Here is a 230686-nt window from a genome sequence, read left to right as displayed (position 1 = left end):
CCTTTTGAACCACAGACTTAAGGCTTCCATACAGCGTATTTAAATCATCTACGGAAAAGGGATACTTCTCCATAGCGGACTTTAATAATTCTTCTATCGGTTCTGTTTCAGCCGCCGCAGTCGCTGTCTCAGCCCCGGAAGGCACTGTCTCAGGCTCATCCTTTGGTATGGTCACCGGAGTGCTTTCCCTGGTGGACTCCTTTGCAAGAAATCTCTCAGCTACAGGTTTGGACACAACAAATGTAACCGCCGCAACAATTCCGAAAATAACCGCAGTCACCAAAAGGCCCAAAGCCCTTTTGAACATATCCCTTTTTGACATGGGCTGCCTCACTATCTTTTCATTGATAAACTGACGGGGTTCCGTCTTTCTATCATCTGGCCCGTTATTTTCCGGCATACTTACCCTCCTTTGCAGAAGACCTAAGTACTATTATAAGGTTCTTCTTTCCTTAATGCAAGAAAAACATACGAAACAGGCTTTTAAAAGGCCGGACAGGGAAATATTTGCTTTTTTCCGCATAATTTCCAGAATTCCAGAAACATTATAACTATCATTTCAAACCAAATCAAGGAGGAATTTTCAATGCCCAATTTAAAAGACAGTGAGACAGCCAAAAATCTTATGCGCGCCTTTGCCGGAGAAAGCCAGGCCAGAAACCGTTACACCTTTGCCGCAGGACAGGCCAGAAAGGAAAGCCTTGCGGTCATTCAGGCGGTTTTTACTTATACCGCCAGCCAGGAAAAAGAGCACGCGGAAATTTTCTACAATCATTTAAAGGAATTAAAGGGAGAAACCATTTTCATTGACGGCGGTTATCCGGTGGATCTATACGATAAGACCCAGGACCTTTTAAAAGCGGCCAGGCATAACGAATATGAGGAATATCAGGATGTCTACAGGCATTTCGCCCAGACCGCAAAGGAAGAGGGCTTTTCCCAGATTGCCGCCTCCTTTTCCATGATTGCTGAGATCGAAAAAGTCCACGGCGACCGGTTCCAGAAATTTGCCGATTTTATGGAAGAAAAAAAGCTTTTCGTATCCGATGTGGAAACCGGCTGGATCTGCTTAAACTGCGGCTTTGTGACACACAGCTTTGAAGCCCCGAAAAAATGCCCGGTCTGCCAGCATGACCAGGGATATTTCATCCGCCTGGAATTATCCCCCTATATGAACTGACAGGAAAAACAACGGAAGGATTGCAGTTTTTGTCCCACATATGCTATACTGTAACCGATACCACCATCACCGGACCATAAGGTTTCTTTCGGTCAAATATTGTAAGAAAGCAGAATTAACAAGGTATAACATATGAATCAGAAAGCACTGAAAACTTTAGAATATCATAAAATCACTGCACAGCTTGCGGAATACGCCTCCTGCGATTCCGGCAGGGAGCTGTGCCGGAATCTGGTTCCTTCCACGGACTACGGTGAGATCGTACAGTCCCAGAGGGAAACAACCGATGCCGCCACAAGGGTGCGTCAAAAGGGCAGCATCTCTTTCGGCGGCGTCAAGGATATCCGGCCTTCCCTAAAGCGCCTGGAAGTGGGAAGCTCCTTAGGGATCGCAGAGATTCTTTCCATCAGTTCCCTTCTTACTGCTTCGGCCCGCGTAAAGGCTTACGGACGCCACGAAGATTCGGAACTGCCGGATGACTCTCTGGAGGAATTCTTCCGGATGCTGGAGCCATTGACCCCGGTCAATACGGAAATCAAACGCTGCATCCTTTCCGAAGAGGAAGTAAGCGACGACGCCAGCCCGGGGCTTCATCATGTAAGGCGGTCCATGAGGGCGGTCAACGATAAAATCCACACCCAGTTAAATTCCATCCTGAATTCCAACCGGACCTATCTTCAGGATGCGGTTATTACGATGAGGGATGGACGTTACTGTCTCCCGGTGAAATCCGAGCATAAAGCCCAGGTTGCCGGCATGGTCCACGATCAGTCCTCTACCGGTTCCACCCTCTTTATCGAACCCATGGCTATCGTGAAGCTTAATAATGATCTTCGGGCTCTGGAAATCCAGGAACAGAAGGAAATCGAGATGATCCTCGCCGATTTGAGCAACCAGCTTGCCCCTTATCCGGATGAACTTATGACTGATTTTGAAACGCTCACCAGACTGGATTTCATATTTGCAAAAGCTGCTTTATCCAGACATTATAACGCCAGTGAGCCCGTATTTAATAAAAGGGGATTCATAAACATCAAGGATGGACGCCATCCTCTATTGGATCCTTCAAAGGTGGTCCCCATAAGCATCCATCTTGGCCGCGACTTTGATCTCCTGATCGTGACCGGTCCAAATACGGGCGGTAAGACGGTTTCCTTAAAGACGGTGGGCTTATTTACCCTGATGGGACAGTCCGGCCTTCATATCCCGGCATTTGACGGGTCTGAGCTGGCGGTGTTTGATGAAGTGTTCGCAGATATCGGGGATGAACAGAGCATTGAGCAAAGCTTAAGCACCTTTTCCGCTCACATGACCAATATCGTCCGGATTCTCGGTCAGGCAGACAGCAATTCCCTCTGTCTGTTCGATGAGCTCGGTGCCGGAACCGACCCTACGGAAGGCGCTGCTCTGGCTATCTCCATCCTGACATTTCTCCACAATATGAAATGCCGGACCATGGCTACCACCCATTACAGCGAGCTTAAGGTATTCGCACTGACAAGTCCGGGGGTGGAAAATGCCTGCTGCGAATTCAACGTGGAGACCCTGCAGCCGACCTACCGCCTTTTGATCGGTGTACCCGGCAAAAGCAACGCCTTTGCCATCTCGAAAAAGCTGGGCCTACCCGATTATATCATTGAAGATGCAAAGACCCATCTGGAAGCCAAGGATGAGACCTTTGAGGACCTGTTGACCCATTTGGAAGAAAACCGGGTCACCATTGAAAAGGAACGGATCCAGATCGAATCCTATAAACGGGAGGTGGAACAGCTAAAGACCAGACTGACCCAAAAGGAAGAACGGTTCGACGAGCGCCGGGATAAGATGATCCGGGTTGCAAAGGAAGAGGCCCAGAGAATTCTCCAGGATGCCAAGGATACGGCGGACCAGACCATCCGTCAGATCAACAGGCTGGCAGCAGATTCCGGCGTAAATAAGGAACTGGAAGCGGAGCGAAGCAGACTGAGAAGCAAGCTTCAGGATGTGGATTCCTCCCTCTCCTTAAAAAAGGACAAAAAACAGCCCGGGAAACGAATTGATCCAGGGAAATTAAAGCTGGGAGACGGTGTAAAGGTCTTAAGCATGAACTTAAACGGGACCGTCAGCTCCCTTCCCAATACCAAAGGCGATTTATACGTACAAATGGGAATCCTCCGTTCACTGGTCAACATTTCGGACTTAGAGCTGCTGCATGAAGAATCTGTCACCGGTCCTGCCGCTGGCAGCGGTTTTAAGAAGACAGGAAGCGGAAGCAGTTCCACCCGCATGTCCAAATCCTTCACCATATCGCCGGAGATCAACCTGATCGGAATGACCACGGATGAGGCCATTCCACAGCTGGACAAATACTTAGACGATGCCTATTTAGCCCATCTTCCACAGGTACGCGTCGTACATGGGCGCGGAACAGGAGCCTTAAAAAATGCGGTGCATAAACACTTAAAGAAACTGAAGTATGTAAAGGAATTCCGGCTTGGAGCTTTCGGCGAAGGGGATTCCGGCGTAACCATTGTTTCGTTTAAATAATTTAAAAATGGGGTCAGCCCCCTTAAGGAAAGGGCCGGACCCCATTTTTAAAAGGAGGATCGATTATGGCAGAAAAACAGCGGATATTGATTGTAGACGATGACAGTAACATCGCGGAATTAATTTCCCTATACTTATTAAAAGAATGCTATGAAACAGAAATCGTGGGAGACGGGGAAGAGGCGCTCCGGGTATTCCCGGATTTCCGGCCGAACCTGGTGCTCTTAGACTTAATGCTTCCGGGCATGGACGGTTACCAGGTCTGCAGGGAGATGCGGTCCCAGTCCCAGGTTCCCATCATCATGCTGTCCGCTAAGGGCGAGGTCTTTGATAAAGTCCTGGGCCTGGAGCTGGGAGCTGACGATTATATGATAAAGCCCTTTGACTCCAAGGAACTGGTAGCCCGGGTAAAGGCGGTTTTAAGGCGCTATCAGACCGCCCCGGCCCCAACAGCTGCCCATACGGACCAGCAGGGGGATTATGTGGAATATCCGGACCTCATCGTCAATCTGACCAACTATTCCGTTATCTATATGGGGCATTCCATTGAGATGCCGCCCAAGGAACTGGAGCTTTTGTATTTCCTGGCCTCTTCTCCAAACCAGGTCTTTACCAGGGAACAGCTTTTAGACCACATTTGGGGATATGAGTACATTGGAGACACCAGAACCGTGGATGTCCACATCAAAAGGCTCCGGGAAAAGATCAAGGATCACGCAGGCTGGGCCCTGACTACGGTCTGGGGTATTGGGTATAAATTCGAGGTGAAGCGTTAAATGACACATTCTCTCTATTACAAATTCATCCTGGGTTATCTGTTATTCGGCCTTCTTGGCTTTGTAACCATTGCTACCTTTTCTTCTGAAATTACAGACCAGTATCTGCTTCGAAAGCAATCGGAATGCCTTTACGACGAAGCCAATCAGATCGCTTCTTCCTACCGGGGCATGTATCAGGGTAAGGACATGAATCTGTCCTCTTCCTACCCTGAGCTGGTAAAGGAAGCCAGGTATCTGCACGCTCAGATATGGATTGTAGACCGGCAGGGAAAAGTGGTGGCAGACAGCGAACAGCCGGATAAAGAAGGGCAGATCATCGAAAACTTCGATCCTACCTTTATGGGCAACAAATCCTATACCATCGGCAATTACTACAACCAGTTTTCCTACGACGTTTTAAGCGTCCATGCGCCCATTACCGGTAATTATACCACCCATGGCTACATCGTGATCCACCTGCCGTTATCCTATTTAAAATCGGAGCGGGATGGGATTTTAAACATCGTATACCTTACATCGGCGGTGGTGTTCGGCCTTTCCTTAATCATTCTCCTTGTATTTACAAAGAATGTTTATTTCCCTCTTAAGAAGATCACAGCAGGAGCCAACGAATACGCCCAGGGGAATTTAACGCATCACATTGCGGTGAATACAAGAGATGAAATGGGTTATCTGGCAGCCACATTAAACTATATGTCCGACGAAATCAATAAAATGGAGGAATATCAAAAAACATTTATCGCCAACGTCTCTCATGACTTCCGCTCTCCCTTAACTTCCATCAAAGGCTATCTGGAAGCAATCCTTGACGGAACCATTCCGCCGGAAATGCATGAGAAATACTTAAACCGGGTCATTTCGGAGACAGAGCGGCTAAATAAGCTGACCCAGGGAATGCTGACTCTCAATTCCCTGGACTGCAAAGGATATTTAAAACGCACCAATTTTGACATTAACCGGGTCATCAAGGATACTGCAGCTTCCTTTGAAGGAACCTGCAGTGAAAAAAATATCTTCTTTGATCTGACTTTTTCCGACGGCATCCAGATGGTTTATGCGGACATTGGTAAGATCCAGCAGGTCCTCTACAATCTGATCGACAATGCCATCAAATTCAGCCATGCAGATTCCACCATCTACATACAGGCTTCGGGAAAGTATGAAAAGATATTTATTTCCATCAAGGATACGGGGATCGGCATCCCCAAGGACAGCTTGAAGAAGATCTGGGAGAGATTTTATAAGACGGATCTATCCAGGGGAAAGGATAAGAAGGGGACCGGGCTGGGCCTTGCCATTGTCAGGGAAATCATACAGTCCCACGGAGAAAATATTGATGTAGTGAGCACGGAAGGGGTAGGCTCGGAATTCATCTTCAGCCTGCCGAAATCCACGAATTTATAGCATTGCCCGGCAAATTCCGTAATCTATTTATTATAATTAAATTTATCTGAATCAATTTAAGCCATACAAAGGAGAAATTTACATGAAACCTGCTAACAGAAAAAAGTTATTTTTATGTCTGGGACTTCTATTTGCACTGATTTTTACTTTACTGTTTGTTGTCCTGAATGTTTTTGTATACCGTACCGCGAAACAGCTGTCAAAAGCAAACAAAGAACCGGCCCCCCTGTCCCAGAATGCTGCCGAGATTGAGGTATCTGAATCCCAGACGGAGGAGACGGAAAACGTGGAAATGCAGACGGTGGGCACCGGGGAATTCGGGTATGTCACAGTACCGGATACATGGATGAAGTTTACCGATTTAGACGGCGGAACCGATTTTCAATACTCCAACCCCCAGGGCACCTCTATCATCACTATGAACACCTTTTCCTTTGATGATCTGACAGAAGAACAAAAAAGCCAGGTCGATTTAGAGTCCGCCGCGCAAAGTGTGTGGTACAATCTGGAAAACAACCAGGTTTCCGGTATCGAAGGTGCGAGGGTCACATTGGGACCGTATGATGCCTTGCAGATTTACGGGTACTTTACCAGCGAAGACTATGGCCTGGAAAGCGGCATTGTATGCTGGGTATTCGAAAGCAGCGATGGGGTATTCCATTATGTTGCCGCTGAGGCGGCTTTGGACGATCTTATGGATGTTGTCTCTTATGTTGAGGACTCCTATACTCTGACTCCACCGGAAGCATAAAAAGCTTCCGGACATTATGGGCTGTTTACAGCCGTTTTACTGCATCCATGGCCAGCACAGACCGTTCGCATTCCTCTGCATCCAGGGTAATCTGCCAGCACAACGGACTTCCCTTCATATGCTCTGCCGCATAGCTGAGACCGTTGGTCCTCTCATCTAAAAACGGGCGGTCTATCTGGTTGGGATCTCCAAGAAGAATGATTTTCGTTCCCTTCCCGGCACGGGTGATGATTCCCTTGACCTGATTGGGAGTCATATTCTGCGCTTCGTCAATGATCAGATAGGTCTTAACAAACGAACGCCCCCGGATAAAATTAAGGGCTTCCGCCTTGATCAGTCCCCGTCCAAATATTTCCTCTATTTTCCCTTTAAGCTCTTCTTCATTCTCATAACGCTTTTCTTCATTGGAATCGATCAGCTGTTCCAGGTTGTCAATCACCGGCCGCATCAGGGGAGAAATCTTTTCCTGCTCATCCCCCGGAAGGAAACCGATGTCGGAATCAAACTGGGCATTGGGACGGCTTATCATAATCCGGCGGTACTCTCCTGAGGGGTTGTTCAGCAGCTTTTCCAATCCAACGGCAAGAGAGTAAAAGGTCTTTGCGGTTCCGGCCATACCTTTGATTATCACCAGAGGCGCCGTCTCCGATGGCTGCATTAAGGCTTCCTGAAGAAAATACTGGCCTGCATTTCTGGGAGCTACCCCGTAGGGTTTGCTTTTCCCGTAATCCAGCGGTACGATCCTGCTGCCATTTACACGGCCTAAAACCGTCTTTTTGGTAGATTGGTCTGCCTTTAGAATGACGAATTGGTTCTCACATAAAGCAGGCGTACTGCGTATCCCTGACTCGTTGGTTATATACACACTTTCTGTGGATATTCCCTTTTTCTTAAACTCTTTGAAGCTCTCCTCCGGAGCATAAGCTTCTATCCTGCCTGAATACTGCTCATCCCCCTCTGAAACCTGTTCCGTGGTAAAATCCTCTGCCCGGATGCCGATGATCTGAGCCTTGATGCGTAACAGAATGTCCTTGGTCACCAGAATCACTTCGCCTTCCAGGCCCTTGCAGACCTTGAGAATGCGGTTATCCATCTTTTCATCCGGCAGATCAGGCGGCAGCTTGACATCTACAAAGTTTTTCTCTACCCGAAGGATTCCCCCATTCTCCAACTCCACCCCGGTCAGCAGATCGCCCTTATGACGGAGCTGTTCCAAAAGCCGTATGGCCTTTCTGGCATTGGCCCCCTTTTCCCCTTCCGCCTTTTTTAAATGATCCAGCTCTTCTAAGACCACCACCGGAAGCACCACCCGGTTATCCTCAAAGCAAAGCAGGGCATAAGGGGCCTGAATCAGTACATTTGTATCTACCACATAGGTTTTTATCATTTACCGGACTCCTTTTCCATTTTCAGAAACTGTGTTTCTGTGAAATGATTATATCCCAGGATCCTGTCTTCTGTTACCACGTTTCGGTAAAGACGATGTAAAAAATGGGGTATATTTATGGAAATTTCAGGACTTCCTGGCTCCTTCTTCCTCATTCTCCCCCGGATGGATGAACTCCCCCTTCAGAAGCTTCTTTATGGACCAGCCTGCCAGCAATGTACCAACTGTAAAAAATATTGCCATGCACAGCAGCCGGATCAGATTCCTTCCTCCGGCTGACACCGTAATCTCCGGCATCAGCTGGTATGCCAGATAAACCAGATAAACACCTCCTGCCAGCCTCATCATCAATGTGATCTGGGCCGGGCAGGATGGTCCCCTCTCCTGATTCTTACTCATTTTTAACCTCCTCATTTCTCACCCCGACAAAAGTCCCTTTCCTCCGGTCATTTTTTCCTTTTTGACAGCAAGTCTACGGTAACCGCCCCTAACAGTACAGCACCTTTTACAATCTTCTGAATATCGGTAGACCAGCCATAAAGGGACATGCCGTTATTCAGGATCCCCATGATAAACGCACCCACTACGGCGCCGATGATGGTACCCACGCCGCCGGTCGTGGCCGCGCCGCCGATATAGCAGGATGCAATGGCATCCATTTCAAACTGATCGCCGGCCTTGGGGGTCGCGGAGGCATTCCGGGCTGACAAAACAATCCCGGCCACCGCACACAGGATCCCCATGTTGGTATATACCCAGAAAAACACCTTATCCGTGTTGATACCGGAAAGCTTCGCTGCCTTTGCGTTGCCTCCCAGCGCATAGATCTGGCGTCCTGCCACAGTCTTGCTTGTAATAAAATGATACAGGGCTACCAGAGAGCCCATGATTACCAGTACAAACGGAATGCCGTTATAGCGTGCCAGCTTATAGAAGAAAAACCAGACGATGAGCAGGATCACGCCTATTTTTAAAACAGTCTGCCACAGGGGATTGACCGGGAAATCATATTTCTTCTTTGTTTTAATGCTTTTTATTTCGGATAAGATAATGAGCGCAAAAGCAGCCAGTGCCGCTGCTATGGATACCAGGTCCAGGGTTCCTCCCCCAAAGGAAATCTTGGCGGTCGGAAGAAATCCGGCACCTATGTAGGTATAATTTGTCGGAAGGGGACCTTTTGTCTGAGCCTTTAACAGCGTGTATGTGAGTCCGCGTCCCATCAGCATGGTAGCCAGCGTCACGATAAACGGAGGAATGGAAAGCCTGGAAACAAAGACCCCGACAAACATGCCGGACAGCGTGCCGATGGCCAGCGCTGCCAGGATGGCCACCCACATGCTTGTTTTGTAATCCACGATCATGATACCCACTGCCGCTCCGCAGACCGCAACAATGGAGCCTACCCCCAGATCGATGTTGCCGGTCAGCACGCAAAGCAGCATGCCAACTGCCAGAATGACGATATAGCTGTTCTGCATGATTAAGTTGTTGACGTTTGCAGGGGACATATTCTTTCCGCCTGTCATGACCGCAAAAATAAGGAATACTGCAATAAGAGCCAGTACCATGCCGTACTGCTTCATGTTAATATTAACCGTTTTCTTCTTATCCATCTCTATTCTTCCTTTCCGTTATCTGCCATAATGCATTTCATAATCTTTTCCTGGGACACTTCTTCACGGGACAGCTCACCGGAAATGTGCCCTTCATTAATGACATAAATCCGGTCGCAGGTACCGATAATCTCCTGAAGTTCAGATGAAATCACAATAATCGCCTTACCGGCTTTCGCCAGGTCATTGATTACACAGTATATCTCGTATTTTGCTCCAATGTCGATCCCGCGCGTAGGCTCATCTAAGATCAGCACCTCCGGCTGGGTCAGCATCCATTTGGCAAGCACCACCTTCTGCTGGTTCCCGCCGGAAAGAGAGCTGACCGTCTGGTTAATGGAATTGGATTTTACATTGATTCTTTTTTTATATTCTTCCGCGGACAGATTTTCAGCGTTGCTGTTGACGATTCCTCTCCTGGAGAAGAAGTTGCGAAGGGCTGCCAGGGTCATATTCCCCCTGACGCTGTCGATCAGGATGAGACCGTAATTCTTTCGGTCTTCCGATACATAAGCCAGCTTATTATTAATGGCATCCTTTACATCCTTTATCAGGACCTGCTTTCCGTTTATTTTAATGGTTCCGCTTATTTTCTGTCCATAGGACCTTCCGAAAAGGCTCATGGCCAGTTCCGTTCTGCCGGCCCCCATCAGTCCGGCAAATCCCACCACTTCGCCGGCCCGCACATGAAAGGACACATCTTTGATCACCTGCCGCCCCGGATCATCGGGATGATATACGTTCCAGTTTTCTACTTCAAAAATGTTATCTCCAGGCTCACAATTCCGTTCCGGATAACGGTTCGTCAGTTCCCGGCCTACCATGCCTTTTATGATCCGGTCCTCACTGATATCGTCTTTTCCCTTTTCCAGTGTCTCAATGGTCCTTCCATCCCGGATCACGGTGATGGAATCCGCCACATAACTGATCTCATGGAGCTTATGGGAAATCATGATACAGGTGATCCCATGCTTCTTTAAATCCAGCATGATGTTTAAAAGGCGCTTGCTTTCCTCATCGTTAAGTGCTGCGGTAGGTTCATCTAAGATTAACAGCTCAACCTGCTTTGCCATGGCTCTCGCAATCTCTATGAGCTGCTGCTTTCCGACCCCAAGGCTGCTTACCTGGGCATTTAAGTTTTCATTCTCAAGCCCCACCTTTACAAGCATTTCCTGGGCGCGCTTATGGGTTTTGGTCCAGTCGACCACCCCTTTTGCCAGTGTCTGTTCATTTCCCAGGAACACATTTTCTGCCACGGACAGATAAGGGCTTAACGCCAGTTCCTGATGAATGATCACGATCCCTTTCGCCTCACTCTGTTTAATGCTGTGAAACTGGCATACATTCCCATTGTAAACGATATCGCCGCTGTAAGTCCCATAGGGATAGACCCCTGAAAGTACATTCATCAAAGTCGATTTCCCGGCTCCGTTTTCCCCGCAGAGCGCATGGATTTCGCCTCGCTTCACCTTGATATTCACATCGTCCAGAGCCTTTACCCCGTAGAACTCTTTGGTGATATGATTCATCTCCAAGATATAATCGGACATCTTTCCAACTCCTTTTCTTTTTCACGTTACACGGAAACAGGCGGCGGCTTTCACGCCGCCGCCTGTTTGCATGCTCCTGCTACTTTGACAGCTGTTCTTCCGTATAATAACCGCCGTCAATAATAATTTCCTTATAATTATCTTTATCGACCGCAACCGGAGTACACAGATAAGACGGAACCACGATTTTACCGTTGTTGTACTGTTCGGTATCGTTGATTTCCGGCTTTGCTCCTTCCAACACCGCCTGAACCATGGTCACACATTTCTCAGCCAGCAAACGGGTGTCTTTGTAAATGGACATGGTCTGAAATCCGGAAATAATGTTCTTGGTTGCCATCAGCTCTGCATCCTGACCGGTCACAAGCGGCCAGTCTACGCCCACTTTATAGCCTGCACCTTCAAGGGCTGCTTTACAGCCGTAAGCAAACCCATCAAATGCGGTCGCACAGATATCCAGTTTCTTGTCTGCATAGAAACCCGTCAGATAGTTCTCACAGTTCTGCTGTGCTGTTTCCTGAGACCATCTTAAAATACAGGTATCCTCAAAAGAGGTACGGCCGGATTCACATACCAGGGTTCCGTCATCCAGATACGGCTTGAGCACTTCCATCAAACCGTTGTATAAGAACAATGCGTTGTTATCATCCGGAGAGCCCATGAAAAACTCAATGGTATAGGATTTACCTTCCGCTTTGGCCTTGTCCAGTTCTTTCGTATCTTTTATGTACTCGCCGATCGCAGTGCCGACCCCTTTATTATCAAAAGTCGCATAATAGGAAACGGCATCCGTGTCCATCAGCAGACGGTCATATGCAATGATCGGAATGCCGGCGTTCTTTGCCTGTTCCTCTGCATTGACCAATGCCGAAGAATCGATGGAAGCTATGACCAGACATTTCACCCCGGAGGCAATCATGTTTTCAATCTGCGAAACCTGCATCTGTACATCATCCTCGGCGTACTGTAAGTCCACCTCGTAACCAAGCGCCTCCAATTGTTTCTTCATGTTGGCGCCGTCGTTGATCCAGCGCTCCGAGGACTGGGTGGGCATGGCTACACCGACCTTTTCTCCGCCTCCGGCCGCTTTCGCTGCTTTTGCAGCTGCAGTATCCGCTGCAGTTCCGTCTGCCGATTCTGTCGTTACACCTGACGCTTCTGTTGAAGATGCTGTGGTGGCTGCAGTCTGGGAGCCACTGCAGCCAGCCAGTGCAGACGCTGCAAGTACGGTTCCAAGGATGACACTAAGAATTCTCCGTTTCATATTTTTTTACCCTCCTATGGCAAATTTTTTGTATATACAATTTACGCTTTGCGTAAATATGCATTTTGTTTAATTTAACATATCTTGTCGATTTTAACACTTTTCATATGTAATAATGTCGAATTTTATACAGTTTTATTATATATTTTTTGTTTAATTTTACCAATATTTTATAAGGTCAACTATATATTTATACCACTATTTTGTCAACACATATTTCACATTTTTCCTTTTCCGTTAAGCTGTACATACAACCGGCAAGGAATTTCTCATATAAAAAGCTCTGACTTCATGGAAAATTCACTCCCCGCCAGAGCCTGTGATAAATTGAAAACACAAAAAATGAGGGACAGAATATCTAAAATATTCTATCCCTCATTTTTTATTCCTTCCAATGCAGATGATGCAGTTCGCCCTGCATGGTCATACGTTCAAACCCGTTCTGCCTCAAGGCCTCATAAAGTACAATGGAAACAGAGTTGGACAAGTTTAAGGATCTGATATCTCCCCACATGGGGATCCTGACACAACGTTCCTGGTTTTCCAGAAGGATCTCTTCCGGAATTCCCGCACTTTCCTTCCCGAACATCAGGAAACAGTCCGGCTCATACTTCACATCGGTATACACATGAAGCCCCTTTGTCGTAGCCATATAGATCCTGGCTCCGGGATTCCGGTCCAGAAAATCCTGATAATCGCTGTACACCGTCACATCAAGCTTATCCCAGTAATCAAGACCTGCCCTCTTGATCAGTTTATCATTCAGTTTAAATCCCAGAGGCTCGATCAAATGCAGCTTTGTATCCGTTGCCACACAGGTCCGGCCAATGTTTCCGGTATTGGCCGGCATCTCCGGTTCCAGTAATACGATATTCATATCCTTTACGCCTTTCCATCCAGTTTCTTAATAAAGCGGTCGATGCGGCCCAGGGCTTCTTTCAGATTTTTCAGGGAATAGGCATAGGATATACGCAGATAACCTTCTCCGCAGTTCCCAAATGCCGTCCCCGGAACAACTGCCACCTTTTCTTCCCGCAGCAATCTGGTAGCAAACTCATCGGAGGTCATGCCGAACCGCTTGATGCTGGGGAACGTATAAAACGCTCCATAGGGCTCAAAACACTCCAGGCCCATCTCTTTAAATGCATGCATCAGATAACGCCTTCTCTGGTCATAAGATTCCCTCATCACCTGGACATCCTTATCTCCGTCACGGAGAGCCGCTATTGCAGCATACTGGCTGGTAGTGGGCGCACACATGATGGCAAACTGATGGATCTTTAACATCTGCTCCAGAATGACCCGGGGGGCAGCCGCATAGCCAAGCCGCCAGCCGGTCATGGCATAGGATTTGGAAAAACCGTTAATCAGTACGGTACGGTCCTTCATGCCAGGAAACGATGCAATGGTAGTATGGTCACCTCCATAGGTAAGCTCCGCATAAATCTCATCGGAAATAACGAACAGATCCTTTTCCAAGACGATTTTAGCGATCTCTTCCAGCTCTTCCGCTCCCATGACCGCTCCGGTCGGGTTATTGGGAAAGGGAAGCACCAGAACCTTTGTCTTCGGCGTAATCTTCTCCAGCAGCTTTTCCGCGGTCAGGCGGAACTGGTCTTTTGCTTCTAAGTCAATGGTGACGGGGATGCCGTTTGCCAGAATGGTACAGGGAACATAGGAAACATAACTGGGCTGCGGAATCAGAACCTCGTCACCAGGGTCTAACATGGCCCGGAGAGCGATGTCGATCGCTTCACTGCCGCCCACAGTCACCATAACTTCATGGTCCGGATCATATGTAACTTCAAAGCGCCGGCTCAAATAGTTACATATTTCAACCTTTAATTCCCTTAAACCGGCATTGGAGGTATAAAAGGTCCGTCCCTTTTCCAGAGAATAAATACCTTCCTCCCGGATATGCCAGGGCGTATCAAAATCCGGCTCTCCTACGCCCAGGGAAATGGCATCCTTCATTTCACTGACTATGTCAAAAAATTTACGGATTCCGGATGGCGGAATCTCTACGATTCGATCTGATAACGGGTTTCTCACGGAGTAATCAACATCCTTTCATCCGGCGTCTCTTCAGCAAGAATGGTGCCATGGTCTTTGTATTTTTTAAGAACAAAATGGGTTGCCGTGCTTAATACCGATTCCATTGGGGACAACTTTTCCGAAACAAACTGGGCCACCTGTCTCATGGTCTTTCCCTCGATAAATACGGTAAAATCAAAAGCACCGGACATCAGATAGACCGCATTTACTTCGCTGTACTGATAAATACGCTCCGCAATCTTGTCAAACCCCATTCCTCTCTGCGGGGTTACCTTAACCTCAATGAGAGCCACAACCTTTTCATCGCTGGTGTTATCCCAGTTAATCAGGGTATGGTAACCGCATATGATGTGTTCCTTTTCCATTTCGGCAATTTCATTGGCAATGGCGGCCTCACTTTCCCCTAAAAGAACTGCCAGGTCCTTTAAATCGATTCTGCTGTTTTTCTCAATGATTGCCAATATCTTTTCTCTCATATCCTTACCTCCTGTTTCATTTTTAAGGAAGTCCGATTCGCCCTGCGGCTCATCGAACGGCTGATGATGCCAAAACCTTATGAAGCTCATCCCCGGCCGGCCGGTCCAGAAAGCCAATGCTTTCTCCATGGTCAATGATCCGCTTGATGCCGCCCGTTACTTTTCCGATTACAGTGGCATGAATTCCCTGCTCCTTTAAAGCACATACCAGGTCTCCTCCGTTATCCGCCGTCAGAAGCAGACAGCCGGCCGAGAAAAGGCGGTACGGATTCATGTCGTACCGCTCACAGATCTCTATGGTTTCCTGCTTAACCGGGATCTTTCGCAGGGAAAACCGGATTCCCATCATGTAAGCTCCGGACAGATCCCAGAGGGCTTTTAAAACCCCGCCCTCTCCTGCCGGTTCACATTCGGATGCACCAAATTCCTTCCACCGCTCTAAATTTCCTTCCAGGATGATGTCATCACTTTCTAAAATCCGGTCCACATAATCCCTGGAAAACCATTGATACAATTCTTCTTTTTTATTTTTTACGGTTTCTACCGTTCCGGAGAGCCCGGCATATCCTGCTACGACAAGATCCTGCCCCGGCCTTACGGTTCCGGTATTCTCCCTTTCGATCCGTCTCATGCTGTTTCCCGCCTACACTCCCGGTCCTGCCGGTGCTGTAACCTCTCCCGGTCCCTGGACCGTACCAGGATCAATGACCCCGCTTTCCACCGGTTCTGTTGCTGCCGGCGCTGTTGCTGCCGGTTGTGTTTCCACCGGCTGCACGGGAGTCTCGACCGGTTCGGCAACCGCAGGAGCCGCAGGGCCGACTTTAATGATGGCCTTGGATGGATTATAGGTATCGGTATGGAGAAGCTCCCGGCTCTGCTCCACACCATCGACATAAACAATCTTCCACAGCCTGGATTTCATTCCCTTGTGTGCGGATTGAACCTGCTTTCTGGCTCCCGGAGCCATGGCCGGATCCACAACTTCCTTCGGTGCACCCGGGTCCGTAACGCTCAGAGTCTCAGAAACGAACTCAAAGGTCCGGTTCGCCGGCCTTGTCTCCCTGCCATATATGGTAAAGGTAAGATTTTTACCTGAAGTATAGCCTTCCACATAAATAGGAGTGCTGTAATTGTTGGTAAACTTGATGTCCTTATACGTACCGGCAATGGCCGCATCTTCCGACGGCTTTACATATCCCACCACCATGGAATGGTTCTGTCTCTGGTCGACGGAAAGCTCTGCCCGGAGCACAGCATTATAAAGGGTCGTGGCAATCTGGCATACACCGCCTCCTACGCTGTCCACCACCTGGCCGTTTTCATAGGCCGCTGCAGTGGCATAACCATTGGCCACTGTAAACGGATGCATGCACTCGTAACCCGACAGTGTCTCTCCGGGCATCAGTACACGGCCATTGATCTTGCCGGAACCTACCTGCAGGTTCTTTGACCTGGATGCCCCGCTGGATGAAAAGCTGGTTGAAAAAGTTCCCAGAACATCCTGAATGGTAGCCAGATCCTCTGTGGTAATTCCGGGCTTTACCTCGGCCACGACCGCATTGGCAGTTACCGGCTCCTTTAAACCGTTTGCAAGGGCCGCGTCAAGAGCCTGCTTTGTAGCCGCAACATCCACAGTTTTACCAATGGCGGATGGAGTCACAACGAATGCGCCATTTTGTCTGGTAATGGAAGCATTCCTGGGTTCTGTCACCGCAGGAGCGCATTTTTCCGCAACAAAGGCTGCCACTCTTTCCTCATCAAGAGCTGTCTCCAGCGGAATGATGACATGATTCTGTTCGATGTCCTTTTTATTTAAGTAGCGCTTGATTAAGTTACCCCCCTGCCAGGCTGATGCGGCTTCAGACACAGCCTCCGGATTACTCCAGTGGAATCCCAGTTCTTTTGCCGTAGTCTCCACGGGCTGTCCGTCAACTACCAATGTTATCTTCTGGTTCTCCATTTCGTTTACCAGGCTCTGTATCTTCTGACTGGCCTCTTCTTCTGTCATACCTCCCAGATTATATTCCCCGACATAAATCCCATCCGGAAGCGTATCAGCCATAACATATGCCGGAGAGAGAAATCCAATTCCCGCCGCCAGCACCACTGCTGCCAGGCTCATGGACAATGTTTTCTTTTTCATATTCATTCCTCATGCTCTACTGTGTCTGTATGATGTCGATCCAATCCCCCCCTATGGCCTACATGAAACTCAGCATCATAGGAAGTACCATAGCAACGATCAGCAAAATTACAACAACGATCAAAACTGCCGATAAAAATTTTCTGTTGTTTTTATTGTTAAAGTTTATCATTTTGTATCACCTCTCTTATATTCTTCCATACTGTGCTATGATTTTATCCGTGATTCTTGATATTTCATTTTTGGATAAATGTTCCGTTTGCACAGATAAAACTATTTTATGATATTTTAATAAATCCTGCAAGTGTTCTTTTTGCCTTTTTGAGGCGGGCTGTTCCTTTTTCACCTTGTAAATCAGAGCCTGGGGAGCAAATGCATCCGGCGCTTCCTCACCATACCGTTCTGCCATTTTCCGGTAAAGCAGATGGGCAGCTTTTGAATCTGCAAGCGCCCGGTGGCTCAAGCCTTGTTCCACTCCGAAATACCCGCAGGCTGCCTTTAAATTTTTCCTTTCTTCCGGAGGCATAAATTTTCTGGCAAGCTTTAACGTATCAATCCCCTGCCGTTCAAAGCCGCGGCCATTGTTCACCGCAGCCCTCTTTAAAAAACTGTAATCGAAAATCACATGATGACCGAGAATGGGCAGTTTTCCTGCAAAATCCAAAAAGCCGCCGATCACCTCCCCGATCCCGGGCGCCGCCTCCACTTCTGAGTCCCCGATACCGGTAAGCATCACCACCCGTTCTTCCAGCTTCCGGTAAGGGTTTACAAAGGTCTCATAAATATCCGTCACCTGTCCGTCAATGACCCGCACTGCTCCGATTTCAATGATCTTATCCCGCTTTGGATCAAGACCGGTGGTTTCTAAATCCACCGCAACATAGGATGATACCACTTTAAGCTTTCCCTCCCTTAACCTGTAGCTCACAGGCGCTTGGGCATAATTCCCGTAAAAAGCACTCCCTGCACCTTGGATTTCTTGCAGCGCAGATGGACCTTCCAAGGGTAATGATCTGGATATTCCATAAGATCCAATGCTCTTTGGGAAGCACCTTCATCAGCTCATATTCAATTTTTTCCGGATCCTCTTCCTTTGCAAACCCCAGCTTTCCGGATATCCGTTTTACATGGGTATCCACCACGATGCTGGGTTTGTGATAGATGTTTCCCCGGATGACATTGGCGGTTTTACGCCCCACTCCTGCCAGGGAAGTCAGTTCTTCCATAGTCTCCGGCACTTCACCGTCAAATCTTTCCACCAGGTCCCTGCAGCAGGATATGATGTTTTTTGCCTTCATATGATAAAAGCCAAGGGAGTGGATATCCTGCTCCAATTCCTTTAAATCTGCTTCGGCAAGCTTCTGAGGAGAATCATATTTCTTAAATAAGTCGGCTGTCACCAGATTCACCCTGGCATCGGTACACTGGGCGCTTAAAATGACTGCCACCAAAAGCTGCCATGGGGTTTCATGGCTTAAATAACATACATATTCGGTTCCATATTCCCGGTCGAGAGCTTCAAGTACCTTTAATACCCGGGCTTCCCGCTCCGCTTTTGTTTCTTTCCCTGTCATTCATTCCTCCATATGCCAATCACATAATCCGCTGCATTATGGGATAAGGCATCCCGTTTTTTGTAATCGAAAAGTACCGCTCTTCCGTCCCGGAACACCTCAATGTGAGCCATCTTTATAAGCTGTCTGGCTTCATACCCGTCGTACCCTTCCTTCAGATACCGGAAGGAGGCCGCTTCCGACGCGAAAAAGGCTCTCACCTGGTCTTTAAAGGGCTCCTGATCTGCCGCAAAGGGCGGGCGGCTTTTTAAATTTTCTCTTAAATAGAGATCATATACAAGAAGGTCCCGGAACAGGGGAAGTTTTTCCGGTACCATAAGCCTTATGAACTGTTCCAGTATTTCGTACCGGGCCATCCGGCTGTGGCTGATGCCTATAAGTCCCTGTTTATCATAATATTCAGCCAGGGCCTCAAACATATCAAAAGGTGTTTCAAATTCCTTACAAAGTTCGTTCATGGTCATTCGGAACTGGCCGCTGTTTCCATAAACCTCCAGCATTTCTTCCAGGACCTTTAATTTAAGGATCTCGCCGTAGCTGAGCCATCTGGTGGACAGCACCTCGTAAGGCGGCTTTTGTTTGAACTTCACACCGTATTCCTCTGCCTTCTCCGCCATAAGAGAACCCTTAAGTACTTTTAAGAATCCCAGCTGAAGCTGCTCCGGTTTCATCTCATAGACCTCGTTAAAGGAATTTCGGAAGCTTTCGTAGTTTTCATAAGGGAGTCCTGCAATTAAATCAAGATGCTGATGGATGTTCCCGAAACGGTTGATCCGTGCCACAGTTTTTTTTAAAAGCTCTAAGTCCATGGTCCGCCGGATCTCCTTTATGGTTTCCGGATTGGTGCTCTGCACCCCGATTTCAAGCTGGATCAGCCCCGGCCTCATACGGGACATGAGCTCCAGTTCTTCTTCCTTTAGCAGATCCGCAGAAATCTCGAAGTGAAAATTGGTCACTCCGTTGTCATGTTCCATGATATGGCGCCAGATATCCATGGTGTGTTTCCTGCTGCAATTAAACGTCCGGTCCACAAACTTCACCTGAGGGACCCGGTTTTCAAGGAAAAAATCCAATTCCTTCAAAACCAGTTCCGTATCCCGGAAGCGTACCGACTTATCCAGTGAAGAAAGGCAATAGCTGCAGGAAAAAGGGCAGCCCCGGCTGCTTTCGTAGTAAACAATGCGGTTCTCAAAACCGGAAAGCTCTTTATATAAGAAGGGAATGGAGCTCATATCCACAACTGTCTTTAAAGGATTTGAGATTACAGCTCCTTCTTTATTCCTCACCGCCACTCCGTCTATGCGGTCAAAGGACGGCCTGTTCCGTTCCAGATAGCAGCGAACCACCTTTAAAAAGGTTTCCTCGCCTTCCCCCATCATGATCCCGTATACCTCCGGTTCCCGGCAGAGGATTTCGGCAGCGTCATAAGACACCTCAGGACCTCCCAGCCAGATCTCCGCATGAGGGAGAACCTTCGGAAGGTCCCGGACCAGTTCCAAAACGTAAGCAATGTTCCAGATATAGCACGAAAATCCCACTGCATCCGGTTTCCGGCTGTAAATATCCTTTAATATTTCATCCGGCTGATTGTTAATGGTATATTCCATGGTCTCAATCTGAAACCTTCCGTCTTCCAATTCCGGTTCCTTTCCATGGGTTTCCGCATAGGCTTTTAAGCTGTAAATGGCAGGATTGGAATGGATGTATTTGGCATTGAGAGCCGCCAGCAGAAATTTCATGTTAAACCTCGATTTCTATTTTTCTTCCGGAGGGCTGATACTGGTAATACCGGACCCCCGCCGCATTCAGCATCCGCTTGGAAGCATTGACAGACGGGGTCCCCTCGTATTTGTCCGAGCCGTATACAACGGTTTTGATCCCGGCCTGTATGATGGCCTTGGCACATTCATTGCAGGGGAACAGCGTTACATAAAGCTTGCTGCCTTCCAAGCTTCCTCCCCTGTAATTAAGGATAGCATTTAATTCACTGTGAGTGGAATAGAAATATTTGGCATTGTAAGGGTCATCCTGTTCATGCTCCCTGCCCCAGGGAAATTCATCATCCGAACAGCCCATAGGGAAACCATTATAGCCCATGGATAAGATCTTATTATCCTGGCTCACTATGCAGGCTCCCACCTGAGTGCTGGGATCCTTGGAACGCTTCCCGGAAAGAACCGCCACTCCCATAAAATATTCATCCCATGTAATATAATCTTCTCTTTTTCCCGTCATTTCCGCTCCTCCTTTTCAAACCTTTAGAATATGATAACCGGCCGCCTTGGTAAGCCGGTTCATGATGGCCTGTCCCAAATGATCCTTGGAAAAGCTTTCGGAAAAGATAAAATCCGCTTCCAGATCATCAAATTCCCTCAGTACAGAATAAAGGTTGTGGGCTATGGTCTCTTCCTTTGCCCGCACGCCCATGCTGCGCACCATTCCATCATGATATTGGTCCAGGGTCTCCTGGGTACAGATCACCCCTACCCGGAAGCCTCCGGAAAGCTTTTCCTTAACCAGCCGGTTAATGGTCTCTGCCACCGCCTGCATGTCCCCTTCCACCAGGGTTAAGTCTGCCTTGGGCGCATAGTGCTTATATTTCATGCCAGGCGCCTTAGGCCTTACATCCGCCTTCATCGGTCCGGCGGTAATGGCTGGATCAAGATGGATCTGCCTGCTGAGAACTTCGGAAGCCATCTCCTGTGTGACGGCACCCGGCCTTAAAATCACAGGCTCATCCCCTGATACATCAATGATGGTGGATTCGACGCCGATTCCTACGGCCCCCCCATCTACGATCATATCTATTTTTCCATTCATATCCTGCCATACATGACCTGCTGTGGTAGGGCTGGGACGCCCGGAGGTATTGGCGCTGGGCGCTGCAACCGGAACACCGGATAACCGGATGAGGGCGTTTGCCACCGGGTCAGCCGGCATGCGCACCGCCACCGTGTCAAGACCGCCTGTGGTTCCGTAAGGGACCAGCCCGCTTTTTGGAAAAATGAGGGTCAGAGGTCCCGGCCAGAAAGCTTTCATCAGCTTTTCCCCCGCCTCAGGTATTGCGGAAACCAAAGGAAGCAAATCATCAAAATCCGCAATATGGGCAATCAAAGGGTTATCCGACGGCCTCCCCTTTGCCTCATAGATTTTCTTTGCCGCCTCTTCGTTTAAGGCATTGGCTCCCAGGCCATACACGGTTTCCGTGGGAAATGCCACCAGACCGCCGTTTCTTAATATTTCCGCAGGTTTTTTTAACAGTTCTTCCTCCGGATGTTCCTTATCTTCTATTATAATTCGTTCTGTCATCATATCGCCCTGCTCTTTTCTTTTGACTTCCATTTATCATATCACAGGCCCAGTCACCATGCAACTTTTTTACTGATAACAGGAAGGTTTCCAAAAGCCTGACTGTCAAAACAATGGTTGCAGGATTTCAATAATAATGATACCATTAAAAAAACATTTTATTTGGGAGGAATACCACATGGAATTAATCATACCGGAAAATTACGACCCCAGGCTCTCCGTCCGTGAGACCCAGGAGGCCATTAAATACATAAGGGATACGTTTCAGAAGGAGCTCGGAAAAGAAATGAATCTGGAACGGATCTCAGCCCCCTTATTCGTGGAGCAAAGCAGCGGCTTAAATGACAACTTAAACGGTGTGGAACGCCCGGTGCAGTTTGATATTGCAGGCATTCCGGGAGAGACCATGGAAGTGGTCCACTCTCTTGCAAAATGGAAGCGCATGGCGCTTCATGAATACGGCTTTCAGCCGGGAGAAGGTCTTTATACTAATATGAATGCCATCCGGAGAGACGAAGATCTGGATAACCTCCACTCCTGCTATGTGGACCAGTGGGACTGGGAAAAGGTCATTACCAGAGAAGAACGGTGCGAAGAAACCTTAAAGGAAACCGTGCGCACCATTTTCAAGATCATCAAGCATATGCAGCATGAGGTATGGTACAAATATCCCCAGGCTGTGAAGCATCTTCCAAAGGATATCACCTTCATTACCTCTCAGGAGCTTGAGGACCGTTTTCCGGATCAGACACCAAAGGAACGGGAAAACCTGATCACCAAGGAACACGGCTGTGTCTTCCTTATGAAAATCGGTGACAAATTAGAAAACGGAAAACCTCATGACGGGAGAGCTCCGGACTACGATGACTGGCAGTTAAACGGAGACATCCTCTTCTGGTTTGAAAATTTAAACTGCGCCCTGGAAATCTCCAGTATGGGCATCCGCGTAGATGAAAAATCCCTGGCAGAGCAGTTGAAAAAAGCAGGGTGTGAGGACCGCAAGGACCTTCCATACCACAAAATGCTTCTTAACGGGGAACTGCCCTGCAGCATTGGAGGAGGCATCGGACAATCCCGTCTGTGCATGCTTCTGCTGGACCGGGCCCATGTGGGAGAAGTACAGGCCAGCATCTGGCCGGATGATATGCGGGAAGAATGCAGAAAGCATAAAATATTCCTGCTGTAATTTACATAGGAAGTGACCGACATGAACGTATTTCTTTGCGATGATCAGCCCATATTTATGGAAGAATTTGCAAAGCTGCTGGAAGGATATTTTAAAGCCCATGAAATATCCTTCGAGCTTTCTGCCTTTCCAAATGGGAAAGAACTCTTAAATGCTCCCATTACTCCGGACATCATTTTCCTGGATATCATAATGGAGGAATTGTCCGGTCTTGAAACAGCCCGTATGATCAGGAAGAACAACTCCCGCTCCAAAATCATTTTCCTGACCGCCTATAAACAATACGTATTTCACGCCTTTGACGTAGACGCCTCACATTACCTGTTGAAGCCCGTAAAAAAGGAAAAACTGGAGGCCGTATTAAATCATGTGATCGGACAGCTTACCCCTCCCGATAAGCAGTATCTCACGTTCCAGTCCGGTTCCTCCATCCTGCGGCTTCCTTATTCCGACATCCTGTATCTGGAGGTAAGGGACCGGAAGGTATCCGTCCATGGGCGGACCGGCACCGCAGATTTTTACGGAAAGCTGGAAGATCTGGAAAAAAGCCTGCCCCCGCAGTTTTTCCGCTGCCACCGAAGCTTCATCGTAAATATGGATTCTGTTATGCGTTTTAACAAAACGGATCTGTTTCTCAATAACGGGGAATTCATACCTGTCAGCAAACGGAAATATCCGAACTTTACCATGGCATTTATGAAACAGATGCAGAAGGAGGGGTTATCATAATCCTTCAATTATTTTCCTCATTCATTGATTATCACTTTCTTGGAAGAATGCTGAAACCCAGATTCCATCCCTTACTCACCCTTTTAAGCCTGACAGGGCTTCATGGTCTTGTTACCTTTATTAACATAAACTGCGGGCTGTACCGGGTTTTTCCACAACAGGTGTTCTTTCTCCTCACCTCTGCCGGAATGGTGTTCTTTTTATACCGGGGGAAAAGCGGCAAAAAAATCATGATCGTCATCCTTATGGATGGCCTGGGTTATACTTCCTGCTTCGTTTTCCTGCCTCTTGTCCATTATGCGGCTATAAGGGTAAGGGCCGACAGCCTTTTTTTATTTAACCGGATCTATGACCTGTGTGATGTCCTGACTACCGTGTTTTATGCTGTAGTCCTTGAATGGATCGTGAAAAAGTACCGCAATCTTCAAGGTGATACCACCATGGAAGGGAATCTGTATCTGCTGATTCTATCCTTCTTCATCAGGCAATCCGTTATTTATTATGGAACCACCCAGTTAGACTCAGGAAATGATTCCCTGGCGGCTGTATGCTTCATGACATTGACCGCTTTAGCCGGAGTGATTCTGCTCGTATTTTCTGTTTATTATGTTGACCGAAGGCTGGTTCTGGCGCTGGCAAAACAGCAGAATACGTTTTTGGGAAACCAGATAACAGCCTGGAAAGAAGAGGAAAAACAGCTGGCCGGATTCCGCCATGATTTCAAAAACCACATGCTGTGCCTTAAAAATCTTCTCCGTTCCGGGAATACAGGGGAGGCCGAAAAATATTTGAACTCCATTACCCGCACCGTCAATTCCTTATCTCCCGATATATCCACAGGCAATGTATATGCAGACGCCATCTTAAGGGAGAAGCTGGCCCTGGCCCAAGCCGGAGGAATCTGTCTGAAAACAGATTTGATCTTTCCTCCACCCGAAATGCTGTCCCCCACGGACTTGTGCATTATATTAAGCAATGCTCTGGACAACGCGCTGGAGGCCTGCCGGAAGATTCCGGCCGGAGGACCGGAAAGGAACATTCAGGCCATTTCCTATGTCCGCCATTCCTGCCTCCTGCTTGAGATCAAAAATCCCGTTCCGCCTTCCCTGAAACAGGAAACAAGGCTTTTTCAATCCACCAAGGAGGACCCCCGGTACCACGGAATCGGCCTTTCCAACATTCGGGAGGCTGTGGAACGCTGCCATGGAACCCTGGAGTTAAATGTCACAGAAGAAGTCTTTCACTTCTGTGCCATGTTCCCACTGGGATCCGAAGCCTAGATGCCGTTTACATCACTCAATTTACCGTTTGCTTCATTCCCCTTATCTGTATCTTCCATACGACGATATTCCAAATAGAAAATACAGATAGGAGGAATCATTATGTATATCGGAAAATTGGCCGGTCAGTCATCCGGCCTGGATGTCAATGCAATAAACCGCACTGCTGCAAATAAACATGAAGCGTTGTACGGCAAAAAGGATGAAAAAGAAAATAAGGATGTTGTGACCATTTCTCCCGCCGGAAAAAACCAGAGCCTCATCGAGCAGCTGATGAAGCAAAAGGATTTTTTACAGGAAAGAAAACAGTCCTTGCTGGATTCCGCTGCTGAAAACGGTTCCGGCGACTTTGATATGCAGCTGAAAGAATACGAAAAACAGTTAAAGGATCTTGACGAACAGATTACCCAACTTCAGACAGAGCAGGCGGAAGACACAGAACCCGAAGACAATACCGGCAAAATTTACGAAAAACCCAAAACCAAAGAAGAAGCCCAGATGGACCAGCTTAATGACATTGCAGCTGTGTCTTCCGGAAGCGACCAGGCAGAAGTAATTACCTCAGCCAAAAATCAGGTAGACGGCAGAATCCGCGTCCTGAGTGCGGAAATCAATTCCGGCCATGGGAATACGGAATCAAAAATAGAACAAGTAGCGGAATTAGAAAGCCGCTCCCAGAAGCTAAGTTCACAAATCGCGGAAAAACTTGGCGAAACCAACGATTCCATATCCGAGTCAAATGACAGCGTAGTTGAAAATGCTGCTGCATCAGACGAAGCTGCAAACAAAGCAACGATCCGCCTGGAGCCAGAGTCTGAGACTTTATCTGACGCTATTCCCGAAGATAAGGAGGAAGACACAGATACCATCTCCCAACAGGAAGAATAAAGAGGGAACGGCTGCCGTTTATAAAGCAACGGCTGCCGCCCCCTCTTTTTTCCGAAATTAATAAAAGCTTAAGCATTTCCCTATCTCCCATTCAAATACTCCATGATCCCCATATGGATCGTCCAGGCCAGCCGGTCCTGATAATCCTCAGAATTCAAAAGAGACGCTTCCTTCCAATTTGTTAAAAAACCACATTCCACAATCACGATCGGAGTCTTTACATGCAGCAGCAGGTAGTAGTTGTCATTGGGCTTTGCCAGTCTGGTATTTTTATCCCCCAGCACATAGTCAAACCGCCTTTGCAGGATCTCCGCCAGATTTTTACCTTTTTCTGATTTTTTATAATAAAATACCTGTCCTCCGTAAATCCCCTCCTGATGATAGCTGTTCTGATGGATGCTGACGGTAAGTGCGGGTTTAGCATCGTTGATGATCTTACACCGTTTGTTCATGTCCGCCGTCTTTTTTTTGCTGTCTTTTGGGGAATAAAGCCCGTTATCATTTTCTCTGGTTAAAACCACTTCCACGTCGGATGCTTCCAGGTATTTCTTCACCCGTTTGGCTATTTGCAGATTTATATCCTTTTCCAGGGTTCCATCAACGCCGATCTTACCCGGATCGTTTCCCCCGTGCCCCGCATCTATCACAACAACAGGCTTTCCTTTTCCTGCCTTTACGCTGACCCCTGCAGCCAATTTTCCAGCCTGGCTCGATATGATATACACCAATACCAGTAAAATCACCGCCATGAACGGTTCCCATTTTTTTAATTTCACATTTTCTACCTGATTCATTTTCTTAATGAATTATATCTTTCAGTGAAATAAAAAAGAACTGTTCTGAACGACTTTCCTGTCATTCCGCGTTCAATACATTGTAGTCCTTTGTCCCATCCGCAGCAATCCATTCCAGATATTGAGACAAGATACTGGGATATGCATCTTCCTCCCACATCTTGTAACCACTCTTTGCCATGGCCTTATCCCGGATTTCCACAACCTTTCCTGCATAACAGGCCACATTAAGCTCCGAATAGACTTTAGCCATCTGGTCCTTCTGGTTCCTGGTTAAACCGTCAAACGTATCCAGTCTTTCAAATTCATCCTGAGCCTGATTATAAAAAACTTTGCTTAAAAACTTTTTTCCAAACGCATCAAAATTCAAAAGATTCTTATCGGTACTCCCTGTTTTCCTGGCCCAGCCCTTCATATCCAGTGATTTTGTATGGTAACGGAAGCCGCCGTCATCTCCATAATTCAAAATCCCATACTGGCAGGGCGGCGTGGATAAGGAGCTGGTGACCACCTCATAAATTCCGGAATCGTTATTCGACCTCATATAATGCTGTACGTGAAGGTGGCCGCTTAAGAACAGGGGTACATCCCAGCTTTCCAGCTGGTCGATCAGCTGCTCACTGTGTTCAATGGTACAGTCCTGCAGATATACTTCGCTTTCATCAAGGAGATTATGATGGCCCACCGGAATCACATTCATTCCAAGATTCCGGGCCTCTTCCATCTGTTCCTCAATCCAGTCATATGTATCATCCCCTATCATGCCCCCTACCAGATTTTTGGGTTCATACTGGCATGTATCAAGCATCATGGCTCTGGTATAATCGTTGACCTGATAGACATAGCTCAAGGAAGCCGGATCACGGCTCACAGCTTCATTATATCCGAAATCCTGGTAAATCTCTTCAAATTCCTCCGGAGTTATATTTTCCGCTCCCAGCGACGTATTCCCTACGAACTGAACTGCATTGGAATTGTTGATATCATGATTTCCGGGAATTACGATCACGGGAATTCCGGCCTTCTCAATTTCTTTCAGCTTCCCTACAAATTCCACATGGCTTTCTTTTTCTCCTTCATAGGTTAAGTCCCCGCTTAAGACCACCAGGTCCGGACGTTCATTCTTCACTTCTTCCACAAAGGCATCCGTAATCTCCCAGATGTATTGCATGACCTTGCCATCCCCGTGGTCCGCGCTATACTGAAAGCCCTTCTGGAAATCCGTTAGGTCTCTGGCCAAATAATGAATATCGGAAGCAACAACAATCTTACAGCCGTTTCCGCTTGTCTCCTCCGAAGGCTCTGAAGCAGGAACTTCCGCTGTCTGCGGAAATTCCTCAACGGAAGGCGGCTCCGTCTTTATATCCTTTGTTTCCGTCTCCGGCCGGGCGGTACTCTCCGTATTCGTACTTTCCGGCACTTGTTTTTTTAAAGAACAGCCTGCCGAAATACACATCACGGCCAACAAAGCTGCCAATATCATCCTGTTTTTCATAACCTGACCTACCTGTCTCTTCCATGTCTTCTATCGAACTATTCTTTGTCAAGCCGTACTTCGTCCCACAGCTGCGCCGGCTCAAATCCCAGCTTCCAGCAGCCCACGCCTGCCAGGTCATACTTTTTGATCAGATCCATCTTAAGACCGATGGAGCGTTCCTCCTCCAGCCACACCTTCTTAAGCCCTTCCTCTGTCTGTAATTCTCCGTAATACTGGCCCATTTCCTCCTGCCAGGAGAGCTCTACGTTGTTTTCACTGACCCAATCCTTTGCCCGGGCAATTCCCATAGAGGAAGAAGTGGTTTTTCCATCAGTCCCTTCGGTCCATACTCTGGTATAGAACGGGATTGCATTAATCACCTTTTCTTTGGGCACCTGCGCCAGAGTGTCCTTTATTCCGTTTTCCACATAATCAATCGAAGCTACAGAACCGGCATCTCCGCCTGCATAGTGTTCATCATATCCCATAATGATCACATAATCAGCTACGCTCCCCTGTTCTTTCCTGTTATAAAACTGGTTTCCCGGAGCCGGGACGTAATTATCTACGGACAGAACGATCCCTTTTTCCCGGCATGGGATGGACAGTTCCCGTATGAACTGGGTATAATGTACCCCAGCCTCCGCCTTGATTCCCTCAAAGTCCAGGTTAATTCCATCAAGGCCGTACCGCTCTGCCTCCGCCATAAGGGCTTCGATCAGCTTTCGTCTGACAGAGGTCTTTGACATTAAAATTTCCGTGTTTACGTCCGTACTGAAATTATTGATGAGGGCCCATACTTTCAGTCCCTTGTCATGAGCCTTTTTCACATAATCCGCATCTGCCAGGGAACGGAAGTTTCCCTCATTATCGGTAAGCTCATACCAGGTAGGCGAAATTACATTGACCCCGCTGGTATTTGCGATCAGGCTGTCAAAAGAAGCGTTGCCCTCCGGGCTCGTCATCTGATGCCAGGCGAGGCAGACCGGTTCATCCATTGATATGCTTTTATAAACCGGCTTTTCAAAGGTACTTACCGGGACCTCGTTTGTAATGGCCCCAAGGCGCCTGCGCTCCACATAGCCGATGAAGCCATCCTCGGTCCGCACTCTGTCCCACTTGGACATGGATTCCAGGACCGTAACTTTAGAGCCCGGAGATATCCAGGTCACAATCGGGCTCTTCACTCCGCCTTTTACACGGACATTGCCTGTTTCCTCGGCCACAGCCTTATTCTGAGCCTCCCAGTTATTATTAATGAAAACCCGTTTATACTGGTCCCCATCATAGGCTGCCACGCGGATATCCGTATAATTAGCCACCAGACCGACGGATAAGTAAACACCATCCTCATTTACCCATATCAAAGGCTTTCCGGCGGCGCCCACGGTAGAATGATCCGCATAGACGATGGAATCCGGCAGCGCATAGACCAGAAGCTTTTCATTGTTATCCCAGTAAAAACGTTCATTCAGCGTTTCATTCACCCACTTAACCGGGAGGTAAGTCTGTCCCTGCACGTAAAGCCCCTTTGCTTCCTGGAGATCATCGTTCAGATACAGGGCCACTTCATCCCCTCTCACGCCCAGAAGATCGGCCAGATCTGCCTGTTCCTTTGTAGGGATATACCGTTCCAAAAACCGGATCCCGAAAAATCCGGCTGTTACTATCATAATCAATCCAAGCGCCACAAAAACCGGCACCGCTTTCCTCTTCATCTGCTTTCCTCCTGCTTATGGATCGTATCGTATCGGCTTGCGCCTGTATTTCCTTTAGATTATATCACACTTCTTTCTTTTTGGAATTTACATTTTCATTACGTTCCTGATCCCCTGATCCCGCCCTGACGCACCGAAGCGGCCAGCTTAAGGCTGAAGATGGCATCCCGCAGCGCGTCCCTTTTGGCACAGCCATAACGATTACTTATTATAAACCCGGTCAAATCTTATTTCCTGCAGCTTTCCGGTCTTTTCATCCGGAATGTAATCGGCCATATAAAAACTGCTGTCCTCCCTTACTTCGAATATTTTGTTCCAGTCTTCTTCCGGCAGCTCTTCCCCATCTATAAGAATGGCAATTCCATGATCCCGGTATTTTTTAAGCCCGGCCAGATACTGTTCTTCTTTGGTACGGCCTTTCTCCAAAGCCTCTGTCTGCTCTTTTCTTTTCCTGGCATCTTCTGTTCTCATCCGAATCTCCCCTGCACATTTTTCTTTTGAATTGCATTCGCCATACGCTTAGTAAGAGCGCAGGAAGAGGACCACAAGGGTTTTGCCGTGACACAATTCCTCTCCCTTTGCTTAAAAAAAATGCTGATAAAAGCCTATGGCTTCGCCGGTGACAACAAAAGCGTCTACTGAAACCGGAACTCGACCGACGGGAAATTTAAGCCTCTTTTCCATACTTTTCCTGGCCTCCTCGCTGCCAAATGCCACGAGGGTCTCCCAGCTTTTTTCCGCCTTATTCCCCTTATCTTCAAACTCCAGAAACGCTTCCATCTGCCACTCGCTTAAGCTCCCGAGAACAAATTGCCTGTCACACCTTAAAAATTCTTCCAGATTGCCTTCCTTTACGGTTCCATAATCCACAATCACAGCATGGTATCCGGATTTTTTGCACAATAAAAGCGTTTCAATCCCCGCTCCCTCATAATAATCCGTCTCCAGGATCCGGCAAAAACCATCCGGGCTCTTTTCTTTTTCACATGCCTTTCTCATGTTCCGAAAATCGCCGTGGCTGTTCCATTCCAAAACAGCGCACCTTTTTCGCAGAACCCCGCTTAAGTATCCCGCCGTCATAACTGCAAAATGGGTCACCCCCACACTCCTGCCTGTTCCAATGATTCCGATAACCTCCAGGCCGGCTGCTTTTCTAACGGGATTAAGAAACTTCCATACCGCTTTTGCCTTTCCATTCATGAAACTTTTCCCTTTCCGCATTACCGCACTTTTCTTTCCAGCATTCCGGTTATCCATTCCCTTACCCGTTTTAAAACCGCTTTTATTCTGCCTCTCCTCATGCTTTTGTCTTCCAATATTTCATCCAGAAGCACTTTATAAAACTCTGCGGAAGCAGCATTTGACGCAAAAGGGTCCGGATAACACGGAGCTTTTAAGCATCGGGAAGGGGCCGCCCCATCCGGCAGCCTGATCCTGGTTCCTCCCGCTATGTGATTGTATACGATCCCATAAGGCACATGGCTTTTCACCACCCGGCCCGCAGCCTCGTCAGCTTCCTTCCTGCTCCAACGGCTGCCGTCGCATACCAGGACTACAGCATCAGGTCTTTCCGTCAGAATCTGGCTCACATTCGTTCCATAATCCAGTATCCGGACTTTCACAGGCGGCTCCTTTAACTTAACTCCCGGTCCATAATAAGGTTTCCAAAGAAAACCACGGTACCGCATCAGGCCGTACCGGTCCCGTTTTGCACCGGCATAAGCACCAAGCCCGGTACCCATGCCGGAGTCATTCATTTCCACAAATATGTTGGGATATCCGTGATTTCTAAGATAGACAGACAGGCCGACGGCAATATGAGTCGTCCCGGCCCCTGATTTGCTCCCTGCAAGAGCAATGGTAAGAGATGATGATTGTAGACGGTCTTTTGCAGCCGTTCCCATGTTGTTAAGCTGTCTGAGCCGCTCCCCAAGCTCCTGTGCCGATGAAAACCGTTCTTCTTTTTCGGCCTTTATGCAGCCGTTTATGACAGCAGCCAGACTGGCATCCATAGATGAGGCCGGTTTGTAAGGCAGTTTGGGAAATCCACCCGAATAAAGATAATGAATGATAGCACCAATGGCATAGATGTCTGTTCTCTCATCCAGCACTCCATCCTTTAAATACTGCTCCGGCGCCGCACATCCAACGGTTCCATACCGCTCCCCGGGCATATTGGCATCTTCCGGGGATGCAGCTAGTCCAAAATCGATTAATTTTACGGTGTCATGACACAATAACAGGTTCTTCGGCTGTAAATCTAAATGTAAAATGGGGTTTGGTCCTGCGAGATGCAGGTAACTGATGATGCCGGATAACTGAATTCCATAAAAAATGGTCAGCTCCCGCGAAAGATGGCCCTGTTTTTTTACAAGGTCATATAAAGATTCTCCTTCCAGATACTCTTCGATCAAATAACTATAAAATTCGTCTTCTTCTACGTCATAAACAATGGGAATTCCAGGATGGCGCAACTCTTTAAGGACCAGTGCCTCGCGCCTGAAGTGTTCATAATTCAGAAAGCTTTTGGGTACCCGCTTGATCGCACGGTATTCCTCAAGCCCAAGATGAACCGCCAGGAAAACTGTTCCTGCCCGGCCGGTTCCCAGGATGCCGCATAGCTGATATTTGCCAAACAGAACGGTGCTTACTGCAGCCACCTCCTCTTGCCTGTCCAATATCATCTCTTAGAGCATATTCTAATACACTTTTTTCATTTTTTCAACTATTTTTCGTATAAATCTTTAATTTATAATTGGGGATTGTAAATATGAAAGCATTATATTTCCCTGGCAAGCATGAAAATTCATGTCTTATGTAGAAATATAATAAATAAAAGTTGAAAAATATTAAAATATAAAAATATTTGAATATTGAAATATTGATTCGAATGTATTATATTAAAATTGTAAAAGAGTAACCGACACACAAGGTGGAAGCTTCCAGAGAAAGTATAATATCCTAATGGACACCGTCTATAAGGAATATCAGCATCCTACTTTCTTTCGCTCCTCAAGGCCTACTCACTCGCTATTCATTTCCTTGATCAGCTTGTAGCCGTAACGTTCTGAACAGTCTATAATTTCCGCTACTTCGGCGGCATTAATCATTAATTTACTCAATGTGCTATCTCCTTTCTTCTGGTATGCTCCGTATCAATTACCTTCCGCAGTTTAGCTGGTTCCTGATCAATACTTTCCAACTCCGGCCCATACTCTGGCTGCCAACTCACACCTGTAGTTAACATTTTCAACTTATTTAAATTATGAAAATAATCATCGGGAGCCACCAGCGGATATAATAGAAAAGATTTGTAAAATTCTTAAAATTGGTTTTACCGATTTGGTTGGAGTTGGAGAACCAAAGCCTGTAATATCAGATTTAATTAATGTAGAAGAAAAATTATATCACGTGGGCTATACACTTGCGGATCAGTACCTTTATAATATATTTAACCGGGGAGCCGATGGGGCGACATGTCCAGCCACCTATTAACATTAGAAAGGGGCTGGGGCTTATGTATATAACGTTTAGTGATTTATTCACCTTCGTGATCATGCTTTGTGCTGTAATTACTCTTGTTGATATGCATAAAAAACAGCGCCCTCACCCTCACAAAGTGTAGCGCTATTTTTTAATATTACATAACCGGGGTGGCTGGGATGAATCTAGCTATCGGCTCTCTTGTTAAGTATATTATACGCCTTATAAGGCGTATTGTCAAATGTAAAAAACCGCCATATCGAAGTTACAGAGAAATTACAGGAAATAGTATCATATTAATATTATACGAAAAATAAATCCGGGAAATCCCAATAATTAAATAGGATACCCGGATTTTTGCATTCAAACCTTAAATTTATATAAATTTTTTCACATAGTAATTGCCTTTTTGCTATATTATATAGTATAGTTATGTTGAGGAAGTATGTAAATATTCATTCACCATTTTAAAAGAACAGGAAGTGATCCTATGAAGATAGAACGTATCAATGAAAATCAGATCCGCTGTACGCTTACCAGCTTTGATTTAAGCGTCCGGAATTTAAATTTAGGCGAACTTGCCTACGGCAGTGAAAAAGCCCGCAACCTGTTCCGCGAGATGATTCAAAAAGCCTCTAACGAAGTGGGATTCGAAGCTGAAGACATTCCTCTCATGGTAGAAGCAATTCCGTTATCCAACGAAAGCGTAATGTTAGTAATCACTAAAATCGAAGACCCGGAAGAATTAGATACCAGGTTTGCCAAATTTTCACCGGCAACCGAAGAAGACGTGGATTCCATGCCAGGCGATCTTGCCAGCGAACTTTTAGAAGGTGCTGACGGCCTGTTAAGTCTGTTAGGAATTGACAAGAAAGAAGAAACGGAAGCCGAACAGCCAAAAGAGCAATCGGGCGCTTCCTCTATACGAATCTACTGTTTTCAAAGCTTGGATCAGATCTCTGATGCCGCAAGGACCATCGGACAGGTTTACGACGGCGAGAATACATTATATAAAAAACCCGATACAAGACAATATTTTCTGGTAATCAGGAACACTCCTGACAAATCCCTGGATTTCAGCCGCGTCTGCAACCTGCTTGCGGAATACGGTTCCAAGATCCATCAGGATTATGCTTCGGAAGCGTACTACAAGGAACATTACGAGGTGCTGATTGAAGGCCACGCCCTTCAGTCTCTTGCAAAACTTTAATCCGTTTCTTTGTTCATAGTACTTCATCACAAGCCAAAATGAGGTTCGTCCCGCTTAAAGGGTCGAACCTCATTTTTAAAATTCCACGGTTTCCTCTAAAAAAAACGTGGAAATCATGTCCAGTGTGGCAGCGGTTTCCTTACATGGAACCATGATCCAGTCATGGATCATGTTGGCACCTTTTTTATAGATGATCCCGGTTTCCTTGAATTTTCCCGCCTTTTCCGCCAGAAGCTCACAGTCCGGTGTCAGAATCTCTTCGGTTCCGGAAAACACCAGAATCCGCCCCAGATGATCCCAGTCTCCATAAAGGGGAGAAACAAACGGATGATCCGGTTCCAGCGGGCCCCGGTAACGGGCACCTGCTTCCTTAAGCGCCTCGACCGGAAGAATGGGATCCGTCTTTTTTGCTATTTTAATTTTAGGGTTGTCAAGAGCAATATCAAGCCACGGTGAAATGACGGCAGTCCGTACCGGCATGGGCAGATTCCCCATATCCCGCAGCTCCTGTAAAAACGAAAGAGCCAGACCCCCTCCGGAGAAATCCCCAAACAGGAAGAATTCATCATCAGGATATTCAGCCGTCAGGCGGCTGTAAGCATGAACCAGATACTGATGGGCAGCCAGTGCCGTATACTCCGGTGCCAGTGGGCACTGGGGTATGGTTACCTTTACCTGTTCCTTTATGGCAAAATACTCTGCTATTTCCCGGCAGCGTTTTGAAGGCTCCAGAGTATAGGCGCCGCCCGGCAGCATCAGGATATGGGCATTTTTTGTATAACTTCCATTGATGGTAACTCCGCAGAAACCATCCACGTTCCAGGATTTAACGCGCACCTTTTTCGTAAAACGCTCCTGAGCTAATTCGCCGGTTCCCCTGGACGGCTGTTCCAGATCAAAAGCCATCTTCCTGTCCGCTTTTCCGATTCCTGCAAAGATCCTTGCCATCTCCGCTTTTAAACTCATGGATGTCATCTCTCCTTTCCCTGTAAGCCCGGAATTATGATTCTTTACAGACCTTGTTTAACTTCCGCATCTCATATACGACAAACTGGCTGACGATAATGGCCGATGTAATATCCGCCACTGGCCCTGCATACAGAATTCCTTCCAGCCCCAGACTTAACGGCAGAATTAAAATCAGCGGAATCAGCAGCAGCAGCTGGCGAAGCATGGATAAAACCGATGCCTTTAACGGCTGCCCGGTCGACTGGAAATAGCTGGTTACCACCACCTGAAATCCGGCTGTAAAGATTCCCAGCATGTACACTTTCAGGCAGCGGACCGCAAACTGGGTAAACTGAACATCCTGTGTTCCAAACAGGCTTAAAATCGGACCCGGGAACACCTGACAGGTGATCCAGCCGATAAACGAAACCGTGGTTGAGGCCGCAGCTGCCAGCAAAAAGGTCCTGCGCACGCGTTTTGGCCGGTCCGCTCCTTTGTTGAACCCAAGTATGGGCTGGGAGCCGATGCCGATCCCGATGCATATGGAAATCAGGATCATACTGATTTTATTCACAATTCCCATGGCGCTTAACGCCACATCTCCTCCTACATCCGTCTGGTTCCCATAATACACCAGAGAATTGTTCATGACAACCTGTAAAATGGTAGAAGCCACCTGGGTAATCCCGCTGGAAATGCCAAGAGGAAGGGCCAGCCGGCAAATATCCCCATTGATGCGCATGCTGTCTTTATGAAGGCGCATATTTTTTCCCCTTTTCATAAAATACAGCACCAGCACGACTGCGGAAATGATCTGAGACGTAATGGTGGCAATGGCCGCTCCCGTAACGCCCCAATGAAAAATAAAAATATAGATCGGGTCGAGAATCGTATTTAAAACGGCCCCGACCAGCATGGCGTACATGGATAAGGCCGGATTCCCATCGGTTCTTGCCATGTTGCTCAGTACGACAGAAAGCATGTTAAACGGAGTGCCAAGCAGTATGATGGAAGTATACTGCATTGCATACTCCATGGTGTTGGCCGTAGCTCCAAAAACCTTTAACATAGGCGTCATAAAGGCAAATCCCAGAACCATGACCACAACACTGGCTGCCAGGGTCAGCAGGAAGACAGTTCCAAGAGTCCTTTCTGCCTCTTCCTCTTTTTTCTCCCCCAGCTTAATTGCCGCATAGGCACTGCCGCCGGCTCCTAACAAAGTTGACATAGCCAGGATGATGGTTACGATCGGGAATGCAATGGTGGTTGCCGCATTTCCCAAATATCCGATTCCCTGACCAATAAAAATCTGGTCAACGATGTTGTAAATGGAATTTACCAGCATGGAAATAATAGCCGGAAGTGCAAACTGCATCAGCAAATGCCCGATTGGCTTATATCCCAGGGGATTTCCTCCCTGTTTTATCTTATTCTGTTCCATAGAATGTATCAATCCTTTCCTTTCTGTTCCACAATGTAATTGTGGGCATTGGAGGCCATGCGGATAAACATCTGCTCCGCCGCATCACGTTCCTCTTTTGTAAACCCTTCCAATATGATATCAGCCCAATCACCCATACACTCCCATGTCTTCTCCACGACTGCCGCAGCTTTCTCCGTGGTATATATCCTCCGGACGCGCTTATCCTCTCTGGCCATTTCCGTTTGAACGTACCCCTCTTCTTCCAGCTTCTTTACCGCCCGTGTGGATGTTGCCTTATCATAGTATCCAAAGGAAGCCAGCTCCTGTAAGTTCGTGCCTGGATTTCTAAAAATCTGCAATAAAAAAAACTGTTGTCCACAGCCTATCTGATAAGAAGATAATTGATTTGCATAGTATACGTTATTCAGTCTTTGGAGAATCGAGATGTACTTCCCGATTTCCCTGTGTTCATTCATGCGATCCACCTCCATGCCTAAGAATGGCATTTTCATTTTTCAGTGCTGGTAATCAGCATATCACATGTTAGTTGCATACGCAACTTTTTTTTGACTTTGAAACAAAAAAACGGTACCGGATCTGCAAAAAAACCGGTACCGCTTATCCTATCAAATTTTACTTTGATTTAAAAATTTCACAGGCCTTCGCACAGGCAGCCTCCGTGGCCGCACAGCCTCCAAGTGCAGTTTCCCTTAATTCAAATGGAATGGAACGCCCTACGACCATCATGGCCTCTACCATCTGGTCAAACGGTATGAGCTGTTCAATTCCGGATAATGCCATCTCCGCGCATACCAGAGCGTTGGAAGCTCCTATGACATTACGGCTCTGGCAAGGGCATTCCACCAGACCGGCTACGGGATCGCAGACCAGCCCTAAGAGGTTTACCAATGCAGCGGAAGCCGCATCCAGGCACTGTTTCGGAGTTCCGCCCATGATTTCCGCTGCCGCCGCCGCTGCCATTGCGGAAGCCGCACCGACTTCAGCCTGACAGCCGGCCTGTGCCCCGGCCACGGAAGCGTTCCTCATAATCAGATACCCAACCGCACTTGCCGTAAAAAGTCCGTCTATGATCTGAACATCGTCCAGGGAAAATTCCTCTTCCAGCGCAAGCAATAGTCCTGGAAGCACTCCGGAGCTGCCGGCCGTTGGCGCCGCAACAATAAGGCCCATGGAAGCATTCACCTCTAAAACAGCCAGAGAATAGGTAATCGCCTTTGACAGCATGCTTCCGCATATGGATTTTCCCAGTCTTCTTCTGTTCCGTACCTTTGCAGCCTCTCCCCCGATCAGTCCGCCGATGGAAGCTACAGGCTCATCTAACGGCTTGTGGCAGGCTTCTTTCATGATCCGGTAAGCTTCCTTTATCCGGTTTACGGTCTCTTCCGGAACGGCACCGAACTCACTGGCCTCCCGTTCCCGCATCACTTCTGAAATCCGGCAGTGGTTTTCCTCGCATAATTTAAGCAATTCAGTTCCTGATATAAAATCCATATAAGCCTCCTAAACCTGAATAAGCATGACATCCTCTACCTTGGGATGTTCCTGCAGCTTATCCAGCAGTTCCTGTGGGATCTCTTCATCCGATTCCACTACGGAGTAAGCAGTAGCCCCTTTCCGCTCCCGGAACAGACGCATGAATGCGATGTTTACATTGCGTTCACTTAAACTGGTAGCAATATATGCCACCATGCCGGGATAGTCGAGGTGCCGGATAACCAGTGTGGAATATTCACCGGTAAAGTCCACATCAATGCCGTTGATCTTGACAATTTTAACTTTACCGCCGCCTAACGAGACGCCGCGGACCGACATGGCCCCGGCCTTTTCCCCGGACACATGGATCTCCACTGTGTTTGGATGCACTTCTGTTTCTTTTTCGTCCACGCGGAAGGTATACTTGAGCCCGCATTCCTCCGCCAGCCGGAAGGAATCTTTAATTCTCAGATCATGGGTCTCAAAACCCAGTATGCCCCCAAGAAGCGCGCGGTCGGTTCCATGGCCTTTGTAGGTCTTTGCAAAGGAACCATACAAAATGAACTCCACTTTGCTGATCGGGCCGTTGAACATTTTTTTAACCAGAAGAGCAATCGCAACGGCACCTGCGGTATGGGAGCTGGATGGCCCTACCATATTGGGGCCGATTACATCAAAAATACTGATTGACGGCATAAACAGCCTTCTCCTTTCGAAGTCACCTTAACCTAAGTTGTCTTTTTTAATATATTTATGATAGTACATATCAACCAGCGCGCTGATCGCATTATCTCCGGATACGTTACATGCAGTTCCGAAGCTGTCCTGTGCAATATACATCGCCTGAAGAAGGCTGGCAATATCTCCGACTGCCGGAATTCCTACTATGGGGAAGAAGGGAGTCGCCGTAAAGATGGAGCCTCCCGGAGCTCCCGGAGATGCAACCAGGGCGATGCCCAGTACACAGATAAACGGGAACAGGATAAGGAAACTGTGAGGCATGCCGTAAATGAGCAGGGTCGCGGTCACACAGCAGGTAATGGTGATCATGGAACCTGCCATATGAATGTTGGCGCACAGCGGAATTACGAAATTACGGATTTCTTCTGAAATACCATTGCTTTCCGCACATTTGATATTTACCGGAATGGTGGCTGCAGAAGACTGGGTACCGATGGCGGTCAGATAGCCGGGCATCTGATTTTTAAGCATGGTGACCGGATTTCGTTTTGTCAATATGCCTGCAAAGGTAAAGGCCACAAGCAGATAAATCAAATGAAGGATGATAACGATCAGGAATACCTTCCATAGTACGGACATGATTGCAAAGGTGGTTCCCTGATAAGTCATTTTGGCAAAGGTACCGCAGATATATAAAGGAAGAAGCGGAATGATCACGCGGCCCAAAACCTTTGTAATGATCTCAGCAAACTCTTTGATCACATTGTACAGGGCGTCTCCGATCTCTTTGCCCCGCATGGTGCTGATGCATACTCCCAGTACAAAGGCCAGTACAACGGCAGCCGTTGTTTCAAGCAACGGCGTAATGGTCAGGGAGAAATACCCGTTGATGGCCCTGTCACTTGCAGAAGCGACTTTCTCAACCACCTCCTCATTTACAAAAGAGGGGAAAAACGTGCTGGCTACCGCATAAGCTGCGCTTCCTGCCAGCAATGTGGAAGCATAGGAAATCGCTGCGGTGAACGCCAGCAGCTTTCCGGCTCCCTGGGAAAGGTCCGCAATTCCCATGGTAACAAAAGCCACTACCATAAGCGGGATGATGAACATTAAAAACTGTTTAAACAGGTCCGATAATGTAATCAATATCGAAGTTACAAAGCTGGGACAGTACATCCCGATCAGAATGCCGATGATGATCGCAATAATAAGCCTGGGAACAAGCCCCAGCCCCTTCTTACTCTTTTTACTTTCCTCCATACCAATACCTTCCTTTCGTTTGTAGAAATAAAATAAATTTTATTATATCAGTTTCTTTGATGTAAATTATTTTATCACAAACGAATATGGATTGCAATATCATTATATTTTTCTAATAAACAGATAAAAACAGCCAGATATTTTCATGATATTGCACAAATGCTGCAGAGTTTTTTCATGAAAATAAAAACCACTGTATTAATGTTTATTCGCATTTCTTTTCAGAACCCGCACCGGCATTCCGGATGTGCATATATACGGTATTCTTGGAAATTCCCAGATAATCAGCCACCTTAACGACCGCATCTTTCAGGGTAAAAACACCCTGTTGGTACAGGGAGTTAATGATTTCCTTGTTTTTAAGAGACGGGAGAATCCCGTCATCCTCCATTACCGCTTTCCGTACCTCCTGGACCTTACTGAAAATCAGTTCATCCAGATTGTTTGCAAAGGTTTCGGTCTTAACCAGGGAATGAGCAGATATTTCAGGGATATAACTGGAAAGGACCTCGGAAAAACCGGTGTTTAAATAAAAATTAATGCATAAAAGTCCGATGATCCTTCCTTCCTCCCCGCGTACCACAACGGTAGAGGATTTTAACGGTTCTCCTTTTTTGTTCTTGGTAAAATAGGATATATAGCTTTTTTCACCGTCTTTTTCTATTTCTTCCAGCATCTGAAGAGCCAGGTCCGTAATCGGCATCCCTTCCGTACGTCCGGTATGGTGTCCATTGATGATTTTAATGACAGAATGCTCGGTATCCTCCAGGCTGTGAAGAACCATCTCATAGCCTCCCCCCAGATAATCTGCCAGCCCCTCCAGCATGGTCTTGTAGGAATCCAGTATGATCCGGTCGATCAGTGTCAGATGCACATTATAATCCTTCATTGTAATCTCCCCCATTTTCAATTTTTAGAAGAATCATGCAGTATATGGGTGAGATTATAACATGCTATAAAATATATTTCAATAAAAAAGAAAGGTTACGTAGATAATAATGTAATTTATTACATTAATTAAGTCCAGACAATACCTGCCTGGACTTTCTTCCTTTATTTCTCTTTCTTATTAATAAAAAGGAGGAATGAGGCAAAATCCCCTGTCTCCTTTAAGAAACGGCCTCTGTCAATGGGGAGCCCCGCATACATAAGTTCACTTCCATAGTATTCCCCTGTCTCGCCTGATAAGGAAACCTGATACAGCATATCCTCACAAAGCCCCTGAAGCTTAAGCCGGAGCCAGCCTGCATTGGCAGGATTTAAAATCTGATAATAGGCTGCGATCGCCCGGTCTTTCTTTTCTGACACCACCAGCCAGGCCGTGTCATTTCCTTCAAAAGGACTTTTCAGCCGGTAAAAAGTTCCCTGGTGCAGAAGCCTTCGGTTTTCCTTATAACATGCGATCTGCTGCTTTACAAGTCCTATCTCCTCTGTTCCCAGCTGATTTAAATCCAGTTCATACCCAAACGCACCGAAAATAGCCGCATTTCCACGAGATTCCAGAGGCGTAACCCTGTTAATCTGATGATTGGGGACCGCGGAGATATGGGCTCCAATGCTGGAAACCGGATAGACCATGCTGGTTCCATACTGGATTTTCAGCCGGTCTATGGCATCGGTATTGTCACTGCACCATGCCTGAGGGGCGAAGTAGAGCATACCCGGGTCAAATCTGGCCCCGCCGCTGGCACAGGATTCGAACAGGATTTCAGGGAAATCCTGAATCAGCCTGGCATAAAGGTCATATACTCCCATAATATATTTATGCATGACCATTCCCTGTCTGTCCGGAGAGGTTCCTCTGGAATAGCATTCCGTCAGATACCGGTTCATATCCCACTTGATATAAGATATCTTCGCATTGCCGATCACCTCTTTCAGCATTTCATAAACCGCATAAACCACCTCCTTCCGGGAAAAATCAAGGACATGCTGCTGCCTGCTGGGCGTCTCATAGCGGCCGGGAGCGGACAGGATCCAGTCCGGATGAGCCCTGTAAAAGCGGCTGTTTTTATTGACCATCTCAGGCTCGATCCATAAGCCGAATTTTAGGCCCAGAGCCTCTATTTTCTCTGACAGGCCGGAAATTCCTCCTGGAAGCTTTTCCTTATTGGCGTACCAGTCTCCCAGGCTCCTGTGATCGTCGCTGCGCTCGCCAAACCAGCCGTCATCCAGAACAAACAGCTCCACACCGGTTTCCTTTGCCTTTTTGGCAATGGCAAGAATCTTCTCTTCATTAAAATCCATATAGGTGGCTTCCCAATTATTTAAAAGCACCGGTCTTTCCCGGTCTCTCCAATAACCTCTGGCAAGACGGGAACGGTAAAGGCGATGGTAAACCTGGCTCATAAACGACAGGCCGTTTTCCGAATATACCATCACCAGCTCCGGAGTCTGAAAGGATTCCCCTGCTTTAAGAGGCCATTCAAAGGTATCCGGATGAATTCCCATGAGCACCCGGGTCATATCATGGGAACAGACCTCGGCCTGGCCTAAGAAGTTTCCGCTGTATACAAGGCTGAAGCCATAAACCTCCCCGCTGCTTTCCGTTGTCTCCTTCCTCGCCAGGGCCAGGAATGGATTATGCTCTGCGCTGCTGATTCCTCTCATGCTGTAGACCGACTGGATCCCCTGTTCCAGAGGGCCCCTCTTCAAATACCGTTCCCTGGACCATGCCCCGGATAACCGGATCATCTCATAGTCACAATCCGGCAGGTCAACGGCTCCGCTCATTGCGGCCATAAGAATGATTTTCTCTTTCCCATGGTGGTCAAAACGGGCATTTCTTGTGAGGGCCGGCATTTCTTCAAATATGGTATAGGTAAGAATCAGATCCGTATCCATCACTTCATCATGAAGCTTTATCTCCAGTGAATCGGCTTCCTTCTCATCCTCCACATAGGTGGCCGGAAGGGGTTCTATAGGTTGTTTTCCCCTATAAATGCTATGGGATTCATAGGTAAAATTTACGATCCTGCTGCCATTCTCCTGTTTGATCACGCAGGCGCCATACCGGTAATCCCCCGTTCCGTAGGCCGGATATTCCTGTTTTGTATACTGGAGACATAAACTGACCGGCTCCGTACAGCTGATTGCAGCATGAGGACGTTCCCCTGTTTCAAACAGATATGCAAAGGACTCTCTGTCCGTAATCCGTTTTCCATAGTACAGATTCCCCAGCTGGCCATTTCCCATGATCTGAATGATATAGCTCATGGACTGATTGTACAGGTGAAATTGTTTCGCCTGTTCATGATAAATGATCGGCATAATAAAAACTCCTTCTATAATTTTCCTCCGGATGTAGCAATTCCTTCCATAAATTGTTTTTGGAATATGAGATATATGATGATCATGGGGATACAGGCCAGCAAAGACGCTGCCATAAGCTCCGGATAGTTGGTCACAAACTGCCCCTGAAGCTTTGCAAGAGCGGCTGAAAGCGGCATCGTGTTCTGCTCCGTATTGACGACCAGAGGCCACATAAGCTCTTTAAAAGCAAACAAAGCTGTAAAGATACCCAGAGCAACCATGGAAGATTTCGTAAGGGGCGCCATCACGTACAGAAAGGTCTGGCCGATGCTGCAGCCATCCAGTCTGGCGGCTTCTTCCAGGGAATCCGGAAGCCCCATATAGGCCTGACGGAGCAAAAATGTTCCAAAGGCAGTTACAAGGCCCGGGAAGAGCAGGCCAAAGGCGGTATTGAGCATTCCCCGCCTGCTCACCATCAGATACTGGGGAATGATAAAAATCTGGGATGGCACCATCATCTGGAACAGGACCAGAGAAAAGGCCAGATTCTTTCCTTTAAAGTGAAGCCGTCCAAAGGCATATCCTGCCATGGTCGCCGTAAGCACCGCACACAGGACGCGCTCCGCGATAAGGACCAGGGTGTTCCAGTACAGCCTTAAAAAGTTCATCTTGCTCATGACAGAATGAAAGGCATCTTTCCTCCACACGGTCGGAAAGATGATAAACGGATTCATCTGGGTAGCCTCCGAGGTGCTTTTAAAGGCTGTCAGGATCATCCACACAAACGGCACCAGCATGATGACAGACCCGATCCCAAGAATCAGGTAAATAAGACCGGCTCTTATTTTTCTGCTCTTATCCATAATTCTCCTTTCCCTAACTATAATTCACCCATTTTTTCTGACAGACCATCTGAATCACCGTGATCAGAAGGATAACAGCAAGCAGCAGCATGACAATGGCTGAACCGTATCCTTTATTTCCTTCAATAAAGGAATATTTATAGAAAAGATATACAAGTGACTGAGTCTTTGTTAACGCCGGGTTGTTTCGGTCCATCATCATATAAATGCTGTCAAATACCTGCATCGCCCCTATGACTCTCGTAACGGCCACAAAAAACATGGTGGGAGAAATAAGAGGCAGAGTGATGTTAAAAAACTGCTTCACGCCGCCGGCCCCGTCAATCTGCGCTGCCTCATAGTAATCCCGGGGTATCTCCTGAAGTCCCGCAAAAAACAGTACCAGATTGTAGCCGATCACAGACCAGATTCCGACAACCGCCACGGAGATATAAGCAATACCCGGATCGGAGATCCAGTTTACTCCCGGAAGTCCGGCCGCCTGCAGCAAATGGTTGATCAGCCCGAACTCCGAATTATAAAGCCACCTCCAGACCATTGCCACTGCAGCGGGAGCCGCTACCATTGGCAGGAAATAAATGGTCCTCCATATGGACCGTCCCCGGATCCTTCCGTTTAAAAAAACGGCCAGCACAAGCGCAATGGCAATGGAGAACGGTACCTCTACCACTGCATATTTGCATGTATTCCACAGGGCCTGCCATACGAATCTGTCCTGGAACAGCTTCCGGTAATTGTCAAGGCCAATAAAGACATTACCTCTGCCAAAAGCCCCTGTTTTAAAAAAACTCTGATAAATGGTCTGGAAGATAGGGATAATGTTTAAAATGATGAGGCCCGTCATGGTGGGCAGCAAGAACATCCACCCCCATAAAAATTCACTTCTCTCCCGCCTTGACACCTTTGATTTTGTGTTCATGAAGCCCCACCCCATTCCTATTCCTGTGCCAGCATGGCATTCATATCCTGGTCGATGTCCTTACAGACCTCCTCCACGCTCCTGGCTCCGGTCCACGCATCGATCAGCTTTTCATTTGTCATATTGTTCCATGTGACTGTTGTCTTGGAATATGGCCGGATTACCAGGGTCTCCATCATATCCAGGTAGGCTTTAAGGTTGAAATCCGGATATGCTTTTACCCAGTTTTCCGTGGTCCCCTCATAAGCTGAAATAACGATTCCAAGGTCGGACTGCTTCTGCTGCGCCTCCTTTGACCCCATGTATTCAATGAGCTTCCACGCTTCCTCAGGCATGCCTGTATTGGCAGAGGCAGCCCAGCCAAGTCCGTTGTAAATGGAAACCCTTCTTCCGGTTTCGGCATCCTTTGGCAGCACGGCTATGTCGCAGTTCGCCTTAACATAATCATTGTTGCAAAGCTCCGGCAGCATCCAGGAACCCTGGGTGATCATTGCCACCTTACCGGCTTCAAATAAAGCCTCCTCCGTATTTTCCGCAATCACTTCATATGGCGGTGCATATCCCTCCTTCATCAGACCGGTCAGAAACGTTAAAGCCTTAACCGTACCCTCCTGGCTGAATCCGGAGGACTTTTTATCCTGGCTGATCACATAACCGCCCATATCATAAACGATATTATTCCAGCCCGCCTGGTCATTGGTAGGCCTTAAGGCGAATCCATACTGGCTTCCATCCGGTTTGGTCAGCTTTTTTGCCGCATTCGCGAAAGTCTCCCAGGTCCAGTCCTGATCCGGATAGGGGAGCCCCGCTTCATCAAACATGGTCTTGTTATACCAGAGAGCTATGGTATCAATGTCTTTTGGCACCGCATACTGCTTTGTACCTTCCCAGTTATAGATTTCCACAATGTCCTTTGGAAATTTATCCATATCCAGCTTATCGCTGGACTTGATCCTGTCCGTCAGGTCAAGAAGCATCCCGTATTCGGAGTATCTTGCGATTTCATTGGAATGCATCCAGAAGACATCCGGCAGGGAGCCGCCGGTGGCACCCGCCTCCAGCATGGTCCAATACTGCTCCCAGGGCGTCACCTGGATCTGTGTCTTGATTCCGGTTTCCTCCGTAAAATCCTTCATGATCTCCGTTAATCCCGGTTCCTGGTTCTTATCCCAGATTGCAACCGTCAGGGTTCCTGATGAGCCGGTATTTCCGGCCTCAACGGAGCTTTCCGAATTCTGTTTTGTTTCTTCAGAGCCTGCGGATGCAGATCCCTGACCGGACTGCCGGCTTCCGCAGCCTATCAGTACCGATGCCATAATTACCGCCATGACTGCCGTTAACCCCCATTTACGTTTCATTTTACTACCTCCCCTTCATTTGGCAGTTTATATAATACAAACCGCTTCTTTAAATAGTTTTTATCATTTTCGCTATATGTATTTTCGATTATAAACTGCTTTTCATGTATTTTACATGGGCTAATGTGATTATCACATGGTTTTTTGTTATTTTTGTTCATTTTCTTCCTGCACTCTTTTCCGATATTGAAGCGGAGATTCTCCTTCTGTCTGCAGGAAGCTTTTACAAAAAACCGAAGCATCGTGAAAGCCGCAGGATAAACCGGTTTCGGTTATGCTAAGTCCTGTATCCTCCAAAAGGCGCTTTGCCTCCATGATCCGGTAAGACGTTAAATAATGCTTCGGTGAAATCCCTTTATATTTCATAAACAGCTTATACAGATAAGTCCGGTCGATGCCCACATATCCGGCCACATCGCTGATTTGAATGGGGTAACTGTAATTATGGTGCATATATCCCTCTGCCCTGGACAGATAGCTCTGCTCATATTCTCCCGCCTCTCTTTGATTTTTCGGAAGCCGGGAAAACAAAAGATAAAGATAACCAACCATTTCATCCATATTGTGCGCCCCGCTTTGAAAGGCGGTCACCAGACGGATCAGAACGGTCTGCCAGCCGTCTTCCTTTCCAAAACGGTAAATATATCCCTTTTCATCCTGCCGGTATTCAAGAAGGAGCCGCTCCGCCTCATTGCCGGCAAATGCGGCCCATGCGTATTCCCAGGGATCCTCCTCATCTGCCTCATAATAGGTGACCTCCTGGGGCTTAATTAAAAATGCATCTCCTGCCTTCAGTACATACTCTTCTTCCCCTGCCCGATAGATTCCTTTTCCCTTTAACACCACATGCATCAGATAATGCTTCCGTATGGCCGGGCCAAAAAAGTGTCTGGCCGCACACTGCTCATGACCGCAGTAATAAATGGTCATCCCCCGTGCCGCTTGATTCATCTTAATCCCTCCATGCAACAAAATGACAATTTTATGAAACAAACTTCCTATCTTTTTTCCTATTGTGATTATACAATATCCTCATCAGCCAGACAATGAGAAGCGAGGAGGAAAGACCATGGTAAAAATAACTTTTATGGGGGCAGGAAGCACGATATTTGCAAGAAATGTCCTGGGTGACTGCATGTGCACCCCGGTTTTGCAGGACGCACAGATCGCCCTGTATGACATTGACCCGGTCCGTCTTGGTGATTCGGAGCTTATTCTTAATGCAATCAACAAAAATGTAAATAACGGGCGGTCTGAGATCAAAACTTATCTTGGGGAGGAAAACCGGAAAGAGGCACTGTCCGGCGCGTCCTTTGTGGTTAACGCCATTCAGGTCGGAGGATATGACCCCTGTACCATCACAGATTTTGAGATACCTAAAAAATACGGATTAAAACAGACCATTGCCGATACCCTTGGAATCGGAGGGATCATGCGGGGTCTTCGCACCATTCCTGTCCTGGAAGATTTTGCAAGAGATATGGAGGAAGTCTGCCCGGATGCCTATTTTCTGAATTACACCAATCCAATGGCCATATTGACCGGTTACATGCAGCGCTACACTGCCATCAAAACCATCGGATTATGCCACAGCGTTCAGGTATGTTCGGAAACCTTATTAAAGGAACTCGGCATGGAGGATAAGCTGGAAGGCAGAACCGAACTGATCGCGGGAATCAACCATATGGCATGGCTCTTAAAAATCCATGACAGGGATGGGCAAGACCTCTATCCTCTCATACGCCGGGAGGCGTCTGAAAAAAATCAGACGGAAAAACATAAGGATATGGTCCGTTTTGAATACATCAGCCACCTGGGCTACTATTGTACGGAATCCAGCGAACACAATGCGGAATACAATCCTCTGTTCATAAAATCCAAATATCCGGAAATGATCGAGGAATTTAAAATTCCCCTGGATGAATATCCGCGCCGGTGCGTAAAGCAGATAAGCGAATGGGAGGAAGAAAAGGCTTCCATTCTAAACAACGGAAAAATCACCCATACCCGTTCCTTAGAGTATGCTTCTTATATTATGGAAGCGATCCTGACCAACAAACCGTATAAAATCGGCGGAAGCGTGTTAAATCAGGGGCTGATTGACAATCTGCCCGCGGATTCCTGCGTGGAAGTTCCCTGCCTGGTGGACGGCAGCGGAATCACCCCCTGCCATGTAGGCCGCCTTCCCACTCAGCTGGCTGCCATGAATATGACCAATATAAATCCGCAGCTTCTCACAATGGAAGCTGCACGAAACAGGGATGTAAGCATGATCTATCAGGCGGCCATGCTGGATCCGCATACCTCTGCAGAACTCAATATACGGGATATCCGGTCCATGGTGGATGAATTGATCGCCGCCCATGGAAGCTATATGGAAATGTACCGTTAACCGGCTTCTTCCGGGAAATATCATTTGCAAGTTAAACCTGCGTCCTGTATAATAGACCCTATCAAGCTTCCAACGAAAACGGATTGTCTGACAGGGTCTTTCACCATATTGAGGGGGCATTTTTTTGAGCGAAAAGCAAACGACTTATAAAAATGTAGCAGGGTTTCGCTGCTTAAGAAATATCAAGCGGCAGACCAATGATCTGTATCTGGTTCACTGCGGAATCCAGCAGTGTCCTCCCGATTATACTTACAATCATAAGATTCCCAATGAGCATCACCTTCACTTTATACTGAGCGGAGCCGGAGTCCTTGAAATAGGCGGAAAACGGCATATTTTAAAAACCGATGACATTTTCCTGATCCCCAAGGGCCATCCCATCCTTTACCATGCAGATCACCAAAATCCATGGGAGTACATGTGGATTACCTTTGACGGCGAAATGGCAGAAGCCTATTTAAGCTATACCGGCCTGTCCGCGGAGACTCCTGCTATCCATTCTCAGATTCCGAATCAGCTCTATCTTCCCATGATACGGAAAATTCTGGACACCAATCAGCTGACCTTTGCCAACGAGATCAAGCGGGTGGGGTATTTATATGAGATCTTATCCACTTTAATTGAGATGCAGAACAGCTTAAGAACCAGCAGAAAGAACCAGTACGATTATTCCATTGACACCTATGTGGATTATGCACTGCAGTACATCAAGCTAAACTACGACCACATCAGGGTCCAGGACATCGCCGACTACATCGGTATTAACCGGTCCTATCTGACATCCATTTTTAAAAAGCAGCTTCACGTTTCTCCCCAGGAGTACTTAATGCGGTACCGGCTTAACATAGCCGTCCACCGGCTGACTGCTACATCCCAGTCAATTCAGGAAATTGCAACCAGCATCGGATATGATAACCCTTTGACCTTTTCTAAGATATTTAAGCAGGAATATGGAATGAGCCCAAGGCATTTCAGAGAAGAAAAGAAAAAAAATGAAAAAACGGAATCAATATAAAAACAGGAAGCCAGTCCCATAGGGTCTGCCTCCTGTAATATATTCTATCTGTCTGCCAACACTTCATTAATCTGGGAAACCAGAACATCACAGTCTATTCCATGAACCTGGCAGGCTTCCTCTAAAGACTCGCCCTGAGAGGCCGGACAGCCGAGGCAATGCATACCTGCGCGCATTAACATAGGAGCAATGGTCTCATCCATCTCAAGCAATGCGCCTATTAACATATCTTTATCAATCTGCATCTTGTATTCCTCCTTAAAAAATTGTACATACTGTCTTTATAATATAATACTTTTCCGCCTGTTTCGCAAGGACTAAATTTCATTTTTTGATTCATACTTTTTTATTTATTTTTCTCATTAAGAAGTATTGACATTGTATACAGTATTCATATATAATGTATTCATACAAAGATTGTAGGAATTATAATCTTTGCCGGTACTTATTCATTATTTCTACTTATATTAAAGAGATTCTACGGAGGTACAATACTATGAGACCAGAATGGAGAGATTTCACAGGCGGCGTTTGGGAGCGGGAAATCAATGTCAGAGACTTTATCCAAAAAAATTATACTCCTTACGACGGTGACGATTCCTTCCTTGCCGGACCTACCGCAGCAACAAAAGATCTTTGGGCACAGGTTATGGACTTATCCAGGCAGGAACGCGAAGCCGGCGGTGTGCTGGATATGGATACAAAAGTCATCTCCACCATCACTTCCCATGGACCCGGATATTTAAATAAAGACAAAGAAAAGATCGTGGGCTTCCAGACCGATAAGCCATTCAAACGTTCCTTACAGCCTTACGGCGGCATCCGTATGGCGGAAAAGGCCTGTGCGGACAATGGTTACACCGTTGATCCCGAAGTCAGGGAATTTTTTACGATTCACAGAAAGACACACAATGCCGGTGTATTTGATGCCTATACCCAGGAAATGCGTGACTGCCGTTCCAACCACATTATCACAGGCCTTCCGGATGCCTATGGCCGCGGACGTATCATCGGTGATTACCGCCGTGTAGCCCTTTACGGGATCGACCGTCTGATCGGGGATAAGGAAGAGCAGAAGGAAACGACCCGCACCATCATGTACTCTGATGTGATCCGGGAAAGAGAAGAACTGTCCGAACAGCTCCGCGCCCTTAAGGAGTTAAAGAAGCTGGGAAGCATTTATGGCTTTGATATTTCCAAGCCGGCCACCAATGTAAAGGAAGCAATCCAGTGGACTTACCTGGCCTACCTGGCTGCTGTTAAAGAACAGAACGGAGCCGCCATGTCCTTAGGCCGCACCTCCACCTTTATTGATATTTATGCACAGAGAGATTTAGAAGAAGGAACCTTTACGGAAGAAGAGATCCAGGAATTTGTGGATCACTTCATCATGAAGCTGCGTCTGGTTAAATTCGCCCGAACACCGGAATACAACGAACTGTTCTCCGGAGATCCTACCTGGGTGACAGAATCCATCGGCGGCGTAGGGATCGACGGACGCCACCTGGTAACCAGGATGTCCTTCCGCTATCTGCACACCCTTAAGAATCTGGGAACCGCCCCGGAACCGAACTTGACCGTACTCTGGTCCACAAGGCTTCCGGAAAGCTTCAAACGCTTCTGTGCCAAGACCTCCATTGAATCCTCTTCCATCCAGTATGAAAACGATGATTTAATGAGAGTGACCCACGGCGACGACTATGCCATTGCCTGCTGCGTATCTTCCATGCGGGTCGGCAAGGAAATGCAGTTCTTCGGTGCCCGTGCCAACCTGGCAAAGTGTCTGTTATACGCCATCAACGGCGGTGTAGATGAAGTTACAGGGAAGCAGGTCGGCCCCAAATACCGCCCCATCACCTCCGAGTACCTGGATTATGATGAGGTCATGAGCGCCTATAAGGATATGATGAAATGGCTTGCAACGGTTTACGTAAACACGCTTAATATCATCCATTATATGCATGACAAATACAGCTATGAGCGCATTCAAATGGCTCTACACGATAAAAAAGTAACCCGCTGGTTCGCAACCGGTATCGCCGGACTTTCCGTTGTGGCTGACTCTCTGTCCGCCATCAAATACGCCAAGGTAAAGACCGTGCGCGATGAAAACGGCATCGTCGTCGACTACGTCGTAGAAGGAGATTTCCCGAAATACGGCAATAACGATGACAAGGTCGACCAGATTGCAAATGACCTGGTCCACACCTTCATGAATTTTGTAAAAGCGAACCACACCTACCGGGGCGGAATTCCGACAACCTCTATCTTGACAATTACTTCCAATGTAGTATATGGTAAGAATACAGGAGCAACCCCGGATGGGCGTAAGAAGGGTGAATCATTTGCACCAGGCGCCAACCCGATGCACCGCAGGGATACCCACGGCGCTGTCGCTTCTCTTGCTTCTGTTGCAAAGCTTCCTTTTAAGGATGCACAGGATGGTATCTCCAATACCTTCTCCATTGTACCAGGTGCTCTTGGAAAGGAAGACCAGATCTTCTCCGGCGATCTGGAGGTGGATTTAGAGCTGGATCTTTTAGACAGCCAAAAATAAGGAGTGGTTTTTATGGCATATCCAAAGGAAAAACAGATTGATGACATTGTCTCCATGCTGGATCAGTTTATGGCCGGCAACGGCGGCCATATGAACATCAGCGTATCAGAAGACGGTACCGTAAATGCCGATAAAACAATGGCAAAATCAGTAACTACCATGAAGTCCATGGACTGCGCGGCCGGAGATCTGGCCTGCAGGATTCCGACCCTGTTTGAGGGTATGGATGCAGACGATGAGGATCCGGAAGGCAACCGGCTTTTCATGGAGGACACTTATTAAGTACAAAAGGAGGATTAAAAAATGGCAAATATCAGCGACTCCCAAATCGATAACCTTGTGAATTTATTAGATGGCTATGTAGAAGAAGGCGGGCATCACTTAAATGTCAATGTTTTCACCCGCGATACCCTTCTGGATGCCCAGAAGCATCCGGAAAATTATCCGCAGCTTACCGTACGAGTATCGGGCTATGCGGTGAATTTTATCAAACTGACAAAGGAACAGCAGGATGAGGTAATCTCCCGTACATTCCATAATAACATGTAGTGAAAAGTAAAGAAGGCGAATGATTCATGACAGGACGTATCCATTCCATTGAAAGCTTTGGCACCGTTGACGGTCCCGGCGTGCGCATGGTGGTTTTTTTGCAGGGCTGCCCCATGCGCTGCCAGTACTGCCACAACCCGGATACCTGGAAAATGGCAGGCGGTACCGATATGACGGCAGAAGAAATCTTAAAACAATATGAATCATCCCGGAATTTTTACCGGGGCGGCGGCATAACGGCAACCGGAGGGGAACCCCTCATGCAGCTGGATTTTGTGACAGAGCTTTTCGAAGCCGCAAGAAAAAAGGACATTCATACCTGTCTCGATACCTCAGGCGTCACTTTCCGGAGAGATGATCCGGAGCATTTGAAGAAAATGGACCGGCTGCTTGATTCCACCAGTCTTGTCATGCTGGACATCAAACACATTGATGCCGTAAAACATAAGCCTTTAACCGGTTATTCCAATGAAAACATCCTGGATTTTGCCAGGTACTTAAGCGAGCGTCAGATTCCCGTATGGATACGTCATGTTGTGGTGCCCCAGATCACAGACCAGACCCCTGACTTATACCGGCTCGGGCGCTTCATCGGCGAACTGAAGAACGTAAAAGCCCTTGATGTTCTGCCCTATCACGACATGGGAAAGGTGAAGTACGAAAGCCTTGGAATGGACTACCCCTTAAAGGATGTCCCCTCTATGTCCACAGAAGGCGCCATCTCTGCCAAGAAAGTGATCTTAAGCGGAATCCGGGATGCCAGAACGGGAGTACCAGACCGGTATTGCTCCTAAAATTAAACATTAATTGCAGGAAATTGTACTTGAATATTTTTAATTTATGGTATAAAATATAGAAAAATGTATAGAATTTAAGGAGGTTATTTATCATGGCACGTGTTATTAGTGATGCTTGTGTTAGTTGCGGAACCTGTGAAGGAGAATGCCCGGTAAGCGCTATCAGCCAGGGTGATTCTCAGTTTGTTATTGATGCTGATTCCTGTATCGATTGCGGCGCTTGTGAAGGTGTATGCCCAACAGGAGCTATTTCTGAAGCTTAATTATGAATACATAAATGCCTCTTCCGTAAGGAAGGGGCATTTTGTTATATCACCACTTTCTTAATCATTCAGGAAAGGATATTTCTAATATGAGAAAACCACTTATCGGCCTGACTCCCTCCCACGATACGGATAACGATGACATTAAGATGCGGCCTACCTATCTGCGGGCATTAAAAGCAGCAGGAGCAATTCCCGTGGTAATGCCCTTAGAAGCTTCGGAAGAGGATTTGAAACAGCTTGCGGAAGACTTGGACGGATTTCTGTTTACAGGCGGTCCCGACGTCCATCCCTTTCTCTTCGGGGAAGAAACACAGGCTCACTGCGGAAATGTATCTGCAGCCAGGGATCAGATGGAGCTGTCCCTGCTTCCGCTGGTTCTGGAGCTTAAAAAACCGGTTCTTGGAATCTGCCGGGGCATCCAGGTCTTAAATATCGCTTTGGGCGGAAATATCTGGCAGGATATTCCTTCCCAGACTAAACGGGATTTCCCCATCGCCCACGCCCAGCCCTTTTACTATAACATGCCCTGCCATACGGTATCCTTAGCCGAAGGCAGTCTCCTTGCCCGGATATCAGGATGTACCTCCTTAAAGGTCAACAGCATGCATCATCAGGCAGTTAAGGATATAGCCCCTGGCCTGGCTGCAGCGGCGTATTCTCCGGACCATTTGACCGAGGCTCTGGAAATGCCCGGCTATCCCTTCTTTGTCGCGGTTCAATGGCATCCGGAATATCTTTGGGAAAAAAATGAAGAAGCGCTTCGATTGTTTCAGACTTTTGTTAAGGCTTGCAAGAAATGACTTTCTATGTACAAAAAATCCGCAGTTTACACTTTCAGTGGCAGCTGCGGATTTCTTTTCCTGAGCCTGTCTGCTCCATTTATCTGAAAGTAGTATGAATCTATAACTTTTTTCCATTTCGCCCGAATTTTTTTTTGCGGTTAAAGAATGGGATCTTGGATGCAGCTGCTTCTGCACGGCCCTTGTTGTCTTTCTGATGGGTGCGTAAAAGCTCGTCCAATTGCTTGAACCGTTCTTCTTCCCTTTCTTCCTTCAAATTCATCAAGTATTCCAGTTCCTTAATGACTTTGTCGTTGACCAGGCAGCTGACATCCTGGCTTAACTGCTCATTATTCACTTCTAAAGCCCGCCCAATAATGTGGTTCATAATCTCCTGGAACTGCTCCATTTTTTCCTGAGCAATGGATACCTGCGCTGTATTATGTACCTCCAGGCCTGTCCCGTCTTCCGGGCCGGATACCGCACTCTCTTTTAATTCCTGCGTCATCTGCCCTTCTAATAATTCATCAGGTATGACAGGGTCTTTGCCATCCCCAATGACCTTATCCAGCGCTGTCTTAATGGCTTTTAACTGATATCCCTTTTCCTTTAAGTCCTTGATCTGCCTGAACAAACGGATGTGTGCTTCGGTGTAATACCGGTGTCCCATCTCATTTCTGGGAATCTTTAACTCCAGCTCGTCCTCCCAGTATCTAAGGACATGGGATTCTACATCGACTTTCTTCGATGCATCCGATATTAAGTAATGTATCTCAGCCATAGCTATATCCTCTCCTTTGGTTCGTTTAGTTTTCATAACCTTACTATTTATATCATATGCGGGATTAATACAGATTATGAATGAGAAATGGAAAATTTTTAAGGGATTTGAGAAAAAGATGGAGGAACCCTGTCCGCGGGAGCCATCTGAAAAAAGAGGTTCCCCCGGCACAGAAAAAGCAAATGAATTTGTTTTTTTATGCCGGGGAACCTCTTTTTCTATCCTGCTCATTGCCGGGCCATGTTTGCAAACTTCGTATACTCTGGTCTCCAGACCAGATTCACAGTTCCTATGGGACCGTTTCTCTGTTTTGCAATGATAACTTCTGCAATATTAGGCATATCCGTATCTTTATTATAGTAATCATCACGATATAAAAACATAACCACATCGGCATCCTGCTCGATGGCTCCGGATTCTCGAAGGTCGGAGAGCATGGGGCGGTGGTCTGGTCTGGTCTCACAGGCACGGCTTAGCTGGGATAAGGCGATTACAGGAGCATTCAGTTCTCTTGCCAGGGCTTTTAAGGACCTGGAGATTTCTGAGATCTCCTGCTGGCGGTTTTCGCCGCCTTTTCCGCTTCCACTCATCAGCTGCAAGTAATCGATAATGACTACATTAAGTCCGTATTCCAGCTTCATCTTACGGCATCTGGAGCGCAGCTCCATGATGGAGATTCCGGGGGTGTCGTCGATGATCAGCTTGGAATTGCCGATGACTCCGATCCCTTCGACAACGGCATCCCAGTCCGTGTCGGATAAGGTTCCGGTTCTGAGCTTCTGGGAATCCACGTTGGATTCCATGGCCAGCATACGGTTTACCAGCTGTTCCTTTGACATCTCCAGACTGAATACCATGCACGGCAGACCTTTTTTTACTGCTATATGGTCTACCAGATTCAGTACAAAGGCCGTCTTACCCATGGAAGGACGGGCGGCGATTAAAATGAAATCGGAAGGCTGCAGGCCGGAAGTCTTATAATCCAGATCAATAAAGCCTGTGGGGATCCCGGTCACGGTCCCCTGGTTTTTTGAGGCCTCTTCGATTTTTTCCAGAACGTTCATGGCAACCTGGCGGATGGGGACGAAATCTCCGGAGTTGCGGTTCTGAAGCAGATCAAATATGGTCTTTTCCGTGACAGCAAGGATGGCCTCCAATGGTTCCTTTCCGGCATAACAGGTGTTGGCAATATCTTCATTGACCTTGATAAGCCTCCTTAGAACCGCTTTATCCCGCACAATATTGGCATAGGACTTTACATTGGCGGAGGTGGGAACCGTGGTAATGATGTCCCGGACAAAGTCCAGACTCGAAACCTCCGGGGGCACATCCTTCTCCTTTAAACGGTTCTGAAGCGTTACCAAATCCACCGGCATATTTTCATTAAAAAGCTCCAGCATGGCCTCGAACATAACGCCGTACTGGTGCTGGTAAAAGTCTCCTGCTGTAACGATCTCGGAAGCCGCGATGATTGCATCCCGGTCCATCAGCATGGAACCGATGACGGATTGCTCTGCCTCTATGCTGTGAGGAAGTATCCGTTTGATCAGGGCATCATCCATGTTCATATCTCCTAGCTCTCCACTACCTTAACAATCAGCTTTGCAGTTACATCTTTATGAAGCTTAATCGGAACCTCATGGGAACCGAAGGTCTTAAGGGGCTCCGGAAGGATCAGTTTCTTTTTATCAATGTCATATCCCAGCTGACTTTGGATCGCAGAAGAAATCTCTTTTCCTGATACGGAACCAAAGGCCCTGCCGCCCTCTCCTGCCCGGATCGACAGCGTGACCCACGATTCTGCAAGCTTGTCCGCCAGTTCTTTGGCGGCTGCCAGCTGTTCTGCAGCCTGCCTGGCTTCATTGGCCTTCTGAAGCTTTAAGTCATTTAAATTCTTAGCCGTTGCCTCGATTCCCAGCTTTTTCGGGAGAATGTAATTCCTTGCATATCCATCGTTAACATTAACGATCTGTCCCTTCTTGCCCAATGCTTTTACGTCTTCTAATAATACAACTTCCATTATGATATGTCTCCCTTCTCTAACATCTCTTTGATAACCGCTTTTACGCGGGTTCTCGCTTCTTCAACTCCCACATCGGCAAGCTGTGCACCTGCAATGGTCCGGTGTCCTCCGCCTCCCAGCATTTCCATCATGACCTGTACATTGACTTCATCAATGGAACGGGCGCTTAAGTACACCGTATGATTGTAATCCGTCATGACCACAGATGCCTTGATCCCTGCGATATCAAGCAGCTCGTTGGCCGCCTGGGCTCCCACAACCGTAGGACTCCCGATCCCTTCCGACGGGCATACGCTGATGGCAAAGCAGCCTTCGTATATCTCCGCCTCCCGGACCGCTTCGGCTTTTGCCTTATAATCTTCCAGGTCATCGCGGAACAGCTTCCGCACACGGACCACATCCGCTCCGTTTCTTCTTAAAAATGCCGCTGCCTCAAAAGTTCTGACGCCGGTCTGGTTGGTAAAATTATTGGTATCAATGACGATTCCTGCATACAGGGCGTCTGCTTCTGCCGATTTGATCTTAATGCCGTCTGCAATGTACTGCAATACTTCAGCCACCATCTCACAGGCTGAGGAAGCATAAGGTTCCACATAGGAAAGAACCGCATTATCGATGATCTCGCTGCTCTGCCTGTGATGATCCAGCACCACAATGGTCTTTACCATGCGCAGCAGTTCCGGCGCGTCGGTAATGCTTGGACGGTTTACATCCACCACCACCAAAAGGGTGTTGGCATCCACTAACTCCGCAGCCTTCGCTCCGGTTAAAAATAAATCCTCGGGGTAATCGGAATTCCCTACAAAACGGTCCAGCATAGGGCGGACGGTTGTGGTCACTTCATTGATCACAATATTGGCCTTCTTGTCCATGGCCGTGGCAATGCGGTAAATTCCAACTGCCGCACCAAAGGAATCGATATCCGTCAGGCGGTGCCCCATGATCAGGAGCCGGTCCTTTGTCTCCATCAATTCCCTGAGAGCATGGGCTTTCACCCGGGCCTTTACGCGGGTGGTTTTCTCCACCTGCTGAGCCTTGCCCCCGAAATACTGGATCCGCTCGCCATCCTTAATCACTGCCTGGTCGCCTCCGCGTCCCAATGCCATGTCAATGGCAACTCTCGCAAAATCATAATTCCTGTAATAGCTGTCCCCGTTCATTCCAAGTCCAATGCTTAAGGTTACTGCCATCTCATTGCCGATGTTGACGGTTTTCACCTCTTCCAGAATGGAAAAACGGTTCTCCTTCAGCTCCGCGATACAGGACTGCTTGATGGCGATAAAATACTTGTCCTTTTCTAACTTCTTTACGATTCCATTCATGTTGGTAATATATTTGGTGATCTTCCGGTCAATGAGCGCGGTGAGAAGAGAACGGCGTACCTCTTCCACACTCTCCAGAGCCTCGTCATAGTTATCCAGATAAATAAGACCGGCCACCATCTTCTGGTCATCCACCATCTGCTTATAGGTCAGGATTTCCGTTTCATCAAAAAGATAGACTGCCACCAGCATCTGCGCCACAGCCTCCATGCCAATGGTCTCCGCTATGGCTTCCGGCGAATCTTTCATAGTAACAGCCTTCAGCCGGATCTGGTACTTCCGTTCATTGTGCGTCGTGTGCAGAACAGCCGTACCTTCCTTCAGCTTCAGCGCTTCTTTCGTTATCTCCGGAAAAATGGTCATGATGTTCTTTCGCGTGGCCTTTAACGGCTTTTCTTCCCCCAGCACCTCCGAAAACGCTGTATTCCCCCAGAGGATCCGTCCGCTTTCATCTGCCATTCCATACGGAAGTTCCAGATCCGTGAGGAGCTGCTTCTGCATCCAGGAATAATCCGCAGAAAATTCCACAAGGCCGCTTAACAGACGTTTCCTTCTGTAAGTATAGAGCCAGACTGCTATGCCGATATACAGAAGCGTAAAAACTGCCATGATGATACCCGCCTTCACACTGGCTGCGCCGATCACCGTATTGGCGGCAATCAGCAGCCCGCTTAAATAAAGCGGCCACTGCATATACGTCCTCAGCTGTCCCCTTATTTTAAACTTCTCTTTCATATCTTTCTCCTTATGGAAAAAAGGGTTCTTTTTTCACTATCTTAACATTATAACATAGTCATCTGGGTTCGTCCATTAAAATACAAAAAGTAAGGAAACACAAGGCTTTCAGGGGATTTTTTAAAATTTTAAAAGGGCTTTTGCGTTACAAAAAACGCAAAAGCCCTTATGGCAGTAAAACTGGTGTAATTATTATTATTTGATAAAGCTTACATGTCTGCAGATCTCCTCCACCGCCAGCTTTTGCCTGCTCTCTCAGTCTCTTTGGCCCTTTTCCTCTATATACCGGTCGATCATCTTCAGAATCTGCGCCTTTGTATAAGGCTTTATAATAAAACCATAAGCATGAATCTTCCAGGCCTCCAATGAAAAACCGGGAATACCGGACAACAATACCACTTCCGGCGGTTCCGGAAGCTCATACAGCTTCGATGTAAGAGTGATCCCGCTGATATCCGGCATGACCACATCCGAAAACACCAGATCCACCGGATTCTCCTTAACATACTGTATGGCCGCTATTGCCTCATGGAAGCTTCCGCACAGCTCGATTTTATCTGTTTCCCTTAATATACCTGTCAGTTTAACCAACAGCTCCTCTGAATTATCCACCGCTACCGCCCTGATCCTCATAATGCCTCCCTGGTTCCTATAAAACTTTTTTCATGAAATGTAATGTTTATTATATTATTATACTTAGAATTTGCGATTGTTTCAACGGGGGCAGTGAATGTTGATGTCAAGTTAGTCTTCTGCTTTATTACAGTCCGTCATGAGCTGCGCCATTCCATTTGCTCATTTCGGTTAATTGTTAACCATTATTGCATTTATAGTTGACATTCTTTCTTTTTTTCCTGTATAATTTTGTCATATAAAAAATTACACAGAAGGGAGTCATATGAAGAACATGAAAACTAAGAATCTTGTATTATGCGCATTATTTGCCTCGTTAAATGCATTATTATCTCAAATCTCCATTCCCATCGGCCCTGTCCCCATCAATCTGACCCATATTTCAACCTTTGCAGCTGCCGGATTGCTGGGAGCAAAATACGGTGCTTTGAGTCAGATTGTTTTTGTTCTGATGGGAGCCGTCGGTCTCCCGGTTTTTTCCGGCTTTATGGGAGGTATCGGCAGAATCCTGGGCCCAACAGGAGGATATATCATAGCTTACGCCGTATGTGCGTATACAGCCGGCTGGATTATGGAACGCTTTGGCAAATCCGTAAAAGTAATGATTGCCGCCATGTATACGGGCTGGATCCTCACCTATGCCATTGGAACTTTATGGTACGTTTACATAACACATACTAATTTTATCACAGCATTAACCCTCTGCGTCATTCCCTTTTTGTTAGGCGACGGGCTGAAAACAGTTCTAAGTATGGCACTGATAAAAAGATTAAACCCGGTCGTATCCTGCGGGAATATGAAAACAGAACAGGAAAAAATATCTGCTCAGAGAATCCATTTAAGAAAGGGTACAAAACATGAACTATAATTACGAAAACCTGTCCCGGGAAGAGGCTTTGTCCATTCTCAATTTACCTGATGAAAAACTTTATGAATTGCTTGATGTTGTGTACGCCATCCGGAAAAAATATAAGGGTAATATGGTGAGCGTACAGCTTCTTACAAATGCCCGCAGCGGTAATTGTACACAAAATTGTGCTTATTGCGCTCAATCCCACCGGTCCACGGCAAATATTGCCAAATACAACCTGATATCCTATGATAAATTGCTTCAGGATGGGTATATAGTCCAGGAAAAAAAGCTTTCCAGACACTGTATCGGGCTGAGCGGGATCCGTTTTCGTGATTCTGAAATAGATGCGTTTGCCGATGAGATAAAAAAGCTCAAAAAAGAAACACAGACTCCGGTCTGCTGCTCCATCGGGCTTTTGACGCCGGAACAGGCAAAAAAACTCAAAAAGGCGGGAGTGGACCGGATCAACCATAATCTTAATACAAGCAGGCGTTTTTATCCAAACATCTGTACCACTCACACCTATCAGGAAAGAATATCCAATATTAAAATGCTCAAAAGCATTGGTTTTGAAATTTGCAGCGGCGGAATTATCGGCCTTGGAGAAGAAAAGGCGGACGTTGTAGATATGCTCTTTGAAATACAGGCAATAAAACCTCAGGCCGTACCGGTTAATTTTTTGATACCGATTGAGGGTACTCCACTGGAAAATGCCGATACATCTCATTTATCTGCTGAATATTGTTTGAAGGTATTATGCCTTGCCCGCCTGCTGAATCCCCAATCAGATATACGGTGCGCCGCCGGAAGGGAAGTCTATTTGAAGGGGAAAGAAAAATGGATGTTTTATGCGGTCGATTCCATTTTTGCTTCCGGCTATTTGACAGCCGGCGGACAAAGCATTGAAGATACCATTAAGGTCATAACGGATGCAGGATTTGAATACTGCATAGAAACTGCCTGATAAGCTGTATAAAAGGCAGGTCCCGGATAATCCGCAAAAATGTATCCATATTGGGAGTATATGAAAATCAGCTTACTTTTCTATGTTTTATAGAGAAAAGTAAGCTGATTTCAACAGGCTATTTAATTGCATCGGTTCCACGTTCCCTGGTTCGGATTCTTATTGCATCCTGTATATCAGAGATAAAGACTTTTCCGTCACCGTACTCTCCGGTATATGCCGCTTCTGCGATACAGGAGATAATGGATTCGGCCTGATCATCCGGAACCACTGTTTCAATCTTGATTTTTGTAAGAAAATTATAATCCACTTCGGTACCGCGGACGAATTCCGTCCAGCCCTTCTGATTTCCGCAGCCCATGACCTGCATGATGCTTAAGCCGTTTAACTTCATCTTATCCATGATCTCCTTGATTTCTTCCAGCTTTTCCGGACGGATATATGCTTCGATTTTTTTCATGATATCATCCTCCTGTCTGTTAATCCATTCCGTTGAATGCGGGATAAGCGGTTTCACCATGCTCTGAGATGTCAAGACCAATCGCTTCGTCTTTCTTTGAAACCTTTATTCCCTTCGTTACGAAAGTGGTAATTCCGGCTGCAATCAGTGTCCCTGCAACGGTGATCACAATGGTAATCCCGACTGCTGCCAGCTGGCGGATGAACAGAGTAGTCCCGCCAAATATAAGGCCATCCCAGGCAGCTGCGGAATTAATGCTGGTTTTTGCAAATAAGCCGGTTGCGATACCTCCCCAGATCCCGCCGATGCCGTGACACCCAAATACATCGAGCGCATCATCATATCCAAATCTGGGCTTTATTACATTAATAAAGAAATAGCAAATGGGGCTGACAAGCGCGCCGATCACGATTGCCGCCCAGATAGGAACAAAACCGGCACCAGGCGTTATAGCAACCAGACCGATGACCATACCGGTGGAAGCTCCCACAAGCGTGGGTCTGCCGTTTTTTATAACCTCTATGAACAGCCAGGAAAGCAGAGCGGATGCTGCTGCGGTATTGGTAGTCATAAATGCATGAGCTGCCAGTTCATTTGCTGCCAGTGCGCTGCCGCCGTTAAAACCGAACCAGCCAAACCAAAGAAGGGCTGCACCAAGAAATACAAACGGAACATTGTGTGGGTGGTACGGCGCCTTTCCTAAGTTCCTGCGCTTTCCGAGCAGAATGGAAAGCACCAATGCACTGACACCGGAACTGATATGTACAACATTACCGCCGGCAAAGTCAATGGAACCGATCTGGAACAGATAGCCTCCGCCCCATACCATATGGGCCAGGGGATAATAAACGATGACAGACCAGAGTGTTATAAAAAGAACAAGGGAAGAGAACTTCATGCGCTCCGCTATTGCCCCGGTTATCAAAGCCGGTGCGATAATGGCAAACATCATCTGGAAAATCGCAAATGCCAGGGTATTCGGGTAAGGCAGGGTAATATCTGTAAAAGTATCAAAATTCATGCCAAACCACTTAAGATTACCGATGACACCCCCTATGTCGCCGCTGAAGGATAGGGAAAACCCTATCAAAACCCACAAAATTGATCCGATGCCCATCATGATAGCAGAAGACATCATGGTGTTGATAACACTTCTGCGTTTTACCAGGCCTCCGTAAAAAAATGCAAGCCCCGGGGTCATAACAAAAACCAGCGCCGAGCATGTTAAAAGCCATGCGAAATCTTCGTGATCCATAATTTCAACTCCTCCTTTATTTGCTTTGAGTAAAAAAATTAAGCCATAACCTTGTGCGACGCTGCACAGTGTTATGGCTTCTTTGCCGTATAATTTCCCAACCTTATTTTGGTCTACTGCTAGACTAAAGTATGAATGAATTTTTGTCAAGTATATTTTTGATTTAGCTAAAATTTCGCAATGCTGGAAATTCTTAGAAGGAGAAGACCGCAGGCGGCGGCTCTGCTTACAGCAGTATAATACCACCGTTTTTCTCAATCTCAACCACAGGATGCTTTCTTAAATAATCCAGGGCCATCTGAGGAACCTCTGTACTGATACGCTTTAGAATCCGGCATTCCCTGTATACCTCGTAGCCTCCCGTACCGCTGGCACGGTAATCGCTCATACACAGGCTGAAAGAACGGCCTGCCAGCGGCCTGCCTTTATACAGAATCTTTTTCACCCGGCTTCCCACAGGCATTTTTAAGTCCACCTCAAAAGTAATACCGGCAAAATAATCATAATTATAATGCTCCACTTTGGGTTTCAGGAACTCGTCAGAGATCTCAATGTTCCCATCCTTTATGGTAAAATACCGGGCACAGCGTTCCAGGGCTTTCCTGAGTGTTTCTTCCTTTACTTCAAGGACTGCCAGGGTGTTTGAAAACGGATATACTCTCACCAGATCCCGCATGGTAACATGGTCAGGAAGTCCAATGGATGAATTTCCCAGCCCGACACAGGAGATATCCGCCCCCGAATATTCCAGCTGCACCTGATTGAAAAAATCCGCGACAGCTGACCCATAAAGGGCCATATCAAGCTTTCCTTTTTCCGGAACCGGCTCCTTCAAACGACCAATGTCTGCATCCAGCCACTCCTGTACTGCCCCCTCTAAAGGAAGCAGAGACTCATAAGGTTCTTTCTCATGAAACGGCCCGGCCGGGCAGATGGAGGACTCCACTTTAAGCTTCCCGTCTTCAAACCTTAAATCCAGCCGGGCATACTGCACGGCATTGGCGGCCAGCTGCAGGGTATGGGTCCTGAATAACTCTCTTCCGGGAACGGACATGTGCTGGTGCGCGGTCAGCAGGATATCATAATCCAGCTCTTTTAAGATGCGGTATCCCACATTTTCTCCGGAAGTACTTAATACCTTTCCGGTATCAAGATCGCATTCATAACCGCCGTGATAGATGCAGATGGTGACATCTGACTGGAGCTTCAGCCTGAAAAGCTCCTCTGCAGCAGCCTGGAAAGCATCGGTAATCCGGATTTTTTCCAGATTCTCCGGCTGCTCCCACACGTTTACATGATCCGTCACAATGCCGGTTACCCCCAGCCGGAGCCCATTTTCCAGGGTAAAGATATGACTTGATGAGATCCTGCCCCTTCCTTCCAAGTCCCTTGCATTTGCGCAGAGGCAGACGCCGTGAAGCGCCCGGAAGTATTTTACAAGGCGGTCATAACCAAAATTAAAATCATGGTTTCCGGGGACCACAGCATCGTAGCCTGCCGCATTGTATACTCCGGCTATGGGATCCTTTTCCGGGAAATCCCCTCCATGGGAGGTGACATAGGCAGCCAGAGGAGCTCCCTGTAACGTATCCCCTCCGTCAAAAACCAGTGTATTTCCGTCTTTTTTAAAGTTGGAGATACAGTTAAAAAGCCCCATGGGCCGTTCTTCCTTATCTGCGTATGAGGTTGGAAACAGATATCCGTGAACATCTGAGGTATAATATATTTTTGCCTGTTTCTTCAATCTATCACCCCCTGGCCAGCTTTACCCGGATCCTGGTGGAAATATATTCCACGATCAGAACCAGAACCATAAGGCCCACTAAAATAGCCCCCGCCTCATTCCACCGGTAGGAATTCATGGCAAAGATCAGGGGCGCTCCAATGCCTCCGGCTCCTACCAGCCCCAGAACCGTGGCATCTCTTAAATTAATGTCAAACCGGTAGATTACCGTTGACGCGAAGTTGGGAATCAGCTGGGGCAGGATTCCATACCGGATCTTCTGAAACGTATTGCAGCCGCATGCATCTAAGGATTCCAGAATTCTGGTATCCAGATCTTCGATGGCTTCAATATACATTTTCGATACCATGCCAATGGAACACACGGACATGGTCAAAAGTCCGGTAAACGCTCCGGGCCCGCTGACCCGGATAAACATGAGGCCATAGACAAAGGCCGGAATGGTCCTGACCGCCATGATCACCAGACGGCTTAAATAAGCGACCGGAGCAGGCATTAAGTTGGAGGCCGATAGAAAGGAAAGAGGAATGGCAAGAAAGGCTCCCACCAGGGTTCCTAAAAATGCAATGCAGACCGTTTCCAGAAGAAGATACGGAACTCCCTGTACGGTCAGGTTAAACAACAGCTTTTTATCCGGATGAACGATTCCGTTTAAAATATTCCCGGCAATTTTAAGACCTCCAAGGCCTCCGCCGGAAACGTCCACGGCAGAGCCTGACCACAGCAGCAGCACCAGAACAATGGCAGTAACCGTTACCTGGTAAACAGTATTCTTAGGACGCCCGGCATATGCTTTTTCTATCTGATTCATCATCTGTCATTCCCCCTATACCAGTTTCCGGCGGCAGTAGCGGCTCACCGATTCAATCAGAAATACGGTTACAAACAGCATGATCAGGATCATGCCTACACTTGGATATTCTCTCCACCCCAGCTTTTCATTGAGGATCAGTCCCAGACCGCCTGCGCCCACATATCCCAGTATGGCTGCATAACGGACATTTCCTTCAAAGCAGAACAGCCCGTTTGAAATATAGGAAGGAAGCACCTGGGGGATGATGGCGCTCACAAAAGCCCGGACCTTGGTGGCCCCAATGGCTTCCATAGCCTCAAAGGCCCCCATATCAGCGGTTTCGATCTCTTCATATAATATTTTCCCCATATAGGCAAAGGTGAACACCGCAATAGCCGTGGTGCCGGCCAGGGTGCCCAGGCCGAATACATAAGTAGCGATCAGGGCGGTTACCAGGGTCGGAAGGGTCCTTACAATGCTTAAAAATAATCTCATGACGCTGACCGCCACCGGATTCCTTATGATGTTGGTGGAAGCAGCCATGGCAAAGGGAATGACTGTCACAGCTCCGATCACGGTCCCAAGAAGAGACATTTTTACGGTATCAAACAGGGGCTGCCACACCTGAGAGCTATAGGAAAATGCCGGCGGGACCATCATACCGAGGATGACAAAGAACTGGTCTCCCCTTTCCCGCAAAACTCCCATATCAAAGCCGGTGATCTTTACCGACAGCACGGTTAAGAACACCAGTATCAGGGCGATCAGGGGGAGATGGGAAGCCGGCTTTGAGACGGTCCTGCCATTTGACAATTCCATTTTCCGGGGCGGAATTATTTTGTCATAAATGCTCATCCTGCCGCCTCCTGTTCTTCTTTTCCTTCATAAATCTCATTTAAGATATCCTGGGTCACATCAGCGGCCGGACCATCGTAAACGATCCGGCCTGCTCTTATGCCAATGACACGGCTTGCGTACTGGAGCGCCAAGTCCACATGATGGATGTTTAACAGAATGGTAATGTTCATCTCTTTGTTGATCTTTAAGAAATCCCCCATGACCTGTTTTGCCGTAACCGGGTCTAAGGAAGCCACCGGCTCGTCTGCCAGGATGATCCGGGGATTCTGGGCCAGGGTCCTTGCCAGGGCAACTCTCTGCTGCTGCCCGCCGGACAACTGGTCCGCGCGGACAAAGGCTTTATCCAGGATACCCACCTTATCAAGCGCCTCCAGTGCCTCCAGCTTATCCTCCCTGGGGTAAATTCCGAACAAAGCGTTGAAAAACGGCAGTTCCGGTACCTTTGACATAAGAACGTTATTGATGACCCGGGTTCTGGTCACCAGGTTAAAGGACTGGAAAATCATGCCGATCTTACGGCGGAAACGCCGCAGTTCCCTTCCTTTCAGCTGCATCACATCGGTCCCATCCACGGTCAGGGTGCCTTCCGTAATATCATGCATGCGGTTAATCGTCCGAAGAAGGGTGGACTTGCCTGCGCCGGAAAGTCCGATAACAGCTACAAATTCTCCCTGCCCGATTTTTAAGTTGATTTCTTTCAAGGCTTCAAAGCCATTGGGATACTTTTTGCCCACCTGACTAAATTCAATCATACTTTCCCTCATTTCCCAGTATAAAGAGCGGAGGCGCCGCAAAATATTACCGTTACGACGCCTCTACAGCCTGTATGTATTCTTTATTTTGCATTTAATTCCTTAATCATCTTCTGTGCCGCACGTTCATTATCGTAATCGGAGCTCTGTGCCGGCTGATATCCCTTGTGGCTATAGATAGCGATAACCTGCTTTCCTTCTTCTGTGTTGCCGATGTTGATAAATGCATCCCGGACAGCCTTTTTGAAATTATCATCCATGATTTTGGAGGTCTTGCTCACGCTGACTGTATCATTAAAAATCGGAGGCGTTACACCGATCACATTTGTTTCTTCCCAGATGGATCCGGTCCTTCCGTATTCGGAATTCCATTTTTCCACGTAATCCCTGCGGGCATCCGCATAGGTGCAGAGAACATCTACCTGGCCGGAGGCGAGCCGTGCAAAAGCGCTTCCATAGGAATCAGACTGTACCGCATGGGAAAGATTTAACATGTTCTTCTGGAAATTATCCTGAAGCCATAAGGACGGGTAAATGTATCCTGCCGGTGAGGAGGATGACATAACGCTCCAGTTCGCTCCGTCTAAATCTTCAAAGGTAAGCTCTTCCCCATTGTTGACCTTGGCAGACAGTTCCTGTCCCTTTTCAGAAGGGCCTGCAATAATAAGTGCCCGGTAGGAGGTAGCCTGATCCGCAGTGGGATCGGTAGCCTTTCCGTCATTCCAGTCCTTTGCGGAATCGGAATTCTTGCTTAATCCGTCTCTGGTTGCGGTTAAGATCACTTCTGCGCCGTCATCATAGAGGACATAGGTTCCTCCCGGTATAAGACCGATATCCGCAGTGCCTGCAGATAGGGCTTCCCCAACTGCCTCATAGCTGGTTCCGACCGTAATCACCACCTCGCCGATATCATAGCCTTCTTTTCCCAACTCTGTCTTCAGCATGTCTTTTAAAGGCTCTGTAGCGGTTACGATCTCTTCCGGCTCTCTGGAAGGAACAAAGTAAACGTTCAGCTTGTCGATTTTCTTGTTCTCCGCCTTTGCCTCAGTCTGAGCGGTTGTTTCTCCTGCTGCAGACGATGCGCTTTCCGTCCCCGCAGCGGTTGCCGCTCCAGACTGGCTGCTGCCGGAACATCCGCCGATCATTGCTGCACAGAGTGCTGCTGCCATTAATACAGAAACTGTTTTTTTCATACTGCTCTCCTTTTCGTGTGATTCATCGGTTCTTGGGGTCATGGGTCATTACGCGCTGTCTCCGACTTCCAACTTTGTTGGGAGATAAATTGTCATATTGTCCTTGCGGCCTTCCTGGATCTGTTCCAGCAAAAGCTTGATTGCAGTCTGCCATACGATCTCCGGGAACATCCGGACCTTCGTATAGGATGGCCATTTGGATTCCAGCGTTTCAATATCCTTATAGATGACCACCGCAACGTCCTTTGGTACGCGGAGCCCCGCATCCTGGAAAGCTTCCAGAGCCCCTTCCGCAACCTCTTCGCTGCCTAACAGTACCGCTTCCGGCAGATGGCCCGATTCGACCGCCTGCTTTGCCAGCTCATAACCGCTTTCCCTGCTGATATCGCCTATAAAGAAATTTTCCTCCTCATAATAGCCTCTCTGCGTAAAAGTGGCCCGGATCCCTTCTAACCTCCGATAGCCGATCTTCACCTGGCCTTCTTCGTAAAGACCTCCGATGTAGCCGACGCTGCAATATTTTTTCCGCTCCATGAGATAATCGAGCATTTCCTGGATTCCCTTGTTAAAATCCATGACAATGCTGTCGTACTCATAATCCTTGGGATCCGAATTGATGAATACAATGGCATAGCTCTGCATCCGCAGATGCTCCATCTCTTCCCCGGAAAAAACGCCGAAGGCGATGATTCCATCATACTGCCCCGGACTGTTTTTATCCATCCGTTCAAACCGCACATCATTCTTCCCTGACATGGACTTTACGGTCAAATCCAGGGAAGAAAGCCTGATGTTGGTCCTGTCCTTCCGGATAATATGCCAGTCAGCCACTCCTATGACAATTCCTCTCTCTTTCTGCGTATGACGCATCCTGGGTGGGACATATTTTAACTCGTGGGCAATTTTGAATATCCTTTTTTTCACCTCCGGACTCACCACGATGGTATCATCCTGATTCAGCACCCGGGATACCGTCGCGATGGATACGTTCGCAAGCTGTGAAATTTCTTTAATCGTAGCCATAATCTATATCCTCACCTTTCAATTTTCATTATAATTGCAGTCTTTCCCACCGTCAATAAGCAAAGTAAAATTTTACTAAATTTTTACCAAAGTTTGCATTTTGGGCCAAAAAACCATAAATACCGGGAAGAAACCTTATCTTCTTTCCGGCATTTATGGTTTTCTGAATCTATGGTATTCAGTCCTTATCCCCGCTTAAATTCAGCTTTGCAAATGCATCCGCAAAAGCCGAATTGATCGGTTCTTCTACTTCCTTTTTCTGCTTGTTCAAATACCTGGCTACATCCTTTTTGGACACTCCGGCCCCTTCCTTTGCACGCCTTTCCTTAAAGGAAGAAAGCTTCTCCTTATAACCGCATTTGCAGACAAAAATCTGCCCTTCCCCCTTGCCTTTCAGCTCCAGCTTCTTATGGCATACCGGACATCTTGCATTACTGGTCCTGGAAACAACCTCCCTGTGCCCGCATTCCCGGTCCTGGCAGACCAGCATCTCGCTGTTCTTCCCTTTCACTGCCAGCATCCTCTTACCGCACACCGGGCATCTGGTATTGGTCAGATTATCGTGGGTAAATTTCCCTTCCCCAGACTTGATCTGACGGATCAAATCCCCGGAATACAGCCGGATATCCTTCATAAATGCCGCCCGCTTTAATTTCCCGTCAGCAATGGCAGACAGCCTCATCTCCCAGTCCGCCGTCAGCTCCGGTTTCTTCAAATCCTCCGGTACAAGAGTAAGAAGCTGTTTCGCCTTAGAGGTCAGATAAATATCCTTCCCCCGCTTTTCCAAAAGAAAGCCGGAAAACAACTTTTCAATAATATCCGCTCTGGTCGCCACGGTCCCAAGACCTCCGGTTTCCCCCAGAGTCTTCGCCATATCCCGGTCCTTTGTCTCCATATAGGAAACCGGGTTCTCCATAGCGGAAAGGAGAGTCGCCTCATTAAACGGAGCCGGAGGCTTTGTCTTTCCTTCCGTTAAAACGACCGTAAGATCTAAGATCCGGTCCCCTTTTTTCAGGATGGGCAGATTCTGTTCCTTTAATTCCTGCTCCTCGTCTTCCTCATCCTGATTATCATAAACTTCCTTCCAGCCCTGAACCTTTACCGCTTTTCCTCTGGCTATAAGAGACTCTCCCCCCACTTCCACCGTCAGTTCGGTCTGCTCGTACTCAAAAGGCGGATACAGCACCGCTAAGAATCTGCGGACCACCAGATCATAAATTTTCCGTTCATCTACAGTCATGTGGTCCAGCTGGACAAACTGTTCCGTAGGAATAATGGCGTGATGATCCGATACCTTCTTATCGTCCACAAAAGACGGTTTCCCCTCAATTTTCTGATTGGCAAGCCTTCCTGCCAGCTTCCGGTAGGGCCCCACTCCGCAGGCCTCCAGCCTTTCCTTGATGGAGGGAACAATATCCGAACTTAAATACCTGGAATCCGTTCTTGGATAAGTCAGGACCTTATGGTTTTCATATAGCCTCTGCATGATGTTTAACGTCTCTTTTGCGGAATAATTAAAGCGGCGGTTCGCTTCCCTCTGAAGCTCCGTTAAATCATAAAGCTGAGGGGAATAAGTTTTCTTCGGCACGCTTTTCACCTCTGTGACCAGTCCATCTCCCCCGGTCTTCATCTTTTCCAGAACAGCTTCCATACGTTCCCTGTCAAACGAACGGAAGCTCTTTGATTTTTCATCCCGCCAGGTTAAGGAAAGGGCCGGCTTTGCACATTTTGCCGTAATGCCATAATAGGGCCTGGGAACAAAATTTTTAATTTCATCCTCTCTCGCGGCAATGATGGCTAACGTAGGGGTCTGTACCCGCCCGCAGCTTAAGCTGGCGTTATATTTGCAGGTCAGCGCCCTGGTGGCATTGATCCCGACCAGCCAGTCCGCCTCGGCCCGGCACATGGCAGCATCGTATAAATTATCATATTCATGGCCGTTTTTTAATTTGGCAAAGCCTTCTTTAATGGCTTTATCCGTAACTGAGGAAATCCAGAGCCTTTTTATGGGTTTTTTATTCCCTGCTTTTTCCAGGATCAGCCTCGCCACCAGCTCCCCTTCCCGTCCGGCATCCGTGGCAATAATGATTTCGCCCACATCTCCCCGGTGAATCTGGGTTTTTACAACATGATACTGCTTTCCTGTCTGTTTGATCACCTCAAGCTTAAACCGGTCCGGCATCATTGGGAGGTCTTCCATCTTCCATTCTTTATATTTCGTGTCGTAATCTTCCGGGTCCGCTAATGTGACCAGATGGCCTAAGCCCCAGGTCACCACGTATTTCTCCCCTTCGATCGCCCCATTCTGGTTTTTTCCGCAGTGAAGCACACGGGCAATGTCCCTGGCCACCGACGGTTTTTCTGCTATGATTAAAGATTTCATGTAATTCCTCCAAGATTGCAATTCTCTCCCAATTATACCGTATTGACCGGGTTATTACAACTTATACATTTCCATAAGCAATCAGGGAGTCTCCCTGACGGACTCCCATTCCTGCCGTCTGATACAAAACGATCCCATCATATTCTGCATGGCAGGCCTGAAGCCGGTTACCCCATACGTCCTCCACAACTCCCAGAAGCTCCCCTTTCCGGAATAGATCCCCCACCTGCTTTTTCGGATACCAGAACCCTTCCGCAGCGGAATCAATATAGCTTGCCTTTTCCACTTCATGCTGGGACTTTTCCCTCTTTGATCCGGCAAAATCCCTGAGAACTCCTAAATGCCCCAATACGTTTTTCACTTCCTCCTTATATTGCAGAAGCTCCTCTTCCCCATAACAGCCGCCCCCTCCGCGCTCCATAAGAATCGAGGGGATCCCCTGTATCGCCGCATAATTATAGGAGCCCGTAGCCGCAGATGATTTCACGCGGACCGGCATGCCGGTTGCTTCGGCCATCATCCTGGCCGTTTCACAGACCTCTTCCCTTGCCACTCCCGGGAAATACACAAATGGCATTACCTTTTCATGAGTATCCCCTGCGTGAAGATCGATATAATAATCAGACTGATTCTGTAATTCATGCTCTATGGTATAAGCGATCCTCCCGGAAAGGCTTTCATCCTTCTTTCCCGGAAACATCCGGTTTAAATTTTTTCCATCCTCAGGTACGACCAGGCGTGTAAAGGAATAAGCTGCCTGAGGGTTTGCTACCAGCAGAAAAATAATGGTTCCATTCACTTCAGACGGCTGAAGCTCTCCGGACAACTCAATGGCAGTCCGGATCCCTATGTATTCAGAGCCGTGTATGCCTGCCGATATGAGGACTACAGGCCCCTCCCCCTCTCCGCTAACCGCGCAGAACGGAAGCTCCAGCGTATGGTTTACAACCGGCAGCATCCCCTTAAGCTGTTTTCCTTTCTCCAACCGGTACCTTCCAATCTGTAACATGGCATTTTCTCCTTTTATGTATGTTTTCGATCCTAAACCGCTTGTTCCCAGGAACCTCCCGCACCCATTTCCTGTACATCAAATATTGCGTTCAGCAATTTTTTCGCATAAGGGTGAGTTGCCTTTGAAATGGTTTCCACTTCTCTGATTTCCGCCACTTTTCCTTTATAAAGAAACAATACATGACTGCATAAATAGGTTACGGAAGTTAAATCATGAGTAATAAAAATATAGGTAAGGTCTTTCTCTTTTTGTATCTGTTTTAATAAGTCCATGATCTGTACCTGGGTATGGGCATCCAGCGAGCTGATGGCCTCATCAAATAAAATAACGGCCGGATCCACAGCCAGCGCCCGGGCAATGCATACGCGCTGCAGCTGCCCTCCGCTCAATTCATGAGGGAGCCTCTCCTTATAGCTTTCATCAAGCCCTACCAGACGCAGAAGATTGTCTGTTTCCTCATCCTTATTTATGCGGATGCGCTCCCGTCTTTCCTTTACGCGAAGCCCCTCTCCGATTAAGTTCCTGACCGTGAACCTGGGATTTGCCGATGTGGTATAATCCTGGAATACCACGCTCAGAACTGTCTGCCGGTCCTTTTTCCGTCCTTTGTACAGAGGCGTCCCCCCTAAGCAGACCACCCCCTCATCCGGCTTCAGGAGCCCGCACAGCACCCGTCCCAGAGTGCTTTTCCCGCTTCCGCTTTCCCCCAGGATCCCGAGGCAGTCCCCCTTTTTTACGTGAAATGACACATCAAACAGAACTTTCTGCCGTTCTCTGCCAAATAGCTTTTCCTGATTTTCCTTCTGAAAGCTTACATTGATATGTTCAGCCTTTATCATACGTTTATCATTCCTTTCTTTCCAATGGCCCTGTGGTACTGCTCCATGACCGCTTTTTTCTTTTCCACCAAAAGTCTGGTATACGGATCCTTCGGCTGCTCGTAAATCTGCCGGAAGGTCCCTGTATCGGCCGCATTTCCCTGATTCATCACCAGCACCTGGTCGGCAATGGCAGAAATCACTCCCAAATCATGGCTGATAAAAATCATGGCAGTCCCGGATTCTTTCTTGATCCTCATGAATTCTTTCATGATTTCGTACTGGGTAATGGCGTCAATGGCTGTGGTGGGCTCATCTGCAATCAGTAAATCCGGCTCCATGGACATGGCAAGTCCGATCATGATCCGCTGCAGCATGCCGCCGCTTAGCTGGTGGGGATATTTTTTCATCACCTCGGAAGGATTCTGGATCTGCATGGCTTTAAGGACCTCCATGGACTTGTCCCGGATCTGAATTTTATTCAGTCCCGTATGTTCCCGGTATGTCTCCGCCAACTGCTCATTAATCCGGTAAAGGGGATCAAAACAGGTCATGGGATTTTGCAGGATCATATTGATTTTCTTCCCCCGGATTTTACGAAGCTGTTCCCTGCTCTTTCCAATTAAGTTTTCCCCCTGATAAACGGCCTCTCCTTTTACCACAAAATCCGTTCCCAAAAGCCCCATAACCGCTTTCAGACTCATGCTTTTCCCACTGCCGCTTTCCCCCAGTATTCCAAGACATTGGCCCGGAAAAACCTCAAAATCTACGCCATTTATAATCCTGTGTACCTGTTTTTTACGGCAGTGTTCCACCGTTAAATTTCTTACTTTTAAAACCGCTTCCATTAAACCTGTACCTCCTTTGGATCAAGCGCATCCCTGAGGGCATCTCCCAGAAGATTAAAAGCCGCAACCACCACTACGATGGCCAGTCCTGGTGCGATCATCTGCACCGGATTTGTAGTCATCACATTTTTCGCCTCATTTAACATGGCCCCCCATTCCGGTGTAGGCGCCTGTACACCAAGGCCCAAAAAGGAAAGGGTTGAAATATTAAGGATCGCCCAGCCAATGTCCAGAGTTGCCAGAACCGCCATTTCTGCCGCAATGCTGGGCAGGAGATGGCGGAGCAGGATAAACGGCTCCCCGCTTCCCACACACCGGGAAAAGAGCACAAAATTCCGGTCTCTGTATTTCATGACATTGGTGCGGATCATGCGGGCATACCAGGCCCATTTGATCAGTACATTGGCCATGATCACATTTCTCACATCAATTCCAAGAAGAGCTACTACAGCAAACACCATGATCTGGCTGGGGAATGACATCATCACATCCACGGCTCTCATGATGATCTCCTCCACCGGTCCCCGGAAATAACCGGCCATAAGTCCCATGGCACAGCCCAGCCCAATGGTGCCGGTCATGGTGAGCAGGGAAAGAAACAGCGTAGGCCTGATCCCATATATCATTCTTGACAGGATGCAGCGTCCCAGCTGGTCGGTCCCCAGCGGATACCGGAGGCTAAAGCCGGCGAATTTGTTTAAAATGTCATTTTCATAGGGATCGTTGGGGGCAATGAAAGGCGCAAGGATCCCGGCAAGTGCCACAGCCCCTATGAGACTCATCGTGATCACTGCCATTTTATTTTTTATAAACCGTTTCCACATCTTAAGACACCTCCCTGCGAAGTCTTGGGTCTGCAATGCTCTGGATAATATCAAACAACAGGTTAAACACCACAAACAAGGTACCGATCAGAAGCACATAGGTCTGGATCACCGGGTAATCCCGGTTAAAAATGGAAGCAATGCAAAGCTTTCCAAGCCCGGGCCACGCAAATACATTTTCAACCACAATGGTCCCGGCCATCAGCTGGGGAACACTCATGCCGATGGCCACAATGCAGGTATGAAGGGAATTTTTTAAAATATGCTTTACCAGGATGGTCCTCTGTTTCAAGCCCCTGACATTGGCATATAAGACATAATCCTCTTTCATGTTTTCCAGCATGTTGTTCCGTATCAGACGGATATAGGTGGAAATATAAGTAAGAGACACGGTAAAAGAGGGAAGGATCAGATGCTTCCAGCTGCCGTTTCCGCTGGTGGGCAGCAAATCCCACTTAATACTGATCAGCCAGATGAGCAAAAGCCCGATCCAGTAAGCTGGCATGGCCGTAGTCATAAAGACGATCCCTCTTACCAGCCGGTCAAACCAGCTGTCTTTGTACACCGCACATAAAAATCCCACCGGCAGGCTGAGTAAAATCACGAACAACAGGGATGCCATGGCCAGGACAAAGGTTGCAGGCAGACAACGCGTGATCTCTCCCAGCACCGTCCTGGATGGATTGGTATAACTTACCCCAAAATCCAGCCTCATGCAATTGAATACCCATCGGAAATACCGGACCAAATATGGATCATTTAATCCCATCTCTTCCCGCACCTGACGGATGGCCTCTTCCGTTATGACAGGCGTCTGCCGGACGCGAAGCGCCACCTCTGCGGGATCCGATGGAATCAGGTTTATAAAAACAAAGCATAAAAAAGAAATAAGCAGCAACAACGGAACGGCAGACAGCGTGCGCTTTACAATATAAGATTTCATGACACTACCTCCTGAATAAGAGATTGCAAAAAACATGGGCCAAGTGTTTCCGACCCATGTTTTCTGTAACCGGTTTTTATTCGAAATACATCTGCGTAAACGGAACCTCATACTGGGTCTGCGTAAACCCAACCCCTTTTAAGTCCGATGTATAAATAGCTTTGTTGCATTCATAAGTCAAAGGTATGTAGACAGCATCTTCATGAAGCCTGGTCAAAACAAAGCTGTATAACTCCTGGCGCCTCTTCTCATCCGTGGACACCAAAATTTCCGTTATCGCTTCATCAATTTCCGCCTTGTCTTCCAGCCCCTGCTGTGCTGCGTAATCGCCGTATACCGGCTGTCTCATGGCTGCCAGGGAAGACTGTGGATCATAAGGAGTCCCCCAGCAGATGTTGAATACCATGTCAAAGTGTCCGGCTTTCATATTGTCACGGTAGGACTGTTCTTCTTCTCCCTTGATATCCAGCTTAATCCCAAGCTTTCCATATTCGGACTGAAGGTACTCTGCAATGGTCTTCTCTGTTACGCTGTCACTGTTATAGAGAAGGGATAACTCCATGGCTTTTCCGTCTTTTTCCCTCACATTGCCGCTTCCCAGGAACCATCCTGCCCCATCTAACATCTCTGCCGCCTGCTCTGTATTGTATTCATAGGCCCCAAGGCCGATGTTGCAGTAAGGGACCGATGTGGCAAACAGCGTGTCTGCCGGGGCTTCCAGACCGTAAAAGACTCCGTCTGAAATGGCCTGGCGGTTGGTGGCATGCTGCAACGCCTGCCGGACCGTCTTGTCACTCAGAATTTCATTGGAGGTATTCAATACGATCTGTCTTGTAGAAGTAGGATCGGATAAAGATACGCCAAATTTATCGCTGTCCTTATATTTATTTACTGCATCCGCATCGATCATATTTTTGCCGAATATCAGATCGATTTCTCCCTTTTCAAGGGCCAGGATCCTGGTCTGGTTGTCCGGGATCACCTTAACCGTGATCTTTTTAACCGGAGGCTTTTCTCCCCAGTAGGTCTCATTGGCTTCAAATACCGCGTATTCGTCGGTTACAAAGTCTGTCAGCACATAAGGGCCTGTTCCGATATAGGCATTCACACCATCCTTGGTGCTTCCATTCTTCATGGCTTTTGGGGAAATCATGGCAAATGGTCTGGTAACGCCCAATTCCGTCAGCATCGGATAATACGGTTCCGACAGTTCAATAACAAAGGTTTCATCATCCGGTGCGGAAACGCTGACCAGGAGGTTCATCATTTCCAGCCAGGTATGGCGGTCCTTATTTTCGATGATGGCATCAAAATTTGCCTTGATGGCATTGGCATCACACACCTCTCCGTCTGAAAATGTCACACCCTTACGTATTTGAAAGGTATAAATTTTTCCGTCTTCACTGACTGTCCAGCTTTCCGCCAGCCCCGGAGCATAACCGTCTTCCGTAATGTTTACGAGAGTATCATAAAGCATCTCCTGTGCATACATTTCTCCGGCATACAGATGTGGATTTAAATCCCGGATATCTCTATAATTCACGAATACCAGTTCTTCTCTGGCTTCCCCGCCAGAGCTGTCTGTCTGATCTGCGGACGCCTGCCCGGAACCTGTCACGGCGGCTTCCCCGGAATTACTTCCGGACTTTCCGCAGCCCGTTAAAACCGCTGCTGCCACAACACCTGCAATGCAGGCATAAAATATTTTTTTCTTCATATTAGTATCCTCCTGTTTTGCTACGCTCTCTACTATAGCATAGTTAGTCTGGACTTACTAATATCAAATCAGGCAGGCTCCGTTATAACAAATCGTTATAGGCAGCTAATCGTTTTTTCAGTTCCTTTATGTAAAGCCGGGCTTCTTCCGACAGTTCCTTTTTCTTCTGCTTCACATACCCCAGAGTTAAAAACTTCTCACAATCCTTTACTTTTAAAGCCTTGATCCCCTGGCTTTCATATTCACCGGAAACAAAATCAATTCCCATGCAGCAGACATCCGTATGCTTTAACATATTATTGATCAGATAGTCGCTGTTGGTGCAGACCGCATTATTTAAGTTCTCCATCTGCACCGCCCCTATGCTGATCCGTTCAATATGGTGTTCCATGGCAAAAAAGTCTTCGGTGCCTTCGATAAATTTCAATTCCTTCAATTCACAAAATTCTAAAAAATCACGGTCATACCACGGGTGTCTGCTTCCCATGTAAATACAGATTCCACAGTCCTCCAACGGGTGGAATTCCAGCTTTTTATGCCACATGATATGGCGAAAGCACTGTAGCTGGGACTGAGCCAGGTAAACAATGCCTATTTCAGATACATGCTCGGAAACGTCATCTGTAATCTCCTCTACGGTCCCTTCCCGGTATCCGAATTTTATCTCTTTTTCCTTATACGTTTCATACATGTCGGCCATCAGCCTGGTCAGAATGCTGCTCTGATACCCGGATACGGAAAAATAGCTTCCTGTCTTCTTCTGCATCAGTGAGCGGATCATATTGGAGTTCTTAAGAATGGAAAGGGCATAGCCATAAAGCATTTTCCCCTGTTCCGTCATCTTAATTCCCCGGCTGTTCCGTTCAAAGAGCATTACGCCCAATTCCTTTTCCAGATTTGCAATCACCTTACTGACATTGGGTTGGGACGTATACAGCTGTTCCGCCGCTTTATTAAGGCTTCCGTGATCTGCTGTTGCCACAAAGTATTCCAATTGTTTGATTTCCATTCTCATATGCCTCCTGGTATTCTTCACGTATCCGCCAATTTCTTTATCAAGGAAGCTCTGACAAAAAAGCCGTTCCTGTCATGCGGTAACAGGAGCGGCTTTTTCGTAGGAGTCATGATCCCTCACGGGTCAAATGAAGGATACGATCAGAGGGTTAGTCTGATGTTAGAATATTCACACGCAGTTAGTTTGAACTAACTGTATTTATATTAGCATACGCCGGGCAAAAATGCAAGCCGTCTTGCCGAAAAGATTTCTCATTTATAACGGAAACATCCATTTGTATCTTCCAGTCCTTTTGTTTCGATCACGATCTTCTCTCCTGTCCGGCTGTGGCACCGGAATTATTACATCATAAACGCTTTACTGCAGCTGACTGCCGGTAATATGATTTCCCTGTTTTGTAAAGCTGTATTCCATTGACGTTCCGTCATAAAACTCAATGGCTAATCTATATGTATCATCAGCGACCGCATCATTATACCAGTTCATTAATAACAATTCGTTATTGGCGTAATTCGCAATAAATTCTCCTCCTGCCTGCAGATAAATGCTCGCCCAGGAATTGGCATGTTCCACATTATTATTTGAGTCAAAAGAAGTAATTCTTCTTACCTTCTTCCCCTGATAATCGGCTGGAATAATCACTACCGGATAGGTTGCCGTGCCGTCGGTATCGTAATAGGACATATATCCATCGTCTGTACGGAGATTTCCTGCAACATTGCCTAAGCTGGGAGTATTTCCTACATAATGGATCGTTTCGTACCAGTCACAGCCGGCCGAAAATTCAAACCGTAATTTAGCAATTTCACCATATTTCCCGGATGATCCGGATAATCCGGATACATAAGTTCCATTCAGGGTCACAGTCCCATTTGCATAGGTATAATCTGCGCCTTCTGTTAATTTTTGTTCTCCATTGTATATGCCCCGCAGAGTATTTCCATTGAGTATAAGAGGTATTTCAATATTGTTATTTATATTTTCATCAGTAACAAATAATTCGTCTAAACCGGCTGCATAGGAACACCGTTCCGTCATTGCGGCCGTAAAAGCGGCTCCCCAGACCGGATTGGTATATTCATAGGTGTTCCTGTCAATGATATTGCCGCATTCCCATAACATCAGGCTGATTCCGTCCAGTTCTCTGGCTCTGTAATTCATATAATCAATAAATTTAACCACTTCGCCGTCTTCCAGCGCATTTTTATAGCCCATATTGAACAGCCCGTATTCACCTATGATCACTCCAATACCGTTGTCAACAAATGCTTTTTTCACACAGTTATAAAATACATCGACGGTTTGACGTGCTGTCGTTCCATTATAGGTTTCATCGAACATGGATACCCCGCTATTTATGGTGAAGGCATATAACTCAGTGGAATAATAATGTACGGTTGCAATTACATTTGGATCATTAAGCCCTTTTAAGTAATCAGCCAGGAAATTGCTGTATATGAAATTGTGATTCGTCGCAGTGGTCGGGAATACCAGCATTCTTTCAGCATTGCTGCCGCCGGAATTGCGAACGATGTCATAAAAAGCATCACCCAGCTTTCTCACCCTTTCGTTCATGGCGTTATCATCGCCTTCAAGGAAATATACTTCATTGATGGATTCAAACATGACTTTGTCATCATAATTTTTAAATCTGTCTGCCAGCTGCTTCCACAATGCACAGAAACGGCTGTACTCTGCTGAGCTTTCATTGCCATCCCATTTATTCAGCCATTCAGAGGAATCATGATGCAGATTGATCATGACATACAGCCCCGCATTCCGTGCGTAATTTACTGCTGTTTCATAACGGTCTAAATAGGCCTTCGTAATGTTATAATCCCCATCGGTCCGTGTGAATGCGGTAAATGGCATTCTGATGCTGTCATAACCTTTTGCTTTGATGTCATTCATATACTCCTGTGTGACAACCGGATTTCCCCAGGCAGTTTCATCGTCAATTTCCGAATTGTTTATACGGTCGAATGCATCAAAGGTATTGCCCAGGTTAATGCCGGTGCCCAGATTCTCAACATACTGTTGAGACTTTGTTTTTGTGTGTCCTTCTGCCTTAGCACTCATTGACGGCAATGCGGCTATTGCCATTGCGGTGCATAAAAGTACAGACAGGATTTTAGCAGTGATTTTTCTCATAGAATCTCTCCTTCCTATTTTTAAATATATGCTTAACCTTTCACACCAGCATGTGCGACACCGTCAATAATATATTTCTGTGCAAAAGCATAGACGGCTATTATTGGAATTACGGAGCATACGGTCCCAGCCATAATGGCTCCGTAATCGGCGCTGTATTGCTGTCTGAAAGCGGCTAACCCAAGCTGAATCGTCTTTCTGCTGTCGCTGTCCAGATAAATCATCGGTGCCATATAATCATTCCAGGTCTGATTAAATGCTAAAATGATGAGCGTTGCAATGGCTCCTTTTGACAACGGCATCATGATACTCAAGTAAGTTCTGAGTATTCCGCACCCGTCTATCTTCGCTGCCTCATTCATTTCCCCTGGAATCGTCAGCATATTCTGACGCATGAGAAATACCCCGAAAGCATTAAACGAGCCGATCAGAATCAGTGCGGCATGGGTATTGTATAATCCAAAGCTTTTAACAGTCAGAAACTGCGGAATCATGATCGCATGCCATGGTACCATCATCGTTGCTATGTATGCAAAAAATATTTTGTCTCTGCCCGGGAATCTCAATTTTGTAAAAGCAAACGCCGCCAGGGAACAGGTAATTACCTGTATCACTACGGAAATTACTGTAACTTTCATTGTATTTAAATAATATCTTAAAAAATCTACCTGTGTCCACACGCGTTTATAATTTTCAAAATGAAATACCTCCGGAATCCACTTAACGGGTTTTTTGAAAATTTCAGTATTTAATTTAAATGATGCACTGACCATCCATATAAATGGTATAAGCATGATGAGGGCAGCCAATACACATAAAATAAATAATATAACGTAAGAACACTTTATTTTTTTATGTTTCATAATAATTGTCCCCTAATCATTCACCCATTTTTTCTGTCCATGCCACTGGACCAGGGTTATTACAAATATTATCAGGAATAAGAAGTATGCAATTGCGGAAGCATATCCCATCTTCCAATTTTGAAAAGCCTCCTTATAAATGCGGTAAACCAATACCGTTGTTGCCCGTCCCGGTCCGCCATCCGTGGTGATCTGAATAATATCGAATACCTGGAACGAACTGATAAAGCAGAGTATGGTAACCATAAAGGTTGTCGGTGACAGCATCGGCCATGTCACGTTCCAAAAACACTGCCATGTGTCTGCGCCATCAATTTTTGCTGCTTCATATAAGTGCGCCGGTATATTTTTTAAACCGCCCATGAGGATGATCATGTAATAACCGGCCGATTTCCAGACAACTACAATGATTACGGTAAACAATGCAGTTGATGTAGCGTTAAACCACTGGGGCAGATGTTTTTCTGCAACACCGAAGAATTCCAGTAGCTGGTTTACGATGCCATCAGCCGGCTGAAAAATCATCATCGCCACACAGCTGACAGCGACCATGGATGTCAGATTGGGGAAAAAGTACACTGTTTTGAAAAAGCCGTTCATGGCAGCTCCCCTGTTGAGCGCAAGAGCAAGCAGCAATGCTGTCAACAAGGTCAGCGGTACAACAGAAAAACTGTAAATCAGGTTATTCTTAAGTGCTGTCGTAAACAATGTATCTTGAAACATTGCTGTATAATTCGAAAATCCGACAAACTTAAATCCCGGAAAACCGTTATAGTCTGTAAGACTGATCAGAAATCCCATGATTACCGGAATCACAGTAAAAATAGCAAAGCCAATAAAATTCGGCAAAAGACACAGATACCCGGTAGCCGCCTCTTTCCGTTGCATTTGATTCCTATGTGTTTGCGTTTTACTCATTTTCTCACCTTCTGACTTTTCTATTCCTTTTGGAGTTCATCCCTTAATTTATAGAAATTGTTCATGCAGTCATCAATGGATTCCTCTCCCAGCAGATAGAGCTGTGCTTCCTGCTTGAACGCTTCAAGTACAGCCGCATAATTCTTGTCACCTGCCTGTTCCCGCAGTACTTTCGCTGCAAAACGATTCTCAATTCCGTCAATTTTCACTGACTCCTCGTATACTTTCATCGCCGCATCTGTTGAATAGCAGGGTACATTACCGGTGCCGGCTGTCACGCTTGTTCCCTCATCAGAAGTTGTGTAAAATTCAATAAAATCGTATGCTGCCTGCTTGTTCTTCGCTGTTTTGGCTATGCATAAATAACATGCATTTCCAACACTGGTTCCCGGTTCTGTTCCATCCAAAACAGGAAGCGGTGCCGTACCATATTCGAAGTCACACTCCAAGTCACGATACCCCCAGTCACCAAGAATCATCATATATATATTTCCGCTTTCGAAGCTTGCATTGTTATCCCATGAACCATTTGACATCTCTTCAAGAGGTACATGGCTTTCCGAGTACATGCGTTTCGTAATTTCCAGATATTCTTTCGTCTTTTCAAGGGGCGCCGGATCCGTCAGATATTCTCCTGCAGCAATTGCGCCAAGATTCATGGTCCAGCCCGGACACTGGCCGCCCCAGTATTTTGTACCGCCGTCTTTCCCAGTAAGACTTTCTGCAAGAGAACAGTACTCATCCCATGTCATCTGTTCTGCCGGATAAGCAGCTCCTGCCCTGTCAAATAAGTCCTTATTATAGAACAGCATCCAGCAGCTGCTATAGATCGGCAATCCATAGAATCCTCCATCCTCATCACTGATTACGGACAATGAAGAATCAATACTGCTCAAATCGACGCCGCTTTTATTTGCATAGGGTGCCAGATTTTCCAATGCACCGGCAGACTGGTACTGATTCGTATAGGCCGGAGTTCTTGCCCAAAATACATCTACGTCTTTTGCCCCTCCGCTGAGCAGCACCTTGATCTTGTTGTCATAATCAGAATCCGGCACCACATGCTTTACGATAACAGCAGCCGGATTCACGTTCTTATACGCCTCAATTTCCGCATCGAGGGAACTTTCCAAATCGGAGGATACATAAACATTGACAGTATTGCCGTCCCCCTCTGCTCTGGAATTACTGGTTATTCCACAAGCAGTCAGACCACATGCCATCGTTGCTGCAAGCAGAACCGGTACAACTTTTTTCTTCATTTTGCTTCCTTTCCTTTCCCGGACAAAATCACGGCCGTCCATATGCCGTCTGATATCTAAAGCATAATGATCAACGGGCATTTTGAACAGTCGGATATTTTTTCATCCCTCATTCACTTGACTTTCTCATAAAGAAATGCCAAAATAAACAAAGGGTGATGCATGTGATTTACGTACTTGTGGTTGACGATTTGCAGCCGATCTGCAAAAGATATGAGAACTATATCAATAAAGATGCAGATATGAAGGTAATTGGAACCGCTTATTCCGGAGAGGAAGCGGTAGAAAAGACATGTGCCTTAAAACCGGACATTGTACTCATGGATATTGAAATGGAAACCCGCACAGCCGGGCTTGATGCTTCTGAGCAGATCCTGGCAATGCTTCCAAAGACTAAAATCATCATATTGACTGTATATGAGGAAGACGAATTTGTATTCAATGCATTTCAACTCGGGGTCTCTGACTACCTGCTGAAGAATGCCGCTGCCGGGGAAATCGTATCCTGTATCAGGGATGCATACAATAACTGCTCTCCGATCCGTCCTGTGATCGCACAAAAAATCCGGCGGGAATTTCAACGGGTAAAAAAGAGTGAGCAAAGCTTTTTATACTGCCTTCATATTATAACGGAAATGACACAGACAGAAATTGATATATTGGACTTATTGAGTCGGGGATATTCCAGATCACAGATTTGTAAAATCCGGTATGTGGAATTATCAACTGTCAAAACACACATAAAAAGTATTCTTAAGAAGTTCAATAAAAGTTCAACTGCTGAGGTCATTGAACTGATGAATGAATTGCAGATATTTGATTACATACGAAATATCAGTAAAAATATGCCTTTTAATCCAAAAAATAGCTGACTGTAATTACGAAGCAATTTGGAACTGATACAGGATATTTGATTAATGGAAATATAAATTATGAATATTAAGTGATTTTTCAAAAATTATATATCCACGCAACACTATAATCTGCACTGACTAACTTTACATTATATACCCTTAATATTTCTCTAGTATTGCAATCATACATAATAGTCCCCCCTACTTCCATTGTAAGGTAGCCTTTATGTCCATACTTATTCAATATAAAGAAATATCCGCTAATGTAAAGAATTGAATCTTGAGTTCCTCAGTCTCTGTAAGTAAAAGCTCGTCCTAATCATGATTTTTCTATAAATTAAAAAATCATGTCAGTTATTATTAAACCTTATCTCTCTATATATATTTGAAGAAATCTTAATATTTTTAAACTTATATTTCTAACTTAATTATAATGCATCTAAATCAATTATTCTATTACAAATATGAAGTATTTGTGGGCGATGAGTTATTATAATTGTCGTTTTATTATAAAGCAATTTCTTCATTTCATTACATATTTTCTTTTCACTTTCAGTATCCATAAATGAAGTCGGCTCATCAAGAATATACATATGTTTTGGGGAAGAGAACATTCTTATTAAAGATATTTTTTGCATCTCACCCCCTGAAATATTCATGCTTTTTTCATTAATATAGGTATCCCAACCACCACTAAATTTACTAATATCAAGTTCGAAAGATTGAATCAATTCGTTTTTTATATCAATATATACATTCTCCACACCAAATCTTAATATATCTATTAATTTTCCGCTGACTAGATAATTCCTTTGTAAGACATAGCCTATTTGGCTTCTTAAATATTCCAAATCATATTTCTTTAAATCTATTCCATCAATAGTAATATTACCGCATTCCGGAGTACATAGACCCGCTAACAACCTAATAATTGTTGATTTTCCGCTTCCATTTTTTCCAACTATACCAATAATTTCTCCTGGATTTATTTTTAAATTAAAATTCATAAAAACATAACCTGGATTTAATTCATACTTAAAAAATATTTCTTTAAATTCCAATTTTCCTTGAATATTTGTAGTTGGATAAAAGTCTCCACCTTGAATTTTATTTTCATTTTCCAATATATCCAATATTTTTGAAATACTGGGAGAAATATTTTTTATAGAAATAAATGTATTACATATACTGTTAATCGGTGAATATAATCTTTGTGCATATAATATTAATGTTAATATTGTACCTAATGTTAAACGTCCTCTAAAATGAGCTATTGAACCAAAAGAAAGTACAATAAGCATAGAAAATACCACATATAAATTTGAAACTCCCATTGATATTGAGACTATATTCATATTCTTGATATTATAATTCTTTACATTATCAATACTAACTTTAAACTTCTTTATAAATGGCTCTATAAACCCAATAATTTGAATATTTTGAATATTATTTAATATTTCATTAATAAGAGAGGAATTACTTCCTAATGACTCTCGTAAGACCTCCATATTAGTTTTTATTTTTCCACCTAATTTTCGTTGAAATGCTACAAAAAGAACCGCTACAGCAATAAGAAGTCCACCAATTTCAATATTAAGATAAACCAAGAAAGAGCTCATACCAAAAACCACAAATATATTCATTAAGGCATCACAAAATTTCGTAGTCAGCAAAGATTCTACTTTAGAAATATCACTCTCAATCACTGACATTACATCTCCGATTTTATGGTTATTCCAAAACACTAGATTTGTATCCATAATTTTACGAAATACTACAATTTTAATATAAAGTAATATATCTTGGGAGAGCTTAAAAAAACTCATTTTTTCTATATATTGAAAAAAAGTCATCATTATTCCAATCCCCAAAAACATACTGATATATTTAATCGTAGCATGGTAATCTCCTACCATAACTCCCTTGTCCATTACCAAACTAACTAGGCCAGGAAAAATAACCGACGTTATGGTATAACCAAACATAAATATAAAACATTTAATATAACGGAAAATATACTTTCTGAAGGAAAGGTTTAATACACTTTTTAAACGGATTAACTCTTTCATAATATCAACTCCAACCTTTGTTCTGCTAATACTGATTTTTTTAATTTAAATTCGAGCTAACATTACAAGCTACTTTATTTACCGATTTTTCTTTCTATAGTTTAATAATACAGTCTGAAATATTGGATCAGCTACAATAATCTAGACAGGAATTCTAAGGGTATATATGATAGTATTAATAAATAAAGGATGATGCCTATGTCTCAAAAAAACCCAAGGCCACGTCATATATTTACATCTGAATTAAAATAACAAATCTATCGAGGAGGCAAAAGAAAATGTGATATCATCAGAGAATATAATATTGCAAGTTACTCCTTGATTAATGGATTGCCCAGACAAATAATAGTGGTTTCTTTAAGGAAAAAGATAACCGTTCTGCCGAAGATGCCGAACTGAACAGGCTTCGCATGGAGAACCAGCAGCTTAAGCTGGAGAACGATATTTTAAACAAGCAACGCTGATCTTAGAACAAAAGTAAATGTGATCAATGAGAATGTCCACTAATACTCTGTGTCAGCAATGTGTAAAGTCCCACAACCCCAAAGAAGTACCTATTACTATGAAGCAAAAGCAAAACTAGATGAATCTGAACTAGCAACAAATATAGTCGATACTTTTAAAGAGAGCCGCAATATAACCATGTAGAAATGTTGTTGTAAGTGATTTAACATATGTCAGAGTCGGCATTAGCTTGAACTACATATGTGTTCTTGTTAAACAGGCATTTCAATCCGTAAAAGGAAATTTGAAAGATATCCAGATATTTCACGCGTATTGTAGTAACGATTTCAAGAATCAACTGAAACTCTGGAAGTATTTGAAATTCAGCGTTCCCTCAGTCATAAAGGATGCCAACAACCATAGAATTCATTCTTCACTGAACCTCTTATATTCCGGCCCCTTTAATATAGCCTATAAATATCATTTTCATCCACAGCCATCTTCTTTAATTCTTAATATTTTCATTAACTGCTTATACGCCTAACTTAAACTTGATTTTTTTATCTACCGCTTCTGCATACCATCTACACTCTTCTTTAATTTCTTTAGCACTTAACATCCCCCTTAAAAGACAACCATGACAAAAATATTTATTTTTACATTCTTTACATAATTCAGAATCATAACTAGGTGCTTTAATTTGACCAAAACCATGTACAAACTCTTTATTATCTCTGTATAATGTTTTAAGATTTGTTACTAGAGCATTTCCAATTCCGCTAGTAAAATAATTACCCGTGTCCATTGCGCATATTTTTGTTCTTCCATCACAGGATATTACAATGTGTGAACTTATGGCTCCGCAATTAGTTCTATTAGTCCGAGCATCATCTATGTATGAAATTAAACCCGGATACTTTTTATCAGTTTTATTTATAATATCGACAAACTTTGGATTTTCTTCGTCAGCGAATAATAAGTCTGAATCACGTTCCTTAGCACGCCCAAGAGCCATCACTAGTCCTAATCCCCATTTTTTAATGCCAAGTTCGTGAATCCAATCTGCTATCTTTTCCAATTCACTCAAATTTTTACGAGTCACCATAGTCGCAATTCGCATGGGAACCTCATTAGCAGCTAAAGTTTTTATATTATTTGTAATTTTCTCCAAAGTATTTTTTTTCTTTGTAAACCATTCTAGATATTTATCCTCAAAACTTTGAAAATCAATTTGTACATATATCCTATTTTTATTTTCTATAATCAAATCTAAGGTATCCGGTTGTAAAGAAACCCCATTTGTCAACATAGATATTCTGTTGAAATCCAATGATAAAGCATATTTAATAATTTTATTTAGATTTGGATGCATTGTGATTTCTCCTCCAGTCAATTCTATAACTACTACACCCATTTCGTTTAATTCACTCAATAGTTTATATACGCTATCAAGGGGCATAATTATATTTTCTTCACCAAAGGATCCATAACAATGTATGCATTTTAGATTACAGGCGTTAGTAAGTTCTATGGTAGCAACTCGTGGATAATTATTGATATTATGTTTAACCTCGATTATTCTGCTTGTTTTTTCACCTTCTAATATTTCTAATTTATACTTGTCTTTCATTCTCGAAAAAAAAGGATCTATCTTCTTCTCTATAGAGGAACTATCCTCACTATACTTTACTGAAAGATATTCAACAATTTCTCTATATGTTCTAGTACCGTCAATTAACTGTAAAATTTCAGCTCCGATTTGATTAATCATATACTTACCATTTCCAAATTTATTATCTACACCTTTAACTTTTAAAAGAATCATATGATCTGGCTGGTATTCTAATTCAACATTTTGGTTAATATATAAGTATTTATTTTCCATATTTTCCTTTACGACATATTCTAAAATTATATTTTGTCGTTTTCTCCTTTCTTTAAATACAACTGATTTAACTCAAAACGAAGGCTTACCTACTTAGGTTTTAAATAAATTTACTAAGTAGCCATTAATAAGTTACATACTAAATTAATTTTTGTAATTCTTTTAATCTGTTCCTGAAACTGCAAACGAGTGTTCAATTGCCTGTGGAGATAACATACACACGATACAAGCTGCACAAGCCAAACATTCCCAACCATTAACAATAATAGGTGTTTCCATATTACATCCTCCTTTTAAATGTATATAAAACCCTCATAGGTAAGCACACTTAAACTATCTTATTATCACTTAAGAATATTTTCACAGCCTCTTCTGTTATTTCTTTCGGAAATTCCATGTACTCTAATAATTTAATAGCATTTCGTGAAATAGCAGGTCCCTGATGAATCTTATATTCAAATAATATTTTTTTATCATTTATATGTTCCGTAAAATGAAAGTTCTCATAATATTTTTTCATCATTTCCGTTAATTCTATATCATGTGTAGCAACCACGGTAATACAATTTTTTCCATATAAATATTTCAAAATCGCAACTGATGCAGCAATTCGCTCTTCTGTATTTGTCCCTCGCAAAATTTCATCAATGATACAGAGAACTAATTTTTCTTCATTTAATGCATGAATAATTCTCTTTATATATTTAATCTCTTTAATATAGTAACTTTCTCCTGTTGTAACTTCATCACGAACAGCCATCGAAGTAATAATAGTAGAAAAAGGCATTACAAGCTTTTTGGCAAAACAGGTATGAATGCTTTGTGCTAACAATGCATTGATTGCCAAACCCTTTATAAATGTAGATTTCCCAGAAGCATTTGATCCTGTAATTATACAACCTTTTTTTATTACTATGGAATTATAAATTGGCTTTTCTACTAGCGGATGAAAAATATCTTCTGCTATAATCTCATTACATTTACTGAATATTGGAGTACAATAAAATGGAAGTGTATTTCTAAATGAAGCAACTGAAATTGCTGAATCTATCTCACCAATTACTGTATATAATGCCATTAACTCTTTCTGATATCCTATTAATTGGCATATCACTTTATCGTATTGAATCAAATCCCATAATGTAATACCAAAAGTCATAGATTCAAATAATGTCATTGCATCTCCAGACAAATTAGATGGAGAACGATGCTGCAACTTACTAATTTTGAAGAATAGCCGGCGGAATTTGGCTATTTTGTTACCTAAATCATCAAATTTTTTTTCATATTTTAAAGTTGGAGAATCCACAATTCGTTTAGCAGCAATCAAAATTTTTAGAACACTACTAAGCATATTCAAATATGATTCATATCTATTTTTTTGGAAAGCATAAATAACTATATTTGTTAAAGCCACAAAGAATGGGAATAAAAGAAATATATAATTCATGAATACTATGGCTGGTATAAAAGATAATAGTAAAAATATTCTCATAAAATGATAATATTCTATATGAGGTATCCTAAACGCTTCAAAATTTTTTATAAAAACAGAAAGATAATAACTGTCTCGATTCTTTCCCATCCCAGAAATTATATACCATATTTCATTCCTATCAATTACCTCCGATTCAAAATAATCAATTTTTCTTTGAAATGCCACATAATCATTCCCACTATTTTCAATCTTGTGTAAAACTGAATATAATATCTGGTCCCCTGCAAACGATTTGCAATTATTTATCATACAATAAACCTGGTCCATTTCTAGATCATACCAAGTAATATCATCAATCCGATCATTCTCAGATAACTTTGCTGATTCAACCTCCCAAAATCTCTCAATCAATTCTCTTTCAAAAGACTGATTTTCAGTTTTTTTACCAAACGACTTTGCTATCTCATCCTTATTGTTTTGTATTCTTTTTAATTTAAAATTTCTTTCAATGATCAAAAAAAGAATCATAAATGTAATCAAAAACAATATAATAATTATTTGCATATTTTCATCACCCCTTGATTTTAGCCTAATTATCCATAAAATAATTTTCAATTTGTATTACTAATACTAGCTTCATATTATCCAAAATGAATAATAGTACTTTCATCTTCTATGTATATAAACGTTTTAGACTTATAGTCAAATAATAGTATCAACATTGCAGACCTAAACGATTCCTTTCCCATAAGCCTGATTCAACTGAACATTTTTTCCAAACAGTCCATCACCTTAAAGCAGATTACTTCTTCCTTTTTGGTAAATCCTCAATGGGTATGTATATTTTCTAGCCTATTTCAACATATACCCAATATGGAGACTTTTCAACCCAAGTGCCAAAATTATACACGTTGAGTGCCAAAATTTGCATTTTACACCCTGGCAAAGGTAAAATCAGGCAGAAAAATACGTAACTGCTTCAAAAAAGGCGTCGTAAATCCCGAGCTTTATCTGCTATGATTATAGAAACCTATTTTTTGAAGCATTTTTTATGTTTCTGAACTAGACGACACTTCTGGAGCAGTTCCTTTGAATGTAAGTGCTTTGAAGCACTTACAATTCTGATTATGAATTTGAGGAAAATGTGAAAGAAATTAAAGTAGACGCTTATGCGAAAATGCAGACTTCGAGGCCTTAGAAGAATTAGAACCGGAAATACTGAAATATTATGCAGCGAGTCTTAAGTTTCTTTTTGGACTATCCCATGATCATGAACAGGAATTGAATTACTTTAAGGAACAACTTATGTTTTCTACCAAGGGATTCAGACATGTCAGGACATTATAATGGTAATGTAAGTTTACTGGATAGTGTTACTATGGATGATATAATTTATACCCTCTGTAAGCCAGCTATTTTTTCGCATAATATTCTTCTCTTGCTTTCTTAAAATTCTGCATGGTTATTTCAATGGACTGTTTCCCGTTCAAATAGAGGATCGCTTCTTTTTCCAGCATATCCTCTAAATCAGCATACCCCTCATAGGCAGGTTTTTCCTGAATCTGATAGGTATGAAAGAAAGCATCGGCATTATGGTTTCCAATGGCACTCCGATAGGTATTCTGTATCTCCGTATCGGTATAGGCCGGAATCATTCCGTTTGATGCATACAATTCTGCACCTTTTTCCCCGCATAGAAATTTCAGAAATTCAAAGGCGATATCCGTTCTGCCGCACTTTGCAGAAATAGAAGCCAGCTGATATAATCCCCAGGTAGTCCCGGTTTTCTGATTTTCTAAAACCGGCATAGGCGCAATATCCCAGTCTACATCTGTTTTACCATTTTTTTCGTCCTCAAGTATCATTCCCACGAACCATTCTCCCTGAGGCATCATTGCGATATTTCCACTCTCAAATGCTTCCAGCCACGATTCCTGTTCCATCTCTTTTGGAGCCATATGGGACTTATCTTCATTATAAATCCGGTTCATAAACTCCAGGGATTTTTGCACATAGGTGAGGTCATCGTCATAGAGATAATTTTTCTCCTGAATTCCCATGAAATCATAAAACCAGTTAACAAAATATCCGCCCCATTGTTTATCCTCTCCGCTGCCTTTTGTCAATTGTTTTGCCAGTGAAGCATATTCATCCCATGTCATCTGGCCCGGACCGTTGAGTCCCTCTTTTTTAAATATATCTTTATTATAGGCCAATACCCAGCTTGTTTTTCTTGTCGGCAGGCAATAGTATTCTCCGTCAATAGAAACATCATTGTACATATTACCATAATGGGAACCGTCAATTCCGCTGGATGCAATATGGCCGGTGATCTTTGTAATCTTATAGTTTTTTGCCAAATAAAGGACATCGTTGATATTTTTGAGCCCGATAATATCTATGTCTTCTTTATCCAGCAGACCGGATATTTCTTTCGCTGTAAGTGCAGCGGAAATGTATTTAATATTCACAGTAATGCCCGGATTCTCAGCTTCAAAGGCATCTGCCAGTTTTTCTGCATAGCCTTCTTCATCCTCCCATGTACAATAGGTCAGGGTCTGCGGCGTACTTGTATAAGCTGCACTTGTACCGATGTTTTCTGCAAATTTTGTACATCCTGAAACAGCAAGGATGGCGAATGCCAATATAAGTTTGAACCGCAGCATGCAGTTTATCTGTTTTTTCATCTTAAATCCTTCTGGCGGGGTGGAAAAAAAATCACACTTGCCACTTCTTTTTTATCATGCAATAATGAAACAAAAACCAATTACAATATAACGAGAAGGCCAAACTATGTTTTATTATATATTTATTTTTATCATTGTCTCATTTTTTTTATTATACAAGGAACGGAAAAATCACGCGATGCGTTACAGCATTCTGATAATGGCCTGTTACACAATGGCATTGATTGCTTTTACGCTCTATATCTCAAAAGATTCCTATTATTATAACACGATTGATGATTTGTTTTCAATCCCTCTGCCTATTTGGAACAAAATGATGTTTATTTCTGTTCCGCTGGACGTATTGATACGTTTGCTTAATTTTTTTACTCTCGCTGCTGTATTTTGCAGCATCCAGTTTGCATTTACATACACTCATTATAATCATACAAAAAGATACTCTCATATTATACTGGGTATTTTAACAGGGGAACTTATTTTATATGACCCAAAGATTTATGAAATTTTATATTTGCACACATATCCTTTCCTGTTGAATTACCGGCAATTTTCGTCTGTTCAGAAGATCCTGCACATTGCTACGGTGACAATCAACGGCGGGATCATATTAGCCGGCCTTTGGCTTTTCTGGGTGAATTACAAAAAAGCGTCTCCGATCCGCATATTTAAAATCTCTGCGGCAAGAACCGGATTGTGCCATGCGCTTATCATGATTTCATTTTTATTGATATTTGGCTATTATCCCGTCACTCTGGTAAAGGTATCCAAAATAGCAGGGCTTACCTCTTACATCACGGCACCTATGATAAGCGATAAACGGTTCACCATGTTATTTCCATATTATCTGCTGCTTTCTTTTATACTGATTTGCTTCTGCATCTACCGGACAAGCAAAATTACATCCCAATTAGAAGACGAAAGCTTTACAATATCAAAACAGATTTCTGCGGCAGATACTACATCAAAGGCATTCTGCCACTATGTAAAGAACGAAGTCCTGGCGATCCAGTCTGAAATAGAGATGATAGATGCCGCAGAGGAACAGAAAGAAGCTTTTCAAAATATAGAAAAACGCTGCAAATATCTGTATGAACGGTTGGATTTCCTGTACAGAAACAGCAAAGCATCTGCATTAACTTTAAAAGAAGTAAATATCGATGCGCTGCTGAAAAGGATGATAGATAATTTTTCATATGAACTCCATGGATATACTGTGTATTACAGCAGTTCAGAGGAAGGCATTCATGCACTTCTTGATGAAACCTATTTTTATCAGGCATTATATAATGTTGTGTCCAACGCATTGGAGGCAATGGACCCGCTGCCAGCCCCCCGCAAAACGCTTACTATATCTTTGTCCGTCATCAACAGCTGGATATGTATCCGGATAACTGATACGGGAAAAGGGATTGCCGGGGATGAACTTTCCAAAATATTTACTCCATTCTATTCCAGCTATCCGATTAAGACACATTGGGGGATCGGATTGTCACTGACCTACAAAATTATTGAAGCCCACGAAGGACATATTGATATCGAAAGCAAAAAGGATGCAGGAACAACCGTTAAGATATTACTGCCGCAAATTCATAAACAATAGCATTTATATGGAGGAGGTACCTTATGAGCAGCAAATTTGTCACCGTATCACAGACTCAATTCATTAAAAATGGGGAACCCATTCAATTTCGGGGAGTTGGAATCGGCAGCTGGCTGAATCTGGAACATTTCATGTTAGGCATTCCCACCCCGGATAACCAGATCAGAGCTGCCGTTATGAATCAGTTCGGAGAAGAAACATCCCACCAGTTTTTTGATACTTTTATCAAAAAATTTGTGACGGAAACGGATTTTGAATTTTTGAAAGAATGCGGCGTGAATGTGGTGAGAGTACCATTTAATTACCGCTTATTCATCAATGATGAAGATCCTTACGGCTACAAATCCGGCGGTATTGAATATTTTGATTATTTAATGGATCTTTGTGAAAAATACCAGATTTATTTATTGCCTGTTTTACATACCGTACCTGGGGGACAGAATCCGGACTGGCATTCAGATAACAATACCGGGATCCCTCAGTTTTGGCATTATAAGGTTTTCCGCGATCAGATCGCTTTTCTCTGGAACTATATTGCCAGACATTATGCTGACCGGGAATATCTGCTGGGTTATGATATTTTAAATGAGCCTTACCTTATAAATGCGCCGGATATACTGACGGAGTTTTACCGTGATGTGACAAAGGCAATCCGCTTAAAAGACCAGAATCATATCATATTTCTGGAAGGTGACCATTTTGCAATGCAATTTGACTGCATTCATGAAATATATGATGAGAATACCGCCCTGACCTTCCACTACTACCCTGCCGTATGGGAACCGGAATTATCCGGTACAGCATATGACAGGAATGTGCGGTACGCTAAATTGAAAGAGATACTTAATCATATTTCTTCGATTCGTGAGAAATTCGGACGCCCGGTTCTATGCGGTGAAGCAGGATATGATATTGATAAAAATAATATTGCCCATACAAAAGCTCTGCTGGAAGATACGCTGGAATTGTTTAATCAGGCAGACATATCATGGACCTTGTGGAGTTATAAAGATGCCCGGTTTATGGGAATGGTTTATCCGAAGTCCTCCTCTTCCTGGATGAAATTCGTCGAAAAAATTCATAAGAACTGGACCCACTATAAGGAGATGGAGCAGGCCGATGCGATCATGGAATATATCAGCGGATTTCCGGAATTTCAGAATGCATCAAAAGAGCTGCGTTACCATATGCAGTTCAGACAACGGGGAATTTTATACCGCTTTCAGTCAGAATGTATCCTGGAACCTCTTCTTAAGGAATATACTTCTGAAGAATTATTAAGGCTACCGGATTCCTTTTTGTTTGAAAACTGCGAGCATTATCCTGAATATGCCGATTTGCTGAAAAGGATGACCAGATTATAAAGGTCTTGATTTTTTAAATGCAAAGATATACCTGGCATCGTCCCATGGGATAATTATCCCATGTGGCACAAAAAAACAGAAACATGCATAGCGCACCACGAAAAAGGCTGTCCCTGTCATGCGGTAACAGGGACAGCCCTTTCATAGGAGTCATGATCCTTCATAGGTAATGAAGGAGTATTTCAGAGGGTTAGTCTGATGTATAGAATATTCACATGTAGTTAGTGTTGGCTAACTGCATATATATTAGCATAAATAAACTTAAAATGCAAGGTGTTTTACCGAAAGGATTTCTCATTAACTTCCTTGAGTTCTGTCAAACCGGGCCTTTATTTTCTAAGGCAGACTGGTGATTTTCCATTTAGATACCATCTTGTATATCGATTTTTTCCCTTTGCTTCAATAATTCCACTTTAGTTCCACGATGAAGTAATAAAACAGCATTAAAAACCGGAAAATGCACATGAAAGTATAACTTTCTGTTGACAGAAGAAAGTAGTAATGGTATTGTAGAATTATAAAAAGAGCAACCGCCACACAAGGTGGAAGCTTCCAAGATTGACCAAATGCTCATGTAGTCATGAGCACGCCTATCCTGTTGGCAGCAGGGTAGGCTATTTTTTTCCTATGTAAGTTAGCAATGCGATTAATTCCACAAGGAAAGGATATCTATTCCTGCCCCAATACAATATTCTGTATCCAGACTCCCTTTTTCACCAGCACAAAGCCGACGATGCATTTAATGATTTCTACCATCTGGCACAAAAAATATAATGGTACAATGGGAATCATTGTAAACCGGCTGAGAACAAAAGCGACCGGAATGCTGGCCACCCACATGAACACGCTGTCAAACAGAAAGGTGACGATGGTCTTTCCTCCGGAGCGTAATGTAAAATAAGATACGTGCATAAAAGCGTTCATTGGCATATATAAAGCCAGAATACGGATAAACCGTACCGCCAGGCCCTTGACCTCATCGGTGGTGTTGTAGATCATCGGGAAAAGCGGAGCCATAAGGGCCAAAAGCCCGCCGATCAGCACACAGGAGCCAACGGAAAACGCTATCAGCTTGTTATCCGTATCCCTGGCTTCCTCCATCTTCCCTGCTCCCAGAAGCTGACCCACGATAATGGAAACTGCGCTTCCAAGCGCCATATAAACCACATTAAACACATTTCCTATGGTTGAGGATATATTAAGCCCCGCAACCGCAGCCAGGCCTCTCACAGAATAACACTGCATCAGGGTAGCCATTCCGCCGGCCCACAGAGCCTCATTTATCATGAGAGGGGTTCCCTTAATGAATATCCGGCCCACAAGGCCGGCCGGTATGTGAAAACTCTTATAAGCGCCCACAATAAATGGATTCTTCCTTTTATTTCCATGGGTCCAGAATATTACAATGGCAGTCTCAATAAATCTGGCCGTCACGGTCGCAGCTCCGGCTCCCACCACGCCCAGAGCCGGAACACCAAATTTCCCGAATATCAGTATGTAATTGAGCACAAGGTTTACCAGTACCGCCGCAATTCCGGCCTTCATAGGGATCACGGTTTCTCCGCACTCCCTCAGCGTGCTGGTATAAGCCTGCTCCACTCCAAAGGGCAGCATTCCAAGAAGCATGACCAGCATGTACCGTCTTCCTTGTATCAGTGCTAAGGAAAGCTCTGCGTCATTTCCTTCCCCATGGAGATACATGGCGATCAGGCTTTCTCCGCAAAAGAAAAACACTGCCGCAGCTGCAGCAGTCAGAATCCCGCAGCAGATGATCTTAAACCGGAAGGTATGCCGGACCCCGTCATGCCTGCCGCATCCGAAGAACTGGGCGCCGAAAATACCTGCTCCGGATATGATTCCAAAAATGCTGATATTAAAGACAAACATCAGCTGGTTTACAATGGCTACGCCGGACATCTGCTCCGTTCCCACCATGCCCACCATAATATTATCCAGCAGGCTGACAAAATTGGTAATGCCGTTTTGAATCATAATGGGGATGGCGATTGTCAGTACCATCTTGTAAAATGCCTTGTTTCCAATAAACTTTTTCATAAACTCTTCCAGTAAAAGCGTACTTTTCTGTTATACCTCCGCAATATCCATTTGCTGCCTTATGCAGCCTTTTCTTTTTTCCGTATCATAACTTTATATGGAATGACGGTTTGTGTCAACAGAATCCGGCTATTTTACCTGTTTTTTTCATAAAAGAAAAGCCTATCCCTTTATTCTGCTGGTGGCAATGCCCAGGCAGCAGCCCCATACTACCCATGTTATTCTCAGCCGGATCTTACTTCTCCTTTGCCTTGGCAAACAGGCTCTGCAAAATGATAAAAAATGCCAGCAGCGCCGCAATGGTGATTTTCGTCCACCAGGAGGATAAGGTCCCCTGAAAGGTGATGAAGGTTTCTATGGTTCCTTTTATCAAAACTCCAAACAGGCTTCCGAATACATTTCCCACACCTCCGGTTAACAGCGTCCCTCCGATGACCGCAGATGCGATGGCCTCCATCTCAAAGCCCTTTGCCTGCTCCACAAAGCCCGCGCAGGTATTTAAGCAGAATAAAAACCCGCCCAGCGCACATAAAAAACCATTTATGATATACACCAGAAGCTTGGTGCGTTTTACATTCAGTCCCATCATCAGCGCGGACTGCTCATTTCCGCCTACTGCATAAATCGTCCGTCCGAATTTTGTATATTTCAATACTACAAATACCAGGATCAGCACTGCCAGTGCGATGATTACGCTGGGGTAGATAAACGGATAGTTCACCACTCCCTTTTTGTTTACAGTTCCGCCCAGAAAGGTTAAGTTGATTTTACTCTTTGCCCACTTTAGGAACAGTTCATTCTTTACGCTTATCATTTCCTGGCTGATGATGGCCGTCATGCCTCTGGCAAAAAACATGCCGGCCAGTGTCACGATAAAGGGCTGTATTTTTAAATAGGCAATTAAAAAACCCTGGGCCAGGCCAAAGACGAGGCCCATGACCAGAACGATCAAAAGGGCCGGAACCGCTCCGATTCCTTTTATTTCCATCATCCATGCCAGCATCATACAGGTAAGGGCCACCACAGAGCCCACTGAAATGTCAATGCCCCCTGTGATCATGACCATTGTCATGCCGGCGGCTATGACGATCAGGCCGGCATTGGAAATAAAGAGGTTTAAAAATACCTGGGGCTTGGCAAAGCCCTTGCTCTTGAAAATAATGATCCCGGCAATGTACATTGCCGCAAAGAGGGCGATGGTAATAATAAGCAGAAATATCTTTCCATCAATCTTTCTTTTATTTTTCATTTATGCCACCTTCTTTCCGGCTTTATGAGCCGCCTGGAACCTTTTTACCATCCGCTTTCCTTCCGCTGACTGCAAAGCTACGATAACGACCACGACCACTGCTTTATAAACCGGAATCTGGTCCGGAGAAACGCCCATGGCGTACAGGGTGGTGCTGAGGGCCTGTATGGTATAAGCACCGATGACGCTTCCTAACAGGGAAAATTTACCGCCTCCCAGACTGTTTCCTCCCAGAGCTACCGCAAGGATGGCATCCAGTTCCAGATTGAGCCCGATGTTATTGGCATCTGCCGAATAGATCCTTGAAGAAGCCACCAGGCCGGATACGCCGGCGCATAAGCCGCAGAATACATAGGAAAGAAATATGATCATGGATGACTTGATTCCCATGAGCCTGGAAGCCCTGGAGTTGATCCCCACTGTCTGGATATAAAGCCCTAAAGCGGTCTTTTTTAACAGCACATAGGTCAGAATCACCACGATCAATGCCACGAAAACAGGGGTCGGAACGGGAATTCCCGGAATGCTAGCTCCCAGCATTTTATAGGATTCCACACGGATGTAGGTGATCTGCCCCCTGGTGATCAGCTGTGCAATGCCACGCCCGGCCGTAAATAAGATCAGGGTGGCCACCATAGGCTGGATCTTCATTTTTGCCACCAGAAATCCATTAAATCCGCCGCATAAAATGCCGGCTGCAAGCGCAGCCATGACGCCCAGCAGGTAGGGATTCTGAAATTCATTGACCGTCTGCTGGCCGCCTGCCAGAATGTAGCAGCACACGGCTCCTGCTACGGACATGACCGCTCCCACGGAAATATCCGTACCTCCGGAAGCCGCCACCACCATGGTCATTCCCACGGCCAGGATCACCAGGTCACTGGCCCGGTTGATCACATCAATGATGTATCCGTACAGAACACCGTTTTTTATGGTCACTTCGAAAAAGGCAGGCGTTTTTATAAGGTTAGACAGAAGCACCAGGACCAGGCAGAACAGAGGCAGGAACAAACGGTATCCTGTCAGCTTTTTCACAAACACTGTCATCTTATTCATCTCCCGTACCTCCTGCGATTGCCTTCATGATATTGTTTTGGTCAAGTTCATCTTCTTCCAGCTCTCCCACCTTCTGCCCATCCCGGAGCACAGCCATACGGCTGCAGGTACGAAGCATTTCCTCCACTTCCGAAGAAATGAACATTACCGCCTTGCCATCCTCTGCCAGCTTTACCACCAGCTTTTGAATCTCTGTTTTGTTCCCGACATCGATCCCCCGGGTCGGCTCATCCAATATGAGAAAGTCCGGATCCGTGAGAAGCCATCTGCCTAAAATCACCTTCTGCTGGTTCCCTCCGCTTAAGCTTTTGACCGGGGTTTCCATTCCGGCAGTCTTTATCTGTAACAGCTTGATGTATTGATCCGCAAGCTCCTCCTGCTCTTTTCTCCTGATCAGATGAAACATTCCCCTTTTTGCCTGCAGGGCAAGGATCAGATTATCCCTCACGGAAAGATCGGAAACGATTCCCTCCTCCTTCCTGTTCTCAGGAAGATAAGCCATACCTGCCATCATGGCATCGAGGGGCGTGTTGACGGAGACCTCCCTGCCGTTTACTTTCAGTTTCCCGCTATCCGGCTTATCCGCACCGTACAGACTCCTGGCAAGCTCCGAACGGCCGGAGCCCAAAAGCCCCGTAAGGCCGATCACTTCCCCCTTATGGATCTTTAAATCATAGGGCTTTATGGTCCCCTGTTTTCCGATCCCCTGTGCATCGATCACCACTTCCCCTGCCTTTTCCTTCGACTCTCCGCTTTTCTTTATGGCCGCCAGATCATCAAAATCTTTCCCCATCATTTTGGCGACCAGCTGTACTCTGGGCAGTTTTTCGGTTTCATATTCCCCCACCAGGGCTCCGTTTCTAAGAACGGTAATCTTATCACAGACCTCATATACCTGTTCCAGGAAATGTGTGACAAAGATGATTCCCACGCCTTCCGATTTGAGGCGGTTCATCAGCTTAAACAGCTTCTCCGCCTCATTGTCATCCAGGGAAGAGGTAGGTTCGTCAAGAATCAGAACCCTTGCGGACATATCCACCGCTCTGGCGATGGCGAACATCTGCTGCAGGGCGATGGAATAATCCTCCAGAGCTCTGGTCACGTCTATGCGGATATCCAGGCTCTCCAGTAAGCCTTTCGCCTTTTTATTCATGGTTTTCCAGTCGATCATGCCGGCCCGCCTGGGCTCTCTGCCGATGAATAAGTTTTCCGCCACGGATAAGTTGGGACAGAGATTGACCTCCTGGTAGACGGTACTGATTCCATGGGCCTGGGCCTCCTGGGGAGAATGGTTGATGATGTTCCCCTTAAGCCCTGCAATGTTTATCTCCCCGGTTTCAAACTCCTCCACCCCGGTCAGAACCTTGATGAGCGTTGATTTTCCCGCTCCGTTTTCCCCCATCAGCGCATGGATCTCACCGCTTCTCAAAGTGAAATCCACATGATCAAGGGCCCGCACGCCGGGAAACGTTTTTGATATATTGCGCATGGTTAATACGATTTCATTGGGCATAAAAAATCCCTTCCTTTCCTCCCGTCCTCTGCCTTTACGGCATATTCAGGGATTAAAAAAGGTGTGGAGCGGAGGACTTAAAACTGCCGTCCTCCATGACCCTACACCTGTTTATCAAACTTCCATCCTTCTCCCGGCACCGCCTGCCCTTATGGATCAATACGCCCGCTTTGGCTTCTCTTCCGCTGCAGTATCAGCCGGATATACTCCCTCTTGTACATATGCGATCTTATCTACGCTTTCGCCTTTTTCCAGCTTCTGAATGATCTCAGCTACGCGTGGGCCATGAAGCGGATTGCATTCCACGGATACATTCATATCCCCGGCGATCATGGAATCAAATGCGGCTGCAACCGCATCAAAGGAAATGATGACGATATCACCATCTGGCCCGCAGGTCTTTCCTGCCGCCTTGATGGCATCAATGGCTCCGAAGGCCATGTTATCGTTCTCTGCAATTACGACATCAATATCATCATAGGTCTTTAAGAAGGACTCCATTACCTCCTGGCCCTTTGCCTGGGTGAACTCACCGGTCTGGCGCTCCAGCATCTTCCACTTCGGATGGTCTTTCATCTTTTCTTCTACGCCGTCTGTACGTCCGATCTGGGCAGAGGAACCGATGGTACCCTGCAGGGTCACGATGTTGATGTCTTCGTCCGCACGGTTATTTTTCTTTAAGTACTCATCAAGCCATGCCACTGCATCATAACCTTCCTGCAGGAAGTTGGAACCAACCCATGCAGTATATAAAGAGTCGTCAGAAACATTGATCATACGGTCAACGATGATGACCGGAATTTCGGCATCCTTTGCTTCCTGTAATACGGTATCCCAGCCGGTTTCCGTAACCGGTGCGATCACGATATAATCCACATCCTGCTGGATAAAATTACGGACTGCTTTTAACTGGTTTTCCTGTTTCTGCTGCGCATCATCGAATATCAGCTTATATCCGTTTTCTTCCGTGAACGTGGATTTCATGGATTCTGTATTGGCAGTTCTCCAGTCGGATTCCGCTCCAACCTGGGAAAAACCTACCACGATCTGATCTTTTTTCTCCTCTGCCTTGGCAGCGGCCGTTGTTTCCCCTGCTTTGGTTTCCGCAGCCGCCTCTGTCTTCGCCTCGGAACCGGCTAATGCTGCGGTCGTTGCCCCAGTCTGAGAACCGCTGCAGCCGGACAAGACCATGGCTGCGGTCATGGCTGCAGCCGTCATCATGCTAAATAATCTTTTCTTCATATCCGTTCCCTCCAAAATGATATATCGTGTTTCCTTCCCTTAGTAACTACCTGTATCATATCGGTTATCAACTCTTTTCTCAATGCAAAATCTTTTGTAAACGGTTGAGTTTCTTACGTCTTTGAAGGATATTCCGAAACAAAGTTGGATTTTTTTGGAAAAAGGTTGAGTTTTTTATTTATTTCCTTTTAAAACAGCCGGGATCCTTACGGTTACGGATGTCCCGACCCCATACTCACTTTCAATATGAAGCCCATAGGAATCGCCGAAATTAAGCCGGATCCGCTCCGCCACATTGGCAATCCCAAAGCCCTCCCGCAGATCCACGTCTTCTCCTCCCCTGCTTACCTGCTTCTGCATCTTTCCAAGCTCCTCCGGCTTCATACCGATCCCGTTGTCCTCCACCCTTAAAAAAATGTCCTCATTCTCCTGCCGGCCGGTGATCTTTAAGAAGCCCTTTTTCCTGCAATTCTTGATCCCATGGTAAAGAGCATTCTCCACGATCGGCTGCAGAGTCAGCTTCAAAATGGAATATTCCATGATCTGCTCTTCAAAATCGATCTCATAGTCCATAATATCCTCATAGCGGAAATGCTGGATCTGAAGATAACTGTTCACATGCTCCGCCTCTCCCCGGATGGTGATGAAATCCCGCCCATTGTTGAGCCCGATCCGCAGAAAGGATGAGAGGGCGGTGATCATATCCACCACATCCTGATGGCGTTTCCCCTCTGCCAGCCATACAATGGTATCCAGAGTGTTATAAAGGAAATGAGGGTTGATCTGAGCCTGAAGAAGCTTTAACTCGGTCTTCCTCTTTAATTCCTGTTCCTCCTTATTATGTTCGATCAGCTCTCCGATGCGGACCACCATCTGATCGTACTGATCGCTTAACATCCGGATTTCCCGGATGTTGCTTTTGGGGGCGTTGACCTTTAAGCTGCCGCCGGCAAGCTCCATGGTATATTCACACAATTCCTCAATGGGCTTTGTGATCTTCTTTCCAAAGGATGAGAAAGAGGCCATTAAAAATACGATGATATATGCAGAGACCACAATGCACAGGGCCATGACCTGCCTGATCTTGGCATCCAGCTTCTGCCGCATGGATTCCAGAGTCTTTGTTTCATTGTAAATATAATCCGACATGGATTCTTCAATAAGGTCTGTGATCACATAAATGTCTTTGTCCAGGCGCTCCATATTCCGGTCATAGTCACCGAAAATACTGCTGGTACGGATATCCTCGATCCGTTTTTCCAGAATGCCGATCAGGACCAGTATGCCATCTAAGCCCTTTTTGCTGGTTTCCTGAGGGGTGGAATCCTTCAGCTGTTCAAAAATCTTCCTGGAATTCTCCAGATCCTCATACGGATTTAAGGTGTCAAAGGTGTCCGCCCCGATTACAATGCGGTACATTTTATAATCAATGTTGGATTTAAAGTCAAAATTAAACTCCGTAGCCATAGTCAGATTCCGGATGCTCTGCCGGTACTGCTTGTTTTGCCAGGCCATCATATACAGCAATATCCCAATCATAATAATGACTGGGATAAACACAATTGCCTGCATGGACCGGATCTTTGCCTTGATCGAATCACGTTTGTATTTCATTTTCGCCTCCTGACCGGAATGCTTTCGGCGTAATTCCATGAGTCTTCTTAAATATGTAGCTGAAATAGTGAGGGTCCTTATATCCGACCTGATAACCGATTTCCGAGGTCCTAAGATCTGTTTTAAGAAGCAGCTCCTTTGCTGCCTCCATCCGCACCTTTGTTAAATATTCCACAAATGTGATCCCCATCTCCTGGCTGAATATGGTGCTGAAATGATTGGGGCTGATATTCACGCTGGACGCCACCACATTTAAGGAAATGTCCTCGTCTTTATAATGGCTCGCAATATAATCCCTGGCCTTTTCAAGGACCAGACGGTACTTTTTCTGGGAGCAGGTCGTGCGGAAAACGACGGCTTTTGTAAGAATATCCCGTGTATACTTAACCGCCGCTTCGCCGGAACCCACGCAGGGCTGCAGTGTTTTCACATCTCCAAACTCCTTTAAGACCTGCTCCGGCTCAAAACCGAGCTGGGTCACGAACCCAATGACCGCCAGATAAACATCCATCAATATGTACTGCCGGAAAATCAGGGATTTAAAATTATTCCCGCAGGCCTCCAGATATTCTTCCACAAAATACTTTACCTCCGGAACCGAACCGTTTTTGAGAAAATTGGGGACGATGTCCCGGCTCAGCTTTGTCATATCCATGCCTTCCAAACTGATGCTTCCGGAATCGTCGCGCAGCCGGACCGCCGCATCCGCCGTAAGCAGCTGGTTATATTCCAGCATATAACGGCTGGCATAGGCCCGGCTGGCCGCCTTAAAACAGGCCCTTAACTCACTGAGTCTGCGGACCGGAACGCCGATCCCCCCGAAATACTCCATTCCCGGGCAGGATTCCACAAGGCGGATCAAACGCTTCCCGTACGCGGCCACCTTACTTTCCAGGTCTTCTGCGTCATTTCCCATAATCAGAAAGGCATAGCCTTCTGTCAGCCGGTTAAATCCGATGATATCCATCCGGCCGTTCAGCTCATCCTTTAACCTTCTGTCAAAGATAACCCCTTCATCCGAATACTGTTCCTGGTTATCGGACACCCTCGCCTGGAACAGGATCAGGTTATACATGGGCGCACTAAGTGTCAGGTTATGCTCCCGCCCCTTAAGCAGTATCTCCTGGAGACTCAGCTTCCCTGATATAATGGTATCAAACAGCCTGTCCCGTTCGATCCGCTTCCGCTCTTCCTGCTGCTTTAAGAACTCCAGTTTGTAATTTTTCTCACTTTTCTCCTGCATAATGGTCTCGCTCATGCGTTCCAGAGCTTCTAACAGCTGGCTGCTGCTTACAGGCTTCAGAAGATAATCCGCCGCCCCGATTTTTATGGCACGCTTTGCATACTCAAAATCATCATACCCGCTGAAAAACATGATATGGAGGTCTGGAAGCTCCTTTTTTACCATCTCAGCCAGTTCAAGCCCATCCATAAAGGGCATGCGGATGTCTGTCAGCAGGATATCCGGCTTTGACTTGATAATCAGCGGATATGCCAGTTCCCCATCCGGTGCCTCCCCTGCAAACTCAAATCCATATTTTTCCCATGCGATACCGTTCTTAATTCCCTCACGGACGATTTTTTCATCCTCTGCAAGAAAAATTTTTACCATGCTTCATAACCCCCTGTCCGTCGCACCACTATGATAAGATTATATAAAATTCATTAGGGAAATATAAGAGAATAATTTCCGTCCCTGGTTTTTCATTCGTAAAAAAATATACCTATGAAAATAGCTTTATTATAAATAGTACTGATAACAAGCGTCAAGCCATTCCAATCTGGTACAGCAAAAAGGTCGCAGCAAGCCGCCACTGATTGACAGTCTTGAATTTTTACGCTATATTAAAAACAAGGAAACAAAGAAACAAAGAAATCTGAATAAAACAAATTTCCTTGCATATAATAGAAAGGAGAATCTTTCATGCAGACTGTAATCAGAGGTGAACATAAAATGGAACGCAAAATAATCAGTGTTTCTATCAAACGTCAGGTAACGATACCACAGAAATACTTTGATGCCCTTGGCTTTAACAACGAAGCCGAATGTATTTTGCAGGAAGGCGGAATTCTTATCCGGCCGGTGCGTGATACAGGCGGTAGTGAATTTTCCGAGCAGATACTTGCGGACCTGATTGCACAAGGCTTTGAAGGAGCTGAGCTTTTGGAGCGTTTTAAACAGCAGAGCAAAAAGGTACGCCCTGCCGTACAGAAAATGATTGAAGAAGCAGATGCTCTCGTACAAGGTACTGGGGGAAAGACTGACCTTGATAAACTGTTCGGAGCGGAGGAATAGTATATGTATGAACTACGCTTGATGAAAGCCGCAGAACGGTATTTCAAGAAATTAAAAGAAAAAGGGCTTAAAATGGCTTACCGCGAGGCACTGGATAAGATTGCCTACCGTATCTATGAAGAAGAAGGTCACATTGTCGTTGTCATTCTGGCAGGTACACGGGAGAATTTTTATAATGAACTGAAACGCTATATGAACCCGTAAAATTAAAACTGAATAAACTGTATATTAAAAAGACCCCTCTGCTCCGGCTCGTAATAACGAACCGTTACAGAGAAGTCTCTTACTATAGCTTACTCTACATCACTCCAAAGGCTTTCATTTCTAAAATATTTGTCCTGAACACTGCTGAACCAGCGTCCATTTAATACATGCTTCACCACTTTTTCCTTGATTTCCTTAGAAACGCCGGTGTCCGCTTCCATGGCTGCGATGATGTCATCGTATGTAGTGCTCACATCCTTTTCTTCCACAAGCGCGTCCTTTTCTGTTTCATCCAATATCATGGACACTTTATTTTCCGGCGTCCAATTGCTCCATGATGCCAGACCCTCTCCGTTTGGATTTCCGGAGGCAAGGAAATTGGCCAGATAGCTGTTATACTCTTTTGCCATTGCAGCATAGCCTGCCTTTTCAAACGCACCCGGGAAATAATCCAGATAGTTGTGCTTTGCGGAAAGCATGGGGACAAAAATTCCATGGAAAGCGCCATAGTCTCCTAAATCCCTTACCTGGGAATCCTTGCTGCCGTAATTGATCTGGCAGATATAGATAGCCGCATCATAATGACCGTACATCTTTTCCGCACTGCATTGAGCATTAAAAATACGGTACATATCGCTTCCGTATTTGCTTGCAAATGCTTTGGCGCTCTCTATCTCGTCTTCCGTGTAACCCGCCATGTCTTCGCTCTTAAAGTAAGCGTCACCCAGGCAGAACAGGGAAAACTCAGAGCTTCCCGTAAGCATCATCAAAGGTACGCTGTTGTATTCTTCCGTATCAAATCCATTTTCCGGTATCACCACGCCGTCCTCGTAGAGATGAGGGAACACGCTCATACGGATTGCCGCATTTCCCATCAGGGGCGCAAGACGCTCTGACGGAATGGAATAAAGGTACTCCTTTACATCCTCCCCGTCTGTCATCAGCCACTTTGCCGCCTCTGCCTCATTGGCTGCTTTTTTGTCCTCTGCTGCAAGGGGCGCAATGGCTGCCGCAATCTTCCTGGCACTTAAGTCCTCATCCGCCGTTGTCATTCCGCCGCTGAAGGCAATGGCCTTCTGAAATTTTCCCTTAAATACCGGGCTCACTAACATGGCCATCACATCACGTCCGCCTGCCGAAAAGCCGGATATGGTAACATTTTCCGGATCTCCGCCGAATTCCCCGATGTTATCCCTCACCCAGTCTAAAGCCGCCGCAATATCCAGCATGGCATAATTTCCGGTACTGTTCTCCCCTTTCTTAAGGGCTGGCAGGCAGTTAAAGCCCAAAAGGCCCAGCCGGTAATCCACGGAAACATACACACAGTTATCATTTTTCACCAGATCGGTACCGGGTATTTCCCCCGCGTTTCCTGTCTGGTTGTTGCCGCCATGAATAAATACCATAACAGGCAGATTTTCACTGCCCTCTTTGGCATAAACATTCAGTTTCAGGCAGTCCTCGCTTCCCGAAACCTCTGTCCCGGAAAGCTGGAGAGCCGGTTCGGAGGCTTTCACGCACGCTAAGGCCTCTGTCCAGCTGTCCGGTTCTTCCGGTGCCTGCCACCGGAGTTCTCCCACAGGTGCCTTTCCATATGGTATTCCGTACCAGGTTAAGATCCCCCCTTCTTTTACACCTTTTACCGGACCATACTTTGTGGCAACGACCGTCTCACCGGACTCTTTTTCATCCGTACTCTTTGTTTCCGCCGCCGGTTCTGCCGTGACAGATTCAACGGCTGCCATACCGGTAGCCGTGGTTTCCTTTTTCCCAGTACCGCCGCAGCCTGCCGCCATCACCGCAGCAAGTATCACAAGCCCGGCTATTACCCCTTGTTTTTTCATCTTATGTTAACTCCCCTTTTGTTTTTACCCAAGATCTTCTCCGTTGGTTTCAATCACTCTCTTATACCAGTCAAAGGATTTCTTTTTCTTTCTGGATAAATCCCCGGTTCCATCGTCGTACTTTTCTACATAGATGAACCCGTACCGCTTGGCCATTTCTCCGGTCGAGGCACTGACCAGATCGATACAGCCCCATGGGGTATACCCCATCAGATCCACACCATCCTTCACGGCTTCCCGCATCTGCTCAATATGCTTCTTCAGGTAATCGATCCGGTAATCGTCCTTTATGCTTCCATCTTCTTCCTTCTTATCATAAGCACCCAGACCGTTTTCTACCACCATCAGAGGGATGCGGTAACGTCCGTAAAGCTCATTTAACGTATAGCGGAGCCCCTTGGGATCGATCTGCCAGCCCCAGTCGCTGGATTCCAGGTAAGGATTTTTCGCCCCTCCCATTAAGTTGCCGGAGGATTTCGCCTGATCCGGTGAAGCGGTTGCGCAGTTGGACATATAATAGCTGAAGGTATAATAGTCCACACAGCCCTCTTTTATGATCTCTAAATCTCCCGGCTCAATCCGGACGGTGATTCCCTTCTCCCTGAAATAACGGTTCATAAAGCTGGGGTATTCTCCCCTTACCTGCACATCGCCGCAGAACTGGTTTAAAACCTGATTCTGTTTCTGAGCCTCTAAAATATCATCCGGATTGCAGGTCAATGGGTATGTGGTAATATGGCAGATCATACAGCCGATCTTGCAGTCCGGATCGATCTCATGACCGGCCTTTACCGCCAGAGCACTTGCCACGAACTGATGATGCAGCCCCTGAAAACGGAGTTCCGGAATATCCACCTGATTGGTAAAATCCGTTGTCCCCTCATTTAAAATACCCAAAGAGAGAAAACCGCCCATGGGCATGGTTCCTGCGTTGATTTCATTAAAGGTCAGCCAGTATTTCACCTTTCCTTTATACCGTTTAAACAGCACCGTGGCATACTTTACGAATAAATCAATGCACTCTCTGGAAGCCCAGCCGTTGTATTTTTCCGTAAGGGCAAAGGGCATTTCATAATGGGAAATGGTGATGAGGGGCTCGATGCCATGGCTCTTGCATTCTTCTATCACCCGGTCATAGAATTCCAGGCCGGCCTCATTGGGTTCCTCCTCCATGCCGGTTGGAAAAATCCTGGTCCATGCGATGGAAAACCGGAACACTTTAAAGCCCATTTCCGCAAACAGGGCAATGTCTTCCTTATAATGATGGTAAAAATCAATGGCTTCATGGCTTGGATAAAACGTGCCAGGCTCTATCGTTCTGGTAATCCTCTTGGATCTGGTATGGGAGCCTCCGGTGCATACATCGGAATCGGAAATCCCTTTTCCCGCCTCGTCCCAGGCACCTTCACACTGGTTCGCCGCTACTGCGCCGCCCCATAAAAAATTTTCCGTAAAAACAGACACTATACATACACCTCTTTCTTAAATTAAACAATAGTGAGCAGATTCTCTCCTGCTTTCACCTGTTTCTTATCACTGGCCTTTAAGCTTACAAAGTTCGTCATATTGGATACAACCACAGGGGTGGTTAACGAAAAGCCTGCCGCTTTTATTTTCTCCATATCAAATTCCAGTAAAAGATTTCCCTTCTTTACCTTATCTCCAGCCTTACAGTGAAGGGTAAAGCCTTCTCCGCCCAGCTGGACCGTATCAAGCCCTATATGGATCAGGACCTCTGCTCCGCTGTCAGTGGTAATGCCCACCGCATGTTTCGTTTCGGTTAAAGCGCTGACGGTTCCGTCCGCCGGAGCATATACCTTTCCTTCGGCCGGGATAATGGCTGCACCCTCTCCCAAAACTCCGCCTGCGAATACTGCATCTTCTACTTCTGTTAACGGAATTACGGTACCGGCAAGAGGACTTGCCAGTTCAATGGTTTCCACCAATGGCTTTTTCTCTTCGGCCTGTGTATTTGCAGAAGCTGCCGGATCCTCTGTCTTTGATTCCGGCTTATACAGAATGAGAGTCAGAATAAAGGATACCGCCAGGGTGATGGCAAGGGCAATCACGCCATTGATCAGGTTTCCAAAGCCTTTTCCGCCGATCATCTGGATCAAGGACAAACCAGAAGGAGAGCCTCCCATGGAGTAGGCAGCCAGATGGGTAATTCCGGCGTAAAAACCTGAGATCCCGGCACCGCAGACAGCAGCTATCATAGGGGTTTTATACTTTAATGTCACGCCATACATGGCAGGTTCTGTAACTCCTGCAACAATGGCGGAGATGCCGGCTGCAGAAGCTGTGGATTTCACATCCTTATCCTTTGATTTCACAGCAACAGCCAGAGACGCTCCGCCCTGAGCCAGATTGGAGCAGAACATGGTTATGATTAAGATTACGTCAAAGCCCAGGCTTGTCAAGCTGATGGTCGCAATGGGAACCAGAGCATAATGCATACCGGTCATAACGATGAACGGCATGGCAGCGGACAGCAGCATGATTGTAAGCCAGCCCACTTTATTATATAAGAAGTTAACACCATCTGCAAGATAATTTCCAAGGATGCTTCCGATCGGTCCTACGACTACCAGTGCAATCGGTATGCTAATGAAGATTACGATTAATGGTTTCAAAAATACCTTTACAACATTCGGGCAAATCTTATCCGCAAACCGCTCAATATACCCCATAAGCGGAACCATGAGCAATACAGGAAGCACAGAAGAGCTGTAAGCAGCAGCGGTTACCGGAAGCCCGAAATAGGTTGTGTTACCCTCCCCAAGCAGGGCTGTAATATTGGGATGAATCAGAAAAGCAGCCACTACCATGGCAAGGTAAATATTGGAGCCAAGGCGCTTTGCAGTGGTCATTGCAAGTAAGACCGGCATGAAATAGAAGAATGCGTCTCCTGCTGCATTTAAGATCACATAGGTGCTTCCAGCCGTATCAACCAGCCCAAAGGTCGTAAGAAGGGTCAGAACCACCTTAATCATACCACAGCCTAACATAGCAGGAAGCAAAGGCGTCATACAGCCTGCCACAAAACCGCACAGGCGTGAGAATAAGTTTTCCTTAGGGCCGTCATTCCTTCCTCCGGTGCTCTCCTCAAAGCTGCCGAGCTTTAGCAGCTCCTTATATACATTTCCCACCTCGTTGCCGATAACCATCTGATACTGTCCGCCCTGGCGGACTACCCGGATTACTCCCGGAATCTTTTCAATTTCAGAATCCTTTGGAATGCTGCTGTCTTTTAAAACAAACCGAAGACGAGTCATGCAATGAGTCAATCCTTCCACATTTTTTTCACCGCCAACCTTATCGAGCAAAGTTTCTGCGGTCTTCGCATAATCAAATGCCATAATTTTATCCCCCTTAATCTAAGGTTATTTACTGTTATCTATCTGAAAAGGTGTCTGCCGGCTTTCTAATAACACCTTATCATTCAAAATGAAAAAGACCCTGCATAAATCAGCCTGCAAACAAGATAAACATTGCAGCCTGATCTTTATGCAGGGTCCTGCCCGGACTGATTTTCCTGTCCGGTAACAATCCCATACCTCTGTTTTATACCAGTTCTCTGGTGACTTTCTCTATGTGAATCATGAGATACATCATTTCTTCCCGGTCCACTTCATAATAGTACCGGTCATGGATATAATTTGCTATTTTAACAATACAGTTATAGGACCTGCGGTACTTATCCTTTAACAGGTGATACCATTCCTCATCGGTTTCCTCGTATTGTTTGTTTTGCAGCATACGCTGTGCGAAAAACCTTATGTGAGTCACGAAACGCCTGTAATCCCAGGATTCCGTATTAAGCTTAACCTGGTAGGCAGCTTCCACAATATCCACGATATCTTTAATAATCCCTGTGATTGTCTCTAAATCATCTGTCTCCTGACGGTTTAACTGCCCGTAGACAAAATGAAATGCCAGAAACATGGCTTCATCCTCTTCCATAGAGATATGGAGCCGTCTGCGGATTAAATCTACCGCATACTGGCCCACTTTAAACTCATTGGGATAAAACCGTTTTCCTTCCCAAAGCATGGCATTGTGAAGAATCGTTCCATTCCGGTAACGGTCCACCGCGCCTGCAATATGATCACATATCAGAAGAATGGTTCGTGAATCCAGCTGCATCCCGTACTCGTTTTTTGCATAATCCACGGTCTGCTCGCTGATTTCCCAATATTCCTGGGGAAGCTTTGCAAAATACTCTTCAAAGTGACGGGCATCTTTTTTATCATTCTGTACGAATACCCGTTCCACCAGCTTCCGGTCCACCTCGTCGCCTTTTTTCTTCCCAAAGCCGATGGATTTGCCCTTCAGTATGATTTCTTTCCCCTCTGTATTATAAGCTAATACCATGTTATTATTCAGTACCTTTTCAATCTTCATATTCCCCTTCAAATATAATAAAAAAGACAAGCTACGAGGACCACCACATAATACCGATATGTGATAACAACCCTGTAGATCTTGCCTGCCTTACCAGTCACAAACTACAAATCTATTTTCTGAAAAGAGTATATCATGGATCATTGTAGATGTCCATTTGCAAACCTGTTAATATTACGCGTAATTTTTGTGCAAATTTAACAATTTTTAAAAGGATATCCCATATGGGAAGCCCGCGGAAAAACCCAGGATTTTATATGGAGACCCAATCAGGCTGTATTCCATTGATGAGCTTGAACATATTTTACAGGAACGGAATATGAAAATCATAAATACCTTTCCCACATTTTACGGAAAGGAAGCTACCCCAAAGGAAATGCAGCTGATCGTTTATTCAGTAAAAGCTTTCTTGACAAAACAAAATGAAAGAGCTATTCTGATTAAGTACAATCTTAATTAAGCTTATACTTAAATAAAAGGAGGGGATGAATCTTGGACTACATTCATGCTCTGCATATCATAACCGATCCGACCCGGTATCAGATCCTGAAGCTTTTGATGGATCGGCATTATTGCGTCCGGGCGATTTCAAAAAAGCTCGGGATCAGTGAACCGGCAGTATCACAGCAGATGAATGTCCTCAAGGGTATCGGTATCGTTACGGGTAAAAAAATGGGATATCACATGCATTATCTCGTGGATGTTGATCTCCTGAAACAGATTTCAGAACAATTTACTCATGAAGCAAATTCTGTTAAAAAGGCGGAAAGCCTGACAATGGAATGCATCTGCGATTATGAATGCGGCAGAAGACATTAAATACGATCGAGGTTAGGAATCTATTATGGACAAAGAATATCTTATCAATGAAAAGCCGGTGAAGGCACTGGCTGTCTTTACTTTACCGATGATTATCGGAAATTTATTTCAACAGTTCTATACAATGGTCGATTCCGTTGTTGTGGGACGTTTTGTAAGCGAGGAAGCCCTTGCAGCCGTAGGAGCCTCCTATTCGTTTACCAATGTATTTATTTGCATCGCAATTGGCGGCGGCGTGGGAGCCTCGGTAATAACCAGCCGGTATCTGGGGGCGAGAAATTATAAAAAGATGATGCAGTCCGCATACACTGCGCTGATATCATTTCTTATATTAAGCATTCTTTTAGCTGCTTTTGGACTTTTCTATGGCAGGACGTTTATGGTATATCTCAATACCCCCGATAACATTTTAGATATGGCATCCGAATATCTCAGGATCTATTTCTGGGGACTTCCGTTCTTATTCATGTACAATGTGCTTTCCGCCATATTCAATGCCATCGGGCGTTCCCGAATCCCGCTGTATCTTTTAATATTTTCGTCCCTGCTTAATGTCTTTTTGGATATTTATATGGTATGCTCGCTGGGCATGGGAGTAAGCGGAGTTGCCTGGGCGACCTTTCTCGCACAGGGAGTATCCGTCGTTCTTTCTTTCCTGCTGCTGATAAAAGAATTCAGGAAATACTCTTCTCATCTTGAAGCTGCTTTTGATACGGCCTCGTTTTTTGACATGTCAAAGGTCGCACTGCCCTCGATCCTGCAGCAGTCGACCGTATCCATTGGTATGCTTTTAGTCCAGTCGGTAGTCAACAGCTTTGGAACGGAAATGCTCGCAGGCTTCTCCGCAGCCATGCGGATAGAGAGTATCTGTATCGTGCCAATGGCGGCAATCGGAAATGCCATGTCATCGTATACCGCACAAAATCTGGGCGCTGCCAGACAGGAACGGGTGCGGAAGGGGTATCATACTGCAAATGGATTTGTCCTCTTTTTTGCCGTTGTTATCGCCATCGTACTGGAATGCTTCTATTCCCCTATCGTCCGTTTGTTCTTAGGGGAAAACGGTACGCAGCTTGCCCTGCAGACAGGTAATGGTTACTTAAAGTTTATGGGATTCTTTTTTATCCTGATCGGATTGAAAATGAACACAGACGGGTTATTGCGTGGGGCTGCCGATATGAAAATGTTTACCATTGCCAACCTGGCAAATCTCGCACTCCGGGTATTCATAGCCGTAACCATGGCGCCGCGTTTTGGCATTGCCATGGTATGGTATGCGGTTCCAATCGGCTGGCTGATAAACTTGCTGATATCGTTTATGGAATACCGGACCGGAAAGTGGAAATGCCGTTCAGCTACATAAAAACCAGAAGAAAAATGCTGTTTTCCGGCCGGTTACGGCTGAAAACAGCATTTCCTTTTATTTAACAACTTCTTTTATCATTTCATAAAGAGCCAGAACATCCGGTATCCTGGTCGCCCCGGTTTCCTTATCAATGATGGATGAATATACATGAGGAATGATGTGCTCCACTCCTGCATTCACGGCAATTTCCAGGATTTCCTTGAAATTATCAGGATCAATGCCGCCTGTGGGCTCCAGCCCGAAACCGGTTTCCGCGCAGGCTTTGGCCACAGCCTCTAATTCTTCCCGGACCTTTAGCCCTCCCATTGGGAAGTACTTTAAGGAATCGGCTCCCTGCTCTTTTGCCATGGCAATCGCTGTTTTAACAGGCACGATGGCCGGCTCCATATCCTTGCAAAGGGGGCCTGTGGAAACTTTTACATATCCCGGCTTGCCGCAGGGAGCAACCATGGAATTTAAAAACGGTCCCTCCCCGGTCTTTGCTCTGGTATAGCCGCCTGCCGTAAAGGTCTGGTTGATGTGCTTCGGCTTTATCTGTCCGGAGATTTCAGCCACAGCCTTCCACTGCCCGGGATTTCCTGCGCCCAGGCCTACGGAGATATTGTTATCCACCGCCTCCTGGTATTTTTTCATATCCTCCACAGCACTTTCCACATCCGGATAATTTGCCGAAAGGATACCGACTGCCACTTGGCCCTCTGCCGCCTCATAGATTGCCTTTGCATTTTCAATTGAATTGGTCAGGCAGTTCAAGCAAACCCTGCCTTTATAAAAATTTAGTCCTTCCATTTTTACTTCCCTCCATTTGCTGACTTCTGGATCTGTAAAAGCCTGCGGTAAATCATATCCAGTTCTTCCACGCTGTTTAATGGCCTGGGGTCAATTGCGATGGAACCAATATTCGCCTGATAGTCCCTGGTAAAGATTGCGACAGCTCCCTCCTGCAGCTTCTTTACCACCGCTTTCGCGTCCATGCCGTAAAGCTCCGGGATGAACTCAATCTTACAGCGGTATATTTCTCTTCCGGCCTCATCCCTGATCATTGATGTCTTACAGCCGCATATCTCCCCTACACGGGCTGCAAACCGTTCCAGCTCTTCTTTTGTTACAGGACTTGTCTTTCCACCGGCCAGATATTCCTCAATCGCTTTCACAAGCCCCATGGTGCACTCTTTTCCCACCTTCATGGTGCGGCCGATTCCCTTATACTGAAGCCTCATATGGTCTGCCAGTTCCCTGGTTTTACAGGCTACAAAGCCGCTGGTAGGCCCTTCGATCGCCTTAGCTCCGCTATAGCATACGAAATCCGCTCCCATGGCAGCGTAGATCTTCAAATCCTCTTCTGCCGCCGCATCTACGATGCAGGGAATTCCCAGACGGTTAGCCAGATGGATCACAGATTCTGCATCCACCATCTCCTTCTGGACGCAGTGATGGGATTTGACGAAAAAGATTGCCAGAGTATGTTCCGTCACTGCCTGTTCGATGTCATCAAGCGCAGAGCCATTGGCATAACCGGCTTCTACGATTTTTCCTCCGCCCACCTGGATCATCTCAGCAACCGGTGCACCGAAATCTACATTCTGCCCTTTTAACAGGATCACTTCTCTTTTTGGCGCAAAGGGAAGGAGATCGTACAGATGTTTTACTTTCTGGAGATTGCCCCCGCAGATCAGGGAGGCGACCGCCAGGGCAATACCTGCTGAGGCGCTGGACGTAACACAGGCATCCTCTGTTCCGATCATGCTGCCGATCTTCCTGCCGGCATAGGCATAGAGATCATCGATCACCACATAGTTGCCGGCCGCCTCTACCAGTGTTTCTCCCACACCCTTTGATATGGTAGAAACACCCAGCTTCGTCATTCTTCCGGAAGCATTGATTACGGCCTGTAAGCCGTTCTTACTATATATGTTTTCCATGATTATACTCCCAGGGACCTCTACAGAATTCCAAGCAGAGAAGTTATGACAGATACCGCTACTACGGTAAGCAGGATTCTGTTATAATAAGGTCCTTTCTTTCTAAGATAAAAATAGATGATAAATACGGCTGCAAGAGGAAGCAAGCCCGGTGCCACCGTATTCAATATATCCTGTACCACGATTTGCGTTCCGCTTGCAAATCCGAACTTTAACGGCGTTGATATGGTTACATAGCTTGCCGACAGAGCTCCCATCATGGTGAGACCGATGACATTGGCTGTAAAGATAATGGATTTCATCTTACCGCCGTGAAGCAGTGACACCACTGATTTTTTGCCTAAAGTATAACCGTTATGGATCAGCCCGTAAGCAATGGCAATGGTAATCGCCGGATACAGGATCAGCGGCATGATACCGCCGAGGGCGGAACCGTTGCTTGCAAAGGGAAGAAAGATGGAAATGATGATGGGCATGATGGCTGCCCATACAATGGCATCTCCCATTCCTGCTATGGGGCCCATGAGTCCGGTCTTGATGCCGGTAATGGCCTCATCGGTCACATTTTCCCCATTTGCCTTCTGCTCTTCCATGGAAATGGCGATCCCCTGAATGATGGCACCGAAGGTTCCTTCTGTATTAAAGAAGACCAGATGGCGTTTTAAGGCTGCGCTCAGTTCTTCATCCGTATCATAAAGCTTTTTCAAAACCGGCGTCATGGACGCACAGAATACCAGGCTCTGCAAGCGCTCATAGGAATTGGAAAGTTCTGCGCCGGCATAATATATCCACATGGATTTCGTAATATCATTTTTGGTAAGCTTCCTTACCTGTGTCTGCTCTCCCATCTTAAACTGCCTCCTCCTTTAACTGGAATAAACCTAAAAGCAATGCCATACAGGTTGCAAAAATAGCCACTGCCATGGTATCAAGCTGCAAATACATAACCGCAAAGAAGCCTATGATAAAGAACGGTACCAGGGTCTTCTTTCCAATGACTGACAGGGTAATGGCAAAACCAAGAGCCGGAAGGATCCCTCCCATGATCTCAAAGGAATGCATGAGCCACTGGGGAAGAACGGAAATCAGTTTTTCCACGGCTGTTACACCGAAAAAGTCAATGGCAAATACAATGGGGAAACGGATGATCAGGCCTGCGACCGCCGGATAAAGGAAAGCCGCCCGTAAAATTCCTCTTGTATCCGCTTTTTCCGCATACCGGTCTGCCATATGCACCCAGACCGCGTTGGTACTTCTTCTTAACTGATCCACAAATACTCCCAGAACACCGAAAGGAATTGCCAGGGCAATGGCGACCTCAGGGGTCATATTGGACATCACGCCCAAAGGAATGGCAATACAGCCCGCAAGCGCCGGATCACTTGGAACATTGCCGCCGGGAGTAGACGTAACTCCCAGATAAACCAGCTGAAGCCCTGCACCGATCTTCATGGCTAACGGCATATTTCCGGTCAGTAAACCTACAAAAACACCGATGACTACCGGTTGCAGCAGCATGGAAGAAAAGGTATACCCAAATCTCAAACGGCAGAACCAGTAATAAAACCCCATACATACAGCTAACATCAACACACTCATGTCATACCCTCCTTAATTATTATATTTTTTTAAAATTGCATCCAGATTCTGTGGAACATCCTCCGGAATGGTCTGGAAAATGATCTTTACACCTGCATTCTGCAGATAAACCAGCTTTTCCACATCCGCATCATCCAAAGTAATGTTCTGAAATACCACCTTGCGGTTTGGCGCTCCCCCCAGGCCCCCGACCTGGATATCGGTAACCTCAAGCCCTCCGCCGTACACCTCCTTCATGCTTTCCAAATCCGGGAGCAGTAAAAGCACCCGGCCGCTGCCAAACCGGTTTTCTTTCCAATTGCTTACAGCATCTGCTCTGCTGTAGCATTCTACCTTAACCCCTGCCGGAGCAGACATTAGGTAAATCTCCAGCATGAACTCATCGGCTGCCAGGCTGTCGCTTACTACAACGATCTTATTTGCCTGGGACTGGTTGACCCATTTGGTCATGACCTGTCCGTGGATCAGCCTGCTGTCAATCCTGCATAATACGATTTCTGCCATCTCTCTTAATTCTCCTTCTTTTCCATAGACTTCATGATTTCACTTACCACATCAATCACCGAAGCCTGTCCCTGCTGCAATACCACATCAAAGTTTAAATCCCCCGTATACTGGATCTGGGTACAGGCTTCAATCATCAGAGGTGCATTCAGACCTGAAATCACTTTTATATTGCGTTCTCTTCCAATCTTAGCGCCGGCATTGGTGGTGGTTCCCCCAAATACATCGGTTATGATTAAAGACTTCTCCGGCATCCCGGCTGCATATTCGTCCACAAGGGCGTAATACTCCGAAAATGTCAATTCCGGTGTCAGCGGAATCTCATGGACAAAATCAACACTCCCCATGATCATCTTAAGGCTTTCCGTCAGCGCCGCTCCCCAGCCTCCGTGAGTTAAAAGTAAAATCTGCGGTTTTTCCATATCGTACCTCCTGGTTTTATTATCCCTGTATTGTCTTTGATAATTCGAATTGTAGCATACTACATTTTTATTGTCAATATTGTATTTATATTATTTATACAAGTTTCAATATGTATTTTACTACTTTTTTGTAATTATAACTTTTTTAAATAAGGAATATTGAATTTCAAATCAAATATATGATATACTTAAATTGAAATTCACTACAGAAATGCTACAGAAATAACAACACGGCTTCCCTTTTCGGGAAGAATGAAAGGAAGGCTGTACTGCAAATGACGGAAAATTATGAACTTTTTACTTTAATGGCCCGTATTGACGGCATGTCTAACCAGTTTACCAAAACTGACTGGAAGATCGTTCAATATATCAAGAGATCCACGGCAGAATTCATTGAGCTCAGCGCCCAGGAACTGGCAAAGGAGATCGGAACATCGGACGCCAGCATTATCCGCTTTGCCCAGAAAGTGGGCTATTCCGGGCTTAATGAGTTAAAATATACCATGCAGAAGGAGATTGACAAAAGCTCGTCTTCCGTCAATCACTCCGACTACTCCACACTCCTTAATGACAACAAGATGCTCTTAGACAGCCTGTTTAACCTCACAAACCCCACAGACATCAATCATGCCCGGGAGCTCATGCTGAAATCCCAGCGCATTTTTATCGTAGGTTTAAATTTTAACCAGAATGTAGCGGAAATCATTGCTCACAAATTCATGACCATCGGCCTGACGGTACAGGCGCTCACCAATTACGATACCTTAAAATTATATCAGAGCCTGTCCCGGGAAAGCGATTTATTCGTCACCATATCCCTGTCCGGCAACCACAAGCAGCTTTCTTCCATATTGGCGGACTTTAAGAAAAACGGAAGCAGCGTGCTTCTGATTACCAATTACGAAAAATCCCTTTGCTCTCCCTACGCCAACATCACTCTGCTGGTTCCTAAGACAGACCTGCTGCACAGCAGCAATACCATATCCAGGGAGATCCTCATTCTGGTCCTGTTTGATATGCTGTTCCACAACTTCTTAACTGAGGATGTGAAATCATTCCAGACCTTCCAGAAGGCCGCCTCCTATTCAAAGCTGAGCAGCCAGGATGATACCAGAGACGGGCTCAGGCGTTTTATGGACTTACTGTAAATACGTCTCACTCCAATGCAGTCACGTATGTATCCCGGAATGGTTCGACGGAAACAACCGCATGGCAGGTACTCTCCGGCCCGGACCCGGATTCTCCGGCCATTGATATTTTCAGCACTCCCCGTACAGGGTTTGAGACAAAAATAACAGTACCGGCTTTGGGACCATATTTTCAGGTAAAGGCATTGGATGCCTGCGGTAATAAAATCGGAAAATCAAATATTGTCTGCATGGGGCATGAAACACAGGTTTATTACTATTAATATTTTAAACAAATCATTATAAACTTTATACGCAGAAGCAGGCTGCTGTAAAATTAACACACGGTTAATTGAACAACAGTCTTTTTCTTTTAACACAAAATTTCAAGGCTTTTTCTTTGATTATAAAGAGAATTTCCTAATACGTTATATTTATGAAACTCTTTGATTTTTAAGCTTATAGCAAACTTGTACTAATTTTCATATTATAAGTGTATAAAGGAACGAAATAATCCTTTATGTTACATTTAAAAAGTCATTTTACACCCTGATTGGAGGGAATTATAATGAGTCATTTTAGAGATTGTGATGACGATCATCATTTTAAATGCTGCTGTGGTCCGGCAGGACCACGAGGGCCCAGAGGCTGCCCAGGGCCTACCGGACCTACTGGGCCTACTGGACCTACTGGGCCTACCGGACTCACCGGGCCTACTGGATCTACTGGGCCTACCGGACCTACAGGGCCTACCGGACCTACTGGGCCTACCGGACCTACTGGGCCTACCGGACCTACTGGTGCTGCCGGACCTACCGGGCCTACTGGACCTACCGGGCCTACCGGGCCTACTGGACCTACCGGGCCTACTGGGCCTACCGGGCCTACCGGGCCTACTGGACTTACCGGACCTACCGGGCCTACCGGGCCTGCTGGCGAAACCGGACCTTTAGTAATTTATTTAGCGACAGATCAATCGGTTAGCAATGGAGGCTGGATTGGACTGGGAACTTCATCACCCATTACGTTATTTGCCACAAGCAATGTTACATTACCATTCAACGCTACTATTACAGGCTTGGTTTTAAACATCAGAGATAATATAATTACAGCCGGCGAAACGGTTACGGCTACCGTTTTTACAAGTACATGTGGATTTGGAACACCTGCAAGTACAGGTATATCCGCAACAGTTACCGGACCGAATACTGCAGAAACTCCTAACTGTATTGCAACTGGAACAGGTAGTGCTTCTGCGACACAAGGATCACTTTTATCTGTACAGATCACCACAAATGTTGGCGCATTAAGCCGGGGAATCGCTGTTACCGTTTTATTAACGACACCTTAAAATAATTTTTTATACCACCAGATACACTTACGGCCTAATTACACCACTTTAAAAAGCGGTAATTGATAAAAACCCGTTTAATATCAAAGGTACTTTTCTATAAAAATATGCGCCGGAGGAATTTTTCCCGGCGCATATCAAAGTACTACAATCTCTATTCTTCTATTTCTCGAACTATATTTTTATTATTCTCCACGCTTTGTCTTCTAAGTTAAATCTTCCAATACACTCCATCAGGCAATTTACATAAATAACCAGAATATTTTTCTTTTATCTTTCCAGTATTTAAATCTCTGATTATTACATTTTCATGATATTCCGGATTCTCATACCATTCGGAAAAATATAAATCTTCTCCCTCCCGGAATAGTAATCCCTCTGTTTGTCCTATCTCTATTTTTTTATTTTCTGGCCAAACAATCTCATAGATACCATTGTTTGCATCTCGGCAAAGCATGAGGGGCGAGACTTTTAACATAAGATTGTAACAATCTTCGACAATTCCCAATGGCAGTTCTTTCTTCATTTCAAGCCTTTGATTATCTGGAAAATAGCTATATATCTGTATTTTTTGTTTGGAAAAATCAACACCTAAAAAATACAACTTTCCCTTGTCCCAAATTGGCTGCTCAATATATACATTTTCTTTCAGTTCAAACGGACTGTAAACAGTTCCCTCTGGATAATGAATCAAATGACAGATCATACCAGAAAACATTTTTCCAGATTTAACTATTTCTTCGGCCTCATATAAATCACAAAAGCAATTTTTACTATCTTTGCAAAAATACCACTCTATTGTACCATCTACCCGTTCAGGATATGATTCTGATATACCCTCAATTTTTATTATATTCATTCAGTTTCCCCTTTTACAAATTCTTAATAATCGATGATGACGTATACGAAAAAGCAGCCTGGGCCTGCCGGTAACTGCCCTTTCGTATACATCATTTGCTATTTTACCTAAAGAATTTAATTAATTAGCCGGCCTTTTATAACTCTCGTTGCATAACTACAATTGTATAATCGTCTGTTTCAGATTCAATCCCATTAGGAATGAACTTATTTTTTATCCAAAAACTCTCACTTTCTTGATTTCCTTTTATGTACCCTAACCGCACATAACGAAAGTTCTCTTCTTTCAGGTAAAAAAGTATTTCCATTATTATTTCAGTACCAATTCCAATCCGTTGAAAATCCTGATCCATCATGAACCAACTAATAAATGCAGTATTTATATCAGGATATCCAGTGATTAAATCCAGAATTGCAACCAACTGATTGTCTTTATAAAAACCCACAAAAAATTTGTCATCCATAGTTTTATTTGGCGGTAGCTCAGTCAAAACTTCTTTGATATTTTCAAGGGTGGGTTCTATTTTTATATATTTATAATAAGTTGGGTTTCTTTTACAAAGTGCATATATGTTCGAAACATCTTCTTCTTTAAACTGTTTAACCATATAACGAGAAGACATAAAATCTAATTTTAATGGCATTATATTTATCCTCTTTCTCAGCAAATTTCAATTTCTCCATTTCATTGTTTTTAGTAGCCATCACTATAATCAAATAAACTTAATGGGAAGTTACATAACTTATCGGTAAACTAGAATCCATCTATTAGTATTCAATCAGAATTCTCTTTCATGCTGTTTGAAGAAATCATAATATGCACGGACATTGGAAAGCTGCGTCCACTTTTTCACATCTACCGGATCCTCATCCATGTCATAGATCTTAGCCCCTTTCATCGAGAGAAGAAACGGAGAATGAGTTGCTATAATAAATTGACAGCCAAAGAAACGTGCAGAATCTTCAAGAAATCTTATAAGCTCCTGCTGTCGTTCAGGAGACAGACTGTTTTCCGGTTCATCTAAAAGATACAGCCCATTTTCCTTAATTTTATCAGAAATGAGGGTTAAATTTGTGTCTTTAGTTTACCCTATGTTAGCCTAGAGTCAATTGCCAGTGCATTTAAATAATTTTAATAAATACTGACAACTATCTTGACCATCAATTTATATACCTATATCACTATTTTAATAACGGACTATTATGCTTTTAATAAAATTGAATATTTTTGCTCCAACTCTAATGCATAAATAGATGATTAAAAAATCCACGAGCAAGTATGATAAATCAATATTCATTGAACGAATCATTGATACTTTCATTTCTTTAAAATAAATATACCCATATGGAAAACCAAAAGCTTTTTCAAGCCTCCCATCATCAAAACCAAAATAGTATGGAAAAAATATTGTTGAAATTGTCAGAAATATAATAGAAATCTTTACATAGAATTTATTCATAATCTTTCTCCTTATATACAGATATACAAACTAAAGACTCTACTATATTATAGCAGAGTCTTTAAAATTTTTCTATTACATTTAAATTACATCTAAATTAACTTATTAAAATCGATTATAATCGCTAAAATCATACCATTTTTCATAGACAACACCTATACCATGATCAAGACCAACTGTCCATTTACCAGTTACTTGAAAAGCGATATATCTCCCATTATCAGTTTCTATTAAAGGGTATGTATAACCACTTTCATACTCCCACGATCCCAAACTAATCCTCTCCACAAGCTCACAATTATTTACATTTCCGTCTATAAATCGATAATTTTGACATGTTACATCATAATATACACATAATTTCGCATAGCCTAACGAATCAACATATGGTTTAATTATATGTGTACGGTTTTTAGTTACCGGGTCCGTGTCAATTATCTTAACTTTATTTATATCTACTAATTTCATTGTTTGTTTTTGTTGTTCAAGTTGATTCTTATACTCTTGGTTAGAATTATTGATATTCTGTACTGCTTTTTTATAAATTTTTAACAAATAATTATAAATCTCTTCATCCGACTTAGTTGCATAAAATTTCAAGTCACTTGCAGTAAGTTTATCTGCTTTAATTACAAGTTCAGGTTTTGTAATGCTTGGTTCTATTGTCATCAAGCTATTACCTGAAAACTTATAATCTGTAATATTTTCAGAAACAGTTGTATTGATTCTTTCAATCTGATTTTCAACTCTACGTTGTATGTTCTGCTGAGAAACAGAAGTATCCGCAGCAAAAGCAATTGTACCTGTGCTGAATACCAGTGATAAACACGTCATTGATGCTACTATTGATTTAACAAACTTTCTTTTTATACCTTTCTCCTTCTTAAAGTACATTTTTTTGATTAGCTAATCTAAATATATTATAATACTTCAAAGTAGATAATCAAACATCATGTAATAATTACGCATTTATATGTAATATTTTCTTTTCCTATTATAAAACTCGCCTATTCTTTTATCATTCTGAAGGGTTTGCTAACAGGCTATGTCAGCACCTCGAAGTCGGGGCGGAGAATAATCCTACCATAATCTACTACTTGACAAATCTGTTATATCTGAATATACTGTATATGTAATTAGCATTACAGTTAGGGGTGACAGGTTGAATATTATAATATCGAACAGTTCCAATTTACCGATTTACGAGCAAATAAAAGAGCAGGTAAAGGCTCAAATATTATCGGGAGAATTGGTAGAAGATGAAATGCTTCCCTCGTTGCGGCAGCTGGCAAAGGATTTGAAAATCAGTGTGCTGACTACTACGCGGGCATATAATGAGCTTGAGCAGGAAGGATTTATTACAAGCCGGCAAGGGAAAGGATTCTTTGTTATGTCAAGCAGTTCTAATCTTATTCATGAACAGCTTATCAGGGAAGTGGAAAATAACCTTAACAATGCAATACAGGCAGCACAGAGGGCTTCCATGTCTGATGATGAAGTTACCAACCTTTTACGGCTTTTATTGGAGGTAAAAAATGATTGATAACCATTTAGAATTAAAGGGAGTAAGCAAGAGCTTCCCTGGCTTCAAGCTGGATAACATCAGCATTTCCCTGCCCAAAGGGTATATTATGGGGCTTGTTGGCCCGAATGGAGCCGGCAAAACAACGACAATACAGCTCATTCTTAACATGCTGGAAAAGGACGAGGGAGAGATTTTAGTTTTTGGCAATGATAATGTAAAAAGTGAAAATGCCGTTAAGCAGGATATTGGCGTTGTTTTCGACAGCATATTTTATGTAGATAGCTGGACGGTCAAAGACACAGAAAAAGCAATATCGATTTTTTATAAAAATTGGAAGCATGATATCTTCAGCGAAATGGTAAGCCGCTTTGAATTGCCGCAAGGCAAAAAAGTAAGAGAGCTATCACGTGGTATGCAGATGAAGCTGATGCTTGCCTGTGCTTTTTCACATAATGCAAAACTGTTGATTCTTGATGAACCGACAAGCGGACTGGACCCTGTAACCCGTAACGAGTTTTTAGAAATTTTGCAAGATTATATAAAGGACGGTGAAAAAAGCGTTTTGTTCTCCACCCATATCACAACAGACTTGGAGCGGGTTGCCGATTATATCACGCTTATAAACAATGGGAAGCTGATTTTTACCGGCAACACGGAAGATCTATTAAACAGTTACCGGCTTATTAAGGGTAAGCCACGAGATTTAACGATAGAGCTTGAAAAGAGCATCATCGGTTTACGTAAAACTGATATGGGTTTTGAGGGGCTTATCGACGTGAAAAAAGCGGCGGAATATAAGGATTATGTCCTTGATGCTGTGTCAATTGACGATATTGTTATCAATATTGGGAAAGGGGGCGCAAAGAAATGACAGGTTTTTTAAGGATCACAAGGCTGGATCTGCTTACAATGAAATCACAGTTTGCCCTGTATTTGTCATTGGTACTGATTGTTTTGATGTTTGGGTTTATGGGTTCGTCCGTTATGTTGTTGGGGATTACCGGCGCATGGTTCGTGGCGCTTATGTCGTCCAATATTTTTGCTATACAAGAAAAAAACAATCTTGACCGCTTATACGGTTCGGTTTCCGTTAAACTGCAGGATATTGTACTTGGAAGATATGTTTTTGTATTTCTGAATTACTTCCTGTCATTCCTTGCAGTCATCATCTTACACTCTGGCTTTGTGTTGTTTCAAAATAAAGCATTGGAAACACCTGATGTTTTACTTGGATTCAGCCTGTCCTTTTTAGCATTTTCTACCATTACGGGAATACAAATGCCTATGTATTTCAAGATGGGCTACACAAAGGCAAAGGTATGGTCCATGGTTCCGTTTATTGCGGTAATGGCTTTCGTGGCAATCCCATCGTTTGTCCCCGCTCTATCCGGCATTATCGAGCTTATACAAATGAAAGGAGATGTTTTGATTGTGGGCGGCATATTGCTGGGCCTTGCTATTCAATTCTTATCCTATCAAATTTCAGTTGTGGTTTATCGCAAACGAAAAAGAGGGTAAATACATGAAATGTAAAATCTGCCAAAAACGCATGATAGATATTGATATAGAATTTGATTACGAATACAACGGTCTGATAAAAAAGGCTGTGAATGTTCCGGCTTTCCAATGCCTAAAATGCAATGATACGATCGTTGACGACTTAATATCAGCAAGATTAAAAGCGTATGCGATGCAGGAATGTAATAATGTTATTGACTTTGCAAAATACGAAAAACAGGAGGAAGAAAATTTTGTCACATTGCATATGCTTGGTCTTATGTAGATACTTCAATCGGCGGTTTTTGATCAAAGCCGCCGACTTTTGTTTTTACCATTCATCCGAAAGATAACAATTCTATTCAACTAACAGGGAACCATTCCGACTTGTCATACTTCAGTTTTTGTAATGTATAGGTTCAAATCTCTGATTATTACATTTTCATGATATTCCGGATTCTCGTACCATTCAGAAAAATATAAATCTTCTCCATCCCGGAATAGTAGTCCTTCAGTTTGTCCTATCTCTATTTTTTTATTTTCCGGCCAAACAATCTCACAGATACCATTCTCTTTATTTTTCTTAATCAACTAATCTTTTTTTACCATTTACATCTTGGTAATATACTTTTTTGTTCTTAATACATTTTCTTCTTGTTATAGAAACAAAATAATCTCTCTGCCCTGCTAGAACACTTATATGCATCATCATTAATAACGCCCACACTATAGCAAAATAATTAATTTTTATCCAAATAGAATATTTCACCGCCAAAAAAATGGAAATGAACATCATTAAAATTGATAGCAGCAAATTTGCCATACCATAAAAAGAATAGTAATAATTTTTTTCTTTCAAGTGACCGATGTACATTTCAGAGTCTATCAAAACTATATATCTTGATATTAATTTTGTAATAAAAAGATTATTTAACATTACAACTATTGAAAAAATGTACATCAACCGAAATGTTTCAATATTATTAATATGTAAAAATGTCATTATGGACTGCATCTCCTTCATACCAATTAAGACGTCCAATTTAGGTGCTCCAATCAATAAAATATATAAAAACACTATAGTACATAATGGTCGGTTATAGTAAATTCGATGTTTATACCTTTCAATATACTTTTCGTTTATTCCCCAAACTGCTTCTCCAATTAAAAATATTTCAAATAATAAAAGAAAGATAAAAATGCCTAATTGATACTCTGTTGGCAAAATATTCGGAAAATATTTTTTTATAAATTCAATAACAAGCGGAGATACGGAATAACTGAAAATTATAGAGACAAAATACGGAAATAGACATATCAGTTTTTTCAGAACATCAGTTTTAAAATCAAATAACTTATTTCTGGCATCTTTTATAAGTTTTTTCTTATCATCGAATTCCTCCAGAAACGCACTTGCATAAATTTGTGTCAGAACACCAATGTTGAAAAAAAAAGAAGCACTAAAAATAATAAATGCTATTAGTGAAATAACCGAAATGCTTGAATTCCATTCTATAGCCACGCATATACCCTTCTTTCAATAAATATTTTTATTAATTCTCCCATAAAATAGTAAGACAAATTTTGATTTGTCTGTTTTTTTGTATTTCATTTTGCTAAATAAATATAATAGGAAGTTCATGCTCCCTACAAATTGGAACTTGTATATCAATATCCCAATTCTTCATCAATTAGAATCACTTCAAATTCCCCTGTCATTGGCTTGTCCCACAAAACAGAAAGCCCTCTGCAAATTCTTTCCGGGCTTTTACAATCATAACATTTATCCCCTTTAACAGCACAAGGAGTTTTTACGCCTAATCGTTTTGCATTCAATGGTGCGGCTATATTTCTGGCACGGTACAAAGCACTGTCATAATCTTTTTCAAGTTTATTCTTCCCAACCACGAAATATATTTTTTCATGGCCATAGAAAATAGATGCAATTCGATTACAATTCCCATCAATATTGATAATCTCTCCCGTTTCGGCCAATCCATTTACAGAAGAAATATAGATGTTAGCTCCATTTGCCTGCAACCTTACTTCTTTACTTGTTCTTCCATCAGGTATACGATGATGCCAAAATACAGTATTATGCTTATTAAGCATTTCGTACAATCCCATTTGTTCAAGTGTCATAGAGCCGCCAAACCCAATCGTCTGACTGTCAACTTGTGCGTCTATATATGCTGAAGCCTGTCTGACAGTATCAAAAACATTTACTATATAACCTTTATCACGCAGCTTTTTTCCTACCAGCGCAAATTTCTCTTTTATCATCTCTGTTGCCCCTTTCTTATCAAAGCCATAAATTCAAATTTGTCTGTTACTCGCTTACTTTACCCCATAAATATAATGGTAAGTTACGTCTTCTATTTCATTTCAGTTATTTTATTTCCACTCCTTAATTACTTCAACTTTATTAAAATTGAGAACTTTTCCTCTATAAACGATTGCATTATCTCTTATAAAACCACGCCTTGTATATAATTTATTTAAATCACTTTCACAAAATCCTGTTATTCTAATACAAATTCCATATCTATCTGAATCTAATTTACCTCTTACTTTACTTATTACTATGTCATGTTTTGTCTCCATATCATCATTTGAAACATATTGATATGTCCATACCAACTCCCCTAGTAATGTTTCAGGGAATCCCATATCTGCCTTTTTACCAACTAGCCCATTTTCCTTTATTTTTATGTAATTGTCTTGACTAGTAAAATGGATCAATCCATTTTTCACTATTTTTTCTTTAATATTATTTCTAATTTTAAATAAAGGAGCATGGCTAACTATAGTTAGTATAAGAATTAGAATTGTTAGAAAACCAAAAAATATGTACATATTAATCTCCTGTTAAAATATTTGTTATGCTATATTTTATTGTTTGCCTTCATGTTTGTTAAATAATGTTTATTCCATTTTAAAAATCATTATACTAATCTTCTAATCTCAAAACTCTTCTGTGGTAGTGAATATCTTCCTCTTCAGCATCATATATAGTTTTTGCATCTATGTAATGTTCAAATTTAGAATAATTATCTGTATTATGATCAGTCCATGATACCAAAAATATCTTACTTATTTTTTTTTCATTAAATAAATTATAAATACAGTCTGGATTAACACTATCTCTTAATATTGAATCCAATGGATAAAAAATTGCATAATTAAAATCATCATCTGTCTTCCACCATGAACTTTTTTGAAATGTATCAGCACAATAATAATTATTTTCTATCTTAAAGAATTCTCCAATTTTAGGTTTCTTGTCAATAAATTTACCTAGATAGTTTGGGTTGTTTAAGTTATCCATTACATTAGTTCTGAATAGTATCTTTGCATTTTTATAATGCTGATTAATCACATACATTGCTAGTAAGTGCTTTTTAAATTGATGTGTACCTGTAATCAACATACATTTATTATCGGATTTTAAAAATTCCTCTACGCTTTTTATAGCATCTTTTTGACCATTCATTCATACTCCTCCAAGTAAGGTTCACATTTTATTAACTATATCTTATAAATTTAATTCTACCAAAAATGCTTTTCATCTTATTATTACTTCTTCCACTAATATTTAACTTCCCATTATTGCTATAATGTATAAAAATAAATAAAAATTTAAATGTTCTACTAATTAGTCATTATAAACTATATGGATAAGAATTACCAGAATATGGTACTACTTTTTCTAATTTATGCTGAATATTTAATTACCCCATCAAATAAACCTGATCATATCTTAATAATAACATCCATCGTAATTCATTTCTTTCAATCCACACTTACGCCCCCATATCTGGCAAAACAAACAGATAACCAAACAATCCACTAAATATGACAACAAAAAAGACCCCACACTCTCATGTGAAGTCCTCTTTATCACCGAACTCTCTTTCCCGCTGCCAATCCAACCGAAAAAACCGTCCGATTTATTTAAAATTTGTTTCAATCCTTTACCCTATCCGTAACCCCTTATAAACTAAGGATTTACTCCATAGTATAAGGCATCAGAGCGATATGTCTTGCTCTCTTGATTGCAACGGTAAGCGCTCTCTGGTGCTTTGCGCAGTTGCCTGTAATACGTCTGGGAAGGATTTTTCCTCTCTCAGACACATATCTTTTTAATTTATTTACATCCTTGTAATCGATAACGCCGTTCTTCTCTCCGCAGAATACACATACTTTTTTTCTTCTGCGCATGCCGCCTCTCCTGAACTTAGCGCCATCAGCTTTATCATTCTTGTTATATGCCATTGGTACTACCTCCTGTTAGATTTAGTTGAATGGAAGTCCTTCGTCTTCGACTCCATCCGGGATATTCATAAATCCATCGCCGATCGCGCTGGAAGGTGCCGGCCTGGAGGTCGGCTGATAACCGCCGCCTTCTCCGGAAGCTCCGCCCTTGCTGTCAGCGAATTCCTGATCATCTACAATGATATCTGTTGTATAGACCTTTACGCCGTCTTTATTCGTATAACTGCCAGTCTGGATCCTTCCGGAAATCAGTACTCTCATGCCCTGACGGAAATATTTCTCCGCAAACTCTCCTGCCCTGTCAAATGCAACGCAGTTGATGAAATCCGCAGTTTGTTCATTGCCGTCCTGATTTCTGCGGCCTCTGCGGTCAACGGCAAGGGTATACCTTGCGATTGCCATGGCACGCTCTCCCTGGGAATATCTTACTTCTGGATCACGGGTTAATCTGCCCATAAGGATTACTCTGTTCATACGATCACGCTTTCTTTATCTATTATGCCTCTTGTCTTACGCATAAGTATCTGATAACCGGTTCCATGATACGAACGTGTGCTTCTAACTCGTTCGGAGTTGTGGAATCGCCATCAAATTTGATGAAGTAGTAGAATCCTTCTTTCATTTTCTGAATCTCGTAAGCTAATCTCTTCTTACCCCATTCATCAATGTTAGTTACAGCGCCGCCGAAACGAGTGATATAACCCGTAACTTTTTCCATGGCTGCTGCTCTCTCTTCATCCTCGAGCTTTGCGTTAAGAACAACGGCTAACTCATATTTGTTCATGCTTCTTTACCTCCTTGTGGTCTCTGGCCCCTGCTTTCAGTTTCAGGAGCAAGGAATCTATTTGTGTCACGGTTTAGTATTATACCGGAAATTCTTCATAAAAGCAAGCTTTTTTCTCATTTTCCGGCACTTTTCCCTCAGGGTGGCGCCATTTTAAGCCTTTGGCGTCCCATCATGTCCTTTTAGTCCTCTGGTGTTCTTCTCCACCAGCTTTCTTGCTACCATGATCTGGTGGCCGCAGCCCATGCACTTTAAACGGAAATCCGCACCGACTCGCAGAATTTCCCATTCCTGGCTTCCGCATGGGTGCTTCTTTTTTAATTTTACAATATCTCCAACCTCATAAATCATTCCATACACCTGCCCATCCGTTCTCACGGACCGCCTTTAATAACGATTATTTTAAAATTTCGTCAATCTGCTCCAGCTCTCCCTGCGTAAATGCCGGATTTTTTAAACAATCCACATTGTCTTCCAGCTGCTTTATGCTGCTGGCTCCGACCAATACAGAAGTCACTGCCTCTTCCCGAAGCACCCAGGCCAGCGCCATCTGTGCCAGGGTCTGTCCCCTTTTTACTGCCAATCCATGAAGCGCTTTAATCTGCTCCAGCTTTTCCCCGGACAGATAGCGTCCTCCGATCGTTGTTCCCTTTTTTGCAGCCCTGGATCCTTCCGGTATGCCGTTTAGATAACGGTCTGTCAAAGCGCCCTGAGCCAGGGGGCTGTAACAGATACAGCCTGCGCCGTTTTCCAGAAGAGCCGAAAACAAGCCTTCCTCCGGTCCTCTTTCAAACATATTATATCTTGGCTGCCCGATCAGGCACGGTACGCCCATATTTTTTAACATTTGAACCGCTTCCTTTGCCTCGCGTTCTCCGTAATTGGAAATACCGACGTAAAGAGCCTTGCCCTGTCTCACGATATCAGCCAGTGCACCCATGGTTTCTTCTAACGGCGTCTCAGGATCCGGTCTGTGGTGATAGAAAATATCCACATACTCAAGCCCCATACGCTTCAGGCTCTGATTTAAGCTGGCCGTCAAATATTTTCTGGAGCCCCAGTTCCCATAAGGTCCGGGCCACATGTCAAAACCTGCCTTGGTAGAAATAATCAGCTCATCCCGGTATTTTCCCAGGTCACTCTTTAAGACCTCACCGAAATTCTCCTCCGCTTTCCCTGCTGCGGGAAAACCGTAATTGTTCGCAAGATCAAAATGTGTAATTCCCATATCAAAGGCTCTTAAAAGGATCTCCCTTTGCTCTGACAGCGGCTTTTCCAACCCAAAATTCTGCCATAGACCCAAGGATACTCTGGGAAGCAAAATTCCGCTCCTGCCGCAACGCTTATATTCCATCTTTTCATATCTGTCTTCTGCCGCCTGATACATGTCTCTTTTCTCCTTCTTCTCTTTTCTTAATCCGGTCAGTCAAAGCCCCCTATACCGCGTCATGGAGTACCTGGCCAATGCTTCCGCTAATAACCAGATCCGCCCGGCCATCCATGGGCGTGACCGTCTTATTGATCAGCACCATTTTTCTTCCCCTGTAATAATCAATGAGCCCGGCCGCGGGATATACGGTCAGGGATGTTCCTCCCACGATCAGTATATCCGCATTTGCAATATAGGAAACCGCACGGCTTAATACATTTTGGTCCAGGCTTTCCTCATACAGCACCACATCCGGCTTTATGGTCCCTCCGCAGCCGCATTTTGGAATCTCATCCGGTCCCATGCTTTCCATCATCTCATCAAGGCCATAGAATTTCCCGCATCTGGTGCAGTAATTCCTTTGGACGGAGCCATGAAGCTCCAGCACATTACAGCTTCCTGCCGCCTGATGAAGCCCATCGATATTCTGGGTGATAACTGCTTTTAATTTCCCCATTTCCTCCAGCTTTGCAAGGGCGAAGTGGGCTTTATTGGGTTTTGCATCGGGAAATAACATCTTATTCCGGTAAAAACGGAAAAACTCACCGGTGTTTTTCACATAGAAGCTGTGGCTGATGATCATTTCCGGGGGATATTGATATTGTTGATGGTACAGCCCATCCACTCCTCGAAAATCCGGAATATCACTTTCCGTAGAAACTCCCGCACCTCCGAAAAAAACAATATTTCCGCTTTCTGCGATCCACTCTCTTAACGTTTTAATCCCTTCCATATCCCCACCCTCTCTGATATTAAATGCTCCCCACGCCCGGTTTTACAAGCATGGACTTAAAAATACAGGGCGGATTCCACTGAACCCGCCCACAACCACCATGTCCTATTCCGCCGCCGGCGAAAGATACTTTTTCCATTATACTATAAACACAGGACGGAATACAAGAAGGATACCATAAACCTTTAAGTGATTTCATCAAAAAATACGCCTTTTAAAGGCCGGATCCGCTCTACCAGAGCTCTTCTGTCCTCAGGCACGGAAGGGACCGAATATCCAAACAGCCAGGAGGTTAATTCACCGATTCCCATGGATAAATGAGGCTTTATCTCATTTTCCTCATCCATGCGGATAAGAGTCGACCCGGCCCGATCCAGTCTCCAGCGGTATACTCCGGCATTCTGACGAATAAAATCATCCTTAACATCAATGAGCAGTTCCAGCTCACTGACCGGGCATTCTTCTTTTAAGCAGATCACCGGGATAAATTGTTCCAAATGAATGATCCGCCCCATGACAGCCGGCTTTGACGGCCCGGTTTCCTTTACATAATCGGGGAGACAGATCAGCTCTCTCTGATTTTCCGCCATCTCACCATAGTAGGCCCAGACACCGGCCAGACGTTCTCTCTCATCCCTTGTAAAGAGGAGAATGAGATCCCCCCTGTCACTTCTTACTTCCCTGCACAGATCCCGGTAATATCCTTCATCCCGCAGTGCATAGACCTCATACTTTTTCTCCAGCTGTCTGCCCACAAATTTTGCAGCTTCCCTGCATTCCGCCGACTGCTCTACGAGAGCGCGGCGGCTAAGCTGCAAGCGGCCCTTTTCGTTGAGTGCACGCGCAGGCAGATCGCAGATATAGGTGAAATCAAACGGGTGGTAAATAGCAGGATCGGCAGGAACCAGAAAAGAAAAACCCATCCGCTCCATATACATATCGGCAAAACAGCGGTTCAAAAGCCGGCTCATGTATCCCTGGTGGCGGCAGCCCGGGTCAGTCGCGACCCCGGCGATATAATCCACCTTCCATATGCGGCCCTTCACCGCCACCTCGTAAGGATTGCGGTGGAGCATGGCTGCCATCCGGCCCTCTTTCCAGGCAGTAAGGATCTTATTCTTCCGCACCCTGTCCGAATAATAGTAATCCAAAAAGCTCTGGGAATCTTCAGAAAATACCCGTTCCCACAGTGCCCGGCTTTCTATTTTCTCTTCCTGCTTCAAATACCGTATCATAATGAAAAGCCCTTCTGAATGACTCCGTATTTTCTTGCAAAGCCAATGGGATTGTAAGACATCTTCGCCTGCCTTAAGCCTTCCATTCCCACATCATCTTCCCGGTTGACAAGTACCAGTTCTTCCGGAAATGCATGGATCAAAAACTGCTGATTAATAAACTGGTACAGGCCCTTAACGTTTGGATCCGCCTTCTCGATATGGATGACCGCCATTTTTTCTAATGCGTTGTAAGTGCCTATGGTGAACGCCTTTAACCTTCCGTCGATAAAAACCCCTGCCATCCTGACGTCGATCACGGAGCAGTTCTTTAATATATCATGGATCCCCATTACCTCATAATCAAGCTGGCGCTCATATTCCGCGGCTTCCACCTTGTTTTCCCACCACTCGTCCAGGAATTCCAGCACATTATCCCGGTCTGAGCAGCAAAGTGTCCTGTATTCATACCGCCCCTCATACTCCCTTAAAAATGAGTTCAAATGATTCTTTTTCTTATGAAGCTTTTTCCCTGCCAAAGTCCTCATGGCTTCCGCATCATAGAGATAATCCTTTAAATCCTCTTCTTCCCTGATTTCAAACTTTTCCGGGTCCAGCTTCAGATAATTGACTGCCTCCTCGTCCGCAAGAAAAATGCGGAGAGGTTTTTTCAGAACCTGGTTAAAATACGCTGCCATCTCCTCAAAATAATGGGGAAGGTCCTCTTCCTTACACATTGGCATGGCTGAAAATGGCTCTCCATCCTTTTCCATCAAAAACTGCAGCGCTTTTTCATCACTGACGGCGTATTTTACATGATAATAATCTCTCCAGATATAACTGTCCAAATATACACTGTCACATGTCTTATTGGGCCGTAAGGCATAAAATGGGGTTATTTTTTCAATATCCTTTGCCTCGATCGGCTTAAACTGTAAATTCATAATCTTTCCCTTCTATGTTGTTGCTAACTTTTCTTTATAAAATCAGTATTGCATTTGGGACAATGAATGCTGATTCTTCCCTTCCCTCTCGGTATCCTGATCTTCTGCCCGCAGCCCGGGCATTTATAAATGTGGTATTCCCTGCACTGCCGGAACTTAAAACGCCATCTCCGGAACCGCTCGGAGATACGGAAACGGATCCGTTCAAATTTCTGATTTTCCCCGAACCGCTTTCCGATATTCTTTGAAAACATGCGGTAATAGCATAAGATCAGGCAGACGGAAGCTATGATATCCACCCAGAGACTCCGGGTAAGCAGTCCGGCCGCAATAAAAGCAAAGGCAGCCCCAATTAAATACTGTCCCAGTTTATCCGCACCGTATCTTCCGATCATAAAATGTGCAAAACGTTCCCTAAACCGATTCATCCTGTTTTACCGCCCCTTCTCATTTTGCCTTAACTATAATAACGGATTGGATGAAAGTCAATGTTCCCCGGGGATATTTCATAATCTTTTCAGAATTGGTCCTTAGACTTATCCCGGAACTGCTTTGGCGTCATCCCATACCGTTCCTTAAACAGCCGGTGAAAATAGCTGCTGTTCTCATAGCCGATTTCCGCAATGATCTCTTCCACCGGCTTTGTTGTGGATGCAAGAAAATTGGTAGCCCTGATGATCCGGATGAGCTGCAGGCACTCCGTAAATGTGATTTTAAAATACCGTTTAAATAAGCGGCTGATATAATAAGGCGGCTGCATAGCCAGAGCCGAAAACTCCTCCAGAGTTGCCGAAGGATAATTACTCTCCAGATATTGATATGCTGTCAGCACGATTTTCTCCTCATATTGAGCCATATCATGCTGTTCCACCTTATCTGCATCATGCAGCAGTTCCATGATCAGTATTCCCATGGTTGCCTGGTTAATTTCCTGCCTTCCCTTTCTTTCCCCGATAAGAGACCAGATCATGTTCTCCAGCAGATTCTGCGCCGGCAGAATGTCCTGTAAGTGAAAGTGAAGATAATCCGCCACGGAATGATTCCCCGATGCGGCCCCCGCCATAAAATGGCGCAGGGCAGTCCCATCCTCCACCATCAGGGCCGGATGGAAAAAAAATTCCGGCAGCAAAAAGAAATGCACTGCAATATCATTCTCACCTGCCGGTTCAATGGCATGGCTGGTCCCCTGCCTTAAAAGCAGTAAATCATTGGTTTCCAGCCGAAGGATCCTGGTCCCGTTAATCACCTGGACCGTGGATCCGCTGTACATATAAACCAATTCCACATAATTGTGGCTATGGTCCGGAATCGCCATGCAGCGGGGCTGGCAATACATATCCATCAGCTTTCCAGGACCGATCACCATATCCTTGTCAACCACATTGCTGCCCGGTTCCTTTACATAATGGGACAAAATTGAAGACGTCCCCATTAATATGTTCTTCGCTTCCGATGTATTCCTTAAATAATTCAGGAGCTCTTCTTTCATGTCACCCTCCAAATGGCAGATACCCATGCCCTTCCCTCATGCCATTATACCACCGTTTCCTAAATTTTTGCAAGAAAAGACGGTTTTTATACAAATTTAGACATATTTATCTGTTACCTTTTATCATATAATCTACAAATACGCTTGTTTTAATGTGACCAGTTTTATTTTTTTGAGGTGAGTAATATGAAAAAGTATCCAATCCGTTTCAGCAGCTTAGATGAAGTGACCGCGTTCGTCAAAACGGTCAACCAGTATGAGTGCGACATGGACTTGTGCAGAGGGAGCGTTGTCATTGACGCAAAGTCCATTCTCGGTATCATGACCATTTATTCGGATGCAGATCTGGAGCTGATTATCTATAAGAATGACCATGAAGACATTCTGGATTCTCTGTCTGATTTTCTGCTTAAGAATAAAACTGCATGACCCATACATAAGAAAAAGAAATGTCCGTTAAGCAACATGGCTTACCGGACACTTTTTTTTGCTCATTATGAAATTTAACTACATTTATCAGGTCTTCTAGCAATCCGGCCGGACCGGGTGATATGCAAACCAGTCAAAATCTGCGGAATTCCTGCTCTCGCTTCCATTGGATGAAGCGTATAATCCAAGAATCGTTCCGGTATATCCTCCCGCCACCTCCCGGCTGAGCAGCGTCCCATCCACCTGCCCGGCAAGCAGATCCCAGCTCTCATTGTCCCCGGAATAATAGAAATTAATATCCTGATAATGGACCAGGATCTTGAAATATATGGTTTTCTTCTCCCACAAAGCCCTGGAAATCAGCCGGTCCTGCCCATCAAAGCACCTAGTCAGGCGAATCTCCCTGCAGCCATCAAAAATCCCGTACTCCATGCGGATGTGGTATTTATGGTTCATCAGTAAAACCATTCCGCCTGTTTCCCCTTCTTTCACAGGATCAAACTCCATCACCGTACTTGCAAAGAAGCACATATGCTGCTGCCTCCGTCCCAGAAAAGAGCAGGAAACAGCCTCTTTTACCGTATTCGGTTGCAGAAACAGACGCAGGAACCCCGGCCGCTGTGTCAGGCTGTAAATCTCATGACGGGGCGTTCGGACCGTTATCCAGGCATAGGGCAGACGGGTGCTGTCAAATGGCTCACAGTCCGGCTCTTTCTGCCAGATCTGCTCCTTAAGCTTCGGTGCCGGATAAGAAAATTCCACATGTCCTGTCTCAGGGCTGAAGAGCGGCCATTCTTCCTCCCACTCTACCGGCACCGCAAATGTTTCTCTCCCCAGGTTCCTGTAATTTCCGCCATCCGGCCTGGTTGCCAGTAAGACCGCCCACCACTCCCCATTATGCAGCCTGATGAGATCTGCATGCCCCGGGTTGTTGATCGGATGACTGCTTCTTAAATTCCTGTGGGTCATCAAAGGATTTCCCGGATTTGCCTCATAGGGGCCGGTAACTGCCCTGCTCCGGAAAATGGTACTGGCATGATTGCGGAAAGTCCCCCCTTCCGCAATCAACAGATAATACCACTCACCAATGTGATAAATATGAGGACCTTCCGGCGCCGCCGCATTGATAAAAGCTCCGTGTTTTAACAGAACATGGCGTTCCCCATGAAGCTCTCCCGTATCCAGGTCCAGCTCCTGCATCCAGATGTGCCGGCCTTTCTCAGGCTGATCCGGAAACGGACGGCAATTTCCCAGGTAATATACTTTCCCGTCATCAAAAACCAGGGAAGGGTCAATTCCTTCCGCTCCCTTCACAAAAACCGGATCTGACCACGGTCCCTCCGGATCGTCCGCCCAGACATAAAAGTTCTGATTATCCCGGTAAGGCCCGTTTCCTACTAAAGTTGTTATGACATAAAACCGGTTTCTCTCTTCGTTATAAAATATGGAAGAAGCATAAATCCCTTTTGATGGCTGGATCCCATCAAGATCCAGCTGTTCCGGCCTGGATAACACATGGCCGGTCTGATGCCAGTGCACAAAATCCTTGGAATGGAAAACAGGGATTCCCGGAAAATATTCAAATGTGGATGTGACCAGATAATAGTCATCTCCTTTGCGGCAGACAGATGGATCCGGATAAAAGCCCGGCAGTATGGGATTTTCCAGAAGTATTGTCATAGAGCGTCACCTGTTTCCCTTTTCATACTGTTATTTAGCCATCTCCAACTGTTTATTAATGTCACTTACCAGATACTCTGCAACGCCTTTTGCGTCCTCCTGTCCATAGCTTAACATCTGCATAGCCATGTAGTAAGTCCCATCCGGATTTTTTAATGCAGAACGCTCAAACACAGGATCGAATTTAAACGTAGTCCATTCCATTACTTTTTTATTTGCGATTGCCGAAAGGCTGTCTGATAAGTCCAGTGCCGCAAGACCGTTTATGTTGGCCGGTACGCCCCGGGAATCGCCAAGAATTTTCGCACCTTCCGGATCACCGAACAGGAACTGGATGAGCGCCGCTGACTCTGCCGGATATTTTGAAGTTTTTGGAATAGCAAATACCATGGCTGCCTTGGTCATTCCGCCTTTATGATCCCCCATCTTAATATAATCACCGACTTCAAATTCAAAGCCCGGTGCTGCCTCTTTATATTTCTTTAAATTGCTGTCCCATATATACATGCCGGCATAATGGCCGTCGATCCATCTCTGGTTTGTATCAACCAGTTCAGAGCCGTCTCCTGCCAGGACCTCCAGCGTGGGAATTACATGCTTTTCCTCTAAGAGACTGATCCATTCCAGGCCTTCCTGGATTTGCTCTGCACTGTACTGAAGCTCATTATTTTCTACCCATGGCTTCCCGTATAAACACTGCAGATAGTATACCATCAGCGTCATCCGGTCCAGCTCATTTAAAATAAGCGGATAATAAGTTCCATCCTCATACGCTGCAAACGCCTCTCCGACCGCATAAAGCTCGTCAAGAGTAGTCGGGATTTCTACCCCAACATCTTTTAATCTTGTAGCATTCCAGAAAAATACGCGGCCAGTGTTGCTTGCCGGCAGTGCCTGGAGCACCCCATTGGTAGTATAGTAGTCCAGGTCAGACTGTTCGTATGCACTTAAATCAATGATATCCGACACCGTATTCAAGTCTAAGAACAGACTGCCATCCGGGGAATAGTTAAATACCCAGTCCATATTCAGCTGAATCACATCTGCGGCCGAACCGGATTTCAGTGCCAATGCAACCTTTTCCTCATGGCCGGTGAAGGACTCATATTCTGCCTCAACCTTGATGTTCGGATATTTTGCTTCAAATGCCTTAATGCCCTCCAGTGTTGCCTGATGTCTGCTGTCACCGCCCCACCAGTTCATGCGAAGGGTAATGGGATCCGTGGTATTCACTTTAAGCCCGGATGCCTGTGCCGGCTTTGCCGACGCGGAGCTCTCCGCCTTTTCCACGGCCGTCGTTGCTGCTGCTGTTGTCGTTTCGCTGTTCTCTGTTGGCATGCAGCCTGCCAGCGATGCGGTCATTGCTCCTGTTATGGCAAGCGCAGCCACCTGTTTCCATCTGTTTTTTTTCATTGTCTTCCTCCTCCTACAATTTTTCTATAGTTTTTAACCTTTTACCCCGCCGGCTGCAATTCCATCCACAAAGGAATTCTGCGCCAGAAAAAATACTACAAGCGACGGAATAATCGCTATCAGCGACATCGCCAGAACACGGTTCCATTCAAATCCCACATCCGCATCCATAGACATGCGGAGGAAGATGGAGACCGGATATTTTGCAACCGTGTTTACATAAATAAGCGGCCCCATAAAATCATTGGATGCCCACATAAACTGGAATAATGCACAGGATACAATGGACGGTTTCAGCATCGGTACAATGACATACCACAGCGTCTGCATCACGTTACAGCCGTCGATTTTTGCCGCTTCTTCCAGTTCTCTCGGAACTCCGCGCAGGAATTGGATCAGCATATACACAAAATAAGTGTCCCCTGCAAAAAGAGATGGAACGATCAGCGGAAGATAGGAATCCAGCCATCCGATCTGATTGAATAAAATATACTGCGGTACATTTAATACTACCTGCGGCAGAAATAATGTGGATAATAAAACCGCAAAGGAAAATTTCCTGCCCAGAAAGTTAAACCTGGCAAAACCGTAAGCAGTGATCACGGCTGACAGGACCGTTACGGTCACCTTGGGAATTACAAATTTATAGGTATTTCCCATAAAAAACAGCAGTGTCATTCCCTCATAGCCTTTAAATCCCCGGATATAGCCCTCTGCAGTCGGTGCTTTGGGAATAAATCCAATGCTTGAAAAGATTTCCGCATTTGTCTTAAAGGAAGCCCCCAGCATCCAGATCAGCGGATATACCATAACGGTTCCGACCGCAATCAGGATAAAGTATCGCAGGAATGTGTTGATTTTATTTTTTGTCTCTTTCGTCACTGCGCCTACCTCCCATCCTCGTCACTGTAATATACCCAGTACTTCTGGCTCACGAACGCTATGATCGTAAATGTTGTGATGATCAGGAACAGAAGCCAGGCAATCGCACTTGCCATACCCATTTCGTAGCTCTTAAACGCATTGTTATAAACCAGAAGCGATACCAGCGTGGTAGACCTTAAAGGGCCGCCCCTTGTAATGATGAACGGGCCGTTGAACTCCTGGAACTTATGGCATAGCTGGGTTACAAAGTTATAGAAGATGACCGGCGTGATGAGAGGCACCGTAATGTTTACAAACTGCCTCCATTTTCCCGCTCCGTCGATGGAAGCCGCTTCATATAAGTCAGCCGACACCCCTTTTAACGCTGCCAGGAAAATAACCATGGGCGAACCAAACTGCCAGATACGGAGAAGTACGATAACAAAAAATGCTCCTCCCGTATCCCCCAGCCAGTTAAACGGCTCCAGCCCGAACCTGGACGAAATCATGTTGATGAGACCTTCGGTCTTAAACAGGAATCTCCATAATACCGCAATGGATACGGAACCGCCAAGGATGGACGGAATGTAATATGCTGTACGGAAGAAATTCACACCTCTGATTTTAAAATTCAATATGTATGCGATAAATAAAGCAAAGGACAGTTCAAGAGGTACCGTAATAAATGCATATTTAAATGTCTGGCCGAACGCCGTCATGGTCAGCCTGTCACCCAGGATCTCCCGGTAATTCTGAAATCCCACAAATGTTGCCGCCCGAAACAGGTTGTATTCATGAAAGCTGTACATGAATGATGCCATAAACGGATAGAGCTTAAAAATGGCAAACCCGATCCACCAGGGCAGAATGAATAAAAAGCCGAAATTCTTTTTCACAAAATCCCGCGGATTTTTGTATCTGGGAATCCGGATCGCTTTTGTTTTTTTGTGATTTGTTCCCACAGTTGTTCCTCCCCCATCTTTGATTATTTCTCAGCATAAAATATCTTTTTGCTTTCCAAAAGGCCGTGTTTTTCCAGTTTCTCAATATCCATGCGCTGCGGATTGCCCGGCAGATCCGGCTGGCAGTAAAATCTGCCGTCCCGCTCCTCCGGCTGAAATAAGGTATACTCTCCTACCGGCCTGCTGATCGGCTCATGATATTCGATCTTTTCATCTTCCTGATAAAGGCACCCGAAGACCGCATTTAAATAGATCCTGCCGCCCGAAGAAAAGGTCACCCCTTTTTTTCTGGCCAGATCACGGATTTTCAAGATATCATCGATCCGGCTCATCCGGCCGATGGAAGGCTGCAAATGATCCACCCCTTTTTCCACATAGGTCTCATATGCGAAGTATGTTCTCATGGATTCACCAAATGCAATGGGCATGGACACTCCCATCTCTTTCAGCTGTCTGATCCCGTTCATATCATGGGAGTGGATAGGTTCCTCGAACCATGCCAGCTTATAAGGCTCAGCCAGCTTTGCAAACAGGTGGGCATCCTCCACTTCCCAGCGCTGGTTGGCATCCACCGCGATCCCGATTTCCGGCCCTACGGCGTTCCTCACCTTTTGAAGCCTCCGCAAGTCGCGCTCCATATTGGTTCCGTCATCGCTGCCGACTTTGAATTTAACAGTTTTGTAACCTTCCTCTACATAGCGGACCATGTCCTCTACCAGCTCTTCATCTTCCAGAAGAATAGAACCGCCGCCTTTATAAGCTGCTGCCCAGTCCTTTTCTGCTCCAAGGAACCGGTGAAGCGGCTTCCCTGCTCTCTGGGCCAGAATATCTAACATCATTAAATCCAGCTGGCCTACCTCAACGGCCTGGCCGCTCTGAAAACCGGAATTCCTGATTTTCCAGTACAGCGCATCCCTCCACTGGTTATAGGTTTTGGTCTCCCCATTTAAAATCATAGGGAGAATGTTCTTTACAAAGCTTCTTCCCACGGTCAGATGGGCACATGCACCTTCCGAGTCATACAGCTCAATGCATCCCTGCTCAGGCGCATTCTTACCCATACCGCCCGTTCCATCTTTAAATGGTCTTGGCAGTGGTATCGGATGGAAATTGTAATAAACTGCTTTTACAAATTTAATGTTATCCTGAAAATCAAATATATTTTTCATATGCTCCTCCGTTATGCCTTCCCTTGTCTTTCTTATGCAAAGCAAAGTATAACTGTATTTTCTTTCCCGGACAATTGACAGAATAACCTAGAAAATGCATGCACAGTTTACGTTTCGTGCATGCATTTCACTTTTTCCTGATATTCATTTCACATGCTGATTTTTCGTTGCAAAATCATTGCAGCATGCAATAAGGCTGCCTGTTATTTTTCATCAATTTCCAGTTTTTTCATCTTCCTCCACAAGGTGGTGGTGCTGATATTCAGCTCCCTGGCACTGAGGGTACGGTTTCCGTTATACTTTTTCAGCACCGCCTTTATAAGCACTCGTTCCGGATTTTCAGCCGCCTCATCCGAGCTCCATTCCGGCATCCGCTCCTCCTCTTCCAGAGTCACTGCATAGATGCTGGTATCCCGATGGTAAAGCTCGTCCAAAAGGTCTCTTACATACTCTTCCGTGATGGTCCTTTTCCCTACCGTCAATATCATACGCTCACAGAATGCCTCCAGCTGTATGCTGTTTCCTTCCCAGGGATATTCTAACAACGCCTTTTTCGCTCCTGCCGTCATCACATGATATCTGGAATACTGCTCCATGTATTTTCTGGTAAACAAATGAAGCAGATATTCCACATCTTCCCTTCTGTCTTTCAGATTGGGGATCTTTAAGCGCAGCGATTTTAACGTAAAATACAGATCCGAGCGGAACTGGAACCCCCGGCGGAGCTCTGTTAAGTTCTTGGCCGTACAGGCGATGATCCTCGTATCGATCATCTGGGTATCTTCGATGCGGCTGCCTCTCATCAGCCGTTTTGTCCGCATCACCCTGGCCAGGTTATACTGGGTCGGCAGCGTCAGCTTATCAATGCTCTGTATCACCAGGGTCCCGTGGCTGGCTTCTGCCAGCGCACCCGGTTCCGGCTCCCCATGTCCGTCACCCTGGCTGCCGAATAAAGTCCTCATCTGCTGGTCCTGTGACAGGCCTGCCATGTTGATCATGATGAAAGGCCCATTCTTTCTCATGCTGTAATTATGGATTCCCTGCGTGATGGCCTCCAGCTCCGGACCTGATATGGCTTCTATGAGCATGGGGCTTGAGGACTGGGCATACAGCTTGGCCAGCTCCACCACCCTGCGCATATCCTTTAAATTCTTGCTGATGTCTTCAAAGGTGCCATAAGCTACATACCCTCTTAAATACTGCTCCTTCATGACATCCTTATCATTCATATCAAGCCGTTTCAGCCGGTTGCAGGAGATGATGGCTCCGTCAATGCGGTTTCCCACCACGATAGGCTCTGCCGAAACAACCACTGACTGGTCCTGCAGAGTCAAAAACGTGGAATAGTTATCCGTCTTCCCTTCCAGGATCTGATTCAGTGCATTCCCATCCAGTCCGTTTAAAAACCGGATGACCGGCTTTCCTATGCACTCTTCTGAATTGCATCCGAGGATCTGCTCCATGGCACGGTTGATCACCAGGATCTTTCCCGCCACGCTGACTTTGATGATGCCATTGAAAGCGCTGTCTAAAATGGTGGAGAACTGTGCATAATTGTGCTGCTCGATCTCTGCCATATAGTAAAGGGACTCCGCATTTTTAAGGGCCACCCGTATGGCTTCCCCGGTAGAGGATATGTAAAGGCCCGGGATTCCCATCTGGTATGCCCCGTCAAGGGCTGCCTGGCCGCCGATGATGATGTCCAGTTCATCATTTCCGGCCCCCTCTATGGTATTTCTCCACTCATTCAAATCCTTTAAAATATAACGTTTTAAATCCACATGGTATAACTGATTAAAATACGTGGTGTCGCTAAGCATGTCCCCCCAGCCGAATATCCCGATCCTGGGGCACTCTTTTTCTACGATGCTTTTCGCCCGGGCCACCAACAGGCCAAGCTCCTGCGCTGTCATCACGATCTCTGCCACCGCCACATTGGTATGGCGTCTGATCTCCGCCGCCTGCCGGCCGCGGGCAATGATGATATTGACCCCCTCCGAAATGGCCCTCTGGGCTTCCGTTACTGCATCTTCGGTCCTGATTTTCTTCAGGATCGTCACATGATTATCCTTTTCTTTTAAGATTTCCCCTGCCTGCTCAAACATTTCATCGCTTGGCACGAACAATGCAATTCCTGACATCCTTCCCCTCCCGCTTTCCTTCTCTTTCAGCAGGTCTATTATCTTACAGCGGAGCTAAAATTGCAACTCTCATTTCCATCCATATTTTGAGAAATAATCCGTTTTAACGGGCCGGAAAGCCATTTGCTGTTTCCTGTATGGCTTTCCGGCCAGGTGCTGTCATATCTTATCCGAACCTACAGCTGGACAAAATAGGATTCCATGATCTGCTTTAACTTTTCTTTATCCTTATCCGGCATACGGGTCAGAGGCAGCCTGTAGTTTTCACCGCACAGCCCCAGAATAGACAGGGCCGCCTTGACCGGCACAGGATTTACATCCATAAACATGGCGTTCATGATATTAAGCAGCTCCAGCTGCATATTCCTGCTCTTTTCTATTTCACCATCAAAAAAGTACTGGCACATCATATGAGTCTCGAACGGCATGATATTGGCCAAAACAGAGATCACTCCCTTGCCTCCCAGGGAAAGGATGGGGACAGTCTGGTCATCATTTCCGGAGTAAAGATCAAGCCTGTCGCCGCAAAGGGCCGCGACTTTCGCGATGTGGGAAATATTCCCTCCTGCCTCCTTAATGGCTTTGATATTCGGATGTTCCGAAAGCTTTAAATACGTTTCCGGGTTAATGTTTACCCCGGTGCGGGTCGGAACATTGTAAAGGATGACCGGGATATCCACACTGTCCGCAACAGCCGTAAAATGCTCCACCAGCCCATGCTGAGATGTTTTGTTATAGTAAGGCGTTACCTGCAAAAGCGCAGACGCCCCCAATGCCTGGGCCTTGCGCGACATGCGTACGGCATGGGCCGTGCAGTTGCTTCCGGTACCCATGATCACCGGAACCCTGTGGTTGACATAATGTACCACAAATTCGATCAGTTCCAGTTCTTCCTTTTCCTCCAGCGTTGCGGATTCTCCTGTGGTCCCACTGACCACAATGGCGTCCGTGCCATTTTCCAGCTGAAATTTCAGCAACTTTTCCATAGCTGTAAAATCCAAGTTTCCATGCTCATCCATGGGTGTAACGATGGCTACCGCAGAGCCTTTAAAAATTGCATCTTTCATAGGCGTTCATTCCCAAAATAAGAGGTTCATACTAACAAAAGTATGACAAACATCCCCTGTTGGTACCATACACAAATCAAATTTTCCATCATATAAAGCCATTATAAGGAGTGATGACCTATGCATAGTTTTCTTCTTTTAGGCGGCGATACAAGGCAGCTTTATTTAAGCCGCATTTTAACCAAAAACGGCTTTCAAGCAACCATTCATTATGATACTACGGAGGATTCCTCATTTTCCATGGAGGAAGCCATAAAGAACAACAACATCATACTTTTTCCCATCCCATTTACCAGGGACAGAATCAATCTGTTTTCCATCCAGGAATTGAGTGACTTAGGGATCGGGAATATTCTGGGTCTTCTGACCTCCGGCCACACCATATTCGGCGGAAATATACCGGCTTATGCAAAGGATTATGCCAAAGAGCATGATATCCCATGCTTCGACTATATGGATATGGAGGAAATCACCATTAAAAATACAATCGCTACGGCAGAAGGCGCCATCGCCGAGGCGGTCCGGTTAAGCCCGGGCTGTCTTCATAAAAGCAACTGCCTGGTAACCGGCTTCGGCAGATGCGGAAAGACCCTGGCCCTGAAATTAAAGGGCCTGGATGCGGATGTAACCATTGCCGACCGAAAAGAAGCGAAGCTTACCCTGGCCGCCTCCATGGGATTTCATACGAGAGCGCTAAGTGAAATTTCTACGGACATAGAAACTTACAGGTTCATTTTTAATACCGTACCAGCCATCATATTGGGAAAAGACCTGATTCGTTCCCTGAATCCGGATGTAACCATCATTGATATCGCATCCGCCCCGGGCGGTGTTGATTTCGATTTCTGCAGGCAGCAGAACATCCGGGCCAAATTGTGCCCAGGGCTGCCCGGAATCTATGCTCCCGAAGCATCAGCAGAAATATTATTTGAAGCAATCGTTAAATGTTTATCGTAAAGGAGTCTTAAATGAAACTGGAAGGAAAGAAAATAGGCCTGGCATTCACCGGGTCCTTTTGCACGTTTGATAAGATAGAAAAGGAAGTAAAGACCCTGACAGATAAAGGCGGAGATATCTACCCCATCTTCTCAACAAATGTACAGACCACCAATTCGCGTTTCGGAGATACGGGCGAATACATGGAACGCATCACTGCCATGACAGGCAATCAGCCGGTCTTAAACCTGGAAGAAGCAGAGCCCATCGGTCCCAAAGGCTATCTGGATGTTCTCCTCATCGCCCCCTGCACCGGAAACACGCTTGCGAAATTGGCCAACGGGATCACCGACACCCCGGTACTCATGGCGGCCAAGGCCCACTTAAGAAATTCGAAGCCGCTTGTTATCTCCCTCTCCACCAACGACGCCATGGGAATTAATTTTAAGAATGTAGGGGAGTTATTTAATATGAAAAACATTTATTTTGTTCCCTTTGGTCAGGATGATCCTGCTAAAAAGCCCAATTCCATGATCGCCCATACCAACCTGATCGCGGATACCCTGGAACAGGCTCTGGAAGGAAAGCAGATCCAGCCGGTTATCTTTTAACTGAAGAAATGGGAAAGCCTCAGAAACCATTTCATCCGGTTTCTGAGGCTCGCCGCTATGGCTCTATGGTTACCAGCCTGTGATCATCATAGTCAAAATAAGTTCCATCCAGCATGTTTGCCAGCGTGTTCGTGACCGAGACCCGGATCCGGTTATCCTTTTCCCTTAAAAATTTTCTGTCACATAACCATATATAAGGCGTATAAGCCTTTATTCCAAGAGAATTACCGTTTACACTGACCTCGACACAATCATAAACCGGTCTGGTAAATCCAAGTCTGACGGACACAAGTCCCGTACCGCCGCAGATACCTTCATCCGCAAGCTCCGCCAGGCTGAAGGTCTTTTCATAGTGCATGGTTCCGCTGTAATAAGGAAATCCCTGGCACCATTGCCGGTCAGGCTCTGCAAGGCACGGCCTTGAACCCAGTACCGGTGCGGTTCTGCTTCCTTCCATGCCAAAATCTCCCCAAAGATAAAACGGGTCACGCAGCCCCTCTTCATCCTTCCTGATATGAATCCTGATCCCGATTTCATTCTTCCCCTTCTGTACCATGGAAAGAATATCCGCCGCCCGGTTATTCTGATCATTCACCCATACCGGATTCCACTTATGCTCTTCCAAAAGCTTTCCATTGATCCTGATTTCATGTTCTCCTGCTGCCGTCTCCCGGTCCATAAGGAGAAACAGCTCTTGCGGTACGGTTTCGATGGTAAATCCGGCCCTGTACCAGCAGGCAATGGGGTAATTCGGCCTGATTTTCTTAGGTGTCCCAAAGGTTCCCTCATAGGAAATCTCCTGATTTCCCAGAAGCGCTGTCCCGCTGCACTGTTCAATAAAGGTTTTCACCTCTGTCTCTTCCCAATGCTTCTGGTCCAGGGACATTTTCACGCTGGCAAAGCGGCACAGATTCTTACCTTCCGGTCTGATTTCCCATTTTCCTTCCATCGGTATGGTAAGAAAGGCCTGTTTTCTTTCCGCCGTTATTCTGTCCGAGGGTTTTCCCGGAGTTATTTTTATCCACCTGCTTTCAAAGCCTTCAAGGGAAACCGTAACCACTCCATCTGCCGCATGAACCGGTTCCGCAGTCCCCTGTTCCAAGTCAAAAACTTCCGCCGACGCTTCCCCGCCTGCCGCTTTCAGCCTGACCACCGCAGGATCTTTTCCCTGATTCCCGGTAAACACATAGGTGTTTCCTTCCCGGTCCAGGCGTGTACAGCCGATCAGGTCCTTACGGTTTCCGGAAACAGGTTCTATCTCCACGGATTCCTTCCTATGGCCGCGGCAGAGGTCTGCCAGTGCCTCCCCTGCCGCCTGTTCCGGCAGTACATAAGCATTCCCAGATTCAAAAAGACGCTTCCATTGTTTCTCCGTAAATGCATCATCCTCATCCTTATCAATCGAAATGGAAGGAAGCTGTCCCGCTGCAATCACACAGCCGCCCTGCCTAACAAACTCCTCCAGCTTATTTCTGGCCCCTTTCTCCATACAGTGGCATTCCGGAAGGATTACCACAGAATAAGAGGCCCGTCCCAGCTTTATTTTTCCTCCCTCCACGGCTGCATCCCGGAGTATTTCCGCATCCAGATGGTCATAGTCCAGCTGATGGAACAACAGTGTCTTGCATATTTTTACCCAGCCGTCTCTCAGCCGGCCGCATTCCTCTCCTTCCTCCTGTGACTCCCCCGCATACCCAAAGCTATGGAAGGGATTCCCCAGTCTGGTCCACAAAGCGGACACAGGGTCCAAAACCGCGATGTGGATATCCGCCTCCGTATTGCTTATGATCACTCCCATACGCCCGGTGTAATCGGCCAGGCTTCTGTAGTATTTCCAATAAGGATTCTGCAAAAACTGGGATGGGGGAGCATCATGCTTTGTAATGTCTTCTATGGTGTAATAAAATGCATGGAAATTATAAAAATTGATCCCGCTGCTTCCCAGGCGGTCGATCATCCATTTGGCATCCTGAAGGGTCATGGTCCAGCCAACACTGTGAAAGCTTTCGATCATGGCGTATTTTTTATCCAGCTGTCTGGCAAGGGAACTGACTGCCTTCGCATTGCTCCGGTAATTTCTGATGTATTCGTCATATATCCACTCCAACGATTTTCCCAGCTTCTCATGGGCTGTGTCTCCCCCTATGATATCGCTGTACCTCTGGGTCCCCAGCCGCATGGATGGCACTTCCGTGGCATAGGACAGCTTATGGTTCCTGCACCAGTCCGATACCTGTTTATGGTAGCTTTCCACAAACATGTCATGGATGGTACGGTACAGGTCATAACGGATGCGGAGTGCACCCGGGAACCGGCTGTCATGAAGGGCCGGAAGAACGGGAAGGATGGAATAATGGTTTCGCTTTTCAAATTGGGAGGGAAGCAGCCTGGACCAGGGGATAGGACTCAGCATGCCCACTTCATCCGAGAACATGCCATAAATCCCGGTCCCGAACCGGCTTCCTAATGCCTTTCGGTACCGTTCATGGGTGGTTTCAAGAAATGATTTCACCGCTTCCGGATTGCACGGGTCAAAGAAGCCGCCATAATATTTAAAATCCCCCATGGCTTCTTCCGTATAGAGCTCGATCTGCCAGTCCCCTGCCGGGAGAACCGCTTCCAGGATTTTTTTCGGTCCATAGGAAAAAAAACGCTTGTTATTATATTTGGTAAGACCGGTCTGCTGGTAAATTTTTTCCGTTTGCAGATTTCCCACGCAATCGGATAAATCAAGGCCCTGCTCCCAGTCCGCCTGTCCATTTTCCATAAGGGGATAGGCCTTTGCATGAAGAAGGCGGCTCCAGCCCAGCTCCTCCTTTACAGCCTCCTCCCCTTTTACCCGGAGCGACTTATGTTTTAACACCGTATGCTCTGCCTCCGGATGCTCTAAAAGCACCTCCCCGCCGCTCATGCCGCTGGGATATGGATATTCATCATAGAGCCAGGCTTCCAGGCCGAACCGTTTTGCCTCTTCACAGGCATAATCCACCATATCAAACCATTCCCTGGACAAATAGGGCAGTGTCATCCCCTGTCTGGCACAGATAAATACGCCTCCCAGCCCTTTCTCCGCCATTTCCTTTAACTGGCGGGTGACCTCCTCTTTTGTTATATCTCCATTCCAGAACCAGAATGGTTTGATCCGGTATTTTGCCGGCGGGTTTTGAAATTCTTCCAGAAATCCCATACTCTTTCTCCCTTCCGCACACCTCCAGCCCGTTTCCGCTTTGGGCTTATTGATTCAGCGCCTTATAGGATGCGTTTACTTCTTTCTCTTTATCATAACATAAAATCTGCAGAAAAAAGCGCAGGAGACAAATTTAATTTTACCCCGCAAAAAAGCACCCATAGACAAAGATAACTCTGTCTATGGGTGCCTGAATTGACCGCACGGTCCCACCGAATAATATCAATGGTAACCTGCCAATTGAGGTAAAAAGGTGGATATCCATGGTATATAGGTTACTAACAACAGGATTATAAATATTGCAACATAATACCGAAGCAATAAAGGCATTACATGTTCTAATTTTCGTCCTGCAACCTTTATTCCTACGAAAAGTATATTTCCGACCGGCGGTGTAATGCAGCCGATGCAGAGGTTGTATACGATCATGATACCAAAATGCAAAGCGCTCATTCCAAGCTTCTGGCATACCGGTAAAAGGATCGGAGTAAAGATAAGGATTGCCGGTGTCAGATCCATAAAGGTGCCCACAAATAATAACAAAAGGTTAATGGTAAGAAGCACAATAATTTTATTATCAGAAATGGAAAGGACACCGCCTGCTATGGCATCCGGAATTCCGGTAAAGGACATTACCCATGCCATAATATTGGACGCTCCTACCAGGAACATAATGATTCCGGACATTTTAGCGCTGCTTATCAGGATGGAATAAAGCTCTTTCATATTAAGCGTTCTGTATAAAAAGAATGATAACAGGAGGCTGTAAATAACCGCCACAGCTGAAGCTTCCGTTGCGGTGAAGATACCGCCGCAGATTCCTCCGATTACAATAATGATCAGCAGAAGACTGGGAACGGCCTCTAAAGTAACATGAGCGAATTCTTTCAGGGTTATTGACTTCTGTCTTACATAGTTTCTTTTTCTTGCGTAGAAAAAGGCGACGATCATGCAGCTGACTCCCCATAATATTCCGGGAATATAACCGCCTAAGAAAAGAGCCGCAACAGACGTGCCGCCGCTGGCAAGGGCATAAGTGATCAGGCCCGTGCTCGGAGGTATTAAAAGGCCCGTAGGCGCAGAGGCCACGTTCACCGCAGCGGCAAAATCCTCATCATAGCCTTCCCGGCTCTCAATCGGGCCTATAATGGAGCCCATTGCGGAAGCTGCTGCTGTTCCCGAACCGGATATGGCACCAAAAAGCATGTTTGCCACAATATTGGTGTGTGCCAGGGAACCGGGAATTTTCCCCGTTAATGCTGTGGCAAAGTTTATCAGCCGCATTGCAATTCCCCCTTTATTCATGATATTTCCTGCCAGGATAAAAAAGGGAATGGCTAATAAGGTGAATATATTGATCCCCTGAAACATTTTTAAAGCGGATGCCGGAGCTGCACCGGAAAATCCCAGCGATTGCGTGATGACAACCAGGGATGCAACGCACAGGGAAATTCCAATGGGAACCCCCATCAGAAGTAATGCTACCAGAATTGAAAAAATTAAAATACTTGCTGCTGCCGCCGTACCCATTCTAATTCCCTCCCTGATCTTTGATGTAATTTCCGATTAATTCCATGACATTAATCATATTATAAAGGGCGATCAAAATACCGCTGACCGGGAGTATAACATAGATCCAGTCCATGGAAATGCCCAATGTGGGAGACATCTGCATGCCGCCTACCGCCATAAATCCCTTACCTCCAAATATAAAGATGATGAAAGTAACAATAATAATTAAGGATTCGGAGAAAACGGAAAGAAGCAGCTGTACTTTTTTACTGGCTTTATCCGTAAAAAATGTCAGGTTCATATGATCCCGTTCGCCGAATACCAGGGCCGTTGCAAACAAAGATAACCATACAAAGGAGTAACTGAGGATATCTTCTGACATGGTACTTGGACTTTTTAAAACGTAACGCATAAATACCTGGTATGCGGTGAGCAATGTCATAAAGGCCAGCAGGACGGCACAGACCCCTTCCAGCATTCTGTTCAATAAGGTTTTAAATCTCTGTAACCGGCTCATCACGACTCTCCTTTCTGAATTTCCTGTACACGTTCATAGAGCGGCTGTAATATCGGACATGCTCTTAAAAGATCATCCCGCACGCCTTTTTGTATTTCTTCAAAAGGTTTTTTATCTACTTCAATAAATTGAACTCCCATTTTTTCGGCTTCCGTGATACAATCTTTGATCTGCTTGTCCCATTCCTCTGTTTCTACTTTCGTACAGATTTTGAAGCCTTCTTCAAATACCTCCCTTTCGCGGTCATCAAGGGAATTTAAAAAATCAGAATTTGCAACCAGCATATCTGTAAAAATCTGATGTTCCGTACGTGAATAATACTTGGCAACCTCTCCGTGCTTCATGCTTATCAAAGCCATTTCCGGATTCATGGCCGCATCAATGACATGATTCTGCATTGCCGTATAAACCTCGCCGTAAGCCATTACAACGGCTGCCGCACCAAAAGCCTGTGCCAGCTTAACATTGGCTTCACTGGATTGGATGCGCAGTTTTAAGCCCTTCATATCCTCAGGGGTATAAATAGGCCTGGAGGAATAAATGTTATTGACGCCGTTTGCGAACCAGGCCACTCCCTGTATGCCTTTATCAGCCGTACAGTTATATATGGTATTTATAAATTCCTCATCATTCATGCATTTCCGGAAACTTGCTTCATTATCAAAAAGATAAGGAAGACCGAAAATTTTATAGGTATCGTTAAATGATTCCAGATTACTGCCGCTTGTTGCGACCAGATCCAAAGTTCCCATCTGAAGGAGTTCAAGTGCCTGGCTGTTTCCTCCCATAATACCATTGAAATATATCTTAACCTCAACCTGGTCTCCGATTTGTTCATTAATATAATCGCGCAGCGCGTAAAGCCCAATGCTGATCGGATGATCTTCAGGCTGGACCGTTGCAATACTGACAATGCGTTTCTTCTCTCCAATGTTACCGGAAGCTGAATTCGAGCCTGCGGCCGTCGAACACCCCGCCAGCCCGACGGCTAAAAATACGCTGATGATAACTGCTGTCAATTTCTTCATTTGCTCCACCTTTCATAACAAACTTCCCAACCATTCCCGTTATCTTCCAGATTAAATGTAGAACCGGAAGAAACACGCTTTGCGAGTTTCTCCGGTTATCGCGGCAGTCGCCAAGTGAACATGTAAACATGTTCGTTTGGCTCGTTGCCCGCGTAAAATGAGAGTCTGTGTCATATGACACAGGCTCTCCTGGAATAAAAGTGAAAATACCCCCACATTTATACCATTAATACTCCGTCTTTCATAATAACCCTTCCATCAATGTCACAGGAAATTTTCTTAATAACCATATCCATATGCAGAGGAGAATCAACGTGTCCTCCAAAGCTTAAATTCTTTCCGATTCCAATGTGGATGTTGCCGAAAGACCCTTCATCAGGAGCCATATGACCGCATAAATAATTTTCTTTGTTTAAACCAAGCCCCAGTTCTCCGACGTTATATACCGTAGGATCATTGAAATCTGCTAACAGCTTTCTTAAGATATCCGCCTGTTTTCCGCCTTTGATTTCTGTGATCAGGCCATCCTTTACCGTACAGATGATAGGCTCTTCAATGAGATTCAGGAGCGGATGAGGAATGCTTCCGTCTATGACAAGTACGCCATTGGAAGTTCCTTCCACAGGTCCGAGCGCAGCTTCTGCGTTGGGAGGAAATGATGCAGAGCCAGGTGTGATGGAGGTGCCATAGTCTACAACCGGTTTGCGGCCTTCCACGCTGCATACCATGTTGGTTCCCCCTTCCGATGTAAGCGTAAAGGTTTTTCCGTGAAATACCTCGGTTACGCGGTCGATCACACGTGCAACCTCATCAAAGTCTGCGGTCAATCCGCCTGTTTCAAACATATCAAGGGAATAATCCTGAAGGCCGACCCAGCGTAATCTGCCTTTCTTGCACGCATTTAACCGTGCCTGGCTGTGGAATAATGACATTGTAGTAGCGCCAAATGCAACATCACAGTCCGTAAGGGCGGTACGGATCGCTTCTGTAGGCTCTGCGCCGTGGCCTGGCCGCGGAGTCATTACCAGCATGGTGGTTTCAAATAAATCCTTGGCATATTTGTACACCATTTCCCCGATCTCACGCTTGTTGTCATCTGTGATAACAAGAACTTTTTCTCCTTCTTTTAAATGTGTAATACTGGTAAATAACTGTTTGATACCCAATGGCATATCCTTTGGCATTTCTTTCATAATCTTTCTTCCTTTCGTTTCGCTTTATTTGTTATTTGTCTGAATACGGAGTAAATCCGTTATTTCACCTGTACGATCATTTCTACTTCTACGGGAGTTCCCCCCGGAAGTGATGATGCTCCGAGAGCAACGCGGCTGTGCTTTCCTGCATTTCCAAATACGTCATTTACAAGCTGGGACACCGCATTCATGACCTGAGGCTGTCCAATAAATTCCGGGGTACTTGCCACGTATCCCTTTATGTTTACGATCTGCTTAATTGCATCAAGAGAGCCGGTCACACTTTTTACGGCTTTCAGGCAATTCAGAAGGCAAAGTATGGCTGCATCCTGAGCTTGATCCATGGTGATATTGTCCCCTACAATGCCGGTGTATTTCAGTTCACCCGCATCACGGGCAGCATGGCCGGAAACAAAGATGAGATCGCCTGTCCGGACTGCACTTTCAAACGGGCGGGCAGCTGCCGCAGCGGGTTCATGGATCATGTATCCTGCACGCTCTAATTTTTCTTCGTAAGTCATATGCATTTCCTCCTATGTTTTTTTCTATGACTCTACTATATTCCTAAATTTGCATAAAATCCAATGCTTATTTCTACCATTTTTTATAGATAATATCTATAATTTGTGCTATACTATGAGAACTCCAAAAATAAGAAAGGAAAATGGACATGAACTTAAATAATCTCTATTATTTTAATGTAATGGCTGAATATCAGCATTATACAAAAGCAGCTGAGTTTCTGTGCATCACACAGCCAAGCCTCAGCCATGCCATTTCATCACTTGAAAAAGAGTTCGGTGTTCCCCTGTTTGAAAGAGACGGCCGCAATGTCAAATTAAGCAAATACGGACTCCTGCTTCAATCCTACGTTTCAAATGGATTTTGTGAAATAGAAAATGGAAACCGCCTGTTAAAGCAGTTTTCTAAAAAGGATGCCGGTATTATAGATTTAAGCTTTTTATTCGTACTTGGATACCAGTTTGTGCCCAGGCTTATAAAAAACTTTTACGATAATGACCGGCATAAGAATATAACCATACATTTTAACCAGTGCAATACTCAGACCAGCATCCGGAATTTAAAAAGCGGAATGATCGATTTAAGCCTTTGTACCTATATGCCCCAGGAACCGGAAATCGATTTCGTACCGGTACTGAAGCAGGAACTGATCTGCATTACATCGGCAGATCATCCGCTTTCTTCACAGGCCAGCGCATCAATGGAAGATTTGATCCCCTATCCGATCGTTAAATACATTGATACCGCCGGGGAAATACAAAACGTGATCGACGGGCTCTTTTCAGAATGCGGCAGTGCCCCCAAAACCCATTGTCAACTTGCAGAGGAGGTCACAATGGCTGGCTTAATATCCACAGGACATAACAACTGTATTGCTATCGTACCGGATTTGGAAATATTGCGGAATTACAATATCAGAAAGATTAAACTAGATCATCCCAAAGCGTACCGGAATATCTATCTGGCCATCTCCAAGAAGCGGCCTGTAGCTCCCTGTGTCAGGCTGTTTTATGATTTCGCGCTGGAATATGCTTCCACCCTTCAGGAAGGTAAGCACTTGTCTGATCCATTATAAAAACGGCTCGATATCCGGATATTCCGCACAGCATAAGGACTCAAAAGGGAGCGCCGGCTTAAATCACCGCTGCTCCCTTAATCATGGATATAAGAAAATCCGCCACATTACCCCTGTTCTTTTATTTGTTTTTTGTAAAGGAACCTTGACAAAACAGTTTCAGGCAACTATAATAAAGATGTAAAGGAACCTTGTCAAAGCAAAGGAGGTATTATGTGGAAAACAGGGTTGAGGAACTAAGAAAAAATTTAGGCATGAACCAAGAAGATTTTGCAAAAGCAATCAGCGTTTCAAGGCAAACTGTCAGCTCAATCGAAACCGGAAAATATAACCCGTCTTTGGAGCTGGCATTTGTAATTTCAGATTTTTTCGGCAAAAGAATTGAAGAAATTTTTATCCATGAAAGGAGTAACGAAAATGAAAAAAAGTAATTTAATAACAGGCATTATGTTTGCTCTTGTGGGCACAGTTCTTTTGCTCATAGCATTACTAACCTATAGCAAATTAGACGGTTTGCTTTTTGGTTTTGCTGGGGCAGGAATTGGCCCAGGTATCGTCATGATTTGCAAATATTTTTATTGGAGCACACCTAAAAACAAGGAACGGTATCAAGAGAGAATTACAGACGAAAAGATTGAACAACATGACGAACTGAAAGTAAAGCTTAGAGATAAGTCCGGGCGATATTCGTATGTACTCGGACTTATCGCTATCAGTATTTCAATGGTAGTATTCTCAATAATGGGTGCTTTAGAAATAACTATCAATTCACGAATGATTATTCTGTATTTGGGTGGATATTTAGTATTTCAGATCGTTGCAGGTATCGCAATCTTTAATCATCTACTCAAGAAATATTAAATAGCAAACAGTAGATGATACGGAATATTTTGCTAAATTTCAATAAGAAACCGTTGAAGGACAAGATTTCAGGATATAAAGCAGTGGACAGACCGGCCTTTGGTTTGTGAATCCAGCCAGTTTGAAATTTATACAGGAGAGACAGGTACTTTTCCCTTTCTTTTATCATAACATAAGACAAATTGTTTTATTGAAAGGCAGTAATATTATGAATCCTTGCCCTGTAGGACTGTTTTCTTATACCATCCGACCCGGTGATACATTATGGCTGCTTTCACAGCGTTATTTTACTACTATTAATGCAATTACAGCCGTAAATCCAGGCTTAAATCCAAATAATTTACCAGTGGGGCAGACCATTTGTATTCCGGCAGGAAGAGTTCTCCGTCCTCCGGTTCCGACTCCGCCATCGGGAGGCAGTACGGCTCAATGTCCCGTAGGCCTTCGTACCTATACCATTCAGCGGAATGATACCTTATGGCTTCTTTCCCAACGCTTTTGCACCACCGTAGAAACCATTATAGCCGTGAATCCCGGCATAAATCCTAATAATCTTACAGTTGGCCAGACAATCTGGATACCGGCCGGATACCGACTGCCCAACATGCCTTCCTGGTTCCGTTCCCAGGATACCACACCGGAGGATGCGGCTGACAGCAATGAAATGACCTACTATCCGGAAGATAACTATTACTAAACCATAGAATCCGGTAATACGATTGGGCTTCTTAGTAAGCAAAGAAGAGCAAAATTCAAACAATTCCACCGCCTTTTGCAGGCCCAGCATGTTTACCAACGTTGATCTAAAAAAAGAGCATAAAAATTCTCTGTTCACAGCAATTTTTTATATAAGTGCTTCAAAAATGACGTCTAGGAATACCCACGCCATGGTGGTAAACTGATGATATCATTTTTTGAAGCACTTCTTAAGTTTATGATTAAGCCTGCATTCTTCTGGCAGTTCCTTTGACCAGGGCAGGAGCTGATCCAGAATCTCTAGCTGGTTATTAAAATCTCTGTTCGGTATCTCATTTAGAAGATATTTTAAGTATTCATACACATCAAGATCATTTGCTTTTGCCGAACCGAGTTAGCTGTTGCACCCTTTGAAAACAACAAATGTTTCTACAACCCACAACCAAAAGGCATCAAGGATGGAGCGTGACACATCCTGACGCTTTGCTTTCTTTATTTCTGCTACATATAGCCGCTATATGATCTTTCATTTCATAAAGCTTCAATTCCAGTGTAAAAGCACCGGCTTTCTTCTTATTGTAATCATTCTTGTGATCAGTGCCAATTCCAGCCTTCCTTAATGCTTCATTAAATGAACTCATGCCCTGACCTCCTGATGCATCTGTTTAACAATTACTTCCTGCGGATTGTTTCCGTAGCGCACAATCATCTTCTTTGTATAATCAATCAGTATTTCGGGGCAATAATCCGTTACGGCATATTGCTGTCCTGTTACAATGGAAATATTAATGTATTGAGAATCAGAAAGCTTCATCCGTACTACATCGCTGTCAATGCCTAACTTATCAAAATTATCTTTAGTAAAGGAGTATAGGCGAAAGGTAAGCCCGGGTATTAGCGAGAAAATACCTATGTCTATATCAGATTCAGCTGTATAACGTTCAGTAAGAAAACTGCCGAATACCAGGACATTATACTGATCTGTCTGCGGATACTTCTGCCTTATAGAAGATGCAAAATCTTCTACTATTTTCAATCTTTCTGAAGCAGTCATTCTTATATCACTCCTTTCATAAATTCCAAGATTTTTTTTAAGTAACTTTCCTATATAATGGCCCTCTTCTTTTCATTCATCTGCCTAATCAGTCCCTGTAATTCTTCTGGAGTACTGATATCCGGTGCAAAACTGAGCATCTGTCGGAGGGGCATATAGCGAAACATCGCATCATCCATCTGCTGTGAAATTGCCGACTTTGCAGCTTCTCCATCAGAATTTCCTATACCATTGCCTTTTTGATATTTATCCAGCAACGGCTGTATGATTTCCGCCACATCGGGATCCGCCAGGATATCCCCTACTGTACTGTTAAGATGATATACAACCGGCACCTCAACCGTGGCTTCCACCTTCACACACACCGTTTCACGCAGATCCCTTGATGAAGCCCCGGCATGGATGAGATAGCTTCCCGATTCTGCATACCAGTCCTTTAACCCTGTGTGATAATATGCAAACGCCCGTTTTCCAAGTATAAAGCTGACCGTTTTTGTCTCACCGGGCCTTAATTCAACCTTCGCAAATTCACGAAGCTCTCTTACAGGGCGGATTACCGCACTGTTTACCGCTTCTACATAAATCTCCACCACCTCTTTCCCCGTCACCTTACCGGTATTGGTAACATCCAGGGAAACCGTCACCGTATCCACGTCTTTCATCGTCTGCCTGTCGGCTTTCATGTTGCTGTATTCAAACGTAGTATAGCTTAAGCCATAACCAAAGGGGAACAGAACTTCCATCTTCTTTTTGTCATAATACCGATAACCAACAAATACGCCTTCCCGGTATTCTGTTACATCTTTCTCCCCTCCGTAATAGAGATAAGACGGATTATCCTCAAGCTTTACCGGAAATGTTTCCGCAAGCTTTCCGCTTGGATTTACAAGACCGTAGAGAATATCCACAATGGCACCGCCCACCGCCTGGCCTCCCAGATAAGCTTCCAGTACACCTTTTACCTTACCGATCCACGGCATTTCAACGGGAGAACCATTATGAAGCACCACGACTGTATTGGGCTGTACCGCTGCTACTGCTTCAATCAGGGCATTCTGGCAATCCGGCATGGCCATATGGGACCGGTCATAGCCTTCTGATTCAAAAGCATCCGGAAGACCTGCAAAAATAACAGCCGTTTTTGCTCGTTTTGCCGCTTCCACCGCTTCTTTCATCATAGAATCATTCACCTGATCCATATTGATTTCATAACCCTGTGCATAGATCACATTCCTGTACTTTGCCGCTTCTACCGCGGATTCCACCTTTGTGGAGTTGATATGGGAGCTACCTCCTCCCTGATATCTTGGATGCGCCGCAAAATAACCGATGAATGCCACTTCATCCGAATCAGCAAGGGGAAGAATCCCTTCATTTTTTAACAGGACCGCACATTCTCCCTCCATTTTCCTTGCAAGCTCATGGTGTGCATCTTTATCCCAGACCGTTTCCGGCCGCCTGTTCTTCTTATAACGTTCTATGATTGTCAGGATTCTTGTAACTGCTTTGTCCAGAACCTGTTCTTTCAGCCTTCCTTCTTTCACCGCTTCTATAAGATATGTATCATTGATTCCTCCGGAAGAAGGCATTTCAAGATCAAGGCCGGCCTTCACACCTTCCACACGATTGTTGACTGCCCCCCAGTCACTCATGACATAACCGTCAAATCCCCACTCATCCCTTAGTATTTCCGTAAGATAATGATAGTTTTCTGAAGCATATTCTCCGTTTATTTTGTTATAGGAGCACATAACGGTCCATGGCTTTGCATGTTTGACCGCACCTTCAAAAGCTGCCAGATAAATCTCCCGCAGAGTCCTCTCATCAATGACAGAATCCGATGTCATACGCCTGTGTTCCTGATTATTTGCCAGAAAATGCTTAAGGCTGGTCCCTACCTGTCTGCTCTGCACGCCATTTATATGGCTGGCTGCCATTTCGGAAGCAAGGTACGGATCTTCCGAAAAATATTCAAAATTCCTGCCGCATAAAGGAGAACGCTTGATATTGACTGCCGGTCCCAGGATCACACTGATATCCTCCGCCTGGCACTCATCGCCAAGTGCCTCTCCTAGGGCCGTCAGCAGCTCCCTGTCAAAGGAGGATGCAGTTGCACATGCAGTCGGAAAGCAGACTGCCTTGATGCTTTCATTGACTCCCAGATGATCACTTTTCTCATCCTGTTTTCTGAGTCCGTGAGGGCCGTCGCTTACCATAGATGCCGGTATTCCAAGCCTTTCCACTGCTTTTGTATGCCAAAAATCCGCCCCGGAACAAAGACCGGCTTTTTCTTCCAGCGTCATTTCTTTCACAATTTTTTCAATATTCATATTTTTATCTCCTTCCTATCCCGTTTACTTTACCTGGCATTAACGGATATTATAAACGCTCCTTACCTTAAGTCCTTGGGGTCTGCCCCTTAAAATCCCGACTCTCTTCTCTCCCGGATTCATGTCAAAGAAATTATCGGTAAGGATCAGATCATCATTTTCGTTTCGGATTTCAACAGACCGCGCATAAGCCTTTGCCGTTACAATGATTGCATCATCTTCTGCCCTTACCGTTAACTGAGGATCCATAAAATGGTAGTGCTTGGGCGGACAGAACAGGACGGTCCCCTGGGATACGGTCTCTCCCTGCCGGTTCATGCTGTAGCTTACATAATCCTCATAAAGCTCTGCTTCCGGCAATTCAACCTTATCGAACCATACGGAAGAAAGCCCTGGTATCTTCCGTACCTCCTCCCTGCTTTTCATGATTTCCCCTGTATTTTTTCTCAATTCCCACACAACTGTCACCGTTTCATCCGCAAGACTCTCATTTGCAGCCGAAAGGCGAATGGACTTTCTCACTTCATAAGGCTGGGCATTGGGGTTGGGATCCTGTGTCAGAATTCCTTCTTCCTCACAGGATATCATCAGGGGTGCAAAAAACCGTTTTTCATAATAATGCAAAGCCTTCCACCTTCCGTAATAATCAATGGAAGACCAGGAGGCTACCGGCCAGCAGTCATTGAGCTGCCAGACGATGGCTCCCATGCATCTGCCCCTGTTCCGCCTGAAATGCTCTACGCCATACCGGACTGCCTCAGCCTGCAATAGCTGGGATGCGTAAAGCAGCGTATCAAAGTCATTGGGATAGAGAAAGGTCTGTTCCATATAAGCCATAATTTTCCCATTGGCCGCAGAATTGCGCTGATGCTTCTCCATAACATAAGAAAAAATATTCCTGTCTTCACTTTCGGTAAAAGTCTCTATTGTTTTAAGAGAAGGAAATGACTGGAAACCGAATTCAGACACATACCTGAAATAAAACTTACGGTACTCCGTAATCGGCTTATTTCCATGCCAGACATCCCAGTAATGCACATCTCCCCGGTTCTCATCATTGGGACTGTCAAAGCTTCCTCCGGAAGAAGGGCTCGCCGGCCAGTAAAAGGTCCGGGGATCCTCTTCCTTCAGAATTTTCGGAATGATGTATTCATACATCTTAATATAATCGGCTTTCTGCTTCGGAGTACAGCTCCAACCGCCCTGACCGACGAACATCTCCATTTCATTATTGCCGCACCAGAGTCCAAGGGACGCATGGTACCGGATTCTTCGGATATTATCGATAAATTCCTGACGGATATTTTCCTCAAAGTCTTCCGTCAGATCATAGAGCGCGCAGGCAAACATGAAATCCTGCCACACCACAAGCCCCAGTTCATCACAGGCGTCCCAGAATGGGTCATATGGATAATGGCCGCCGCCCCATACACGAATAACGTTGTAATTTGCCGCTTTGCACTGTTTCAGCAGTTCCATGGTTCTCTCCGGATCACACCGGCTCAATATGTTATCCTCCGGAATATAATCGGCACCCATGGCAAACATCCTCACGCCATTTACTTCATGGGCAAAGGTTTCTCCGAATTCATCCTTCTCCCTGCGTACCGTAAGTATCCGAAGGCCGATCCGCTTATCCCAATCATCGATTACTTCGCCATCCTTTAAAAGCTCTACCCGTACTCTGTATAAATCCTGTTTTCCATATCCGTTGGGCCACCAGAGTCTGGGATGCTCAATGAGAATTCTTTGCGGTGCGTTATCAAACGTTCTGACCGACTGCCGGCCTTTTTCTGCCGGTTCTGTAACCGTCACCCGGTAGGAATAACCATCTTTTTTTAATTCCCGGTTATCTTTCCTGAATCTGAGGATGCTGTCATCCCGGTTTCGTTTCACAGAAGCATGAAAATTTAAATATACCCCTTCCCGTTCATGGTCCTGTGTCACATAAACACTGTCAAGCCGTGCATTGGTTACGCCTTCCAGAATGATTTTCCTCCAGATTCCTGCATCGGGAAGCCGGGGGCCCCAGTCCCAGCCAAACATACAATGGGCCTTTCTTAGCTTCGGAAAGCCCCGCATGGCATCCTCCGAACCGCCGATCGGTTCCTTCCGGTACTCCTCTTCTATGTATTTTACAGGAGAATGAAACAATATCCGAAGTTCATTGTTTTCACTTTCCAATAGATCTGTCACTTCAAACTCCCATTCCCGATGCATATTATCCGCATGACCCAGCCTTACTCCATTGAGAGAAAGCTCTGCCAGAGTATCAAGTCCCTCAAAATGCAGATATATCCTCTCCTGTTTCATCATGGCATCTTCTGCATCAAATATCCCCACATATTCGAAATCTTCCTTCATCACCTCCAATGCTTTCTCTTCATTATCCCTCCAATACGGATCCTCTATCACTCCGTTCTTTAAAAGATCCGTGTAAACACTGCCCGGTACTGCTGCCGGATACCACTCTTCCTTTGAGGCGATCCGCATTTTAAACACCTTGTCAATAACCGTTCTTATCATCCTTTACTCCTCCTTCCTCCCTGCTTTCAGACAGTTGATAAATCCCACTCTTCATGAATCTTCGGTACATCGCTTATCAGCCTTTTGGTATATGCTGCCTGCGGATTTAAAATAACAGACTCAGAAGCTCCTGATTCAACAAATTTTCCATGCTCCATAATATAGATGGAATCGGAAATATAAAAAGCCAGCCCGATATCATGAGTAATAAAGATAATCGTCATATGGATCTCTTCCCTCAATTTCAGAAGCATCTCAAGGATCGTGGCTCTTGAACAGGCATCGATCATGGAGGTGGGCTCGTCGGCCAGCAATATTTTAGGCTTCAGAAGAAAAATCCTGGCAATCATCAGCCTTTGCATCTGGCCTCCGGATAATTCAAAGGGGTACTTATTGGTCAGTTCTGCAAATTTTAGATTTACAAAGCTGCATGCCTCTGTCATCATTTCAACCTTCTTATCATAAAGAAGCTTCCCTCCCCCTCTTATTTTAATGCAGTCAAGAAGCACTTCATCAATTTTATGAAAGACATTAAAGGAAGAAAACGGATCCTGAAAAATGGCCTGGATCCCCTTCCAATATTCTTTTTTCTTTTTATAACCGGAGATATCCCGAACCTTCCCCTGATAGAGGATTTCTCCTTCCGTCACGCTTAACAGACCCAGCAGCATCTTTGACAGTGTGGTCTTACCCGAACCGCTCTCTCCTACTATGGATATGATCTCTCCTTCATGAAATTCAAAATCTACGTGATCGACCGCTACGGTCTTTTCATCTCCGTAGCCAAAAACTTTTGTGATTCCTTTTCCACTGAGACAGATTTTATCACTCACGGCTGTAAACCTCCCTTAATTCATTTTCGTCCAGATAACAGCGGAACATCCGGCCGTTATCCAAATGGGTCTCTGCGATTCCATGCAGCATACATGCTGGTTTCGCATATTTACAGCGGTCAGCGAACCGGCAGCCTTTCGGAGGTTTTTTAAGATTCGGCGGAGTTCCCGGGATCGCAGTCAGTTTCACATCCCTTGTCCCCGGCTCCGGAACCAGGATGGAGCCCATCAGGCCTTTGGAATAAGGGTGAATGGGGTCAAATACCATTTCCCTGGCAGCTGCCCGCTCAACGATCTGACCGGCATACATGACCATGATTTCATCGGTAACATTATAAAGAAGAGGAAGCTCATGGGTGATAAAGATCATGGATTTTATAAAGCCTTTTTCCATCAGATCACGGAGCATTTTGATCACCATCTTCTGAGAGGTTACATCAAGGGCTGAGGATGGTTCATCGGCTATCAGCACCTTCGGCGACAGGATCGTGGATATGGCGATTACCGTTCTTTGTTTCATGCCTCCGGAAAGCTCCACCGCATGCTTTTTTAAGACACGCTCAGGCAGGCCCAGGATTTCAAACCTTTCTTTCGCAAGGTCATAAATTTCTTTTTTATCCGCCTTCGGATCATGGGCATGGATGACATCCTCAATAAAGCGGATGATCTTCTGGGTCGGATTCAACGCATTCATGGCTGCCTGGGGGATATAGGCGATCTCATTTCCAAGAATTTTTTTCCGGATATCATCCGGTTTCATTCCTGAGATATTTACGCCATCCACCTTGATCGTACCGCTCTGATAATGAAGGGGCGCAAAATAATATCCCATCAGGCTCAGTGCCAGTGTGGATTTTCCGCAGCCCGACTCTCCTGCGATACCAAGAGATTTTCCTTCTTCTATTTTAAGTGATACGCCATCTACCGCATAGACATCCTCCCCGAATCTGGTAATATATTTGGTTTTTAAATGGTCGACATCAAGCATTACTTTTCCCATATTCTCTTCTCCTTTTACTCTCTCAGCTGCGGATTAAATACCTGATCCAGACCTGTATTCATCAGATTCAATGAGAATGAAATGAACGCAATGGATAGAATGACAGGAAAATATGCCCACCAGTTCCCATTCAAATGGGCGCTGTAAGACATTGCCCAGTTCATCATAAGTCCAAGTGTGGAAACGGTTGTTGTAGCAGGGCCGAGTCCGATCATGGAAAGCTGTGCTTCCGCAAGGATTCCGGAAGAAATCTGCAAAATCAGAGCCATGACAACATAAGAAGCAATATACGGAAGAATATCTGTGAGAATAATCCGGAAAAGACTATGCCCCGACAGCTTTGACAAGTTGACATGGTCCCTGTTTCTGAGGGAAATCACCTGGGACCGGACGGATCTTGTGGTCCACGTCCAGGAGGTCAGGCCGATGATAACCGCGACCATCATGACACCTCTGGCATTTTTGCCAATACTGTATGAGATGAGTATCAGCAGAATAAAACTGGGAATCACGGTAAATAAATTGGTTATGAACATGATAAAGTCATCTATTAACCCCCCCAGATATCCTGCAAGCAGACCAAGGGACAATCCGATCAGGGTCGCGGTCAGTCCTGCAATTAAACCAATTTTTAAAGATGTTTTAATTGCAGCGATAAGCTCTGTTAAGACATCACGTCCAAAGTTATCCGTTCCCAGGATAAAAAGCCGTTTGCTGCCCACATCTTTTACATTCACATAGGATGTGGGCGGGATACTTTTTTTAACCGACAGCTCTCCTGTCTTCCCGTCTTTTTCAGCAAGCAGTACATCATCATCCTCAAGCAATCCCTCGATTTTTTTATCAATGCGGCTGTAATATTTCTTTTTCGCGGCAATCAATCCTTTCTGCTCATTCGAAGGATCATAATGGGATTTCCACAGGGAAACAAGCTTTCCGGCATCTGTTACATCGATTTCATCTGCAGATACGCTGCCGAACTGTTCCAGCCAATCAGCCATTGCCCCGCGTTCTTCTATATCAAGATTTTTTTCCAGCCTGTCGGAAGAAGCATCAATATTCAAAGTGTATGCATCTGTATTGACCGCATCCGCAACCCCAATATATGTTCCGGGTTTAAAAAAATTCCCCTGGCCTATCATTTGCAAAGGATCATCTGTCACAATGAGCGGATAAACAATCGTCATCAGTAATAATACCATAAATATCACAAAACCGATCACAAATTTGGGGGAACGAAATATCTGTTTTATCTGGTTTTTCATCGCATTTCCTCCCTAATCCTGCTGTGCCGCTTTTATCCGGGGATCAATTATTCCGTAGATCATTTCCACAAACAGATTTGCCAGCAGGACCATGACCGTAATGATCAGGGTACATGCGGAAATCAACGGATAATCCCTTCCTTTGACAGCAGAAAGCAGCGTGGTCCCAAGACCCGGATAGCTGAAAATGATCTCCGCAACAAGGGCTCCGCCGATCATGGTACCGATGGACATTGCCAGGCCCGTGATCTGGGGAAGCATTGCATTCCGGAAAACATAGCCAACGATGGTTCTGTCTTTAATGCCTAAAAAACGGCTGTACTTTACATAGTCAGCGTTTAATTCATAGATGGACATGGAGCGCATCCCGATTGCCTGCCCTCCGACCGTAATCAGTACGATGGACCAGAACGGCAGCTGGTAATGGGCAATCACAGATTTAAAAAATGTCAGGCTTGCATTGGGAATCAGATCGAATCCGTAGCCTCCGCTTGACGGTGCCCATCCAAGCTTCAGGGAAAAAACAAACAGCAGGATCGTAGCCATACCAAAGGCCGGCACATTGCTGATAAACAGGAACACAGGCAGAATTCCTTTATCAAATACTCCCTTCATGTAAGCGGCAACCGCACCGAGGAGATTTCCTAAGAACCACCCGAGAATAATTGCCGGGAGCTGAAGACATACGGTCCACCATACCGATGAGGCGATAATATCCGCCACCGTTCTCGGGTACTGGCTGAAGGAAACGCCAAAATCTCCCCTGAAAGCATTTTTTACGAAAACAAGAAATTGTGTTATCATTGGCTGATTCACGCCGAATTTTTCCGCATAATCTTCATACACGGCCTGGATCGCCGTAGAATCCGTCATGCCGTCTACCGCTCTTGCCGCAATTGCAGAAACAGGATCTCCGGGCATCAGTCTGGGTAAAACAAAATTAAGCGCGACTGCAATGACAAAGGTAATCAGATACCAGATTATTTTATTTGTATAATATTTTTTATATCCCTTCAAAGGCTCACCTCTTCTAGTTTACATTCTCCAGATTATACAATGCTGCGATGCCATATCCATCCGTGCAGTCCGTAGGCGGTATGTTATCCCCATCATCAAGCTGCGGAAAACCGGTCCATACACTCTCGTTAACAGCATGGAACAGCATTGGCCTGTACATCAGTGAAAACGAAGGAACTTCATCTAAGTAAATCTTACTCAATTCCGTATAGTATTCGATCAATGTGTCCTTATTGGTCTCAAGAGGGATCTTTTCAAGAATGCTGTTTGCTTCCTCATTGATATAGCCGCCGAAGTTTCCGCTCCAGTTTACATCAAGCTTTGCATAATCCGTTGACAGGAAGGCCATTGCACGCCCCCAGGGATTTGCCACAGAGGATGCCGGCGGACTATACATACAAATGTCAAATTTTCTCGTAGTCATATCATCGTTAAATGTGCTGGTATCCGGGAAATAGGTCTCGATCTCGATTCCGATCTTACTGCCCGCTGCCGCAACGATCTCCAATGCTGCATTCCAGTCGGTCCAGCCATCCGGACATTCCGCCTTAAAAGAAAGTTTCTTCCCGTCAATTTCACGGATTCCGTCTCCGTCCGTATCCACGATCCCTGCTTTATCCAAAAGAGCATTGGCCCCTTCTATATCGTTCCCTGTAAACTGATAATCCTTTAATTCATCCTGACTGACCAGCGCCTGCTCGGCGGGTGTAGGATTCATGATGGAACGCGGCACATCTTTAAAGCTCGGTGACTGGTTGGACATTGCCGAGGCAATGATCTGGTCATAATCCACTGCCATTGCGATGGCTTTTCTGACTTCTTTCCGGTCAAGCCCCGGTACCTCCACATTTAAGAAAGCAGTCGGCATGGTGGCACAGACCCCATAAGGCGCTTCATCAATATAGGTGGAGATGGGAAGTCCGTCTTCTTCCCAAAGCTTCTGCACATTGGTTATGAACTGCTGGGATACATCAACCTCCCCTGCCTTAAAAGCCGTATCTCCGGCAGCATTGTTCTCATAAATCACATGGGTAATGTATTTGGGTGCAGGAAGCCTGCCCCATAAGGCAGTTCCCCAGTAGTTATCATCCCTTACAAAAACAACCTTCTGGTCGTCATCGTAATAGGAAGCATATGGGCCGGAAGAAACAAAATCATCCATTCTGTCCTGCTTGATCTTATCCGCATTGTTGTCATTACGTTGTTCCACCTTCTGAAGATATGCTTTCTGTAACACATAAATCTTCGGTGTATATTCAACTACCTTTAAAGGATTGACCGGTAATCCGTTCCCATCCAGTTTTGCTTTAAAAACAGCCGTATGCTCATCCACAGCTTCTACTGTATCAATGTAATTTGCATAATCACTGCCCTGTGCAGATGCATATTTTTTGTGACATTCAAAGGTGTATGCCACATCTTCTGCGGTAACCGGCGTTCCGTCGCTCCATTTGGCATCCGGATTCATGGTAATGGTCAGCTCTGTCTGATCATCGTTCCATGAATAATCCTTTCCAAGCAGGCCATAAAGCTTCCCATCCAGCATGTTAAACATGAAAAGCGTCTCATAGATGAGCTCCCGGGAGTTATCGTTCTGTGTAACTGCCATTGCATTATTTGAGTTGGAACTCAGGGGATTCCAGTCATTAATTGTCCCCCACTGCTGCCCGCTAAAATAAAGCGTCTCATTTCTCGGAGTGGAACCGGCACCGGATGCCTCCTTTTTTGCTTCTGCGGATGCTGCTTCTGTGGCAGTTTCCGCTGCCGTTTTGTTTTCATTTTTCGTTGTCTCTGTTGATGCCGGCCCAGCTTTCTGGCAGCCGGCAAGCATGGACATTGCCATTGCGCTTACGGTCAGAAGCGCAAACAGCTTGTTGTGTCTCTTTTTCATTTTCCTACCTCCACGAATTCATTCTCCGGACCCTTTCAGGATCTCCGGGTAAGTGCCTGAGTTTTTGGATCATTTGTACATTTTTCATAATATATTAAATATAAAATCCAAAAAAGCAAGCACCTTATACAATTCCATTGTAGATGCTCACTGTTATAATTGAAATGGTCCTATTTTCGTTTTTGGTGTCATTTTTTTAGCGCCGCTTCTGATTCTTGCATTTTTACGGTATTCACTGGGCGTTACGCCGACAACACATTTAAAGGTCTTCATAAAATGCTTCCCGTTATCATAACCTGCCATAAGACTGATCTGCCCAATTTTCTGATCCGTTTCGGATAAAAGCCTTTTTGCCTCCTCCATTCTTATATTTCTTAGATAGTTAACAAAATTCTCTCCCGTATATTCCTTAAACGCAATCGAAAAAACCGTATAGTTCATGGACACGTAATTAGAAACCATAGCCATATTGATATTCCTTGCGAAGTTCTCTTTCATATAGGCAATTGCCTGTTCCACCTTGATGCGGTTTCTGTAATCGTCATTTGCGCTGAGTGCCTTCTGATTGATCACAGAAAAAATCCGCAGGATCTCCTCGCAGTATTCATCGATATTTTCAAAAGAAAGCATATGGGTAAGATTGTCTATGTAAATCCCTTCATCTGTCAGAATTCTTCCGTAAAAATCCTTCATACGGCAGACAATCTGGCGGACCACCTCCTGAAACCGGTTTCCTTCCATGTCTCCCAGCTTGACTCTGCTGACGATTTCATTCAGGAACTGTTCGTTTTCATTGTTTCTCAGCGTTCCGATCCGTTGTACAAAACTTTCCAGCTCATGGAACGAAACCTGATAATCACCGTCCGTCCCCGCCTCTTCTTTCTGCATGCAGAAAGCCCGGACTCTCCGCTGCCTGGCTTCAAGAAATGCTTTTCTCAGATCATGAAGCCCCTGATATGGTTCACTTACGCCCAGGGAATGTCCTTTAAGTGAATTTTTAATGAAACCCTCCGTTTTTTCAGAGGACAGGAGAATCACATGACATCCCTCTATATCCGGAAAAAAGAAAGCCTTATCCTTCGAACACGGATGTACCCCCGGATCATTGGTACAGATCACCTGATACCCATCCTTTTTTAAGCTGATACAAGCCTCTGATTCCTCAATCTCCGGCAGTGTCATGGCATCGGAAGACAGGATTGCTCTTAACTGTCCGTAATAGGCTGCCTTTTTATTTTTCTCTTCAACGTTTTCCTGCTGTATCTCATCCTCCAGCTTTTCCATGATTGCCTTGATTTCTTCGCGTTTGACAGGTTTTAAAAGATATTCTCTTGCCCCGCATCTTAATAAGTCCACTGCAAATGAAAAATCATCATATCCGCTGATCACGACAATTTTGGGTATGTATAAGTACTTCTGCAGCTCCTTCACAAGCGTGATCCCGTCCATTTCAGGCATCCGTATGTCTGTAATCAGGACATCAATGGGATGCTCCCGGATGATTTCCAGTGCTTCCAGGCCATTTTTACATTCAATGATCTGTTCAATGGGAACGCCGCAGCGGCCGACCATTGTACAGATTCCCTTACGAATTATTTTACCGTCTTCCACAACCAGCACGTTTTTCATTTTAACCCTTCTTTCTTTTCAAATATGGAATTTTTACCGTCACCTGTGTATATCTGCCCTCTTTTGATTCAACCGTAATGCCATATTCCGGCCCAAAGCCGATTTGCAGCCTGTCCTGTACATTTTTCAATCCAATTCCATTACCGGAACCGGCTGAATCCTCTGTCTCACCACGGATCCTCTTACGCAGCCGTTCTACTTCTTCTCCGCTCATCCCGCATCCCATATCCGTTATTTTCATATAGCAGTCATTGCCTTCTATTTCCCCATCCATATAAATAGCCGTATCTCCGGTAATCTCCTTCATTCCATGGTTTATGGCATTTTCTATGATCGGCTGCAGCGACATTTTGGGTATCTCCTGCAGCATGATATCCTGCGGCATATGAAGGCTTAAACAGATTTCATAATCAAACCACAGATTTACCAGAGTCAGATAATTTCTTATATGATCGATTTCTTCTTCCACCGTAACGTATTGTGACTTCCACCTCATGCTGTATCGCAAAAGCTTTCCAAATGAAGATACGGTATCTGCAATCTCATATTTCTCATCAATCTCCGCCATCATTTTTACAGACTCAAGTACATTGTAGATAAAGTGGGTATTGATCTGATTTTGAAGCGCCTTGATCTGCGAATCCTTTACGGTCAGTTCACGTCTGATCGTTTCATCCATCAGCTCCTGGATCCGGTCAAGCATCGTATTGATCTCTTTCCCCAGTACCCCGAACTCATCCTGGCTGGTCTTTTTGACCCGTACTTCCATATCCCCCTGCTGGACCCGGTAAACGACCTCGTAAATCTCATAAAACTGTTTCAGTATATGGGCCACCAGCTTATTTGCAAACAGAAGAAGTACAGCAACGATAGCTGCCCATAGCAGCAAAAAACAAATCTTATAAAACTTTAATATCTTTTTATCATTTTTCAGGGAAACGATTCGAAACAAATATCCATTTAAAGATTGGATTCTTTGGCATCCTGTCAGGACCTCTTCCCCGCCAATTTGCATCTTACGGTAAATACCGCCTTCGTTCCGTATTAATTCTGAATCAGCATGATTCCGTATGAAAGCAGAAATTTCCTCTGTATAGGATTTCCATTTTGCCGAAACTTTTTGATCATAGTAAAAGTTCCCGTCCCGGTCAACAAAACATGTCCAGTCCATTTCCGTGGAATGATAGATATCCGGAAATATATCTTCCATTGTTACCGCAGCCTCTATAATTCCATACTGGCCATAACGGTAATCATTCAGCCTTGTTATGACCGAGGCGATTCTTGGCTTCTTATCAGAATCAGCCGCCTGATCCAGCATGTCCTCATAATCAAAACACCATGTACCGGTGGCAGGCACCCCATCCTTTCCCCACTTCAGCTCCTTTATTTTTTCTTTTTTATATAACAGCGGCATCGTTTCCTTTACCGTATCCGAATTCACAAAAATTCTGATTTTGTAGATATATGGATTGCTTCGTACGACCTTCTGGACTCCGCTGATCTCTTTTCCATAGAAATCAAGAATATCCATAAAGCTGAATTCTTTATCGGAATCAATCTGATTCAAAAAATCATTTATGGATTCATTATTAACGATCATCTGAGTAGACAAATTGCAGTTTACTGCAATCTGTTCCGCATTCTGACTGCTTCTTGCAAGTTCATATGTAATCTGAGTCTGGCCGTCATTATACAGGGAAGCTTCCATATTATGAAAAAACAGCAGCAAGAATATTTCTATTGGTATCATTAATACAACAAGGATCAAAATCATGAACTTGCTGGTCAGTTTAATCATTTCAAATTTTTTCCGTATCATATGCCTTGTCCGAAACACCAAATTGAAATCCTCCATAATAAAAATCATTTTCCAATACAACAAAAACTCACTGCTAAAGAATGTGGTTTGATTAACCGTATCTAGTAGTAGTGAGTCTGTTGTTACCCCTTAGCTGATCATGATACCTGTATTCATAACTACTCATAACCGGCTGAACATATTCATTAATTTACAGTATTAGCTCTGATGATTCCAACTCTTCTTATATTTCCCCAAACTGCCCCTAACTATAAACATGCACGTCCGCAGCTCCCGCAAACAGAGATTTTCTCAGCCGCATAACGCCTTACCAGCTCCTTTCCTTTTTTCCCATAAGCTTTCGGGTCAAACACAGATTGATTTTCATATAAAACCACTCTCACCCCCTTACTATAAGCAATCCGCAGATCCGTTGCGTAATTCACTTTACAGATCCCTTCCCGAATGCATGCCCGCACGGTCTCATCCGCTACTCCGGACGTTCCGTGAAGCACCAGCGGTATGGAAACCTTCTTTTTAATTTCTTTTAATATGTCCACCCGGATATTGGGAACTCCTGAGTAAACTCCATGAGCGGTTCCGATTGATACAGCCAGAAAATCAATTCCTGTCCTTTCAACGAAATATGCTGCTTCGTCCGGTGAGGTAAGGCCGCTGTCACCGCCATCCAGATCATCCTCTTTCCCTCCGACACGTCCCAGTTCCGCTTCAACGGGTATCCGGCAGGGATGACATGCTTCCACAACCTTCTTCGATAAGGCTGCATTCTCTTCCAGCGGATAATGAGAACCATCGATCATAATAGACGTATACCCCTCCCGAAGGGCCTGCATTGCCAGTTCAAAGCTGCTGCCATGATCCAGATGAAGAGCCACCGGCACAGATGCCATTTCAGCCGCAGCCTTAACATTGGCATAATACAGGTTCAGTCCTGCATACATGGCTGTGGAAGGTGTTGTCTGCAAAATAACAGGTGACTTCATTTCTTCCGCTGCTTCTATAACTGCCATAACCATTTCCATATTCTCTACATTAAAAGCGCCAACCGCATAATTTCCTTTTTGAGCATCGAGTAACATTTTTTTAGTAGTAACAAAGGGCATTTTCTCTCTCCTATTCTTGTGATAACAATGAAACAACCTCTTTTTTCGACTTACATTGATTCAAACGTTCCATAAATGCCGGTTCCATCAGTCTCTGTGATAAAGCGGACAACAGTCTTAAATGCGCATCATCCTCTCCCTCGCCGGCAGCAATCATAAAAACCGCGAATACCGGTTCTCCATCCATGGAATCATAAGAAATACCTTTCTTTGACAATCCGACTGCAACCCTTGGCATATTTACTGCCGACGTTTTTGCATGGGGGATTGCAATTCCTCCTCCAAATGCAGTCGATGAAACAACTTCTCTTTTCATGATTTCAGCTTTAAATGCCTTTGCGTTATTTAATACCCCATCTGCCTTCAGCATTGCTATCATTTCATCTATTGCATCCTCTTTTTCCGTTTTTTCCAGAGAAAGACACACGGTTTCCTCTTGATACAAAAGCGGAGCGGATTTTTTTTCCTTGTCCGGAACCACCGGAGTGACAAGGATATACAGAATTGCTCCGACCAAAGATCCCAACAGGATACAAACCACCCAGACGACCGGCTTATTTACCAATCCTAAGATCAGAAATCCGCCATGGGGTGCAGGCACCTCAATCTTCATCAGATAAGTGGCAATTGCTGATATGGATGACCCCGCCATCAGAATAGGAATCACCTTTAACGGATTCTTTGCCGCAAAGGGAATCGCCCCTTCCGTGATATGGGTACAGCCCAGAATATAATTGACCAGTGCTGCTGTCCTGTCTTCCTCTGAAAAACGGTTTTTCTTAATCGTAGCCGCTATGGCAAAAACCAGCGGAGGGGTAATACAAGCTGCTGAAACTCCCGCCATAAAATAATAATTTCCCTGTCCAAGAAGAACGGTTCCTGTCACATAAGCTGCTTTATTCACCGGACCTCCCATATCAAATGCGCTCATACAGCCAATGACAATTCCCAAAAGAACAGGACTGGTATCCTGGATCCTTGACAGTCCCTCCATCATCCATTGGTTAAGCGCCGCACATGGCTGGCTGAAAAGCATCATCAGAATGCCGACACCGCCAACCGTTACGATCGGCACAATAAAAATAGATTTTAACCCCTCTAACTGTCTCGGAAGTCCTCTTAATGCTTTCACAACTGCAAGCGAAAGATAACCGGCCAGAAATCCGGAAATGATTCCTCCGAGAAATCCTGCATCCGTACTTCCCGCAATCATACCTCCCACAAAACCTGCGATCATGCCGGGACGTCCGCCGACTGACTGTGCAATGAATGCGCTGAGCACTGTGACCATCAGTCCCATAGAATAACCGCCTACCGATTTTATCAATGCTGCGATCCTGTTGTACTGCTCAGAAGCCGGATCAAAGGAATAGATTCCCCACAAAAATGAAATTGCCGTCAGCACTCCGCCTGCCACAACTAACGGCAGCATATGGGAAACACCATTCATCAAATGTTTATAAATCTGATGTGCCGCATTAAGACTCTGCTCCTGTGTTCCGTCCGTTTTTTTCATGCCCTTGCGGACAGGCGCCTTCCCGTTCATACAGGCTTTCACCAGTTCTTCCGCTTTGCTGACCCCTTCTGCTACCGGCACCTCTAATACCGGTTTTCCGTTGAAGCGTTCTAAATCCACGTTTTTATCACAGGCAACAATAACCGCATCCGCAGAAGCAATATCCGCTGCAGTCAACGGATTTTCAACCCCTATGGCCCCATTGGTCTCTACCTTGATATGACACCCCAGTTTCTTCGCTGCCTCTTTTAAGGCCTTCTCCGCCATAAACGTATGTGCGATCCCCGTCGGACATCCCGTAACCCCAAGTAATTTCATACTCATTCCACCTCTCTCACAATAATTTCTCTTGCGTAATCTTCTACTTTATCCATTAAGCCGAGGCCGTTGCTTTCTGCAACATTTGCGCCGACCGCGGCTGAACGTTTTAACGCCATTTCAATCTTATACGGTCTTTCCAGCCATATGCTCAGGAAGCCTGCAAGCGAAGCATCTCCGGCACAGGCAGAGCTCACCAGCTTTACTTTTTTTGTACCCGCACGGTAGACGGACTTTCCGTTATAAAAATAAGAACCCCGTTCTCCCAGCGTAAGGAGAATATTCTGTGCACCTTTTTCATGGAGGTATTGCAGCACATCCCTGATATCGTTCTCGTCTCTCATAATGATTCCGAAGATATCCTTTATCTCTTCATCATTAGGCTTGATTAAATGCGGCCGGTAATGCATCAGTTCATTCAAATAAGAAGAACTGATATCTAAAATGACGGTGACGTGCCTTTTCCGGCAGATTTCCAATATTTCATCATAAAATTGATTCTCAATTCCTTTTGGAAGGCTGCCGCTGATGATTAAAGTCTCCAGATCAGCAAGTCCTTCGATCAGCTTACACATATCCCTTTGCTTTTCCGGAGATACATAAGACCCCTCATTTACAAACTTATATTCCTGATCTCCATCATTCAAAAAAATGTTGATCCTGGTTGTACCTTCTACCCAGATCGGATATGTCTCAATGAAACGCTTCTCAGTTTCTTCTATTATGTACCGTCCTGAAAAGTCTCCAAAAAAGCCGATAACTGCGGACTGCGTTCGAAACCGTTTTAAACAGTAACTCACATTTAAGCCTTTTCCATTGGGAGTATAAACCGCACCAAACGTACGGTTCACTGCTTTCCCCTGAATCCCATTGGAAAAAATATTCATATCGATCGCAGGATTTGTAGTCAAAGTATATATCATCTCATCACCCCTCACTTTTTTACAGAGCTTCCGCTCAATTCCTATTATAGAGAAGGATCCCATGAAAATCTTTTCAGAATACGAAAATTCCGGCACATATGCGGTCTTTTCATTTTCAAAAACGAAAGAAACGCGCCTGGCTCGTTGCCCGGGCAAATAAAAAAAGACTGGCATCAGCCAATCTTTTTTTAAGCCAAGGCGTTACCGCCCTTTTTCAGTTATTATGGTATTTTATTTTTCCAATTAACGAGGTGATAAACAGGAACATAAATACAACGGTTTCAAGAAAGATATATCTTGTTTTATTTAATAGAATAAATATGACAGCTATAAGAAAACTTATTAATAATGTAAAATCGGTCCTTTTTATAAATGTCCGGTTTTCTTTGTTGTCAACTTTTCTATTTGGATGATTTACAGGACCAATTAATTTTATCATTATGACACATAGAATGTAAACCATGAAAGAAATTAGAGGCGGTATAGTCAGGTATTTCACTGCCAGGAGCGCAGATATAAGTATGGCACATGAAGAGAAAAAGCATCCAAGGTATGTTTCCATGTGTATTCCTCCGCCATAAGATCTCATGGGGATGAAAAAGAGGAAAAATAACATACATTCTAATACCATATCAAGAGAAAAGGCAATCATAATGCTGCATATGGTACTGATAGAAAGTTCTAAAAAACATTGGAATCCATACTGATAGATATCGTAAGCTTCTTCCTGGATCATGCCCTTTTTCAGTATGTAACCGGTTAATTTATCAGACAAATATTTCATAAAATATTCTCCTTAAGCAAGCATATCATTTTCCCCGTTTTCCCCATACATGACCACTGATACCTGAAAAATCCCTTTCCGGTCCGTTACCTCCACCTGTCCGTGATAACAGGCTGCCGCCTGCTCCACTGAAGCCAGCCCCAGGCCATGCCTGCCGGGATCGCTCTTAGTAGTGGCATACCTGCCATCCCGGTCCTTTTTCCTTGCCCCTTTATAAGAATTGCAGACCGTAAGGAAAAGCACTTCCTTTGCATAGGATGCCTCCAGCCGGATATACCCCTTCCCGTCCTTCATATCCCGGCAGGCTTCCAGGGCATTCTCCAAAATGTTTCCGAAGATGATGGCGAGATGTCCGCCATGAAACGGCAGGGATATGGGCAGGAACACATTGGCCTCAAAATCTATCCCTTCCCTGCGGGCCAGTGCGCATTTATGGTTCACAAGGGAATCCACCACGATGTTACCGCTGCGTGATACTTCCTCAGGCCTGCCTGCTATCCCGTCATCCAGAAGCTCCTGAAGGTAGCACGTGGCTTCCTCCGCGCCGCCGGCCTGTACCATACCGAGGAGCCCTGTTAAGTGGTTCTTCATGTCATGCCGCATCCGGCGCAGCTCAAGGTAAAGGCTTTCACGTTCCTCCGCCTGCCGGCTGCACAGCTCCAGCTGCTGTTCATACAGACGGTTCTGTTCCCGGATCTCCGCAACACGGGCCATCCAGTCGTAGACCTCGAAGATCACATAGTTCACCAGGAGAAGCAGGATGCTGGCAGATACGGCGAACAGGGCGTATTCCCGGTGCTGGTACGAAATCAGGAAGATATGGTGCATCAGATAGATGCTGCCGGCCGGAATCACCAGGATTGTCAGGAAATACCTGACGGGTATGTCCCGGCGCAGCTTTCCCTGCAGATACCGGCTGATGACAACGGCAAGGATGAGCATACACATCTTTGAAATGATGCTTCCTGCCGCCTGCAGTTCATTTCCGCTCAATCCCAGCAGCTCCATGATAATTATAACAATAATTTCCACGAGCATCCATACCGTACAGACCAAAAAAGAAAATACACACCGCTGCTTTAAGCTCCCATAATGGGAAAGGGTACTTACCAGGAGCACGAGCAGGATATTTCCTGCAAGCAGAACCTGAGAAGGCATCGGCGTTTCAAGACCGGAGAACAACTGGAATATATAATAGACTCCCCAGCCGATGCATCCGGGAAAGATTTTCCATGACGGTCCCCAAAAAGCTTTCATGCACTTATACAGGATGAGCAGATGAAGGCAGGACAAGAGCATATCCATCAATTCAAAAATATATCCTGTCAATCCACCACCGCCTTCCATCCCTCAAATGCGGCGTCATCATCACGCAATGCTATTCTGTACATCTTTCCCATCTTCCTTCATCCTGCTGTTTTTCTGCGTTTCATTGCTTTCTCTTTGTGCCTGCTCCAGACGCTCCAGAATGATCCGGAAGGTCCTTTTGTTTATGTCGGACAGGTTCTGGTACCGAAGCACGATGTCATAGCACTGGTCCAGCTCCCGGCTCATGCGGATCTGTCCGTTGAGATCCCGCTTTACTTCGGAAATCCCGAGAATGTAATCGGTGGTAACATTAAAGAATCCTGCCATCTCTATGAGAAGGTTGGACGATATGTCATAGGCTCCATTCTCCAGACGGCTGACCGTCTGCTGGGTTGTGTTGAGTATTACGGAAAAAGCCTCTTGGGATAAGTTATGGTTCTTACGCAGTTCGCGGATACGGTTTTCTGCCATGTTGTAATCATTCCTTTCTAGTATTATTTTATCTGATTTAAAACCGCCGCTCCTGATTTCATTATTACAAGCAAATCTGGGTCTGTTTTACAGCAAAAATATTGAGGTCTGAACAAATTATGTCAACAGAACTAGTTTGTAGAATTCAGTCCCAAAAGGAGCACCTGCTATTCAATGGTAACTTGATGATTTTTTTAACTGGCCGCATAGGCAGTTCTCCTCATTGAGCGTTCAGTAACAGCGCCAGAGCAACGATGCCAAGCATCATCAGTACCCACAAAATGCTGATGATCATAGCAGTAATATTTACGGCACTCCGGCTTTCACTGTTCCGCACACAGACAATAGAGAGGCATAGCCCGGAAAGTACAAATACAATGTTTGCTAAGGACCAGATACTGCGCACCCCATCTGGCAGAGTGATCCCTAAAAAAACCGGGATTAAGGTTGTAAGCGGTAAAACGCTTATGATCAATGCAGCTGCACTTAATTTTTGAAGTTTTTTATTTTCCATCATAATTACCTCATTTCTTTCTTTCCAAATTGGGTGACAGCCAGTGCCAGTGCCAGCACAAAGACCAGTACCGCACAGGGCAGGAACGGGAACAGTGTAAGCGCAGATCCGGAAGCTGCTATAGTAAAATCATGCAGCGAGCAGGAAACCAGATAGCCGCTGTAACAATACGGATAGAGGATCCAAACCGGTGTATTGGCAGCCAGAACCCCCGGAATGACAAGGAGTAAGTTTAAGCCTACAGAAAGCAGCGGCTTTTCAAACAGAACTATAATCATCCACATTGCCGCCACACTGGGGAGCATGGTAAGGAACAGACCCACGCACCATTTAAACAGGTAAAGCACCGGCAGCGTTTCTGTTATTCCCATTGTACCTGTGGCAATCAAACCTGCAACAACAAATACTGCGAGGAATACAACCATTTCCATGAAAAGATAAAACATGAGTATACAGAATTTTGCCAGTGAGAGCTTATACCGGCTGACCGGCAGAGCCAGCATTTTCAGTATACCGTTGTTCTGTGTTTCCCGGCCTGCAATCATCACGCAAACCACGATCATGGAGAATGGCAGCAGGTAATAAGCATAGACCAGCGCACTTTGAATGAACATAGCAGGCCAGGCATTGGTATATTCCGGGGTGAAATATGTGCTCAAATTGGCGACCCCTGATGCCACCACCAACAATGGAGCAATAAAGATCAGCGGAACAATCTTGGAGCGTTTCACTTTTATAAACTCAATTTTGAGTAATTCAAAAAAATTCATTATAATACCTCCTTACTCATAGCGAAGGTTCTTAGCCATCCATAATCCCGCACCAAGGAAAAGAACCGTTTCGGCCACAGAACTGATTGCTACGGTCATATCGGGCTGTGCGCTCATGGCGACCGCCGGCTTTAGCATCACCACAAAGGGATGTACTAACAGCAGTCCGGCATTTGATGTTGCCAAAGCCATACCGCTTAAAAATCCGGCTACCCCGATGCCAAGGGGGACCCACATATTTTCAAAGCGGGAGGAAACAAGCAGCATAAAGGACAACATCGGCATGGAGGTCAGAAACGAATATCCGGCAAAAGCAGCCAGCGTTCCAAACCGAAACGAGCCCTGCGGCAGGTCTGTCATACCGATTTGTACGAATGCCAGATTCTGCAGAACAACGGCCGCAAAGAACATCACAGTTAAAATCAGAAATTTGCAGAAATACATAGCCGGAACGCTCATAGGAAGCATATAAATTTTCTTGACGGCATTGCCCTTAAACTCCATGTTATAGATCATACAGGCAGCGACCACAATGCCAAACATATTTAGTACCATGATCATGCCGTAGAGCTGTGTCAGCAGAACATCCATCGGAGCCAGCGGCATGGACAGCAGCGTATCTTTCCGTACAAGGAAATTGACAAAGGCATAGGCAGCTCCCAAAGCTCCAACTGCCAGCAATACGGGGATAACGCCGGTTCGCTTTTCTTTCCGAAGTTCAATCATGAGCGCTTTCATAGCTTCGCCCTCTGCTTTCTGTCCGCATTATCCTTTTCTATCATCGAAAGGAACATATCCTCTAAATTGTCCGCAGCGAATCCGGCCTGTAATGCGCTCTGACGCAGTTCATCCATAGTGCCTTCAAACAGCAGGCGCCCGTGGTTAAGGATGCCGATATCGTCTGCCATCAGTTCAATTTCCGACAGCATATGGGATGAAATCAATATTGTGCAGTCATAGAGACCGGGCAGTGATTTCACCAGATTTCGGATTTCATGGATGCCGGAGGGGTCAAGGCCGTTGGTCGGTTCGTCCAGAATGAGGATGGGAGGTCTGCCTAACAGCGCTCCTGCAAGTCCCAGACGCTGTTTCATGCCCAGTGAATACTTCTTTGCCAGCCGGCCGCCAAATTCCGTAAGGCCGACCATCTCCAGTGCATCTTCCACCGTTTCTTCCGGCAAGCCTAAAATCCTGCGAATGATGTCAAGGTTCTCCCGTCCTGTCAGGTTTGCATAGAACGAAGGAGACTCTATGAAAGAGCCGATCTCCTTTAAGATTGCCAGCCGGTCCTGGGGAAAGTGTTTCCCGTCAATGGTAAAGCTGCCTTTTGTGGGGGCGGTCAGCCCCAACAGCATTTTCATGGTGGTGGACTTTCCGGCTCCATTCGGGCCGAGAAAACCGTAAATGCTGCCTTTCCGAATGTGAAGAGATACATCGCTGACAGAAGTGAAGTCTTTATATTTTTTCGTCAACTGTTCTGTTGTGATAATAGTATCCATTGAAACATCTCCTTTCGATGCTTCTATGTTACAGCACCAACCTGACATCTACATTCCCGCCTCCTTACTTTTACCTTACTTTTTTTCAAGACTGCACGCAAAACTGACGTACTATGTTATAATGTCCTCGTTGGAGGTATGGCTATGGACAATTCATTTTTAAACAGGAAAAAGCTTCTGCTTGTTGATGACGAGCCGGACTTACTTAAAATGGTAACTGCCATTCTAAAGGATGATGGCTTTGAAAATATCATTACCGCTGCCTCCGTCAGGGAAGGCATTGCAGCTGCCGAAAAGGAACAACCTGATCTGGCAGTTCTGGATGTCATGCTGCCGGATGGGGACGGATTTTCCTTAATGCAGCAGATCCGTTTATTTACCGATGTGCCGGTCATTTTCCTGACGGCAAAGGATGAGGCGGCGGATAAGCTGGCCGGGCTGGGCCTCGGTGCGGACGATTATATCGCAAAGCCTTTTCTCCCGCAGGAATTGCTGTTGCGTATTTATGCGGTTTTGCGCCGGTGTTATAAAGAAGACGCAGTGCTTATAAAGCTGGACGGATGCACGGTTGACTTCAGCCGGGCTGAGGTCCAAAAGGCCGGTGAGATTATCCCATTGACCGCAAAGGAGCATACCTTATTGGAAACCCTCGCAAGAAACGAGGGGAAGATCGTCACGGTAGACGCACTGTGCGAAGCACTTTGGGGCGAAAATCCTTTTGGCTATGAAAACAGCCTGAATGCCCATGTGCGGCGTATCCGGGAAAAAATTGAAGCGGACCCGTCAAAGCCGGTTTCTCTTATCACAATAAAAGGACTGGGTTATAAGCTGAATACAAGGAAGTGATGCCATGAAATCATTTGCAAAATATATTTCAAAATGCCTGATCTCTTTTGCAGCCGTTATTCTGGCGCTGCTTTTTATCAATGTAATTACCTTTGGGTTGACATTTGGCACTGCATTGACAAAAGATTACGGGGAAACTTCCCCGCAGAATTTATTAAAAGAAACCGCTGAGGCCTGCACAGAAGATGGAATATCCGAAGAAGCTGCTCAAAAGCTGAAGCGAAATCATATATGGGCTATGTTCTTAAATCAGGAGGGCAGATGTGTATGGTCTGCCGATGTACCGGAGGTAATTCCGGATTCCTATACCATTCAGGATGTGGCCGTATTTTCCAAGGGCTATCTTGCCGATTATCCCGTTTTCATTTGGAACACCGAAGACGGCATGCTGGTATTGGGTTATCCAAAAGACAGCTACACAAAACTTACCGGTAATTATTTTTCGATACAGGCAATGCAGCTTCTGCCGCTTTATGTGACGGGTATGCTGGTAATAGACTGTCTGATTTTATTTGCTGCCTACTATCTGTCCAACCGGAAGATCATGAAGAACACGGAGCCAATCATTTCTTCCATCAAAACGCTTTCTGACGGCAAGCCGGTTTCCCTCTCCATCAGCGGGGAACTGTCTGAGGTAGCGGACAGCGTGAACAAAGCCTCCCGGATACTCAGCAGGCAGAACGAGGCGCGTGCCAACTGGATCAGCGGCGTTTCCCATGACATCCGAACGCCGCTTTCCATGATAATGGGATATGCGGACCGCATTATGTGTGATGAAGCTTCAAGCAATTCGGTCAAAGAACAGGCTGAAATCGTGAGGAGGCAAAGCGCCAAAATCAAAGATCTGGTCCAGGACTTAAATTTAGTGTCCAGGCTGGAATATGACATGCAGCCAATCAATAAAACCCGGGTGCGTCTTCGTTCCTTGATACGCTCATATGTGGCAGAACTGCTGAATGGAGGTATATCAGACGCCTATTCCATAGAACTTTTAATAGCGCCTGCTGCCGAATCAGTCATATTCGAATGTGACGCCCGGCTGATTACACGGGCAATCGCTAATTTAGTACAGAACAGTATTCGTCATAACCCGAAAGGGTGTGATATGAAGCTGCTTCTGGATGATGCGGTAACCTCTTTTTCCATCACTGTTGCAGATAACGGTGTAGGGCTTTCGGCTGAAAAGTTACGGGAGTTGGAAGAAAAACCGCACTACATGGAAAGTACGGATGAACGCTTAGACTTGCGCCATGGCTTGGGGCTTATACTTGTCCGGCAGATCGTGGAGACTCACGACGGTACAATGCAAATAGAAAGCAAAGCGCAACAAGGATATAAGACCGTTTTGACATTTCCAAAAACAGTCACTTAATTGGATGACAGTTGCGGATATAACAATATAAGCGGCAATGGAAAAGGGATAGCTGACAAAAAGTGTGCAGCCAAAAATGAATGAAAAGCTTATTTCTCACTCATTTTTGGCTGCATACTTTTTTATTAACAGCTTCATTCCGGAATGACCGTGATTTTCCTGATTTTTAATAGGGAAAACTTACATGGTAACGGGGGAAAAGTTACAAGCTCCAATTATGCTTTAAAATAAGTGCTATTATGTAACTATAGTCCTATTTGAGTAGAGGAGAAGGAGGAAATTTCATGAGAAACGATATTCTTGAACTGACAAATCCGATGGAAGAAAAAGAATTGGAGCAGATTTTGGGCGGCGGCAATGGTGTAATCAAAACGATCAGCCATGAATGCGCAATGAATACATGGCAGTTTATTTTTACATGCTGCTCATAATTAAAGGAGGAAAAACCATGAGAAATGATATCCTTGAACTGACAAATCCGATGGAAGAAAAAGAGCTGGAGCAGATTTTGGGCGGCGGTAATGGTGTAATCAAAACGATCAGCCATGAATGTGCAATGAATACATGGCAGTTTATTTTTACATGTTGCTCATAATACAATAAAACTTTATTAATGTTCTCAAATAGGATTTATTAACAGGCCGCTTAGATTACATATTTTTCTAAGCGGCCTATGTGATAAATATAGTGTCTTGAGAGAGATCTATAAAAATTCAGAAGAATAACAATGTCGGATATTACCGGAGGGACAATATGGATAAAAAATTTGGCAGATTATATATTGAATATATTTTTAAATATATTATCAGGGAAATAGAAGAAAAGGAAAACCTGGACTTTCATATAAAAGAATACCCGTATTTGAAGGACCTGATTGAGAAAGAGATATTTAAAAGATGTTTTAAATCTTTACTTTATTGTATGAATGTAAGCCGGGTGGAAGGTCATTTGACAGGTGATACACCGGAAAACCGTTATCTTTGGTTTTGCAATGACCAATATTCGATTGATGCGATGGAAAAGATGTTTCCGTCTATGAGAACACAGTTATATGAAGAAGTAGAGGGAAAATGTAAATATATTTTAGAAGTAATAAACTTATTTCAAAGAAATAAACGGACTGTTTGCCAATATTTTTTTCATACGGAATCGGAAGATATTATAAACATTACAAATTCCGGGGATTGGCATAATGATAAGTGTGTATTGGTTATAACTTTTGCATCCGGTAAAAAATTAGTTTTCAAGCCTACAAAAGGAGATAACTTAAATTTCCTAAAAGGAGTAATCAGTTACTTTTTCGAAGATGAATATACCAGGCAGTATGACTGCATATGCGAAAGCGAGGGAACATGGGTAAAATTTGTTGAATATGAGGAAATGTCTGATAAAAACGGAATAAATCAATTCTATATCAATTATGGAAAACTCCTGTTCATTGCATATTTATCAGGCATGAACGATATGCATTATGAAAACTTGATCGCACATGGTAAATATCCTGTGATTACAGATGTTGAAACAATTTTTTCTTCCTATTTGTTTTTTGATACGCACAAATTCGAATACGATGCACAGTATAAGGCGGTACAAAGACTATTATATGGGGTAATGGCCACTGGTTTAATCCCAATATTTTCTATGACAGAGTATTTCGGAGGTGATGTAAGCTGTTTATCGAATAAAGGGATAAAAATCACTGCTGAAAAAGTTAAAAACGAATATCGGGATGATATGTGCATTTATACTGAGCCAAAATTGATTACACAATATAATCATTTGCCAAATAAGGAAACGGACCCATTACTCTACGGAGACCAGATAATGAAAGGGTTTGAACAGGCTGAGGATATATTCAGAAAGAAAAAAGGCGACATCTTGAATTACATTCTGGATAACCTAAATAAGATTGAAGCACGTATTATTCTTAATATGACTAAGGGATATTCACAAATAGTAAGAATTAAGAGTGACCCTAAGTATCGGTATGAACCGGAATTATTTAAAGGATTGCTGGAAAATTTGAAGAGAAGCAATCAGTTTAATCAGGACGTTTATATGTATGAGGTAAATGAATTATGCAAGAGCAATATTCCCAGTTTTTATTGGAATATGCATTTAAACTATGTATACGGATATCATGGCAGCATGCAAAAAAAGATATTGGACATGCATGAGTTCAGTTTGAAGAAAATATACGATATTTTGGAATATCAGACAAATCCCCAAATGTTAGCGAAGCAAAAAAAGCTGATCAGTGAATCAATAACATCGAGTATCGCTTTGGGGATCGAATATAAGGATATGGATGCAAGTGTAAAAAAAGAAACACTTTCAGAGAATCATAAATCACTGAGAAAAAATATTGATGACAACCGGATTGTCGGAGATGACGGTACCATCAGCTGGATCGGTCTTATGGTAAACGATAAGGAACAATTGGAGTATGCCATATTAGATTGGTCTTTATATTCCGGACTGGTGGGAATCGGTTATATGTATCTTGCTGAATACTTGAATCATAAGGATACATTTACAAAAACGATTTTAGAGAAGATTTATGATACAGTTAAAACGGCTTATCATATCGGAATATTCAATGATTACAATATTTCTTATTTCTGCGGCTTGTCAGGGATATATGCATTTATGACTAAAATGAAGGAAACCGGGATCATAAATAATGATGAGGCAGACCTTTACATTACCAATATCAAAGAGCTGATCAAAAAGAATATATCAAAAACAAATTGTTATGATACTTTATCGGGTCTGCACTCCGCCGTCATATATTTTTTTGCCAGGCATGAAACAGACGAATTTGCAAGAGAAATGCTCCCTGTATTAACGAAATATTTTATGTCTGATTATGATGGAAATGTTATGGATAAAACTTTTAATTATGCCAGTTTCGCACATGGATATTCAGGTATTCTGACATCGGTCATGTGTATGAACCGGATTGAAAAACGGGAAGAGCTGGTGACATTGGCAAAAGAATTGTGGGAAAAGGAACACAGATTATATACAGGAAAGTATATGTGGAGGGATTTAAGGAACAGTAAGGAGACATATTCTCATTTTTGGTGCCATGGTTCCTGTGGAATCATGTATTCCCGCCTGATATGGAAAAAATGGAACTTTATGAGTGATGGGATCATCGGAATGAGTGCAGCAGAACTGGATAAAATGCTGGTTCAATATAGAGAAATAGTGGAAAGTAAAGTATTAAATTCGCAAAACTATTCTTTATGTCATGGCAATTTTGCTTTTATCGATTTCCTGCTTTCGTATGATAAAATATTCGGAAGAAAACCTGAAAAGGAAATGTACATAATTGAAACAATGGGTGAGGCAGCAAAACAGGGATATAGCTGTGTAGGAGCTCCCGGAGCGATCAATGCGATTGGATTTATGGTGGGAGAATCCGGAATACAATATTTGCTGAACCGTTGTGAAAATATAAAATTGCCTTCTGTATTGGCAATAGAAAGTATATAGGGAGGTGGCGATTCACGTGAAAGTTATATTGCAGACAAATCAATCTGATTGTCTTCTTGCATGTGCAGCGATGATCATGGATACATTTAAGTGCAGAATTCCAGTTTACCGGTTGGTGGAAAAGGTAGAATTGTCAATGGCCGGAAGTAATGTTCTGCAGTTAAAAGAAGCGTTGGGAGAATATGGCTTTTCCGTAGAAGGTTATAAAGTTGAGAGTAAAAACTTCAACCAATCCATTTTACCTATCATAGCATATGTAAATAACGGCCATTTTATTATTATCAATAAAGTAACAAAAAACAAATTAATAGGAATTGATCCGGCTATCGGAAGAATTGCTTATTCTCATTCAGAATTTAACAGCATCTATAGCGGTGTTGTCATAAAAATTTCGAAGGCAAGAAAAGATGTAAAAAATGTGGTGGTAAAGCAGCGGGAAATCTTAGGATTTTTAAAAAATAATAAATTAATAAAAATTTTACTGGGATTATTGATAACTTCAATTTTTACTCAAATTGTGGCTATGAGCTATTCCTATATGTATTCTGCAGTGGGGAAAGACAATTCTTATTTCAATCTGATTTCAGTATTAATTGCCGCAGTTGCTCTATTAGGAGCAGGCAGTATGATCCAGGGAGGCTTAACAAAAAAATTTAATATTTTATATGAACAAATATACGGAAACAGGTTAGTTGATAAACTGATCGATAAGAGCTACAAGTTTTTTACGTTTAGAAGCAACGGTGACTTATTATACCGCATCAACGCAAGGGGGATGATTAAAGACGCATTGCTGTTCAAGATAGTCCCCTCTTTTATAGCACTATGTACGATTATTGTAGTGCAGGTAGTTTTGTCCTGGGAAAATCTATTTTTGGGCGGACTTTTTTTGACAGCTAATATTTTATATCTGGTGTCCTATATAGGCATTAGTAAAGTAATCTATATGGAGAGCAATAAGTATACACAAAAAGTGATTAAGCTCAATACAACAAGCGAAAATATAATCAGGACGATTTCCACAATTAAGGTTTTGGATGTAAACAATGTTTTCGCGCAAAGATGGCATAGGGAAAATGAAGAGCAGACAGAGCGTTACGGTCAGTTGGTCATTTTGCAAAGCATTCAAAATGTATTGACTAATATATATACATATGTTGTTCCAATCGCAATCAGTATCATTAACATAGTTTATAACAGAAATACGGATGTTTTCAGCCAAATGGCACTATTGCCGCTGCTGTATTTAGTAGTCCAGAATGTAGTAACCATCGGGCAGGCTTTTAATTCTTTATATACGGTTTTGCCAAATATAGATAAGACAAATGAATTACTGGATGAGAACTTCATGCAGGACAAGGAGCGAACAGTTTCCGATTTGGATCATGAGGAAGAAATATCTGTTCGAAATATGTCTTATTATTACGGGAATTTTAAATGTCTGGAAAATGTTAATTTACAGATCAAGAAGGGCAAAAAGTATGCGGTTATCGGAATATCCGGAAGCGGAAAATCTACATTATTAAAGGTTTTAGCAAATCTTTTTAATGATTATAAAGGTGAAGTGGTATTTGATTCTGCTAATACGGATAAACCAATATATCTTGACCAGGACACTTCCATTCTGGATAGCAGTATATTGGAAAATGTATTATTTGGCCAGCAATGTACGAATGAAAGGCTGGCCAGTGTCAGCGAAGCAACAGGGTTAGAGGATATTATCAGCAGACAGCCGCAAATGTGGGCAACAGAGATATCAAAAGGAAAAAACCTGTCCCGCGGACAGGAACAGAGGATTTGTCTGGCAAGATGCCTGATCAAAGATGCCAGGATATATTTACTGGATGAAGCGACAAGTAATATTGATATTATTGATGAAGAAAAGATTATGAATAACCTGATCGGTCCAAACGGTATTTTAAAAAATAAGACTGTGTTTATTTCCACACACAAATTAAGTATGATAAATTATGTTGATGAGGTGATATATATAGAGAAAGGGACTGCATATCAGGGAAAGCATGAGCAGCTCTTACAAAAGTTTCCTTCTTATGAAAACTTTTTTGAATGAAAAAAACATCTTTTATAACTGATCCTGTTTTAATATTAAGGCATGTTGATGTTAAGTATTTACAATAACATACGGATATTGCTAAAAGCTTGGTAAATTTCTTGTAGAATGTTACCGGGCTTTTTTATATTGTAGTGAAGAGTTGTTATGTGTGTTTCTTTTTGAGGTATTTATAAATTTTTATTTACATTATGTAAATAAATATTAATTTGATGACATTATTATAGCCATATGTTACACTCATGATAAAATCTGAAGCATTTTTATGTTGATAATGTTTACAACTTATCACATGAGTGAGTATTCCGTTACAGAATTATGCTGAAGAATAGGTAAATCACTCATATTGTAAGTATTTTAATACCTGTAATATTTGTAAACATATCCTTTAAAATTAGGTAAAATAATACAGGAAAGGAATGATTACAACATGGCAGAAAACCGTATCCGCGAACTGCGGAAGAACCACAACCTATCCCAAGAGGCTTTTTCCGTAATAATCGACACTACCCAGCAGACGGTCAGCCGCCTGGAGAACGGTGCCCATGACATACCATCCGACCTTCTCATAGAGATGGCAGGATTCTTCAATGTTACTACGGATTACATTCTCGGGATTTCCGATGTAAAGCGCGATCTCAAAGGACAGATTCGCATGAACCGGGAGATGGACCAGTGCTATGACATCGTGCTCCGGTACTTAAACCTGTCCGATATAAACCAAAAAACCTTCCGGGTCATTCTGGAGCGTCTGGAGCAGGCACAAAGGGAAAGCAATGAGACACAGAAAAACAGCAGGATGAAAGAAGATGGGAAAAATGCTCAGAATAGCGATATGTGATGATGACACCGCATTTGCCGTCAGCCTGGAAAATGCAGTTATACAAGAGGGCCGGTGCATGGGAATCCAGGCGGAAACAAACGTGTTCTCCGACGGGGAAACTCTGCTGGCAAGTATGCGGTATGGATACCGTTATGAGATGATTTTTATTGATATAGAAATGGAACATGTAAACGGGATCGATGCGGCACGCTGCATCAGGGAAATAGACCGGTCCGTGCTGATCATCTACGTATCAGGATACGACCAGTATTTAAAAGAACTGTTTGAGGTGGAGCCATTCCGGTTCCTCTCCAAGCCGCTGGACCGGGACCGGTTCCGCCGTTACTTCCGGGAAGCCTGTCAGCGCATCTGGGAATCGGATGCCTTCTACCAGTTTACATTCAACAAGGAAATACGCAAGGTGGCGCTTAAGGATGTCGTGTATTTCGAGAGCCATAACCGGGTGGTTCACATTTTTCTGGGAGACGGTTCCAGTGAGCAGTTCTACGGGAAACTAAATGACGTGGAAAACAGCCTGGCGAATAGCCGGAAGTCTTTCCTGCGAATACATCAGTCCTTTCTGGTAAACTACGATTACATAAAAAAGATGAATTTCTCCAGTATTATCGTCCTCTTATGCGGGAAAGAAATGGAACTGAAGATCAGCGAGGACAGACAGAAAACCGTCCGGTACCGCCTGTGCGAGATCGCCAAAGGAAAGGCGGTGGTGGAGTGACAGGATAATCAACAGCGGTCCAGCAGGGTACAAACGGGGAAAATGACATGCTGTATCGGTATTTTGACGTGCAGCAAAAAAATGGGGAAAAATAGTGTATTCTTTTAAGTAGTAATACTTTAAGTATTTGTTGCCCATAACAGAAAACAACGGTAATTGTGCAAGTACTGATACAATGGTACTTAACTGAAAAAGGAGGTAATATATATCATGATGAAAGAAGAAAAGAACTTAGTAGCAGCAATAATGGAAAAGGTTGCACGCAAATCCGTAGAAATGGCCGCTGACAGCAGATGTATGTATGTTTTACACCAGCCTAAACAGCCGGAGGGCGTAAAAAACTTAAAAAAGTAAATCGGTGATTGTAATGTCATTCTACCAAGTACCTTTTTGCGTCAAAAAACAGGGATGCAAAAGGGTACTTTTATTTTGGGTTTGATACAATCCTCTGTCAATATGTAGAAATATAATCAATAATGATCCTGCAGATCATATAAAGTGCTATTCTTGAAGAAACTTCAAATTCTTTGATCGCCTGATGAGAATGTTTATATCCTACAAGAGAATGCTTACTGTATGTAATTAATTTTGACTTTTCATTGCAGCAGCAGGAAATCACACAATTCCCCTTTTGACAGGCGGTTACAGCCGCTGAAACCAACTCCGGCGTTTCCCCATTTAAAGACAAAATAAAGAGAATATCCTGCTCTTTTAATTTTGACGCCTTTACCTGCATGATATTGGGATCATCCGTAAAAAAAACATCATAATCAAGAAGCCGCAGCTTTAATGAAAATTCCTGACCTACATAAGTCGTCAGCCCCCTGGCAAAAACAGAGATCTGGCGTGCAGCATCTAAACATTTAATAACTGCCAAAATATCCGTCAATGATATTCGCTCATGTACTGCCTGCGCCTCGATCAGGGTTTTATTAAAAAGCTCGTTCATACTTTGGATCTCTTCACTCTTGGCCTTATTGCCGGAGCGGTACCTTAATTCATTAAAACCATTCAGCCCGCATTTTCGTATTGCCCTTGAAACCGTTGACGGTGATGAATAGGTCTCAAATGCAATATCTACAATAGACATTTCGGGAAGAGTGTCCTCATGGCTATTGATAAAATGAATGATTTCAAGCTCCGTCTTTGTTAACTTCTCTATTATGTCAGTACCAATTGAAATAATCATGAAAATTCCTCCCAGCTTCTTTTTATCAGGCAGTCTGTAACTTCTATTATGCCGAAAATAATCAGAAAAATGAACCAGTGAGACTTCTCCGCACAGTCTGACAAAATACAGTTTTTCATGTTTCTTCCATTTGTCGCATTACTGCTACTTAAGTGTCAAAAAAATATATGATTTTAGTCGCGTTTACGCTACTGCATGATATAATCATAGCTCATTAAAAAGAAAAAGTCAACATAAAAACAGCAAATTTGCGCTCATATATGTTGCATTTTTGCAACATTAATGCTATTATACAATCAGGAGGTAGGAAAATGTCAATGACCGGACAAAGAATAAAAGAAAGAAGAAAACAATTGGATATGAGCGCAGACGATGTAGCAAGCCAATTGAGCGTTTCAAGATCTACTATTTTCAGATATGAAAATGGGCAAATAGAAAAAATCCCTGCAAATGTTTTAGAAAAATTAGCTGAAATTTTAAAAACGACTCCTGCTTATTTAATGGATTGGGAAAATGATTTTAATAATATGAATATTTATTCTCCTGCTTGGCAGGGAGAATCTGTTAAAGATGGCGGAATAATAATAAAAGAAGCGGATGACGACAGCTACCGGATCGATGAAAGATTCCTGTCCATTGGTCAAAGAGTTCTATCAGGCGAAAGAGATAAGATAGCCGCAATGATACAAATCTATTTAACACTGACTGATTTAGGAAAAAAGAAAGCTTATGATTATATCATAGACTTATCTGAGCAGCCAAAATATATGAAACAGCCTGACCCGCTCAATCCGCAAACCGCCTATAAACAAACCGATATTGATAAAACCGGAAAATGAAATAGAATTTGAGCCGCTGATTCTCAGCGGCTCACTACTGCTTTATTTTCTGACGGCATTTCAGAAAATACTCATGAAAACTTTTCAAAATTCGAACAATAACGTAATAGTATAACGGTATGTCCTTGATTCTCCGGGCTTCAGAAGCATCACATTTCTTTTATCTTCAAATAACTCCCCCTCATCATTGCAGGTAGAAAGGCCGCACCATGGCTCCATGGCAACAAACGCTCCGCCGGAAGTCGACCAAAGGATCAAATATGGAAAATCACAAAACTCCAACTCTATGCCATGTGTTTTATCCTTATGGATAAGTTTTACTCTTCTTGAATGGAGATGATCTAAAATGACAGCGTCTTGATCAAATAATTCATTTGTTAAGTTTAAAACCTTTTGCTTCTTTAAGAAATTTTTTCTCCTGCCCAGATCTATTAACCCGGTTTCCGTAACAGGAGTTGGTATTGTACAGGTTTCTTCATGTTCAAACTCAATCAGATAATCCTCAAATTTCGCTGATTCATCGATCGGACAGCAAAATCCGGGATGTCCGCCGATAAAAAACGGCATATCCTCTTTACCGGTATTCGTAACAATATATCTGGTTTCAACAGACGCTCCTGAAAGTTCATACCGGATCACCAAAGAAAATGGAAATGGGTAAGACTCCAGTGTTTTTTCATTACTCACCAGCGTAAACTGAGCTTTTTCTTCTACCGCAAAATCACAGGTAAATGGCATTTTCCGCGCAAAACCATGACGGAGCAATTTTACAGTTTTCCCATTCCTTAACCCCGCCTGATCATTCCGTAAACTCCCACATATCGGGAAAAGCACCGGGGCATGGCCTCCCCAGTGATCGGGATGTCCCTGCCAGATGTATTCTCTCCCACTTTTATCCTTTATGGATATTAGTTCTCCACCTGTTTCACGGATATCCGCAGACAAAATAAAATTACTGATTTCATGTACCATTTACGATTTTCCTTTAACCCTTTCCTGCACAGCCGCAGATATACATTTTATCCATTACGAACTGTTTTACTTTATGTATCCCTGCAGCACCGTATTTTTTTGGATCTATTGTATCCGGTGCCTGACAAAGCACTTCTTTTACACCTTCGCTATAAGCAATCCGCAGTTCTGTTGCATAATTTACCTTGCAGATACCACGGGATATGGCCTTCTTTACCATTTCGTCCGGCACTCCTGATGCTCCGTGAAGCACCAGGGGCACGGAAACTGCCCTGGCAATTTCAGACAACCGGTCTAAATCCAGTTTAGGTTCTCCCCGATACAGGCCATGGGCGGTTCCAATGGCAACAGCAAGAGAACTGACTCCGGTTTTTTCAGTAAATTCTCCTGCCTCCTCCGGATCGGTATAGGCGCTCCCCTCACCTCCGTCCAGATCATCTTCCTTTCCACCCACTTTACCAAGCTCTGCTTCCACCGGAATATCAGAAGGCGCACAAGCATCGACAACTCTCTTTGATAATTCCAGATTCGCCTCATAAGGTTCCTGTGATCCGTCGATCATAATTGAAGTATAACCTGTACGAAGAGCCATCATCGCCATTTCAAAGCTGGAGCCATGATCTAAATGCATGGCAACCGGAACAGAAACTTTTTCTGCTGCTGCCTTTCCATTCGCCAGATAGTACTCAAGTCCTGCATACTTCACAGTAGAAGGTGTTGTCTGTAAAATAACCGGCGCATTCAGTTCCTCTGCCGCCTGAATGACTGCCATAACCATTTCCATATTTTCCACATTAAAAGCTCCGACAGCATAATGACCCTTCTGAGCATCTAAAAGCATTTGTTTCGTTGTCACAAAAGGCATAGTCTTCCCTTCCTTCTTATAATCTTTTTACGGTTACTCTCCCCAGGATTTTATCTAAGTCAGCCGGATCAAAATATCCGGTCTTCATTGACAGTGCATTTGCTGCGGAAACGGCTGCCGAGTAGGCCAGGCAGTCTTCTGGTTTTTCTTTGCGGTACAACGCTGCTGCAAAAGCTGCTACCATAGAATCGCCGCAGCCAACGGTATTGACTGCATGAATTTTTTCCGGCTTTCCATGAAAGCAGCCGTCATCACAGATTAAAAGTGCGCCATCTGCTCCCAGAGAAATTACGACATACCGGATATTCAATTTTCGAAGTTTATTTCCGCTTTCTATCAGGTCCTGTATGGAATTCAGTTTACTGCCGGACAGTTCTTCCAGTTCAGCCTGATTCGGCTTTACAAAATCAGGTTCTGCTGTTATTCCTTCCTTTAAAAAGCTGCCGCTGGTATCAAGAAAAACAGTTTTTTTGTATTCCCTGGCAATTCGTATCAGCTTTCCATAGATATCAGAAGGAAATCCTTTGGGAACACTGCCTGACAAGATAATCATACTGCTTTCCTGAATCGTGTAACGGAAAAAATCAAAAAAAGCTTCCTGTTCTGATTCCGTAACCTCACAGCCTGGTTCTAAAAATTCGGTAGAGGAACCATCCTCTGCCAAAACATTGATACAGCTTCTTGTCTCTCCGCTTATGCGAAAAAAATCATGTGCAATTCCATCCTGTGTCAGTAGGTTTAACAGATAATCGCCATTGCAGCCTCCCACGATTCCGGTGGCTTTCACCGGAACACCGCATAAGTTTATCACACGGGCCGCATTCAGTCCTTTTCCCCCTGCACTGTTTCTTAAGCCGGATACCCGCATTACGGTTCCCGGATTTAAAAAACCTTTTATCTGATATGCTTTATCAATGGATGCGTTCAAAGTTACTGTTGTTATCATCAGCGCTCCGCTACCTTTCACTGTCAATTAAAATTTTTCCCTTTACTGCTCCCGGTGTCCGGTACATTTCAAATGCAGAGGCAATTTCACTAAGAGGTATTACCTTGAAAATCAGAGAAGGAGAAAATTTCAACTGCCCGGTTTTAAAATAATGTGCGGTCAGTTCCCACTCCTTACCTGGAAATGGCGGGCTGTAAGACATCCATGATCCTGTCAGATGAAATTCCTTCCGGTTTAAATTCTCCCACTCCTTCACAGAAAAAGTCAACTCGTTGGTTGGTGTTCCAATGAGACCCACTTTCCCTTTATTCCCTGCCAGTTCGAACGCCATTTTAATCGTTGCCGTATTCCCGGCAGTTTCAAAGATATATTGATAGCCTTTCCCATTGGTGTAATCCATCGCCTGTTTCATGAAATCCGAAGTTTTTGTATTCACCGTTTCATCTGCTCCAAGTCTTTTAGCCAGATCAAGCCTCTCTTCACTGATATCAAAAACGGCCACTTTTGCCGCACCAAAAATTTTAGCCCACTGCATTGCAAACAATCCAATGGTTCCTCCGCCGAGAACCGCTACGGTTCCTCCTCCTTTGTAACCGGTACAGGTCAGACCGTGAAGCGCTACGGTGGAGGGTTCAAATAAAGCTCCCTGTTCAAATGTAACCTCATCACTGAATTTGACCGCATTTTTTTCCGGAACTGCTATATATTCAGCAAAACTTCCATATTCTCTAGAACCGATAAAACTATAGTTTTTACATAGAGAATAATTTCCTTTCTGACAATCTTCACAAGACAGACAGGGAACCAGAGGAACACCTGCCACACGGTCTCCTGCGAATACTGAATGCACGCCTTTCCCTACGGCTTCAACGGTACCGGAAAATTCATGTCCCAGTACATTCGGATAAAAATGGCAGGCATTACCATTTACTCTCGGGATATCCGAACCACAGATACCGGTATACTTTACCTTAATCAAAACCTGCCCGGCTTTCGCCTGAGGTGTTGGAATTTCTTCATAACGGATATCTTTCTTTGCATGAACGACTCCTGCTTTCATATACGCTCCTTTCTGAATTTGGGGCGCAGAAATACCGCAGAGCGCTTTCTGCCCTCCCCCAATTTTAATTATTTAGCTGTAAATTGCTGATATAGTTCAGATATTACTATTTGACATTTAATTCCTGCTGGCGTTTCTTAGAAAGCATAACAGCAAAAGCAAGACTTACCGCATAAATGACAGCTACTATGATAAGACCAGGAATATTCTTCTGTGCAAAAATCTGTGTATAGATATAGGTAATCGGACAACCGCCCTGATCCAGAGCAGCAACTAAGTTTGCACCGTCTGTAGAATTGGTGGTTTGAGCCAGTTTCGTAACCCAGGGAATTGTCTCATTGGCAACCCAAATGGTAAAGAACATAATGACACTTCCGGATATAATTGAGCGGAACAGGTTCCCTTTATGTACAGCAACTGCAATTGCGATAAAAAATCCAATGGTTGCCAGATCGCCAAATGGAAGAATGGCATTTCCGGGAACAATGACCGCAATCAAAATGGTAAGAGGGATAAAAATAAGTCCCGTTGTTACTACCTGAGGATCTCCCAGGAGAATTGCCGGATCTAATCCGATATAGAAATCAGAACTTCCGAATTTTTTAGACAATAACTCTTTCGCTCTTTCTGATAAAGGCATGAGACCTTCCATAATGCACTTTACGACCTTTGGCATCAAAACCATAACTGCGGACATCTTAATCCCGAGCGGCAAAGCTTCCTGCGGACCATATCCCGCCAGAAATCCAACACCGGCACCAAGGATCCCGCCAATTACGATCGGTTCGGCTAAAACACCTGCCTTTTCCTGCAGCGAATCAGCAGAAATATCAATATCCTTAATTACAGGTATTTTATCCAAAATGAAGTCAATGACGCAGGCAACAGGTGCCATATATGCAGAAGTACCGTGCGGTACTGTGAGTCCATCCAGTTCAAAGTAATCAGACATCAAAGGAGCCCATAAATCTCCAAACTTATAGGCAATGGCAGCATGAACCATTACACCTGCAATACCAATTGCGAAATTACCGGTCACTGCGTAAGCAATGGCGCCTGTGAAGGTCATATGCCATATATTCCATATGTCAATATTCACTGTCTTTGTCATTTTTAACGCTAACATTATAAGATTTACTCCAATTGCGACCGGAATTGCAACGGTTGCAATGCTGGAAGCCCAAGTCATCGGAGATGCTCCCGGCCATCCGATATCTACCACACTTAACGTCAGGCCAAAATTTTGTGACATTGCCTGAGCTGCCGGCCCTAATTGTGCATTCATCATATCAACGATCAGCGAAAGTCCTACAAATCCCACACCGATCATTAATCCGGAACGAATTGCTTTTCCGATTTTCACACCTACACATACACTTAAAACAGCAATAACCACAGGCAGCATTACGGCTGCGCCCATATCAATGATGTAATTAATGATATCACCAAATATCCCCATATTAATACCCCTCCTTCTAAGAATCCAGCCCCTTTAATACCTCCAGAATTGCCTGCTCGGTTTTCTCAACCCCCACTCCTGAAATAAAAGGCATTCCTGTTAATAAAGGCACTCCATAGTCCCTTTTTACCTTTGAAGTCGTAACGATTAAATCTGCTCCCTCCAGATAGGATTCAATTTCAGATATGCGTATCTGGCAGATCTCAACATCAATTCCGTTCTTTTTACATAAATCCACGACCTTATTTGCTGCAATCGTAGAAGTCGCGACTGCCCCACCGCATGCTACGATAACCTTCTTCCTCATTTAATGCATCTCCTTTTCCTTAATCGCATCAATCATCTGATCTTCTGATTCTGCATTCAAAAGTTTCATTAGTATGTCTTTATCCTGAATCACCGCCACAATACTTTGAAGCTTTGTCAAATGCTGTTCCGGATCATCAACAGCCAGCATGAATACCAATTTAACCTCCACTACCTCCTCGTCATTGCCCATTTGATGAAAAGGCACCTGCCTTTCTAATCTGGCAATCGCAATTTTACCATTGTTCACATGGTCAACCGCTGTATGAGGAATTGCAATTCCTATCATGCCCGTATCGATTCCTGTCGGAAATTCTTTTTCTCTTTTTTTCAGTGCTTCCACATAATCTGGTTTGCAATGTCCTGCTTTCACCAATGTTCCACCCAGAATATCCATGACTTCATCACTGCACCTTACATTTAAATCAAGAAAAATCAATTCCTTGTCTAATTCCTGCCACAGCATCTTCTCTCCTCCTTTCCTGTATTTTCCTTTCCGGCTAAATCATAACACCAAATATTGTCGAAAAACAGTCAAGGTTCTTTCACAATTTATGCAAGAAAGTATATTAGTTTATTTCTTTGCACAGATTATGAAAAAAAATATACAGTGAAAAAGGCGGATTCCAATGAACCGCCCTTTTCACTATATTTCCATCATATATTCATAGCGTTCTATGATACCAGCAACAGCCTCTGCATCAACCGCCTCACGAAGAGCCTTTTTGAATTCTTTATTCTGCAGCATATTTACCAGATGAAAAAATGCTTTTAGATGAGATTTTTGATCAACTGCCGACAGACAGCAGACAAATTCAACCGGATCAAACTCATCATCTCCGAACGGTATCGGTGTTTTCAAACGGATCAATGACATCCCAAGTTTCAAAGTCCCCATCTCAAGGCCCTCATGCGGAAATGCAAATCCTTCTGAAATGACAACATACGGCCCGTTTTCTTTAATGTTACGTATCATCGCATCAATATACCGCTCTTCTATGTATCCTTTTTTCAACAGCATTTCCGCGGACCGTTTTACCGCCTCCCTCCAGTCGGAGCATTCAACATCCAAAGCAACAAAATCCGCAGTCAATAAATGATGAAGATATGGAGAAAAAACATCTCCCGTATCTTTTTCTCCAAGATAATTTTCCAGGCAAAGCTTTATCTCTTCCATACACGGCTTTCCGGCTTCTGACAGATATTTATGGATCACAGGCTTAACCGTTTTTATGATGCCGTTAACCGTTATCTCTTTTTTTTCTTTACGAATTGGTAAATGCCTGCTGTTTCTTATGGTATCTATCTTACTGCCCACACGAATATAATCTTCATCATTGAGAAGGGGGCTGATAACAATATGCTCTGTCTGACATTCTTTCAACGGAACCGTGGAAATAATCAAATCAGCCTGTTCCGGCGTAATCAGAACAGCTTCATGAGATGATACAATGTCTACCACCTTAAAGTTAAAATGCTTCTTTAACCTTGCAAGAAGCAGCTGAGAGGTTCCAATGCCTCCATTACAAGCCAAAACTACGTGAAATGCCACATCCTTATTCTTTTTTCTTTCTATGGCCGCGCAAATATGGATCGTGATATAGGCCAGTTCAATTTCCTCTATCTCTCTTTTTATATATGGCAAAAAGAGTCTGACATGTTTCTTTACCGCTGCCAGTACATCCCGGTTATTCTGAACAATATCCCGGAATGTATTGTTATGCGGCAGATAACTGGTTTTATTATGAAACATAGAGTGCAGATGATTGGATAAATTCTCATAGAAATCGTAGTCATCGCTTAAGTTAATATCCAGTTCTTCCGATACATTTTCAATTAACTTTCGGGTGAGAAGCTGAATTTTAATGGTATTCCGGTCTGTGAACTCCTTCTGTTTTAAATAGCGGACTTCTTCCAGCATTTTTCCCAGGAAAAAGATCTCATCTTCCGTAGAAGTAATATTGCAATATTGTGATATGTATTTCAGAATATCCTGTGCCATACGGTATCGTTTACCAATCGGACCATGTCCCAGCCGTTCCATATATTCCCCTTGTTTATTACGCTGTATCATAACCCGGATATAATCTGTTATCAACTGGTATGACTCCTCTGTCAGATGAGACCCATGAAGTTTTTCCTGCTCTGTAACAATTTTACGGATCGTAACCACATTCCCAGCCTGCAGGGAAAACCTTGCATTCCCTTTTTCATCCTTCGGCAAAAATATCTGCTCCTTTTGTATCAGACCAAGGATAAATTTTCTTTTCAAACTTTCCTTCCCCTGCACCCAAAGCCCTTTATTCGGGTATGAGATCAACTCCAAGTCCGCAGCCGCCAATATTTGTTTAATCAAATCCAAATCTTTGATAATCGTTGCCCTGCTCACATACAAATACTCTGCAATCATAGATAATGTAATATAATCAGAAGAAGAAACCAGAATGGAAGCGGCCAGAAAACTCCGTTCTTCTCTTGATAACTTATAAGAATACAGGTCCTGTCCCGGAATCAACTGTATTAATTGTCCAAAATCACTTTGCCGTATCACCCTCTCCCTATCAAACGAAATCGGATAAAGGCCGTTCTCAATCAATAATAAATTGATAGAATTGATATCATTACGCAATGTTCTTTTAGAAACATGATAATACTGGCTCAGTTGGTCCAAGCTGATTTTTCTGTCGGCTGTCAGATAATTGATAATCGAAACGATTCGCTGATTCATACTTCCCCCTTTTGTCGCATTATTGCTACTTATGTGCTAAAAAAAATACTGACAGCCTCCTCTTTGCTTAAATGTATTGTTTTCACTATGTTGTTCATTTCTTCTACAGTAAATGTGTTTCCTTTTCTTTTCATTTTGCGGTAAAACGTACATCGGCTCATCCCAATGGCGTCCGCCATCGCCTCCTGTGTAATCCCGGACTCCATAATCTTTCCTTTTAACATTTGTATATTCAAAAAATCCATCTCCCTTTTAGTCGCATTTATGCTACCTTGTAATATAAGAATAGCTCATTAAAAATAAAAAGTCAATATGAGAATGGCAAACTCGCGCCTGTATATGTTGCATTTACGCAACATCAGTGCTATGATACATTGAGGAGGTAGGAAAATGTCAATAACCGGTCAAAGAATCAAAGACAGAAGAAAACAATTAGATATGAGTGCAGACGATGTAGCAAGTCAATTAGGAGTTTCAAGATCTACTATTTTCAGATATGAAAATGGCCATATAGAAAAAGTCCCTGCAAATGTTTTAGAAAAACTGGCTGAGATATTAAAAACGACTCCTGCCTATTTGATGGGCTGGGAAGATGATTATACCGATTATAATAATCTATATATTGACGTCCCTGCATGGCAGAGAGGATCTTATAAAGTTGAAGATGGGATAATGATCAGAGAAACGGCTGACGGAAACTACCGGACAGACGAAAGATTGGGAACCATTGGACAAAGAGCCCTGCCAGACGACAGGGATAAGATAGCCGACATGGCAGAAGTGTATTTAACGCTGACTGATCTGGGAAAAAGGAAAGCTTATGATTATGTGATAGACTTATCGGAGCAATCAAAATACAGGAAACGGCCGGACCGCCTCAATCCACAAGCCGGCCATGAGGGAACCGATATTGAAGTATCCGACGAAATGAAATAGATAAAAGAAGCATACCTGTCAAGGTGGTACTCAGGCGCCTTTTACGGCACCCGCATTTCAGGGCGGAAGTCTCCATCTCCTGTAGACTCCCGTCCATCTTGTTTAATCACAATTACAGTCATCATCAACCCGCCGACGGCACGGAGCATTTTTGCACCCATCTCTGAAACCGGCCCAGTAAGCCTCTCTTTTTTCCCGTTCACACCGATTCCCTTCCCGATCACGGTTTCGGTCTCTGTCACAATTATCGTCACGGCCACGCCAACAATTATTCCCACTGTTATTATTACATCTATTATTCCAATTGCAACCGCAATTATTTCTGCAGCCCGAAAAACAGCTCATGTACGATACCTCTCTTTTTTATTATACAGTAGTATTATATGGGACAGATAGACGAGATGTGAATAACGGGAAAATCGGTACTACTCTGTTTTTCCGGACTGCTTAATAATCTGATCTGCGTATGTACTCAACCCTGCCACCAGAATCCCCTGGGTAATGGCCGTAAAAGCTGCCATAGCAATTTCCTGCTCTGTCTGAAAGCTGCTGGTAGCAAATACGTAAATACCACACAATACGATACCGGCTGCCCCATTGATAAGAGGGATATACTTATTTTTGATGGTCTGGCTCTGCTTGACTCCCTCTCCTAAAAAATACAGTACCACTGCCACTACAATCAGTTCCGGTTTAACATAATTAATGATCTGCTCCATATATGAATCCTCTCTTTCCGCCGGTTCCTCCGGCATTAATAATAACTTATCTTTCAATCCTGCAGCTGCATTATTTCCCCCAAGACGTGAAAGGTATCATAAATCCGTTTTATATTCCCTTAGCATATATAGGAAACAACCTTTATCCCGGCAATGAATATACAGCCATCTCCCAATTTCATGTTAACATACTGAATAACTTCATTCAATGGTTCTTGCCATTTTTTTCCAATTTTCATATTTTTTTCCGGGAACCTTAATATTTAATCATATATATTGCCAGCCTGATTCACGGGCCTTTGAATAAATCTTTCATTTGCCAATTACTGCTTCGCATTCCATCTTTTATATATTACATTTCCATTACATTAATGTTACAATAAGCTTGTTCCAAAGAAAACAAAAAAAATAAGGGAGGTTACGTATCATGACTTTTGACTTCAGCTCATGCGATTTAAGCGGTTTATTAGAATTAATTTCCCAGTTTTGCAAATAGTCTTTCACATTAAGTTAACCCTAGAGGTTAACCGTCAGACTGCAGACAAAATGGCACTAGGTTGCAAATCCTAGTGCCATTTTTCTTCGTTTCATTATATAAATATATTCATTTTCGCGAAACCCGGGAAAGATCTAAATCGTTTTTGCTATTTCAATTGCCGCTTCTGCTACAAGCCGCAAATGTTTACGAAGTAACGTCTGGCTCTTCTTTAAATTTCTGCTGCGAATTCCTTCAATAATAGCCTTATGTTCCTTAAATGTATCTTCTTTCCGTTTTGGATCAACAGAGCCGCATATGCTGATTCGCTCAATCTGCGTATTTAAATTATTCATGAAAGTAACCAGACGTTTACTTCCATTCTTTTCCACAATCAGATTATGCAGCCAGAGATCTGCCGCATGAATCTCATCCCAATTACCGGACTCATCAGCACTCACGAGCATTTTCTCAATATAGTCCAATTCCTGCTCCGTAATTCGATTAATGCTCTTTTCCAGGGCCCATGCTTCCAAAAGAGAACGCAATTCAAAAATTTCTTCCACATCATACGGTGTTAATGCCGCCACAAAGGTTCCATGTGAAGCATAGCTTATAACAACTCCCTCTGCTTCAAGATCTTTTAGTGCCTCTCTGATTGGAGTCCGGCTCATCTGCAAAATCTCCGAAATATCATTTTCCCTAATCGGTAATCCTGGCTTTAGCCTTCCTGATACGATTTCATTTCTGATATAATTATAAGCTTGATCTTTTCTTGACATATTTCTCCACCCTAACAGACACACTAAAATAAAAATACTGCTAAAATAAATTTGGCAACTACGGTAATCATACCATATCAGGAAACAAAACAAAAGCAAAGATTGATTCTTAATTTTATTTTTTATTCAATATACTTTTAGCCATTTTTCCCACTTTAGAATGAAAAGCGATATGGGTACACAGTTCATCTCCAATATTAAAATGGCGGACTCCGAGATCATAATACTCCTGCATTTCGCTTGCATCATTTAACAGAACGCACGGCTGAACTCCATATTTCAATGCAACTTTAATCATCTGATGATGAATCTGCTTCAGTTCTTCTTCATGCTCTTCCGGCTCCCAGCCAACATTCATCGCATAGTCATGCGGCCCAAAAGCAACCATATCAACACCTGGTACCTGTACAATTTTTTCGAGATTCTTCATGGCATCTTTTTTTTCAATCATAACCATCTTAACCACATCATTTACCTGTTTAACATAGTCAGCTACTTTCATTCTTCCAGATCCATTCATTCCAAAACGGCGGTTTGGACGGCCGAAAATACCTCCATCCGGTGCACTTGGGCAAATATCATACAGAGTTTTTCGTACTTCCTCCTCATTGTATAAATCAGCAAATAAAATACCATGAGCACCGGAAGCAATTGCTTTCTGGGCTACAAATGCCCGATTTTTACGATCAACTTTAACAACAGTAGCGCAGCCAAACAATTCGGAAGCTCTGCATATATTTTCCACATCCGCCTGTTCATAAGGTGAATATTCTCCATCAAACTGTACATAATCATACATTCCGCTGGAAGCCGCCATCTCAGCTATATACGGCCAGGTACTCTCTATTCTGGTACCAAGTGAAGGCTGATGATGATTCAGTGCCTCGCGTAACTTATTCGGTCTCTTCTCCATGATTATTCTCCTTTCTCATTTATACGATCATTCAAGTCCCCATGCAGCACAACTCTCGGCACCAAACTTATCAATAAAGTATTCCTGAACCGGCCTTACCGCATCTACAAATACCTGCCTCTGCTCATCCGTTAATTCCGTAATCGTAATCTTACCGCCGTCAAGATATTCCTGTTTGATTTTTTTATCATCATTGAGCATCTGTTCGCGGCCCCACTGCGCTGCCTCCTCAGCTTTTTCCTTTAACAATGTCTGAGCAGCTTCACTATATTTATTCCATGCTGCCTGATTTACAGTAATGAAGTTGCAGTCAAAGCTCCAGTTCCATTCCGTGATATAAGGCTGAACTTCATGGATATTATTAGAATAAATCGTCTGATATCCATTCTCTTCTCCGTCAATTGTACCTTGCTGAAGCGCTGTAAATACTTCGCCCCAGGACATCGCAATTGGATCTGCCCCTAAGTCTTTAAGCGTTTTCATATAAACTTCACCGTTTGGAACACGAATTTTCATATTCTTCAAATCTTCCGGACCGGTAACTTCTTTTTTACTGTTAGTAAGCTGACGCATGCCGTTATAGAAAGATCCAAGAGGCATGAGGCCTTTTTCAGCCATAAGCTTTGTATAATATTCTCCGCCGGTGCCATCGAGATACTTGGTTGCCTCATCATAATCTTTGAACAGGAACGGGATCTGATGAGTCAGAAACCTTTCATCAATATGGCCTAATGTAGAGCCTGAAGTAATCGCAATATCAAATACCCCCCCGGAAACCAGCATTTCAATCATCTTTGCCATACTGCTGCCGGTAAGCGATCCATCAGAAAAAACAGTTACTTTGATTTGTCCGCCTGATGCCTCATTCACGAGGTCTGCAAAATGCTGCGCAGTTACCGTATCCGCCCCCTGTTTTGTACCTATAGAAGCAATCTTAATATCCAGTTTCTCATAACCGGAACCACTGTTTGCAGAATTTCCTGCCGCTGTCGGTGAACCGGCGGATGAACCGCATCCAGCCAATAATCCGGCGGTTAATGAAACACCAAGTAATAAAGCAACGATTCTTTTCATAAAATTATCCCCTTTTTATATAGTTTTTCCATCTTAAGTTACTTAACCAGCAGCAAGGAAAGCTGAGGTACGTATGTAATAATGAACAATGCGATTATAGATGCAGCAATATAAGGGAACGCCGCCTTGCAAATCTGTTTCATGGAAACACGGCCGATATTGCAGCCCACATACAGGCAGACCCCCACAGGAGGTGTCGCATTTCCGATTGCCAGATTCATAACGGTCAATACCCCCAGTGCAACCGGATCATATCCTAATGAAATCGCAGCAGCGCTGATAAATGGAACGAAAATATAGCTTGCTGAAGTGCCATCCATAACCATACCGGCAAACAGTAAGATTATATTAATAACAAGCAGTAATAATTTCAAATTTCCTCCGGATAAGGTAATTAATGCCGTCGCTGCAACTTCACCGTATCCTCCCATGGTAATCACCCAGGCAAATAAACTGGCTGCTGCATTAATAAACATAACAGATGCCGTCTGTTCCACTGATTCTTTGATGATATCCTTAAATACAGAAAGAGTAATGCTATGATAAACAAAAATTCCGACAAGCAGCCCATATACGGCTGATACGGCCGCTGCTTCCGTAGGAGTGAAAACACCGCCATAAATTCCACCAAGAATAATCACCGGCATCATCAATCCTAAAAAAGCATCCTTAAATGCAGCCCGGCGCTCTTTCCATGAGGTTTTCGGAAGCGTTTTCAGCTTACGGTGACGGTTTTTAATCAAACAGGCAATAATCAGGCAAAGGCCCATAACAATTCCCGGAATTACTCCCCCCATAAACAGATCACTTACGGATACACCGGTAATGGAACCATACACAACAAACAGAATGGATGGAGGAATAATAAGACCGATCGTACCGGATACTGACATCAATGCACTGGCATCAGAATCCTCATAACCGGCTTCGATCATGGCTGGAATTACCAATACACCCAACGCTGCTACGGTTGCCGGTCCTGAACCGGAAATTGCCGCGAAAAAGCAGGCACATACTACACATACAATCGCCATACCGCCTCTGATATGCCCCACCATGCTGCGGGCCAGATTTATCAGACGTCCGGAAATCCCGCCCTTTGCCATGATATTTCCACCGAGAATAAAAAATGGAATGGCAAGAAGGATGAACTTATTTGATGCTGCATAGTAATTACCGGGAACCATGGTCAGCGGCATACCCGCACTCAGCAGCGCAAACACGCTCGAAAGTCCAAGACACACGGCAATCGGCACATTTAAAAGAAGCATGATAATAAAAGATCCAAATAAAACTGCAGCTGTCATTTATTCTTTCCCTCCTCCTTTATGGTTTTTAAAATATCTAATACGGCCTGGGCAAAACAAATTGTCATGAAAAAACTTCCAACAAGAAGAAATGTTCCATATATCCATTCCGGCCATTGCAAAGCTACGGAAACCTGTTTTAAGTTATACTGGTTCCGGACCATACCAATGCCGGTCACAAAAAGAACAATACTGAATACACATCCCATTCCATTTCCCAATGCAACAAATACTGCCTTCGTCTTAGGTTTCATAAGGTCTGTTAAGATGGTCAGCCCCAAGTGAGCATGTTTCTTCGCTGCCAGCGCGGTTCCAAGCATGGAAAGCAGAACTAACAGCGCACTGGTGATTTCTTCTGTAAAAGAGATAGAAGCATGTAGAAAATATCTTGAAATAACATTTACAAATGCCAGAGCCAGCATGATAATCATCGCTATAATCGCCAGATTCTCATCTATACGGCCTAAGAATTTTTTCATTTTGTCCTCTCCTTGCATATTTTATTATACTGTTCCGTATTTCAGCCTGGGGTAATCATAATGTTTTTCATAAGCCGCACCAACACTCAGCACACCCAGATCATCGTTTCTCCGCCCCATTACCATGAGTCCGACCGGTAAATTATTCTTTGTTAAACCAATTGGCAGTGAAAGAGCAGGGCTTCCCGTTAAACTTGACAACCGGGTATGCCGCGAACACATCTGCTTGCCATATTCTGTTTTACCTCTTGACTGGACCAGCCATGGATCCGGCAGTCCGATGTCATAAGCTTCGATCGGGCATGTCGGCACAACAACCGCGTCCAAGTCTTTCATGACATTTTCCCAGGACTGCTTAAGTCTCTCACGGTCCTTCAGTGCCTGAATATACTGAACGGCAGTATACTTTCCTCCTGCTTCCAGCCGTTTTACAACGCCTTCCTGATATTTGTCCCTATATTTATGAAACATATCTTTATGTGTAAATGCGGTTCCACTAAACACGATACAATCTCCTGTATCATCCAGCAGCTCCAGAAGCGGTACCTCAATATATTTTATCTCTGCCCCTAATGCCTTAAAACGCCCGACTCCTTCTTTAAATACTCGCTCAACCTCAAAATCGGTTTTCTCAAGGAAAAAGTTAGTTGGAACACCGATCACCTTTCCCTTTAAATCGGTTTTCTCCCGGAGTTTCTTATAGAAGTGAGTTGATTCTCCCATAATTGGCTCCTGGCATGGATCGAGCGGGTCCGTACCGGTAATTGCATCTACCGTAATAGCCGCGTCAGCAACACTTCTGCACAATGGCCCCGGATGATCTGTAGCGGTACACATAGGAATAACGCCGTATAAACTGACAAGTCCGTAACTTGGTTTAAAACCAACTGTTCCGCTCATATGGGAAGGGATTCGTATGGAGCCGCCGGTATCCGTTCCCATTGCAACATAAGCCATTCCGGTAGCAGCTGCTACTGCGGAACCACCGGACGAGCCACCGGGAATCTTTTTCGGATTCCATGGATTATGGGTGGGTCCAAAACAACTCTCCTCCGTAGATGGTCCAAAAGCAAATTCATGGGTATTTGTTTTTCCCATGATTATCGCACCTGCATCGATCAAACGCTGTACAACGGTACCGTTGTACTCAGGGCGGAAATCCCGTAATACATTTGAACTTGCAGTTGTCGGAATCCCCCTGGTATAATATAAATCCTTTAATGCAATCGGAATTCCATGTAACTTACCTTTGTAATGTCCTTTATCAATTTCTTTTTCTGCAGCTTTTGCAGCCTCACGGGCCTCATCAGCCATAAAATATACATACGCATTTAACTCCGGCTGCAATTTCTCTGTCCGAGCAATACATGCCTCAACAAGATCAACTGGAGAAATCTCCCGATACTCAATCATTTTTGAGACCCTTTCCATACTCAGCATTGTAATGTCTTCCATTAAACTTCCTCCTCAAACAATTCCTCTGATTATTTACTTTACAGTAATAAACCTCCTTTTTAATTTACATTTTTGTGTTTTTTAAATATTTATATTGTCGACAATTTTTACATACTATATATATCATCATTTAACAATGCTGTCAATGATTTTTATTTGATTTATACAAATTCTTCTGTTCAAATACTCATTTTTATCATAAAGATTCCAAATTTCAGGTATCAAAAGAATTGACTTTCGTTTAAATCATCAATAAAAATATGCGTATATTTCATAAAAAAAGCTCATTCAACTGTCCTTTTTAATTCAAAATTTCGGCTGAAATACTTCTGGTAAATCGAACTGTAACACATTTATTAATTTGACCGGCCATGAGATCATTCTTTAAAACCCTTCTGCTCTAAACTAAAAATCAGGCAGGCAGCAGATGATTTATTCATCTGCTGCCTGCCTGAACCGCCTGCCTGATATCAGCCATATGTTCAATCATTTGTTCATAGGCTTTTGCAATATTTCAGACCGCTCATCAACATGGATTTCACAAGCCCCATTGATCAGCGTTAATCCAAATCCTTCCCATTGCCGGCGATCACTTTTTTATACCAGTAAAACGAATCCTTACGGTAGCGGTCACAATTTTTCACATCAAACTCATCCCGGTCCACATAGATAAAACCGTAGCGCTTTACCATGCCTTCATGGGTCGAGATCAGATCAATGGCTGACCATGGACAGTATCCCATCATCTCAGCGCCGTCAGAAATTGCCAATTGAATCTGTTCGATGTGTCTCCTCAGATATTCAATGCGGTAAGGATCATGTACTTTTCCGTTTTCCAGTTTATCATAAGCACCAAGTCCATTCTCCGTAACGATCATGGGAAGGCGGTATCTGGAATACATTTCCCTTATGGTAGCCCGGAATCCTGCCGGGTCGATCTCCCACCCAAATTCTGTAACCGGCAGATGCGGGTTCTTAAATCCCTTATAAAATCCTGCCTCTCCCCTTGCAGTCTGCTGATCCGCTCCAGGATCCATGGTTTCAGTTCCGTCGCTCGCCTCACAGGTCGCAGTGTTATAATAATTAAACCCGATAAAATCAGGATGTCCGTTCTTAAGTGCCTCCGCATCGCCGGGTGCAAACACCGGGCAGGCATCATGCTCTTCTAAATATGCCCATACCAGGTTGTTGTAAACTCCGTATACCGCCATATCCAGATACAGCCAGTTGCGGATAGCATTGTAATTCTGGGCTGCCAGAATATCTTCCGGTTTACAGCTGGCCGGATATACCAGAGAAATATTAGGTGCCGGTCCTATTTTCGCGTGGGGCAGCATGTCATGACAAAGGGCCATCGCTTTCGCCTGCGCAACCAGCATATGGTGATTCTGCTGGTAAACCTCCTTTTTCACATTTGTACAGCCTTCCGGCAGGAACAGCGTCCCGATCACAGGACCCACCAGCGTCAGCATATTTTGTTCATTTATTGTAAGCCAGTATTTGACACGGTCTCCGAAATTCTCAAACAGGACTTTGGCATAATTTAAAAACCAGTCAACAGATTCCGGATTTCCCCAGCTGCCCCGTTGATCAAGAGCGGCCGGCATGTCAAAATGAAACATGGTAACAAACGGCTCAATATGATATTTCAGGCATTCATCGATCAGATTGTTGTAGTATTCGATGCCCTTAGGATTGACCCTTCCGGCGCCCTCCGGCAAAATGCGTGACCATGCGATGGAAAAGCGGTAGGTCTTAAATCCCATTTCCGCCATCAATGCCACATCTTCCTTATAATGATGATACTGGTCCGCACACACATCCAGTTCGGAAGTTCCTTCCGGTACCTTTTTTACATCCTGGCAGGATGGCCCTTTTCCGTCAATCAGATTGGCTCCCTCCACCTGATAAGCGGAAGTGGAGGCTCCCCACAGGAAATCCTCCGGAAAATCTTTTAATCTTTTATGCTGCATAATTATCTTCTCCCTTCATACGTTTTCATTCCTTATTACACCATAACTATAAAAATGCCCGGTGTCAATAAAATAATTTTCCTCCAACCTTAAATCCTGTCTGCGAAAATTGCTTTCGCCTCTCCGTATAGCCGGATTACCCGGTCACACCATTCATCAAACTCCGGTTCCTCGATTTTCAGTTCGGGGTGCGCTTCCATATATTCCAGATACATCCGCAATCCCTCTTTGTAGCTGATCTTGCAGGCATATCCCGGATTTTTCGAGCTGATCTTACTGATATCAAAAATATTAGACCACCGCTTATCTCCCTGAATGGATTCTTCCATGTTATATGTCTTAGACATTCTTAATAAGTCGGTTCCGATATAAACCGGCTTATACTCTGCCTTTAACAGCCTGGCAAGTTCCTGATAGATCATATCCCAGGTATGCGGCTCCGGGTTCATGATCTGATAAATCTCCCCTATTGCAGATTCATCGCCCACCAGTTTACAGAAATACTGCGCAAAGTCATCGGCATGAGTGCTTGCCCATACGGACTGTCCATCCCCGTGAATGATTACCTCTTTTCCCCTGAGCATCCGGCTGATAACCGGCCAGCAGCCTTTTCCCTTCACGCTGAGCGGAATCCGGTTCCTGGAATACGTCTGTGTCGGGCGCACAATGGTAATCGGAAAGCCTGTACGTTTTGCTTCTTCCAGGAATACATCCTCAGCCGCCGCCTTTGCCTTGCCATACCCGGAATAGGAATTTCCCTTATCCATTGCTTCATTTACATTGCAATCCGTTTCATGATTTAAGACACATACGGTACTGATGTATATAAACTGTTTTGTTTTGTACCTGAAAATTTCAATATTATTTTTTGCATTCTCTTCATTCCAGATAATAAAATTAATAACGCAGTCAAAGGTCCGGCCTTTCATAACCTCCTGCATTTCATCCGTCTGATTGATATCTCCTTTTATGAAAGAAATGTTCTCCGGCAGACTTTCATTGTTATTGCCGCGATTTAAAACAAACAGCTCCACGGTTTTATCCTGTGCCAGCATTTCTGTGATCGGGCTTGAAATTGTTCCGCTCCCGCCTACGATTAATACCTTTTTCATCTTATACCTGCTTTCTGTCTGCTGCAAATACAATACCTGCATCATTTCTGCCTGCTTCCAGCACTTCCATAGCGATCAATGTAAGCTCCATATATTCAAAGCAGCGTTCATAGTCTTTTTCCCTGATCATATCAAAGATTGCCCTGAATTCATTTTCCATGGGATTTTCAATATGATCCAGATCAATCTTATAGGTCTGATCCTTCAGCACCACGCTGACATTTGACACATGACCGGGCATGGAATCCACTAAGATATAGCCTTTCTCACCCTGTATGGTGCTTCCGGCCGGACTTGCGGAATCTTTTGCCCCGCAGCATACAGCTTTAAAGGAGCCGTAATCAAGAACCAGAACTCCCGAAGTGTCAATCCCGTTATAACCAATATTGGCAAAATAGTGCACCTTCTCAGGCCTGCCAAACAATCCGACAACAAAATGTACGTTATAAACATTGATATCGTACAGACATCCCCCTGACAGCTCCGGATCAAATGCCGGCAATACCTCATGAGCCAGATACTTATCGTACCGCCTGGAATACTGGGAGTAATTGCACTGGATCAATTTAATATCCTCCAGCAGCGGAATCGTTTTCTTGATTTCTCTATAATTATTCAAATACCGGAGCATGATCGCTTCAAACAGGAACAACTGATTTTCTCTCGCTAAATCAAGCAGCTCCTTTGCCTCCTGATAACCGGAAGTAAATGCTTTCTCACATATCACATGCTTTTTTGCCTGCAGGGCCTTTTTGGTGAATTCATAATGCCCGCTGTTGATTACGCCAACATATACCACATCGTATGTATCATCTGCCAAAAAAGCATCAATGTCATCGTACAGGCTGCCGATTCCATATTCATTTACAATTTCCTGCGCTGATTCTTTTCCCGCGGTCCGGCAATACATTGCCGTACAGCGGGTATCTTCAATATTTTTTATAACTTCCAGAGCGGTACGGACGATTAATCCCGAACCAATTATTCCAATTTTCATGTCATCTGCTCCTTATATTTTAAAATGACGGGCAGATAAGTCTGCATATACATTTGTACAGCCAATCTGCCCATTTCCGTTATCTGCAGTGTGATTCCACCGCTTCCATGATCTTAACCGCGTCTTTGATCGCTGCTTTTACCGTAACATGAAAGATCACCATCCCTTCAAACCGTTCCCTCTCGCGGATCGGCATATCCTTTGTTAAAATGACAGCATCCGCATACCTATCGGTTGTCATAAGCGCTTTGTACATTCAAATTAGCACGTTTTTTCGGCTTTGTAAATCTTTTTCCCGATGTTGTTATTTTGTTCAAAAAATCATGCCATCTTTTTCAATTATCCTGGAACAAAATTACACATATTAATCACCCACAGGGTGAAATTTATTTGTTTTCCTGACATTATGTGTTAAAATCTTTGGCAGGAGGTAGCAAAATGCCTATTATCAGTAATTTAGAAAAAGCCAAGCAATTCAATTCCTCTGAGCGGATAATATCACAGTATATTCTCAAAAACAAGGATCTGATATTGGAAATGTCTATTCAGGAGCTTGCCCTGAATACCAATTCTTCGACTTCAACCATTGTACGTTTATGCCGGAAAATCGGTTTAAAGGGCTATAAAGATTTTAAAATAAAATTCTCTGCAGAATTACTGCAGCACAATAGAAAAAGCCGTCCGCACGATATTAAATGCCGGACGGGTTGGAATATTTGCAGAGGGTGACAGTTATATCCGGGCCTTAAGTTTTCAGAACAGGTTGATGAAGATCAATATAAATTTAATCAGCACATCCATACACGGCGAAAACGATCAGCTTGCAAACACATTTACGAAAGAGGATTGCGCCATTATTATTTCCTATAGCGGTGAAACAAAAGCGCCCACGCGAACCGCCAAAATTCTCCGGAAAAATCATGTTAAAATTATAGCGATTACATCAAACCCTTCTTCCCATATTGCCATGCTAAGCGATATTATGGTTCCCCTGATAAAGAAGGAAAGCCAATCCATAAGATTTTCCACCTTCTCTTCACAGATGGCAATCGAATACGTGTTAAATGTCCTGTATTCCTGTTTGTTTGCTGCTAATTATAGTAAAAACCAAAAGCTCAGAATAGATACTGAGACGATGTTTCTTGATACCAGATTTTAGCCTTCAATGGTTAGATTGATTGGGGGGCGTTGTTCCATAGTTGTTAATCATCTTTGGAACAACGCCCCACTTTTATTCCCAAAACAGAAGAATGGACTCCGAAGATGATTTAACATCACGGACCTCCATCTAAATATATTGTGTCAAATTCTCATGCTTTTCATAGATAACACCGTCATTTCCAGCCTGCAATCTGCTGTTTTCCTTATCATAAACGGGTTCTTTCTTCTTACAATCATCAAGAAATTCTCTTAAGCTGCCAAATTCCTCCTGACTGCCACAGACGCAGACATAAGCAGTATTTCTGCTTTCCGCCCGGTATTCACAGTCAAAGAGCTGATCCTCATAAGCCTTTAGCGGTTCACTGCACCAAAGCGCCACATAACCGGTTCCTGCTTTTCCCGTTGTCCAGCCATCTTCCATGATCTGTTCTTTAAACCGGCTTTTAGGCCAGTATACATGGGTGAAAGGAATCGGATGACTCTCAGGAATCCGGTAAATTCCAAACAATACATTCTTCACCTGTTTAAGAGCAGGCATGATCCCGTTTCCGAACCAGTATCCCGGTCTTGTGGAACTGGTCTCACAGCTTCCGCCCGGGTGATTGACAAATACCACAGCAGCCGGATCAAGAGCCGCATACCACATATGCTGCTGGTAGCCGAATACCCCCGGCTCAAACTGTGTCGTACCATGGAAGCATTCATTCAAGGATTTAACATAGGCAAAGCTTCCCTGGCAGGCATCTTCCCTGCCATATATATTTTCCCATACCCTGGGTTCTCCGTCTCTTGGGGACTGAACGGAAGTGAGCATGTAAGCTTCATTCTTTTCCACGCAGATCCTGGCATTGCTTTCCCCATAAACCATGGATATTTGCTGCTTCATGATTTTATCAAGGCGGCTGGGAAGCTTATATTTGCTGGTTGCGAGGAATATGATCCATTCACTGAACTTGTCCGGTGCTTTCGGATCCAGCAGATTCACCAGGCACTGAATGTCCTGAGCATAAGGATAAAGGACCTCACGGTATACACGTCCCATAGGCGCAATGCAAACTCCTTTAAAGGTCTGCAGGGAAAGATCATGTAATAAACGGTCTGCCACTTTTACTGCCAGTCCGGAAAGTTCTTCGTCTCCGAAATCCACTACATTCAGTATGGCGGCAAAGGTAATCGGGGTGTAACCGCCGCTGTGGAATTCATCAAAACCTTCTTTAAGAGTTTCCTCCATCCAGTCGTAAATCCGAATTCTTGCTGCTTCTTCCATTTCTTTCCCTGTTCTTCCCGAACGGATAAACAAGTCATTGGAATAAACGCTGCCTGCCAGGTAAGCACTTACAAAAAACATAAGGGAATGGTTTTCACTCCAGAAGCACATTCCATCACTACCTTTTTCATCCATCCAGTATCTGTAATTCAGCATAACCTCTCTACAGCGTACCGCCAGCTCCTCATCCATGGAATAGAGCTTTATAAACCGGACAAGTGCACAGGTGAGGAAATCAGAACAGTCTCTCCTGCTTTCAATCTGGTCAAGAGATTTTAATATCTCTTTTCTGTCCTCAGAAGTCATGGCATTCGTATAACAACGTGCCAGAATCGGATACATGGAAAAGCTTTCTTTCTCTCCCCTGGGGATCTGTCCCACTGATGCGATTCTTTCATAGATTCTTTCTCTATTTTCCTCCCGGTCGGAGACTCCGCTCCAGACAGGCCCTAATATCTCCTGTCTCTCAAAACTTCTGGTAAGCCTCTGGCTCCCAACTGCTACCTCTACCTTAAAATACGGACAGCCAGGCTGAAGGGGCACATTCTTATGACCCGAAATATCATGGCGGGTGTAACGGTTATTCTGATGCAGAAAATCCACAGGCTTTGAATCATAAATTAAAGTGCTTCCTCCTGGAGCTGCAGAGGAAAATAAAAGTTTCCCCTCCTCCATGGTAATAGAAGAAAGCCATTCCCCGGCATCTGTCAGCTTCTTAACTGCTTTGTCATCAGGCAGCGCCACCTTAAGAACCTTCTTCTCCTCTCCCGGAATCTGAATTCCGAAAAGCGTTCTGGTGTCTCTGACACCCAGATTCTGAAGCCTGACAAAAATCAGATTTTCTCCTTTTTTTAATTTCAGATGAAGCACCTGACGGTTTATCGGCTTATAAACAGGCGTTTTAATTCCTCCTGCATACTCTCCGTTGACCCATAAATCTACTGAGGCATAGCTCCACAGCCAGACTTCCGCCTCCATGTTCTCCGGGGCAATCAACGCCGAAGCAGCATGAAGTTCTATTTTTTTAAGTAAAGGATAAAAAGCAGACCGGTCTACAAACCAACTTCCAAAATTGTAGTCATATTCCCACGGCATTCCAAGAGAACTTATTTCACCGGCACGGATTATCCCCTCCGGCATTTTTTCATTGTGATCTGCCACCTGCTCTCTCATGATTTTCTCACATGCAAGCTGGTCTTTCCCAACTGCGTCACTAAAAAAACCGGTCTCTTTTTTTCCGCTTACAAGATAGTTTGTAATATAACCGTATTGATTCAGCTGAAATTCCATTTCATTTCCTCTTTTCTTCTTAATCAGCCTTTTACCGCTCCGGCTGTCATTCCTCCCATAAACTGCTTGCTTGCAACAATATAAACAAGAATAATCGGAATAATGGCGATTGCCGATCCTGCAAACAGGATATTCCATGCAGCTGCTCCGTCACCGGCATTCTGCAGTGCAACAACACCAACGGTCAGAGGACGAAGCTTTTCATTGGTCATGGTAAAGATAAGCGGAAGGATGTATTCATTCCAGCCTCCACGGAAGGATAACAATGCAACGCTGGCAAGTGCCGGTTTTAATACAGGAAGAATGACCCTGCTGTAGATTCCAAAAAAGCTGCAGCCATCCATCTTTGCTGCTTCATCCAGTTCCCTCGGAACACTGTTCATAAATCCATGAATCAGGAATACATAAGTAGCCTGCCCGCTTCCTGCGGATATAAGAATAATGGATATAAGTGACTTATTCATATGGAGCTTTACTGCAAGTTCAAACAGAGGACGCAGTGCCGCGCTCCCCACATTAATAAACATAAATAAAACCATAGCATTGTAGATCAGACTTTTTAAGCGGAATTGTTTTCTGGAAAATACATATCCTGCCATGCTGCTTACAAACAGCGAAATTGCCATGACACCAAAGCTGATGATCAGGCTGTTAATGGTATATCTGGAGAAATTGGCCATTTCCCATGCCTGGGTATAATTGTCTAAAACAAATATCTCCGGCAACAGCCTTAAGCCTCCCCGAACCAGTTCATTGTTGGTTTTAAAGGAGCCGAAAGCGATATAAATAATTGGATAAACCGTCAACACCGCAAGAAAAGCTAAAAGCAGAAAAATAATTACGTTACTGATTTTAGTTTTTCTTGATTCAACGGAATGACTTACTCTTTCCCTTGCCATTTTCCCGGTCTCCTTTCTATGATATCTCATCCATTTTTTTGCTGAATTTTAAGTAAATAATGGTAACTAAACCAACAATAAGTGCAGATATAATGCTAAGCACCGAGCCATATCCGATCTGTAGCTGGGATGACGATGTGGAAGTTCCGAATACCATCTGGAAAATGTATGAAAACATAACATGGGTACGGTTATTGGGACCGCCTCCGGTCAAAACCAGGATGGACTGATAATCCTTAAATGCAGTGGTAATCGCAAGCATAATGACAACCTTAAGAACCGGTCCAAGCATTGGAAGAGTAATCTTAAAGAATGTCTGAATTCCATTGGCACCGTCAATCTGGGCACTTTCATAAACATCCGACGAAATTCCCGTAAGTCCGGAAATCAAAAGAATCATATAATTACCAAAAGCTCCCCAGACAGCCACAATAACAACTGCAGTCATGGCAGTCTTGCTGCTTCCAAGCCAGTCAATAGGAGCATTGATAATTCCGAATGCCTGAAGAAAAGCGTTTAAAACACCGTTATAGGTTGCAAAAATGAAGTACCAGATCAAGCTATATACAGCTGAGCTTATAACCGTGGGAAGGAAATAGATTCCCTGGATCAGCCCGCTTCCGAATCTCTTCCTTTGCAGCAGCACTGCGGTTATCAGAGATAGGGGAAGAACAAATAGCAGCTTTAAAAATGCATATTCAAAGGTATGAAGTACACTGTTCCAGTAAATGGTATCTGTAAACAAACGCTTAAAGTTTGCCATTCCTACATAATATTCTTTAAATCCATTGTAATCATAGAAAACATACCGGATCAGCCAGGCAAACGGATAAACCGACATAACAAGAATAAAAAATATAGTAGGAAACAGCATCAACCACATGGGAATATCTCCATGATCCCAGCTTTTTTTCAAACGTTGTCCCAAAATCCTTTTTGTATTCATTCAGTACGCTCCTTACTTTTCATAATTTATATTACTTTCATTAACGCCGTTTCCCTCAGTGAAAAAGCTGCTGCAAGACAGCAAAACTGTTTTGCAGCAGCCAGGATATCAATCTTACTGAGCCAGATATTCCGCTGTACCCGCATTGGGGTGAAGAGGATCATAATCCTTAATTACCAGACGCTTTGTCTTGCCCATCTTAACTTCTTTATCTAAAGCATCATTGTAAGTCCGGTTCAGCTTGGCAATGGTATCATCAATAGAACCACCTTCCGGAAGACATGCATTCCATAATGCATCACGATAGCTTTCACCTTCCGGAGTTACGCCTGGCGCTACAGGCAATACTGCTTCATAATCAACATTGGAGAAATCAGCCATTCTGCCTATTTTTGATTTATCAATTTTTCCGTCCATATACGTGGAAAGAGGAAGAGAATAACCACCTTCCAGATATCCTTTTAATACTTCTTCTGAACCAAAATATTCTATTACTTCCCATGCTTCTTTCGGATGCTCTGTTAATGCACTCATCATCCAGCCACAGTTTATACTGCAACCTTCAGCACCCCTGATCTCACCGTCTAAAGTAGGGAGCTGCGCAACACCCCATTCAATTTCAGCCGGGAACTGCTCAGTAAGAACCGTAGCTTCCTGGGAAGCATTGGCATGAAGAGCAACATGGCCCTCTGCAAACTGAACACGGACAGGATCGATCTTCATGGAAGAAGCTCCCGGGAATACACTTCCTTCCTCAAACATTTGGCGTACAGTTTCAATAAATGGCTTGTAACCAGAGAAATCGAACTTACCTTCTTTATAGTTGTATGCAGTAACACCGCTCATTTCAGCAGAATGTTCAATCCAGCGTTCAAAAGGACCACTTGCTCCGGGGAAAATAATCCCATAATAATCTCCGTTTCCTGTTTCTGTTATCTTTCTTGTAAGGTCTGGAAGGTCACTGATCCTGGCAGGAAGTTCAAGATCCAGCTTATCGAAAATTTCCTTATTATAGATAAATCTGGAACCGCTTCTCTTTCCGCACGGAACCCAGTAAATATCATCGCCAAGTGAGTTGCTCCCCTCAAATAAGTGCTCGTCAACTTCATTTACCTTCTTGAAATCATCTGTTATGTAATCGTTAATCGGCTGAATAATGCCGTTCTCTGCAAAGTTCTTAAAATTTTCCGAGCTTACTGCCGAAAAAATGTCTGGCGACTGTCCAGAATTTGCTGCCATTGTAATTAGATTCACATAATTCTCTGTCTGTACCACATACTCAATTTCAACATCATCATGAGTACTGTTGAATTCCTCAACAACCTTGTTCATGTACTCCATATCATGTCGGTTCTCAGTCCAGACAGTGATTTTTACCTTGTTTCCGGAAGATGCTTCCTTTTTTGTTTCTGCAGCAGCCGCTGTGGTGTCACCAGCTTTACTTTCAGAGCCTGTACTTCCAGCATCTCCCCCTGAAGAACATGCAGACAGTGCTGATACCGCCATTGCCCCTACAAGTCCCAGCGCTGCAAGCTTCTTTGACTTTTTCATATTTTTACTCCCTTTCGTTTTGTTTATTCTTTAATTCACCACTTAACATGTACCATCATAATAATGCATATTGTCAAACTTTTGCACCACATTTTTTATCATCCATGTAACATTTTTTTTGGAACTATCCTTCCCCTTCCCTTTCAATCTTGCTTTTCATTGTGCACAATGCTATAATGGCCTTGCTTTTAATTTTACTGACTGTTAAAGGAGACCATAATGATTCCAGTTTCAACAATAACCCTTCTGATTGTCGATGACGAAGCAGAAATACGCTCCGGCTTACGCTCTATTATCCCCTGGGAAGACTATTCCATCTCCGTGATTGGAACAGCTGCAAGCGGTGCTGAGGCTCTTGACAAAATCAGATATTATGAACCGGACATCGTTATCACCGACATCCAGATGCCGGGAATGAGCGGTTTAGAGCTGGTCCGCCGGGCAAGGGAAGAACAATTTGACTGTTCCTTTGTGATTTTAAGTGGTTATGATGAATTTGAATATGCCAGAACTGCAATCAAATACGGAATTATTGAATATTTACTGAAACCCATTTCTATAAAAGAATTAACGGAACTAATTAAAAGACTTCGTGAGAACATTTTAAGCAAACGGAATCTTCACAGTGACCAGCTGTCAACCTTAAGGAAACTGCGGAAAGCCCAGATTTCTCTGCACAAGCTCAATCTGATTCCTCAGCTCCTCCGGGGAGAACTGTCTGCACCAGAGCTGAGAAAAGTCATCAATGACTACTCTCTGCCCATAAAAGACATAGACAGCTGCGCCGTATTAATCCGGGCTTATTCGCCTCACCAAAGTACAGAGGAAAACATAGAATTGAATCAGGCCCTGATCCCCTTGCGAAAAACGCTGGAAATAGAATTTGAAGGCAAGCCTATCCTCATCGCCGAATATCCTCCGGCTGGTTTGCTTCTTTTAATAAACCTTCCGTTCACATCTTTCGATAACAGTTCCTTTAAAAGTTTACTGACCAGATACATCCGGAGAGCAGAAAACACCGCCATGGTTCAAATTGCCGCCGCCATCGGAAAGCCCGTATCATCTCTTTCCAGCATCCACGCTTCTTTACAGGATGCCAGACAGGTAATATCCTGGCATATCTATCCTGAAACCGGGCCTGTCCTCGATTCAGCTTCTTTCACCGCAAAGCAGCCCCCCGTTGTCATGCCTGGCGATGAAATATTAAACTCCATACTAAAGGATAATTTTGATGAGATAAAGACACACTTTAATAACTATCTGGACAAGCTTCTGGACCGTTCTGCCCCGCCTCCATCCTACCTGTATAACATGTGCAATTATCTGATCATTACCGTTCAGAGCCAGCTTTCCAGATATTTGGATGGACCTCCCAAAAGCTATACCGGAAATTCCTTTGCCACACTTCAGAGCCTGACATCTCTTGATGAGATACGCTCTTTTATGTGCAAAATACTATGCAGCTTTGCTGATGAACTTTCCGTAAGCCGGGCCGCCAGAAGCGATCCCCTTATAGAAAAAGCCATTACCTATATCAATAAAAACCTGTTGAAGAATCCAAAAACAGAGGATGTCTGCAGTTATCTTGGTTTAAGTAAAAGCTATTTCAGTACTTATTTTAAAAATAAAACACAATTGAATTTCCGGGATTACACACTGGACCTAAAAATAAATTATGCCCAGGAGCAATTAAAACATCCTGAGCATACTCCCGGTGAAGTGTCCATGCTTCTTGGATATGAAGATTACAGATCCTTCAGCCGGGCTTTCAAAGCGCGGACCGGGCTCACTCCCTCTGATTACCAGAAGCAGTATACAGCAGAAGAAAGGAGCATCCGATGAAGCACTGGTTTGCCAATTTAAAGGTTCGATATAAATTGCTGACCGGGATGATTTTTATTACTTCGGCGGCCCTGATTCTGATCACTCAGCTTTCCTATTCTTATTTTTACAAAAGGAACACCAATGAGGTATACAAAAAGGCGGAAAGGTCGATCCAAATGACTGGTTCTTCTCTTTCCTCCCAGTTTATGTCCTTATCCACAGCCACTGATCACCTGTTGGTAAAGGAACCCTTTCCCCAAATGATATCCGATATCAATAACCGGAATTTTACCGGATATGCAAAATATTTTTCAGAAGCCATGTCACAGACTGATTCTTTTTTGCAGAGCCACGATCTGATAAACAATGTGATTCTTTGCGGAGAAGACGGGATTCTTTTCAGTCCGGCTTCTCTTGGGATGAGCAGCTACTTTGAAACACTTTTTACTGAAAACATATGGGAATACCCTCACATTACCATCTTTCCCACCCGTTTCAACTCCATGTTCAAGCAAGGAAGTACCATTCCGATTTCCTATCCTGTATCCTATAGTCCTGCCTCTGCAAATCTTGCCTATCAGGATGCTCCCGGCACAAAAAAAGCAAGATTTATCCTGCTGATTGATACTGCTCAGATACGTGCCTACTTTGACAGAATGTCCAACAGCTATACCTATTGTATGTATCTGGCAAAAGAAGACGGAGTTCCTCTTGATATTACGGACGCCCAATTTCCAGATGCCTTTCTTCCCGAAGTAAAGGACTGGGTAGCCGGGAAAAATGGGCCTCAAAGCGGAACCGTCAAGAACCAGAAGGAGGAGCTGTTTTTAGAAATGGACTCCATTAAATTCTGCAGCTTAAAGATCGTTCATATGGTCAAAAAATCTTCTCTTACAGGAGATATCAAAGAACTCAGGTCCTTTTTTATTCTGGTGTGGCTCGCATGCTTTGCAGCCAGTGGTCTATTATCATTTGCTCTTTCCCATCTTCTTACGAGAAATTTAAAATCCATCGGTAAAGTCATCGGAAGAATCAATGAAAATGCCTATAATAAAAAAGTAACCTTTCCCTACACAGATGAAATCGGCCTTTTAGGGACCCAGCTCAATCAAATGTACGATACCATACAGCTTCAGCTAAAGCAGATCAAAGACGAAGAGCAGAAAAAAGCCAAAGCTGAAATCCAGATGATGTCGGAACAGATTAATCCTCATTTTCTTTACAACACTCTTGAATGCATTCATTTTCAGGTATTGAACGGTCACTCTGACACGGCCGGAGGAATGCTGGAAAGCCTGGGCAGGTATTTAAGGATTACCTTAAGTGTGGGAAAAACATTTATCTCAGTACAAAAGGAAGTGGAACATGTCACTTCTTATATGGAAATCATGAACCGCCACTCCTCTGCAGGAATCATGCTGATCACCTCCATCGAGCCAGGCTTAAGAGATGTAAAAATCATGAAAGTCCTGCTACAGCCTCTTGCCGAGAATTGCATTAAACACGGTTTTAGTAATTTTATCGGCGGATTCGAGCCGGTTCCACCAACCATATCCATATCCATTCACTCGGTTTCAGACAAACAGATACAAATTGAGGTTTCAGACAACGGTACTGGAATCGACATAGAAAAGGCAGTTTCCTGTCTTGATCCGGAAGCCAAAAATCATTTTGGCTTGGCCAATCTCCAGAAGCGGCTTACTGCCTGTTACGGTGAAAAGGCAAAGATATCCTTTACCAGTATTCCCTATTTAAAAAACAGTGTAATTATTGAGATCCCTTTAAAAGACAATTAATATTTGATCGGAGATACGGACTAAAAATAGAACAAAGAACTTTATGCAACCTCAAAGGATTTTGCATATTTAGGTTGCTCACTATTTCCTCGTAACCTTTTATTGGATAATAAAAAGTTGATTGCTTAGTTTAAATCAGTAAGTGGTTTACCACTTACTGATTTACAAGGATTCTGAGGCTTTCATAAGAGGGGTGACAACCAGGTTTGAACTGGAGATCGCTCAAAAACGTAGGAAAAAGGAGGGTTTGGCGTGCCGGGAGGGGGTTGTGAGTATTCCGGGTGTTTTTGAACCGCCAATCCGGTTGCATGGGTTCTTCCGCAAATATCCGTTTTGTATCTTTCGCTTATAAAGTTTATATGATATACTATAATGCTATAGGAGATACTGTTTATGAACGATACTACAGCATTAAATTTAGATAAATTTTATCCAACAGAGTTATTGAGAATTACAGAAATTATTGTGGACAGAACCAAAATAAAAATCCGTATGAAATCCGCAACCGAATCTTGCGAATGTCCTGAATGTAAACAAATTTCTAACCAATACCATGGCACCTATATTCGCAAGGTACAGGATCTGCCTATTTTAGGAAAACAGGTAGAGCTTGAAATAACTGCACACGAATATAACTGTGAAAATGATTCTTGCAAGGTTTCTACAATTGCTGAAACCTATAATGGTTTCCTCAATTACTATAGCCGTATGACGGAGCGATGCGCTGATTTTATCAGTACATTAGCATTGGAAACGAGCTGCGAAGGTTGTTCCCGTATCTGTAAAGAGATGGGCATTCGCATCAGTGGCGATAGTGTAATACGCCTTTTGCTGAAACGCTTTGAGAATCAGGCACCTTCAGAGTGTGGTGAAATCGTAGGTATTGATGATTTTGCTTTCAAAAAAAGAAATACCTACGGCACTATTATTGTAGATGAGAAGTCACACAACCCCATTGCCATACTTGATGGAC

General features: G+C 44.3%; 215 protein-coding genes and 2 pseudogenes (1 of these 217 cut by a window edge). 55 read left to right on the top strand and 162 right to left on the bottom strand.

Annotation, left to right across the window (positions count from 1 at the left end):
- Positions 1 to 400, bottom strand: the 5' end (the start) of a protein-coding gene (locus tag BQ9856_RS23975; RefSeq protein ID WP_077613240.1) for a S1C family serine protease. The gene continues 911 nt to the left of window position 1, outside the view; the window shows 400 of its 1311 coding nt (coding positions 1-400); its start codon is at positions 398 to 400; the stop codon falls past the left edge of the window.
- A 186-nt stretch (positions 401 to 586) separates the two neighbouring features.
- Here BQ9856_RS23975 and rbr point away from each other — a divergent pair, with 186 nt between their 5' ends.
- From rbr to BQ9856_RS23950, 5 genes are all read left to right on the top strand, one after another.
- Positions 587 to 1180: a rubrerythrin gene (gene rbr, locus BQ9856_RS23970; protein ID WP_077613239.1), complete on the top strand. Its 594-nt coding sequence runs from the start codon at positions 587 to 589 to the stop codon at positions 1178 to 1180.
- Positions 1181 to 1312: 132 nt separating this feature from the next.
- Positions 1313 to 3706 carry an endonuclease MutS2 gene (locus BQ9856_RS23965; RefSeq protein ID WP_077613238.1) on the top strand — a complete coding sequence of 798 codons (2394 nt, stop codon included), beginning with the start codon at positions 1313 to 1315 and terminating at the stop codon, positions 3704 to 3706.
- Positions 3707 to 3771: 65 nt separating this feature from the next.
- The gene (locus BQ9856_RS23960) at positions 3772 to 4482 is read left to right on the top strand and encodes a response regulator transcription factor (protein WP_077613237.1); all 711 of its coding nucleotides are present in this window, start codon (positions 3772 to 3774) and stop codon (positions 4480 to 4482) included.
- A complete protein-coding gene (locus BQ9856_RS23955; RefSeq protein WP_077613236.1) occupies positions 4483 to 5889 on the top strand; it encodes a sensor histidine kinase in 1407 nt (468 codons plus the stop codon). It begins immediately after the preceding gene.
- Between the two features lie 82 nt (positions 5890 to 5971).
- The gene (locus BQ9856_RS23950; protein ID WP_077613235.1) at positions 5972 to 6640 is read left to right on the top strand and encodes a hypothetical protein; all 669 of its coding nucleotides are present in this window, start codon (positions 5972 to 5974) and stop codon (positions 6638 to 6640) included.
- Between the two features lie 25 nt (positions 6641 to 6665).
- Here BQ9856_RS23950 and BQ9856_RS23945 read toward each other — a convergent pair whose 3' ends face one another.
- From BQ9856_RS23945 to BQ9856_RS23870, 15 genes are all read right to left on the bottom strand, one after another.
- On the bottom strand, positions 6666 to 8027 hold the full coding sequence (locus BQ9856_RS23945; RefSeq protein ID WP_077613234.1) for a PhoH family protein: 1362 nt from the start codon (positions 8025 to 8027) through the stop codon (positions 6666 to 6668).
- Between the two features lie 126 nt (positions 8028 to 8153).
- Positions 8154 to 8426 (bottom strand): hypothetical protein, encoded by a 273-nt coding sequence (locus BQ9856_RS23940; protein ID WP_077613233.1) that lies wholly within the window; start codon positions 8424 to 8426, stop codon positions 8154 to 8156.
- A 47-nt stretch (positions 8427 to 8473) separates the two neighbouring features.
- On the bottom strand, positions 8474 to 9640 hold the full coding sequence (gene mmsB, locus BQ9856_RS23935; RefSeq protein ID WP_077613232.1) for a multiple monosaccharide ABC transporter permease: 1167 nt from the start codon (positions 9638 to 9640) through the stop codon (positions 8474 to 8476).
- 2 nt (positions 9641 to 9642) lie between these two features.
- The gene (mmsA, locus tag BQ9856_RS23930) at positions 9643 to 11190 is read right to left on the bottom strand and encodes a multiple monosaccharide ABC transporter ATP-binding protein (RefSeq protein WP_077613231.1); all 1548 of its coding nucleotides are present in this window, start codon (positions 11188 to 11190) and stop codon (positions 9643 to 9645) included.
- 79 nt (positions 11191 to 11269) lie between these two features.
- Positions 11270 to 12454, bottom strand: a complete 1185-nt coding sequence (gene chvE, locus BQ9856_RS23925; protein WP_077613230.1) for a multiple monosaccharide ABC transporter substrate-binding protein — start codon at positions 12452 to 12454, stop codon at positions 11270 to 11272.
- 382 nt (positions 12455 to 12836) lie between these two features.
- On the bottom strand, positions 12837 to 13331 hold the full coding sequence (trmL, locus tag BQ9856_RS23920) for a tRNA (uridine(34)/cytosine(34)/5-carboxymethylaminomethyluridine(34)-2'-O)-methyltransferase TrmL (RefSeq protein ID WP_077613229.1): 495 nt from the start codon (positions 13329 to 13331) through the stop codon (positions 12837 to 12839).
- Between the two features lie 5 nt (positions 13332 to 13336).
- Positions 13337 to 14506, bottom strand: a complete 1170-nt coding sequence (locus BQ9856_RS23915) for an aminotransferase class I/II-fold pyridoxal phosphate-dependent enzyme (protein WP_077613228.1) — start codon at positions 14504 to 14506, stop codon at positions 13337 to 13339.
- Positions 14503 to 14985 carry an Lrp/AsnC family transcriptional regulator gene (locus BQ9856_RS23910; RefSeq protein WP_077613227.1) on the bottom strand — a complete coding sequence of 161 codons (483 nt, stop codon included), beginning with the start codon at positions 14983 to 14985 and terminating at the stop codon, positions 14503 to 14505. The genes BQ9856_RS23915 and BQ9856_RS23910 overlap by 4 nt, the downstream gene beginning before the upstream one ends.
- A gap of 49 nt (positions 14986 to 15034) precedes the next feature.
- Complete coding sequence (locus BQ9856_RS23905) at positions 15035 to 15616, bottom strand: AIR synthase-related protein (RefSeq protein ID WP_077613226.1); 582 nt, start codon at positions 15614 to 15616, stop codon at positions 15035 to 15037.
- Positions 15617 to 15628: 12 nt separating this feature from the next.
- Positions 15629 to 17128, bottom strand: coding sequence for a VanW family protein (locus BQ9856_RS23900; RefSeq protein WP_077613225.1), 1500 nt, complete (start codon positions 17126 to 17128; stop codon positions 15629 to 15631).
- A 187-nt stretch (positions 17129 to 17315) separates the two neighbouring features.
- A complete protein-coding gene (locus BQ9856_RS23890; RefSeq protein WP_077613223.1) occupies positions 17316 to 18023 on the bottom strand; it encodes a 3'-5' exonuclease in 708 nt (235 codons plus the stop codon).
- A 1-nt stretch (position 18024) separates the two neighbouring features.
- The gene (nth, locus tag BQ9856_RS23885) at positions 18025 to 18702 is read right to left on the bottom strand and encodes an endonuclease III (RefSeq protein ID WP_077613222.1); all 678 of its coding nucleotides are present in this window, start codon (positions 18700 to 18702) and stop codon (positions 18025 to 18027) included.
- Positions 18699 to 20441: a B12-binding domain-containing radical SAM protein gene (locus tag BQ9856_RS23880; protein ID WP_077613221.1), complete on the bottom strand. Its 1743-nt coding sequence runs from the start codon at positions 20439 to 20441 to the stop codon at positions 18699 to 18701. The genes nth and BQ9856_RS23880 overlap by 4 nt, the downstream gene beginning before the upstream one ends.
- A gap of 1 nt (position 20442) precedes the next feature.
- Entirely contained in the window at positions 20443 to 20937 is a 495-nt protein-coding gene (locus BQ9856_RS23875) for a deoxycytidylate deaminase (RefSeq protein ID WP_077613220.1), read from the bottom strand.
- 15 nt (positions 20938 to 20952) lie between these two features.
- Entirely contained in the window at positions 20953 to 22014 is a 1062-nt protein-coding gene (locus BQ9856_RS23870) for an L-threonylcarbamoyladenylate synthase (protein WP_077613219.1), read from the bottom strand.
- Positions 22015 to 22189: 175 nt separating this feature from the next.
- Between BQ9856_RS23870 and asnA the strand changes: the two genes are divergently transcribed.
- From asnA to BQ9856_RS23850, 4 genes are all read left to right on the top strand, one after another.
- Entirely contained in the window at positions 22190 to 23197 is a 1008-nt protein-coding gene (gene asnA, locus BQ9856_RS23865; protein WP_077613218.1) for an aspartate--ammonia ligase, read from the top strand.
- A 21-nt stretch (positions 23198 to 23218) separates the two neighbouring features.
- The gene (locus tag BQ9856_RS23860; protein ID WP_077613217.1) at positions 23219 to 23926 is read left to right on the top strand and encodes a LytR/AlgR family response regulator transcription factor; all 708 of its coding nucleotides are present in this window, start codon (positions 23219 to 23221) and stop codon (positions 23924 to 23926) included.
- Positions 23927 to 23973: 47 nt separating this feature from the next.
- On the top strand, positions 23974 to 25206 hold the full coding sequence (locus tag BQ9856_RS23855; protein ID WP_077613216.1) for a sensor histidine kinase: 1233 nt from the start codon (positions 23974 to 23976) through the stop codon (positions 25204 to 25206).
- Between the two features lie 102 nt (positions 25207 to 25308).
- Entirely contained in the window at positions 25309 to 26094 is a 786-nt protein-coding gene (locus BQ9856_RS23850) for a hypothetical protein (protein WP_077613215.1), read from the top strand.
- Between the two features lie 80 nt (positions 26095 to 26174).
- On the opposite strand, the gene BQ9856_RS23845 is transcribed toward BQ9856_RS23850, so the two are convergent.
- The 6 genes from BQ9856_RS23845 to BQ9856_RS23820 all read right to left on the bottom strand — a co-directional run bounded on the left by BQ9856_RS23845 (position 26175) and on the right by BQ9856_RS23820 (position 32761).
- A complete protein-coding gene (locus tag BQ9856_RS23845) occupies positions 26175 to 26870 on the bottom strand; it encodes an N-acetylmuramoyl-L-alanine amidase (protein ID WP_077613521.1) in 696 nt (231 codons plus the stop codon).
- Positions 26871 to 26949: 79 nt separating this feature from the next.
- Positions 26950 to 28383 (bottom strand): metallophosphoesterase, encoded by a 1434-nt coding sequence (locus BQ9856_RS23840; protein ID WP_077613214.1) that lies wholly within the window; start codon positions 28381 to 28383, stop codon positions 26950 to 26952.
- A gap of 38 nt (positions 28384 to 28421) precedes the next feature.
- Positions 28422 to 30083, bottom strand: coding sequence for a glycosyl hydrolase family 18 protein (locus BQ9856_RS23835; RefSeq protein ID WP_077613213.1), 1662 nt, complete (start codon positions 30081 to 30083; stop codon positions 28422 to 28424).
- 201 nt (positions 30084 to 30284) lie between these two features.
- Positions 30285 to 30554: a hypothetical protein gene (locus BQ9856_RS23830; RefSeq protein ID WP_077613212.1), complete on the bottom strand. Its 270-nt coding sequence runs from the start codon at positions 30552 to 30554 to the stop codon at positions 30285 to 30287.
- Positions 30555 to 30665: 111 nt separating this feature from the next.
- Positions 30666 to 31283, bottom strand: coding sequence for a hypothetical protein (locus BQ9856_RS23825; protein WP_077613520.1), 618 nt, complete (start codon positions 31281 to 31283; stop codon positions 30666 to 30668).
- A 20-nt stretch (positions 31284 to 31303) separates the two neighbouring features.
- Positions 31304 to 32761: a serine/threonine protein kinase gene (locus BQ9856_RS23820; protein ID WP_077613211.1), complete on the bottom strand. Its 1458-nt coding sequence runs from the start codon at positions 32759 to 32761 to the stop codon at positions 31304 to 31306.
- Positions 32762 to 34056: 1295 nt separating this feature from the next.
- Here BQ9856_RS23820 and BQ9856_RS23815 point away from each other — a divergent pair.
- A complete protein-coding gene (locus BQ9856_RS23815) occupies positions 34057 to 34776 on the top strand; it encodes an adaptor protein MecA (RefSeq protein ID WP_077613210.1) in 720 nt (239 codons plus the stop codon).
- Positions 34777 to 34851: 75 nt separating this feature from the next.
- On the opposite strand, the gene BQ9856_RS23810 is transcribed toward BQ9856_RS23815, so the two are convergent.
- From BQ9856_RS23810 to BQ9856_RS23755, 12 genes are all read right to left on the bottom strand, one after another.
- Complete coding sequence (locus tag BQ9856_RS23810; RefSeq protein ID WP_077613209.1) at positions 34852 to 35742, bottom strand: alpha/beta hydrolase fold domain-containing protein; 891 nt, start codon at positions 35740 to 35742, stop codon at positions 34852 to 34854.
- A 34-nt stretch (positions 35743 to 35776) separates the two neighbouring features.
- Complete coding sequence (locus BQ9856_RS23805) at positions 35777 to 37165, bottom strand: MATE family efflux transporter (protein ID WP_077613208.1); 1389 nt, start codon at positions 37163 to 37165, stop codon at positions 35777 to 35779.
- 8 nt (positions 37166 to 37173) lie between these two features.
- Positions 37174 to 37623 carry a MarR family winged helix-turn-helix transcriptional regulator gene (locus BQ9856_RS23800; protein ID WP_077613207.1) on the bottom strand — a complete coding sequence of 150 codons (450 nt, stop codon included), beginning with the start codon at positions 37621 to 37623 and terminating at the stop codon, positions 37174 to 37176.
- 157 nt (positions 37624 to 37780) lie between these two features.
- On the bottom strand, positions 37781 to 38659 hold the full coding sequence (gene sdaAA, locus BQ9856_RS23795; RefSeq protein ID WP_077613206.1) for an L-serine ammonia-lyase, iron-sulfur-dependent, subunit alpha: 879 nt from the start codon (positions 38657 to 38659) through the stop codon (positions 37781 to 37783).
- 9 nt (positions 38660 to 38668) lie between these two features.
- Complete coding sequence (gene sdaAB / locus BQ9856_RS23790) at positions 38669 to 39337, bottom strand: L-serine ammonia-lyase, iron-sulfur-dependent subunit beta (protein ID WP_077613205.1); 669 nt, start codon at positions 39335 to 39337, stop codon at positions 38669 to 38671.
- Between the two features lie 27 nt (positions 39338 to 39364).
- Positions 39365 to 40579, bottom strand: coding sequence for a dicarboxylate/amino acid:cation symporter (locus BQ9856_RS23785; protein ID WP_077613204.1), 1215 nt, complete (start codon positions 40577 to 40579; stop codon positions 39365 to 39367).
- A 205-nt stretch (positions 40580 to 40784) separates the two neighbouring features.
- The gene (locus tag BQ9856_RS23780; RefSeq protein ID WP_077613203.1) at positions 40785 to 41468 is read right to left on the bottom strand and encodes a helix-turn-helix transcriptional regulator; all 684 of its coding nucleotides are present in this window, start codon (positions 41466 to 41468) and stop codon (positions 40785 to 40787) included.
- Positions 41469 to 41632: 164 nt separating this feature from the next.
- Positions 41633 to 43849 carry an alpha-galactosidase gene (locus BQ9856_RS23775; RefSeq protein ID WP_077613202.1) on the bottom strand — a complete coding sequence of 739 codons (2217 nt, stop codon included), beginning with the start codon at positions 43847 to 43849 and terminating at the stop codon, positions 41633 to 41635.
- A gap of 14 nt (positions 43850 to 43863) precedes the next feature.
- Positions 43864 to 44694 (bottom strand): carbohydrate ABC transporter permease, encoded by an 831-nt coding sequence (locus BQ9856_RS23770; RefSeq protein WP_077613201.1) that lies wholly within the window; start codon positions 44692 to 44694, stop codon positions 43864 to 43866.
- 13 nt (positions 44695 to 44707) lie between these two features.
- Positions 44708 to 45613 carry a carbohydrate ABC transporter permease gene (locus BQ9856_RS23765; RefSeq protein WP_077613519.1) on the bottom strand — a complete coding sequence of 302 codons (906 nt, stop codon included), beginning with the start codon at positions 45611 to 45613 and terminating at the stop codon, positions 44708 to 44710.
- A gap of 17 nt (positions 45614 to 45630) precedes the next feature.
- Positions 45631 to 46971 carry an ABC transporter substrate-binding protein gene (locus BQ9856_RS23760; RefSeq protein ID WP_077613200.1) on the bottom strand — a complete coding sequence of 447 codons (1341 nt, stop codon included), beginning with the start codon at positions 46969 to 46971 and terminating at the stop codon, positions 45631 to 45633.
- Positions 46972 to 47118: 147 nt separating this feature from the next.
- Positions 47119 to 47922 carry an AraC family transcriptional regulator gene (locus BQ9856_RS23755; protein ID WP_077613199.1) on the bottom strand — a complete coding sequence of 268 codons (804 nt, stop codon included), beginning with the start codon at positions 47920 to 47922 and terminating at the stop codon, positions 47119 to 47121.
- A gap of 118 nt (positions 47923 to 48040) precedes the next feature.
- On the opposite strand from BQ9856_RS23755, the gene BQ9856_RS23750 reads away from it, so the two are divergent.
- Together BQ9856_RS23750 and BQ9856_RS23745 are read left to right on the top strand one after the other, a co-directional pair.
- Positions 48041 to 49363 carry an alpha-glucosidase/alpha-galactosidase gene (locus BQ9856_RS23750; protein WP_077613198.1) on the top strand — a complete coding sequence of 441 codons (1323 nt, stop codon included), beginning with the start codon at positions 48041 to 48043 and terminating at the stop codon, positions 49361 to 49363.
- A gap of 124 nt (positions 49364 to 49487) precedes the next feature.
- Entirely contained in the window at positions 49488 to 50378 is an 891-nt protein-coding gene (locus BQ9856_RS23745; RefSeq protein WP_077613197.1) for an AraC family transcriptional regulator, read from the top strand.
- 44 nt (positions 50379 to 50422) lie between these two features.
- Here the strand turns inward: BQ9856_RS23745 and BQ9856_RS23740 are convergent, their stop codons facing one another.
- Positions 50423 to 50623 (bottom strand): DUF1858 domain-containing protein, encoded by a 201-nt coding sequence (locus tag BQ9856_RS23740; RefSeq protein ID WP_077613196.1) that lies wholly within the window; start codon positions 50621 to 50623, stop codon positions 50423 to 50425.
- Positions 50624 to 50874: 251 nt separating this feature from the next.
- Here BQ9856_RS23740 and pflB point away from each other — a divergent pair, with 251 nt between their 5' ends.
- The 6 genes from pflB (at position 50875) to BQ9856_RS23710 (ending at position 55347) form a co-directional block, all read left to right on the top strand.
- A complete protein-coding gene (gene pflB, locus BQ9856_RS23735) occupies positions 50875 to 52935 on the top strand; it encodes a formate C-acetyltransferase (RefSeq protein ID WP_077613195.1) in 2061 nt (686 codons plus the stop codon).
- 12 nt (positions 52936 to 52947) lie between these two features.
- Complete coding sequence (locus BQ9856_RS23730) at positions 52948 to 53217, top strand: hypothetical protein (protein ID WP_077613194.1); 270 nt, start codon at positions 52948 to 52950, stop codon at positions 53215 to 53217.
- 21 nt (positions 53218 to 53238) lie between these two features.
- On the top strand, positions 53239 to 53484 hold the full coding sequence (grcA3, locus tag BQ9856_RS23725) for an autonomous glycyl radical cofactor GrcA3 (protein ID WP_077613193.1): 246 nt from the start codon (positions 53239 to 53241) through the stop codon (positions 53482 to 53484).
- Between the two features lie 26 nt (positions 53485 to 53510).
- Positions 53511 to 54278, top strand: a complete 768-nt coding sequence (gene pflA, locus BQ9856_RS23720; protein ID WP_077613192.1) for a pyruvate formate-lyase-activating protein — start codon at positions 53511 to 53513, stop codon at positions 54276 to 54278.
- A 95-nt stretch (positions 54279 to 54373) separates the two neighbouring features.
- Positions 54374 to 54544 (top strand): DUF362 domain-containing protein, encoded by a 171-nt coding sequence (locus BQ9856_RS23715; RefSeq protein WP_077613191.1) that lies wholly within the window; start codon positions 54374 to 54376, stop codon positions 54542 to 54544.
- Between the two features lie 89 nt (positions 54545 to 54633).
- Positions 54634 to 55347, top strand: coding sequence for a gamma-glutamyl-gamma-aminobutyrate hydrolase family protein (locus BQ9856_RS23710; protein WP_077613518.1), 714 nt, complete (start codon positions 54634 to 54636; stop codon positions 55345 to 55347).
- Positions 55348 to 55447: 100 nt separating this feature from the next.
- On the opposite strand, the gene BQ9856_RS23705 is transcribed toward BQ9856_RS23710, so the two are convergent.
- From BQ9856_RS23705 to BQ9856_RS23685, 5 genes are all read right to left on the bottom strand, one after another.
- Positions 55448 to 56107, bottom strand: a complete 660-nt coding sequence (locus tag BQ9856_RS23705; protein ID WP_077613517.1) for a helix-turn-helix domain-containing protein — start codon at positions 56105 to 56107, stop codon at positions 55448 to 55450.
- A 227-nt stretch (positions 56108 to 56334) separates the two neighbouring features.
- A complete protein-coding gene (dnaB, locus tag BQ9856_RS23700) occupies positions 56335 to 57669 on the bottom strand; it encodes a replicative DNA helicase (protein ID WP_077613190.1) in 1335 nt (444 codons plus the stop codon).
- A gap of 11 nt (positions 57670 to 57680) precedes the next feature.
- A complete protein-coding gene (rplI, locus tag BQ9856_RS23695; protein ID WP_077613189.1) occupies positions 57681 to 58127 on the bottom strand; it encodes a 50S ribosomal protein L9 in 447 nt (148 codons plus the stop codon).
- The gene (locus BQ9856_RS23690; protein WP_077613188.1) at positions 58127 to 60187 is read right to left on the bottom strand and encodes a DHH family phosphoesterase; all 2061 of its coding nucleotides are present in this window, start codon (positions 60185 to 60187) and stop codon (positions 58127 to 58129) included. Before BQ9856_RS23690 ends, rplI begins: the two co-directional genes overlap by 1 nt.
- Positions 60188 to 60442: 255 nt before the next feature.
- The gene (locus tag BQ9856_RS23685) at positions 60443 to 60820 is read right to left on the bottom strand and encodes a LytR/AlgR family response regulator transcription factor (RefSeq protein WP_077613187.1); all 378 of its coding nucleotides are present in this window, start codon (positions 60818 to 60820) and stop codon (positions 60443 to 60445) included.
- A 265-nt stretch (positions 60821 to 61085) separates the two neighbouring features.
- Between BQ9856_RS23685 and BQ9856_RS23680 the strand changes: the two genes are divergently transcribed.
- Positions 61086 to 61688, top strand: a complete 603-nt coding sequence (locus BQ9856_RS23680; RefSeq protein WP_077613186.1) for a biotin transporter BioY — start codon at positions 61086 to 61088, stop codon at positions 61686 to 61688.
- Entirely contained in the window at positions 61678 to 62637 is a 960-nt protein-coding gene (gene bioB / locus BQ9856_RS23675) for a biotin synthase BioB (RefSeq protein ID WP_077613185.1), read from the top strand. Before BQ9856_RS23680 ends, bioB begins: the two co-directional genes overlap by 11 nt.
- A gap of 118 nt (positions 62638 to 62755) precedes the next feature.
- Here the strand turns inward: bioB and BQ9856_RS23670 are convergent, their stop codons facing one another.
- From BQ9856_RS23670 to BQ9856_RS23575, 20 genes are all read right to left on the bottom strand, one after another.
- Complete coding sequence (locus BQ9856_RS23670) at positions 62756 to 63097, bottom strand: P-II family nitrogen regulator (protein ID WP_077613184.1); 342 nt, start codon at positions 63095 to 63097, stop codon at positions 62756 to 62758.
- Positions 63098 to 63116: 19 nt separating this feature from the next.
- Entirely contained in the window at positions 63117 to 64352 is a 1236-nt protein-coding gene (locus BQ9856_RS23665; protein WP_077613183.1) for an ammonium transporter, read from the bottom strand.
- Between the two features lie 226 nt (positions 64353 to 64578).
- Positions 64579 to 66096 carry a bifunctional metallophosphatase/5'-nucleotidase gene (locus BQ9856_RS23660; protein WP_077613182.1) on the bottom strand — a complete coding sequence of 506 codons (1518 nt, stop codon included), beginning with the start codon at positions 66094 to 66096 and terminating at the stop codon, positions 64579 to 64581.
- Positions 66097 to 66100: 4 nt separating this feature from the next.
- Complete coding sequence (gene phnE, locus BQ9856_RS23655; RefSeq protein ID WP_077613181.1) at positions 66101 to 66910, bottom strand: phosphonate ABC transporter, permease protein PhnE; 810 nt, start codon at positions 66908 to 66910, stop codon at positions 66101 to 66103.
- Positions 66911 to 66922: 12 nt separating this feature from the next.
- Positions 66923 to 67744 (bottom strand): phosphonate ABC transporter, permease protein PhnE, encoded by an 822-nt coding sequence (phnE, locus tag BQ9856_RS23650; RefSeq protein ID WP_077613180.1) that lies wholly within the window; start codon positions 67742 to 67744, stop codon positions 66923 to 66925.
- Complete coding sequence (phnC, locus tag BQ9856_RS23645) at positions 67741 to 68499, bottom strand: phosphonate ABC transporter ATP-binding protein (RefSeq protein WP_077613179.1); 759 nt, start codon at positions 68497 to 68499, stop codon at positions 67741 to 67743. The genes phnE (BQ9856_RS23650) and phnC overlap by 4 nt, the downstream gene beginning before the upstream one ends.
- An 83-nt stretch (positions 68500 to 68582) precedes the next feature.
- Positions 68583 to 69692, bottom strand: coding sequence for a phosphate/phosphite/phosphonate ABC transporter substrate-binding protein (locus BQ9856_RS23640; protein WP_077613178.1), 1110 nt, complete (start codon positions 69690 to 69692; stop codon positions 68583 to 68585).
- A 48-nt stretch (positions 69693 to 69740) separates the two neighbouring features.
- Positions 69741 to 70715, bottom strand: a complete 975-nt coding sequence (locus BQ9856_RS23635; RefSeq protein ID WP_077613177.1) for a LacI family DNA-binding transcriptional regulator — start codon at positions 70713 to 70715, stop codon at positions 69741 to 69743.
- A 178-nt stretch (positions 70716 to 70893) separates the two neighbouring features.
- Positions 70894 to 73098: a DNA topoisomerase III gene (locus BQ9856_RS23630; RefSeq protein ID WP_077613176.1), complete on the bottom strand. Its 2205-nt coding sequence runs from the start codon at positions 73096 to 73098 to the stop codon at positions 70894 to 70896.
- Positions 73099 to 73159: 61 nt separating this feature from the next.
- Entirely contained in the window at positions 73160 to 74107 is a 948-nt protein-coding gene (locus BQ9856_RS23625) for a succinylglutamate desuccinylase/aspartoacylase domain-containing protein (RefSeq protein WP_077613175.1), read from the bottom strand.
- 32 nt (positions 74108 to 74139) lie between these two features.
- Positions 74140 to 74949 (bottom strand): ABC transporter ATP-binding protein, encoded by an 810-nt coding sequence (locus BQ9856_RS23620; protein WP_077613174.1) that lies wholly within the window; start codon positions 74947 to 74949, stop codon positions 74140 to 74142.
- Complete coding sequence (locus BQ9856_RS23615; RefSeq protein WP_077613173.1) at positions 74946 to 75776, bottom strand: ABC transporter ATP-binding protein; 831 nt, start codon at positions 75774 to 75776, stop codon at positions 74946 to 74948. Before BQ9856_RS23615 ends, BQ9856_RS23620 begins: the two co-directional genes overlap by 4 nt.
- Positions 75776 to 76600, bottom strand: a complete 825-nt coding sequence (gene opp1C, locus BQ9856_RS23610; protein WP_077613172.1) for a nickel/cobalt ABC transporter permease — start codon at positions 76598 to 76600, stop codon at positions 75776 to 75778. Before opp1C ends, BQ9856_RS23615 begins: the two co-directional genes overlap by 1 nt.
- A 1-nt stretch (position 76601) precedes the next feature.
- Entirely contained in the window at positions 76602 to 77543 is a 942-nt protein-coding gene (gene opp1B, locus BQ9856_RS23605) for a nickel/cobalt ABC transporter permease (RefSeq protein ID WP_077613171.1), read from the bottom strand.
- Positions 77544 to 77619: 76 nt separating this feature from the next.
- Positions 77620 to 79260 (bottom strand): nickel ABC transporter substrate-binding protein, encoded by a 1641-nt coding sequence (gene nikA / locus BQ9856_RS23600; RefSeq protein WP_077613170.1) that lies wholly within the window; start codon positions 79258 to 79260, stop codon positions 77620 to 77622.
- Positions 79261 to 79342: 82 nt separating this feature from the next.
- Positions 79343 to 80269, bottom strand: coding sequence for a LysR family transcriptional regulator (locus BQ9856_RS23595; protein ID WP_159442081.1), 927 nt, complete (start codon positions 80267 to 80269; stop codon positions 79343 to 79345).
- Between the two features lie 363 nt (positions 80270 to 80632).
- On the bottom strand, positions 80633 to 82426 hold the full coding sequence (locus BQ9856_RS23590; RefSeq protein WP_077613168.1) for a cellulase family glycosylhydrolase: 1794 nt from the start codon (positions 82424 to 82426) through the stop codon (positions 80633 to 80635).
- 32 nt (positions 82427 to 82458) lie between these two features.
- Entirely contained in the window at positions 82459 to 83064 is a 606-nt protein-coding gene (locus BQ9856_RS23585) for a carbohydrate ABC transporter permease (RefSeq protein WP_235839291.1), read from the bottom strand.
- A gap of 237 nt (positions 83065 to 83301) precedes the next feature.
- Entirely contained in the window at positions 83302 to 84207 is a 906-nt protein-coding gene (locus BQ9856_RS23580) for a carbohydrate ABC transporter permease (RefSeq protein ID WP_077613166.1), read from the bottom strand.
- A 20-nt stretch (positions 84208 to 84227) separates the two neighbouring features.
- Positions 84228 to 85469 (bottom strand): ABC transporter substrate-binding protein, encoded by a 1242-nt coding sequence (locus BQ9856_RS23575; protein WP_159442080.1) that lies wholly within the window; start codon positions 85467 to 85469, stop codon positions 84228 to 84230.
- A 164-nt stretch (positions 85470 to 85633) separates the two neighbouring features.
- Here BQ9856_RS23575 and BQ9856_RS23570 point away from each other — a divergent pair, with 164 nt between their 5' ends.
- Positions 85634 to 86341 (top strand): response regulator transcription factor, encoded by a 708-nt coding sequence (locus tag BQ9856_RS23570; protein WP_077613516.1) that lies wholly within the window; start codon positions 85634 to 85636, stop codon positions 86339 to 86341.
- A gap of 410 nt (positions 86342 to 86751) precedes the next feature.
- On the opposite strand, the gene BQ9856_RS23565 is transcribed toward BQ9856_RS23570, so the two are convergent.
- The 4 genes from BQ9856_RS23565 to BQ9856_RS23550 form a co-directional block, all read right to left on the bottom strand.
- A complete protein-coding gene (locus BQ9856_RS23565; RefSeq protein ID WP_077613164.1) occupies positions 86752 to 88395 on the bottom strand; it encodes an ABC transporter ATP-binding protein in 1644 nt (547 codons plus the stop codon).
- Between the two features lie 976 nt (positions 88396 to 89371).
- Positions 89372 to 90724, bottom strand: coding sequence for a radical SAM protein (locus BQ9856_RS23560; protein ID WP_077613163.1), 1353 nt, complete (start codon positions 90722 to 90724; stop codon positions 89372 to 89374).
- Between the two features lie 328 nt (positions 90725 to 91052).
- A complete protein-coding gene (locus BQ9856_RS23555) occupies positions 91053 to 92726 on the bottom strand; it encodes a MutS-related protein (protein WP_077613162.1) in 1674 nt (557 codons plus the stop codon).
- 848 nt (positions 92727 to 93574) lie between these two features.
- Entirely contained in the window at positions 93575 to 94849 is a 1275-nt protein-coding gene (locus BQ9856_RS23550; protein WP_077613161.1) for an ABC transporter substrate-binding protein, read from the bottom strand.
- A 511-nt stretch (positions 94850 to 95360) separates the two neighbouring features.
- Between BQ9856_RS23550 and BQ9856_RS23545 the strand changes: the two genes are divergently transcribed.
- Entirely contained in the window at positions 95361 to 96449 is a 1089-nt protein-coding gene (locus tag BQ9856_RS23545; RefSeq protein ID WP_159442079.1) for a sensor histidine kinase, read from the top strand.
- Positions 96450 to 96472: 23 nt separating this feature from the next.
- A complete protein-coding gene (locus BQ9856_RS23540; RefSeq protein ID WP_077613159.1) occupies positions 96473 to 97813 on the top strand; it encodes a glycoside hydrolase family 5 protein in 1341 nt (446 codons plus the stop codon).
- Positions 97814 to 98482: 669 nt separating this feature from the next.
- Here BQ9856_RS23540 and BQ9856_RS23535 read toward each other — a convergent pair.
- The 7 genes from BQ9856_RS23535 to BQ9856_RS23505 all read right to left on the bottom strand — a co-directional run bounded on the left by BQ9856_RS23535 (position 98483) and on the right by BQ9856_RS23505 (position 108154).
- On the bottom strand, positions 98483 to 99868 hold the full coding sequence (locus BQ9856_RS23535; protein ID WP_077613158.1) for an MATE family efflux transporter: 1386 nt from the start codon (positions 99866 to 99868) through the stop codon (positions 98483 to 98485).
- Positions 99869 to 100103: 235 nt separating this feature from the next.
- Positions 100104 to 101117: an ABC transporter permease subunit gene (locus BQ9856_RS23530; protein ID WP_077613157.1), complete on the bottom strand. Its 1014-nt coding sequence runs from the start codon at positions 101115 to 101117 to the stop codon at positions 100104 to 100106.
- Complete coding sequence (locus BQ9856_RS23525; RefSeq protein WP_077613156.1) at positions 101118 to 102173, bottom strand: ABC transporter permease; 1056 nt, start codon at positions 102171 to 102173, stop codon at positions 101118 to 101120.
- Positions 102166 to 103686, bottom strand: a complete 1521-nt coding sequence (locus BQ9856_RS23520; protein ID WP_077613155.1) for a sugar ABC transporter ATP-binding protein — start codon at positions 103684 to 103686, stop codon at positions 102166 to 102168. The genes BQ9856_RS23525 and BQ9856_RS23520 overlap by 8 nt, the downstream gene beginning before the upstream one ends.
- Positions 103687 to 103842: 156 nt before the next feature.
- A complete protein-coding gene (locus BQ9856_RS23515) occupies positions 103843 to 104928 on the bottom strand; it encodes an ABC transporter substrate-binding protein (RefSeq protein ID WP_077613154.1) in 1086 nt (361 codons plus the stop codon).
- Between the two features lie 174 nt (positions 104929 to 105102).
- Entirely contained in the window at positions 105103 to 106542 is a 1440-nt protein-coding gene (locus tag BQ9856_RS23510; protein ID WP_159442078.1) for a sensor histidine kinase, read from the bottom strand.
- Positions 106526 to 108154: a response regulator transcription factor gene (locus BQ9856_RS23505; protein WP_077613152.1), complete on the bottom strand. Its 1629-nt coding sequence runs from the start codon at positions 108152 to 108154 to the stop codon at positions 106526 to 106528. The genes BQ9856_RS23510 and BQ9856_RS23505 overlap by 17 nt, the downstream gene beginning before the upstream one ends.
- A 342-nt stretch (positions 108155 to 108496) precedes the next feature.
- Here BQ9856_RS23505 and BQ9856_RS23500 point away from each other — a divergent pair, with 342 nt between their 5' ends.
- A complete protein-coding gene (locus BQ9856_RS23500) occupies positions 108497 to 108838 on the top strand; it encodes an AbrB family transcriptional regulator (RefSeq protein WP_077613515.1) in 342 nt (113 codons plus the stop codon).
- Between the two features lie 3 nt (positions 108839 to 108841).
- Positions 108842 to 109042, top strand: a complete 201-nt coding sequence (locus BQ9856_RS23495) for a hypothetical protein (protein ID WP_077613151.1) — start codon at positions 108842 to 108844, stop codon at positions 109040 to 109042.
- Between the two features lie 89 nt (positions 109043 to 109131).
- Here the strand turns inward: BQ9856_RS23495 and BQ9856_RS23490 are convergent, their stop codons facing one another.
- The 4 genes from BQ9856_RS23490 to licT form a co-directional block, all read right to left on the bottom strand.
- Entirely contained in the window at positions 109132 to 110886 is a 1755-nt protein-coding gene (locus tag BQ9856_RS23490) for a carboxylesterase family protein (protein ID WP_077613150.1), read from the bottom strand.
- 24 nt (positions 110887 to 110910) lie between these two features.
- Entirely contained in the window at positions 110911 to 112350 is a 1440-nt protein-coding gene (locus BQ9856_RS23485; protein ID WP_077613149.1) for a glycoside hydrolase family 1 protein, read from the bottom strand.
- A gap of 23 nt (positions 112351 to 112373) precedes the next feature.
- Complete coding sequence (locus BQ9856_RS23480) at positions 112374 to 114245, bottom strand: beta-glucoside-specific PTS transporter subunit IIABC (protein WP_077613148.1); 1872 nt, start codon at positions 114243 to 114245, stop codon at positions 112374 to 112376.
- 205 nt (positions 114246 to 114450) lie between these two features.
- Positions 114451 to 115290 carry a BglG family transcription antiterminator LicT gene (gene licT / locus BQ9856_RS23475; RefSeq protein ID WP_077613147.1) on the bottom strand — a complete coding sequence of 280 codons (840 nt, stop codon included), beginning with the start codon at positions 115288 to 115290 and terminating at the stop codon, positions 114451 to 114453.
- Positions 115291 to 115782: 492 nt separating this feature from the next.
- On the opposite strand from licT, the gene BQ9856_RS23470 reads away from it, so the two are divergent.
- Positions 115783 to 116109: an ArsR/SmtB family transcription factor gene (locus BQ9856_RS23470; RefSeq protein WP_084758076.1), complete on the top strand. Its 327-nt coding sequence runs from the start codon at positions 115783 to 115785 to the stop codon at positions 116107 to 116109.
- A gap of 25 nt (positions 116110 to 116134) precedes the next feature.
- A complete protein-coding gene (locus BQ9856_RS23465) occupies positions 116135 to 117472 on the top strand; it encodes an MATE family efflux transporter (protein WP_077613145.1) in 1338 nt (445 codons plus the stop codon).
- Positions 117473 to 117529: 57 nt separating this feature from the next.
- Here BQ9856_RS23465 and dagF read toward each other — a convergent pair whose 3' ends face one another.
- Genes dagF through BQ9856_RS23435 form a run of 6 tightly spaced genes read right to left on the bottom strand, consistent with a single transcriptional unit; the run spans position 117530 to position 121922 of the window.
- Positions 117530 to 118264 (bottom strand): 2-dehydro-3-deoxy-phosphogluconate aldolase, encoded by a 735-nt coding sequence (gene dagF / locus BQ9856_RS23460; RefSeq protein ID WP_077613144.1) that lies wholly within the window; start codon positions 118262 to 118264, stop codon positions 117530 to 117532.
- Positions 118265 to 118266: 2 nt separating this feature from the next.
- Positions 118267 to 119397, bottom strand: a complete 1131-nt coding sequence (locus BQ9856_RS23455) for a DgaE family pyridoxal phosphate-dependent ammonia lyase (protein ID WP_077613143.1) — start codon at positions 119395 to 119397, stop codon at positions 118267 to 118269.
- 20 nt (positions 119398 to 119417) lie between these two features.
- A complete protein-coding gene (locus BQ9856_RS23450; RefSeq protein WP_077613142.1) occupies positions 119418 to 120245 on the bottom strand; it encodes a PTS system mannose/fructose/sorbose family transporter subunit IID in 828 nt (275 codons plus the stop codon).
- Position 120246: 1 nt separating this feature from the next.
- The gene (locus BQ9856_RS23445) at positions 120247 to 120996 is read right to left on the bottom strand and encodes a PTS mannose/fructose/sorbose/N-acetylgalactosamine transporter subunit IIC (protein ID WP_077613141.1); all 750 of its coding nucleotides are present in this window, start codon (positions 120994 to 120996) and stop codon (positions 120247 to 120249) included.
- 12 nt (positions 120997 to 121008) lie between these two features.
- Complete coding sequence (locus tag BQ9856_RS23440; protein ID WP_077613140.1) at positions 121009 to 121500, bottom strand: PTS system mannose/fructose/N-acetylgalactosamine-transporter subunit IIB; 492 nt, start codon at positions 121498 to 121500, stop codon at positions 121009 to 121011.
- Between the two features lie 5 nt (positions 121501 to 121505).
- Positions 121506 to 121922: a PTS sugar transporter subunit IIA gene (locus tag BQ9856_RS23435; RefSeq protein WP_077613139.1), complete on the bottom strand. Its 417-nt coding sequence runs from the start codon at positions 121920 to 121922 to the stop codon at positions 121506 to 121508.
- 275 nt (positions 121923 to 122197) lie between these two features.
- Between BQ9856_RS23435 and BQ9856_RS23430 the strand changes: the two genes are divergently transcribed.
- A complete protein-coding gene (locus BQ9856_RS23430) occupies positions 122198 to 123070 on the top strand; it encodes a MurR/RpiR family transcriptional regulator (protein ID WP_077613138.1) in 873 nt (290 codons plus the stop codon).
- Positions 123071 to 124021: 951 nt separating this feature from the next.
- On the opposite strand, the gene BQ9856_RS24975 is transcribed toward BQ9856_RS23430, so the two are convergent.
- The 6 genes and pseudogenes from BQ9856_RS24975 to BQ9856_RS23400 form a co-directional block, all read right to left on the bottom strand.
- Positions 124022 to 124342 carry a hypothetical protein gene (locus BQ9856_RS24975; protein WP_200801346.1) on the bottom strand — a complete coding sequence of 107 codons (321 nt, stop codon included), beginning with the start codon at positions 124340 to 124342 and terminating at the stop codon, positions 124022 to 124024.
- 269 nt (positions 124343 to 124611) lie between these two features.
- Complete coding sequence (locus tag BQ9856_RS23420; protein WP_077613136.1) at positions 124612 to 125259, bottom strand: hypothetical protein; 648 nt, start codon at positions 125257 to 125259, stop codon at positions 124612 to 124614.
- Positions 125260 to 125395: 136 nt separating this feature from the next.
- Positions 125396 to 125902, bottom strand: coding sequence for a GNAT family N-acetyltransferase (locus BQ9856_RS23415; protein ID WP_077613135.1), 507 nt, complete (start codon positions 125900 to 125902; stop codon positions 125396 to 125398).
- Between the two features lie 135 nt (positions 125903 to 126037).
- Positions 126038 to 126316: pseudogene (locus BQ9856_RS23410) on the bottom strand (AAA family ATPase); the annotation flags it as partial.
- Between the two features lie 129 nt (positions 126317 to 126445).
- The gene (locus tag BQ9856_RS23405; protein WP_077613134.1) at positions 126446 to 126718 is read right to left on the bottom strand and encodes a hypothetical protein; all 273 of its coding nucleotides are present in this window, start codon (positions 126716 to 126718) and stop codon (positions 126446 to 126448) included.
- A gap of 105 nt (positions 126719 to 126823) precedes the next feature.
- Positions 126824 to 127612: a hypothetical protein gene (locus BQ9856_RS23400; RefSeq protein WP_077613133.1), complete on the bottom strand. Its 789-nt coding sequence runs from the start codon at positions 127610 to 127612 to the stop codon at positions 126824 to 126826.
- A gap of 268 nt (positions 127613 to 127880) precedes the next feature.
- Between BQ9856_RS23400 and BQ9856_RS23395 the strand changes: the two genes are divergently transcribed.
- Genes BQ9856_RS23395 through BQ9856_RS23380 form a run of 4 tightly spaced genes read left to right on the top strand, consistent with a single transcriptional unit; the run spans position 127881 to position 130026 of the window.
- Positions 127881 to 128261: a GntR family transcriptional regulator gene (locus BQ9856_RS23395; protein WP_077613132.1), complete on the top strand. Its 381-nt coding sequence runs from the start codon at positions 127881 to 127883 to the stop codon at positions 128259 to 128261.
- Positions 128257 to 129114 (top strand): ABC transporter ATP-binding protein, encoded by an 858-nt coding sequence (locus BQ9856_RS23390; RefSeq protein ID WP_077613514.1) that lies wholly within the window; start codon positions 128257 to 128259, stop codon positions 129112 to 129114. The genes BQ9856_RS23395 and BQ9856_RS23390 overlap by 5 nt, the downstream gene beginning before the upstream one ends.
- Positions 129111 to 129761 carry an ABC-2 transporter permease gene (locus tag BQ9856_RS23385; protein WP_077613131.1) on the top strand — a complete coding sequence of 217 codons (651 nt, stop codon included), beginning with the start codon at positions 129111 to 129113 and terminating at the stop codon, positions 129759 to 129761. Before BQ9856_RS23390 ends, BQ9856_RS23385 begins: the two co-directional genes overlap by 4 nt.
- Positions 129762 to 129765: 4 nt before the next feature.
- Entirely contained in the window at positions 129766 to 130026 is a 261-nt protein-coding gene (locus BQ9856_RS23380; RefSeq protein WP_077613130.1) for a YgiT-type zinc finger protein, read from the top strand.
- A 297-nt stretch (positions 130027 to 130323) separates the two neighbouring features.
- On the opposite strand, the gene BQ9856_RS23370 is transcribed toward BQ9856_RS23380, so the two are convergent.
- The 14 genes from BQ9856_RS23370 to BQ9856_RS23305 form a co-directional block, all read right to left on the bottom strand.
- A complete protein-coding gene (locus BQ9856_RS23370; RefSeq protein ID WP_077613128.1) occupies positions 130324 to 131262 on the bottom strand; it encodes a hypothetical protein in 939 nt (312 codons plus the stop codon).
- A 146-nt stretch (positions 131263 to 131408) separates the two neighbouring features.
- Complete coding sequence (locus BQ9856_RS23365; protein ID WP_077613127.1) at positions 131409 to 132023, bottom strand: lactate utilization protein; 615 nt, start codon at positions 132021 to 132023, stop codon at positions 131409 to 131411.
- Between the two features lie 111 nt (positions 132024 to 132134).
- Positions 132135 to 132596 (bottom strand): hypothetical protein, encoded by a 462-nt coding sequence (locus BQ9856_RS23360; protein ID WP_077613126.1) that lies wholly within the window; start codon positions 132594 to 132596, stop codon positions 132135 to 132137.
- 94 nt (positions 132597 to 132690) lie between these two features.
- Positions 132691 to 133233, bottom strand: a complete 543-nt coding sequence (locus BQ9856_RS23355) for a hypothetical protein (RefSeq protein ID WP_077613125.1) — start codon at positions 133231 to 133233, stop codon at positions 132691 to 132693.
- 515 nt (positions 133234 to 133748) lie between these two features.
- Positions 133749 to 134015, bottom strand: coding sequence for a 30S ribosomal protein S18 (gene rpsR, locus BQ9856_RS23350; RefSeq protein ID WP_077613124.1), 267 nt, complete (start codon positions 134013 to 134015; stop codon positions 133749 to 133751).
- A gap of 21 nt (positions 134016 to 134036) precedes the next feature.
- Positions 134037 to 134489, bottom strand: coding sequence for a single-stranded DNA-binding protein (locus BQ9856_RS23345; protein ID WP_077613123.1), 453 nt, complete (start codon positions 134487 to 134489; stop codon positions 134037 to 134039).
- Between the two features lie 22 nt (positions 134490 to 134511).
- Positions 134512 to 134799 (bottom strand): 30S ribosomal protein S6, encoded by a 288-nt coding sequence (gene rpsF, locus BQ9856_RS23340; protein ID WP_077613122.1) that lies wholly within the window; start codon positions 134797 to 134799, stop codon positions 134512 to 134514.
- Positions 134800 to 134952: 153 nt separating this feature from the next.
- Complete coding sequence (locus BQ9856_RS23335; RefSeq protein ID WP_077613121.1) at positions 134953 to 135150, bottom strand: DUF951 domain-containing protein; 198 nt, start codon at positions 135148 to 135150, stop codon at positions 134953 to 134955.
- Positions 135151 to 135196: 46 nt separating this feature from the next.
- Positions 135197 to 136186, bottom strand: a complete 990-nt coding sequence (locus BQ9856_RS23330) for an aldo/keto reductase (RefSeq protein WP_077613120.1) — start codon at positions 136184 to 136186, stop codon at positions 135197 to 135199.
- A 49-nt stretch (positions 136187 to 136235) separates the two neighbouring features.
- On the bottom strand, positions 136236 to 136961 hold the full coding sequence (locus BQ9856_RS23325) for an NAD-dependent protein deacylase (RefSeq protein ID WP_077613119.1): 726 nt from the start codon (positions 136959 to 136961) through the stop codon (positions 136236 to 136238).
- Positions 136962 to 137146: 185 nt separating this feature from the next.
- The gene (locus BQ9856_RS23320) at positions 137147 to 138196 is read right to left on the bottom strand and encodes a GNAT family N-acetyltransferase (protein ID WP_077613118.1); all 1050 of its coding nucleotides are present in this window, start codon (positions 138194 to 138196) and stop codon (positions 137147 to 137149) included.
- Positions 138193 to 139119: a DUF2156 domain-containing protein gene (locus BQ9856_RS23315; protein WP_077613117.1), complete on the bottom strand. Its 927-nt coding sequence runs from the start codon at positions 139117 to 139119 to the stop codon at positions 138193 to 138195. The genes BQ9856_RS23320 and BQ9856_RS23315 overlap by 4 nt, the downstream gene beginning before the upstream one ends.
- Before the next feature lie 23 nt (positions 139120 to 139142).
- Entirely contained in the window at positions 139143 to 139547 is a 405-nt protein-coding gene (locus BQ9856_RS23310; protein WP_077613116.1) for a hypothetical protein, read from the bottom strand.
- A gap of 89 nt (positions 139548 to 139636) precedes the next feature.
- A complete protein-coding gene (locus BQ9856_RS23305) occupies positions 139637 to 140608 on the bottom strand; it encodes an AraC family transcriptional regulator (protein ID WP_159442077.1) in 972 nt (323 codons plus the stop codon).
- A gap of 186 nt (positions 140609 to 140794) precedes the next feature.
- Between BQ9856_RS23305 and BQ9856_RS23300 the strand changes: the two genes are divergently transcribed.
- Positions 140795 to 141037 carry an HPr family phosphocarrier protein gene (locus BQ9856_RS23300; protein ID WP_077613114.1) on the top strand — a complete coding sequence of 81 codons (243 nt, stop codon included), beginning with the start codon at positions 140795 to 140797 and terminating at the stop codon, positions 141035 to 141037.
- Between the two features lie 96 nt (positions 141038 to 141133).
- Here BQ9856_RS23300 and BQ9856_RS23295 read toward each other — a convergent pair whose 3' ends face one another.
- The 7 genes from BQ9856_RS23295 to dapA all read right to left on the bottom strand — a co-directional run bounded on the left by BQ9856_RS23295 (position 141134) and on the right by dapA (position 150333).
- Complete coding sequence (locus tag BQ9856_RS23295; RefSeq protein WP_077613113.1) at positions 141134 to 142717, bottom strand: glycoside hydrolase family 43 protein; 1584 nt, start codon at positions 142715 to 142717, stop codon at positions 141134 to 141136.
- A gap of 30 nt (positions 142718 to 142747) precedes the next feature.
- Positions 142748 to 144130, bottom strand: a complete 1383-nt coding sequence (locus BQ9856_RS23290) for an ABC transporter substrate-binding protein (protein WP_077613112.1) — start codon at positions 144128 to 144130, stop codon at positions 142748 to 142750.
- Between the two features lie 33 nt (positions 144131 to 144163).
- A complete protein-coding gene (locus BQ9856_RS23285) occupies positions 144164 to 145012 on the bottom strand; it encodes a carbohydrate ABC transporter permease (protein ID WP_077613111.1) in 849 nt (282 codons plus the stop codon).
- Between the two features lie 5 nt (positions 145013 to 145017).
- Positions 145018 to 145956, bottom strand: a complete 939-nt coding sequence (locus tag BQ9856_RS23280; protein ID WP_442855569.1) for a carbohydrate ABC transporter permease — start codon at positions 145954 to 145956, stop codon at positions 145018 to 145020.
- A 23-nt stretch (positions 145957 to 145979) separates the two neighbouring features.
- Positions 145980 to 147125 (bottom strand): enolase C-terminal domain-like protein, encoded by a 1146-nt coding sequence (locus BQ9856_RS23275; protein ID WP_077613110.1) that lies wholly within the window; start codon positions 147123 to 147125, stop codon positions 145980 to 145982.
- Between the two features lie 203 nt (positions 147126 to 147328).
- Positions 147329 to 149266, bottom strand: coding sequence for a sigma 54-interacting transcriptional regulator (locus BQ9856_RS23270; RefSeq protein ID WP_077613109.1), 1938 nt, complete (start codon positions 149264 to 149266; stop codon positions 147329 to 147331).
- Between the two features lie 176 nt (positions 149267 to 149442).
- The gene (gene dapA / locus BQ9856_RS23265) at positions 149443 to 150333 is read right to left on the bottom strand and encodes a 4-hydroxy-tetrahydrodipicolinate synthase (RefSeq protein ID WP_077613108.1); all 891 of its coding nucleotides are present in this window, start codon (positions 150331 to 150333) and stop codon (positions 149443 to 149445) included.
- Positions 150334 to 150453: 120 nt separating this feature from the next.
- On the opposite strand from dapA, the gene dpsA reads away from it, so the two are divergent.
- The gene (dpsA, locus tag BQ9856_RS23260) at positions 150454 to 151290 is read left to right on the top strand and encodes a dipicolinate synthase subunit DpsA (protein ID WP_077613107.1); all 837 of its coding nucleotides are present in this window, start codon (positions 150454 to 150456) and stop codon (positions 151288 to 151290) included.
- 11 nt (positions 151291 to 151301) lie between these two features.
- Positions 151302 to 151880 (top strand): dipicolinate synthase subunit B, encoded by a 579-nt coding sequence (locus BQ9856_RS23255; protein ID WP_077613106.1) that lies wholly within the window; start codon positions 151302 to 151304, stop codon positions 151878 to 151880.
- Between the two features lie 55 nt (positions 151881 to 151935).
- On the opposite strand, the gene BQ9856_RS23250 is transcribed toward BQ9856_RS23255, so the two are convergent.
- The 6 genes from BQ9856_RS23250 to BQ9856_RS23225 all read right to left on the bottom strand — a co-directional run bounded on the left by BQ9856_RS23250 (position 151936) and on the right by BQ9856_RS23225 (position 159838).
- Positions 151936 to 155067, bottom strand: a complete 3132-nt coding sequence (locus BQ9856_RS23250; protein ID WP_077613105.1) for a glycosyl hydrolase — start codon at positions 155065 to 155067, stop codon at positions 151936 to 151938.
- A gap of 222 nt (positions 155068 to 155289) precedes the next feature.
- On the bottom strand, positions 155290 to 156597 hold the full coding sequence (locus tag BQ9856_RS23245; protein ID WP_077613104.1) for a TRAP transporter large permease: 1308 nt from the start codon (positions 156595 to 156597) through the stop codon (positions 155290 to 155292).
- 1 nt (position 156598) lies between these two features.
- The gene (locus BQ9856_RS23240) at positions 156599 to 157096 is read right to left on the bottom strand and encodes a TRAP transporter small permease (protein WP_077613103.1); all 498 of its coding nucleotides are present in this window, start codon (positions 157094 to 157096) and stop codon (positions 156599 to 156601) included.
- Positions 157096 to 158124: a TRAP transporter substrate-binding protein DctP gene (dctP, locus tag BQ9856_RS23235; protein ID WP_077613102.1), complete on the bottom strand. Its 1029-nt coding sequence runs from the start codon at positions 158122 to 158124 to the stop codon at positions 157096 to 157098. Before dctP ends, BQ9856_RS23240 begins: the two co-directional genes overlap by 1 nt.
- 218 nt (positions 158125 to 158342) lie before the next feature.
- Positions 158343 to 159317: an aminopeptidase gene (locus tag BQ9856_RS23230; protein WP_077613101.1), complete on the bottom strand. Its 975-nt coding sequence runs from the start codon at positions 159315 to 159317 to the stop codon at positions 158343 to 158345.
- A gap of 59 nt (positions 159318 to 159376) precedes the next feature.
- The gene (locus BQ9856_RS23225) at positions 159377 to 159838 is read right to left on the bottom strand and encodes a RidA family protein (protein WP_077613100.1); all 462 of its coding nucleotides are present in this window, start codon (positions 159836 to 159838) and stop codon (positions 159377 to 159379) included.
- 149 nt (positions 159839 to 159987) lie between these two features.
- Between BQ9856_RS23225 and BQ9856_RS23220 the strand changes: the two genes are divergently transcribed.
- From BQ9856_RS23220 to BQ9856_RS23205, 4 genes are all read left to right on the top strand, one after another.
- The gene (locus BQ9856_RS23220) at positions 159988 to 160914 is read left to right on the top strand and encodes a LysR family transcriptional regulator (protein WP_159442076.1); all 927 of its coding nucleotides are present in this window, start codon (positions 159988 to 159990) and stop codon (positions 160912 to 160914) included.
- A 215-nt stretch (positions 160915 to 161129) separates the two neighbouring features.
- Positions 161130 to 161345 (top strand): helix-turn-helix transcriptional regulator, encoded by a 216-nt coding sequence (locus BQ9856_RS23215; protein ID WP_077613098.1) that lies wholly within the window; start codon positions 161130 to 161132, stop codon positions 161343 to 161345.
- Positions 161332 to 161775, top strand: a complete 444-nt coding sequence (locus BQ9856_RS23210) for a hypothetical protein (RefSeq protein WP_077613097.1) — start codon at positions 161332 to 161334, stop codon at positions 161773 to 161775. The genes BQ9856_RS23215 and BQ9856_RS23210 overlap by 14 nt, the downstream gene beginning before the upstream one ends.
- Positions 161776 to 161983: 208 nt before the next feature.
- Entirely contained in the window at positions 161984 to 162472 is a 489-nt protein-coding gene (locus BQ9856_RS23205) for a LysM peptidoglycan-binding domain-containing protein (protein ID WP_077613096.1), read from the top strand.
- Positions 162473 to 162682: 210 nt separating this feature from the next.
- Here the strand turns inward: BQ9856_RS23205 and BQ9856_RS23200 are convergent.
- From BQ9856_RS23200 to BQ9856_RS23095, 22 genes and pseudogenes are all read right to left on the bottom strand, one after another.
- A pseudogene (locus BQ9856_RS23200) lies at positions 162683 to 162850 on the bottom strand (IS66 family transposase); the annotation flags it as partial.
- Between the two features lie 73 nt (positions 162851 to 162923).
- Positions 162924 to 163112 (bottom strand): hypothetical protein, encoded by a 189-nt coding sequence (locus tag BQ9856_RS23195; RefSeq protein WP_077613094.1) that lies wholly within the window; start codon positions 163110 to 163112, stop codon positions 162924 to 162926.
- A complete protein-coding gene (locus BQ9856_RS23190; RefSeq protein ID WP_077613093.1) occupies positions 163109 to 163525 on the bottom strand; it encodes a nucleotidyltransferase family protein in 417 nt (138 codons plus the stop codon). The genes BQ9856_RS23195 and BQ9856_RS23190 overlap by 4 nt, the downstream gene beginning before the upstream one ends.
- Positions 163526 to 163575: 50 nt before the next feature.
- Positions 163576 to 165855, bottom strand: coding sequence for a glycoside hydrolase family 3 C-terminal domain-containing protein (locus tag BQ9856_RS23185; RefSeq protein ID WP_077613092.1), 2280 nt, complete (start codon positions 165853 to 165855; stop codon positions 163576 to 163578).
- 39 nt (positions 165856 to 165894) lie between these two features.
- Positions 165895 to 168381 carry a beta-mannosidase gene (locus BQ9856_RS23180; RefSeq protein WP_077613091.1) on the bottom strand — a complete coding sequence of 829 codons (2487 nt, stop codon included), beginning with the start codon at positions 168379 to 168381 and terminating at the stop codon, positions 165895 to 165897.
- 26 nt (positions 168382 to 168407) lie between these two features.
- Positions 168408 to 169214: an ABC transporter ATP-binding protein gene (locus tag BQ9856_RS23175; protein WP_077613090.1), complete on the bottom strand. Its 807-nt coding sequence runs from the start codon at positions 169212 to 169214 to the stop codon at positions 168408 to 168410.
- Complete coding sequence (locus tag BQ9856_RS23170; RefSeq protein ID WP_077613089.1) at positions 169207 to 170214, bottom strand: ABC transporter ATP-binding protein; 1008 nt, start codon at positions 170212 to 170214, stop codon at positions 169207 to 169209. Before BQ9856_RS23170 ends, BQ9856_RS23175 begins: the two co-directional genes overlap by 8 nt.
- 14 nt (positions 170215 to 170228) lie before the next feature.
- A complete protein-coding gene (locus BQ9856_RS23165; protein ID WP_077613088.1) occupies positions 170229 to 171479 on the bottom strand; it encodes an ABC transporter permease in 1251 nt (416 codons plus the stop codon).
- Positions 171480 to 171491: 12 nt separating this feature from the next.
- Positions 171492 to 172496: an ABC transporter permease gene (locus tag BQ9856_RS23160; protein WP_077613087.1), complete on the bottom strand. Its 1005-nt coding sequence runs from the start codon at positions 172494 to 172496 to the stop codon at positions 171492 to 171494.
- Between the two features lie 13 nt (positions 172497 to 172509).
- The gene (locus tag BQ9856_RS23155; protein ID WP_077613086.1) at positions 172510 to 174387 is read right to left on the bottom strand and encodes an ABC transporter substrate-binding protein; all 1878 of its coding nucleotides are present in this window, start codon (positions 174385 to 174387) and stop codon (positions 172510 to 172512) included.
- A 153-nt stretch (positions 174388 to 174540) separates the two neighbouring features.
- Entirely contained in the window at positions 174541 to 176016 is a 1476-nt protein-coding gene (locus tag BQ9856_RS23150; protein WP_077613085.1) for a response regulator transcription factor, read from the bottom strand.
- A 1-nt stretch (position 176017) separates the two neighbouring features.
- Positions 176018 to 177838 (bottom strand): sensor histidine kinase, encoded by a 1821-nt coding sequence (locus BQ9856_RS23145; protein ID WP_159442075.1) that lies wholly within the window; start codon positions 177836 to 177838, stop codon positions 176018 to 176020.
- A gap of 248 nt (positions 177839 to 178086) precedes the next feature.
- Complete coding sequence (locus tag BQ9856_RS23140; RefSeq protein WP_077613083.1) at positions 178087 to 178941, bottom strand: class II fructose-bisphosphate aldolase; 855 nt, start codon at positions 178939 to 178941, stop codon at positions 178087 to 178089.
- Positions 178942 to 178951: 10 nt separating this feature from the next.
- On the bottom strand, positions 178952 to 180775 hold the full coding sequence (locus tag BQ9856_RS23135; RefSeq protein ID WP_235839289.1) for a fructose-specific PTS transporter subunit EIIC: 1824 nt from the start codon (positions 180773 to 180775) through the stop codon (positions 178952 to 178954).
- A 2-nt stretch (positions 180776 to 180777) separates the two neighbouring features.
- Positions 180778 to 181698 (bottom strand): 1-phosphofructokinase family hexose kinase, encoded by a 921-nt coding sequence (locus BQ9856_RS23130; protein WP_077613512.1) that lies wholly within the window; start codon positions 181696 to 181698, stop codon positions 180778 to 180780.
- A 214-nt stretch (positions 181699 to 181912) separates the two neighbouring features.
- Positions 181913 to 182482, bottom strand: a complete 570-nt coding sequence (locus tag BQ9856_RS23125) for an accessory gene regulator ArgB-like protein (RefSeq protein ID WP_077613081.1) — start codon at positions 182480 to 182482, stop codon at positions 181913 to 181915.
- Between the two features lie 12 nt (positions 182483 to 182494).
- The gene (locus BQ9856_RS23120; protein WP_077613080.1) at positions 182495 to 183811 is read right to left on the bottom strand and encodes a sensor histidine kinase; all 1317 of its coding nucleotides are present in this window, start codon (positions 183809 to 183811) and stop codon (positions 182495 to 182497) included.
- 39 nt (positions 183812 to 183850) lie between these two features.
- Positions 183851 to 184261, bottom strand: a complete 411-nt coding sequence (locus tag BQ9856_RS23115; RefSeq protein WP_077613079.1) for a helix-turn-helix transcriptional regulator — start codon at positions 184259 to 184261, stop codon at positions 183851 to 183853.
- A gap of 220 nt (positions 184262 to 184481) precedes the next feature.
- Positions 184482 to 184778, bottom strand: coding sequence for a hypothetical protein (locus tag BQ9856_RS23110; protein WP_328587262.1), 297 nt, complete (start codon positions 184776 to 184778; stop codon positions 184482 to 184484).
- A gap of 2 nt (positions 184779 to 184780) precedes the next feature.
- Entirely contained in the window at positions 184781 to 185545 is a 765-nt protein-coding gene (locus BQ9856_RS23105; protein WP_077613078.1) for an ABC transporter permease, read from the bottom strand.
- Between the two features lie 12 nt (positions 185546 to 185557).
- Entirely contained in the window at positions 185558 to 186283 is a 726-nt protein-coding gene (locus BQ9856_RS23100; RefSeq protein ID WP_077613077.1) for an ABC transporter permease, read from the bottom strand.
- Complete coding sequence (locus BQ9856_RS23095; protein ID WP_077613076.1) at positions 186280 to 187044, bottom strand: ABC transporter ATP-binding protein; 765 nt, start codon at positions 187042 to 187044, stop codon at positions 186280 to 186282. The genes BQ9856_RS23100 and BQ9856_RS23095 overlap by 4 nt, the downstream gene beginning before the upstream one ends.
- 144 nt (positions 187045 to 187188) lie before the next feature.
- Here BQ9856_RS23095 and BQ9856_RS23090 point away from each other — a divergent pair, with 144 nt between their 5' ends.
- The 9 genes from BQ9856_RS23090 to BQ9856_RS23050 all read left to right on the top strand — a co-directional run bounded on the left by BQ9856_RS23090 (position 187189) and on the right by BQ9856_RS23050 (position 196747).
- Positions 187189 to 187890: a response regulator transcription factor gene (locus BQ9856_RS23090; RefSeq protein WP_077613075.1), complete on the top strand. Its 702-nt coding sequence runs from the start codon at positions 187189 to 187191 to the stop codon at positions 187888 to 187890.
- Between the two features lie 4 nt (positions 187891 to 187894).
- Positions 187895 to 189262: a sensor histidine kinase gene (locus BQ9856_RS23085; RefSeq protein ID WP_077613074.1), complete on the top strand. Its 1368-nt coding sequence runs from the start codon at positions 187895 to 187897 to the stop codon at positions 189260 to 189262.
- A gap of 284 nt (positions 189263 to 189546) precedes the next feature.
- Positions 189547 to 189693 (top strand): lacticin 481 family lantibiotic, encoded by a 147-nt coding sequence (locus BQ9856_RS23080; protein ID WP_077613073.1) that lies wholly within the window; start codon positions 189547 to 189549, stop codon positions 189691 to 189693.
- Positions 189694 to 189710: 17 nt separating this feature from the next.
- The gene (locus tag BQ9856_RS23075; protein ID WP_077613073.1) at positions 189711 to 189857 is read left to right on the top strand and encodes a lacticin 481 family lantibiotic; all 147 of its coding nucleotides are present in this window, start codon (positions 189711 to 189713) and stop codon (positions 189855 to 189857) included.
- Positions 189858 to 190015: 158 nt separating this feature from the next.
- The gene (locus BQ9856_RS23070; RefSeq protein ID WP_077613072.1) at positions 190016 to 192763 is read left to right on the top strand and encodes a type 2 lanthipeptide synthetase LanM family protein; all 2748 of its coding nucleotides are present in this window, start codon (positions 190016 to 190018) and stop codon (positions 192761 to 192763) included.
- 16 nt (positions 192764 to 192779) lie between these two features.
- Entirely contained in the window at positions 192780 to 194834 is a 2055-nt protein-coding gene (locus tag BQ9856_RS23065; RefSeq protein WP_159442074.1) for a peptidase domain-containing ABC transporter, read from the top strand.
- A 430-nt stretch (positions 194835 to 195264) separates the two neighbouring features.
- Positions 195265 to 195675, top strand: a complete 411-nt coding sequence (locus tag BQ9856_RS23060) for a helix-turn-helix domain-containing protein (RefSeq protein WP_077613070.1) — start codon at positions 195265 to 195267, stop codon at positions 195673 to 195675.
- Positions 195644 to 196393 carry a LytR/AlgR family response regulator transcription factor gene (locus BQ9856_RS23055; RefSeq protein WP_235839288.1) on the top strand — a complete coding sequence of 250 codons (750 nt, stop codon included), beginning with the start codon at positions 195644 to 195646 and terminating at the stop codon, positions 196391 to 196393. Before BQ9856_RS23060 ends, BQ9856_RS23055 begins: the two co-directional genes overlap by 32 nt.
- Positions 196394 to 196603: 210 nt before the next feature.
- A complete protein-coding gene (locus tag BQ9856_RS23050) occupies positions 196604 to 196747 on the top strand; it encodes a cyclic lactone autoinducer peptide (protein WP_077613069.1) in 144 nt (47 codons plus the stop codon).
- 97 nt (positions 196748 to 196844) lie between these two features.
- On the opposite strand, the gene BQ9856_RS23045 is transcribed toward BQ9856_RS23050, so the two are convergent.
- Positions 196845 to 197582: a MurR/RpiR family transcriptional regulator gene (locus BQ9856_RS23045; RefSeq protein ID WP_077613068.1), complete on the bottom strand. Its 738-nt coding sequence runs from the start codon at positions 197580 to 197582 to the stop codon at positions 196845 to 196847.
- 311 nt (positions 197583 to 197893) lie between these two features.
- Here BQ9856_RS23045 and BQ9856_RS23040 point away from each other — a divergent pair, with 311 nt between their 5' ends.
- Positions 197894 to 198421 (top strand): helix-turn-helix domain-containing protein, encoded by a 528-nt coding sequence (locus BQ9856_RS23040; RefSeq protein ID WP_200801344.1) that lies wholly within the window; start codon positions 197894 to 197896, stop codon positions 198419 to 198421.
- Positions 198422 to 198505: 84 nt separating this feature from the next.
- Here BQ9856_RS23040 and BQ9856_RS23035 read toward each other — a convergent pair whose 3' ends face one another.
- The 9 genes from BQ9856_RS23035 to BQ9856_RS22995 all read right to left on the bottom strand — a co-directional run bounded on the left by BQ9856_RS23035 (position 198506) and on the right by BQ9856_RS22995 (position 206993).
- Complete coding sequence (locus BQ9856_RS23035) at positions 198506 to 199393, bottom strand: aldose 1-epimerase family protein (RefSeq protein ID WP_077613067.1); 888 nt, start codon at positions 199391 to 199393, stop codon at positions 198506 to 198508.
- 13 nt (positions 199394 to 199406) lie between these two features.
- The gene (gene gatY / locus BQ9856_RS23030; RefSeq protein WP_077613066.1) at positions 199407 to 200258 is read right to left on the bottom strand and encodes a tagatose-bisphosphate aldolase subunit GatY; all 852 of its coding nucleotides are present in this window, start codon (positions 200256 to 200258) and stop codon (positions 199407 to 199409) included.
- 16 nt (positions 200259 to 200274) lie between these two features.
- Positions 200275 to 201225, bottom strand: coding sequence for a 1-phosphofructokinase (gene pfkB, locus BQ9856_RS23025; protein WP_328587268.1), 951 nt, complete (start codon positions 201223 to 201225; stop codon positions 200275 to 200277).
- The gene (locus BQ9856_RS23020) at positions 201215 to 202264 is read right to left on the bottom strand and encodes a galactitol-1-phosphate 5-dehydrogenase (protein ID WP_077613065.1); all 1050 of its coding nucleotides are present in this window, start codon (positions 202262 to 202264) and stop codon (positions 201215 to 201217) included. Before BQ9856_RS23020 ends, pfkB begins: the two co-directional genes overlap by 11 nt.
- A 106-nt stretch (positions 202265 to 202370) precedes the next feature.
- Positions 202371 to 203723 carry a PTS galactitol transporter subunit IIC gene (locus BQ9856_RS23015; protein ID WP_077613064.1) on the bottom strand — a complete coding sequence of 451 codons (1353 nt, stop codon included), beginning with the start codon at positions 203721 to 203723 and terminating at the stop codon, positions 202371 to 202373.
- A 16-nt stretch (positions 203724 to 203739) separates the two neighbouring features.
- A complete protein-coding gene (gatB, locus tag BQ9856_RS23010) occupies positions 203740 to 204030 on the bottom strand; it encodes a PTS galactitol transporter subunit IIB (protein WP_077613063.1) in 291 nt (96 codons plus the stop codon).
- Positions 204031 to 204495: a PTS sugar transporter subunit IIA gene (locus BQ9856_RS23005; RefSeq protein ID WP_077613062.1), complete on the bottom strand. Its 465-nt coding sequence runs from the start codon at positions 204493 to 204495 to the stop codon at positions 204031 to 204033.
- Between the two features lie 180 nt (positions 204496 to 204675).
- Positions 204676 to 206757: a BglG family transcription antiterminator gene (locus BQ9856_RS23000; RefSeq protein WP_077613061.1), complete on the bottom strand. Its 2082-nt coding sequence runs from the start codon at positions 206755 to 206757 to the stop codon at positions 204676 to 204678.
- 29 nt (positions 206758 to 206786) lie between these two features.
- The gene (locus BQ9856_RS22995) at positions 206787 to 206993 is read right to left on the bottom strand and encodes a helix-turn-helix domain-containing protein (protein WP_442855568.1); all 207 of its coding nucleotides are present in this window, start codon (positions 206991 to 206993) and stop codon (positions 206787 to 206789) included.
- 154 nt (positions 206994 to 207147) lie between these two features.
- On the opposite strand from BQ9856_RS22995, the gene BQ9856_RS22990 reads away from it, so the two are divergent.
- Positions 207148 to 207693, top strand: a complete 546-nt coding sequence (locus BQ9856_RS22990) for a helix-turn-helix domain-containing protein (protein ID WP_077613059.1) — start codon at positions 207148 to 207150, stop codon at positions 207691 to 207693.
- Positions 207694 to 207734: 41 nt separating this feature from the next.
- Here BQ9856_RS22990 and BQ9856_RS22985 read toward each other — a convergent pair whose 3' ends face one another.
- The 12 genes from BQ9856_RS22985 to BQ9856_RS24680 form a co-directional block, all read right to left on the bottom strand.
- Positions 207735 to 207935 (bottom strand): hypothetical protein, encoded by a 201-nt coding sequence (locus tag BQ9856_RS22985; protein ID WP_139348754.1) that lies wholly within the window; start codon positions 207933 to 207935, stop codon positions 207735 to 207737.
- 183 nt (positions 207936 to 208118) lie between these two features.
- The gene (locus tag BQ9856_RS22980) at positions 208119 to 208412 is read right to left on the bottom strand and encodes a phage holin family protein (RefSeq protein WP_077613507.1); all 294 of its coding nucleotides are present in this window, start codon (positions 208410 to 208412) and stop codon (positions 208119 to 208121) included.
- Between the two features lie 630 nt (positions 208413 to 209042).
- Positions 209043 to 209669 (bottom strand): GntR family transcriptional regulator, encoded by a 627-nt coding sequence (locus tag BQ9856_RS22975; protein ID WP_077613057.1) that lies wholly within the window; start codon positions 209667 to 209669, stop codon positions 209043 to 209045.
- A gap of 115 nt (positions 209670 to 209784) precedes the next feature.
- Positions 209785 to 210582, bottom strand: coding sequence for an HpcH/HpaI aldolase family protein (locus BQ9856_RS22970; protein WP_077613056.1), 798 nt, complete (start codon positions 210580 to 210582; stop codon positions 209785 to 209787).
- Between the two features lie 27 nt (positions 210583 to 210609).
- A complete protein-coding gene (locus BQ9856_RS22965; protein ID WP_077613055.1) occupies positions 210610 to 211656 on the bottom strand; it encodes a TRAP transporter substrate-binding protein in 1047 nt (348 codons plus the stop codon).
- A gap of 38 nt (positions 211657 to 211694) precedes the next feature.
- The gene (locus tag BQ9856_RS22960; protein ID WP_077613054.1) at positions 211695 to 212963 is read right to left on the bottom strand and encodes a TRAP transporter large permease; all 1269 of its coding nucleotides are present in this window, start codon (positions 212961 to 212963) and stop codon (positions 211695 to 211697) included.
- Positions 212960 to 213442, bottom strand: a complete 483-nt coding sequence (locus BQ9856_RS22955; RefSeq protein WP_159442073.1) for a TRAP transporter small permease — start codon at positions 213440 to 213442, stop codon at positions 212960 to 212962. The genes BQ9856_RS22960 and BQ9856_RS22955 overlap by 4 nt, the downstream gene beginning before the upstream one ends.
- 24 nt (positions 213443 to 213466) lie before the next feature.
- Positions 213467 to 214897, bottom strand: a complete 1431-nt coding sequence (locus tag BQ9856_RS22950) for an amidase (RefSeq protein WP_077613052.1) — start codon at positions 214895 to 214897, stop codon at positions 213467 to 213469.
- A gap of 560 nt (positions 214898 to 215457) precedes the next feature.
- On the bottom strand, positions 215458 to 216870 hold the full coding sequence (locus BQ9856_RS22945; protein WP_077613051.1) for a glycoside hydrolase family 1 protein: 1413 nt from the start codon (positions 216868 to 216870) through the stop codon (positions 215458 to 215460).
- Positions 216871 to 216959: 89 nt separating this feature from the next.
- Complete coding sequence (locus BQ9856_RS22940) at positions 216960 to 217982, bottom strand: NAD-dependent epimerase/dehydratase family protein (protein ID WP_159442072.1); 1023 nt, start codon at positions 217980 to 217982, stop codon at positions 216960 to 216962.
- A 1-nt stretch (position 217983) separates the two neighbouring features.
- Complete coding sequence (locus BQ9856_RS22935) at positions 217984 to 218979, bottom strand: Gfo/Idh/MocA family protein (protein WP_077613049.1); 996 nt, start codon at positions 218977 to 218979, stop codon at positions 217984 to 217986.
- A gap of 79 nt (positions 218980 to 219058) precedes the next feature.
- Positions 219059 to 219235, bottom strand: coding sequence for a hypothetical protein (locus tag BQ9856_RS24680; protein WP_159442071.1), 177 nt, complete (start codon positions 219233 to 219235; stop codon positions 219059 to 219061).
- A 182-nt stretch (positions 219236 to 219417) separates the two neighbouring features.
- Here BQ9856_RS24680 and BQ9856_RS22930 point away from each other — a divergent pair, with 182 nt between their 5' ends.
- Positions 219418 to 219708 carry a MurR/RpiR family transcriptional regulator gene (locus BQ9856_RS22930; protein WP_077613048.1) on the top strand — a complete coding sequence of 97 codons (291 nt, stop codon included), beginning with the start codon at positions 219418 to 219420 and terminating at the stop codon, positions 219706 to 219708.
- Entirely contained in the window at positions 219626 to 220138 is a 513-nt protein-coding gene (locus tag BQ9856_RS22925; RefSeq protein ID WP_077613047.1) for a MurR/RpiR family transcriptional regulator, read from the top strand. The genes BQ9856_RS22930 and BQ9856_RS22925 overlap by 83 nt, the downstream gene beginning before the upstream one ends.
- Positions 220139 to 220267: 129 nt before the next feature.
- Here BQ9856_RS22925 and BQ9856_RS22920 read toward each other — a convergent pair whose 3' ends face one another.
- The 4 genes from BQ9856_RS22920 to BQ9856_RS22905 form a co-directional block, all read right to left on the bottom strand.
- Positions 220268 to 222697 (bottom strand): hypothetical protein, encoded by a 2430-nt coding sequence (locus tag BQ9856_RS22920; RefSeq protein ID WP_077613046.1) that lies wholly within the window; start codon positions 222695 to 222697, stop codon positions 220268 to 220270.
- 23 nt (positions 222698 to 222720) lie between these two features.
- Positions 222721 to 223596, bottom strand: a complete 876-nt coding sequence (locus BQ9856_RS22915) for a carbohydrate ABC transporter permease (RefSeq protein ID WP_200801343.1) — start codon at positions 223594 to 223596, stop codon at positions 222721 to 222723.
- Between the two features lie 16 nt (positions 223597 to 223612).
- On the bottom strand, positions 223613 to 224542 hold the full coding sequence (locus BQ9856_RS22910; RefSeq protein ID WP_077613044.1) for a carbohydrate ABC transporter permease: 930 nt from the start codon (positions 224540 to 224542) through the stop codon (positions 223613 to 223615).
- A 114-nt stretch (positions 224543 to 224656) separates the two neighbouring features.
- On the bottom strand, positions 224657 to 226093 hold the full coding sequence (locus BQ9856_RS22905) for an ABC transporter substrate-binding protein (protein ID WP_077613043.1): 1437 nt from the start codon (positions 226091 to 226093) through the stop codon (positions 224657 to 224659).
- Between the two features lie 219 nt (positions 226094 to 226312).
- Between BQ9856_RS22905 and BQ9856_RS22900 the strand changes: the two genes are divergently transcribed.
- From BQ9856_RS22900 to BQ9856_RS22890, 3 genes are all read left to right on the top strand, one after another.
- Positions 226313 to 227935 carry a response regulator gene (locus BQ9856_RS22900; protein WP_077613042.1) on the top strand — a complete coding sequence of 541 codons (1623 nt, stop codon included), beginning with the start codon at positions 226313 to 226315 and terminating at the stop codon, positions 227933 to 227935.
- Positions 227932 to 229713 carry a sensor histidine kinase gene (locus tag BQ9856_RS22895; RefSeq protein WP_077613041.1) on the top strand — a complete coding sequence of 594 codons (1782 nt, stop codon included), beginning with the start codon at positions 227932 to 227934 and terminating at the stop codon, positions 229711 to 229713. Before BQ9856_RS22900 ends, BQ9856_RS22895 begins: the two co-directional genes overlap by 4 nt.
- A 393-nt stretch (positions 229714 to 230106) precedes the next feature.
- A partial coding sequence (locus BQ9856_RS22890) for a transposase family protein (RefSeq protein WP_077613038.1) occupies positions 230107 to 230686 on the top strand: 580 nt, incomplete at its 3' end.

Source organism: Clostridium sp. Marseille-P2415 (assembly GCF_900155545.1).
GTDB lineage: Bacteria > Bacillota > Clostridia > Lachnospirales > Lachnospiraceae > Lacrimispora.
Note: the sequence above shows the minus strand (reverse complement) of the source record. Positions and strands in the feature narration are given on the sequence as shown.

What these genes read in the sequence shown, in the direction of transcription:
- BQ9856_RS23860 (WP_077613217.1), top strand. Translation starts at nt 23,219, where the DNA reads ATGAACGTATTTCTTTGCGATGATCAGCCCATATTTATGGAAGAATTT.
- BQ9856_RS22935 (WP_077613049.1), bottom strand. Translation starts at nt 218,979, where the DNA reads ATGAAAATTGGAATAATTGGTTCGGGATTAATCGTCCGTACCGCTCTG.
- BQ9856_RS22970 (WP_077613056.1), bottom strand. Translation starts at nt 210,582, where the DNA reads ATGGAGAAGAGACCGAATAAGTTACGCGAGGCACTGAATCATCATCAG.
- BQ9856_RS23555 (WP_077613162.1), bottom strand. Translation starts at nt 92,726, where the DNA reads ATGCAAATAATTATTATATTGTTTTTGATTACATTTATGATTCTTTTT.
- BQ9856_RS22895 (WP_077613041.1), top strand. Translation starts at nt 227,932, where the DNA reads ATGAAGCACTGGTTTGCCAATTTAAAGGTTCGATATAAATTGCTGACC.
- BQ9856_RS23090 (WP_077613075.1), top strand. Translation starts at nt 187,189, where the DNA reads ATGGACAATTCATTTTTAAACAGGAAAAAGCTTCTGCTTGTTGATGAC.
- BQ9856_RS23505 (WP_077613152.1), bottom strand. Translation starts at nt 108,154, where the DNA reads ATGGTAAAAATTTTTCTTGCAGAGGATGAAAAAATCGTCCGTGAGGGA.
- BQ9856_RS23245 (WP_077613104.1), bottom strand. Translation starts at nt 156,597, where the DNA reads ATGGGTACGGCGGCAGCAGCAAGTATTTTAATTTTTTCAATTCTGGTA.
- BQ9856_RS23450 (WP_077613142.1), bottom strand. Translation starts at nt 120,245, where the DNA reads ATGGGAGAGCAGACACAGGTAAGGAAGCTTACCAAAAATGATATTACG.
- BQ9856_RS23210 (WP_077613097.1), top strand. Translation starts at nt 161,332, where the DNA reads ATGAAAAAAAGTAATTTAATAACAGGCATTATGTTTGCTCTTGTGGGC.
- BQ9856_RS23515 (WP_077613154.1), bottom strand. Translation starts at nt 104,928, where the DNA reads ATGAAGAAAAGATTATTTAGCATGATGACGGCTGCAGCCATGACCGCA.
- BQ9856_RS23150 (WP_077613085.1), bottom strand. Translation starts at nt 176,016, where the DNA reads ATGAAAAACGTGCTGGTTGTGGAAGACGGTAAAATAATTCGTAAGGGA.
- BQ9856_RS23785 (WP_077613204.1), bottom strand. Translation starts at nt 40,579, where the DNA reads ATGGAGGAAAGTAAAAAGAGTAAGAAGGGGCTGGGGCTTGTTCCCAGG.
- pflB (WP_077613195.1), top strand. Translation starts at nt 50,875, where the DNA reads ATGAGACCAGAATGGAGAGATTTCACAGGCGGCGTTTGGGAGCGGGAA.
- BQ9856_RS23055 (WP_235839288.1), top strand. Translation starts at nt 195,644, where the DNA reads ATGGGAAAAATGCTCAGAATAGCGATATGTGATGATGACACCGCATTT.
- BQ9856_RS23500 (WP_077613515.1), top strand. Translation starts at nt 108,497, where the DNA reads ATGGAACGCAAAATAATCAGTGTTTCTATCAAACGTCAGGTAACGATA.
- BQ9856_RS23240 (WP_077613103.1), bottom strand. Translation starts at nt 157,096, where the DNA reads ATGAGCCGGTTACAGAGATTTAAAACCTTATTGAACAGAATGCTGGAA.
- BQ9856_RS23870 (WP_077613219.1), bottom strand. Translation starts at nt 22,014, where the DNA reads ATGATGACAGAACGAATTATAATAGAAGATAAGGAACATCCGGAGGAA.
- BQ9856_RS23110 (WP_328587262.1), bottom strand. Translation starts at nt 184,778, where the DNA reads ATGATGGAAAATAAAAAACTTCAAAAATTAAGTGCAGCTGCATTGATC.
- BQ9856_RS23355 (WP_077613125.1), bottom strand. Translation starts at nt 133,233, where the DNA reads ATGAATGGTCAAAAAGATGCTATAAAAAGCGTAGAGGAATTTTTAAAA.
- BQ9856_RS23640 (WP_077613178.1), bottom strand. Translation starts at nt 69,692, where the DNA reads ATGAAAAAAACAGTTTCTGTATTAATGGCAGCAGCACTCTGTGCAGCA.
- BQ9856_RS23875 (WP_077613220.1), bottom strand. Translation starts at nt 20,937, where the DNA reads ATGACGGGAAAAAGAGAAGATTATATTACATGGGATGAATATTTTATG.
- BQ9856_RS23960 (WP_077613237.1), top strand. Translation starts at nt 3,772, where the DNA reads ATGGCAGAAAAACAGCGGATATTGATTGTAGACGATGACAGTAACATC.
- BQ9856_RS23585 (WP_235839291.1), bottom strand. Translation starts at nt 83,064, where the DNA reads ATGAAAGTTACAGTAATTTCCGTAGTGATACAGGTAATTACCTGTTCC.
- BQ9856_RS23950 (WP_077613235.1), top strand. Translation starts at nt 5,972, where the DNA reads ATGAAACCTGCTAACAGAAAAAAGTTATTTTTATGTCTGGGACTTCTA.
- BQ9856_RS23635 (WP_077613177.1), bottom strand. Translation starts at nt 70,715, where the DNA reads ATGGCTACGATTAAAGAAATTTCACAGCTTGCGAACGTATCCATCGCG.
- BQ9856_RS23320 (WP_077613118.1), bottom strand. Translation starts at nt 138,196, where the DNA reads ATGATACGGTATTTGAAGCAGGAAGAGAAAATAGAAAGCCGGGCACTG.
- BQ9856_RS23420 (WP_077613136.1), bottom strand. Translation starts at nt 125,259, where the DNA reads ATGAATATAATAAAAATTGAGGGTATATCAGAATCATATCCTGAACGG.
- BQ9856_RS23130 (WP_077613512.1), bottom strand. Translation starts at nt 181,698, where the DNA reads ATGATATATACTTTGACTACAAATCCTGCGATCGATATGAATATTTTT.
- mmsA (WP_077613231.1), bottom strand. Translation starts at nt 11,190, where the DNA reads ATGTCCGATTATATCTTGGAGATGAATCATATCACCAAAGAGTTCTAC.
- BQ9856_RS23115 (WP_077613079.1), bottom strand. Translation starts at nt 184,261, where the DNA reads ATGGCAGAAAACCGTATCCGCGAACTGCGTAAGAACCATAACTTATCC.
- BQ9856_RS23335 (WP_077613121.1), bottom strand. Translation starts at nt 135,150, where the DNA reads ATGATTTATGAGGTTGGAGATATTGTAAAATTAAAAAAGAAGCACCCA.
- BQ9856_RS22955 (WP_159442073.1), bottom strand. Translation starts at nt 213,442, where the DNA reads ATGAAAAAATTCTTAGGCCGTATAGATGAGAATCTGGCGATTATAGCG.
- BQ9856_RS22900 (WP_077613042.1), top strand. Translation starts at nt 226,313, where the DNA reads ATGATTCCAGTTTCAACAATAACCCTTCTGATTGTCGATGACGAAGCA.
- gatY (WP_077613066.1), bottom strand. Translation starts at nt 200,258, where the DNA reads ATGCCTTTTGTGACAACGAAACAAATGCTTTTAGATGCTCAGAAGGGT.
- BQ9856_RS23760 (WP_077613200.1), bottom strand. Translation starts at nt 46,971, where the DNA reads ATGAAACGTAAATGGGGGTTAACGGCAGTCATGGCGGTAATTATGGCA.
- BQ9856_RS23830 (WP_077613212.1), bottom strand. Translation starts at nt 30,554, where the DNA reads ATGAGAACAGAAGATGCCAGGAAAAGAAAAGAGCAGACAGAGGCTTTG.
- BQ9856_RS23680 (WP_077613186.1), top strand. Translation starts at nt 61,086, where the DNA reads ATGAAGAACATGAAAACTAAGAATCTTGTATTATGCGCATTATTTGCC.
- BQ9856_RS23765 (WP_077613519.1), bottom strand. Translation starts at nt 45,613, where the DNA reads ATGAACACAAAATCAAAGGTGTCAAGGCGGGAGAGAAGTGAATTTTTA.
- BQ9856_RS23590 (WP_077613168.1), bottom strand. Translation starts at nt 82,426, where the DNA reads ATGAGAAAAATCACTGCTAAAATCCTGTCTGTACTTTTATGCACCGCA.
- BQ9856_RS23670 (WP_077613184.1), bottom strand. Translation starts at nt 63,097, where the DNA reads ATGAAAAAAATCGAAGCATATATCCGTCCGGAAAAGCTGGAAGAAATC.
- BQ9856_RS23300 (WP_077613114.1), top strand. Translation starts at nt 140,795, where the DNA reads ATGAAAAAGTATCCAATCCGTTTCAGCAGCTTAGATGAAGTGACCGCG.
- BQ9856_RS22975 (WP_077613057.1), bottom strand. Translation starts at nt 209,669, where the DNA reads ATGTCAAGAAAAGATCAAGCTTATAATTATATCAGAAATGAAATCGTA.
- BQ9856_RS23155 (WP_077613086.1), bottom strand. Translation starts at nt 174,387, where the DNA reads ATGAAAAAGAGACACAACAAGCTGTTTGCGCTTCTGACCGTAAGCGCA.
- BQ9856_RS23405 (WP_077613134.1), bottom strand. Translation starts at nt 126,718, where the DNA reads ATGAATAAATTCTATGTAAAGATTTCTATTATATTTCTGACAATTTCA.
- BQ9856_RS23530 (WP_077613157.1), bottom strand. Translation starts at nt 101,117, where the DNA reads ATGAAAAATAAAAGAAAGATTGATGGAAAGATATTTCTGCTTATTATT.
- dagF (WP_077613144.1), bottom strand. Translation starts at nt 118,264, where the DNA reads ATGGAAGGACTAAATTTTTATAAAGGCAGGGTTTGCTTGAACTGCCTG.
- BQ9856_RS23330 (WP_077613120.1), bottom strand. Translation starts at nt 136,186, where the DNA reads ATGTATCAGGCGGCAGAAGACAGATATGAAAAGATGGAATATAAGCGT.
- BQ9856_RS23685 (WP_077613187.1), bottom strand. Translation starts at nt 60,820, where the DNA reads ATGAGGATCAGGGCGGTAGCGGTGGATAATTCAGAGGAGCTGTTGGTT.
- BQ9856_RS23230 (WP_077613101.1), bottom strand. Translation starts at nt 159,317, where the DNA reads ATGAAAGAAATGCCAAAGGATATGCCATTGGGTATCAAACAGTTATTT.
- BQ9856_RS23740 (WP_077613196.1), bottom strand. Translation starts at nt 50,623, where the DNA reads ATGCAGATTGATAAAGATATGTTAATAGGCGCATTGCTTGAGATGGAT.
- nth (WP_077613222.1), bottom strand. Translation starts at nt 18,702, where the DNA reads ATGACAGGGAAAGAAACAAAAGCGGAGCGGGAAGCCCGGGTATTAAAG.
- BQ9856_RS23945 (WP_077613234.1), bottom strand. Translation starts at nt 8,027, where the DNA reads ATGATAAAAACCTATGTGGTAGATACAAATGTACTGATTCAGGCCCCT.
- BQ9856_RS23015 (WP_077613064.1), bottom strand. Translation starts at nt 203,723, where the DNA reads ATGGGGATATTTGGTGATATCATTAATTACATCATTGATATGGGCGCA.
- BQ9856_RS23580 (WP_077613166.1), bottom strand. Translation starts at nt 84,207, where the DNA reads ATGAGTAAAACGCAAACACATAGGAATCAAATGCAACGGAAAGAGGCG.
- BQ9856_RS23520 (WP_077613155.1), bottom strand. Translation starts at nt 103,686, where the DNA reads ATGCCCAATGAAATCGTATTAACCATGCGCAATATATCAAAAACGTTT.
- sdaAA (WP_077613206.1), bottom strand. Translation starts at nt 38,659, where the DNA reads ATGGATTTTATATCAGGAACTGAATTGCTTAAATTATGCGAGGAAAAC.
- BQ9856_RS23220 (WP_159442076.1), top strand. Translation starts at nt 159,988, where the DNA reads ATGAACTTAAATAATCTCTATTATTTTAATGTAATGGCTGAATATCAG.
- BQ9856_RS23165 (WP_077613088.1), bottom strand. Translation starts at nt 171,479, where the DNA reads ATGAAAAACCAGATAAAACAGATATTTCGTTCCCCCAAATTTGTGATC.
- BQ9856_RS24680 (WP_159442071.1), bottom strand. Translation starts at nt 219,235, where the DNA reads ATGTACAAAGCGCTTATGACAACCGATAGGTATGCGGATGCTGTCATT.
- BQ9856_RS23800 (WP_077613207.1), bottom strand. Translation starts at nt 37,623, where the DNA reads ATGAATGAACACAGGGAAATCGGGAAGTACATCTCGATTCTCCAAAGA.
- BQ9856_RS23415 (WP_077613135.1), bottom strand. Translation starts at nt 125,902, where the DNA reads ATGCCATTAAAATTAGATTTTATGTCTTCTCGTTATATGGTTAAACAG.
- BQ9856_RS23100 (WP_077613077.1), bottom strand. Translation starts at nt 186,283, where the DNA reads ATGAAAGCGCTCATGATTGAACTTCGGAAAGAAAAGCGAACCGGCGTT.
- BQ9856_RS23690 (WP_077613188.1), bottom strand. Translation starts at nt 60,187, where the DNA reads ATGAAAGAGAAGTTTAAAATAAGGGGACAGCTGAGGACGTATATGCAG.
- BQ9856_RS23850 (WP_077613215.1), top strand. Translation starts at nt 25,309, where the DNA reads ATGTATATCGGAAAATTGGCCGGTCAGTCATCCGGCCTGGATGTCAAT.
- BQ9856_RS22950 (WP_077613052.1), bottom strand. Translation starts at nt 214,897, where the DNA reads ATGGAAGACATTACAATGCTGAGTATGGAAAGGGTCTCAAAAATGATT.
- trmL (WP_077613229.1), bottom strand. Translation starts at nt 13,331, where the DNA reads ATGAATATCGTATTACTGGAACCGGAGATGCCGGCCAATACCGGAAAC.
- BQ9856_RS23360 (WP_077613126.1), bottom strand. Translation starts at nt 132,596, where the DNA reads ATGTACATATTTTTTGGTTTTCTAACAATTCTAATTCTTATACTAACT.
- BQ9856_RS23070 (WP_077613072.1), top strand. Translation starts at nt 190,016, where the DNA reads ATGGATAAAAAATTTGGCAGATTATATATTGAATATATTTTTAAATAT.
- BQ9856_RS23140 (WP_077613083.1), bottom strand. Translation starts at nt 178,941, where the DNA reads ATGCCCTTTGTTACTACTAAAAAAATGTTACTCGATGCTCAAAAAGGA.
- BQ9856_RS23730 (WP_077613194.1), top strand. Translation starts at nt 52,948, where the DNA reads ATGGCATATCCAAAGGAAAAACAGATTGATGACATTGTCTCCATGCTG.
- BQ9856_RS22905 (WP_077613043.1), bottom strand. Translation starts at nt 226,093, where the DNA reads ATGAAAAAGTCAAAGAAGCTTGCAGCGCTGGGACTTGTAGGGGCAATG.
- BQ9856_RS23180 (WP_077613091.1), bottom strand. Translation starts at nt 168,381, where the DNA reads ATGATAAGAACGGTTATTGACAAGGTGTTTAAAATGCGGATCGCCTCA.
- BQ9856_RS23510 (WP_159442078.1), bottom strand. Translation starts at nt 106,542, where the DNA reads ATGAAATACAAACGTGATTCGATCAAGGCAAAGATCCGGTCCATGCAG.
- BQ9856_RS23495 (WP_077613151.1), top strand. Translation starts at nt 108,842, where the DNA reads ATGTATGAACTACGCTTGATGAAAGCCGCAGAACGGTATTTCAAGAAA.
- dctP (WP_077613102.1), bottom strand. Translation starts at nt 158,124, where the DNA reads ATGAAGAAATTGACAGCAGTTATCATCAGCGTATTTTTAGCCGTCGGG.
- rplI (WP_077613189.1), bottom strand. Translation starts at nt 58,127, where the DNA reads ATGGAAGTTGTATTATTAGAAGACGTAAAAGCATTGGGCAAGAAGGGA.
- phnE (WP_077613180.1), bottom strand. Translation starts at nt 67,744, where the DNA reads ATGAGCATTTATGACAAAATAATTCCGCCCCGGAAAATGGAATTGTCA.
- BQ9856_RS23855 (WP_077613216.1), top strand. Translation starts at nt 23,974, where the DNA reads ATGCTGAAACCCAGATTCCATCCCTTACTCACCCTTTTAAGCCTGACA.
- rbr (WP_077613239.1), top strand. Translation starts at nt 587, where the DNA reads ATGCCCAATTTAAAAGACAGTGAGACAGCCAAAAATCTTATGCGCGCC.
- BQ9856_RS23035 (WP_077613067.1), bottom strand. Translation starts at nt 199,393, where the DNA reads ATGGTACATGAAATCAGTAATTTTATTTTGTCTGCGGATATCCGTGAA.
- BQ9856_RS23105 (WP_077613078.1), bottom strand. Translation starts at nt 185,545, where the DNA reads ATGAATTTTTTTGAATTACTCAAAATTGAGTTTATAAAAGTGAAACGC.
- BQ9856_RS23040 (WP_200801344.1), top strand. Translation starts at nt 197,894, where the DNA reads ATGTCAATGACCGGACAAAGAATAAAAGAAAGAAGAAAACAATTGGAT.
- BQ9856_RS23955 (WP_077613236.1), top strand. Translation starts at nt 4,483, where the DNA reads ATGACACATTCTCTCTATTACAAATTCATCCTGGGTTATCTGTTATTC.
- BQ9856_RS23625 (WP_077613175.1), bottom strand. Translation starts at nt 74,107, where the DNA reads ATGTTACAGATTGGAAGGTACCGGTTGGAGAAAGGAAAACAGCTTAAG.
- BQ9856_RS23085 (WP_077613074.1), top strand. Translation starts at nt 187,895, where the DNA reads ATGAAATCATTTGCAAAATATATTTCAAAATGCCTGATCTCTTTTGCA.
- BQ9856_RS23380 (WP_077613130.1), top strand. Translation starts at nt 129,766, where the DNA reads ATGAAATGTAAAATCTGCCAAAAACGCATGATAGATATTGATATAGAA.
- asnA (WP_077613218.1), top strand. Translation starts at nt 22,190, where the DNA reads ATGGAATTAATCATACCGGAAAATTACGACCCCAGGCTCTCCGTCCGT.
- BQ9856_RS23620 (WP_077613174.1), bottom strand. Translation starts at nt 74,949, where the DNA reads ATGATAAAGGCTGAACATATCAATGTAAGCTTTCAGAAGGAAAATCAG.
- grcA3 (WP_077613193.1), top strand. Translation starts at nt 53,239, where the DNA reads ATGGCAAATATCAGCGACTCCCAAATCGATAACCTTGTGAATTTATTA.
- BQ9856_RS23905 (WP_077613226.1), bottom strand. Translation starts at nt 15,616, where the DNA reads ATGAGACGGATCGAAAGGGAGAATACCGGAACCGTAAGGCCGGGGCAG.
- gatB (WP_077613063.1), bottom strand. Translation starts at nt 204,030, where the DNA reads ATGAGGAAGAAGGTTATCGTAGCATGCGGTGGGGCAGTCGCGACTTCT.
- BQ9856_RS23050 (WP_077613069.1), top strand. Translation starts at nt 196,604, where the DNA reads ATGATGAAAGAAGAAAAGAACTTAGTAGCAGCAATAATGGAAAAGGTT.
- BQ9856_RS23780 (WP_077613203.1), bottom strand. Translation starts at nt 41,468, where the DNA reads ATGAAGGATTATAATGTGCATCTGACACTGATCGACCGGATCATACTG.
- BQ9856_RS23145 (WP_159442075.1), bottom strand. Translation starts at nt 177,838, where the DNA reads ATGATACGGAAAAAATTTGAAATGATTAAACTGACCAGCAAGTTCATG.
- sdaAB (WP_077613205.1), bottom strand. Translation starts at nt 39,337, where the DNA reads ATGCCGTCAATCAGTATTTTTGATGTAATCGGCCCCAATATGGTAGGG.
- BQ9856_RS23170 (WP_077613089.1), bottom strand. Translation starts at nt 170,214, where the DNA reads ATGGGAAAAGTAATGCTTGATGTCGACCATTTAAAAACCAAATATATT.
- BQ9856_RS23440 (WP_077613140.1), bottom strand. Translation starts at nt 121,500, where the DNA reads ATGGCAGAAATCGTATTATGCAGGATTGACAGCAGGCTGATCCACGGA.
- nikA (WP_077613170.1), bottom strand. Translation starts at nt 79,260, where the DNA reads ATGAAGAAAAAAATATTTTATGCCTGCATTGCAGGTGTTGTGGCAGCA.
- BQ9856_RS22965 (WP_077613055.1), bottom strand. Translation starts at nt 211,656, where the DNA reads ATGAAAAGAATCGTTGCTTTATTACTTGGTGTTTCATTAACCGCCGGA.
- BQ9856_RS23710 (WP_077613518.1), top strand. Translation starts at nt 54,634, where the DNA reads ATGAGAAAACCACTTATCGGCCTGACTCCCTCCCACGATACGGATAAC.
- phnE (WP_077613181.1), bottom strand. Translation starts at nt 66,910, where the DNA reads ATGATGAATCAGATAGAAAAAGCATATGCCGGGCGTCCTAAGAATACT.
- BQ9856_RS23910 (WP_077613227.1), bottom strand. Translation starts at nt 14,985, where the DNA reads ATGAGAGAAAAGATATTGGCAATCATTGAGAAAAACAGCAGAATCGAT.
- BQ9856_RS23535 (WP_077613158.1), bottom strand. Translation starts at nt 99,868, where the DNA reads ATGAAAAAGTTTATTGGAAACAAGGCATTTTACAAGATGGTACTGACA.
- BQ9856_RS23575 (WP_159442080.1), bottom strand. Translation starts at nt 85,469, where the DNA reads ATGAAGAAAAAAGTTGTACCGGTTCTGCTTGCAGCAACGATGGCATGT.
- BQ9856_RS23445 (WP_077613141.1), bottom strand. Translation starts at nt 120,996, where the DNA reads ATGAGTGTGTTGATGTTAGCTGTATGTATGGGGTTTTATTACTGGTTC.
- BQ9856_RS23755 (WP_077613199.1), bottom strand. Translation starts at nt 47,922, where the DNA reads ATGAATCAAGCGGCACGGGGGATGACCATTTATTACTGCGGTCATGAG.
- bioB (WP_077613185.1), top strand. Translation starts at nt 61,678, where the DNA reads ATGAACTATAATTACGAAAACCTGTCCCGGGAAGAGGCTTTGTCCATT.
- dpsA (WP_077613107.1), top strand. Translation starts at nt 150,454, where the DNA reads ATGCATAGTTTTCTTCTTTTAGGCGGCGATACAAGGCAGCTTTATTTA.
- BQ9856_RS23060 (WP_077613070.1), top strand. Translation starts at nt 195,265, where the DNA reads ATGGCAGAAAACCGTATCCGCGAACTGCGGAAGAACCACAACCTATCC.
- BQ9856_RS23250 (WP_077613105.1), bottom strand. Translation starts at nt 155,067, where the DNA reads ATGGGATTTCTGGAAGAATTTCAAAACCCGCCGGCAAAATACCGGATC.
- BQ9856_RS23385 (WP_077613131.1), top strand. Translation starts at nt 129,111, where the DNA reads ATGACAGGTTTTTTAAGGATCACAAGGCTGGATCTGCTTACAATGAAA.
- BQ9856_RS23705 (WP_077613517.1), bottom strand. Translation starts at nt 56,107, where the DNA reads ATGGCTGAGATACATTACTTAATATCGGATGCATCGAAGAAAGTCGAT.
- BQ9856_RS23810 (WP_077613209.1), bottom strand. Translation starts at nt 35,742, where the DNA reads ATGAGTTTAAAAGCGGAGATGGCAAGGATCTTTGCAGGAATCGGAAAA.
- BQ9856_RS23295 (WP_077613113.1), bottom strand. Translation starts at nt 142,717, where the DNA reads ATGACAATACTTCTGGAAAATCCCATACTGCCGGGCTTTTATCCGGAT.
- BQ9856_RS22960 (WP_077613054.1), bottom strand. Translation starts at nt 212,963, where the DNA reads ATGACAGCTGCAGTTTTATTTGGATCTTTTATTATCATGCTTCTTTTA.
- BQ9856_RS23480 (WP_077613148.1), bottom strand. Translation starts at nt 114,245, where the DNA reads ATGGCATTTGATTATGCGAAGACCGCAGAAACTTTGCTCGATAAGGTT.
- BQ9856_RS23020 (WP_077613065.1), bottom strand. Translation starts at nt 202,264, where the DNA reads ATGAAAGCAGGAGTCGTTCATGCAAAGAAAGATATCCGTTATGAAGAA.
- BQ9856_RS23325 (WP_077613119.1), bottom strand. Translation starts at nt 136,961, where the DNA reads ATGGAAGGGATTAAAACGTTAAGAGAGTGGATCGCAGAAAGCGGAAAT.
- BQ9856_RS23190 (WP_077613093.1), bottom strand. Translation starts at nt 163,525, where the DNA reads ATGACTGCTTCAGAAAGATTGAAAATAGTAGAAGATTTTGCATCTTCT.
- BQ9856_RS23940 (WP_077613233.1), bottom strand. Translation starts at nt 8,426, where the DNA reads ATGAGTAAGAATCAGGAGAGGGGACCATCCTGCCCGGCCCAGATCACA.
- BQ9856_RS23540 (WP_077613159.1), top strand. Translation starts at nt 96,473, where the DNA reads ATGAGCAGCAAATTTGTCACCGTATCACAGACTCAATTCATTAAAAAT.
- BQ9856_RS23775 (WP_077613202.1), bottom strand. Translation starts at nt 43,849, where the DNA reads ATGCCGATCATTTATCATGAACAGGCGAAACAATTTCACCTGTACAAT.
- rpsF (WP_077613122.1), bottom strand. Translation starts at nt 134,799, where the DNA reads ATGAACAAATATGAGTTAGCCGTTGTTCTTAACGCAAAGCTCGAGGAT.
- BQ9856_RS23185 (WP_077613092.1), bottom strand. Translation starts at nt 165,855, where the DNA reads ATGAATATTGAAAAAATTGTGAAAGAAATGACGCTGGAAGAAAAAGCC.
- BQ9856_RS23005 (WP_077613062.1), bottom strand. Translation starts at nt 204,495, where the DNA reads ATGCTGTGGCAGGAATTAGACAAGGAATTGATTTTTCTTGATTTAAAT.
- BQ9856_RS22990 (WP_077613059.1), top strand. Translation starts at nt 207,148, where the DNA reads ATGTCAATAACCGGTCAAAGAATCAAAGACAGAAGAAAACAATTAGAT.
- BQ9856_RS23080 (WP_077613073.1), top strand. Translation starts at nt 189,547, where the DNA reads ATGAGAAACGATATTCTTGAACTGACAAATCCGATGGAAGAAAAAGAA.
- BQ9856_RS23665 (WP_077613183.1), bottom strand. Translation starts at nt 64,352, where the DNA reads ATGGATCACGAAGATTTCGCATGGCTTTTAACATGCTCGGCGCTGGTT.
- BQ9856_RS23225 (WP_077613100.1), bottom strand. Translation starts at nt 159,838, where the DNA reads ATGACTTACGAAGAAAAATTAGAGCGTGCAGGATACATGATCCATGAA.
- BQ9856_RS23550 (WP_077613161.1), bottom strand. Translation starts at nt 94,849, where the DNA reads ATGAAAAAACAGATAAACTGCATGCTGCGGTTCAAACTTATATTGGCA.
- BQ9856_RS23275 (WP_077613110.1), bottom strand. Translation starts at nt 147,125, where the DNA reads ATGAAAAATATATTTGATTTTCAGGATAACATTAAATTTGTAAAAGCA.
- BQ9856_RS23315 (WP_077613117.1), bottom strand. Translation starts at nt 139,119, where the DNA reads ATGAATTTACAGTTTAAGCCGATCGAGGCAAAGGATATTGAAAAAATA.
- BQ9856_RS23305 (WP_159442077.1), bottom strand. Translation starts at nt 140,608, where the DNA reads ATGAAAGAAGAGCTCCTGAATTATTTAAGGAATACATCGGAAGCGAAG.
- BQ9856_RS23825 (WP_077613520.1), bottom strand. Translation starts at nt 31,283, where the DNA reads ATGAATGGAAAGGCAAAAGCGGTATGGAAGTTTCTTAATCCCGTTAGA.
- BQ9856_RS22980 (WP_077613507.1), bottom strand. Translation starts at nt 208,412, where the DNA reads ATGGAGCAGATCATTAATTATGTTAAACCGGAACTGATTGTAGTGGCA.
- phnC (WP_077613179.1), bottom strand. Translation starts at nt 68,499, where the DNA reads ATGATTGAATTTAGTCAGGTGGGCAAAAAGTATCCCAATGGCTTTGAA.
- BQ9856_RS23205 (WP_077613096.1), top strand. Translation starts at nt 161,984, where the DNA reads ATGAATCCTTGCCCTGTAGGACTGTTTTCTTATACCATCCGACCCGGT.
- BQ9856_RS23125 (WP_077613081.1), bottom strand. Translation starts at nt 182,482, where the DNA reads ATGAAATATTTGTCTGATAAATTAACCGGTTACATACTGAAAAAGGGC.
- BQ9856_RS22920 (WP_077613046.1), bottom strand. Translation starts at nt 222,697, where the DNA reads ATGGAATTTCAGCTGAATCAATACGGTTATATTACAAACTATCTTGTA.
- BQ9856_RS23270 (WP_077613109.1), bottom strand. Translation starts at nt 149,266, where the DNA reads ATGTCAGGAATTGCATTGTTCGTGCCAAGCGATGAAATGTTTGAGCAG.
- BQ9856_RS23715 (WP_077613191.1), top strand. Translation starts at nt 54,374, where the DNA reads ATGGCACGTGTTATTAGTGATGCTTGTGTTAGTTGCGGAACCTGTGAA.
- BQ9856_RS23965 (WP_077613238.1), top strand. Translation starts at nt 1,313, where the DNA reads ATGAATCAGAAAGCACTGAAAACTTTAGAATATCATAAAATCACTGCA.
- BQ9856_RS23430 (WP_077613138.1), top strand. Translation starts at nt 122,198, where the DNA reads ATGACGGAAAATTATGAACTTTTTACTTTAATGGCCCGTATTGACGGC.
- BQ9856_RS23840 (WP_077613214.1), bottom strand. Translation starts at nt 28,383, where the DNA reads ATGAAAAACAGGATGATATTGGCAGCTTTGTTGGCCGTGATGTGTATT.
- BQ9856_RS23525 (WP_077613156.1), bottom strand. Translation starts at nt 102,173, where the DNA reads ATGAATAAGATGACAGTGTTTGTGAAAAAGCTGACAGGATACCGTTTG.
- BQ9856_RS23290 (WP_077613112.1), bottom strand. Translation starts at nt 144,130, where the DNA reads ATGAAAAAAAACAGATGGAAACAGGTGGCTGCGCTTGCCATAACAGGA.
- BQ9856_RS23490 (WP_077613150.1), bottom strand. Translation starts at nt 110,886, where the DNA reads ATGAAAAAACAAGGGGTAATAGCCGGGCTTGTGATACTTGCTGCGGTG.
- BQ9856_RS23770 (WP_077613201.1), bottom strand. Translation starts at nt 44,694, where the DNA reads ATGGATAAGAGCAGAAAAATAAGAGCCGGTCTTATTTACCTGATTCTT.
- BQ9856_RS23435 (WP_077613139.1), bottom strand. Translation starts at nt 121,922, where the DNA reads ATGGAAAAACCGCAGATTTTACTTTTAACTCACGGAGGCTGGGGAGCG.
- BQ9856_RS22945 (WP_077613051.1), bottom strand. Translation starts at nt 216,870, where the DNA reads ATGCAGCATAAAAGATTAAAAGATTTTCCGGAGGATTTCCTGTGGGGA.
- BQ9856_RS23835 (WP_077613213.1), bottom strand. Translation starts at nt 30,083, where the DNA reads ATGAAGAGGAAAGCGGTGCCGGTTTTTGTGGCGCTTGGATTGATTATG.
- licT (WP_077613147.1), bottom strand. Translation starts at nt 115,290, where the DNA reads ATGAAGATTGAAAAGGTACTGAATAATAACATGGTATTAGCTTATAAT.
- BQ9856_RS23565 (WP_077613164.1), bottom strand. Translation starts at nt 88,395, where the DNA reads ATGAAAGAGTTAATCCGTTTAAAAAGTGTATTAAACCTTTCCTTCAGA.
- BQ9856_RS23255 (WP_077613106.1), top strand. Translation starts at nt 151,302, where the DNA reads ATGAAACTGGAAGGAAAGAAAATAGGCCTGGCATTCACCGGGTCCTTT.
- BQ9856_RS23900 (WP_077613225.1), bottom strand. Translation starts at nt 17,128, where the DNA reads ATGAAAAAGAAAACATTGTCCATGAGCCTGGCAGCAGTGGTGCTGGCG.
- opp1B (WP_077613171.1), bottom strand. Translation starts at nt 77,543, where the DNA reads ATGAAATCTTATATTGTAAAGCGCACGCTGTCTGCCGTTCCGTTGTTG.
- BQ9856_RS23045 (WP_077613068.1), bottom strand. Translation starts at nt 197,582, where the DNA reads ATGATTATTTCAATTGGTACTGACATAATAGAGAAGTTAACAAAGACG.
- BQ9856_RS22930 (WP_077613048.1), top strand. Translation starts at nt 219,418, where the DNA reads ATGCCTATTATCAGTAATTTAGAAAAAGCCAAGCAATTCAATTCCTCT.
- BQ9856_RS23400 (WP_077613133.1), bottom strand. Translation starts at nt 127,612, where the DNA reads ATGTACTTTAAGAAGGAGAAAGGTATAAAAAGAAAGTTTGTTAAATCA.
- BQ9856_RS23000 (WP_077613061.1), bottom strand. Translation starts at nt 206,757, where the DNA reads ATGAATCAGCGAATCGTTTCGATTATCAATTATCTGACAGCCGACAGA.
- BQ9856_RS23465 (WP_077613145.1), top strand. Translation starts at nt 116,135, where the DNA reads ATGGACAAAGAATATCTTATCAATGAAAAGCCGGTGAAGGCACTGGCT.
- pflA (WP_077613192.1), top strand. Translation starts at nt 53,511, where the DNA reads ATGACAGGACGTATCCATTCCATTGAAAGCTTTGGCACCGTTGACGGT.
- BQ9856_RS23750 (WP_077613198.1), top strand. Translation starts at nt 48,041, where the DNA reads ATGGTAAAAATAACTTTTATGGGGGCAGGAAGCACGATATTTGCAAGA.
- dapA (WP_077613108.1), bottom strand. Translation starts at nt 150,333, where the DNA reads ATGAAAGATGCAATTTTTAAAGGCTCTGCGGTAGCCATCGTTACACCC.
- BQ9856_RS23195 (WP_077613094.1), bottom strand. Translation starts at nt 163,112, where the DNA reads ATGAGTTCATTTAATGAAGCATTAAGGAAGGCTGGAATTGGCACTGAT.
- BQ9856_RS23615 (WP_077613173.1), bottom strand. Translation starts at nt 75,776, where the DNA reads ATGGAAGCGGTTTTAAAAGTAAGAAATTTAACGGTGGAACACTGCCGT.
- BQ9856_RS23095 (WP_077613076.1), bottom strand. Translation starts at nt 187,044, where the DNA reads ATGGATACTATTATCACAACAGAACAGTTGACGAAAAAATATAAAGAC.
- opp1C (WP_077613172.1), bottom strand. Translation starts at nt 76,600, where the DNA reads ATGTGGAAACGGTTTATAAAAAATAAAATGGCAGTGATCACGATGAGT.
- BQ9856_RS23310 (WP_077613116.1), bottom strand. Translation starts at nt 139,547, where the DNA reads ATGAATCGGTTTAGGGAACGTTTTGCACATTTTATGATCGGAAGATAC.
- BQ9856_RS23560 (WP_077613163.1), bottom strand. Translation starts at nt 90,724, where the DNA reads ATGGAAAATAAATACTTATATATTAACCAAAATGTTGAATTAGAATAC.
- BQ9856_RS22910 (WP_077613044.1), bottom strand. Translation starts at nt 224,542, where the DNA reads ATGAATACAAAAAGGATTTTGGGACAACGTTTGAAAAAAAGCTGGGAT.
- BQ9856_RS22915 (WP_200801343.1), bottom strand. Translation starts at nt 223,596, where the DNA reads ATGGCAAGGGAAAGAGTAAGTCATTCCGTTGAATCAAGAAAAACTAAA.
- BQ9856_RS23630 (WP_077613176.1), bottom strand. Translation starts at nt 73,098, where the DNA reads ATGAAATCTTTAATCATAGCAGAAAAACCGTCGGTGGCCAGGGACATT.
- mmsB (WP_077613232.1), bottom strand. Translation starts at nt 9,640, where the DNA reads ATGGATAAGAAGAAAACGGTTAATATTAACATGAAGCAGTACGGCATG.
- dnaB (WP_077613190.1), bottom strand. Translation starts at nt 57,669, where the DNA reads ATGGATGATGCCCTGATCAAACGGATACTTCCTCACAGCATAGAGGCA.
- BQ9856_RS23365 (WP_077613127.1), bottom strand. Translation starts at nt 132,023, where the DNA reads ATGATAAAAGAGAAATTTGCGCTGGTAGGAAAAAAGCTGCGTGATAAA.
- rpsR (WP_077613124.1), bottom strand. Translation starts at nt 134,015, where the DNA reads ATGGCATATAACAAGAATGATAAAGCTGATGGCGCTAAGTTCAGGAGA.
- BQ9856_RS23075 (WP_077613073.1), top strand. Translation starts at nt 189,711, where the DNA reads ATGAGAAATGATATCCTTGAACTGACAAATCCGATGGAAGAAAAAGAG.
- BQ9856_RS23345 (WP_077613123.1), bottom strand. Translation starts at nt 134,489, where the DNA reads ATGAACAGAGTAATCCTTATGGGCAGATTAACCCGTGATCCAGAAGTA.
- BQ9856_RS22940 (WP_159442072.1), bottom strand. Translation starts at nt 217,982, where the DNA reads ATGAAAAAGGTATTAATCGTAGGCGGGAGCGGAACAATTTCAAGCCCG.
- BQ9856_RS23815 (WP_077613210.1), top strand. Translation starts at nt 34,057, where the DNA reads ATGAAGATAGAACGTATCAATGAAAATCAGATCCGCTGTACGCTTACC.
- BQ9856_RS23455 (WP_077613143.1), bottom strand. Translation starts at nt 119,397, where the DNA reads ATGGAAAACATATATAGTAAGAACGGCTTACAGGCCGTAATCAATGCT.
- BQ9856_RS23880 (WP_077613221.1), bottom strand. Translation starts at nt 20,441, where the DNA reads ATGAAATTTCTGCTGGCGGCTCTCAATGCCAAATACATCCATTCCAAT.
- chvE (WP_077613230.1), bottom strand. Translation starts at nt 12,454, where the DNA reads ATGAAACGGAGAATTCTTAGTGTCATCCTTGGAACCGTACTTGCAGCG.
- BQ9856_RS23135 (WP_235839289.1), bottom strand. Translation starts at nt 180,775, where the DNA reads ATGAAATTACTTGGGGTTACGGGATGTCCGACGGGGATCGCACATACG.
- BQ9856_RS23595 (WP_159442081.1), bottom strand. Translation starts at nt 80,269, where the DNA reads ATGGAAATCAAACAATTGGAATACTTTGTGGCAACAGCAGATCACGGA.
- BQ9856_RS23805 (WP_077613208.1), bottom strand. Translation starts at nt 37,165, where the DNA reads ATGGAACAGAATAAGATAAAACAGGGAGGAAATCCCCTGGGATATAAG.